Genomic DNA, 230686 nt, shown 5'->3' with positions numbered 1-230686 from the left:
TGGGTAGTAGTTCCGTCAGAATTATCGATCAGAGCTAGACGCCCAAGGAGGTCATAGCTTTCCAACACGCGACCGTCACTAGGCGCATAGAACCACCCTAGCAATACGCCATTGGTATCCCGATGCTCGACTAATGTGCCCACTACGTTAGTGGGTGCAGTCCAGACCGCGCCCGATTTTGTGAAATTGACGTGACCGCCGTCAGGACGATAGATGCGGACTCGCGCTTCGCCTGTATCTGGATTAGTCAGGTGCTCTAGGCGGAAACTGTATGAGTGTGTCCAGTGGCGTCCAAACCCATCGGACCGTGCGGCCTTGTGGCTGTTGTAGTAACGAGTCAGCTCTAGCGCGCTGTCGTTAGAAAAATCGGGTTCGCGCTGAAATTTGTTGCCTATCGAAATGGTGATGGGATTGCCGCAGGTTACATTCGCATTGCAATCCTGTTTACCTAGGTTGGTACCTGGATCGTACTGGTACACCGTACCGATGATGCCGAGGTCACGATAAGCCCCATTGGGGGCAAACGTTCGTGTAGAGGCGCCCCAGTACTTATAGATGATTTCGTAGTGGTCATTGAAGATCGGCCTTACACAACGCTGTTCCGCCTCCCACTGAGCTGCGGAGGCCAGCGGAATGGTGTCGGCGGTTCCGAAGTGATCCTCGTAGGGACACCGGCCTTCCAGCTGGACATGCCATTTCCATGGAACGTCGTAAAACTCTGCTTTTGCAGAGCCGCAGAGAATGAGTAGCAGCAATGCTACGATTTGGAATAAATGGTGCAGGCACAGGCCGCGGCTATCCAGGCTGCTCGCTGTTTTAGATGCAGCTGTGGGAGAGCGCGAATCTCCCCCGTCCTTGGTGAGGGTCGTCACTTCCATTCCTTTAGAGGTCCCCGCTCGTTGGGTAGCTTGCGAGTGATTCAAGGACTCGTCAAGGGACCTTGGGTAGGATATTGCCCCTCTTGGTTGCGTTCATCGCTCTTGGGGCCGCGGTGGCCGTCTTAAGGCTTACGAGCGCTTGGATCGGGCTGCCGGCGCTGGCGATACTTGCTGGGACCGTCGCGATGGCCCGCTATGAGCCCGCAGCTGTAAGGGTGGGCGCGATAGCCCTCTAAGCCTCAGCGTACTCCCCCTGGGTGTTGGCCATGCCCTCCACTTTGCTCTTCCTCCTGGCACGATGCCAACGCGCCTGATCGGCGCCGACTGAATCCTAAATGTGTCGGAAATGACGGCCGAAGGTTGGTGGTACCAAAACCCTAGCGGAAATCCCGGCTTCTGGCGTCCAGGGCGCCGAGCAACGTGCTCAGGTCATAAAGCCGCGTTGCGATCAAATTCCCGACGCCATCGACGGTTGTCCTGCAAGGCGCGCCGGCGGCGAATGTCCATATGCACGTCGCCGGCAGCGACCGCAGGTAGGCCGAGCTCCTTGGCGGCGGCGAGCAGCGCGTTTAGCCTCTTGGCATCGTCCTGATCGCGATGTAGCTCGACAGCAAGCCATGCCCGTTCAGCAGATAACAGGCCGACCACGAGGCGTGTAGCGGCATGCTGCTCGTGCTGAAGTTCAAACACGAATTGCTGCACTCCGCCGTCGCAGCCTGCGAGATAAGCCGCCAAGTCGGCCGTCATGCGTCGTATGGGAAATAACAAGGCTGGGTGCTGCTCAACTTCGTAATTGAGCTCAACTCGCATGTCGAAAACGTCCAGCGGCTGATAGCACGTATGCGATTCCGGCGCCTGGCCGAGCAATCGGTCGACGTGCAACAATAGCTCAGCTCCAAATCGGCGGCGCAGCGCATCGCGTGGCAGATCAAAGACTTGCCGCATGTGGCGAAGCCCCATCTTGTATAAGCGCTCGCCAGCGTCTTCCGGTAGGTGAGCGCGCACGACGGGCACGCGGCCCAAGGTCACCCGTAGATGTTCGCTCTGTTCAATCGCAAGCCCATCTTGCACCCCGGCCAAGACGCGGGCTGCGCCCGGCGTCGGCGCCAGCGCGATGCGATGACGAAATCCTAGTTCCTTGAGATCCTCACGCAGGCGTGCCTCGAATTGCGGCCATTGCCCCAAAATCGAAAAACTGCTTTGCGCTTCCAGGACGATGCAGTTAGGCCATTGCGACGCGGCGATTATGGCAGCGCCTTCGTCGGCTCCGTAATAAGAAAAGTCGCAAACGCTGCCGCTCGGGCAGCCGCAGAGCCGCCCCGAACGATGTCGCAAGCGGACGGCGGGAACCGCCGTGCAGGCCTCAGCGCTTGGCCGCGTGCCACTTCTTGAGCAGATCGGCCTCCTGCTCGCGCGTGATGCCCGCACGCAGCTTCGCCTGCCGCTCGGCCGGCAGGCTGCGGAACCAGGCCATCAGATCGGTCACGGTAGTGTCGAAGGGTCGATAGGTCAGCCCGGCCGCGATCGCCTTCTTGTTGCTGACCGCGCCGTAGCCCGCATACGGACCGCTCTTGGCCGACGTCCAGATCGGCAGCTCGCCGACTTTCTGTTCTTCCAGGAACTCGGGCGTGACGTGCGTATACGTCGGCTTGCCGCCTACGGCCTGCTGGCAACCGCGCAGCATGGCGTCCATGGTCAGCGGATCCTTCGGGCCCACCGCGTTGAACGTGCCGACGGTGCCCGCTTCGGCCAGCCGGATCATCCATTCGCCCAGATCGCGGCCGTCGATGATCTGCACCGGATCGGAACCGTCGCCCGGCACCAGCATTTCGCCGCCTTGCGCGACGCGATGCGGCCAGTAGGTGAAGCGGTCGGTCTCGTCGCGCGGCCCCACGATGTAGCCGGGGCGCACGATGGTGACGCGTTCGCCGAATTGCTTGTGCGCTTCGGCTTCGCTCAATGCCTTCAGCGGACCGTAAAGGTTCTCGATGTCGGCGCGCAGCGCTTCTTGTGTTTCGGCCATCGCATCCTTGCCCTTGTAGACCGCGAGCGCGTCGCCCTCGCTGATGCCGGGCTTGCTGCCGTCGGCATAGACCGAGATCGTGGAAATGAAAAGATAGTGACCGACGTTGCCTTTCAGCACTTTGCCGGCATCGCGCACCCAGAACGGCAGACTGGTGGGATTGTCGATGCACACGTCCCACTTGCGCCCTTCCAGCGACTTCAGGTCGCCGGTGTTGCGGTCGCCGTGCAGCTGTTCCACTTCCCCCGGCCATTCCGGCGATGGCCGCTTGCCGCGGTTGAACAGCGTGATCTTGTGCCCGCGCGCCAGCGCGTAGTTCACCTGGAACGGCCCGGTGAAGCCGGTGCCGCCCAGGATGAGGATGTTCAGCGGCTTGGCCGCCTTGCCCACAGGCTTGGCGCCCTGCGCGAAGGCGAACGACGGCAAGGCGGAAGCGGCAGCGGCGAGCGCGCTGAACTTGAGCAGGTCACGGCGGGTGGTCATGCGATGGCTCCCAACGGCTGGAGCCGCACTCTTACACCTTCGGACCGGTGGGCGCGTATGGCGAAAGTCGGGGGTGGGCGCAGGTGACGATGCTTTCAGCCGTCATTCCCGCGAAGGCGGGACAAGCGCGTAGCGCGCAGAACGTCCGAAGGACGGCCCCGAAGGGGTGAGCGAAGCGAATAATCCAGTGACTTATTCGCTTAGCCCTCTCCCGCTTGCGGGAGAGGGTTGGGTGAGGCGCGCGGCATGGCAGATAGCCTCGTCGCGATCTGGAGACCCTGAAGGTCACTGGATTCCCGCCTTCGCGGGAATGACGGCTGAAAATCAAAAGCCTTCGAATATGGGGAATGTGGCAGCGGCCGCTCGCGATGTGTCAGGCGCCATTCGGCACCGCCGACACTTCGAATTTCCGTGGCGAAAACTAGAGCGAGCCCTAGCGCGAAGACGCATCTCCCGCGCGCTTGCCCCGCAATCCCCGCTTCTCGAACCAATGGTGCGCGTAAGGGTTGTCGTTGTAGCGCGGTATTTCGCGATAGCCGTTGCGCGCATACAAGGCGCGGGCTTCCGTCAACGCGCGGTTGGTGTCCAGTTGAAGCGTGTCCATCCCCATCCGCGCGGCATGATGCTCCAGCGCCTCGAGCAAGCGCTGGGCGATGCCCAATCCGCGCGCGTCGGGCGCCACCCACATGCGCTTGATCTCGCCTACGCCGCGATTGCGCTGCTTCAGCGCGCCGCAACCGACGGCGCGGTCGTCCAAGCGCGCGATCAGGAACAGGCCTGTCGGCGGAACGAGCTCTTCCGGATCGGAGGATGCGCCGAGCGCAGGATCGAACCCGTTTTCGAAGCGTTCCTGCAGCTCGCCGAAATACGCCTCGAGACAGGCGCGGGCGTCGGCACTGGCAAGATCGGCGGCTTCGATCGTCACCGCGGAAGCGCGCATCAGCCGCTCCACTTCCGCCATCGCCGCGATCATGCGCTCGCGCTGCCTCGTGCTTAGCGAAGTCAGCAGCGAGCTGGCGAAATCCTCCGAATGGCGGTCGAGCGCACCGAATTCCCGGAGGCCTTTGCGCGTCAGCGCCGCGCGCCGCACCCGGGCATCGCCGGCTGCGCGTTGCGAAGTGACCAGGCCTTGCGCTTCCAGCGAACGCAACAGGCGGCTGAGATAACCCGAATCCAGCGACAGCCGCGCGCGCAAGTCGCGCAAGTCCGCACCTTCCCTGCCGATCTCGAACAGCAGCCGCGACTCGCTCAACGGCCGTCCGCGACCGAGGTAGTCGTCGGTCAGCACACCGATCCGCTGGGTGACGGTGCGGTTGAAGCGGCGGACCTGCTGGATCTGGCCTTCATCCATTATCTGACTTTAGTCAGATAATTTCTGGATGTCAAATCCCACGTCAAAGCGACCGCTCACGGCGCTTGCGGTGCCGTTCGACGGGCGCCTGCGAGAGCGGCGATACCGCGCACCACGCGCGCTAGCGCGATGGATGCGACGGCTGGTTCGCGCCCAGCGCCTGGCGCTGCGCGGCGGTCAGCACTTCGGGCGCACGAATGGGCTGCCCGGTCGATGCATCGAAATACGGCGCCGCACCCTCGCCCCGCAGGCGCCGGACGACCAGGTTCGCCAAGATGCGCAGCCCGCCGGTCACGAACCCTAGCGGCGTCTTGCGCACTGGTCCCTCGGCCGATCCTGCATTCAAGGTAATGCGGTCGCGCGGACCGACCGCCGCGTCGACCTCTTCCGGCGCGTCCGCAAAACAGGCCGTAAGCATGCCCACATATGGCAACTTGGCGCTGCGTCCGGTGTTGCCGAGCGGCGTCCTGCAGCATGCCGCGTACCAACGCAGGATGCCCTTCCCGCTCAGCGACATGCACGCCAGCCGGTCCAGGCCCGAGGTGAACCGCACGCCCGCCGGCGCCATCGCCACGGTGTCGCTTCCGCCTTGCGCGTCCATGAGGCCCGGCGTGCCCAACCAGTGCGCATACGCGCGGCAGTCCCTGCAGTAGCAGGTGGCGCGCGTGTAGGCGTTACGAAGATCCGCTTCGCCTCGAACCTGGCCGCAGCGGCAACGTATCGGAGTAGGCATCGGAGCCGTTCTTTCCGGAGGTGGCCATGCGAATGATCCGCGGGCGATGGCACGGCCGCGTGAAGCGTCCGTTTCCGTACGCAAGACGATGTTCAGCCGGACCCGACGGCTATCTTCGCTCGGCGATGGGCGCCAGCGCCGCCGGCCAACGCGGATCGCTCCGTAATGCCGCCCACGCCCGGTCCGACTTCATGTCCTCTAGATTGACGTAACCCAGGCGGCGAGCGGCCTGCAGCTCTTCGAAAGCCGCATCGGCCTCGCCCAACCGCGCAAGCACGCGGGCCAGGCGCCAGTGGACCGCGGGCAGACCCGGATCGATCGCCAGTGCGATCTGCAGCAAGGCGCGTGCGACTTCGGGTTCCGCAGCCTCGTAGCGCGCGGGAATATACGAGCCCGTAGCGGCCTTGATGTACGCCAGGCGCCGCTGCGCGGAGTCGGCCACCGCCGGATTCGCGTCGCGCGACAACTCCTGCAGCGAAGCGATCCGCAACTCCCGCAGCGCCGTCGGCACGTCCGGCGGCGCATTGCGGCGCCCGCCCATGTCGCGGCTGCCGATGCGCTGGATCCAATCCTCCAGGCGCGCCGAACTCCTGCGTTCGTCGGCGCGCAGACGCGACGCCTCCTCGAGCGCGCCGCGCACCGACGGCTGCGATGCCAGCGCATCGGCCGAAGCACGCAACGCATGCGTTTCGCGCAGGCCGTCGAAATCGCGCGCCAGCTGTTCCAGCTGCCGCCAGCGTTGCAGGCCTTGCGCCCGATCCGACGCCGCCTGCCGCGCCGCGAACTGTTCGTCGATCCAGGCCTCGTCGCGCGGCATGCGGCCCTGGCGCATCGCCATCAGGTCGAGCCAGGCGATCGCTTCGGTAAATACGGCGGCCTCCGGCCAGCTGTGCGGTCCATCGAAGACATCCAAACGCCGGGTCGCGCCGATGCGCGCCAGGTCCTGGTCCAGATCGTGCATTTCCTGATAGTTGAAATCCTGGGTGCCCGCGATGCCGAAGAAGGCCGGCGGCGCGCGGCGCAATGCGCCCAGCTCGGGAGGCCGCCCTCCGCCGCAACCGATCATGCCGGCGATCACGTTGCGCAACGGATCGACCTGCGTCCACAGCGTCTTCGCCGTCCCGGAAAAGCCGGCCAGGTAGATCCGCTTCGGATCGTAGGCATAGCGCTGCCCGGTCTCCCGCAGCAACGCCTGCAACGCGCGCAGCGTAATGTTCTCGTCGACATCGCTTTGGCTTTGGTAAGAACTGATGACGATCCACCCGCGCGCGCGCGCGCCATCCGTTGCCAACCTCAATATCTGTTCGCCGCGGCCGCGCGCATCCAGGATGATCAGCACCGGCCAGCGTTTGTCCGCGCCGTAGCCGCCGGGCAGGAACAAGCTGTATTGCTGATCCGGTTCGGCCAGCGTGGCACGCTTGGCGACGATTTCGCCCGCGGAAGCTTGCGCGTGCGCCGCGCCAGGCCACGCGAGCCAGAAGTACAGCAGCAGGGCCGACCAGCGCGCCATCGCTTCGGCCCTACTTTCTGCGATAGGTGAAGTCGAAGGTCGGCGTCCAATCCGCGCCGCCATCGGTGGAGGCTTCTCCGCGCTGCCGCACGTTACCGTCCGGTAGCGCTTCGACGATCATGCGCGTTTGCTTGCCGCGGGCCTGTCCATCCAGAACGAGCCGTTGCTCTTGCAGCGTGCCTTGGAGCAGCGCGACGCGCCCGGCAGTGTCGACGTAGAACTGCTTCCACTGCCCGCTGGCTGCATCGTAGGCGGTATGGCTGGTGCCGCCGTAGCGCATGGGCTTGCCGTTCGGACCGATCTGCTGTTCGTAGGTTTCGCGGATGGCGCAACCGTCCACCACCCACTCGATGCGGCTGCTGGCGACGGGCGCGGACGAAGCGGTATCCACGACGGTCCAGTCGCCCACCCAGTAGCCGACGGCGCGGCGGGTCTCATTCTTGCAATCGACCGGCGCTGGCGCGGCCTGAGCGGCCTGCAGTGCGAATCCCAGAAAGAAACCCACTCCGATCGCGGCCATCGTCCTTCACTCCCGCAGCGGCTTGGCGGAGCGTCGCTCCGGCTCGTGTTGCGGCCCAGTGCCGAAAGCCATGGCCGCTCCTGCTAAGGTCGTTTCAGCGCCGCGCCAACGCGAAATCGATCGCGGCACGCACCGCCGCCACCTGCGCCGCATCGCATTGCTCGGACGTGGCGCGCGGGCTGTCGGGATAGACCTCGGTCGTCGTCTTGTACTTGGCATCGGTGATGCCGGCGCAGAGGCCGAGCCGCTTCAGCGGGTAATTGATCACGCCGGGCGCCACCATCGGCGAGCCGATGATTTCGTTCCGCGCATCGGCGGGCGCGATATGGGTGACTTCGGCCACCGCGGCGATGATCGCCCGCTGGAATTCGGGTTGCGGATTCTCCTCGTCGCCGACCAGGTAGAAGCCGTCGGGAATCTCGCCAGGCTCGAACACCTTGCCGTCGCGCGCCGCCAAGGCCGGCCGGAATTCGGACTCGTCGGTATCGGTGGTCTCGTGCAGATCGATATGCACCAGGATGCGGCCGCTCAGCGGCGCGACCAGGCGCATCAGCGCGGCCGATTCCCGGGCGGGACTGTCGCTGCGGAAAGAACGGTTGGGATCGATGGCATCCGCGTTCCAGCGGTTGATCCGCTCGTAGGCCCACGGGCTGACGCAGGGCGCGACGATCAGGTTCGCCCTGCCCTCGTAGTCGGCCATGTGCTCGTCGACGAACCGCAACGCCCCGCGCACGCCGCTGGTTTCGTATCCGTGGACGCCGCCGGTGACCAGCGCGCCGGGAAGATCTTCGCGCCAAGCACGGCTTTTCAAGGCCAGTAGCGGATAGCGATCGGGCGGATAGTCCAGATGGCCGTATTCCACCGCGTCGAAACGCTCGCGCAGGCGCGCGACCTTGCCGAGCACATCCGTCTCATAACTGCGCTTGCGCGCCTGGCGCGAACGCCATTGGGCTTTTTCGGCATCGGCCCAAGGCTTCCCTGGCGTACCGATCGGGTAAGGGCTGATCGGGTGAGGGCTGGATGTCGCCATCGTGTCGCAGTGCCTATCGTGCCGAAGGCGGCACTGTAGCATCCGCTGCGCGTTACCCGGATGGACGCCGCGCGCGCGACGTGGCTGGGTTGGCTCTGCCAACCCAGCCACGCCCCTGCGATTACCCCAGGCTTTCCCTAGCCCGCTTCAGGGCACTTCGCAGGTCCAGATCGAAGATGCGGACCAATAATTATTCCGGCTCAAATGGTTGTATATCTCTTCGATCGGCGTCCCCGCTTGCGCTTCGCACTTGGCCACGGCATCGGCGCGCGCGATCTCCAGCGCGATGCCGGGGTCGTAGCTCGTGCCGCTGCCGCTGACGTACACCGTGGCGGCCAGGGCCGAGCCGATCGGCAACAGAAGCGCCATAACCATGGCGATGGAACGCTTTTTCACGGCTGCTCTCCATGAGTGATCCGAACGGATCCATTCGAGCATGGCGCCCGCAGGCGCGCCCGTGAAAATCGAGTAAGCAGACCGTAAAGCAATCGACAAAAGTCTCAATTCCGAAATTCGCAACGATAAGCGGAACCGCCGCGGGGGATTCCGCCGACGATCCATCGCATGCCTGCGCCGACGGCGGAATCGCTTCGCAGGCTCGCCCTTACGAATGCGGGCGCAACAGGCGGCGGAATGCGCTCGGCGTCATGCCGACCACATCGCCGAAGATGCGCGTGAAATGGGCTTGATCGGCGAAGCCCAGCGTTGCGGCCATCTGCACGAGCGGCATGTCGGCGCTGCGCAGCAGATTCGCGGCGCGACGGACGCGCAACGCGCGCAGATACTCGCCGATGGTCTGCCGATGCGTGCGCCGGAACACCGAAGCCAGATGAACCGGATGCACGCCTGCCTCACGCGCGAGCGCCGACGTGTAATGGCGCCGTTCGGGTTCGTCGTGCAGCGTTTGCACCACCCGATCGAGCCAACGCGGTGTGGACGGCGCCGGCGGTTCCGGGCGCCGCAACGCGCATCCCGCCATCTCCAGCGCCAGATTCTCCGCGACAAGCCCGGAGCACGGCTGCCAATGCCGAAGCTCGCGCAACAGCCGGCAGGCGAGCCAGACGACGGGCGTGCCCTGTTCGTGGAAATCGCGGCGCGACGGCCCGGCCTGCGCCAGCGCGTCCATGCCTTCCGTGGTCAGTTCGACATTGAAAAAGCGGCCGCCGCTGCGCCCCACCGCATCGTCGTGCACGACGCCGGGACGGTGCCACCAGACGGTCAGCGGATCGTACTCGTAACGTCGGCCATCGTAGCGCTCCGCATAACCGCCCTCGACCAGCAGGCTGAAGTAGGCCGCCTGGTGCGTATGCGTCGGCAGCGCGCGTCCGCGACCGTGGTGGATTTCGGAGAGCAGGAACTGCGGCGAGGCATGCCTGCGCACCACATCGCCGTAGAACTCGCCGGCGGCCAAGTCGCGCGAGCCGTGGCATTCGCAATCCACCTTGCATTCGTTCAAGACGAAGGCCTCCGGCGCGACCCAGACTGGCCGCCATGAAAACCATACTACTCGCCCTGATCCTGACCCTGGCCTCGACGCCGAGCCTCGCTGCCGAACCCGTCGCGGCCGATTCCACCCTGCATTCCTACCTGCAGGCGCGCGCCGTGCTCGGGCGGGCGATCGACGCCGCAGGCGGCCAAGCCAACCTGCGCCGCCTGCGCAACGTATCGCTGGCCTACGCCGGCCATCGCAACATGATCAACCAGAGCCGGCGCGCGCTGCCGCCTTGGGATCGCGAGCCGGCCACGGGCGCCGTCGTCGTCGACCGCGAAGGCAAACGCATGTACGCCGAGAATTACACCGCCTACCCCGGCATCGGCCGCTTCGGCGGCGCCTGGGCGCTGAAGGGCGACCTGGGCGCGCACTGGGAAATCGATCGGAACCATCACGGCAGCGAGCTCATCAGCGTCTACTCCGAGCGCAACGCCGATGGTCCGTGGGCGTTCGCCGCGCGCTGGATGCCGCCGTTGCTGCTGCTCGACGCCTGGGACAGCGGCACCTACCTCCGTTCGCTGGGCGACGCGACGCACAAGGGGAAAGCGATGCACGCGCTGGCCTGGACCCAGCGCGACGGCGCCACGATCACCTTGCTGTTCGATGCCGGCAGCGGCGCGTTCAGCGGCTTCGAATCGATCCACGACGATGGCGTGTACGGCGACGTCACCGACCGCATCGAATATTCGGACTGGCGCGCGATCGGCAACGTGCGTTTCCCGACCCGCCGCATCGACTGGTTCAACGACGAGATCGCGCGCGACCTGGCCCTGGATTATCGCGTCGACACCGCGCTCGCAGACGCCCGCTTCGAAGTACCGCCCGGCTATTCGCAACCCGCGTCGATGGCGGCGGGCGAACGCCTGCGCAAGGTCGGCGACGGCGTATATCTCGACACCGAAATGGGCGGCGTGATGATCGTCGAGTTCGAGGATTTCCTGACGGTGGTCGAATGCCCCGGCGACTACGCCATGGCCGACTCGACCCTCGCCGCGCTGCGCGACGCCTTCCCGGGCAAGCCGGTGCGCTACGTCGTGCCCAGCCATACCCACGGCGATCACGGCGGCGGCGCCCGCGCCTACTTCCACGCCGGCGCGACGCTGCTCACGACGCCCGGCCATGTGGAGTTCTATCGCCGGCTGGCGCAGGTGCGGCGATCCATCGCGCCCGATCCGTACGTCGCCGCCGGCCAAGGGCCTTCGATCGAAGCCTTCCGCGGCGAGCGCACGATTTCCGACGGCAGCCAGACCCTGGTGCTCTACGACATCGGCCCGAACGCGCACTCCGAGGAACTCACCATCGCGCATCTGCCCAGGCAAGGCATCGTGTGGCAGGCCGACGTCTATTTCTCGCCGGGCACCGGCGGCGGCGTGAATCCGGCGATGCCGATCGGCATCGATTTCGCGAAGAAGCTGAAATCGCTGGGCATCGACGGCTTCGAGGCGCTGCTCGAAGCGCACAACAGCCGGATCGTCACGGCAGCGGAATTCCGGCGCGCGTTGGCGCTGTCCGGATATCGGGAGTACTGATGGCGGAAGCGTTTTACGAGGCCTGCGAACCCTTTCGCGATGTTCCCTTCCATGCATCGAACAGGGCCCGCATTTGGCCGCGTTGCGGCGGCGCCCAATACTTGGTTCGGGCTATGAACCCGTTTTCATTGCCCCATTGGGGGTTGGACAGCACCGCGGCGTCGTACCATGCCAAAGCGGTGTCCTGCTGCCCTGCCGTCCAGTACAGCAGCGCAAAGCTGTAGGCGGCCCAGAACGGCTTGCCGCCGTGCAACGCCACGGTTCGCTGCCAATCCGCGAGGGCTGCCGCGTAATCGCCCAGATCGTATTCCGCCCATCCGCGCGACCAGAGGACGTTGCGCTCGAACCCGCTACCCGGTTCCGCGGCGGCCATAGCCGCATCGAAGTCGCGCTTGGCGCGCGCCAAGTCGCCGCTTTCCAGGAAAAAGTACGCACGATGCGCCAGTGCGGTGGCATTGCGCGGATTCTTCTGTATCGCGGCATTGATCGCCTGCCGCATCTGCGCCCGCCCGCCTGGCGGCGCCTTCATGTGGCTGGCTGCGGCATCTTCATCGATGTAGCGGCCTTGCGGGAGAAACTCCGGCAAGTTTCCCCATGCGAACGCCGGCGATACGGCGAGCAGGAGGGGTAGCATCCAACGGAACTTGGGCTTCATCGGTCACCGGATAACGTGGGTTGCGAACACCGGCATCTTACGCGTGCATCCGGCCAGCCGGCTTCCATTCGCAGAAATGCAACAGCACACCGGCGGGATCGTGCACGAACGTCACGATCGCGCCATAGGACTGCAGTTTCGGCGGTTGCACGCGCGCGCCCGGAAAGCGGCCTTGCTGCAGAATCGACGACACATGCCGGTACCACGCCTGCGCGTCCGTCACCGTCAGGTGGAGCATGCAGTTTTCCGCGACTTCCTTGATGTAGTAGTCCTGGATGTAGAAATGCTGCTGATCCGCCAGCCGCACTAGCGCCATGCCGTCTGCGACGTCACGGGTTTCCCAGCCCAGGCTGGAATAGAACGCCTTGCTGAGCGCGAAGTCCTGGGCGGGGACGAACGGGCGAAGATCGGTCGCTTTCAGATCGGACATCGGCGCCTCCAGGGGCTCATCAACGGATACGACGTGCGCGGCGTGCCGGCATCGGCCGCCGCGACGCTACGTTAGCAACCCGCGCGGCCCCTTTCCCGGACAATCGCGGGCCGATGTCCGCCGTCGGACGTGGGACACTACGGGCCATGCGACAGGCCCCGCGCGACCGCGATCCCCGATGGCTCAGGACGCGCGACGCGCTGCAGTCCGCCTTCGCCTTGCTGGCGCTGGAGCGCCGCTACCACGAGATCCGCATCGACGACATCCTGCAGGCGTCGGGCGTCGGCCGCTCCACGTTCTACGAACACTTCGCCGGCAAGGACGCCCTGCTCGCCGCGAGCATGGAAGGCCCTCTTTCGCTGCTGGCCGGCCTGCCCACCGGAACTTCCAGCGCGCAGCAAGCGGCTGTCCTGCTGGAGCATTTCTGGGACAACCGCGCACTGGCGCGGATACTGCTCCAGGGCGCGGCGCTGCGCGTGATCCGCAATGCGCTGGTGCTGCGGATCGAATCCGGCCTCAAACGCAGCAGCGAAAGCCGGTTGCGGCTCCCCCATCGGCTGGCCGCCCACGCTTTGGCCGACGGCATGTTCTCGCCGATCGTGGCTTGGTTGTCCGGCGAGGCCTCGTGCAGCCCGGCCGATCTCGCCGCTGCGCTGCAGGCGTCCTCGAAAGCGACGCTCGCCGGCATGAGGTGAACGCTTGTTACGATGAAACGTGTCGTCGACCAACCCCTTGACGGAGGACGTATGGCAGACAGCAACAACTATCGGGCCGCAGAGCTTCCTTTGACGCCCCACCCTGCGCTGAAGCGGCTCGCGCATCTGATCGGCACCTGGAAGAACGAGGGCGGCGCCCCCGGCACGTCGGCCTACCGGATGGGGCTCGGCGGGCACTATTTGATCCAGGAATTCGAGACCACCACGCCCAGTGGCCGAAAGCTGACGGGTATCGAGTACGTCGCATGGGACGACGACACCCAGACCTTGCGTTCGCATCTCATGGCCGACGACGGCAGCAACTTCACCTATACCCACCAAGTCGACGACGACGGCACGCACTGGACCTGGTTCGGCGATAAAGGAGCCAAGAATTTCTTCAAAGGAAGGTTGAGCGAAGACGGCAAGACGATCGCGGGCCGCTGGCAATGGCCTGGCGGCGGCTTCGATGCGATCTCGACGAAAGTAAGCGACTGATCGGCAAAATACTAGATTCGCTTCTCAGACTACGCGAACGGAGTCGCTGGACGCTCGCTCAACAAGAAATCGCTGCGTTACTGCCCGCGCACCTGGATTCGCTCCTTCGCGTTCGCGACGGCGTCTTCTGCCTGCCGCGGCGAGGCCGTCGGGCCGTTGGCGCGCTCCGCGTAGATGATCATGAGTTCCTTGCGCTGCGCCTGGTCCGGCAAGTGGACCAGGCGGACGAAGGCCATGTCCGCGGGCAGCGATAGTTTTTTCTCGGCGATCAACCGTTCGACCTGCTCCAGGTCCGAGTGCTCGGGCGCGGCATCTTGCCGATGGCGGATCCAGGTATCGAGGTGAAAATCCAGGCCGCCGAGCTCGAGCTTGCGCGAGGCGTCGTAGTCGCCCGCATGGGTCAGGTCCGGTCGGCTGTCGATGTAGCCTTCCGACTGGATCCAATAGAGCCGCGTGACGACGCCCGCGGCATCTTTGTCTACGAACAGGTGCAAGTCGCAGTCTGCGTAGCCGTACAGGACCCAGCGCTTGCCGCCCAGATACTGCGCATCCTGCGGAACGGAAACGACGGCAGGCGGTTCGAAAGAACGAACCTCGCGGCCGTTCGCGCTCAACCGTGGCTCGACAGCCCCCGCCTGAAGCGGGAGCCATGCCGCCAAGGCGACCGCAGCCAACCACTTCCATCTCGTAACCGGCATCTGCATGGACCCTTCGCATGACGAACGGCGGAATCATAGGCTCGGCGCGCCGAAGCTTTCATGCGGCGAAGGTCATTTAAACCCCGCGGGCATGCGAGGCATCGCTGCAGCGACCGCATCCGACTGCGGACTGCGCATGGCGGAATCCGCTTCGCAGACTCCTCCCTACGCTTGCTATTTCAACGCTTGCCAGGCTTCGCGCATCGGAGAGTCGTGTCCGCGAAACTCTGCGTTCGCCCATCCACGACGGCACCACTCTCGCCGGAGATGCCCATGGCCAGCCCCCGCGTCCTTGCCCCTCGCTCCATGGCCATAGGTCTCATCGCCGCAGTCTGCGCCGTTCCCAATGCGCACGCGACCTGGTCTATCGCAACCGTCAATCCGCGCACGGGCACCATCGCCGTGGCGGCAGCCTCGTGCTCGGACGGCGTTTATGGCATCCAGGCCGTAGTGCCGGGCAAGGGTGCGGTGATCGTCCAGGCCGCGAGCAACGGCGATGCCCGGCAGGCGGCCGTGAAGATGCTGCGCGACGGCCAACCGCTCGACGCCATCCTCGCCAAGATCTCCGACCCCGCTTCCGGTTACGCGCCGGAGCGCCAGCAATACGCGCTGCTCTCGAGCGGCGCCGATGCGCGCCCCCGCACCTATACCGGCGCCGAAGTACCTGGCGCCAAAGGCAGCGCCGGCGGCGATCGCATCAGCGTGCAGGCCAACACCATGGTCTCCGATGCGGTCGTCGCGAAGACGGCCGCTGCGTTGGGCCAAGCCGACTGGCCGGACGACTTGGCCATGGCCCGCGCCGTGATGCGCGCGATGGACGCCGGCGCCGCCGCCGGCGGCGATCGCCGCTGCGGAAAGGTCGACAGCGCCACCGCTTTCATCGGCTTGTACCGTAAAACGGACGCGGAGAACTCGCCGTGGGTGGAGTTGTCGGTTCAAGGCATCGAGCCGGGTACGAAAAGCGGCGTGGCGCGCCTGCAAGTGCAGTTTCGGGAATGGCTGCGCGACGGTACCCAGGCAAGAAGCACACGGACCTTCGTGGTGCCGTAGCTGCGAATACGGATGCGCTTTCCAGGAGCGGGGTCAGGGACGCTTCGAAGCACCGGCAGGCACCCCGACCCCGCCGCCCGTGCGTCACACGCCCGCCGCCTGGTCCCGCGCCCAGTCTTTCACCACCCGCCCGAAGCGGGCGATCATCACCATGTTGAAGAAGTGCATCAGGCCGAGGACGAGCAGGCTGATGCCCACGCGCGAACCGACTTCGGGGATCAGGCTGACGGTATCGACCTTCCAGTCGTGCAACCGGTAACTGATGAAGCCCAGGTTGACCAGGTAGAAACCGATCACCAGCAGGCGGTTGGTCGACGTGGCCAGTTCCTGGTCCTGGCCGAAACAGCGGATCAGGAAGATCTCGCCGTTGCTGGACAGCGCACGCGCCACCCAGATGGTCATACCGACGGAAATCGCGAGATACAGGCCGTAGGCGAAATGTGTCATGACGAAATCTCCCAGCTCGAGCATTGGTGTCACCTCAGGATTGAAGGCGATGCCAGCGTGGCTTGGGCGGGCGTTTCCGGCTTCCGGAAAGATCAATGCGGAGCAAGTCGTCCGCGGCCCGAGCGGGATCGACGCAAGATCAAGGACTTATCGGCTTCCAGAATGATCATCCGGAAGCACGCGCCGCCTTCAACCGGCGCTGGCGATACTCGCCCGGCACTTCGCCGACCTGTTCCTTGAAGGCGACATAGAAGCTGGACTGGGAATTGAACCCGGCCGCCATGCCCACCGACAGCACCGAGGCGCGGGGCTCGTCGATCAGCATCTGTTTGGCGGTCTCCACCCGGTACTGGCGCACGAAGCGCGAGAAGCCGACGCCGTACGCAGTGTTGACCAGTTCCGACAGCTGGTGGGTGCTGAGCCCGAGCATGTCGGCCACCGCGGCCAGGCTCAGCGACTCGGTGCGATGGATCTGTTCCTGCTCGAACAGCTGCCGCAGCCGCGCCGCCATCGCATCGCGGTCGACGCGGGTCAGGGTCGACTGGGCATAGGCCACGTCGACCGCCTCGCGCGTCTTCGGCACCAGGTCCGGGACGCTGAGCAGCAGCCAGCCGACGATCAGGAAACCCAGCGCGATCGCTGCCGAATACGTCCACACATAGCCGTACCAGCCCAGCACGCCCGGCGCGAGAAAGCCGCCGATCGCCACCGCGATCGCCATCGCCGCGAACAGCGCCAATACCTTCAGCTCCAGCGCGAACCACCGCCGCATCGCACGCAAGCGATACACCAGCATGCACAGGTGCAAGGCCACCATCGTGCCCATCACCAGCGCTACCGGAATCGCCCACGTCAGCGGCACCCACAACGCCAGCGCCAGCGCCGCGAACGGCAGCGCCCATTCGATCCGGCGCCAATCGCCCTCCGGCCGCAGCATGCCGAGCAGCAGCCAGTACAAGCCCACCGACTGCAGAAACACGATCGCCACATACGTTCTCGTCGGGAAGGCTTCCGCCGGATCGGCCGCGAACCGCAAATGCGCGATCTGGGTCAGCGCCAGCCCGGCCAGCATGACGAAGCCGCCCAGCCGCGACTGCCACGGCAACGCCAGTTGCCGATAGCCGGCGAACACCGCCGCGAGCAGCATCGCCATGCCGACCGAGAAGCCCACCATCAATTGCAGTGCCAGATCCATGCTCATCGGTTACCGGATGCGGGGAAATAGGCAGCGCACGCAGGGTGGAACCGCCGCCGCCATCACGACTGCGTAAGGCTTCACAGGTTCCGCCCTACGGCACTGGCACGAGGCGATGCGCTTCGTCCTGGCATACCACCAGTTCGCCCTCGGCACCGGCAGCGCCCACCACGCGCACCCGCATGCCCACGGCCAGCGCTTCCACATTGACGGGCGCGGCCTTGCACAGGTTCCAGCGTGCCGGCAGTTGCACCGCCACGCGGCCGCGGCCGGCGGCGTCGACCTGGATCACGGCATTGCCGTCGTAAGCCCAAGGCGCGGTGTCGATGGCTGCGATGGCGCCTTCGATGGAAGTCTGGCCCGCCGATTGCGGCGACATTACGGGTTTCGTGGCGCAACCGGCAGCAACCAGTGCGATGCAAAGCGCGACGGAAACGAAGACGGGACGTGAACTGCGGGACATGGAAGCTCCGATTCGATCCAAGCGAGGTGAGTACGAGTCCATTGTGCGGGTTGAATGCCCGCCATGGCATCCGGGTGCGATGCTAGCTTGCCCTACGCGGCCTGGAACACCGGCTCCAGCATGCGGAAGCTGCCGGCATCGGCATCCAGCTCCACCTTGCCGCCGACGGGAACGATGAACTGCTCGCTGATGTGCCCGATCATCGCGCCGCGATAGGCGGGAATGCCCAACGGCTTGATGTGATCGTCGAAGATCTGGTCCAGCGTCAGGGAACCATACCCTTCCCCGGGGCCGCAATCGCTGCACTCGCCGAACACGAAGCCGGCGATCCTGTCCAGCGCGCCCATCAGCTTCAACGTGGTCAGCATGCGATCGATGCGGTACGGCGCCTCGCTCACGTCCTCCAGGAACAGGATCTTGCCGGCGAAATCCGGCATGTACGGCGATCCGGCCAGGCCCACCAGCACCGATAGGTTGCCGCCGATCAGTTCGCCCTGCGCCTTGCCGCCGGCGATGGTGAGCGTGCGGTGCTTGCGCGGCACCAGTTCGTCGCCGGCCTCGATCGGATTCTTATACGTCATCAGTTCGCGTTCGAAAAACACGCGCTTGAACTGGTCGACGTTGAAGCGATTCCAACTGCCGGCGCCGATCGGGCCGTGGAAGGTGACCAGGCCGGTCTGCGCCTGGATGGCGCTGTGCAGCGCGGTGATGTCGGAGTAGCCGAGCAGCACCTTGGGATGGACGCGGATGGCCTTGTAATCGAGCAGCGGCAGCAACCGCGCGGCGCCGGAGCCGCCGCGCACGCAGACGATGGCCTTGACCTCGCGGTCGGCGAACATCGCATTGAGATCGGCGGCGCGCCCGGCGTCGGTGCCTGCCAGATGACCGTAGCGCGACGCGTAGTGTTCGCCGGTCTTCACCTTGAAGCCCAGGGCCTGCATCGCTTCCTGCGCGAGTTGCAGGCTGAGCCGCTCGTCCGTAGCGGAGGATGGGCTGACCAGCGCGACGGTGTCGCCTGGATTCAAAGCCGCCGGCAGTAGACGCCGGCGTTCCGCTGCTTCCGCACTGCCGCTGCCCGCGAGCGGCAATAGCGCCGCGAGCGCGGCGCTTCCGATGAAATCTCGTCTGTCCATGCCGTCGCCCGCAGACTGGAGGCTGGCCAGGGTACTGAATTACCAAGATCGGTGCAGGACGTAGCCCGGGTGGAGCGAAGCGATACCGCGCCGCCGGGTCATTTGCCTGCGATGTCGCCACAACGCGCCGCCGCGCGCTGCGAACGCTCGGCCATGACGGCAGAGCCCCGGCTATCGCTTCCTCCACCCGGCTGCTGATTTGACAATACGCGGCACGCCTCGGAGCATGCGGCTTCGCTTGTCATGGAGCATCGCCGTCATGCGTCGCACTCTCGCACTTTGCTTGCTGTCAGCCGCATCGCTGGTTCCGTTGCTATCGATCGCCAGTTCACCGGCCGACAAAGCCGATGCGGCAGCCGCTATGCCGCCGCCGCCCGCCTGGCTGAGCGAATTGGATGCGCTGTACGATGCCCGCATCCGCGTAGCCGGCCTGGAAGACCGGGCGTTCTCGCCGGAGCACTGGTGGGACGTCGCCGGACCGCTGGCGACAGAAGCGCGCGGATTCGACACAGAACAAGTCGGCCGCAGCGTGGAAGGCCGTCCGCTGCGCCACATATCGTGGGGCCAGGGCGGCAAGCGCGTGCTGCTGTGGTCGCAGATGCATGGCGACGAGAGCACGGCATCGATGGCGCTGGCCGATCTGTTCCGTTTCCTAGGCGAGCATCCCGATCATCCGATCGTACAGCGCCTGCGCCAGGGCACGACGCTGGATTTCCTGCCGGTGATGAACCCCGACGGCGCGGCGCGCTTCCAGCGCCGCAACGCGCAGGGCATCGACATCAACCGCGATGCGCGCGCGCTGGTCACGCCCGAGGCGCGCGCGCTGCATGGCCTGCGCGAGCGCCTGAAGCCCGCATTCGGCTTCAACCTGCACGACCAGAACGTGGGCACCCGCGCCGGCGATTCCGACCGTGGCACTGCGATCGCGCTGCTCGCGCCGGCCTACAACGAAGCGCGCGAGGTGAACGCCAGCCGTGCGCGTGCCATCGAAGTGGCTGTGGCGATCCGCGCCGTGCTCGAGCCTTACATCGCCGGCTACATCGCCAAATGGGACGACACCTTCAATCCGCGCGCGTTCGGCGACCTCACCGCCAAGGCCGGCGTGTCGACGATCCTCATAGAATCGGGCGGCATCGAAGGCGATCCGCAGAAGCAGCGCCTGCGCAAGCTGAACTTCCTCGCCCTGGTCGGCGCGCTGGACGCCATCGCCACCGGTTCGCACGCGGGCCTTCCGCGCGCGCTTTACGAGGGTTTGCCCGAGAACGGCAAGGTCTGGCCGGATCTGCTCATCAGGGGCGGCACGCTGGCGCTGCCCGGGCAGCCACAGGCGAAGGTGGACGTGCTGGTGGATTTCGAGCGGCCGCTGCTCGAGCGCGGCGGCACCATCGCCGACATCGGCGACCTGGGCGACCGGCGCGCGCGCCGGACGATCGACGCTTCCGGACTGTATATCGTGCCGTTCGATCCGCCGGGAACGCCTGCGGACCGGAAACGCAAGACATTCGCGCCCGATAGGCCGGCTTACTTCCGCCTCAGCCGCGACCCGCAGGGCCGCGATGTGGTCTGGACATTGGCCGGAGATGTGGATCCGGTGAAGCCGAATCCTGTCAAAGGCCGGTAACGCGCGATGTGCGGCTTTCGCTACGGCCTCTACACGTTTGCGATGGTAAAAAAGGAACACGTATTGCCCGGCATCCGCCGCCTGCCGTACCCATCCGCCCAATTCCGGAGACGAACATGATCCACAAGAACACGATATGCCTGTGGTACGACGGCACCGCGCTCGACGCCGCGACGTTCTACGCCAAAACCTTCCCGGACAGTTCTGTGGGCGCGATCCATCGTGCGCCTGGCGATTATCCCGACGGCAAGGAAGGCGACGTGCTCACCGTCGATTTCACCGTGATGGGCATCCCCTGCATCGGCCTGAACGGCGGACCGGCATTCAAGCACAGTGAGGCATTTTCGTTCCAGGTGGCCACCGAGGACCAGGCCGAGACCGACCGCCTGTGGAATGCGATCGTCGACAACGGTGGAAAGGAAAGCGATTGCGGCTGGTGCAAGGACAAGTGGGGCCTGAGCTGGCAGATCACGCCACGCGTCCTGATCGAAGCGTTCACCGGCACGGACCGCGCAGCGGCCAAGCGCGCCTTCGACGCCATGATGACGATGAAGAAGATCGATGTCGCCAAGATCGAGGCGGCGCGGCGGGGATGAGATTGGGTTTTCGGCGACGTAGACGTAGCCCGGGTAAGGCCGAAGGCCGCACCCGGGTCCACGGCGGCGGATAGGTCGCACCCGGGTGCGCTTCGCTTACCCGGGCTACGCGCGCAACCACGGCCTTCATTCGCGCGCGTAATACGCCACCGAATCCGCTTCCGGTATCGACACCGACATTCCTCGCACCTTGCCCCACGCGTCGCGCCGGAACTCGAACAGGATGGTGTACATGCCGGCCTGCACGAACTGCGCCGGCCCCAGCGGCAGCAGCGGCGTCGGCTTGTCCTGGCCCGGGAGGAGAATCTGGACTGCACCGCCGACCACGCTTACCCGAACGGACGCGTAGTCGAAATTGTCGGCCGATGCGCGGCGTAGATCCATCGGCACCGCCGTGTCGAGCTTGTAATGGCCGGCATAGTCCGGCGACGGCGGCACGCGCGGCGCCACGCTGCGCAGCAATGGGCGCGCGGCCAGGCCGATCGCGTCGGACAGCGCGTTGCGGATCTCGAACGAAAGCTCGGTCCCGTTGGTGCCGTTGGTGAGGATCGCATAACCGTCGCCGGTTTCCGGATACCCCTCCAGATACGCGCGGTAGCTTTCGTTGGCGCCCATGTGGAAGAAATGCCGGCCCATGCCGACGCCGCCCAGGCGCGGCCCGAGGCCGAACGGGCCCGGCGACACTGGCGTCATCATCGCCGCCGCCAAAGGCTGCGGCAGGAAATCGCTGCGCCCCTGGTAGCTCTCGATCAATCCGCCTACGAGCTGCCCCAGATCGTTCGCGCTGGTCCATAGGCCCGACGCGCCGGCCTCGGCGAAACTTTCCCATCCGCGCGGCAACGCGACCGCCGCGCCGTCGCCGTTGTGCGCCTTGGCGATATTGCCGCGCGCGGCCGACAGCGGGCTCTCGAAGGTGCTGCGTCGCATGCCCAGCGGCGCGAACACTTGCTCCTGGGCCATTTGCTGCAGCGATTTGCCGGTCGCATCCTCGATGACGGCCTGCTCCACGGTGACGCCGCCGCCGGAATAATCGTTGACCAGGCCCGGCGCGCGCTTGAACCGCACCGCCTCGCCTTTTGCCGGCTTTTGTCCTTCCAGCACCTGCACCAAGGTCGGCAACGGTTCGCCGGGCTGGTAATCCGCGAACCCGTGCACGCCCAGTCCGGCGGTGTGCGACATCAGCATGCGCAGGCTTACGCGCGGTTGCGGCACGTCGGCGGAGGCCGGCAGTTTCCAGCGCTCGAGGTAATCGTCGACGTTGCGGTCAAGATCGAGCCGCCCCTCCGCCACCAGCCGCAGCGTCGTCGTCGCCGTCGCGACTTTGCTGATCGACCCGACCGAGAACAGCGTGTCGCCATCCACCTTGTCCTGGGTACCGGCCTCGCGCACGCCATAACCGGCCACCTGCACCACTTCGCCGTTCTTCAGCACCGCGATCGCGACCCCGGGCACCTTGTAGTGGCGCATGCGTTCGGCCAGCGACCAGCGCGGCACCGCCTCGCCCGGCGCGATCACGCTGGGGCGCAAGCCGTGGTCGAGGACGGCGAGCGGATTGGGTGCGGCCGATGTCTGAGCCTGCACAGCGGCGGTAGCGGCGAATGCGGCCAGTGCCAGCCAACGCATGCGCGTTGCGGGGAGGCGATGCGCGGCGGAATCGTGCCCGCGCTGGGTGAAGGTGACGGGCACAGGGATTCCTTGCGATGAAGGAACGCTAGTTTGGCCGTCGTAGCCGGCTACGGACAATGCGGCCTACCGCAGATTCCGCACGGCTCGGCGCATCTGCCGGGCGTTGCATCTGCGGTTCGATTCACCAACACAAGGCCGGCGACCTCGTAACCAATCGGGCTAGCTCTTCTGGCGCGGTCTCGACAGCCGAAAGAGATAGGATCTCGCACCAATTTACGGCTGCCGCCGCATCACCGTGGTTTGCGAAGCATCGGAAAGATGGGTGGCGACCTTCCCACCTGGATTTCGCCAAGCAGCTCGAACCCATGCCGCTCATAGAGCGGGATGTTCTGGGGGTTGCTCGATTCGAGATAAGCCAGCGTGCGGTCGCGATCGCACGGGATCAGGGCGTGCTCCATCAGGGCTGCGCCGTAGCCTTTGCCCTGCTGAGGCGGATCGACCGCGATGAACGGCAGATACCAATGCGGTTCCTGCGGGTGATAGCCGCTCATCTGTTCGACCACCGCAAGCACGTCCTTCAGCACCGGCTCGGGCGCGGTGCGTTGCATCAGATCCATCACCGTATCTCCGCCAGGGTCGACTCCGGGCGCCAGCCAGAGCGCCGCGCCTGCGTAGCCGTCGACGCAGTAAGCGCTCTGGTGCGCATACGCCTTGCCCCCCAACGCCTTGACGAAGCTGGGGAAATGCCGGAGGTATTGCTCCGGGTCTGGCCACGTCCAACGCGCCGCAGGATCCGTGCTAAACGCCAGCAACACGACGGCAACGATTTTCTCTTCATCGGATGCCGTAGCGGTCTTGACGATCTGTTTTGCCATGGTCTGCCTCCGAAGGGAAACCTCCGATGGTTTCAGTAACCGAGAGCGGGCTGAATAATGCCGCTACGCCGCATCTTGCAGAAACATATCTTCACTGTCGGTGAAACAGATGTAATGTCGGGTTGAATCCGACCTACCGCGCTATGTCTTACGGCCTTTGCGATAACGATCGCCGATATGCCTCGAGGCCGGCTCGTCTGATGCCGTCGCGATAGGTGAAAGATGGCGATGTTGGGGTTTCACCCCAACCTACGCTGTGAGGTAACTCTCCAGTTGATCGGTCAGCTCTTTGGGATGGCTGAGCGCGACGCAATGGCAGCCGGGGATCTCGTCCGGGGCGATGCCCAGCCGCTCGGGCGCGAGCCGGCGGAAGAAGTCGGCGGGGAACAAGTGGTCGTCCTTGCACAGGATGAATTTCGTCGGCACGTCCGGATGGGCCTTCAGCGGCGTCGGGTTGTAGTAGGACGCGTTCGATTGGTCGCGCGCTCGACTTAGCGCTTCCTCCGCCAACGCTCTCGGGACGCCGTTGTAGTATTCGATGAGCGGGTCCTTGTTGCCGGTCAGCCCACCGTCTTTGGCCGCCTGCGTCTTGGCGGCCTCGGCATAGCCGGTGTTATCCCACCAATCCGAGGGCCGCTCGCCGGGGGCCGGAATCATCGCGGCCAAGTAGACCAGCAGCTTGACGGGCAGCCTCTCGGCGATCAGCGGTGCTGTGAAGCCGCCGAACGATTGGCCGACCACTACAAGGTCCTTGCGGTCGCCGATCTGTTCGATCACCCAGTCGGCCGTTTCTTGCAGGCCTTTGGTCTCGTCTTCGCAAGGCAAATCGGGCGCGAGCACGTCATGCCCGCGCGCGCGAAGTTCGGCCTCCACCAGATGCCAGTACCAGCCGACGTCGCCGCCGCCGTGGATCAGTACGAAGGTGGCCATTGCTGCGATCTCCTTTCGATGCTCACCTCGGCTTCCCCTCAGTTTCTAGCTGCACGCATGAATGTCACATGCGTCACGCCGCTCGGCGATAAAACGGTTTCGATTTTGTAATCCTTCTCAAGCCCCTCCAGCCCGTCCCAGAGCCGCACGCCGCGGCCGAGCAGGATCGGCACCACCACGACGTGCATGTGGTCGACCAATCCGGCCTTGAGGAACTCACGGATCATGGTGGCGCCTCCGCCGAGGCGCACGTCCTGGCCGGGCGCCGCCGCGCGTGCCGCCGCGAGCGCCTCTGCGGGCGAGGCATCGATGAAGTGGAAGGTCGTACCGCCTTCCATCTCGATCGACGGACGCGTGTGATGCGTGAGGACGAACACAGGAGTATGAAACGGCGGGTTGGGACCCCATGCACCCTTCCAATCCGGATCCTCGTGCCAACCCGGATGGCCGAACTTGCCGGCACCCATAATTTCAACGCCGATCCCCGGCTCGTGCCGCTGCACGAAGGCGTCGTCGACGCCGCTGCTACCGCCGGGCGACCACCATCGGGTGGCGAACATCCACTGGTGCAGCCTGTCGCCTGCGTGACCGAAATGTAAGTCGGCGCTCTGGCCTTCGCCGGTGCCGAAACCGTCGAGAGAAATGGCGAAGTTGTGGACGCGAACGAGCGACATGGCTAACCCTCCTCTTCAATCATGATTTCCCCGACTCTACACCGCGCCGCAGCAGCCGGCCTGCCCGCGCGATCCCCTCTCCGCCCTCGAAAGCCGGCCGTCCATTCACCACCACCAGGTCGAAGCCTTCGGCCTGGCGGGTGGGATGCACGTAATCGGCCTTCGCGCGCACTCGGGCCGGATCGAACAGCACCACGTCGGCCTTCGCGCCCGGGCGGATCGTGCCGCGGTCGCGCAGGCGCAGGATCGAGGCCGGCAGCGAGGTCGCCTTGCGCACCGCTTCCTCCAGCTTGACGCGCGGCTGCTTGACTACGAATTCCTCGATCCACTTGGCGTAGGTTCCGGCCGAACGCGGATGGCTACCGGATGGCGAGCCGTCGGTGCACAGCGCCACGTGCGGGTCGAGCAGCAGTCGGTCCTGCAGCGCGCGGTCCATTACGAAGTGGGCGGCCTGGCCGCCGCCGGGGCCGATATCGATCAGCGCGTCGGCGAACGGCTTGCCCTGCTCCGCCGCCACCTGTTCCAGCGTTTTGCCGGCGTGCGGCCCGGTGCCGAACAGCAGCGCGCCGGGGCCGTTGCGTTTTTCCATGCGCTGCTGCAGATACGCGCGCAACTCGTCGCGTCGCGACTGCAGCACGCCGGCGTAGTCGGTGGGCGGCAGCGCCCATTCCGGGAACACGATCGCGACACCGGTGTAGCTGGCCTCGTAGGGATACGCATCGGCGGTGAGCGGTTGGGTCGGCGTGCGCAGCGACTGCAGGAAGGCGAGCAGCGCCTCCGCGGCGGCCTCGCCCTTGCCGTAGACCATTTTCAGGTGCGAGACGTGCGCGCGCGCCGGGCCGGCGGCGGCGACCAGTTCGCGGATGGAATCGCGCACGTCGTCGGCATCCTCGGAGCGCATGTGGCTCATCTCCACGCCATCGAAGCGAGCGATCACCGGGCCGAGGCCGGCGAGCTCGCGCATCTCCGCGTACCGCCCGGGCACGTACTCCAGCCCGGTGGACAGGCCGAATGCGCCGGCGCGCAGGTCGTGTTCGAGGATCGCCTGCATCCGCGCCAGCTGGGCATCGGTGGGGCGGCGCGTGCCGTCGTCGATGCCGGCGCGGCGGCGCAGCGTGCCGTGACCGGACAAGGTGGCGACGTTGATGTCGGGTGTGGCACGGGCCACGGCATCCATCCACGACGGCAGGCTGTCGGCAGCACGGTCCGCCCCGGGCAGCGCGGGACTGCTGCCGTCCTCGCCCAGCACGATGGTGGTCACGCCCATCGCCAGGTATTGCGTGTATGCCGCCTTGAGCGGGTCGCCGTGCGTATGCAGGTCGATGAAGCCCGGCGCCAGCACCCGACCGCCGCCTTCGACGATGCGCAGTCCGCGCGCGTCCCGATCGGAGACGCGGCCGATGCGCTCGATGCGTTCGCCGCGCACGAGCACGTCGGTGCGCCGTCCCGGCTGGCCGGTGCCGTCGACGAGCAAAACGTCGCGCAGCACCAGGCCGCGCGCCGCTGGTTCCGGTGCCGCGCACGCGGCCAGCATCGTCGGCATCAGCGTGCAGGCCGTGCCGGCCGCCATCGCTGCCAGGATGTCGCGCCGAGACCAGGCGGAATCGCGCATCGTCGTGCCTCCGTAGCGGTGAGTGCCGGACACGTTAACCGATGGGGCCGCCCCTCAATAAATCCGACCCTGTTCTGGGCCACGCAAGGCTACATCAACCGATAGGTGAATCTGACCCATCTTTTCCCAGTCAAGCCTTTGGGATTGCAGCCTGTATCCGCGCTTTCATGGAACGCGACCTACATAAGGGGCATGCGATGCGTATCGCTTCGTTCAACCCATCCTAGGCGGGCTTGTGCCAGGGCTTACGATTGCGGCCCACGGGCTTGTATGGCCTCTGCAAGAACATGTTCAACTCGACTTAAAGTCGCAAGTTTCGAGCGAACAAGAAGAGTTCCGATGTAGATTCCACTCGCAAACGAGAGAATGAGCTTCTCAAAAAATGAAAAATCAACTGGTGCGCCCGCACTTCGCCAAGCCCACCATGCCGCGAGAAGCAACGGCACAAGACCAACAAACTCAACAGAACCTACCAAGAACCCTATGTTCTTGGGAATTAGTTGCAGCCTATGAACAACAAATCTGTGTGCAGAACCAAGATCTTCAACGGACACCGACTTTAGTGCCGCTACCGCCCAGAGATGTCGTTGATAGGAATTATCCAGTGAATCCAACGGCCGCTTCACCTCGCCAACGAAAGACTTCGTGTCTCTAAATATACCGACGAGCATCCACACTAAAGAAAAGGAAGCAGCGAGAACTAGACCTATAGCCCCCACTGTATTCCGATGCTCAAAATTGAAGAATAAGTAGCCCGAGAACAACAATAATCCCACAACCACGCCACCTAACGACGCTTTCTCCACCCAACCAGGAAACAGCTTAGAAAGCGCACTGCGATCATCATCCGAGAGCTTTTCTGCGATTGAGCTAAGGGTTATATGCTTAATCGTCATATTCATCCTCGGCAATACAGTTTTTTGGCGCACTCATCCAACCTTGCAAAAACAGAGGTCAGGGCAACTCCAATAGCACTTTGGCCCCCTGTTTCCCGCGTCAGAACATAATTCAAATAGTACTCTGACCCCTATTCTCCCGTTAACCGATGGGGCCGCCCGTCAATAAATCCGACCCTGTGCTGGGCCACGCAAGGCTATATCAACCGATAAGTGAACGTGACCCCGTTCTTCCCGAGCCTCAAGGACGAACGCGGATGACCGTCTTCCCTGTGCGCCGCTTGGTCGAGTTGAAGACGGCGACGGCGTCGTCGAGGGTCGAGACGTTGCCTATGTTCGTCCGCAGTCTTCCGTCCCGCACCCGCTGGACGATCCTACTCAGTTGGGCACGATCGGATTCGACGACGAAGTCGACCACCAGGCCATCGGCGGGTCGCGCCTCGGGCGGCCCGACGATGGACACCAGCGTTCCTCCGGCTCGAATCAGGCCTGCGGAACGCTTCCCGGTGTCGCCGCCGATGACATCGAACACCAGATCGACTTCGCCTATGTCTTCGAGGACATCGTTCCCAAGATCGACGAACTCCTGCGCGCCGAAGTCGAGCACCGCCTGTCGGTCGGCGTCGCGTCCGGTGCCGATGACATAGGCACCGGCCTCTCGTGCGAGCTGCGTCGCCATCGACCCGACGGCGCCTGCTGCACCGTGCACGAGTACGCTCTGCCCCTTCTGAAAGCGGCCATGCTCGAACAGTCCCTGCCACGCAGTCAGACCCGAGATCGGCAGGCTCGCGCCCACCGTGAAGTCGACATCGCCCGGCAACGGCGCGAGGTTGCGTGCCTCGACGGCCACGTATTCCGCCAGAGTGCCGTCGCGAGTCCATTCCGTGAGGCCGAACACGCGCTGCCCCACCGACAGCCCCCTCGTGCCATAGCCGAGGGCGGTGACCACGCCGGCCAGCTCGTGCCCGGGGATCGACGGCGTTCGATCACGGCCGAGGCGATCGGTCCAGGTCGAGGGCCACGTCAGCTCCGTCGGGACGAACCCCGACGCATGAACCCGAACGACGACATCGTTGATCGCCGCCTCCGGCTCGGGCCGTTCGACCAGCGTCATCCCGGCCGTTCCCGCCGCTTCGTCCGTCACTACGATCGCCTTCATGGGAATTGCCTCCTCGGTCATTTGTCTGTTTGGTGCAAATGTTGTCGGACATGGTTGCGCATGGCGGCCTGACATAACAACCGGAATCCGACTCGAATTCAGTCAAGCGTTCGAGTTGTTCGTCCGTGCCCTACTCTGTCAACCATCATTTCCCGTCCAACAAACCAATCAGACTCGCTTCCTTCCCTGCCGCATCGGCCACGCAGGCTCCATCATCTGATAAGTCGACCTGACCCCGTTTTCCGCTCATCCGATGGCGTCGCGGCAGGTGAAAGGCCGCGATGTTGGGGTTTCACCCCAACCTACCGCGCTGGCCGCGCAAGGCTACATCAACCGATAGGTGAATCTGACTCTGTTTTTTCAGTCAAACCTTTAGGACTGCAGCCAGTATCCGCGCTGCCATAGAACGCGAGCCGTGTGAAGGTGCGCGATGTGTATCGCTTCGCTTAACCCATCCTACGAGGGCTTTTTTGTGCGACATACCAACCTCGCTTCGCTTCGACATGCTGAGTTGCATTAGCTTAATCTGCCGAAGAAGTTGAGCCCCCATTCACGGCATTCTGCGCGCAATCGTTCAAACGTGGCTTCATCGAGTGCAGATGTTGCGGCAATTTCAACATCAAGGCGCTGCCTGTCGAGTTCGCTTTGTATAAGTGGATCTTCAATGATGCGATTTTCCGCCTCCTCACCGCCGATTTCGACATCCGCACGCTGGATAACAAGGTTATCCGCACTTTCATAAGCCACCCTTGCTGCCCAAGCCGCTTCTTGGGGATTGCGGTCTATCAAACTTCTAAGAGCGTATGCCAGCGCAGACGCGGCATTGTCCGCTTGCGCCGCAAAAGGGCGCTGCGCATCGCTTTCTTCTGGGATAAGCGCAATAGCTTCCTCCACATAACGACTTACATCTTGTGTAGACCCCTTAGCGTCCAGATTCGCCCACAGATAATCTAACCCCGCTTTGAATTTCCCGCTGCCAACGCCGGCATAAGATTCGTAGCCGACAGAGAGCCTTGTTGCAACCATCGCAGCGAACAGAGAACGCCGTACTTCGACCATTTCCGCCAACTGCTCTTTGAGCACTTGTTCATTAAAAGTAAGCACTTTCGATCACCACTCCGCTCTCTGGGGCGTAACAACTCTGCCACCGGTGCTTTCGATTAATTGCTGACACGCCGGGCAAATAGTGCGAGACACCTCCATCGAAGCCGGAGTCAATCCTCTTTGTGCGGCAGCGCCAAGAACAGTGGCTTCGGCATGTGCCCCAGGGGCTCTTGCCGCGATCTCGCCTGCGCCAAGAAGGCTACGTTGTGCAGGTGTTAAATCGCTAAGGGCACCGCTACCAAATATGCGGGCGCCTTGCGCGGTTTGTAATCCTGCTGTCGTTCGCATGTTTGCTGCGATTGGGTGGAGAGCACTATGAACCTGAGAAACGCGACTGGCTAGACTTGCCAGACCGGCTGTGCCCGTTACGCCGGCTGCACCAGCAGCAATGTCAGTCCCAACAGCTATGGTACTTGGACTGGTGTATACCGTCATACCAACTTCGGCCGCAACCGGTGCAGCGGCTATAGCGCCAATGCCAATCAGCGAGTAGCCAATGGCAGGACCGAGCCAATCCTTATCACTTGGTGGCGGCGTCTTTAGATAGGTTTCTGCGTCCTTAGAGATCGAGTCGAAATCTCTCCCGAACCGCCCATCCGGATCGACGTATCTGTATGGGTTGTTATTTGCATACGCATATCTATTAAAGTTTGCGCCGGTATTAGGATCAGGCTGAACCGGATCAACACCGGCATTTGCAAATCCCGACACCATCAATGACAACGCCACTAAAGCGCTGGTCAGTGTCTTAAAGACGCTCATTGCTTACCCTCTTTTGGCTGGCTGTTTTTTTGTTTTATAAAATGCGCTTCATATTTAGCCCAATCTTCCGAAGACCATTGCTTCCACCCAAGCGCTTCGGCTTTTTCGTACCACGCAAGGTTCTCACGGCTGTAGAAAAAGTATTGCTTGCGCTCTGCCGGCGGAATTTGCTCGGCTAACGGGTAATTGCGCTTGAAACGCTGCTCTATCAACTGGTAATAAGCATCGGCCTTGTACGTCATCGCCACCGCATCTTTGGGATTGGTTGCGAGGACCAGATCGACCACTTCGAGTAACCGCTCAGGCTGCCATTTGCTCTTGTAGAAAGGCGCAAGCGTGGAGGTAGCGAACAAGGCGACCGATTCTCTTTGAGAGAACGGCCTGAGAAAGGCGCCTTTCTCCGCCCAATCGGGAGATAAGCCCACCAAAGGGCTTTGTTCGAACTGGCCATCCCAATAGATTTTGCCGCTCGTAGCTTCGATATTCATCCATGTGCCATTTTCCTCATCGCCATACTTGCCCAGCAGGTGGTGAGGTGCCATCGACATAGTGATAGGCAAACCAAGCTTCTGTCCCAATAGAACAAAGGCAATCGGCATGATGACGCACTGGCCCTTACGTGTAGTCAGGTAAGTCGATAGGAAGGTATCGCTAAGTGCCTGTATGCGTGGCCCTCTGAAATCATAGCCAAAGGGACGGTAATCATTCCAAGGCCCCGGCTCGTAGAGCGTCGATATCAGAAGATTCAATTTTGCCTTGTTGGAAGCGCCCGGCGGAAAGCGGGCACGCACTTTATCGGCCCATTGATCGAGCAGTCGAAGCGTGCCCTGCACATCAACCTTGGGATCGACCATGTGGTCGATGGCCACTTTGGCCTTTGCTAGGTCGATGAAACCCTCGGGCTGACTAAGCAGCTTCCGTAGTTCCTCAACGTTCGGGTCTGGTTTCGTGCTTTTGGCCGGCGCGCCTTTTGACGAGGCGAGGCTCTCGTCCACCACACCAAACACGAGAAGAACCCCAAGCAGATAGGCGGAGATTGACCGCATTGTCACCCCTCAGATCAAACTCACTCCCCGCCGGCAGCCTAGTGGACTCACTAGGCGCTGTCTATCGGGAAACTCTGACCCTCCATGCCGTAGCCTGGGTAAGGCCGAAGGCTGCGCCCGGGTCCGTGGCAGGGGATAGTGGCGCCCAGGGTGGCTTCGCTCAGCCACTTCAACCCGGTCAAGCACGGGTATGCGCGGCTCGCCTCAGACTGGGCTTATAGCTCGATTCACCGATACATCAAAGCCCGCGATATGCCGGCTGATTGGGGCGGCTTATCAGATGCTGTTGCGGGAGGTGAAAGATGGTGATGATGGGATTTCACTCCAAACTTATCGCGCTACGTTAGTTTGCGGCAGCCGCCATAACGTTCCATGCGAGGTTGCCATAAGTACGGTCTTGATCACTCAATGCGTCTCCGGCGTTCCAGTTCTCGGCGTTGCGAAAACCATGCACAGCATCCCACGCTGATGGATAGGCTGTACGAATTACCAGCCGAACGAAACGACAAGGTTCCAACGGACGCTGGACTGGCAACCTGAAATTTTCCGCACCAATATGCAAATGCGTGCATGAGTGATTCTCCGCGACCTGCGCGGGACTGTAGTCAAACCTTAGCTGCCCGCGACACTGCAACATAGCTGCTGGCGCGGTTTCGACAAGCTCTTTAATTGACGCATACTCAAGCTCTTCCCGGGTGAACTCCACAGGACATGGAAACCACAGCAGTCGGCTTGATTCCACTGACCCATCGCGTCGCAAGTCGTAGGAAAATTGGAAAATAGCGCCGTCATTCGCTAGAAAATTGTAATGCCGTCCCTCAAGGAAACCCAGATATTCTTCAATGCTTGCGTTTTGATGAACTGAAAGCACTGGACGCGTCCCATCAGTGGCCCACGTGACCCGCCTGCGGCCGTGCGCGGCACGCTCAACAACCGCCTCATTCCAGTCATAGAGTAAATCTGCCTCAAGCAAATTCTCCTTAATTCTGGCCAATGACTGCCGAATTGCGACATCACTTGTAATCATGGGTCACTGAATTCCCTTCCGAAGCAACTCAGCAAGCCCTGGCGGAAGATCCGACATATCAATCTCGCCATTCATCAATCTTTGAAGCAATCTTTCCGTATGTCTTATCTCCCCTTTAACCGCACGCTTTTCCTTGGCTGTTTTCTCTCGATAACTGCTCTTGAGGCGCTGGATCTCAGGAAGAGTAGGATAAGTAAATCGGAGCTCATAATTTTCGGCAGATATTTGCTCCATCTCGTTCGCTAGCATTTGCATGTGAGGCCCAACCCCGCACACACGAACCCACGCCTTAGCACGGGTCAGAGCCGTAAAAAGCATATTTCGGCGCCGACTAAGCTCCACTGCGCCATAGCAGTACTCAGCCCCTACCACGTAAACCAAAGGAGCTTCGTTACCTTTAGCTCTATAAATACCGCTCATCGCTACAGAACCATCGACAAACACCACATCGCGACTCGCAGTGACGCCAATAATATGGCTGTTTACGGAGTAACGAGCCAAGGCTTGTGACAATGAGTCCCCGATAGCAGGTGAGTTAATCGAATCTGGAATTACTATCAGAATGTCATTCGCGTCAAGCTCCTCGTGCTTCATCACGCGGTTGATATCCGCCGCAATCCATTCGATCTGTTCTTCCGCATTCGCGAATACTCTCCAAGAGACAGAATCCGCGGGCGTCAATACATCCGAAAAAAATTGTGCGGAACGCTCTGGATCCCTTACGAGTCTGACTTCCCGCCCAAAACCGGGCTGTCCATTCGCATCGTCGTAACCAATTTCTTTCCAGAAATCAGGGTCGCCGAACATTTGTGCGTACTGTCGGTTCGGTCGCTTTATTCCGAGACCAAGCCCCAGCGCCATTGTGAGAAGCCACGAAGGATTTCGATAACAAATTGGCAGCAGAATATCTTGCTGCGGCTTACCTTCTTCGTTGTTTATTTCTACATTCGGATTTCCATTGGTATCCAGGCCGAAGAGTTGGCTGATAGTTGGCATGTTCGAGTCATTGAGATTCTGCAATTCATCGTATGCCCAAACCAAGCGCTTAGGGTCCTTTGTGACCAAGAAAGCTAGCTGAAAGAAAGAAGCGGGAAAATCCTGCGCCTCATCGATTAGCAGATAATCATAAACTGGCCGAAAATTAACTCGCCTCAGATGAGAAACCAATTCAGACGTTACACCGGTAAAGGCCTCTGAGTACCCATACTTATAGCGAGCAGCCCCGAAAGGAACAGGTGTCGTACCAGCAGCAGCGGCAACTGAAGAATACAGACCTGGTTCCGAATTGCTTCCCCAAGCATGCAGAACGCGTAGCTTTTCCCAATCTGGCTCATCGTTTGTTTGATCGAAATAGAACCGTCTAATCAGATTCTTGAATTGCTGATATAAAGACCTTGTATTAAATGTAACGACAATATCGGCATCTGGATCGTTTGCATGAAGATAGGCGGCCTTCAGGGCGAGGATAATTGTCTTACCGCTTCCGGCTAAACCTCGTATACGTTGCGGGCCATCCGGTGACTCAATAGCTGTCTTCTTTTGCCATTTATCGAGATTCGCAATCTGAGACTCCAGCGATTTTATCGACGCCCCCATTGAGTTTGGATTGCGAACATTCAACCTTTTCTTTCGCGGGCGTAGTGCTGCCGTCTTCTGCACCGCCGCATTCATTGGTCGGTAGTACTGCTCCGGCATCGGCGGCAATTGACGAATGGTGTCAACTAACCTTTGTGGAGTAATTACTGAGGCCGGAACATTCGGGCCGAGATCATCAGCTACAAGCGTGAGGCAATTGATTGTAAAAGCCAGAGTTACACCATCATCCTTGACTAGTTCTTCTTGTGCGACAAGTCTCGAGTTCAGCTTACGCCGAAGTTCTTTTTGGCGATAAAGAACTGCAGCAGTTAACTCCGCTGGCTGGAGATCAATAAATTCATGAGAAGATAAATCGAAAACTACAATCCCATGCTCTAAGGTGGTAAGCAGCGCATCGGTTACGGCCGAAGTATCCTCGCCTGCAAATACTGGATACCCGACGTATAGCGTTCCTGTCCAAGGCTGATCACGCACCGCGTCGACGAGCGCCTCAACAGCACGCGGATCACTTTTCTTGCCAAAAACAAGATCGAGCATATGCAGCTCCCACCATGAATATCGTCGTTACGGATAATTAGGCCATACTCAAGCGCAAGGTGAAGCTCCGCTATGCGACTAACCCTGATCGAAATGTAGGGCTTTTACATGTTGCGGCGGTATTCGCCGCCTACGTCATACAGCGCATGGCTGATCTGCCCCAAGCTGTGCGTTTTCACAGCCTCCATCAACGCCGCAAACACGTTCTGCCGGTTACGGGCGGTGTTTTGTAGGTAGGCCAGGCCGTGGCCGTCGTGGATGAAGTCGGTTTCTTCGTCGGCGTCGGCCAGGTGGGCGTGGGAGGTTTCGCCTTTCGGGGCTAGCGCGTTGCGCGAGGCTTGCCAGTGGGCGACGTTTTCGATCTGCTGGCCCTTCTCGCCTTCCGTGCTGCGGATCAGTTCGATCTCGGTGGCGATCTCGCCGCCGTGTTCCTTGGGCAGGAACGTGTTGACGCCGACCAGGGGCAGCGAGCCGTCGTGCTTCTTGTGCTCGTAGTACATCGACTCTTCCTGGATCTTGCCGCGCTGGTACATGGTGTCCATGGCGCCGAGCACGCCGCCGCGCTCGCTGATAGCTTCGAACTCCTTGTACACGGCTTCTTCCACGATGTCGGTGAGGTACTCGACCGCGAAACTGCCCTGCCACGGATTCTCGTTGAAATTCAGGCCCAGCTCTTTGTTGATGATCATCTGGATCGCCACCGCGCGGCGCACGCTTTCTTCGGTGGGCGTGGTGATGGCCTCGTCGTAGGCGTTGGTGTGCAGGCTGTTGCAGTTGTCGAACAACGCGTACAACGCCTGCAGCGTGGTGCGGATGTCGTTGAACTGGATTTCCTGCGCGTGCAGCGACCGGCCGCTGGTCTGGATGTGGTACTTCATCATCTGGCTGCGCGCGTCCGCGCCGTAGCGCTCGCGCATGGCGCGGGCCCAGATGCGGCGGGCGACGCGGCCGATGACGGTGTATTCCGGGTCCATGCCGTTGCTGAAGAAGAACGACAGGTTGGGCGCGAAGTCGTCGATCTTCATGCCGCGCGCGAGGTAGTACTCGACGATGGTGAAGCCGTTGCTGAGCGTGAACGCCAATTGCGAAATCGGGTTCGCGCCGGCTTCGGCGATGTGATAGCCGGAAATGCTGACCGAATAGAAGTTGCGCACTTTCTGGTCGACGAAGTACTGCTGGATGTCGCCCATCATGCGCAGCGCGAATTCGGTGCTGAAGATGCAGGTGTTCTGCGCCTGGTCTTCCTTCAGGATGTCGGCCTGCACCGTGCCGCGCACGCTGGCCAGGGTTTCGGCCTTGATGCGGGCGTAGGTGTCGGCATCGACGAGCTGGTCGCCGGACAAACCGAGCAGGCCTAGGCCCAAACCGTCGTTGGTCGGCGGCAATTCGCCGTGGTATTGCGGACGCTGGCGACCTTCGAAGAGTTTCGCGATCTTCTTCTCGGCATCGGCCCAGCGCTGCGGATCGGCCTTCAGGTATTTCTCCACCTGCTGGTCGACGGCGGTGTTCATGAACATCGCCAGGATGATCGGCGCCGGGCCGTTGATGGTCATCGACACGCTGGTGGTCGGCGCGCACAGGTCGAAGCCGGAGTACAGCTTCTTCATGTCGTCGAGCGTGGGGATATTGACGCCGGAGTTGCCGATCTTGCCGTAGATGTCCGGGCGCGGCGCCGGGTCTTCGCCGTACAGCGTGACGCTGTCGAAAGCGGTGGACAGGCGCGCGGCCGGCTGGCCGACGCTGAGGTAATGGAAGCGACGGTTGGTGCGCTCGGGCGTGCCTTCGCCAGCGAACATGCGGATGGGGTCTTCGCCGGTGCGGCGGTACGGGTAGACGCCGCCGGTGTACGGGTAGCTGCCGGGCAGGTTTTCTTTCTGCAGGAAGACCAGCAGCTCGCCCCAGCTCTTGTAGGTGGGCGCGGCGATCTTCGGTATTTTCTGGTGGCTGAGCGATTCGCGGTAGTTTTCGACGCGGATCTTCTTGCCGCGGACTTCGTATTCGGTCACTTCGTCGGTGATCGATTTCAGGCGTTGCGGCCATTCTCGCAACAGTTTGAGCGACTCCGACGAAAGCGATTGGATGGCGTCGTTGTAGCGCTGGCGCAGGGTCAGCAGCGAGCGATCGGGCGCTTGAACCCCTCTCCCCTCGGGAGAGGGGTTGGGGTGAGGGTTCGGAGCACCAGCGACTCCACTAGCCGCCGAACCCTCACCCTCGGTCCCTCTCCCGGAGGGAGAGGGATGCAAAGCATCGACGCTGTAAAGATCGAGCTGCTTGGGCAACTTATCGTCGCCGATGTCCTGCAGCGACTGCCAGTAGCTCTGCGCACGGTCGGCCGCTTCGGCCTGCTTGTCGATGCCGGCGTTGATCGCCCTGCCCTGTTCGGCGATTTCGGCCAGGTAGCGGACCCGGGCGCCGGGGATCAGGACGGTGGCGCGCGGTTCCTTGAGCGAAGTGTCGATGTGCGGCGTCCATTGCTCGGCCGGCAGGTGCAGCTTGGCGCTGAGCAAACGGCACAGGTTGGCGAACATCCAGCTGATGCCGGGGTCGTTGAACTGGCTGGCGATGGTGGGATAGACCGGGACGTCTTCGTCAGCGGTCTTGAAGGCGACGCGGTTGCGCTTCCATTGTTTGCGGATGTCGCGCAGCGCGTCTTCGGCGCCGCGTTTGTCGTACTTGTTCAGTACGATCAGTTCGGCGTAATCGATCATGTCGATCTTTTCCAGCTGACTGGCCGCGCCGTAGTCGCTGGTCATCACGTACATCGGGAAATCGACCAGGTCGACGATTTCCGAATCGGATTGGCCGATGCCCGCGGTCTCGACGATCACCAGGTCGTAGCCCAGGCCTTTCAGGAACGCGATGCAATCCTTCAGCACGGCGTTGGTGGCCACGTTCTGCCGGCGCGTGGCCATCGAACGCATGTAGACGCGGTGGCTGCGCAGCGAGTTCATGCGGATGCGGTCGCCGAGCAGCGCGCCGCCGGTGCGGCGGCGGGTCGGGTCGACCGAGATCACCGCGATGCGCATCTTCGGGAAATTGGCGAGGAAGCGGTTGAGCAATTCGTCGGTGACCGAGGATTTGCCGGCGCCGCCGGTGCCGGTGATGCCGACGACGGGCGTCCTGCCGGCGGCGAGTTGCCATTGCTTGCGCAGCTTGGCCAGGTCGGTTTCGGAGACGATGCCGTCCTCCAGCGCGCTGAGCACGCGGCCAATGGCGATTTCGTCGTCGATGCTGGGCGTGTCGTTCTTGGTAACGTCGCGTGCGGCGGCCTCGCGCGCGCCGGCGGCGCGCTTGACCACGTCCTCGATCATCTCCACCAATCCCATCTTCATGCCGTCGTTGGGGTGGTAGATGCGTTCGACGCCGTAAGCTTCGAGTTCGCGGATTTCTTCCGGCGTGATCGTGCCGCCGCCGCCGCCGAACACGCGGATATGCGGGGCGCCGCGTTCTTTGAGCATGTCGACCATGTACTTGAAGTATTCGACGTGGCCGCCCTGGTAGCTGGACAGCGCGATCGCGTCGGCGTCTTCCTGCAGCGCGGCGCGGACCACGTCTTCCACCGAACGGTTGTGGCCCAGGTGGACGACTTCGGCGCCCTGCGACTGGATCAGCCGGCGCATGATGTTGATCGCGGCGTCGTGGCCGTCGAACAGGCTGGCGGCGGTGACGAAGCGCAGCGGCGCGGTGTCGGGCTGGGTCTGCGGGATGCTCTGGGCAGGCGTGCTCATGGCGCGGCTCTATACGGAATCAGCGATGGACGTATTGTAGCGCGGGCGGTCGCTTGGCTCCGGGAGGGGCCAGCGGTGCGGCTCCAGCGAGGTTCGCGGCAATCTGGTGATGTCGCGCGCCCTCACCCAACCCTCTCCCGCAAGCGGGAGAGGGCTTAAGTGGACGCTGAATCGCGGACGGTGCCACGTCAACACGCCGGCCGGGCCCGCGTTGTGAGCGATGACGGTGGTGATCCGTCGCCCCACAACGGAGTCCTGTTATGAATTTGCGCCCCCTCCTCCTTGCCGCCGCGATCGCTGCGATTCCGTTAGCGGCGCTGCATAGCGCGCCGGCGCAGGCGCGCGGCTACGTCAGCATCAATGTCGGCATCGCGCCGCCGCCGCCGAGGTACGAGCGGGTGGTGGTGCGGCCCGGTTACGTCTGGGCGCCGGGTTATTGGCGCTGGAACGGGCGGCGCCATGTCTGGATCGGCGGCCATTACGTGCCGGCGCGGCGCGGTTATGCGTATGTGCCGGCGCGCTGGCGGCCGTATGGGCCGCACTGGCGCTTCCATGATGGGTATTGGGTGGTGCGTCGCCGCTGACGATGTCGTCCGCCTGTAGCGTGGAGCTCGCAGACGGCTTCCGCTTCCGTAAGCGCTTGCGTCAGAGGTCGAGGGCGTTGCAGAGCATGCGGCGGCGCTCTTCCAAGCCGGCCTCGGAGCGGTGGATGTCGAAGCTGACCGGCATGCCGCGCTTGCCCAGGATGCGGGCGATGGTGGCTTCCAGCGTGGCGCGGTCGTCGTCGAAGCCGCCGTGCGCGGTGGCGTTGGCGCTATCGGGCGACGGCGTGGGCGTGGGCGATTGCACCCAGCCCAGGCGGCCGTCGCGGATCAGTTTCTGCACGCGCTCGTAGCCGTAAGCCTGGTCGGCGGGCGTCTTGGCTTCGATGAAACGCGCCATGCCGGCCAACGGCGTACCCTGGCTCAACCGGCGGTCCACCCAGCTGCGCGCCTGCGCTTCGAACGCGTGCGCGACCAGGTACAGCAGCGACTTGTGATAGATGCCGGCGCAGTGATCGTCGTTCTCGGCTTTGTCGGTGAGGGTGAACAGGCAGGCGCGATCGACGGCTTTGGATTCGATCGCCGGCACGTAGCTCATCAGGAACATGTCCATCGTTACCGCCGGCGCCCACAGGTTGACGCTTTCCACCCTGCCGCCCAGACCGGACATGCCGTGCGCCGGCCCGCCGATGATCTGCCCTGGCCGCGTGAGCAGTTGCAGCAGCGGCGCCATCAGCACCGAACCGCCGCTGTGCGCTGCGATATGCAACTCCACGGACGGATCCTGCTGCTGCCATTCGTGCAATAGCCGCGCGACTTGCGCAGCGCCGCCGGCTTCCTGCACGCCGCCGGCGGTGCGGACCACGGCGGTCGTGGCGAGGATGGCGTTCTCCTTCATCTCGTCCCACAGCGCCTTGCCGCCGAGCGCGCGCGCCAGCGGTTCGAGCGTGTCGTCCAGGCGGTCCAGCAGCAGGTCCTTGGCCTTGTCGAGCAGGCCTTCGCTGCGCGGCTTTGCCACGTCGCGCAGCACGTTGCCCAGCGTGCTCCAGAAATCGGTCTTCCAGATGAAGCAAAGCGGATAGATCTCTTCCTTGAGCATCGCTTCGCGGTAGTCGGCGACGCGCTGGATCGCGGCCTGTTCCGGCACCAGCCCGCCGTGGGCGTACAGCAGCACGCGCTTCTTCTTCCAGTTGCGCATGGTTTCGCGCATGTCCTTGCGGACGATGTTGCGCACGTCGTCGACGGTGGTGCCGAAGCGGCCGCTGTCGCGCAACTGGCCGTTGTTGCCCAGGCTGATCACGTGCGGGCGCAGGTCTGCCTGCGCATAGCCGGTGGATTGCCGCGCCAGCGCGGAATTGCTGACCGCGGCGGCCTGCGCGCGGCGCAGGTGCACCGGCACCGCCAGCCGAGCGACCCAGACGTCGGTGCCGCGCTGCAGCCATTCGTCGTAGCTGACGTGGCCGAAACCGCCGCGGCCCCAATCGCGGCCCCAGGAGTTCTGGAACCAGAAACCGTCGCTGTCGTAGCCGACGATGGCGAACGCGTGGTAACCCACTTCCTCTTGCTCGCGCCAGGCCAGCATGCCGCTCTTGGGCGGTTCCAGCCAGCCCGCATGCGCGCCGCAGGACGCGTACAGCACGCCGACTTCGGCGAAGGCAGCGTGCATCGCCACCAGGTCCTTGTGGTTGACGCGCAGGTAGGCGCCGAGCGGATTGCGCAAGGCGTCGCGCGCGCGCGCTTCGGTGTACGGCTCCATCTGCAGGCCGGGCTTGTAGGGCCAGACGCGTTCGGAACACACGCCGTGGCGGTGCCAGCCTTTCATCGCGCCGCGGCAGCTCGAGCCGGAATAGCTCTCGCCGTGCCATTCGTCGTAGCGCCGCGCCATGTCGTAGAACATGCGGGTGCTGACCTGGATGCGGTTGGCGCCCGATGCGCGGGTGCGCAGCAGGGTATGCGCCACCGTGGCCAGGCCGAAGGCCGTACAGGCGCCCTCCTCGCCCTGGTCCAGGATCGGCACGTTCAGGCGCAGGTGGCGCGACAGGGGCACCGATTCGGGTACGTCGACCAGGGTGGGTTCGAACATGCGGTCGCGGAAATCGGCGGTGTCCGGGCGGGCGTCGAACAGGCGGGTGTCGGCGGCGGGGGCGCGGGGGGTTTTGCGGGTGGCCATCCTGGTTTCCTCTGTTGGGCGGATTTCTCAGCTCCGCTTTGTTTGGACCTTAACGCTTTAGTTTTTAAAGCCGTCATTCCCGCGAAGGCGGGAACCCAGTGACTTTGAATTGCTCCAGAAAGCTTCGAAGAAGCCTTGGGAGCCCGCGTGCCCTCACCCAACCCTCTCCCGCAAGCGGGAAAGGGCTAGAACGCAGCGACATCGGGCTTTCGCGTCGGAGCATCGTACGAAACCCCCGTCTCCCAAACCGCGACTGGCTTCGCGCTCCGCTTGTGGCCGCGCCCGGCGCGCCCGATACTCCACCGTATCGGCTGCATCACGGACTTGGGGAAGCCCGAATGACGCGCGTCAAACGCATCCTGGCCTGGGGCGCTTTCGCGCTGTCGCTGATGATCGTCAGCGGGATCTTCCTGGCCGACTACCTGACGCCGCCGGCCACCGGCACGCCCAGCACCGCGCTGCCGCTGCACCCGACGCAGACCGTGCTCGATCGCGAGCTGGTGCCGCTGCTGGCCCGCCACCCCGGCCAGACCGGCGCGCTGATGCTGCCGGACGGCCTGGACGCCTTCGCCGCGCGCGCCATGTCCGCCCGCCGCGCCGGCCGCAGCCTGGACCTGCAGTACTACATCTGGCACGACGACCTCACCGGCCGCCTGCTGGGCCGCGAAGCCTACCTGGCCGCGCAGCGCGGCGTGCGCGTGCGCATGCTGATCGACGACATGAACGCCGAGGGGCTGGACTCCAAGCTGCTCGCGCTGGACCAGCACGAGAACATCGAGATCCGCGTCTACAACCCGTTCCGCAACCGCAAGGGCTTGTGGCGGCTGCTGGAACTGGCGCAGCGCGTGTTCAGCGTCAACCACCGCATGCACAACAAGGCCTGGATCGCCGACGGCCGCGTCGCGGTGGTGGGCGGGCGCAATATCGGCGAGGAGTATTTCGACGCCGCGGTGGAGATGAATTTCCGCGACCTGGACCTGCTGCTGTTCGGCCCGGCGGTCGGCGAAGCCAGCGAGATCTTCGACCGGTACTGGAACAGCGCCGCCGCGGTGCCGCTGTCGGCGCTGACGCGCAAATATCCGCGCGAACTGAAATTCCTGATCGACGACGCGCGCCGCGAGGCCAAGGGCGAGCACGCGCAGCGCTACCTGCAGCGCGTCGACGCTTCCGAAAAAGTGCGCAACTACCTGTCGCAGACGCTGCAGCCTTTCTGGAGCGACCGCATCCACGTGGTCGCCGATCCGCCGTTGAAATGGAAGGACAGCGACCGCAAGGACTGGCTGGCCCAGCGCATCCACGACGAACTGGGCGATGCGCGGCGCAAAGCGCTGGTGATCTCGCCCTACTTCGTGCCCGGCCCCACGGTGACGGCAGATTTCCTGAGGCTTTCGCGCGACGGCGTGGAAGTGGGCGTGATCACCAACTCGCTGGCCGCCAACGACGTGTTCGCGGTGCACGGCGGCTACAGCAAGTATCGCGAAGACCTGTTGCGCGGCGGCGTGCGCCTGTACGAACTGCGCGCGCAGGCGCGCAGCGGGCAGGCCGGCAGCGGCGCGAGCATGTTCGGCAGCAGCGGCGCCAGCCTGCATACCAAGGCTTTCGTGGTCGACGACGAACGCGGCTTCGTCGGTTCGTTCAACCTCGATCCGCGTTCGATCGACCTCAACACCGAAATGGGCGTGATCTTCGAGGACGCCGGCCTGGCCGTCGCGCTGCGCAACGAATACCTGCGCCTGGCGTCGCCGGAACTCAGCTACTGGGTATTCCTCAACGGCGAAGGCGACCTGCGCTGGCTCGACCGCGCGCACAAGCCGCCTATGCTGCTGGATCGCGAGCCGGACACCAGCGCGGCCAAGCGCGCGTTGACGCGTGCGATCGGCTGGTTGCCGATCGAATCGCAGCTGTGAGCGCCGTAATGACCCCCGCCGCCACTACCGAACAGGAACTGGCCGGGTTGCGCAACGCCATCGATAGCGGCGATCCGGAAGCGATGTACCGGGTCGCCACTGCATTGGCCGCCAAAGGCGATGCCGAACAAGCCTTCGCGATGCACAAGCGCGCGGCGATCGAAGGCCATGCCCTGGCGCAGATCGCAGCGGCGCGGATGCTGCTGCAAGGCAACGGTTGCCTGGCCGATCCGCGCACGGCCGTGTACTGGCTGCGCCGCGCGGAAGCGGCGGGACAGGCCGAAGCCAGCTATTACCTGGCCTTCGTGTCGCTGGGCGGCGTGGCGATGCCGCGCGACGGCCGCATCAACGAACGCGTGCTGAGCGCCGTGCAGGGCGAGTACCCGCTGGCCTTGCGCGCGGCGGCGATCCACTTCGGCCGCAAGCGGCACGAGGTGGACCAGAGTTCGTGCGTGCGCCTGCTGGACCGCGCCGCCAGTTTCGGCGACGTGATCTCCGCGCAACTGCTGGCCGAACGATTGGCGCGCGGCGAAGGCTGCAGCCTGCAGCCCGAAGCGGCGCGGCGCATCGCGCGGCGGCTGGCGGAGCTGGGCGTGCCGACCCTGCCCGACATCGCAGTGACGCTTACCGACGCGCCGGCCGAGGGCCACGCCAAAGCGCCGCCGCCGGGTACCATCGCACTGGAAGACAATCTGCATGCCGTGCCGACGCAACTGTTGTCGTCGGAACCGCGCGTCATGCAAATCGACGGCTTGCTGTCCGCCGACGAATGCCGCCTGCTAATCGCCAGCGCGCCGCACCGCGCTAAGTCGCCGGTGTCGCTGGATATCGACATCGGCTACGAAGACCTGGCGCTGCGGCTGGTGGAATTGCGCATGGCGCGTTCGGCACGGATGGAACTGGCGCAGGCCGAGCCGTTGTTGCTGTCGCGCTTCGATGCCGGCCAGCCCTACCTGCCGCGCGAACCCAAACAGGACCGCAGCGGTGCAGCGACGCGAGCCGGCGAACGCATCCGCACCATCCATGTCTTCCTGAACGAGGTGCGCGGCGGCGGCGGGATCGTGTTCGACGCCAGCGGTCCGATCGCAGCCGCGGCGGGCCGCGCGGTGATCGTCGACGGCATCGAGCCCGAGCCCACGCCCGAACGCATCGTCCGCAGCGGACCCAAATGGCTGGCCACGCTGCGCTTCCGCCACCGCCGCTACCGGGACGCCTGAACCACCCGGACCCATCCGCCTGCGTATGCCTGTTTTCGCGGGCTTTTATGGCCGGAACTGCTTAGAATATCGCGCCTGCAGCGTCCTGGCTGCGCATTCCCACCGCCAGGAAATGCAGGCATTTCAATATCTTATTCCACTTACTTAACATCCCGCACGATGCGCAATCCGCCGTCGGCGCTTGGAGTTCATGATGATTTTCGAAACCCTCGATACTTTCGGCCACGAACAGGTCGTCTTCTGCCACAACAAGGACGCCGGCCTGAAGGCCATCATCGCGATCCACAACACGGTGCTGGGCCCCGCGCTGGGCGGCACGCGCATGTGGCCGTACAAGACCGAGGGCGATGCGCTCAACGACGTGCTGCGCCTGAGCCGCGGCATGACCTACAAGAACGCGGTCGCGGGCCTGAACATCGGCGGCGGCAAGGCGGTGATCATCGGCGATCCGGCCACCGACAAGTCCGAGGCGCTGTTCCGCGCGTTCGGCCAGTTCGTCGAATCGCTGGGCGGCCGCTACATCACCGCCGAAGACGTCGGCATCGACGTCAACGACATGGAATACGTGTACCGCGAAACCGAATACGTCACCGGCGTGCACCAGGTGCACGGCGGTTCGGGCGATCCGTCGCCCTTCACCGCCTACGGCACGCTGCAGGGCCTGATGGCCACGCTCAACAAGAAATACGGCGACGAGGAAGTCGGCAAGTACTCCTACGCCGTGCAGGGCCTGGGTCACGTAGGCATGGAATACGTGAAGCTGCTGAAGGAACGCGGCGCCAAGATCTTCGTCACCGACATCAACAAGGGCCTGGTCGACAAGGCCGTCAGCGAATACGGCGCCGAAGCCGTCGGCCTGGACGAGATCTACGACGTCAACGCCGACGTCTATTCCCCCTGCGCGCTGGGCGGCACGGTCAACGAGCAGACCCTGCCCCGCCTGAAGGCCAAGATCATCTGCGGCGCGGCCAACAACCAGCTGGCCAACAACGCGATCGGCGACGAAGTCGAAAAGCGCGGCATCCTGTACGCGCCGGACTACGCTGTGAACGCGGGCGGCGTGATGAACGTGGCGCTGGAGCTGGACGGCTACAACCGCGAGCGCGCCATGCGCATGATGCGCACCATCTACCACAACCTCGCGCGGATCTACGAGATCGCAGAGCGCGACGGCATCCGCACCTACCAGGCGGCCGACCGCTTGGCCGAAGAGCGGATCAGCACCATCGGCAAGCTGAAACTGCCGCTGGGCCGTTCCGCGCCGCGTTTCCAGGGACGCATCCGCGGGCATTAAGGTTTTGCTGTGCCTCCCCCTTTGGAAAAGGGGGATCGAGGGGGATTTGCTCTTGATGTTGTTTTTGCTTTAAAAGCTTTGAAGGCAAAAGCAAATCCCCCCTGCCCCCCTTTTTCAAAGGGGGAACTGCACAAGCTGGCGCTCCTACTTCTTCGATCTGGACTGACATGCGACCTTTCTCGTTAGGCGAAGAAATCGATGCCCTCCGCGATGCGGTCCGCCGCTTCGCCGATGCCGAGATCGCGCCGCGCGCGGCGCAGATCGACGAGGAGAATCTCTTCCCGCAGGACCTGTGGACCAAGCTGGGCGAGATGGGCCTGCTCGGCATGACCGTGCCGGGCGAATACGGCGGCAGCGACATGGGCTATCTGGCGCACTTGGTGGCGATGGAGGAGATCTCCCGCGCCTCGGGTTCGGTGGGGCTGTCCTACGTCGCGCATTCCAATCTGTGCGTGTCCAACCTCTACGCCAACGGCAACGAGGAACAGCGCAATAAGTACTTGCCCAAGCTGTGCAGCGGCGAATGGAAAGGCGCGCTGGCGATGAGCGAGCCCGGCGCAGGTTCGGACGTGGTCGGCTCGATGCAGTGCCGCGCGGAAAAACGCGGCGACGTTTGGGTCGCCAACGGCAGCAAGATGTGGATCACCAACGGCCCGGAAGCCGATATCGCGGTGGTCTACATGCGCACCGCCGGCAAGGACGCAGGCTCGCAGTGCATGACCGCGTTCATCGTCGAAAAAGGCATGAAAGGCTTCTCGACCGCGCAGAAGCTGGACAAGCTCGGCATGCGCGGCTCCAACACCTGCGAGCTGGTGTTCGAGAATTGCGAAATCCCCGCCGAGAACGTGCTGGGCGAAGTGAACCGCGGCGTCAAAGTGCTGATGAACGGCCTCAACACCGAGCGCCTGGTGATCAGCGGCGGCCCGCTGGGCCTGATGCAGGCGGCGATGGACGCCGCCCTGCCCTACGTGCGCGAGCGCAGGCAGTTCGACGCGCCGATCGGCACCTTCGGACTGATGCAGGGCAAGATCGCCGACATGTATACCGCACTGCAGTCGTCGCGCGCGTTCGCCTACCAGGTGGCGCGCGATTTCGACGCCGGCCGCAAATCCCGCATCGATGCCGCCAGCTGCCTGCTGCACGCCTCGGAAGCCTGCGTACAGGTCGCGCTGGAAGCGATCCAGGCGCTGGGCGGCAACGGCTACATCAACGAGTACCCCACCGGCCGTCTGCTGCGCGACGCCAAGCTGTATGCGATCGGTGCCGGCACCAACGAGATCCGGCGCATGCTGATCGGGCGCGAGTTGTTCGACGGGAAGTCCTGATTTCCCGCCTTTGTGGGAGGGGCTTCAGCCTCGACCGGCGCCGGTCGGGGCTGAAGTCCCTCCCACAAAATCAAGAGCTCGTCTCGGTCGTTAACGCGAAGCGTTGAACAACACGGCGCCGCGACGACGCGCTTCTTGTTCGTCGCAAATATCGCCCACCGCACTAGCCAAACGCGGACAACGCTTGACCAGTTCATCCAAGCCCAGGTTCTTAGCAATGCGCGTATGCCGGACGCATACGGCGCCGGCATGCGTCCAGCCGGCTTCGAATACGAACCCCGGCAGCCGGTCGGGTTGCCACACGCCGTGGCCGTCGAAGATTTCGACAGGCGTGCCGTCCGAAGTAGCAGTGGCGCCATCGCCGCAATAATCGGCGCGCACCATCCGTACGCAGGCTTCGTACAACGGCACCAGAGAGCGCCCGTCGCTGGAGGTTTTCCAGGGCTTGTAGCCGAAGCGCACGCACTTGGCTTGCGCGCCATCGGTGCAGGTTATGGCGATGAAATCGCTATTGACGTGGAAGCGTCCCGCATCGTCCCAGCGGCCGGGCAAGGGAAAACCCTCCTGCTTGCCGTTGCGGTCCACGGTGCAGGGGTTGTGCCAGCCGCTACGCGCGTCGCGCGTGCTGAAGCTATGAAGCAGGATGTCGGGGTCCGCGGGATCGGTCCGTACTGCATCGATGCGAAGCCAATGCCCTCCGCCCAACTCGATCTCCGCACTCATCAATTCCTGGCTCTTGAAGGTGCGGCCGTCCTGATGCAGGACGAAGCCGGTGCCTTCGACGGAAAGATCCGCCGCACTCGCCGGCATCGCGCCGGCGAGCGCCAACCATACGCACAAACAGGCCAGAACAGGCCGCATATCAGATTCCCGACGCCAGGCGCACAGTCATCCCCGACACCTGCAGCGCGGACCAGTTAGGCGCCGCAGCGGAGCTCTGGGATTGGATGAGCTGCACGATCGGACCCGGAGCCACCAGACCATTGATCTGGGTGCCGTTGAGACAACAGATGTCGGCAGCAGCCGGAACCGGCAGACCATTGATCTGGGTGTCGTTGAGGCGGAAGTCCGGGGCCGGAGCCGACAGGCCATTGATCTGGGTGCCGTTGAGCCAAGGATTCGCCGAGGCATGGCCGGCCGAAAGGACGGCGGGGATAGCCAACAATGCCGCAAGAAGCTGCTTGTTCATTTGAAAGTCCTCGAGGTAGGTGACGGAGGGAGGTGCGGGTCCACGCATCAAGGACTCTCCATATCCCAATCTTGCGAATCGTCCATCGATCCATGGCCACCCGCGCCCTACATGACGGAGGTCAGAAAAATAAGTGGCCATTAAATTGAGATTTTTCTCAAAAAAGATTCGAATAACAAAAAAATAACAACCGCACGCTTCCAGATTCCGGCCTGGTTTGCGACGACTGGCCTCTATGCCGGTTCGCGGCTTTTCGTAGGGCGGCTTTGCGGGAAAGAGCTCGCGGCTGAAGCCGCTCCTAAGAAGAGCCGAAGCAGCAGACTCCGCTCTACAAGGACAAGGCAAAGAAAAAGCGGGCCGTGGCCCGCTTTTTCGTGTTCGCTGCGATGGAGTCGTGGTTTACTCGGCGGTAACGCCCTCGCCTTCCTCGACAGCCTTCATCGACAGGCGGATGCGGCCCTGCTTGTCGACTTCCAGCACCTTGACCTTGACCACGTCGCCTTCCTTGAGCACGTCGCTGACTTTCTCGACGCGGTCGTTGGAGATCTGCGACACGTGCACCAGACCGTCCTTTCCGGGCGAGATGGTGACGAAGGCGCCGAAGTCCATCAGCTTGACGACCTTGCCCTCGTAGATGCGGCCCGGCTCGACGTCGGACGTGATCTGCTCGATGCGCGACTTGGCGGCCTGGCCGGCGGCGGCGTCGACCGACGCGATAGTGATGGTGCCGTCGTCCTGGATGTCGATCTGGGTGCCGGTTTCCTTGGTGATGGCCTGGATCACCGAACCGCCCTTGCCGATCACTTCGCGGATCTTGTCGGGGTGGATCTTGATGGTGATCAGACGCGGCGCGAAATCGCTCAGCTCAGGACGCGGCGCGGTCAGCGCGTGCGCCATTTCGCCGAGGATGTGCAGGCGGCCGGCCTTGGCCTGCGCCAGCGCGGTCTTCATGATCTCTTCGGTGATGCCCTGGATCTTGATGTCCATCTGCAGCGCCGAGATGCCCTTTTCGGTACCGGCGACCTTGAAGTCCATGTCGCCCAGGTGATCTTCGTCGCCGAGGATGTCGGACAGCACGACGAAGTCGTTGTCTTCCTTCACCAGGCCCATCGCGATGCCCGCGACCGGCGCCGAAATCGGCACGCCGGCATCCATCAGCGCCAGCGAGCTGCCGCAGACCGAAGCCATCGACGAGGAACCGTTCGACTCGGTGATTTCCGACACGACGCGGATGGTGTACGGGAAGGCTTCCATCGTCGGCATCACGGCGAGCACGCCGCGCTTGGCGAGGCGGCCGTGGCCGATCTCGCGGCGCTTCGGACCCATCATGCGGCCGGCTTCGCCGACCGAGTAAGGCGGGAAGTTGTAATGGAACAGGAAGTGTTCCTTGTACTCGCCCGAGACGGCGTCGATGATCTGGCCGTCGCGCGCGGTGCCCAGCGTCACGGCGACGATCGCCTGGGTCTCGCCGCGGGTGAACAGCGAAGAGCCGTGCACGCGCGGCAGGATGCCGACGCGGGAAGCGATCGGACGTACGGTGTCGAGCGCGCGGCCGTCGATGCGGACCTTCGTCTTGAGCACGGAGCCGCGCATGGTCTGGTATTCGAGCTCGCCGAATTCCTTCGACATCTCGCCCGCGTTCCAGCCATCGGCTTCGGCGCGGCCGGCCAGCGACTGCATCACGTCTTTCTTGATCGCGGCGATCGCGTCGCGGCGCTGCAGTTTGTCGCGCACCTGGAAGGCTTCGGCCAGCTGGTTGCCCACGGCTTCGGTCAGCGCGGAAATCATCGCGTCGTTCTTGGCCGGAGCGGCCCAGGCGAACGCCTTGACGCCGGCTTCGACGGTCAGTTCGTTGATCGCGTTGATCGCTTTCTGCATTTCGCGATGGCCGAACATCACTGCGCCCAGCATCACGTCTTCCGACAATTCCTTCGCTTCGGATTCGACCATCAGCACAGCGTTGGAGGTGCCGGCGACGACCAACTCGAGATCCGAATCCTTCAACTCGGTCACGGTCGGGTTCAGCAGGTACTCGCCGTTCTTGTAGCCGACCTTGGCGGCGCCGATCGGACCCTGGAACGGGGTGCCGGCCAGCGACAGCGCGGCCGAGGCGCCGATCAGGGCCAGGATGTCGCCGTCGACTTCCGGATTCATCGACATCACGGTGGCGATGATCTGCACTTCGTTGCGGAACTCTTCCGGGAACAACGGGCGGATCGGGCGATCGATCAGGCGCGAGATCAGCGTTTCCTTCTCGGTCTGGCGGCCTTCGCGCTTGAAGAAGCCGCCGGGGATGCGGCCGCCTGCGTAGAACTTTTCCTGGTAGTCGACGGTGAGCGGGAAGAAGTCCTGCCCTTCGCGCGCGCTCTTGGCGGCGACGGCGCTAACCAGCAGCACGGTGCCTTCGCACGACACCATCACGGCGCCGCCGGCCTGGCGTGCGATCTCGCCGGTTTCCAGGGTGACTTGCTGCTTGCCGTACTGGAAGGTCTTGGTAATTTTCGCCACTTTAGTTTCCTTGATGCTTATGAACCGGCGCGGGCCCTTGCCCTGGCCGGGTGGCCGCGCTGCGCGGCCCGTTCGTAAAGACAGAATTTCATTCGTAACAAAAAACCGCGGCGCATCGCTGCGCCGCGGTCGGATTCTTTTAGCGACGCAGGCCCAGCTTCTGGATCAGGGCTTTGTAACGCTCGGCGTCTTTCTTGTGCAGGTAGTCGAGCAGGCTGCGGCGGCGGTTGACCATTTTCAGCAGGCCACGACGGCTGTGGTGGTCCTGTTTGTGGGTCTTGAAGTGGCCGGTGAGCTGTTCGATGCGTGCGGTGAGCAGGGCGACCTGGACTTCCGGGGAGCCGGTATCGCCGGTGCCGCGCTTGTTGTCTTCAATGATCTTGCCGGTGTCGATGGACATGCTTTTGCCTCTGGGTAGATGCGAAAACCTGCAGGAACGCGCCACCGGGAAATGCCGGAGCGGCGCACCGCGTGGTTCGCCGTGAACTAGGGTGTGTGGGCCGAAAAACGGCCGCGAAATTGTAGCCGCCAGGCCCTTTCGAAACAAGGCGTTAGTGAGGGGTATCGCCTGCCGGACCGGGTTGGGCGGCCCAGGTGAACAGGCGTTGCGGGCGCAACCGGCCCTGCGGATCGATATGACCCAGGCCAAGGACGCGGCCTTCCTCGCCGTACAGCGCCACTTCGCCCGCAGGATGGAAATCGCCGGCGACGGTCTGGCCTTGCGCCAGGCGGCGGGCCTGGGCCGGATCCACTCGCACTTCGGGCCAGGAGGCCATCCCGGCCTCGACCGGCAACAGGCAGGCTTCCAAGCTGCGCTCGCTGCGAGCGGCCAGCGCCTGCAGGGCTTCGAGCGTCCACATCCGCGGTTCGCGGAAGGGGTCCACCCACAGCCGCCGCAGCTCGGCAACGTGGGCGCCGCAGCCGAGCGCCTCGCCCAGGTCGCGGACCAGGCTACGCACATAGGTGCCCGAGCCGCATTCCACATGCAGGCGCAGCAACGGCTCGCCGGCATCGAGCAGGTCGGCGGCCGATTGCAGTTCGAAGGCATGCACGTCGACTTCGCGCGTTTCGATCTCGACCGTCTCGCCGCGTCGTGCCTTGGCGTATAGCGGCTCGCCGCCGCGCTTGAGCGCCGAGTAGATCGGCGGACGTTGCTGGATGCGTCCGGTGAGGTCGCGCAACGCCGCATCGAGGGTAGCGATATCGAGCATCGGCACCGGGCGTTCGCGTAGCGGCTGGCCTTCGGCGTCGTCGGTATCGGTGACCACGCCCAGCCGCGCCACGGTGTCGTAGGCTTTGCGCGCACCGAGCAGGCCGCCGGCGATTTTGGTCGCCTCGCCGAAGCAGATCGGCAGCAGCCCGGTGGCGAGCGGATCCAGGCTGCCGGTATGCCCGCCCTTTTCCGCGCGGAACAGATGGCGCACGCGCTGCAACGCCTGGTTGGAACTCAGGCCGCGCGGCTTGTCGAGCAGCAGGATGCCGTCGAGCTTGCGGAATCGCGTGCGCGGCTTTTGGGTCATTGGGCGGGATTGTATAGGCCGGCTAGCCGCTTTTTTTGTGGGAGCGGCTTTAGCCGCGAGCTCTTGATCTTGTCCGCTACAGCGGGAAGAGCTCGCGGCTAAAGCCGCTCCCACAAAAGCGGGGCTCAGCCCTTATCGGATTCGTCGACGGCGGAAGGCGGCAGATCGCGCAACAGGTTGTCGATGCGCTCGCCGCGGTCCACCGAATCGTCGTACTGGAAATGCAGTTCGGGTACATGCCGCAGTTTCATGATGTTCGCCAGCTGGTAGCGGATCTCCTTGGCGCGCTCCTTCAACCCTTTCACCGCTTCCGCGGCGCGGTCGGCCTGCAGCGCCACGACGAACACCTTGGCATGCGCCATGTCGCGGGTGACTTCCACGTCGGACACGCTCGCCGACGGCAACCCGTGCTCGTCGATGGTCTTGCGCACCAATGCGCCCAGCTCGCGGCGGAGCTGGGCGGAGACGCGGTCGGTGCGGTGGAAGGACTTCTTCTGCGCCATGGCTTACAGCGTGCGCTGCACTTCAATGCGCTCGAAGCACTCGATCTGGTCGCCGGGCTGCACGTCGTTGTATTGCTTCACGCCGATGCCGCACTCGGTGCCGTTGCGCACTTCGTCGACGTTCTCCTTGAAGCGGCGCAGCGATTCCAGCTCGCCCTCGAAGATCACGGTGTTGTCGCGCAACACGCGGATCGGCTTGTGGCGCTTGACCACGCCCTCGATCACCATGCAGCCGGCCACCGCGCCGAACTTGGAGCTGCGGAACACGTCGCGGACTTCCGCGGTGCCGATGATCTCTTCGCGGATCTCGACGCCGAGGATGCCGGACGCGACCTGCTTCACCTGGTCGATCACGTCGTAGATGATCGAGAAGTAGCGCAGGTCGACGCCGTTGGATTCGATCACCCGGCGCGCCGAAGCGTCGGCGCGGACGTTGAAGCCGATGATCGTGGCCTTCGACGTCACCGCCGAATTGGCGTCGGATTCGGTGATGCCGCCCACGCCCGAACCGATCACGTTGATGCGGATCGCATCGGTCGACAGCGCGGTCAGCGCTTCGCGCAGGGCCTGCACCGAGCCCTGCACGTCGGCCTTGATGATCAACGGCAGGCTGAGCTGGCCTTGGGCCTCGCCCATCTGCGCCATGATGTCTTCCATGCGGTTGCCCGGCACGGCGACCAGGCGCGATTCGCGGCGCTTGGCGTCGCGTTGCTGCGCCACGTCCTTGGCCAGGCGCTCGTCCGCGACGACGACGAAATCGTCGCCGGCATCGGGCACGCCCGACAGGCCGAGCACCTGCACCGGGATCGACGGCCCTGCGCTCTGCACCTGCTTGCCGTTCTCGTCGAACAGCGCGCGCACGCGGCCGTACTGGATGCCGCAGACGAGGTAGTCGCCCTTCTCGAGCTTGCCCTGCTGCACCAGCACCGTCGCGACCGGGCCGCGGCCCTTGTCGAGCGAGGATTCGATCACCACGCCCGAAGCGCGGCCGTCCGGCGCAGCGCCGAGTTCCAGCACTTCGGCCTGCAGCGTGATCGCGTCGAGCAGCGCATCCACGCCCTGCCCGGTCTTGGCCGACAGCTCCACCATCTGGGTGTCGCCGCCGAAATCCTCGGCGACCACTTCCTCGGCGAGCAGTTCGTTCTTGACCCGCAGCGGATCGGCGTCGGATTTGTCGATCTTGTTGATCGCCACGATCAGCGGCACGCCGGCGGCCTTGGCATGCTGCACGGCTTCCTTGGTCTGCGGCATCACGCCGTCGTCGGCGGCGACCACCAGCACCACGATGTCGGTGAGCTTGGCGCCGCGCGCGCGCATCGAGGTGAACGCGGCGTGGCCGGGCGTGTCGAGGAAGCTGATCACGCCCTTGGGCGTTTCGACGTGATACGCGCCGATATGCTGGGTGATGCCGCCCGCTTCGCCCGAAGCGACTTTGGTGCGGCGGATGTAATCCAGCAGCGAGGTCTTGCCGTGGTCGACGTGGCCCATGATGGTGACCACCGGCGGACGCGGCTGGCGGTTGCCCTGGGTTTCTTCGACGTGAGCGAGCAATTCGGTCTCGGCATCGCCTTCGTCGGCGCGCACAGCGGTGTGGCCGAGTTCTTCGACGACCAGCACTGCGGTGTCGTGGTCGATGGTCTGGGTGATGGTGGCCATCACGCCCATCTTGAACAGCGTCTTGACCACGTCGCCGCCCTTCAGCGCGAGCTTCTGCGCCAGGTCGGCCACTGTGATCGCATCGCCGATGGCGACTTCGCGCACGATCGGAGCGGTCGGCCGCGAGAAGCCGTGCTGGGCGCTGCCGCCGCTGCGGGCCTGCTCGACCTGGCGCTTGGCCTTGGGCTTGCCGCGCGCGCTGGTGCGGCGCGCGCGCTCGCTGGCGCTCAGATGCAGCTGACCGGCGAACCGCGCGGCGTTGTCGTCGTCCTCGACGCCGGCGACCATGACGTGCGAGCCGCGCGTCTTGTGCTTGTGCGCGTTGCGGTCGTCGTTGCGCGGCGCCACGTCGTTGCGCGACGCGGACTTGCCGTGGTGGCTGGAAGGCTTGGCGGCGCGGCCGACTTCCTCTTCGGTGGCGCCCTCGGCGACCGCTGCAGCCGCGGCGGCGGCCGCAGCGGCTTCGGCGGCGGCGAGCTTGGCGGCCTCTTCTTCCTGGGCGCGCTTGGCGGCCAGTTCGTCGGCGCGGCGCTTGTCGTCCTCGGCCAGTTTCTGCTGTTCGCTCAGGTTGCGGCGGCGCGATTCCTCGAGTTTGCGCAGGGCTTCGTCGCGCTCGTCGTTCTGCGGCACTTCCACTTCGCCGGCCTTGACGTAGGTGCGCTTCTGCCGCACTTCGACGTTGACCGTGGTCTTGCTGCGGCCGGCGGCGACGGTGATTTCCTGCACCTTGCGGCGGTTCAGGGTGATCTTCTTCGGCGCGGCCGCCGCTTCGGCCGGCTTTTCGGCCTTGCCGTGGGCGCGCTTGAGGAAGCCGAGCAGCTTGACTTTCTCCATGCTGGTCACGACCTGATCGGGACCGCTGAAGCTCATGCCGGCCTCGGCCAGCTGCTCCAGCAGTTTCTCGACCGGCGTGTTCACCAGTTCGGCCAGCTTGCGTATCGTGGTTTGCTGCGACATTCGGTTTCCGTGTCCTAGGCGCGGGCCGGGGCCAGCGCGTGATGGAACGATTCTAAATCTTTATGGGCAAGGGCTTTTTTTAGACACGGATAAAGTCCGAAAAAAGCGGATTAAGCCACTGATTTTTCGCTTTTATCCGCTTTTATCCGAGCTGATCCGTGTCCGAGCCTTTCAACCTTGTAGGCCGGGGCTACGCCCCCGACGCACGAAACAACGATAGTTAGCGAGCGTCGGGCACGTAGGCCCGACCTACCTCATCCTTCCCGCTCCAGCCGGGCGATCATGTCGGCGCGGGCCGCCATGATCAGCGCTGCGGCGCGCTCGGCGTCCATGTCCTCGATATCGGTGATCTCGTCGACCGCCAGGTCGGCCAGGTCGTCGCGGGTGCGCACGCCGCGCGAGGCCAGGACGTAGGCGGTGGCCTCGTCCATGCCCTCGAGCGTCAGCAGGTCCTCGGCCGGCTGCTGCTCGTCGAGCTGTTCCTCGACCGCCAGCGCCTCGTTGAGCAGCGCATCGCGGGCGCGGGCGCGGAGTTCCTCGACGATGTCCTCGTCGAAGCCTTCCACCGCCAGCAACTCGCCGACCGGCACGTAGGCGATTTCTTCCACCGTGCTGAAGCCTTCGGCGACCAGGATGCCGGCGATCTCGTCGTCCACTTCCAGCTTGTCCACGAACAGCTGGCGCGCGGCGGCCTGCTCGGCCTCCGACTTCGCCGCGACCTGGTCCTGGGTCATCACGTTGAGCTGCCAACCGGTCAGGCGGCTGGCCAGGCGCACGTTCTGGCCGCCCTTGCCGATCGCCTGCGCCAAGCGGTCTTCGGCGACCGCCAGATCCATCGAATGCTTCTCTTCATCGACGATGATCGACTGCACTTCGGCCGGCGCCATCGCGTTGATCACGAACTGCGCGGCGTTGTCGCTCCACAGGATGATGTCCACGCGCTCGCCGTTGAGTTCGTTGGACACCGCCTGCACGCGCGAACCGCGCATGCCGATGCAGGCGCCGATGGGATCGGTGCGCGCGTCGTGGGCCAGCACCGCGATCTTGGCGCGATCGCCCGGGTCGCGGGCGCAGGCCTTGATTTCGACCAGGTCCTGGCCGACTTCGGGCACTTCCAGTTTGAACAGCTCCATCATGAATTCGGGCGCGGCGCGGCTGATGAACAGCTGCGGGCCGCGCGGCTCGCTGCGCACGTCGTATAGATAGCCGCGCACGCGGTCGCCGGCGCGCAGCACGTCGCGCGGGATGCCCTTGTCCTTGGGGATGAAGGCCTCGGCATTGCCGCCGAGATCGACATAGATGTTGCCGCGCTCGGCGCGCTTGACGGTGCCGGTGACCAGCTCGCCGACGCGGTCCTTCCACGCATCCACCACCTGCGCGCGCTCGGCTTCGCGCACGCGCTGCACGATGACCTGCTTGGCGGCCTGGGCGGCGATGCGGCCGAAATCCGGGTTCTCGATCTGCTCTTCGATGAAATCGCCCACTTCGGCGCCGTCGCTCTCTTCGATCGCGTCCATCAGGCGGATCTGGCGGTCCGGGGACTCCATGACCACGTCGTCGGCCACCACTTCCCAGCGGCGGAACGTTTCGTAGCTGCCGTCCTTCGGATCGATCGCCACGCGCACCGACACGTCCTGTTCGGGATAGCGCTTCTTGGCGGCCGAAGCCAAAGCGGCCTCGATCGCTTCGAGGATCACTTCCTGCGGCACGCCCTTTTCGTTGGCGACCGCGTCGACGACAAGCAACAGTTCCTTACTCATTTTTCGCTCCGCAATCGACGGCCGGGGCCGTCGGTTCGATGGTTGATCTCAGTTCTTGGCTCGCGGCGTTTTCCTGCCGCTGCCATTGGTTTTCCTGGCCTTGCCCGGCCGCGCATCCCTTCCGGACGCGTCCTTGGCGGGACCGAAGCCCAGCGCGACCCAATCGGGGACCAGTCGCGCTTTTTCTATGTTGTCGAACGCCACCGCGAATTCGCCGACGCCATCGATGGCGAAGACGATGCTGTCGCCCTCCACGCGCAGGATCGTGCCCTGCAGCTTGCGGCGGCCTTCCTGCGGCAGCTTCAGGCCGACTTTGGCCTTCTCGCCGGCGAAGCGCCCGAATTGCGCAGCGGTGAACAGCGGCCGGTCGACGCCGGGCGAAGACACTTCCAGCGTGTACTGGCCGCTGATCGGATCTTCGACGTCGAGCTGCGCCGACACTTCGCGGCTGACCGCTTCGCAATCCTCGATGGTCACCGCGCGCGGCGCGCCGTCGGCCGAGGTGTCGGATTCCGGCACGTCGATGTACAGGCGCAGCGTGGCGCTGCCCGGCGCCGGCAGGTATTCGGCGCCCAGCAGCTCCAGGCCCAGCGATGCGATCGTCGGGCTCAGCAGTTTCGCGATGTCGGTCGCTTTGTCGCTCATTCGTGTCGCGTGAATCCGTTTGCGGATCGTAAAAACAAACAAGGGGCCCATTGGGCCCCTTGTCCGATACCACTGGATTTCGGTGCCGGAACGCATCGCGTGCGTTTCGGCAAAGCCCGACTTTCCGGCCAACAAAAAAGCCTCTGAAGAGGCTTTCCGCCGGCTACGAAAAGCTGGTAGCGGGGGCAGGATTTGAACCTGCGACCTTCGGGTTATGAGCCCGACGAGCTGCCAGACTGCTCCACCCCGCAGCAGACCCGGAATTATGGTGATCGGATGGACTTATTGCAAGCCCGGGGCTGAATTCGGCCCCTGCCGAGGCTTTGCCCTTCCTTCTCCCTTCGGGAGAAGGTGGCGCGACAGCGCCGGATGAGGGTCCGGCGCGAGCGCGGCGCTACACCTCACACCGAACCCTCATCCGCCCTTCGGGCACCTTCTCCCGATGGGAGAAGGAAAACACCTCAGGCGAACGCCTGCTGGCACCAGGCCATGATCGGGTTCCAGAACAGCCCCAACGCCAGCAAGGCCAGCGCGTTGACGCCGAAGACCACGCCCAACGGACGGTCCGCGCGCGGGATCGGGCCCTCGCCCACCGGCTCGTCGAAATACATCGCCTTGATCACGCGCAGGTAGTAGAACGCGCCGATCACCGCGGTCACGATGCCGACGATCGCCAGCCACATCAGGTCGCCGTTCAAGGCCGCGCGCAGCACGGCGAGCTTGGCCCAGAAGCCAAGGAACGGCGGCACGCCGGCCAACGACGCCATTACGCACAGCACCAGGCCGGCCAGCCACGGGCTGCGTGCGTTCAGGCCCTTGAAGTCGTCGATCTTGTCCGCTTCGAAACCGGCGCGCGACAGCACCACGATCGCGCCGAAGGCCGCGGCCGACATGATCGCGTAGCTGATCGCATAGAACATCGCCGCCGCATAGCCCTGCGCGCCGCCGCCAGCCAGACCCAGGAACAGGAAGCCCACGTGCGACACGGTGGAGTACGCCAGCATGCGCTTGAGATTGGTCTGCGCCAGCGCAACCAGGTTGCCTACGATCAGCGACAGCGCCGCCAAACCTGCGATCAGCAATTGCCAGCGGCCGTCGAGCGGACCGAAGCCGGATTCGAGCAGCCGGTACGCCATGCCGAAGATAGCGAGCTTGGGCGCCGCGCCGATGAAGATCGTGATCGGCGTGGGCGCGCCGTGGTAGACGTCCGGCAGCCACATGTGGAACGGCGCGGCGCCGAACTTGAAGGCGATGCCGGCGACCACGAACACCAGGCCGGTGAGCATCAAGTCGGGGTTGGCCGATACGTCGGCGACCGCGCGTATCTGCGCCAGGTCCAGCGTGCCGGTAGCGCCGTAGATCAGCGACAGGCCGTACAGCAGGATGCCCGACGCGAGCGAACCGAGCACGAAGTACTTGATCGCCGCTTCGGACGCGACCGGGCTGTCGCGGTCGACCGCGACCAGCGCGTACGAGCTCAACGCCAGCATTTCCAGGCCCAGATAGACGGTCACCAGGCTGCCGGCGGATACCAGTAGCATCATGCCCGATACCGCGAACAGCATCAGCACCGGCACTTCGCCCTTGTACAAACCGCGCTCGCGCAAGTAGGACCATGCGTAGACCAGGGACATCGCGCTGATCGCGCAGATGGCGATCTTCATCACGTCCGCGGCGGCGTCGCGCACGAACATGCCGTTGAGCACGACGCCCTGTCCGCCCACGCCTGCCACGATCAGGCCGGCGGTGATCAGCAGGATGACGATCGCGGCGAGATGCGTGATCACGCGCTTGGACTCGTCCACGAACAGGTCGAGCATCAGCAGCGCGAACGTGGCGCCGACCAGCACCAGCTCCGGCGTCAGCGGCAACAGTTCGGTGGCGGGCGGAATCGGAAGCATCATCGTCACAGTCCGGTGAGTTTGGTGGCCGCCAGCTGCGCCGCCAGTTGCGCGATCGAAGGCTCCATCAGATCGGTCAGCGGCTTGGGCCACAAGCCGATCAGCAGCACGCCGACGGCGTAGGTGCCCAGCACCAGCGCTTCGCGCGGATTGAGGTCTTCCAGTTCGGCCACGTGCGCGTTGCCGATTTCGCCGTAGACCACGCGCTTGATCAGCCACAGCGTGTAGGCCGCGCCGGTGATCAGCGTGGTGGCCGCAGCGAACGCGATCAGCGGATGCTTCTGGAAGCTGGCTAGGATCACCATGAACTCGCCGACGAAGCCGCTGGTACCCGGCAGGCCCGAGTTGGCCATGCCGAACAGCACGAACAGCGCCGCGAACCAGGGCATCACGTTGGCCACGCCGCCGTAGTCCTTGATCATGCGGCTGTGCATGCGGTCGTAGAGCACGCCGACGCAGGAGAACATCGCTGCGGAAATGAAACCGTGCGAGATCATCTGCACCATCGCGCCCTGCAGGCCCAGGCGGGCGGCGTCGACGTTGGCGTAGTCGCGCACCAGGCCGAAGGCGATGAAAGTGCCCAGGGTGACGAAGCCCATGTGCGAGATCGACGAATACGCGATCAGCTTCTTCATGTCGTCCTGCACCAACGCGACCAGGCCGACGTAGATCACCGCGATCAGCGATAGCGCGATCACCAGCCAGGCCCACTCCTGCCCCGCGTCGGGCACGATCGGCAGGCTGAAACGCAGGAAGCCGTATCCGCCGATCTTCAGCATGATCGCGGCCAGGATCACCGAGCCGCCGGTCGGTGCCTCGACGTGCGCATCCGGCAACCAGGTGTGCACCGGGAACATCGGCACTTTCACCGCGAACGCGATCAGGAAGGCGAAGAACAGCCAGGTCTGCTCGGCGGCGGACAACTGCAGCTGATACAGGTCGGCCAGCTGCCAACTGCCGCCCTTCAGGTACATGTAAATCAACCCGACCAGCATGAACACCGAGCCGAGGAAGGTATAGAGGAAGAACTTCACCGACGCGTACACGCGCCGCGGGCCGCCCCAGACGCCGATGATGATGAACATCGGGATCAGCATGCCTTCGAAGAACACGTAGAACAGGATCGAATCCAGCGCGCTGAACACGCCGATCATCAGGCCTTCGAGGAACAGGAACGCGGCGTAGTACTGGCTGACGCGCTTGTCGATCGATCCCCAGGCGCCGATCAGCACCAGCGCAGTGACCAGCGTCGTCAGCCCGATCAGCGCGACGGAAATGCCGTCGGCACCGAGGTGGTACTGGATGTCGTAGGCCGGAATCCAGGCCTTCTGCTCCAGGAACTGCATGCCGGCATCGGCGTAATCGAAGCCGGTGAACAGCGGCACGCTCAGCGCCAGGCTCGCCAGCGCGACGGCCAGCGCCAGCCAGCGCGCTGCGCTCGGACGGCCGTTGCCGAGCGCGAGCACGGCGGCGCCGCCGAGGATCGGCAGCCAGATCAGAACACTCAGCAAGGGGAACATGCTTGGCAAGGGCTCGGGGCTCACGTCGCGGGTCCTTGGGTCATAACCAGAATTTGATGATCACGCCCAGGCACACGATCAGGCCGAGGATCATCGCGAAAGCGTAGTGGTAGAGGTAGCCGGACTGGGTGCGCCGCAGCAGGTTGGCGCTGAAATCGACCAGCCGCGCGCTGCCGTTGACGAAGGCGCCGTCGATCACCTTCTCGTCGTTCTTGCGCGACAACCTGCCGAGCTTGAGGCCGCCGCCGGCGAAACCGCCGATCCAGAGATCGTCGGCCCAGTATTTCTTTTCGAGCACGCGTTTCGCGAAGGCGATCGGCCAGATCCGGGTCAGCTTGCCGGGCAGTTCCGGCTTCCACCAATACAGCACGGTCGCCAGCGCGAAACCGGCCAGCACCAACAAGAACGGCGCCGCGCGGAACCCATGCCACGCCATGGCGGCCGGGCCATGCCAGTGCTCTTCCTTGACCTTCGCCACCGTGTCGTGGATCGCGGACACATCGATCGAGCCGAGGAAATACGGCAGCTGCGCGTGATGGCCGGTCCAATCGGTGGCGAACAGCATCGGCCCGACCGTGAAGTAGCCGATGATCACCGACGGGATCGCCAGCAGGATCAGCGGCAGCGTCACCACCCACGGCGATTCGTGCGGCTCGACCGGGCCGTGGTGGCCGTGATCGTCGTGCGCATTGTGGCCATGGCCGTGATCGGCATGCGCGTCGCGGAAGCGCTCCTTGCCGAAGAAGGTCATGTACAGCAGACGGAAGCTGTAGAACGACGTCACGAAGGCGCCCAGCAATACGGCCCAGTAGCCATAACTAGCGATCCAGCCCGGCGCTTCGTGCGCGTGCGCGGCGGCGGCTTCGATGATCGTGTCCTTCGAATAGAAGCCGGCGAAGAACGGCGTGCCGACCAGGGCCAGCGTGCCGATCACGCTGGTCCAGAAGGTGATCGGCATGTATTTGCGCAGGCCGCCCATCTTGCGCATGTCCTGCTCGTGATGCATGCCGATGATCACCGAGCCGGCGGCCAGGAACAGCAGCGCCTTGAAGAAGGCGTGCGTCATCAGGTGATACACGGCTGCGGAATACGCCGACACGCCCAGCGCCACGGTCATGTAGCCCAGCTGCGACAGCGTGGAGTAAGCCACCACGCGCTTGATGTCGTTCTGCACCATGCCGATCAGGCCGGTGAAGAAGGCCGTGGTCGCGCCGATGAACAGCACGAAGCTTAGCGCGGTTTCCGACATCTCGAACATCGGCGACATGCGCGCGACCATGAAGATGCCGGCGGTGACCATCGTCGCGGCGTGGATCAGCGCCGAGATCGGGGTCGGGCCTTCCATCGAATCGGGCAGCCAGACGTGCAGAGGCACCTGCGCCGACTTGCCCATCGCGCCGATGAACAGGCAGATGCAGATCACCGTGGCCACGGACCACGGGTGGCCTTCCATCAGCGTCATCTCGGCGCCGGCCATCAGCGGCGCGTTGGCGAATACGGTGGCGTAGTCCAGCGTGCCGAAGTAATACAGCACCGCTGCGACGCCCAGCAGGAATCCGAAATCGCCGACGCGGTTGACCAGGAACGCTTTCAGGTTGGCGAAGATCGCGGTCGGGCGCTTGAACCAGAAGCCGATCAGCAGATACGACACCAGGCCCACCGCTTCCCAGCCGAAGAACAGCTGCAGGAAGTTGTTGCTCATCACCAGCATCAGCATGCTGAAGGTGAACAGGCTGATGTAGCTGAAGAAGCGCTGGTAGCCGTCGTCGTCGGCCATGTAGCCGATGGTGTAGACGTGCACCAGCAGCGAGACGAAGGTGACCACCACCATCATCATCGCGGTCAGCTTGTCGATCATGAAACCGACGTGCGCGTCGAAGCTGCCGATCTGGAACCAGGTGTAGACGTTCTCGTTGAACGGCGCCGCGCCCTGCCCGACCAGTTGCCACAGCACCCAGCACGACAGCGCGCAGCTGATCGCCACGCCGAGGATGGTGACGCTGTGCGCCCCCGCCCTGCCGACGCGGCGGCCGAACAGGCCGGCCACGATCGCGCCGATCAACGGCGCCAGCACGATCGCCAGCAGGACGGTCTTGGAAATTGCGTAGTCGGCGCCCGGCATCGCGTCAGCCCTTCAACGTGTCGATTTCGGCGACATCGATCGTGCGCCGGTTGCGGAACAGCGTGACCAGGATCGCCAGGCCGATCGCGGCCTCGGCCGCGGCCACGGTCAGGATGAAGAACACGAACACCTGGCCGGCCGCGTCGCCCATCTCGCGCGAGAACGCGACGAAATTGATATTGACCGCCAGCAGCATCAGCTCGATGCACATCAGCAGCACGATCACGTTCTTGCGGTTGAGGAAGATGCCAGCCACGCTGATGCAGAACAGCACCGCGCCGAGCGCGAGGTAATGGCCCAGGCCGATGGTCAATGCGGTCATGGCTGCTTCTCCTCTGCGGCCGCATCGGGTTCGACGATCGGGCGCTCGGCCTGCATGCTGATCATGCGCAGGCGGTCGGAGGCCTTGACCCGCGACTGCGCCGACGGATTCTGGTGCTTCACGCCGACGCGGCGGCGCAGCGTCAGCATCACCGCGGCGATCACCGCCACCGTCAGGATCACGGCTGCGGTTTCGAACGGCAGCAGGAACTCGGTGAACAGCGCGCGCGCCAGCCAGGTGGTGTTGGGGATCTCGCCGGCCGCTTCCACGACGGGTTTGAACGGCACCGAACGCGCCTTGACGCCGATCAGCACGAACATTTCGACCAGCATCGTTACCGCCACCACCAGTCCGATCGGCAGATAGCGCACGAACCCTTCGCGCAGCGGCGCGGTGTCGACGTCCAGCATCATCACCACGAACAGGAACAGCACCATCACCGCGCCGACATAGACCAGGATCAAGGTCACGCCGAGGAACTCGGCGCCGGCCAGTATCCAGGTGCAGGCCACGGTGAAGAAGGTCAGCACCAGGAACAGCGCGGCATGCACCGGGTTCTTGACGCTGATCACGGCCACGGCCGACATCACGGTGGCGGCGGCGAAGACGTAGAAGGCGAGCGAGGCAAAGTCCATTCGTCGTCCTCAGCGGAAAGCGGCGTCGGCGGCGCGGCGCTCGGCGATCTCGGATTCGAGACGGTCGCCGATCGCCAGCAGCTGCGGTTTGGTCAGGATGTTCTGGCCGCGCTTGTCGAAATGGTATTCGTGGATGTGGGTTTCCACGATCGAGTCGACCGGGCAGCTCTCCTCGCAGAAGCCGCAGTAGATGCACTTGAACAAGTCGATGTCGTAGCGCGTGGTGCGGCGGGTGCCGTCGGCGCGCTGTTCCGAATCGATGGTAATGGCCAGCGCCGGGCACACGGCTTCGCACAGCTTGCAGGCGATGCAGCGTTCCTCGCCGTTCGGATAGCGGCGCAGCGCGTGCACGCCGCGGAAGCGCGGCGACATCGGCGTCTTTTCCATCGGGTACATCAGCGTGTACTTGGGACGGAACAGGTATTTCAGCGTCAGCCACAGGCCGCCGAACAGTTCCAGCAGCAGCAGGCTCTTGAAATAGGAGACGATTCTGCTCATGTCAGCGGCCCGCCTCGATGACGCCGAAATAGGCCAGCAAGGTGGTCACGGCGATCCATGCGATGGTGAGGGGAATGAAGACCTTCCAGCCCAGCCGCATGATCTGGTCGTAGCGGTAGCGCGGGAACGAAGCGCGGAACCAGATGAAGGCGCTGGCGAAGAAGAATACCTTCGCGAACAGCCACCACCAGCCGTCAGCCGACAGGAAAGGAATGCCCCAGCCGTGGAACGGGCTGAGCCAGCCGCCGAGGAAGAAGATCGAAGTCAAGAAACTGACCAGGATCATGTTGGCGTATTCGGCCAGGAAGAAGAGCGCGAACGCCGAACCGGAATACTCGACCATGTGGCCGGCGACGATTTCCGATTCGCCTTCCACCACGTCGAACGGCGCGCGGTTGGTTTCGGCCACGCCCGACACGAAGTAGACGATGAACATCGGCAGCAGCGGCAGCCAGAACCACTCGAAGAAGCCCATGTCGCCGGCCTGCGCCATCACGATCTGGCTCAGGTTGAGGCTGCCTGCGGCGATCAACACGCCGACCAGGGCGAAGCCCATCGCGATTTCGTAGGACACGACCTGCGCTGCCGAACGCATCGCACCGAGGAAGGCGTACTTGGAGTTGGACGCCCAGCCGGCCAGGATGATGCCGTACACGCCCAGCGAGGTCATCGCCAGCAGGTACAGCAATCCGGCATTGGCGTTGGACAGCACTACCTGCGCGTCGAACGGCACCACCGCCCACGCGGCGAACGCCGGCGCGAGCGTGATCAGCGGCGCCAGCACGTACAGCGCTTTCTGCGCGCTGGTGGGCTGGATGACTTCCTTGAACAGCAGCTTGAACACGTCGGCGAAGGCCTGCAGGATGCCTTTGCCCACGTACATCGGGCCGCGGCGCACATGCATCCAGCCGATCAGCTTGCGTTCCCAGACCACGTAGAACGCGACCGCGACGATCACCGGCACGGAGATCGCCAGGATCTTCAGCACGATCCACACCAGCGCGCCGATCGCGCCGTACGAAAGCAGCCAGTCGCGGAACGGGTCGATGAGCATCGTCGAAATCATGCGCGGCTCACCTTGACCTTGGCGGCGGCCAGCGGCGCGGTGGCGCCGTAACCGGTCTCGATCCATGCACTGCCGGCGGCGACCTGGTCGCTGACGAACACCTGCAAGGTCGCGACGCCGCGGCCGTTGTCGAGCTTGGCCATGGCGCCCTCTTCCAAACCATGCGCGCGCGCGTCGTCCGGATGCAGCGTGACCCGCGGGCCGAGCGTCAGCGGATGCGCCTGCAACGCGGCGGCGCGGCGGGTGATGCCGTCGACGCGATAAACGGCTTGCGAAGCGGCCACTTCCAGCCCTTCACCCGATGCGGGCGCCTTGGAGGCGGCGACCGCGGCGACGTCGCGCGGCGCGATGCTCGCGCGCAGGCCGGCCAGATCGGTGAATTCGAAGCCCGGTGCTTGCAGCGTAGCGCCCAAGGCGCGCAGCACGCGCCAACCCGGACGCGCTTCGTCGGGCAGCTTGCCGGCGGGCACGGCGACTTGGTTGCGGCCGTCGAGATTGGTCAGCGTGGCGTCGATTTCGGGCAGCGAACCGATCGGCAGGATCACATCGGCCACCGCGCGCGTCGATTTGCACGCGAAATGGCTGAAAGCCACGACCTGCGCATCGCCGAGCGCCTTCATCGCAACGGCCTGATCGGCGAAATCCAGGCCCGGCTCGATGCCGTAAATCACGTAAGCGCTGCGCGGCTGCTCGAACATGGCCTTGGCGTCGTGCGACGCCGGCAGCACGCCGTGGCGCGCCAGGCCGACCGCATTCGCGCCCTGTGGAATGCGGCACAAACGCGCGCCGGTCGCCTGCGCCAGCGCGCGGGCGGCGGCGCGGATCGCGGCGGCGTGCGGACCGTTCTCGGCGACGCCTCCGACGATGACGGCGGCGTTGCCGCCAGCGTCGGCCAGAAGTTTCGACCATGCGGCGTCGCCCAGCGATTCGGCGATGCGCGACGGCGGCACGATGCGCTTCGAGGCCAGCTCGAAAGCGACGTCGAAATCGACCGGATTGACCGCGTGGATCTTGGCGCCGTTGCGCCAGGCCTTGCGCAGGCGCGCATGCACCAGCGGCAGTTCATGGCGGATGTTGCTGCCGACGATGAGGACGACCGAAGCTTTCTCTAGCTCGGCGACCGGCATGCCGAAGACTTCGGCACGAGCGCCGTCGGAAAGGTCCTGCTGGCCGATGCGGTGATCGAGATTGCCCGTGCCGAGCGCCTCGGCCAGCCGCGCGAGCAGCGCGCCCTCCTCGTTCGAGGTGGCCGGATGCACCAGCATGCCCAGATCGTCGGCGGCGTTGTCTTGCAGGATTTTCGCGGCGCGGGCCAGCGCTTCGTCCCACGAAGCGTCGCGCCAGCTTTCATCAGGCGTGCCGCCGTTGTCCTTCACCATCGGCCGCTTGGCGCGGTCGTCGGCGTACAGGCCTTGGCTCGCGTAACGGTCGCGATCGGACAGCCAGCATTCGTTGACGGCTTCGTTGTCGCGCGGCACCGCGCGCATCACGTCGCCGCGGCGCGCATGGATGAACAAATTGCTGCCCAGCGCATCCTGGAAGCCGAGCGATTCCTTGGCGATCAGCTCCCACGGCCGCGCGCGGAAGCGGAACACCTTGTTGGTCAGCGCGCCGACCGGGCACACGTCGATGACGTTGCCGGACAGTTCGGTGGTCAGCGGCTTGCCGTCCCAGGTGCCGATCTCGAGATTCTCGCCGCGCTGCATGCCGCCGAGTTCGTAGGTGCCGGCGATGTCCGCGGTGAAGCGCACGCAGCGCGTGCACTGGATGCAGCGGGTCATGTCGCTGGAGACCAGCGGACCGAAATCCTCGTCGGCCACGACGCGCTTGCGTTCCTGGAAGCGGCTCACCGAGCGGCCGTAACCCAGCGACAGGTCCTGCAGTTCGCACTCGCCGCCCTGATCGCAGATCGGGCAGTCGAGCGGATGGTTGATCAGCAGGAATTCCATCACGTTGCGCTGCGACTTCAAGGCCTTGTCGCTGCGGGTGGAGATCTTCATGCCATCCATCACCGGCGTGGCGCAGGCCGGCGCCGGCTTGGGCATCTTCTCCACTTCGACCAGGCACATGCGGCAGTTGGCCGCGATCGCCAGCTTGTCGTGGTAGCAGAAGCGCGGGATCGGAATGCCGGCCTTGTCGGCGGCCTGGATGATCATCGAGCCTTTCGGCGCGGCCAGTTCCTTGCCGTCGATGAAGACGGTGACGTGGTCCGGCGGCAGGTTCGGATTGACGGGCTGCGCACTCATGCCGCCACCTTGTCGCCGACGACCGTGCCGGCTTTCTGGTCGTCGACCAGGAAGCGCCCGTTGACGATCGCGTATTCGAATTCGTGCCAGAAATGGCGCAGGAAACCCTGCACCGGCCACGCGGCGGCCTCGCCGAAGGCGCAGATGGTGTGGCCTTCGATCTGGCCGGCAGCGGCCTTGAGCATGTTCAGGTCGTCGAGCGTGGCTTTCTTTTCGACGATGCGCGTCAGCATGCGGTACATCCAGCCGGTACCTTCGCGGCATGGCGTGCACTGGCCGCAGGATTCGGCGTAGTAGAAGCGCGCGATGCGCTGGCAAGCACGCACCATGCAGGTCGAATCGTCCATCACGATCACCGCCGCGGAACCCAGGCCGGAGCCGGCCTTCTGCAGCGCGTCGTAATCCATGGTCAGCCCCATGATCGTGTCGGCCGGCAGCACCGGCATCGACGCGCCGCCGGGAATCACGGCCTTCAGCTTGGCGCCGTTGCGCATGCCGCCGGCCGCTTCGAGCATCTCGGCGAACGGCGTACCCAGGCGCATCTCGTAATTGCCCGGCTTGGCGACATGGCCGGACACGGAAAAGATCTTCGGACCGCCGTTGTTCGGCTTGCCCAAATTGAGGAACCACTCGGCGCCGTTGCGGATGATCGCCGGCACGGAAGCATAAGTTTCGGTGTTGTTGATCGTGGTCGGCTTTCCGTACAGGCCGAAATTGGCCGGGAACGGCGGCTTGAAGCGCGGTTGGCCCTTCTTGCCTTCCAGCGACTCCATCAGCGCGGTCTCTTCGCCGCAGATGTAGGCGCCCGCACCCAACACGTTGTACATGTCGATGTCGACGCCCGAACCGAGCACGTTCTTGCCCAGCCAGCCGTTGGCATAAGCCTCGGCGGTGGCTTCTTCCAGATGTTCGAACGGTTCGTGATGGAACTCGCCGCGCAGGTAGTTGTAGGCGACGGTGCTGCCGGTGGCGTAGCAGGCGATCGCCATGCCCTCGATCACCGAATGCGGGTTGTAGCGCAGGATGTCGCGGTCCTTGGCGGTGCCCGGCTCGGATTCGTCGGAGTTGCAGAGGATGTACTTCTGCATGTCGCCCTTGGGCATGAAGCTCCACTTCAGGCCGGTCGGGAAGCCCGCGCCGCCGCGGCCGCGCAAGGCCGATTGCTTGACCATGTCGATGACATCCGCAGGCGCGATCTTCTCTTCAAGGATCTTGCGCAGCGCGCTGTAGCCGCCGGTCTTGAGATAATTCTCGTAAGACCATGGCTTGTCGAAATGCAGCGTCGTGTAGACGACCTGGTGCTCTTTCGGCGCCGGGCCGACGGGGCCGGTGTTCTGTTGGTGCGCCATGCCCTACTCCAACCCGTCCAGAAGCTCGTCCACCTTCGCGGGGGTGAGCTTCTCGTGGTAATGCCCGTTGATCACCATCACCGGCGCGCCGCAGCACGCGGCCAGGCATTCTTCTTCGTTCTTCAGGAAAACGCGGCCGTCGGCGGTGGATTCGCCCAGCTTGCAGCCGAGCCTCTTCTCGGCGTGCGCGACCAGGCCTTCGGCGCCGTTGAGCCAGCAGCTGATGTTGGTGCAGAAAGCGACGTTGTTGCGGCCGACCTTATGCGTCTCGAACATCGAATAGAAACTCGCCACCTCGTAGGCCCACACCGGCGGCAGGTCCAGGTATTTGGCGACGCCGGCGATCAGCTCGTCGGTCAGCCAGCCGCCGTTCTGCTCCTGCGCGGCGTGCAGGCCCTGCAGTACGGCCGAGCGCTTGCGGTCCGGCGGAAACTTGGTCAGCCAGTGGTCGATATGGGCGCGGGTCTTGTCGCTCAGCACGACCTGCGGGTCGACGTGGCGCGCGGTTTCGAAATTGCCTGTTGCTTTCATCGGTCGTTCGCTCTCACCGGTCCACTTCGCCGAACACGATGTCGTAAGTGCCGATCATCGCCACCACGTCGGCCAGCATGTGGCCCTTCACGATCGCGTCCATCGACGAAAGATGCGCGAAGCCGGGCGCGCGCAGTTTGCAGCGGAACGGCTTGTTGGCGCCGTCGGAAATCAGATAGCAGCCGAATTCGCCCTTGGGAGCCTCCACCGCGCTGTAGGTTTCGCCCGCCGGCACGCAATAGCCTTCGGTGAACAGCTTGAAGTGGTGGATCAGCGCTTCCATGTCGTCCTTCATCTCCTCGCGGGACGGCGGCGACACTTTGTAGTTGTGCAGCATGACCGGGCCGGGATTGGCCTTCAGCCATTTCACGCACTGGGCGATGATGCGGTTGGACTGGCGCATTTCGGCGATGCGCACCAGGTAGCGGTCGTAGCAGTCGCCGTTGGTGCCCACCGGGATGTCGAAATCGACCGTGTCGTACTTGGCGTACGGCTGCTTCTTGCGCACGTCCCAGGCGATGCCCGAGCCGCGCAGCATCGGGCCGGTCATGCCCCAGGCCAGCGCGTCTTCCGGCGACACCACACCGATGCCGACGGTGCGCTGCTTCCAGATGCGGTTGTCGGTGAGCAGGGTCTCGTACTCGTCGACGCGCTTGGGGAAATCGACGGTGAATTGTTCGATATAGTCCAGTAGAGAACCCTCGCGCGCGGCGTTGAAGCGCTTGAGGCTGGCGCCCTTGCGCCACGGCGATTCCTTGTATTTGGGCATCCGGTCCGGCAGGTCGCGGTAGACGCCGCCCGGACGGTAGTACGTGGCGTGCATGCGCGAGCCGGACACGGCCTCGTAGGTATCGATCAGCTCTTCGCGTTCGCGGAAGGCGTACAGGAACACCGCCATCGCGCCCAGGTCGATCGCGTTGGAACCGACCCACATCAGATGGTTCAGGATGCGGGTGATCTCGTCGAACATCGTGCGGATGTACTGCGCGCGCTCGGGCGCCTCGATGCCCATCAGGGCTTCGATGGCTTTCACGTACGCGTGCTCGTTGCACATCATCGACACGTAGTCGAGGCGGTCCATGTAGCCGATCGACTGGTTGAACGGCTTGGATTCGGCCAGTTTCTCGGTGCCGCGATGGAGCAAGCCCACATGCGGATCGGCGCGCTGCACGACTTCGCCGTCCATTTCCAGGATCAGGCGCAGCACGCCGTGCGCGGCCGGATGCTGCGGGCCGAAGTTGAGGGTGTAGTTGCGGATTTCCTGGCGCGCTTCGCCGCCGTTGCTGGCGAAAGCTTCGCTGGCCGGATGCACGGTGCTCATTTGGCGCCCTCCGCTGCGGCTTCGCCCGCGGCGGTCGCGTAGCGCGCGTCGTCGCGTATCACGCGCGGCACGAGCACGCGCGGTTCGACCGAGGTGACCGGTTCGTAGATCACGCGCTGCTTCTCGGCGTCGTAACGCACTTCGACATTGCCGATCAGCGGGAAATCCTTGCGGAACGGATGGCCGACGAAACCGTAGTCGGTGAGGATGCGGCGCAGGTCGGGATGGCCGCTGAATACGATGCCGAACAGATCGTAGGCTTCGCGCTCGAACCAGCCGGCGCCGATCCAAACGCCGGTCAGCGAATCGACCATCGGCAGATCGTCGTTGTCGCAGAACGCGCGCAGGCGCAGGCGTCGGTTGTGCTGCAGCGACAGCAGATGCGCTACGGCGGCGAAACGGCGGCCGGGCTTGGCGGTTTCGACGTGCTCGAACTGGTCCAGCGGCTGCTCGCCGTATTTGAAGCGGCCGGGACCGCGGCCTTCCACGCCGCGACTGAAGCCTTCGGACGACACGTCGGCGGTATCCCACTCGTCGCTGCCGTAGCCGAGGTAGTCGACGCCGCTGACGTCGATCAGTTGTTCGAAGCCGAACTCGTCGCGCAGCGCCTGCGCGGCGGCGAGCCAGCCCGCGGCAGGCACTTCCAGCGTCACTTCGCCGCGCGGCAAGGCGACGTCGACTTTGGCGTCGGCGAAACGCGCGCGCAGGCGCTCGGCGAAAGCGGTCGCGGTTTCGCTCATGCCAGCGGACCCTTTTCGGCGGCTTCGCGATCGGCGATGGAACGGGCAGAGAATGGATTGCCCTGGGTGCGGCGGATCTTCTTCTGCAACTGCAGGATGCCGTAGATGAGCGCTTCGGGCGCCGGCGGGCAACCGGGCACGTAGATGTCGACCGGCACGATGCGGTCGCAGCCGCGCACCACGGCATAGCTGTAGTGGTAGTAACCGCCGCCGTTGGCGCAGCTGCCCATCGAGATCACCCATTTCGGGTCGGGCATCTGGTCGTAAACCTTGCGCAGCGCCGGCGCCATCTTGTTGACCAGGGTGCCGGCCACGATCATCACGTCGGCCTGGCGCGGCGACGGGCGGAACACCACGCCGTAACGATCGAGATCGAGTCGCGAAGCCGCCGCATGCATCATTTCCACGCCGCAGCAGGCCAGGCCGAAGGTCAGCGGCCACATCGAGCCGGTCCGCGCCCAATTCCACAGCGCATCGAAGCTGGTGGTGACGAAACCTTGTTCGAGCAGCGGGTTGTCGCCTTCGGGGCGCAGGATGTCGTCCAGCCGCCCTTCCGGCAGCGGGTTGTGCATCAGATTCGAGACGGTTTGGATCACTCCCATTCCAGCGCGCCCTTCTTCCAGACGTAGACGAAACCCAGGAACAACATGCCGACGAACAGGCCCATCGTGACCAGTCCGCGCGCGCCGAGGTCGTGGAACACCTGAGTCCACGGCACGATGAAGATGATTTCCAGATCGAAGATGATGAACTGGATCGCGATCAGGTAGTAACGCACGTCGAACTGCATGCGCGCGTCTTCGAAGGCGGGGAAGCCGCATTCGTAAGCCGACAGCTTGTCGGCGGTCGGGCGCTTGGGCCCGAGCAGGTTGCCGACGATAAGAAGAGCGACGCCGATACCGGTCGCCACGATCAAAAACAGCAGGGTCGGCAAATATTCGGCCAGCACTCGCTATCTCTCTCGGCTACTAGCCGCGTCGCCGCGGCCGTTGCTCGATGCCGGGCTCGCGCCCGGCATCGCGTTGCCCTCCTGCGTGGGATCCGCACCTGGCGGTGCGTTTCGGCGCGCGGGGGAGCGCAGTTATGGTGCCCAAGGGGGGACTCGAACCCCCACGACCTAAGCCGCTACCACCTCAAGGTAGTGCGTCTACCAATTCCGCCACCTGGGCTGACGTTCGCGCCGATGCACCGGCGCTATGCCGCTAATTGTATTCGGTATCAGCCGCCTTGCGGAGTGGCGGGCGGCGTCTGCGATGCCGGCTGCGTTTGCGCGGGCGCAGGCTGCTGCTGCGGTTGGGTTTGCTGCGGCTGCGCGTCCTGCGTTGCCGGCGCCTGCGGAACGACGGCGGGCGCGGTCGCCGGTGCTGCCGGGATATTCGACGCCGGCGCGCTGGGCGCCTTGGCGTTGTCGCCTGCGGCAGGCACGGGCTGTTGCGCCATCACGCCCAGATCCTGCTGCACCGGTACGTTGCCCGTATTGCGCGTGTGGTACCAGGCCATGAACAGGCTGATGGCGAAGAACACGATCGCCAGCCACTTGGTGCTCTTGGACAGGAAGTTGGACGCGCCGCGGGCGCCGAACACGGTGGCCGAAGCGCCGCCGCCGAAGCCGGACCCGGCCTGCGCGCCCGCGCCGCGCTGCATCAGGATCAGCGCGATCATGGCGATCGCGAGCAACACGTAAACCACGTTGAGGACGAGCAGGAGCATCAGGAACCTTGGCTATCGTTTAGGCCATCGCAGCGGCGATGGCGAGGAAATCACGGGCAACCAGCGAGGCGCCGCCCACCAGCCCGCCATCGACGTCGGGCTGCGAAAACAGCGCGGAGGCGTTGTCGGGCTTGCAACTGCCCCCGTACAGGATCGGCAGCAAGCCCGCGATTTTAGCATCGCGGGCGGCGACTTCGCCACGAATCAGGGCATGCACGGCCTGCGCCTGCTCGGGCGAGGCGGTCTTGCCGGTGCCGATCGCCCAGACCGGCTCGTAGGCCACCACGGCACCGTCGAAGGCCTCGGCCCCGCCCTGGGCCAGCACGGGGGCCAATTGTTCGCGGATCCGGGCTTCAGTCTGCCCGGCCTCGCGCTCGGCCAGGGTTTCGCCGACGCACAGGATCGGGGTCAGCCCCGCCCGCCGGGCGGCGAAAAACTTGGCGGCGACCAGTTCGCTGGTCTCGGCGTGGTACTGGCGGCGCTCGGAATGGCCGACCAGGCCGTAGACGCAGCCGATTTCCTTGAGCATGGCCGCGGACACTTCGCCGGTATAGGCGCCTTTCTCGTTGGCGCTGACGTCCTGGGCGCCGAAGGCGATGTCGTGATCGGCGTAGCGCTCGATCAGTTCGGACAGATAAGGCAGCGGCGGCAGGATCACGCGCTCCGCGCCGCCGGGCGCGGCCGCGGCGACGATCTCGTCGATCAAAGCGCGCGCGAACGCGCGGTCGCCGTGCAGCTTCCAGTTCCCCGCCACGATCTTGCGTCGCATCGCGACTCCGTCCAGCCATGCAAAGGACGGATAGGATAGCGGCGCACCTCGGGCGCCGCACGCGGACCACGGTCGGGACGCACCCGGCAGCGGCCGATCAGCATTTCAGGCTTATCGCCAGAGGGCGGCCGCGACGGCCAGCACCAGCAGCAGCTGAAGCCCCCATTGCGTGACTTGCGTCAATGAAAATTTTTGTTTGTCAGACGATCCGGCCATGTTCCCCTCCCGCTCGCCGCTTCCGGCGTCCGCGGTGATCCATTCCCCTTGAAGGTGGATACGCAAGGCCCATGCCACGGGCTTGTCCCTCCGTATCCGCGGTTGCCGCCTTCCGCGCGTCATTGCGACGGGGCGCCATCTGCCCTTCCGGGTCATCTGCGGCAATTCCTGCCGCGTCAATGAAGACAACGGAAAGACGACAAGCGCCAGGCCGGATCGCGCACTGCGCATTCATCTACGGGCCGGCCGCACGTTAAGCTCGGCACCCATGACTACCGTCAAATACGAATCCGTCGTCGACCTCGACGACCGCCACAACTCGCACAGCCTGTTGCACCACCTGGTCGTCGAGAACGGCAAGGCCCGGATGGATCTGCTCGAAGTGGGCTGCTCGAGCGGCTATCTGGGCGCGACCCTGGTCGCCAAGGGCCATCGGGTGACCGGCGTGGAAACGGACCCGGAAGCGGCGCAAGCCGCGCAAGCCGTGTTGAGCGAGGTCCACAACGGCGATGCGGAGGGCTTCTTCGCCGCGCACCCCCAGCGCCGGTACGACGCGATGCTGCTGGGCGATGTGCTCGAACACATGGTCGATCCTGCGGCCACGCTGCGTCTCTGCGTCGCGCATCTGGCCGACGGCGGCGCGGTGGCGGTCTCCCTGCCCTGCGTCGCCCACGGCAGCGTGCGCGCGATGCTGCTGGAGGGCCGCTGGGATTACGCCGACTACGGCCTGCTGGACCGCACCCATCTGCGCTTCTTTTCGCGCAAGGGCATGGCTGAACTGCTCTCCGCCGCCGGCTTGGAGATCGTCCGGCTGCACGCGACGACGATGCCGATCGAACATGCCGCGCGCGAGTACGGCATGGGTCTGCGGCCCGAGTCGGTCGCCGCGGTCGAACTGATGGCGGGCGAAGACGATCTGCTCGACTTCCAGTATGTCGCCCTCGCCCGCCCGTCGCGATCCGATGCCGCCGCGCTGCTCGCGCACAACCTCGCGATGCCGGTCGAACGCGCCCCGTTGCCGCGGCGGCCGGGCGCCAAGTCGGCCGCGCAGCGGCTGCGTATACGGTTGTGGAAGTCTCTGCTGCAGAGCATTGCGCGGCGCCGCTTCCGGGGCGCGCAAGCGTGAGCGGCGCGGAGACTGCGTTTCCCGCTACTGCAGGCTATGCGCTGATCACCGGCGCTTCCAGCGGCATCGGCGCCGAGATCGCGCGCGAATATGCGCGGCGCGGCGTGCCGCTGATCCTCACCGCGCGCCGCGAAGACCGCCTGGCGCAATTGGCGGACGAATTGCGCGCGCGGGTGCCGATAGAAATCATTTCGGCCGATTTGGCCGATCCCACGGCGCCGGCACGGCTGTGCGACGAAATCGAACGCCGGCGCCTGCCGGTGCGCATCCTGGTCAACAACGCGGGCTACGGCGTGCCAGGACGCTATCGCAGCAAGGACTGGAAAACGCATGCCGATTTCCTGCAGGTGATGCTCGGCGCGACGAGCGAGCTGACCTGGCGCCTGCTGCCGTCGATCTGCGCCCACGGCCAAGGCCGCATCATCAATGTCGCCTCGTTCGCGGCGCTGGTGCCGGCCGCGGACGGACAGACGCTATACGCGCCGGCCAAGGCCTACCTCGTCAAATTCAGCGAGGCGCTGTCGCTGGAGAACGCCGATCGCGGCGTGCACGTCACCGCGTTGTGCCCCGGCTTCACTTGGTCCGAGTTCCACGACGTCACCGGCACCCGCGCGATGATGTCGAAACTGCCGAAATGGATGTGGCTGCACGCCGATGCGGTGGCGCGCGCCGGCATCGACGCGGCCGAGCGCGGGCAAGTCGTCGTAGTGCCCGGTGCTTTCTACAAGACGATGTATTGCCTCATCCGGCATCTGCCCGATAGTTGGGCCTTGAAGCTGATGGGCAGGAATTCCGGAAAGATCCGGAAAGTGGATTAGTGGAGGAATCGCCGCAGGCTTATAGTGGCCCTATGCGCCCGAATCAGCCTTCGCCGCCTCGTCTGCCGATATTGCCGTACCGCAAACCCACGCTGGGCCGCGACTATTGGCTGCTGGACGATGCCGTCGCCGGTGCCGATGCGATCCGCGCACGCTGCCTGGCCAAGACCGATTGGATAGAAGGCTATCCGTACAAGCCGGAGAGCTGGCCCGGGCTGCGCACGATTCCGGGATTGGAAGAGCAGGAGCTGGCGCCAATAGAAACCTGGGTGAAGCAAGTGACCGGCGCCAAGAAACTCTGGGTGGAAACCGCAGCCGACGGCACCCATCTGAATCACAACTGCATCCAGGTGGTCGGCATCGACGAATCCGAGCCGCGACCGCATACCGATTCGCGCACGCTGTGTCGTTACGCGGCGGTGCTCTACCTCAACCCGACCGCGCCGGAAGCCTGCGGCACAGGCTTCTATCGGCAACGCCTTCCCGGCGGACAATTGGGCGGAAACACCGTGATGCCGCCGCACGCCAACTTGGCCGCAGCCTTAGGGACGCGCTTCGTCGCGCCGGATTCGTTCGTCGTCGACGTGAAGGTGCCGTACCGCTACAACCGCCTGTTGCTGTACCGCGCGAACATGATCCACAGCGCGACCGGCTATTGGGGCACGACGCTCGAGGACAAGCGGATGGCTGCGGTGTTCTTCTGGATGGCGTAGTCCGGGCGGCTACTCGGCGCGCAGGGTTTGCTCGCCTTCTTTCGGAAAACGCAACGACATCTGCCCGCCCTTCTCGTCCGCGACGTTGCGGATGTCGATGTGCCAACGCCACTGCCCGCGACCGAAGCGTTGCTTGGACAACTGGAGCTCTCGAGCGCGAGTCATGCGGAAGTTGTAATCGACTTCGGGTTTTCCGGTTTCGTCCAGCGTTGCCTTGGCGCCGTTGAAAGGCACTGTGGTCCCGGACCAACCGCGGTGGTTCCACCATCGCGGGCTGTCGGGACCGGCGGGCGCGGCATTCGGCTCGTCCGCCGGCCATTCGCCCAGTTGCGCGGACACATGCAGATTGAGCGGTTTTTTCAGGGCCGGCGCGGCGACTGTCAGGTCGGCCATGCCGAAACTGTTTGCCGGCAGCGTGTAGCAGAGCCACACGTAGTCGCGATCCTGGAAAACGTAAAGAACGACATCGTCGGCGACCGGGTGCTTGGATTGCGCCAGCGCCGGATATTCGCCGCACTCGCCGTCGAGCAAGGGATAAGCCGGCCCGCCGCCTCTTTCGGCCGCACTGGCCGCGAATGCGGCCAGCAGCAGGGACAATACCGTCACCTTGCCCATCATGCCCTCTCCTCCTAGCGAAGCCGCTTTTGTAGAGTCGAGCTTGCTCGACTGCTTTTGCTTTCCGCGCCCAGCAGTCGACAGCAAGAGCAGTCGAGCAAGCTCGACTCTACGAAAAAAGCGGCTACTTGAGTTTGATCTCTTTCAGCCTCTCTTCGAGATAGCCCTGCGCGGTGATCGGTTCGGGATAACGGCTGGGACTGTCGGTCGTGACCGTCGACGGCAATACGTCGATCAGGAAATCCGGATTCGGGTGCAGGAAGAACGGCGTGGAATAGCGCGGCTTGCGCGCCTCTTCGCCCGGCGGATTGACCACGCGGTGGGTGGTCGACGGATACACGTGGTTGGTCAGGCGCTGCAGCATGTCGCCGATGTTCACCACGATGGTGTCGGCCTCGGCCGTGAACGGCACCCACTCGCCCTTGCGCGACTTCACCTCCAGCCCGGCCGCGCTGGCGCCCACCAGCAGCGTGATCAGGTTGATGTCCTCGTGCGCGCCGGCGCGCTCGTTGGGGATGTCGTCGGCGGTGATCGGCGGATAGTGGATTGGGCGCAGGATCGAGTTCCCGAAGTTCGTCTTGTCGACGAAGTAATCTTCGGGAAGGCCGATATGCAAAGCGAGCGCGGAAAGGACGCGCGAGCCGAGCTGGTCCAGCGTGCGGTACAGCCCGTAACCGACTTCCTTGAATTCCGGGATCTCTTCGGGCCACAGGTTCGGCGGCATCACGTCGGCGTACTTGGAATCGCGCGGGATCTCGCGGCCGATATGCCAGAACTCCTTGAGGTCGGAGTGCTTGGCGCCCTTGGCCGTCTCCACGCCGAACGGCGTGTAGCCGCGCGCGCCGCCGCCGCCGGGTACGTGGTATTTCTTCTTCACGTCTTCGGGCAGCGCGAAGAAACGCTTGAACACATCGTAGGACGCGTCGATTTGCGATTGCGGGATGCCGTGGCCGCTGATGCCGGCGAAACCCCATTCGCGGTAGGCGGCGCCGAGTTCGGCGACGAAGGCGTCGCGATCCGTGTCGTAGCGGCGGATGTCGAGGGTAGGAATTCTGGAGGTCATTGCGATGCTCTTCGCCGTTTCTTTTTAGCCGTCATTCCCGCGAAGGCAGGAATCCAGTGACTTACGCTTTCTTCCGTGTACCGGTATTGCCTATCCGATGTTGCCGTACTCTCGCGCGAACAGCCGGACCCTCGCCCTGGCCTTCGGCCTGTCCCTCTCCCATAAAGGGAGAGGGAAAAGCAGGGGCCTCAGTGCTTCGCTGCGGCCTCTACCGCACCCGCCAACTTGTCCAGAGTCTGCTGCATCAACGCATCGTCATCGGCTTCGACCGTCACCCGGACCACAGGTTCCGTGCCGGACGGACGCAGGAAGGCGCGGCCGTGCCCCTGCACCGCCGCCTGCGCCTCGGCCAGCGCGGCTTTGACGCTGTCGGCTTCCGCCGGTTTCGCGCCGTTGCCGTAGCGAACGTTGACTGTTTTCTGCGGCACTTTGCTCAAGCCCTTCAGCGCGTCCTGCAGCGAAACGCCGCGCCGGTGCAACACTTCCAGCACCTGCAGCGCGCTGACGATGCCGTCGCCGGTGCTGGCGCGGTCCAGGCACAGCAAATGCCCGGAAGCCTCGCCGCCGAGCACGCTGCCGTGCTCGACCATCGCCTGGTGCACGTAGCGGTCGCCGACCTTGGCGCGCAGGAAGCCGATGCCACGCTCGGCCAGCGCGCGCTCGAAGCCGTAATTGGTCATCAATGTGCCGACGACGGGGCCTTGCAGGCGTCCGCTGTCGCGCCAATCGTTGGCGAGCACGTACAACAAGTCGTCGCCGTCGCGCACCGCGCCGTCGCCGTCGACGAACAGCACGCGGTCGCCGTCGCCGTCGAAGGCGATGCCGAGGTCCGCGCCGGTCGCCAATACGCGGGCAGCCAGCGCTTCCGGATGGGTCGAGCCGACGCCGTCGTTGATGTTGAGCCCGTTCGGATCGACGCCGATGGCATCGACGCGCGCGCCGAGCTCGCGCAGCACCAGCGGACCGATCTGGTAGGTGGCGCCGTGGGCGCAGTCCACCACGATGCGCATGCCGCTCAGGTCGAAACCTTTCGGCACCGAGTTCTTGCAGTGCTCCAGATAACGGCCGATGGCGTCGCGGGTGCGCACCGCACGGCCCAGGCCCTCGGAGACGACGGTGCGGAACGGCTGCTCCAGCGCGGCCTCGATCGCCAGCTCGGTGGCGTCGTCCAGCTTCTCGCCATCCGCCGAGAAGAACTTGATGCCGTTGTCGTAATGCGGATTGTGCGAAGCGGAGATGACGATGCCGCCATCGGCACGCAAGGAACGGGTGAGGTGCGCCACCGCCGGCGTCGGCATCGGCCCCATCAGTTGCACGTCGACGCCGGCCGCGACCAGGCCGGCTTCCAGCGCCGCCTCGAACATGTAATTGGAGATCCGCGTGTCCTTGCCGATGATCACCTGCGGGTTGCGCCAGGCGTTCTTCTTCAGCGCATGGCCGTAGGCATTGCCCAGGCGCAGCACGAAATCGGCCGAGATCGCGCCTTCGCCGACGCGGCCGCGGATGCCGTCGGTGCCGAAATGCTTGCGGCTCATGGGTGGGTCCGGGATCGGGGATTAGGGATTAGGGATTCGAAAAATCCGGCATCGCCGAAACGCCCGCAGAAGCGGCGCAGCGCGCTTGCGAATCCCGAATCGCGAATCACGAATCCCGCCCTCCTCACGCCGCCTCCACGTCGTCTTGCGGCTGCGGCTGCTTCATCAGCAACGCCAGCAGATGGGCGATGCGCTCGCGCAGTTCGCGGCGGTCGCAGATCTGGTCGATCGCGCCGTGGTCGAGCAGGAATTCGGAGCGCTGGAAGCCTTCCGGCAAAGTCTCGCGCACGGTCTGCTCGATCACGCGCGGGCCGGCGAAGCCGATCAACGCTTCGGGCTCGGCCATGTTGATGTCGCCGAGCATCGCGAACGAGGCCGATACGCCGCCGGTGGTGGGATGGGTCATCACCGAGATGTAGGGCAACCCCGCCGCGCGCAGCCGGCCGAGCGCGGCCGAAGTCTTGGCCATCTGCATCAGCGAGAACAGGCTTTCCTGCATGCGCGCGCCGCCGCTGGCGGAGAAGCTCACGTACGGGCTGCCGATCTCCAGCGCGCGTTCGGCGGCCAGCGCGAAGCGCTCGCCGACCACCGAGCCCATCGACCCGCCCATGTAGGCGAAATCGAAGGCGCTGGCGACGATAGGGCGCAGCTTCAGCGTGCCCTGCATCGCGATCAGCGCGTCGCGCTCGCCGGTGGCTTTCTGCGCGGCCTTGATGCGGTCGGAATACTTCTTCTGGTCCTTGAACTTGAGGATGTCGGTCGGGCCGAGTTCGACGCCGATCTCCTCGCCCGTGCCCGCGTCCAGGAATGCGGCCAATCGCGCGCGCGCGCGGATCGGCATGTGGAAGCCGCACTTCGGGCAGACCTCCAGGTTTTCTTCGAGCTCGGGCCGGTACAGGACCGAGCCGCAGCGTTCGCATTTTTCCCACAGGCCCTCGGGGACGCTGCGTTTCCTGCCGGCGCCGCTATCGGTGCGTATCCGGGAAGGCATCAATTTCTTCAACCAGCTCATAAGTTCAGGGATGGAAAGATGCGCTCAGTGTAACCCCGGCCTGCCGTAGGTCGGGCCTACGTGCCCGACGCTCGCCTACGTGCCCGACGCACGCGGGTCTCCGAAGCGGTGTGCGTCGGGGGCGTTGCCCCGACCTACGCCCCCATGGACGGCTGTCAGATTTCGTCCAGCGCGGCCCGCAAAGGCGCCAGGAACCGGCCTGCGGCCTCAGGCGCGTCGGCCGCTTCGGCCAGCGCGGCGACCAATGCGCTGCCGACGATCACGCCATCGGCGGCCCGGCCCATGGCCGCAGCGCTGGCCGCGTCCTTGATGCCGAAGCCGGCCAGCACCGGCGCCGCGCTCATCGCACGGATCCGCTGCAGGCGCTCGCTGGCGAGGCCGACGTCGAGCCGGTCGGCGCCGGTGACGCCGGCGAAGCTGACGTAGTACAGGTAGCCCTGCGCGTCGGCGCACAAGGCGTGCAGGCGCTCGTCGATCGTCGTCGGCGACGCGAGCAGGATCAGGGCGATGCCGTGCGCCGCCAACGCGGCGCGGCATTCGCCGGCTTCCTCCGGCGGCAGGTCGACCAGCAGCAGGCCATCGACGCCGGCGGCAGCGGCTTCTTCGGCGAAACGCGCATGACCGCGGATCTCGATCGGATTCAGATAACCCATCAACACCAGCGGCGTGTCGGCGTCGCGTTCGCGGAACGCGCGCGCGCAGTCGAGCACATATGCGAGTCCGGCACCACGCGCCAGCGCACGCTCGGAGCTGCGCTGGATGGTGGGGCCTTCCGCCATCGGGTCCGAGAACGGCACGCCGAGCTCGATCGCATCGGCGCCGGCGGCGACCAGCGCGTGCAGCACCGGTACCGTCGCCTGCAGCGACGGATCGCCGGCGGTGACGAACGGCACCAGCGCCTTGCGTCCGGCCTTGCGCAGCGCGTCGAAACGCGCCGTCAGCCGGTTCATTCGCCGGAGATAAGCGGCGAAACGCCCGGCTGCGGCTTGCCGACGCCCATGGCCGCGTATTCGGCCGCCAGCTCGGATTCGCCGACGTTGACGCCGCGCTCGGCGCCCAGGCCGTCCAGATTCTCGTTGAGCATCCGGCGGTACATGCGGGTCATGTAGTCGAGGAATTCCTTGCGCTCGGCGGCCGGGTCGCTGACGTTGGCCAGGTAGACGTGGGCGTTGAAGCGCGAGGCCGCGTACATGCTGGCCATGCTGATGCGCTTGAGGCCCTGCTCCTTGGACTGCTTGTTGGTCAGCTCCAGGTACTCGTTGACGCAGGTGAAGAACGCCGGATCGAGCTGCGGCGGTTGCTGCTGGCCGGCTTCGGTCTGGGCCTGGGTCTGATTCTCTTCGCTCATCTTGGTGCTCCGTTGCAGTGAATGGTCGGTCTATTTTTTAGACACGGATAAAATCTGGTAAATGCGGATAAAGCGCTATGTGAATTGACCGGCTTTATCCGTGTTGATCAGATCTGATCCGTGTCTAAAACCGGTTGCGTTTGAAAGTCATAACAAAATTCCTTCGCGCGCGGCGATGGTGTGCACGTCCTTGTCGCCGCGGCCGGACAGGTTGCACAGCACCAGCGCGTCCTTGGGCAGTTCGCGCGCCAGCTTGAGCGCCTGGGCGATGGCGTGGCTGGATTCGAGCGCGGCGAGGATGCCTTCGGTCTTGGCCAGCAGGTGGAAGGCAGCCAGCGCTTCGTCGTCGGTGACGCCCACGTACTCGGCGCGTCCGCTGTCCTTGAGGAAGGCGTGCTCCGGACCGACGCCGGGATAGTCCAGGCCGGCCGACACCGAATGCGTCTCGATGATCTGGCCGTCGTCGTCGCACAGCACGTAGGTGCGGTTGCCGTGCAGCACGCCCGGCCGCCCGGCCGCGAGCGATGCGGCGTGATGTCCGGTCGCGATGCCCTCGCCCGCCGCCTCGGCGCCGACGATGCGCACGCCGGGGTCGTTGAGGAACGCGTGGAACAGGCCGATCGCGTTGCTGCCGCCGCCGACGCAGGCGGTGATCGCATCGGGCAGGCGGCCGTATTCGGCCAGCATCTGCGCGCGCGCCTCGCGGCCGACCACGGCGTTGAAGTCGCGCACCATGCGCGGATACGGATCCGGGCCGGCGACGGTGCCGATGATGTAGAACGTGTCGCGCACGTTGGTCACCCAGTCGCGCATCGCTTCGTTCAAAGCATCCTTCAGCGTCTGCGAACCGCTGGTCACCGGCACCACGGTCGCACCGAGCAGTTTCATGCGGTAGACGTTGATCTTCTGCCGCTCGATATCGGTCGCGCCCATGTAGACGACGCATTCCAGGCCCAGCCGCGCGGCGACGGTGGCCGAGGCCACGCCGTGCTGGCCGGCGCCGGTCTCGGCGATGATCCGGGTCTTGCCCATGCGGCTGGCGAGCAGCGCCTGGCCGATGGTGTTGTTGATCTTGTGCGCGCCGGTGTGGTTCAGGTCCTCGCGCTTGAGCAGGATGCGCGCGCCGCCGGCGTGGTCGCTGAGGCGTTGCGCGTGATAGATCGGGCTGGGGCGGCCGACGTAGTGGGCCAGGTCTTTTTCGAAGGCGGCGATGAAGGCCGGATCGACCCGCGCCGCATCGTAGGCCGCGGCCAATTCTTCGACCGGACCGATCAGCGTTTCGGCCACGAAACGCCCGCCATAGCGGCCGAAATGGCCGCTGGCATCGGGCATGGCGTGGTAATCGATGCTTGGGGCCTGTTCAGGCGGGCTGGCGGGAGGCCGGCTCGGATTCGGTGTGGCAGTCGGCACGTCTGACTTCTTCGACGAAACGTCGCATCTTATCGCCATCCTTGATCCCGGGCTCGCTTTCGATCCCGGAGGCCACGTCCACGCCCCAGGGCAAAGTGGCCAGGACCGCATCGAATACGTTTTCCGGCCGCAATCCGCCAGCCACCACGAAGGGCTTGTTCAGGCCTGCCGGGATGCGGGACCAGTCGAAAACGCGGCCGGTGCCGCCGCCCATGCCCGGGGCATGGCTGTCCAGCAGGAAGCCTGCCGCACCCGGATAGCGGGTGTGCAAGGCGCGCGCATCGACGGCTTCGTCCTGCATCGCCACCGCCTTCATATAGGGCACGCCGAAGCCGCGGCAGAAAGCGTCGTCCTCGCCGCCGTGGAACTGCAGCAAGGTCGGCCGCACTTGCTTGATCACTTCGCGGATCTCTTCGACGTCGTTGTCCTGGAACAGCGCCACCGCATCGACCAGCGGCGCCATGGCATTGCGCATGGCGCGCGCTTCGGTAGGGTGCACGCGGCGCGGACTGTCGGGCGAAAAGATGAAGCCGACCGCATCCACGCCGAGCTCGCTCGCCAGGCGCACGTCGCCGGCGCGGGTGAATCCGCAGAACTTGATGCGGGTGCGGAATAGGAGCTTGTTCACAAAGTCACCTCGGCGGGCAAGCGCCATTCTGCCCCATAGCGCGGGCCGAGGAAGACCAGGCCCTCGGCCGGCGCCGTGGGGCCGGCCAAGGTGCGATCGCGGCCCTGCAACACGTCGCCGATCCAGCGCTCCGGCCGCTCGCCCGCGCCGACTTCGAGCAGGCTGCCGACGATGTTGCGGACCATGTGGTGGAGGAAGGCATTCGCCTGCAGCTCGAAAACGACCTGTTCGCCTTCGCGCCGCACTTCTATGGCCTGCATGTCGCGCCGCGCGTGCGGGGCTTGGCAATGCACGGTGCGGAACGCGGAAAAATCCTGCTCGCCGAGCAGGACTTGCGCGGCGCGATGCATCGCGCCCGCATCCAGCGGCCGGCGCTCCCAGGCCAGGTACTGGCGTTCCAGCGCCGGACGGACCGGGCGGTTCAGCAAGCGGTAGCGGTAACGTCGCGCTCGCGCCGAAAAACGCGCGTGGAAGTCGCCTGCCACCGCTTGGCACCAGCGCACGCAAATTGCGGCCGGCAGACGGCTGGTGGCGCCGAGCATCCAGCCCCGCGGCTCGCGCGGTACGTCGCTGTCGAAATGGACCACCTGGCAGGCGGCGTGCACGCCGGCGTCGGTGCGTCCGGCGCAGACGGTTTGGATGGGCGACGCGGCCACGAAAGACAGCGCCTCTTCCAGCGCCGCCTGCAGGCTGCCGGGGTCTTGCTCTCCGGGTTTGCTGAGGCGCTGCCAGCCGAGGAAATCGCTGCCGTCGTATTCGACGCCCAGCGCGTAACGCGTCACCGCCGCCGGCCGCGACCCGTCATCGCGGCAGATCCTGCAGCATGCGCACCGCTTCGGCGCGTGCGTCGGGGTCGCCGACCTGCACGATCTCCTGCAGCAGGCCGCGCGCGGTGTCGTGATCGCCCAAGTCCATGTAGGCGCGGGCCAGCTCGATGCGCTCGTGGCCGATGCGCAGCTCACCGTTGCCGCTGGCGGAATTGCCGGTGGCGCCGCCGTGCCAGGTCGGCGCCGACGCGTTGCCTGCCCAGCGCGTCGGCGGCTGCGAGGCGCCGTTGCCGCGCGAGGCGGGCTCGGCCACCACGGGCGGGACGCTGGCAAAGGACACCGGCGGCGCCGGTTCGGCGACCTCCGCATTGGGCATGCTGGCCGCCAACGCGGCGCTGTCGGTCACCGGCCGTGCCGATTTCGGCGCAGGCGTGCGGCGGCCACGGCGCGCCAGCCACCAGCCGAGCAGTCCGACCACCACCAGCAGCAAACCGCCGCCGAGCCACAACGCGGTGCCGCTGTCGGCCTGCGCCTGATCGGCCGGCGTTTTGGGCGTGGCCTGCGTGGTCGAGGCCGGCTTGGCGGCCGCCTGGTTGGATTGGGCCAGGCGCTGTTGCGCGGCCGCCAGCTCGCTGTCCTTCAGCGCGATCAGCTGCTGCTGTTGCTGCTGCAGTTTCTCCAGGTCGGCCAGGCGGGATTTGAGCTCCTGCACCTCGGCGTCGCGCGCCGCCAGGGTTTCCTTGGTCGTTTGCAGTTCCTGTTGCTGTCGCAGCATGTCGCCCTCGCCTCCGGCGCTGGCGCCGGATCGTGTACCTGCCTGCACGGCGCCATCGGCGGCCGGCGGGATGATTTCAAGCCTTGCGCCGGCCACGGCCGGCGATTTCGGCGCCGCCGCGTTCGTCGTTTCGGCCGCCGCGCCGGTGGCCGCCATCGCGGCGATGCTGGCCGCACGCGCCTGCGCGCGCTCTTGCCGCGCCCGGCGCCACTGTTCGATCTGGTCGCGGACGATCACCGCAGCCTCGGCCGCGCCGAGGCTCGCGATCTCGTCCGCGCCGGGCGCGCGCAACACCGCGCCTTGCTTGAGCTTGTTGATGTCGTTGCCGATGAACGCATCCGGATTGGTGCGCAGCAAGGCCAGCATGGTCTGGTCGAGCGTATAGCCGGCGGGTTTCAGCGCTACCGCGATCTCGGACAGGGTCTGGCCGGCCTTCACCGGCGCCAACACGCCGTCTTGCGGCGGCGGGACCGCAGCGGCGGCCTCATCGGGCGAAGGCATGGGTGCGGGCGGCGGCGCGACCCCGATTGCGGAGGAAGGCGGCGGCTCGTTCGGTTCTGCGGCGACCGCTCGGGGCGGAGCTTCGGCTGCCGGCTCGGCAGGCTTGGCCTGCTGCTCGGGGCCCAATTCGGTCGGCGATGCATCGATGGCCGCCGGCGCTTCGGCCGGACGCGTCACCCTGTCGGCCAGCGCGGCTTGCGGCGCATCGATCATCGGCGCGCTGGGCGAAGGCGCATCGCGCGGCGGGTCGACCAGCGCGGAATACTCGCGCACCAGCTTGCCCTGGCCCCACTCCACCTCGACCAGGAAGGTCAGCATCGGCTGGGTGATCGGCTGCGTGCTGGTCACGCGCACGGCCAGACCGCCGCTGTTGTCGCGGACCACGGCGAACTGCAGGTCCGCGACGGCGCCCTGCGGCGGCTCCAGGCCGATGCGGGCGAAGGTTTCCGGCGAGGCCAGGCGCGCCTGCAATTGCTCCAGCTCGGCCGGGTCGTTGGAAACGATCGGGATTTCGGCCAACAGCGGCTGGCCGGCCTTGGACTTGACCTGGATCTGGCCCAGCCCCAGCGCCAGCGCCTGCCCGCAGGCCAGCGCCAGCAGCAAGGTCAAGGCGATCCGGATTGCCCGTTTAGCCATCATCGACACGCAACCCCCCTCGGCTGCCTGCGGTTCTTATACCGTGGCGACACTATAGGGCCCTCGTCGGTCAACGCCCAGCCGCCACCAGTTCGGCGATCTGAACCGCGTTCAGCGCAGCGCCCTTGCGGATGTTGTCGGAGACGATCCACAGGTTCAGGCCGCGCGGATGCGACAGGTCGTCGCGGATGCGGCCGACGTAGACGGCGTCGTTGCCCGAGGCATGAGTGACCGGGGTCGGGTAGCCGCCGGGCTTGCGCTCGTCGACCACTTCCACGCCGGGCGTGGCTTCCAGCAGCTTGCGCGCCTCTTCCGGAGTGATCTTGTCGCGGGTCTCGATGTTGACCGCCTCGGAATGGCCGTAGAACACCGGCACGCGGACCGCAGTGGGGTTCACCAGGATGCTGTCGTCGCCCAGGATCTTTTTGGTTTCCCAGATCAGCTTCATTTCTTCCTTGGTGAAGCCGTTGTCCATGAACTCGTCGATGTGCGGGATCACGTTGAAGGCGATCTGCACCGGGAATCGCTCCGGTTCGATGCCCTGGAAGTTCAGCAACGCGCCGGTCTGGCGGCCGAGCTCTTCCAGCGCCGAGCGGCCGGCGCCCGATACCGACTGGTAGGTCGCCACGTTGATGCGCTCGATGCCGACCGCGCGATGGATCGGCGCCAGCGCCACCAGCATCTGCATGGTCGAGCAATTGGGATTGGCGATGATGCCGCGCGGGCGCGTGGCGGCGGCCTCCGGATTCACCTCGCTGACCACCAACGGCACGTCGTCGTCGTAACGGAAGGCGGAACTGTTGTCGATGACCACGGCGCCGGCGGCGGCGAATTTGGGCGCGTATTCCTTGGAGATCGAGCCGCCGGCGGAGAACAGGGCGATGTCGACGCCGGTCGGGTCGAATTTGGCCAGATCCTGCACTTCCACTTCACGGTTGTTGAAGACGACGGTGTCGCCGGCGGAACGCGCACTGGCCAGCGCGACCAGCTCGCCGACCGGGAATTTGCGCTCGGCCAGGATCGACAGCATCACCTCGCCGACTGCGCCGGTGGCGCCGACCACCGCTACCTTGTACTGCTTGCTCATCTTCTCTCTCTAGGTTCGCTTTTGCTTTCTCCCCCTTTGAAAAAGGGGGGCACAGGGGGATTTGCTCTTGACCTTGCCGTTGCTCTTCGTAGGAGCGGCTTTAGCCGCGAGCTCATTCTCGCGCGTTCGCGCGACCCGGTAGAAAGAGCTCGCGGCTAAAGCCGCTCCTACGAAAAGCAAATGCTGTTAATTCCTCTTTTCAACGAGGAAGAACAGCGTGGGGAATCGCGTTGCGCGGCTTACCCGCATCCGGCCCGAAGCCCAGCGCCGCGATCAGATTATCCACCGCCAGCGACACCATCGCACGCCGCGTGGCCAAACTTCCGCTGGCGATGTGCGGCGTCAGCACCACGTTGTCCAGCGCCAACAGGCGCGGATCGACGTTCGGCTCGCCTTCGAACACATCCAGCCCGGCCGCGGCCAGCCGCCCGGCGGCGAGCGCATCGGCCAGGGCCGCTTCGTCGATCAGGCCGCCGCGGGCGATGTTGGTCAGCGTGGCGGTGGGTTTCATGCGGGCCAGCGTGGCGGCGTCGATCAGGTGGCGGTTCTGCGCGGAATACGGCAATACCAGCACGGCATGATCGGCCTGCGCAAATAACGTTTCGTAATCGACATAGGACGCGCGGCATTCGCGTTCGACCTCTTCCGGCAAGCGATGGCGGTTGTGATACAGCATGCGCATGCCGAAACCCGCCGCCCTTTTGGCGATGCCCTGCCCGATCCGGCCCATGCCCAGGATGCCCAGCGTCGAACCGTGGATGTCGGCGCCGAGCAGGCTCTTGAACGACCAGCCGCGCCATTGCCCGTCGCGCAGCCAGCGCTCGGCCTCGGTGATGCGGCGCGCGGCGGCCATCATCAGCGCGAAACCGAAATCGGCGGTGGTTTCGGTCAACACATCGGGCGTGTTGGTGACGACGATGCCCTGCGCCTGCAGCGCGGCGACCTCCAGGTTGTTGTAGCCGACGCCGACGTTGGCGATCGCGCGCAAGCGCGAAGCCGCCGCCACCTGCGCCGCGCCGACCGGATCGTTCAGCGTCACCAGCGCGCCGTCGGCCTCGCGCAACGCCTCGGCGATGCGCTCGGGCGCGTGATCGGCGACCTCGCGGGTCGCGTCGACGTCGAAATGGGTTTCCAGCCGCGCGACGATGTCGTCGAACAGCGGCTGCGAAACCCATACACGGGGTCGCGCAGCCGTCATTTGGACGCTTTCGTTCGGGCTTCGCCGGGAATCCGCGGCGTCACGTCGCCGACGTCCCCGCATTGCGCGCGATGGCGCAGCGCCTGGTCCATCAGCACCAGCGCCAGCATCGCCTCGCAGATCGGCGTGGCGCGGATGCCGACGCAGGGGTCGTGGCGGCCGGTGGTGACGATCTCGACTTCTTCGCCGCGCACATCCAGGCCCCGGGCCGGCAAGCGCAGGCTGGACGTCGGCTTGAACGCCACCGACACCACCACCGGCTGGCCGGAACTGATGCCGCCGAGGATGCCGCCGGCATGGTTGGACAGGAAGCCTTCGCGCGTGGCTTCGTCGCGGTGCTCGCTGCCCTTCTGCGTGACCGACGCGAAACCATCGCCGATCTCGACGCCCTTGACCGCGTTGATCGACATCATCGCCGCGGCCAGTTCGCCGTCGAGCTTGCCGTAGATCGGCTCGCCCCAGCCCGGCGGCACGTTGTCGGCGACCACCGTCACTCGCGCGCCGACCGAATCGCCGGATTTGCGCAGCGCGTCCATATAGTTTTCGAGTTCGGCGACCTGCGATGCGTCGGGCCAGAAGAACGGGTTGGCCTCCACCGCGTTCCAATCGAACGAAGCAGGCACCACATCGCCGATCTGCGCCAGGTGCCCGCGCACCTGCACGCCGTATTTTTCCGCCAGCCATTTCTTGGCGATGACAGCCGCGGCCACGCGCATCGTGGTCTCGCGCGCGGACGAGCGGCCGCCGCCGCGCGGATCGCGGGTGCCGTATTTCTGCCAATAGGCGTAATCGGCGTGGCCGGGCCGGAACTGCTCGGCGATCCTGGCGTAATCCTTGCTGCGCGCATCCGTGTTGCGGATCAGCAGTGCGATCGGCGTGCCGGTCGTCTTGCCCTGGTACACGCCGCTGAGGATTTCGAGCTCGTCGGCTTCGTGCCGCGCCGACGTGTGCCGGGTCCTGCCGGTGGCGCGGCGCGCGAGGTCGTGCGCGAACTCTTCCGCCCCGAGGGCGATGCCCGGCGGACAGCCGTCGATCACGCAGCCGATCGCCGGACCGTGCGATTCGCCGAACGTGGTGACGCGGAACAGGTGGCCGAAGGTATTCACGCAGCCTGCCCTCGCTGTTCCCCCCTTTGAAAAAGGGGGGCAGGGGGGATTTGCCCTTGATTCCGCTTTTGTAGGAGCGGCTTTAGCCGCGAGCTCTTGATCTTGGCCAACAGCAAGAGCTCGCGGCTAAAGCCGCTCCTACAAAAAGCTGAGAGCAAATGCCCCCTGCCCCCCTTTTTCAAAGGGGGGGACAGCAAGAGATTCGAGGCGGTGCCGGTCAAAACAGCGTTCCCGTCGCAGCGGCCTTCGCCTCTCGCGCATCCGCCAACTCGCGGATGCGCGCATTGTGCGTGACCAGATCGTGGCGCTCGACCACGAATACGCCCATCTGCCCTACTTTGAACTCCACCCAGGCCAGCGGCAGCTCCGGCAACAGCTTCGTCAACGCGCGCTCGGCCTCGCCCACTTCGCAGATCAGCAAGCCTTCGTCGGTCAGATGCAGCGGCGCATCGCGCAGGATCTTCAACGCCAGGTCCAGGCCGTCGTCGCCGGCGCGCAGGCCCATGTCGGGTTCGTGCGAATACTCTTTCGGCAGCGCATCGGTTTCGTCGTTGGTGACGTACGGCGGATTGGTGACGATCAGGTCGTAATGCTCGCCCTGCAGGGCGGAGAACAGGTCGGACTTGAGCAGGCGCAGGTTCTGCACCAGCAGCCGCTTTTCGTTCTCGCGCGCCAGCGACAGCGCATCGTCGCTCAGGTCGACGCCGTCGACGTGCCAGTCGGGATTGTAGTGCGCCATGGCGATGGCGATGCAGCCCGAGCCGGTGCACAGGTCCAGCGCGCGGCGCACTTCGCGGCCGCCCAGCCAGGGCTCGAAACCGGCTTCGATGAGTTCGGCGATCGGCGAACGCGGCACCAGCGCGCGCGGATCGGACTTGAACGACAGCCCCGCGAACCAGGCTTCGCCGGTCAGGTAGGCGGCCGGAATGCGCTCCTCGATGCGGCGCAGGAACAGCGCCAGCACTTCTTCCTTCTCGGCCTCGGTCACCCGCGCCTGGCCGTAAACGGGCGACAGGTCGTGCGGCATGTGCAGCGCGTGCAAAGTCAGCTGCGTAGCCTCATCCAGCGCGTTGTCGTAGCTGTGGCCGTAGGTCAGCCCCGACGCGTTGAAGCGGCTGGCGCCGTAGCGGATCAGGTCGATGATGGTCTGCAGTTCGATGGCCACGAGGTCCCGCAGGGCGCAGAGGGTCAGGAATTATAGCGGCCGCGGCCGGTATCATGGCCGGAACGCGACTGCCGACCCGCCCGCATGTTCAATCGCACCACGCTGATCGTCCTCATCGCCGCGCTCGCCGCCGGCCTCGGCCTGTGGGCCGCGCGCGGCTTTTTCGGTAGCGCCGCCCCTGGTCCTGCGCTGCAGACCGCACGCCTGTTCGACCATCCGCGCGAACTGCCCGCATTCGCGCTGCGCCAGTCCGACGGCACGCAACTGATCCCGGGCGAGCTGAAAGGCCACTGGACCCTGGTTTTCCTGGGCTTCACCCACTGCCCCGACGTCTGCCCCACCACGCTGGCCGAGCTCGCGAGCGCGCAGAAGCGCTGGGAGCCGCTGCCCGAAGCGCGCCGCCCGCGCGTGCTGTTCGTCTCGGTGGACCCCGAGCGCGATACGCCGATGAAGATCGGCGGCTATGCGCACGCCTTCCATCGCGACACGCTGGCGGCCACCGCGGACGTGCCGGCGCTGGAATCCTTCGCCAAGTCGCTGTCGCTGGTGTTCATGAAGGTGCCGGCGCCGGAAGGCACGCCTGCGGGCCAGTACAGCGTGGACCATTCGGCGGCGATCGCCCTGCTCGATCCGCAAGGCCGCATGGCCGGCGTGATCCAGCCGCCGCTGCAGCCGAAGGCGATAGCGGAAGATCTGCTGGCGTTGACCGCATCCTCCAAGAAATGAATCCTTTTTAGCCGTCATTCCCGCGAAGGCGGGAATCCAGTGACTTTCGCTGTTCCTCCACATCTCCATAAGCAAAGTCGCCGGATCCCCGCCTTCGCGGGGATGACGGCTGAGAGCAAAAAAAACGACATGGACTTGATCACCGCCCTCACTTACGTCCTGCCGCATCGCGCAGTGTCCTCGCTGGCGCGATCGCTCGCCTATTCGAAACACGGCGCGACCAGCCGCTGGCTGATCGATACCGTCACCCGCAAGTTCGGCGTGGATTTGTCCGAGGCTGCAAACTCCGATCCGCGTTCCTACGAAACGTTCAATGCGTTCTTCACCCGCGCGCTGAAATCCGGTGCGCGCGTTCCCGATCCGGATCCGAACGCATTGCTGATGCCCGCCGACGGCCGCATCAGCCAATGCGGCGCGATCGAAAGCGGCCGCATCTTCCAGGCCAAAGGGCAATCGTTCACCGCCGCCGAACTGTTGGGCGATGCGAAAGCGGCCGAGCCGTTCGCCGACGGCCTGTTCGCCACCGTCTACCTGTCGCCCAAGGACTACCACCGCGTGCACATGCCCTGGACCGGCACGCTGCGCGAAACGGTGCACGTCCCGGGGCGTCTTTTCAGCGTCGGTCCCGCTGCGGTGCGCTATGTGCCGCGGCTGTTCGCGCGCAACGAGCGGCTGGCCTGCCTGTTCGACACCGATTTCGGCCCGATGGCGGTGGTGATGGTCGGCGCATTGCTGGTTTCCGGCGTGGAAACCGTGTGGGGCGGCGTCGCGATTCCGCGCTATGGCGACAGGATCGCCAAGAAGGATTACCGCGGCCGCGGCATCGTGCTTGAACGTTTCGCCGAAATGGCGCGGTTCAACTACGGTTCGACCGTGATCGTGCTGTTGCCTCCAGGCGCAGCCGTTCTGGCGCCCGGGCTTTCCGCGGAATCGGCGGTACGCCTCGGCGAAAGGCTGGCATCGCGCGCATAGGCGCGAATCGCGGCGCTCGCCAAGGCACCGACGGCTAGCCGAAAAGCCGCGCCAGCCGCTGTTTCAGGCTCTTTTTCGTTTTCGGTGCGACCGGCGCCGGCGGATGGTATTGGGGCACCTGCGGGGTGCCGGTCATCAAGTGGTCGGGGGCCGCCATCGGACGTTTCTCGATTACCAGAATGCTGTCGTAGTAATGCAGCGAATGCGCATGCCGGGTGAATTCCGAAACCGATAGCCGGTCCTTCTCCATCGAATGCCAGGCGTTGATGTAGTCGATGAAATCCTTGCTGTACTCGACGAAAGTATCCGCTTTCCTGTAGCCGCCGCCGAACTCCGGCCAATACGAGGTATGCATGTCCTCGCACAAATAGACGCCGCGCTCGTCGATGCGGTGGAAGAGTTCTTCGAACGTGTTGATCTGCTGCGCCATCGTATGGCCGCCGTCGTCGATCAGGATGTCGATCTTCGGGAGCCGCGCGGCCAGCGACCTCAGGAATTCGCGGTTCTCCTGGTCGCCGATGAAGATCTCGACGCGCTCTTCCTCGAGCTGCTTGCAATGCGGGTTGATGTCGACGCCGTAGATCCGGCACTTGGGCCCGAAATAGTCCTTCCACATCTGCAGCGAACCGCCGTGGGACACGCCGAACTCGACGATGTTGACCTCGGTGCCCTTGAAGCGCGAGAAATGGCGGTCGTAGACCTCGAAGTAGTGCCGCCACTTGTGGATCAGTTTTCCCGTGTTCTGCGCGAAGTACTTCTCTAGGTCGTTCAAGCCGATGCCCTCGTCGTCTTGGCCTTGCATGTCATTCGCGGCAGCCTTGCAGCTTGAGCGTCTGCCCGGAGCGCAAAGCATAGCGCGGCGCCTTCAGGCCATTGGCCTTGGCCAGCGACTTGGTATCGCACTGGTACCTCTGCGCGATCGACACCAGCGTCTCGTTCTTGGCGACCTTGTGCTTTCCCGGATTCTTCGGCTTGGACGCGGCCGCGACGGACGGCGTGGCGCCCAGCGGCGCGGGTGCGATGCCGCCCGACGGCGGCAAGGTTTCCACCGGCCCGGTGCGCACGATCGCCGAATTCGGATCGCTCAGGACCAGCTGCTTGGCCAGCTCTGCGCGCGCGCCCTGCACACAATGCCGGTTGTACAGGCCCACGATCTGCGCGGTGGCATTGAGACTGGCGCCGGCAGGCAGGTAGCTGTCGGGCTGATAGCGCGGATTGAGATTGCGCAACGCGCGCATGAAACCGTCGCGGGTGCCGCCGCTGCCCAGGCAGATGGTGAGTTCGTAGATCGAGGTCGGTTTGGCCAGGCGCAACGGCGCGTACTTGGATTCGACGCGCGGAAAGGTGATGCCGTACTTCTTCGGATGCAGGAACAGCCATGCCGCGGCGATCACCATCGGCACGTAGTCGCGCGTTTCCGCCGGGAACTGGTTGTAGACGTCGGCATCCCAGAAGCCGCGGCCTTCGCTGGCGTTATAGATCCGCAGCGCACGGCCTTCGCCGCCGTTGTAGGCGGCCAGCGCCATTTCGATGCTGCGGTTGAGCTCGCCCATGCGTTCGTTGAGGTAAGCCGCGCTGGCGTCGGCCACCGCATGCGGGTCGTAGCGCGTATCGAAGCCTGTGCCGTCCTGGCCCAGGCCGAAGCGCAGGCCGGTGGCGTACATGAACTGCATCGGCCCGGCCGCTCCCGCGCGCGAGGTGACGTGCACCTTGCCGTTGGATTCCTTGGCCATGATGCCGAACAGCAGGGCTTCGGGCAGGCCGGCGCGCTCGAACGACGGCGACATCAGCTGGCGCATGTATTGGTAGTTTTCGTAGCTGTCCATCAATGAGGGGCGCATGTCGGTCAGCCAGCGGCGGATGCCGGCCTGCACCGCCGGGTTGTACTGCACCATCTTGTCGAAGCGATGGCGCTTGTCGTCGAGCAGGCTGGCGGCTTTCGCCGCTTCGGGCACGTCGTTGCTGAAGGCGATGTCGCCGGCGTGGTCCGGATCCAGGTCGGAAGGATCGTCCGCCTCGTCGGGAATCTGCCCCTGCGCATCCGCACTAGTCTTCAACAGGCGTTTGTAGACCGTGACCATGTTGGTGACTTCGCAGCCTTTCTGCTGGCTGCAAGCATCGACCGCGTCTTCCATGTCCTCCAGCGCGGCATTGCTCTCCGCGACGCCGACCGGGTCGTTGTTGCCGATCTTCACCAGCGCATCGCGATAGCGCTTTTCAGCCGCGGTCATGCGCGCGTTGAGCGCGGCGACGGCCTGCTCGCGTTTTGAGGCGGCAGCGGCATCCGGAGAAATCAGCACCAACGCCAAGGCGGCGGCAAGCGGAGCGAATCGGAAAGCAAGGGCAAAGGAAGGCATGGACTGCAAATGGGACAAGGGACAGGAAGGTTAGCCGCCTTATGAGAAGAGGGGCAACCTAAAAACCGTAGCCCGGGTGGAGCGCAGCGATACCGGGGGCTTTTTCTTGCGAGGCCTGCGGTGAAGTGCCCCGGGTATCGCCTGCGGTTCCACCCGGGCTACCGTTGCGGCGACGTCAACCAATTAGAATCGGGCCATCGAACGCCAGGAACCCCCATGGACTCCATCCTCGTAGGCAAGGCCGTCACCACCCCCACCAGCGGCCAAGTGTTCCTGCTGCCCAAATACGGCAACCGCCACGGCCTGGTGGCGGGCGCCACCGGCACCGGCAAGACCGTCACGCTGATGACCCTGGCCGAAGGTTTCTCGCGGCTGGGCGTACCGGTCTTCCTGGCCGACGTGAAAGGCGACGTCGCCGGCCTGGCCGTTCCAGGCGCGCTCAACGACAAGCTGCAATCGCGCCTGGGCGAAATCGGCCTGACGGGATATGCGCCGGAAGGCAGCCCGACCGTGTTCTGGGACCTGTTCGGCAAGCTCGGCCACCCGGTGCGCACCACGGTCAGCGAGATGGGCCCGACCCTGCTCGCGCGCATCCTGGAGCTGAACGACACCCAGAGCGGCGTGCTCGACATCGTCTTCAAGCTGGCCGACGACCGCGGCCTGCTGTTGCTGGACCTGACCGACCTGCGCGCCCTGCTCGGCCTGGTCGCGGACGAGCGCAAGGACATCTCGACTTCGTACGGCCTGGTCAGCACGCAGTCGGTCGGCGCGATCCAGCGCTCGCTGCTGCGGCTGGAGCAGGAAGGCGGCGACGTGTTCTTCGGCGAACCGGCGCTGGAACTGGCCGACCTGATGCGCACCACCACCGATGGCCGCGGCGTGGTCAACATCCTGGCCGCGGACCAGCTGATCCTGAAGCCGCGGCTGTATTCGAGCTTTCTGCTGTGGCTGATGTCGGAACTGTTCGAGAATCTGCCCGAAGTCGGCGACCTCGACAAGCCCAAGCTCGTCTTCGTGTTCGATGAAGCGCATCTGCTGTTCGACGATGCCCCGCCCGCGCTGCAGCAGCGCGTCGAACAAGTGGTGCGCCTGATCCGCTCGAAGGGCGTCGGCGTGTATTTCTGTTCGCAGTTCCCCGACGACGTGCCCGACAACATCCTCGGCCAGCTCGGCAACCGCGTGCAGCACGCGCTGCGCGCATTCACGCCGCGCGACCAGAAGGCGGTGCGCACGGCGGCCGAGACTTTCGTGCCCAATCCGAACCTGGACGTGGCCGAGGCGATCTCCAAGCTCGGCACCGGCGAAGCGCTGGTGTCCACGCTGCAGGACAAGGGCGTGCCGATGCCGGTGGAACGCACCCTGATCGCGCCGCCGCGCTGCCGCATGGGCGCGATCACCGAGGCCGAACGCGCGCAGGTGCGCGCGGGCAGTCCGGTCGGGCACAAGTACGACAACCGCGTCGATCGCGAATCGGCCTCCGAAATGCTGGCCAAAAAAGTCGACAACGCCGCGGAAAAGGCCCAGGCGCCGCCGGCGCGCACGCGCGAGCAGGACGAGGCCGAATCGGGCGGCTTCGGCCAGTCGGTGAAAGACGCCGTATTCGGCACCAAACGCCGTCAAGGCATGGTCGAAACGATGGCCAAGCAGACGGCGCGCACGGTCGGCAGCCAGATCGGCCGGCAGATCCTGCGCGGCGTGCTCGGCGGCATCTTCGGCGGCCGGCGCTGACTTTCGTTCACCCCCAAGGAGCCATCGCATGAAACAGACCTGGATCATTACGGGCATCGCCTTGACCGCCCTGGCTTTGCCCGGTTGCAAGAAAGAGGCTGCGCCGGAAGCCGCCGCACCGGCCGCGCCGGCAGCCGAAGCCGCAGCGCCGGCCGACCCCGCGCTCGCGGCCGCGGCCGCACCGACCGATTTCGACATGCGCAGCTTCGCCGGCAGCTTCAGCGGCACCCTGCCCTGCGCGGATTGCGCGGGCACCGATACGCGGATCGCGCTGGCCGGAGACGGCACCTACACGATCGACGAAACATACCAGGGCAAAGCCACCGCACCGGCCAGGAGCGACGGCCACTGGACCGCGGAAGACAACGGTCACCGCCTGCGCCTGGATCCGAACAGCAAGAGCGACGCGGACCGCCTGTTCGAGATCGTCGGCAAGGACGAGATCCGGCTGATGGACAAGGACGGCAACGCCATGCAAGGCGCGCAGAACTTCAGCCTGAAGCGCGTCGCCGCGCAATAACCATGGGCCGCTGGCGGCCGCCTGCCGAAAAAAGTACGGCGCTGATCACGCGCGAAGGCCACGCTCGGCTCAAGACCGAGCTGGACGAGCTGTGGCGCGTGAAACGTCCCGAAGTGGTCAAAGCCCTCGCCGCAGCCGCGGCCGAGGGCGACCGGTCCGAGAATGCGGAATACACCTATCGCAAGAAGCAACTCGGCGAGATCGACCGCCGCGTGCGCTACCTGTCCAAGCGGCTGGAAGTGCTGCGCGTGGTCGATGCCGCGCCTTCCGACCCGGAAGCGGTGTTTTTCGGCGCATGGGTGGAACTGGAGAACGTCGCCGACGGCGAAACGGTGCGCTACCGCATCGTCGGGCCCGACGAGACCGACGCCAAGCGGGGCTTCATCAGCATCGACTCGCCCTTGGCGCGGGCGATGCTGAAAAAGCGCGCCGACGACGAATTCGATGCCGTGTTGCCCGGCGGCGCGATCCGCTACGCCATCGTCGGCATCCGCTACGGCCCCGGCTTGGGTTGATCGACGCGCACCTCCGGCGTGCCGGCATCGTCGTCGTCTTCCGGGGCGCAGTTGCGCGCCTTCTCGGCCAAGGCTTCGTAGCGGCCGCGGAACTTTTCCAGTTCGTCTTCTTCCAACTCTTCCAGGTCCAGCAGGGCATTGTGAGCGCCCTGAGTGGAACGGATCAGTTCGTCCAGCTTGATCTGCAAGGCCTGGGTGTCGCGGTTCTGCGTGTTCTGGATCAGGAACACCATCAGGAAAGTGACGATGGTGGTGCCGGTGTTGATCACCAGTTGCCAGGTGTCGCTGAAGCCGAAAATAGGCCCGCTGATCACCCAGGCCAGCACCACGCCCAGAGCCAGCATGAAGCACAGCGGCCGCCCGGTGAAGCGCGAGGCGGCCTTGGCCATGCGGGTGAACCAGCCGGGTTTGTTGTCTGCCATTGCGATGCCCTCGGTGCGGTTGCGGGCATTGTGCGGATGGCATGCGAACGCGGCGTCACGGTGCTCTGGCTTTTTTAAGCCGTCATTCCCGCGAAGGCGGGAATCCAGTGACTTTAAGGCGTCCCCAGATCGCGGCGATGCTACCTGCCATCCTGCGTGCCCTCACCCAACCCTCTCCCGCAAGCGGAAGAGGGCTAGAGCCAAGTCACTGGATTCCCGCCTTCGCGGGAATGACGGCTTAAAAATCTAAATGCCGCCGTACCAGTCGTAGTCGCGATCCTCCCAGAAACCGCCCTTGCCGCCCTGCAGGTGCGCGTAGCTATCGACCACTTCGATCATGCGCAGGTATTTGGGCTGCTTGTAGCCGAGCTTGCGTTCGATCCGCATCCGCAGCGGCGCGCCGTTGGCGACCGGTACCGGCGCATCGTTCAGCGAATGCGCGACCAAGGTCTGCGGATGATAGGCGTCCAGCAAATCGATGCTTTCGTAGTAGCGGCTGCCGTCCTTGCCGTAATCGTCGAAGCAATGGAACACCACGTAGCGCGCGCCGGGCTTTACCCGAGCCATCTCCAACAAGGCGCCCAGCGGCACGCCGGCCCACTTGCCGATCACGCTCCAACCCTCGACGCAGTCGTGGCGCGTGATCTGGGTGCGCGACGGCATGGCCCGGATCGCCTCCAGCGAAAACTCCAGCGGCTTCTCCACCCTGCCGCGCAGCAGCAGCCGGTAGTCGCCGAATCCGCTCGCCTTCAGCGCCAGATATTCGGGCGTCTGCGGATCGGTGGAGCCGTTGGGGCGGAAGACCGGCGAGATCATCGACGCCGGAAATTCGCGCGCCAGCCTGTCGCCGGTGAGAAGGCGCTGCAGGCGCTGGTTCAACGGCTCCGCCAGCTCCAGCGCATCGATGAAGCCCGGCATGCGCGACAAGGCATCGCAACCGGAGAGCAGGCCGACGCCGGCGCCGGCGAGCGCGCCGCGCAGCAAGCGGCGCCGCGAAGGACGCATCGGCTCATTCATGGCCGTTCTCCTTGGTTTCCGACGGCGCCGGATAGCGCACCCTGAACCGGCCGGTGATCATCGAACGCATCTCGTTGATCGGCCCGGCATAGAACACCATCAGCACGTGCACCAACGCGAACAGCACGAACAGCGACATCGCGACGAAGTGGATCGTGCGCGCCGCCTGGCGGCCGCCGATCAAGTCGACCAAACCGCCGAGCAGCGTGTCCATCTGCGGCGACATCGACAGGCCGGTCAATATCGCCACCGGCGCGAGCACGAAAACCACGCCCAGATACGCCAATTTCTGCAGCGGGTTGTAGCGCGCGGCCTCGTCGCCGGCCGGATGACGGAAGCGCAGATGGTCGGCGATCGAGCGCGGGATCTCGCGCCAGTCGCGCCTTCGCATCGCCAGGTCGCGGCTCAGATGACGGCTGGCGAGCGACCAGGCCAGATAGCAGGCGCCATTGATCGCCCACAGCCAAGCGAAGAAGAAGTGCCAACGCCGCCCCAGCGCCAGATTGCGCGAACCGGGGATGGTGCTCCAGTCCGGAAAGCCTTTCGCCGAGAGTTTCCCTTGCTGGTTCTCCGACACGCCCAGCACACCGGTGGTTTCGATCCGGACTGCGCCTATTCGGGTGACGCCGTAGAGTTCTCCGCTGCCGCCGCGCTGCATGGCCTGGGTCGCGAACAAGGGCGTGGCGAAGTGCGAATCCTCGCCCCAGTACAACGCCGGATGGGCGTTGAAGATCTGCAATCCGCTGCCGACCAAAGCGAGCATGCAGAACAGGTTGATCCAGTGCATCCAGCGCAATGGCCAGCGATGGCGCAGGATAGTGCGCCAGGCGCCCGCGGCGGACGATTGCGGCATTGGTTCGGACGACATCGCGGCGATTCTCCGGGGGTTCCAGCTTACTCTTACGGGGGCTGGCACTCTTTGGAGGCATGCAACGGCGGAAAAGTTGCGTGGGGGCTGCGATGCGGCGGTCGGCCGATGCGGGAAGCGATTCCAGAGGCTTCGACAACCGGGGCGTTCGGCCCCGCGCCGTTGACCTGCCATCCCGAGCGAAGCGAGGGATCTGCTATGTCGCTATGCACGGGAGAGCAGATCCCTCGCGTCGCTCCGGATAACAGGCGTTGGGGGCCGGACGGCCGGCAGCCTAATCCCGATCCTCGCCTTCCGCCGCGATTTGTTCGTCGATCAGCGTGTCCGGATCTGGGCTATTTTCCATCCAGATCGGGGACGACGTATGCACGCCGTGTTCGGGCTTGGCGTAAATCAAAGCCTCATCGCCCCGGCCGCTGGTATTGGGTTCGCCGCGCTGGACGATCTGCTTGCCATTGAGCAAGTTCCAGCTGAGGTCGATCGTCCCGTGGCTGTTGGTGCGGCTGTATCGCTGCACATCGATGCCGATCAGACGCATCTTGCCTTGCTTGGCGTCGTAGCGGTAACGGCGGGTGGATTGCGTGGCCGTGGTGCCGCCGGTCAGGTCTTCGAAGATCAGCACGCCCTCGCGAATCGAGAGCGAACCCGGTCCTTGGGGGAAAGGGTCCAGCATCGCCTCGCCGACCGGATCGTGGCCCATGTCGACCTCGGTGCGGTACGCCATCAATACCTTCAGCCCGCGTTCTTCGTCGATGGCTTCTTCGCCTCGCCAAACGAAGGCGGTGTCGATCTCGCCGTCGCCGTTCAGATCGCCGTCCACGCGGCTTTCCAGCGTGCCGCTACCGGGTATCTGGCCTTGGATTTCTTCTGCGGTCGCCAGCGGCACCGGCGCTTGCTGCGCGACGGCCGGCGTTGCCGCCAAGACCATCGCGATCGGAAAAACGAACCGCCCCATGACAAACCCCTGTAGTCGGAAAGTCAGGCAACCTCGCCGTACAAGTCGTGCTCGTCGCTGCCCATGATCTGCACAGACGCAAAATCGCCCGCTCTCAGGCCAGCCTCGCGGCCGTTCTGGATCTGCACCAGGCCGTCGATCTCGGGCGCATCGGCCTTGGAGCGCGCGATCGCCAGATCGCCGTCGATGGCATCGACCAGGCATTGCTGCACCGTGCCGACCTTGGCTTCGAGCTTGGCGGTGGAAATCTCGGCCTGCCGCTCCATGAAACGGGCCAGGCGCTCCTGCTTGACCTCTTCGGGAAGAGGATCGGGCAGATCGTTGGCCTTGGCGCCTTCGACCGGCGAATAGGCGAATGCGCCGACGCGATCCAGTTGCGCTTCGTCCAGGAAATCGAGCAGTTCTTCGAACTCTTCTTCGGTCTCGCCCGGGAATCCGACGATGAAGGTGCTGCGGATGGTGATTTCGGGACAGATCGCGCGCCAGCGCTGGATCCGCTCCAAGGTCTTGTCGACCGCGCCCGGACGCTTCATCAGCTTCAGCACGCGCGGGCTGGCGTGCTGGAACGGTATGTCGAGATACGGCAGCAGCTTGCCGTCGGCCATCAACGGAATGATGTCGTCGACGTGCGGATACGGATACACGTAATGCAGCCGCGTCCACGCGCCGAGTTCGGACAGGCCTTCGCACAGCGCCTTCATCCGGGTCTGGTAAGCCTTGCCGCGCCATTCGCGCTCGGCGTATTTAACATCCACGCCGTAAGCCGACGTGTCCTGCGAAATCACCAGCAATTCCTGCACGCCGCCGCGCACGAGCTTTTCGGCCTCGCGCAATACGTCGTCGACGGGGCGCGAGACCAAATCGCCGCGCATCGACGGGATGATGCAGAAGCTGCAGCGGTGGTTGCAGCCTTCGGAAATCTTCAGGTAGGCGTAGTGCTTCGGCGTCAGCTTGATGCCAGTATCGGGCACCAGATGCAGGAACGGGTCGTGCTTGGGCGGCAACGCTTTGTGCACGGCTTCCATCACCGTGCCGTAATCCTGCGGGCCGCTGATCGACAGCACGTCCGGATGCGCCTTGCGGATCTGTTCCGGGCGCTTGCCCAGGCAGCCGGTGACGATGACCTTGCCGTTCTCGGCCAGCGCTTCGCCGATCGCATCGAGCGACTCGGTCACGGCCGAATCGATGAAGCCGCAGGTGTTGACGACCACCACGTCGGCATCGTCGTACGTCTGGACGATGTCGTAACCCTCGACCCGCAACTGGGTGAGGATGCGCTCGGAATCGACCAGCGCCTTGGGGCAGCCGAGGCTGACGAAACCGACCTTGGGATTGGCTAATGACATGGCTATCCAGGGAATGCTGGGGATCCGCAAAATCGCCAGCAGGCCGGCCGAACTCCGCGTAACGCCGCGATTATACCTTCGAGGCTAGAATCGGCCCTCCGCCTGACGAACCGACGCCATGGGCCAGGACATCGCCTTCGAGACCGCGCACGGCACCGTCCACGGCTGGCGCGCGGATCCGCAAGGCGAGCCGCGCGGCGCGCTGGTGGTGGTCCAGGAGATTTTCGGCGTCAACGCGCACATGCGCAGCGTCGCAGACCGTTTGGCGGCAGCCGGTTACGTCGCCTTGGCGCCCGCCTTCTTCGATCCGGTCGAGGCCAGCGTCGAACTGGGCTACGACCAGGATGGCTTCGCCAAAGGCCGCGAATTGGTCAATGCGCTGGGCCTGGACCGTGCAGTCGACATCGCGGCCGCGGCGGCGGATTTGCTCAAGCGCGAAGGCCTCGCCGTCGGCGCGGTGGGCTATTGCTGGGGCGGGACGGTCGCCTATCTCGCCAACACCCGGCTCGGCCTGCCCGCGGTCAGCTATTACGGCGCGCGCACCGCGGCCTTGCTCGACGAGACGCTGCGCGCGCCGATGATGTTCCACTTCGGCGAGAAAGACGGCTCCATCACGGCCGAAGACGTCGCCAAACACCGCGAAAAGCAACCGCAAGCGGAAGTGTACGTCTACCCGGCCGGCCACGCCTTCAACCGCGACGTCGATACGCACGCCCATCACCCCGAGAGCGCGGCGCTGGCGCTCGAACGCACCCTCGCCTTCTTCGCCCGGAACCTGTCGTGAAAGAACGCTGGCACCTGCATCCGCAACTGGCGGACGACACACATCCGCTGGCCCAGTTCGCGCTCTGCGAACTGCGGCTGATGGACGACGCCAACTATCCCTGGCTGGTGCTGGTACCGCGCGTGGCCGATGCGGTCGAACTGATCGACCTGGACGCGGCGCAGCGCCATGCCCTCACCGATGAAATCGACCGCGCCAGCCGCGCGCTGCGCGAGTTGTTCCGTCCGCACAAGCTCAACGTGGCCGCGTTGGGCAATCTGGTGCCGCAGCTGCACGTGCATGTGATCGCACGGTACGAGCACGATCACGCCTGGCCGAAGCCGGTCTGGGGTATGGCCGCAGCGCTGCCCTATAGCGAAGAAGCGCTGATCCAGCGGATCGCGCAGTTGCAAGCCGCTTTGAATGCGGCGACGGCCGCTTAGGAGACGTAGAAGAAAACTTCCGCCGGCGGCCCTGTGCCGGCAGCCGCGCCGTGCTTCAGCTCCGCGCGCGCTGGCAACGGTTATCCTCGGCGTTCCCGTTATCCGAGGAAGACCCATGCGCCACCTGTTGCTAGCCGTCCTGCTCGCTGTTTCGCTTCCCGCATCCGCGGGCCTGTTCGACAAGTCGCCGGACAAGGCCGCCGAAGAAGCCACGCGCAGCGGCTTGTTGGCGGCGACGATCTGGGTCGACGCCAGCTGGGGGTTCCGCAACCAGGGCGCGGCCAATTCCTTGAGCAAGGCGCATCAGGCCTTCGCTACGCGCGGCTACAAGGTGGTCAGCGTGGAGCCGTACATCGAAAACGGCGATTTGCAGGGTTTCTTCGTCACTTACCAGAAGCCGTGACGTTGGTTCCCCTTCTCCCATCGGGAGAAGGTGGCGCGCAGCGCCGGATGAGGGTTCGGCGCGAGTACGGCGCTGCAACCACACATCGCACCCTCATCCGCCCTTCGGGCACCTTCTCCCGGAGGGAGAAGGAATGGCATCAGGTACGCGGCAGCGTAACGCCGGTCTGTCCCTGGTACTTCCCGCCACGGTCCTTGTACGAAGTCTCGCAGACTTCATCCGACTGGAAAAACAGCATCTGCGCCACGCCCTCGTTGGCGTAGATCCGCGCCGGCAGCGGCGTGGTATTGCTGAATTCCAGGGTGACGTGGCCCTCCCATTCCGGCTCCAGCGGCGTCACGTTGACGATGATGCCGCAGCGCGCGTACGTGCTCTTGCCCAGGCACACCACCAGCGTGTCGCGCGGGATGCGGAAATACTCGACCGTGCGCGCCAGCGCGAACGAGTTCGGCGGGATGATGCAGACGTCCGATTCGATGTCGACGAAACTGCCCGAATCGAAATGCTTGGGGTCGACGATGGTCGAGTTGATGTTGGTGAACACCTTGAATTCGCGCGAGCAGCGCACGTCGTAGCCGTAGCTGGAGGTGCCGTAGCTGACGATGCGGTGACCGTCGGCGGCATGCTTGACCTGGCCGGGCTCGAACGGCTCGATCATCTGCTGCTGTTCCACCATCCGCCGTATCCAGCGGTCGCTCTTGATGCTCATGCGGCGTTCCCGAAGGCCGTCCGGCCGTTAGCTGCACATTGTAGAGCGGAGCTTGCTCCGCTGCCCTTGATCTTCCCCTTCCCCTTCAAGGGGAAGGCCGGGATGGGGATGGGTTTGATCCACGACGAAACCATCCCCACCCAACTCTCCCTTTGAAGGCGAAGGCTTTAAAGCAGCGACGCGGAGATGCCCATCGTCGCCCGCGGCCTGGCCGCAAGCGCCTCGGCCAGGCGGCGCGCGGTCTGGCGGTAGGCCTGGGCAGCGGTCGATTCGGGGGCCGACACCACGATCGGCACACCCGCATCGCCCTGCTCGCGTATCGCGATCTCCAACGGCAGCGAGCCCAACAGCGGCACGCCGTATTGCGCGGCCATCTTCTCGCCGCCGCCGGAGCCGAAGATGTGCTCGGCATGGCCGCAGTTCGAACACACATGCACGGCCATGTTCTCGATCAGCCCCAGCACCGGCACCTGGACTTTCTCGAACATCTTCAGCGCCTTCTTGGCGTCCAGAGTGGCGATGTCCTGCGGCGTGGTCACGATCACCGCGCCGGCCACCGGAATCTTCTGCGACAGGGTCAGCTGGATGTCGCCGGTGCCCGGCGGCAGATCGACGATCAGGTAGTCCAGGTCGCCCCACAGCGTCTCGCCGAACAGCTGGGACAGGGCCGACGTGGCCATCGGACCGCGCCAGATCATCGGCGTGTCCTGGTCGACCAGGACGCCGATCGACATGGCCTCGATGCCGTGCGCACGCATCGGTTCGATCGACTTGCCGTCGGGACTGTCGGGCCGGCCGGACAGGCCGAGCATGGCCGGCACGCTCGGACCGTAGATGTCGGCGTCGAGGATGCCGACCCGGGCGCCTTCCAACTGCAGGGCCAGGGCCAGGTTCACGGCGGTGGTCGATTTGCCGACGCCGCCCTTGCCCGAGGCCACCGCTATCACGTTGCGAATCCGCGGCGACGGCGACACGTTGGGCTGCACCGCATGCGCATGGATGCGGGGCTTCTGAGGATTTTGCTGCATGTGCACAGTTTACGCCCTTTGCCGTTCTTCCCCCTTTGAAAAGGGGGATCGAGGGGGATTTGCTCTCGCTCCAATCCGCAATGCCGCGTAAATCCCCCTTGCCCCTCCTTTTGCAAAGGGGGGAACAGCGGCTTCCATACGCTGCCGAATCGGGTATAAATCCGGCATCCGGGCGGCGCTCTGCCTACCGGGCTTTTCAGGCATCCCTCGGAGGGGAACCATGCGTATCAAACTGCTCGCTTTGGTATTGGCGATGTTGCCGGTCGCGGCTTTCGCACAGAACACGCCCGTCGGCCGCTGGAAGACGATCGACGACGAGACCGGCAAGGTGAAATCGATCGTCGAGATCAGCCAGGCCAGCAACGGCACCTTGTCCGGCAAGGTTGTGGAGGTGTTGTCGTCCGATCGCGGCCCCAATCCCATCTGCGACAAGTGCTCCGGCGCCAACAAGGACAAGCCGGTCAAGGGCATGACCATCCTCTGGGGCCTGAAGAAGGACGGCGAAGGCTGGAGCGGCGGTACCGTGCTCGATCCGGCCAAGGGCAAGACCTACAAGTCCAAGCTGAAGATGATCGACGGCGGCGCCAAGCTCGGCATGTCCGGTTGCGTGGCCTTCATTTGCCGCGAGCAGGTGTGGGTGCGCGAATAAGCATTCGCTTTTCCTTCTCCCTTCGGGAGAAGGTGCCCGGAGGGCGGATGAGGGTGCGGTGTGTGGCTGCGATTCCGCACTCGCGCCGAACCCTCACCCCAACCCCTCTCCCGATGGGAGAGGGGCTTTAAAACGCGTGCGATAATCGCAGGCCGTCCCCACCGCGCACGCCATGCCCCGCAATATCGCTGTTTCCTGCGCCCTGCCCTATGCCAACGGGCAACTGCACCTAGGCCACCTGGTCGGCTATATCCAGGGCGATATCTGGACGCGCGCCCGGCGCATGGCCGGCGATACCGTGCGCTTCGTCTGCGCCGACGACACCCACGGCACGCCGATCATGCTGGCGGCGGAGAAGGCCGGCACCACGCCGGAAGCCTTCATCGCCGGCATCCAGGCCGACCACGAGCGCGATTTCGCCGCGTTCGGCGTGGCGTTCGACTACTACGGCTCGACCCACTCGGCCCACAACCGCGCGCTGACCGAAGGCATCTACGCCAAGCTCGACAACAACGGCCATATCGCGCACCGCTCGGTGGCGCAGTTCTACGATCCGGTCAAGGGCATGTTCCTGCCCGACCGCTACATCAAGGGCATCTGCCCGAACTGCGGCACGCCGGACCAGTACGGCGACAACTGCGAGAACTGCGGCGCGACCTATGCGCCGACCGACCTGAAGGATCCGCGCTCGGTGCTCAGCGGCATGACGCCGGAGTTGCGCGAGTCCGAGCATTTCTTCTTCGAAGTCGGGCAATTCGACGCCTTCCTGCGGCAATGGCTGGCCGGCGACGTGGCCGTGCCCGGCGTCAAGGCCAAGCTGCAGGAATGGCTGGACGGCGAAGGCGGCCTGCGCGCTTGGGACATTTCCCGCGACGCGCCCTACTTCGGCTTCGAGATTCCCGGCCACCCCGGCAAGTATTTCTACGTGTGGCTGGATGCGCCGATCGGCTATCTCGCCTCGCTGCAGGCGCTGAGCGAGCGCGAAGGCTTCAACTTCTTCGATTACCTCGCCCACGACAGCGAGACCGAGCTGCACCACTTCATCGGCAAGGACATCGTCAATTTCCACGGCCTGTTCTGGCCGGCGGTGCTGCACGGCGCGGGGATGCGGGCGCCGACGCGGTTGCATGTCAACGGCTATTTGACGATCAACGGCACTAAAATGTCGAAGGGGCGCGGCACCTTCATCATGGCCAGCACCTATCTCAACGTCGGACTGGCGCCCGAAGCCTTGCGCTACTACCTAGCGGCAAAAAGCAATGGCCAGGTCGAAGATGTTGACTTGAGCCTTTCCGACTTCGTCGCGCGCGTCAACGCCGACCTGGTCGGCAAGTTCGTCAACCTCGCCAGCCGCTGCGCCGGCTTCATCGACAAGCGTTTCGACGGACGCCTGGCCGCCGCGCTGCCGGACGCCGGCATGTACGCGCGCTTCGTCGCCGCGCTGGCGCCGATCCGCGACGCGTACGAGCGCAACGACCCGGCCAGCGTGCTGCGCCAGGCGATGGCGCTGGCCGACGAGGCCAACCGCTACATCGACGAGCGCAAGCCCTGGGTGATCGCCAAGCAGGACGGCGCCGACGCCGAGCTGCAAGCGGTATGCACGCAGGGCCTGAATCTGTTCCGCGTGCTCGCCGCGGCGCTCAAGCCGGTGCTGCCCGATACGGTGGGACAGGTTGAAGTGTTCCTCGATGCGCCCATCGATGTCTGGAGCGATCTGGACGAACCCCTGTTGGACCGGAAGATCAAGACCTATACGCCGCTGTTCATCCGTATCGACCCCAAGCAGATCGACGCCATGATCGAAGCCAGCAAGGACACGCTCGCGCCTGCGCCCGCCGTTCCGGTAAAGGATGCCGGCGGCTCCAAGAAGAAGCTCGCGGCTGAAGCCGCTCCTACAACCGCCCCGGCTCCGGCGGACGTTGCTGCGACGGAGACGATCGGCATCGACGATTTCGCCAAGCTCGACCTGCGCATCGGCCAAGTGCTGGTTTGCGAATTCGTCGAAGGTTCGGACAAGCTGTTGCGCTTCGAACTGGACGCGGGCGAACTCGGCAAGCGCCAGATCTTTTCCGGCATCCGCGGCAGTTACGGCGAGCCCGAGAAGCTGGTCGGCCGCAAAGTGGTGTTCATCGCCAACCTGGCACCGCGCAAGATGCGCTTCGGCGTGAGCGAAGGCATGATCCTGTCGGCCGGTTTCGACGGGGGCGGGCTGTCGCTGCTGGATGCCGACGACGGCGCGTTGCCGGGTATGCCGGTGAAGTGACGCTGTTGTTCGGGCCGTCATTCCCGCGAAGGCGGGAATCCAGTGACTTGGCTTGAGCCCTCTCCCGCTTGCGGGAGAGGGTTGGGTGAGGGCGCGCGGCATGGCAGATGGCTTTCGATGCGATCTGGGGAGGCCTTTTAAGTCACTGGATTCCCGCCTTCGCGGGAATGACGGCTTTTTAAAGCGAAAAGCCGCATCATCCGCACATGCGCACCGACCTGATCGAACGCCTCGACCGCTTGCTGCCGCAAACCCAATGCGGCCAATGCGGCTACGACGGCTGCCGGCCTTACGCCGAGGCGATGTCGCGCGGCGAAGCGGACATCGACCGCTGCCCGCCCGGCGGCGATGCCGGCGCCAGAGCGTTGGCGAAACTGCTGGAAGTGCCGCCGAAGCCTTACGACCGCAGCCGCGGCGCGCATAAGGCCGCGCAAGTCGCACTGATCGTCGAAGCCGACTGCATCGGCTGCACCAAATGCATCCAGGCCTGCCCGGTCGACGCCATCGCCGGCGCGTCCAAGCGTATGCATGCGGTCATCGAGCCGCTGTGCACCGGCTGCGAACTTTGCGTGCCGGTTTGTCCAGTGGATTGCATCGTGATGGTGGCCGCCTAGCCGTTTCGCTCTTCGCCCGCTTTTCGTAGGACCGGCTTTAGCCGCGAGCTCTTTCTCGCACGCTCGTACGAACTTGGGGAAAGAGCTCGCGGCTAAAGCCGCTCCTACGAAAAAAGTGGATTATTTGCAGGCGGAGCAGATGCGCTCGACGGTGTAGCCCTTGGCGCGCAGCTTGTCGACCACGCCATCGCTGCCGAGCAGGTGCATCGCGCCGACCACGACCAGCGTATTGTCCTGGCCCGGCTCGGCCAGCCGCTGTTCGATCTTAGGCACCCAGGCATCGTTGCGCTGGACGTTGACCAGCCGATAAGACTCCGGCGATTTCTGCTTCATTTCCAGGCGCATCCTGCCGTCCAGGTTCTTGATGTCGCCGCGCTTCCACCAGTCGTGCATTTCGACCAGGTCGCTCAGCGTCTCCTGCGGCTTGGCCAGCAGTTCGTCCAGGCCCGAGACCTGCTCGTTCATCGGCATCGAATCGAGCGCGTTGATCTGGTCGTCGACGGTTTCCAGGCCGGCCACCGTCTTCTGCGCTTCTGCGGCGCGCTTCATCAGCGTCGCGTCCAAGCCCTGGTCCTGGCGGAAGCCCATCGCCTGAGTCATGCCCAAAACCAACGACAAAGTCACCGCCCACGGTTCGACGCCGTCCATCTGCTCGACCGAGCCGCCGCCAACCGCCAGCATTTTCTGCAGTCGGTCGCGCGCGGCCTTGGGCAGCACCTGGCTCAGCGTGCGGCCGTCGGCATAGCCGGCGGCCTGCTTGAATTTCTCCGCGGTGTCCGGCGCGGTCAGCGCCGACGGCTCCACTTCGAAGACGATCGTGTGCGCGTCGTCGAAGGCCGCATCGATGTCCTTCGACAAGGGATAGTCGTCCGCCTTGAGCAGGTGGAACGATCCGAGCAGATAGACGGCGTTGTCCGCATCGGAAACCTTCCACAGCAACGGGATCTGCTCTGTCGCGCCCTGCGTTTTCGCATCGCTGTCGGCATACGCCAGGCCTATGCATGCGGCAGCGGCGCAGGACAGCGCGATGGGTTTGAGAAAACGCATGCGAATCCTTCGGTTCAATGGGCGGCTTTGGGGTAAGCCTTCTCGCCGGCCAGGATCGCCAGATCCAGCCGGTTTTCCTGCGGCGGCAGCGGACAGGTGGCGAAAGGCGTGAACGCGCACGGCGGATTGTAGCTTCGGTTGAAATCGAGCACGACGCGGCCCTGCGCGTCCGGTCTGGGCGCATACAGGAAACGCCCCGCGCTGTAGCTGCCGTGCCCGTTGCTGCGGTCGCCGAAGACCAGGAACAGTTCTTCCTCGCCTTCGTCGAGCGCCTCGAGCCGATAGGTGCGGCCGTCGCGCTGGAACTCGATCGCGCCCGGATTGGGCACGTCGTTCAAGGTGCCGATGATGTCGGCGATCTGGATCGTCTTGCCGGCCGGATGCGGCACGAACTTGCCTTCGATCTTCCACGACGGGTCGGCCTGCCAGTACTCCAGGCCGGTGAAGCCGGTACGCGTCGGCGCGTCGGCATGCTTGACCCGCAGCGCATAGCGCCCGCCGCGCTTGATCACGGTGGCCAGGCCCTTGCCTTCGTCGAAGCCGATGCGGCTCGGCCCCGATTCGCTCTCGTCGGCATCGGTGACCAGGGTGACGGCGCCCTTCAATGGCTGCTCGTCCAGCGTCAGCTGCGCGTCGCGCTCGGGGACTAGGCGCACGCTGCCGTTCTTGCGCAGGTCGATCATGCCGAAGTGCGCCGGGCCCATCGCCAGGCGGATGCCGTTGTCGGCGGCGCTGCCGAAATAGTGCGGGCCCGGTTCGACCCAATGCAGTCCGATCAGGCTGGTCCAGCCGTCGGGCTTGAGCAGGTTTTCGCGGCGCTGGTCGCGCCAGGCCTGCTGCGCCTGGGTGAATGCCGCATCGGCCGCGACCGGCACCGTCGCCGCTGCGGAAGCCGGCGCCGCCGCGCTGCCGGCGCCCGCCCCCTCGCGCTGGCAGGCCTGCAGAGCCAGGACCGAGAACGACAGCGCGATGCAGCGGATAGCGGTTTTGTTCATCTCAACGTCCTCGCAGGAACCAGCGATCGATCTCGGCCAGCGAGAAACGCGCCCAGGTAGGCCGGCCGTGGTTGCATTGGCCTGACCGTTCGGTGGCTTCCATCTCGCGCAGCAGAGCGTTCATTTCCGGGATGCTCAGGCGCCGGTGCGCCCGCACCGCCCCATGACAGGCCATGGTAGACAACAATTCGTCGCGCGCGGCGGCAATCCGTCTACTTTCGCCATGTTCGCGCAGGTCGGCCAGCACGTCGCGCAGCAGCGCTTCGGTATCGCCGTGGGCCAGCAGGGCCGGCACGCTGCGCAAGGTCAGCGCCTGCGGGCCGCTGCGGGTGACCTCGAAACCCAGTTCGGCCAGGGTCGCGGTTTCGCGCTCGGCGACGTCCGCTTCGCGTTCGGACACCGCCACCGATTGCGGCACCAGCAGCGGCTGCGTGCGCAGGCCGGCGCCGTCGTGCGCGGCTTTCAGTTTTTCGTAGCCGATGCGCTCGTGCGCGGCGTGCATGTCGACCACGATCAGGCCGTCGGCCGCCTCGCTGAGGATGAAGATGCCGTGCAACTGCGCGATCGCGTAGCCCAGCGGCGGGGTTTCGCCGTCGTTGGCCTGCGGCAAGGAAGGAAATTCCGCTACCGGCGCCGCCGGTTGGCCGTACAACTGCGCATAGCCGGCGCGCGCCTCGCCGATGCGCAGCGACAGCGGCGATTGCTGTTGCGGACCCGGCCAGGGTTGCTGGGCATAGCCGGCGTTCGCCGCCGCCGAAGCCGCCAATTGCGAAGGCAATGCCACGGGCGCTTCGCCGGCGCGCGTCTGCGCCAGCGCGTCGTGCAGCGTGCGGTAGACGAAATCGTGGATCAGGCGCGCATCGCGGAAACGCACCTCGTGCTTGGCCGGATGCACGTTCACGTCGACGCGGCGCGGATCCAGCTCCAGGAACAGCACGTACGCCGGCTGCCGGCCATGGAACAGTACGTCCGCATACGCTTGCTTCACCGCATGGGCGATGCTGCGGTCGCGCACCGGGCGGCCGTTGACGTAGAGATATTGCTGATCGGCGCTGGCGCGCGAATAGGTCGGTTGCGCGATCCAGCCGTGCAGCGACAGGCCGGCGGCGGCATGGTCGATGCGCAGCGTGCTTTTCGAGAATTCCTCGCCCAGCGTTTCGACGATGCGCTCGGCCGTGGCCATGCCGCCGTCGCCGCGGTAACGCCGCGAAGCCTTGCCGTTGTGCGAAAGCCGCAATTCCACGTCCGGCCGCGCCAGCGCCAGCGTGCGCAGCCATTCTTCGATGTGGCTGAACTCGGTGCGCTCGGCGCGCAGGAATTTGCGCCGCGCCGGCACGTTGTAGAACAGATCTCGCACTTCGACGGTGGTGCCCTGCGGATGCGATTTGGGGGAGACGCTGCCGAGCTTTCCGCCGTCGACCGGCAGCGATGCCCCATGCTCTTCGCCGGCGCGGCGCGAAGTCAGCGCGAAGCGGCTGACCGAAGCGATGGACGGCAGCGCCTCGCCGCGGAAACCGAGCGTGGCCACCGCTTCCAGATCGTCGAGCGAAGCGATCTTGCTGGTAGCGTGCCTGGCCACCGCCAGCGGCAGCTCGTCGGGCGCGATGCCGCTGCCGTCGTCGCGAATGCGGATCAACCGCACGCCGCCTTCTTCCAGGTCGATGTCGATGCGCGTGGCGCCGGCATCGAGCGCGTTTTCCACCAGCTCTTTCACCACGGATGCAGGACGTTCTACCACCTCGCCGGCGGCGATTTGGTTGACGAGGGTGTCGGGCAGCGGGCGGATCGTCACGGTGGGAGGCGTGTCCGTCGCCATGGGCGGCGACGTCGGCAAGGATCAGCGCTGATGATAACTGCCCTGCTCTCGTGGGAGCAGCTCTTGTGGGAGCGGCTTTAGCCGCGAGCTTTTGAGGCGGCAGCGAAAATTAAGAGCTCGCGGCTAAAGCCGCTCCCACAAGAGCCGCTCCATAACACGAGCCGGTCAGGGACTGCCGCCGCCGACTGCGCCGCCGCCCGACGAAGCCGCACGCGCGGCGTACAGCGTGCCGGGCGGCGGTTGCCGGGTGAAATATTGGTTGATGCCGTCCAGCACCGCGGCCGCCACCTTGCGCTGGTGGGCCGGATCAGTGAGCAGGCGTTCTTCCTGCGGATTGGAGATGTAGGCGGTCTCGACCAGCATCGCCGGCATGTCCGAAGTGCGCAGCACGGCGAAGTTGGCGCGCTCGACGCGCCGCGCGCTGCCGACCCGGCCGAGGCTGTCCAGCACGTGTCCGGCCGCGTCTTCCGACGCCTTCATGTGGCCGCTCTGGGTCAGGTCGAGCAGCACGTTGGCCAGCACGTTGCCTTTCTGCAGGCTGACGCCGCCGATCAGGTCGGACGCGTTTTCCTTGTCCGCCAGCCAGCGCGCGCGCTGCGACGATGCGCCTTTCAGCGACAGCACATACACCGATGCGCCGGCGGCGCTGCGATTTTCGGCGGCATCGGCGTGGATCGAAACGAAGATGTCGGCCTTCGCGCCGCGCGCCAGCTGCGCGCGCCGGTTCAAGGGAATGAAAACGTCGCTGTCGCGGGTCATGTAGGCCTTGAGCCCGGGCGTGGCATTGATCTGGCGCGCCAGTTCGCGGCCGATCGCCAGGGTCACGTCCTTCTCGCGCTTGCCGTTCATGCCGATCGCGCCCGGATCCTGGCCGCCGTGGCCTGGATCGATGGCCACGACCAGCGGCCGCATGCCGCGTCCGCGCATCACCTGCTGCAGGGTCTTGCCCGGCACTGGCTGGGTAGGCGCCGGCGACTCGGCATCGGCTTGCGCTGCGTTCGGCATCGTGGCCGGCACGCCGGTGGCGATGCGGGTCGGCACGCCGGTGGCCACGGTAGTGCCGGCAGAAGCCGCCGGTGGCGGATTCTGCGGCGCCGACGCCTGCGGCTGCGCAGCGGACATGTTGGCGATCAAGCGTGCCGTCGCGGCGGCGGAGGCCGCGGACGGATCGACTTCCGGTTCATTCGCTGCAGGCGGCGTCGCTGGTGCCTGCAAGGCCTTATCCAATTCCGATGACGCCGCTACGGCAGACGGTTCGTCCGCATTGTCCCCAGGCCATTCCAGCACCAGCCGGGTGCCGCTGCCGGAAGGCTCCAGCCGCGGTTTCAACGCGACGACCGGCGCGGCCAGGTCGAACACGATGCGGGTGATGCCCGGTTCCGGATGCCCGGTACGAATGGCCTTGACGATGCCGACGGCTGCCGGCGCGCGGAAACCGCGGGCCAGCTCGGCATCGGACAGGTCCAGCACCAGCCGGTCGGGGCCGGAAAGCGAGATCACCTTGTAGTCGACCTGGCCCGCCAGCCCGATCTCGGCGCGCGTGCCCGTGGCACCGGTATCCAGCTGTAAGTCTTTGATTTCGCTAGCGTGAGCCAAGTTCCAGCACAGCGCGGCGAGTAACGCCGCGCCGAGAAGGACTTGTTGCAAGGTGATTCCCCTGACTCGCATGGCCGGATTCAAGCACCAAGCGCCGCGGAATGCAATAGGTTTTTCCTTATTAATCCGACACCTGGCTTAACTTCCTGTCAGCTTGCGGCAAGTATGGCCCGCAACTCCGGTATACGCCCCAAGTCTTCCAGCCAGGCTTCACCGACCCCGGTCTGGGCCACCAAACGGGCGCCCCGCCCGGTCGATTCCAGGGCCAGATCGACGTGCAGATCGGCTTTGGGCAGGCCTGCGCCGCCACGTTCGGGCCATTCCACCAGCCACAAGGCCGCTTCGGTACCAGCCAGGCCCAGGAATTCCAGTTCGCCGGCGTCGGCGATGCGATAGAGGTCCAGGTGCAGCGCTTCGCCGCCGTCGACCAGCGGATAACGCTCGACCAAGGTGTAAGTGGGGCTACGGATCGCACCGGTCACGCCCAGCGCGCGCAGCATCGCGCGCGCCAGCGTTGATTTGCCCGCGCCCAGATCGCCATGCAAATAAACGACGGCGCTGGCCGGCCGCGTCGCGGACATCGCGCGGCCCAACTGTTCGGTCGCTGGTGTGTCGGCCAGGTAGAGTTTCATCCGCTGCGGGCGCTTACGGGTTGGCCAGCTTACGCAAAGCGGGCAGCAGATCGGAAGCCAGCAAACCGCGTTCGCCTTCGCGCGCCGCGTCGTCGCCGGCGCTGGCATGCAGCAGCGCGCCGCAAACGGCGGCGTCGAATGCCGGCAAGCCTTGCGCGAGCAAGGCGGCGATCGCGCCGGTCAGCACGTCGCCCATGCCACCCGAGGCCATGCCAGGATTGCCTGCGCCGATCACGCGAGGCGTTGCGTGCGACGCGGCGACGATGCTTCCCGCGCCTTTGAGCACCACGGGACAACCGTATTTTTGCGCGAGTTCGCGCGCCGCGCCGTAACGGTCGCGTTGGACTGCGGAGGTGTCGCTCGCCAACAAGCGCGCCGCTTCGCCCGGATGCGGCGTGAGCACGGCCTGCGCCGATGCGCGCGGCGCCGCGGCCAGCAGGTTGAGCGCGTCGGCGTCGATCACGCAGGGTTTCCCGCTGTCGAGCGCGGCACCGAACAGGTCCCGGCCCCATGTTTGCTTGCCCAATCCCGGACCCAGCGCGATCACGTCGGCGCGTTCGATCAGCGTGCGCAAATCGTCTCTCGTCTGCACGCCGCGGGCCATGATTTCAGGCCTCCGCGCGAGCATCGCGCTTGCGTGCGACGCGCGCGACGCCACGCTGACCAACCCCGCACCGCAACGCAGGGCCGCTTCCGCGCACAACGCGATCGCACCGCCCATGCCTTCGTCGCCGCCGACGCACAGCACATGGCCGTTGCCGCCCTTGTGGCTGTTGCGTGGGCGCGGTTTCAGCCATCGCGATAGATCGCTACGCACCGCCAGCCGCGCCATCTCGCCGACGCCGGCGAATGCGGCGGCCTCCACGCCGAGCCCGTCGAGATCGGCGACGCCGGCGTGATCGAGCGCATCGCCGGTGTACAGGCCGGCATGCGCCGCCATGAATTGCAGCGTGCGCGCAGCGACGATCGCCGCGCCCGGCGTTGCGCCGCGGTCCGCATCGACGCCGCTGGGGACGTCGAGCGACAGTACCGATGCGCCCGTGCGGCCGATGGCGGCGATCAGCGCCGCGGTTTCCGCATCCGGCTCTCGCGAGAAGCCGATGCCGAAGATCGCGTCGACGACCGCATCCGCGGGACCGATCGCATGCTCGAAGATTTCGACGTTTCCGCCGGCCGCTGCGAATTCGGCGCTCGCGCGCCGGCACAGCTCGCTGCGCGGAGCGTGCCCGCGCGCGCGCACGACGCGCACTGCGCGCCCGGACGCCAGCGCGTGGCGCGCTAGCACGTAACCGTCGCCGCCGTTGTTGCCGGGTCCGCACGCCACCACGATCCGCTGCGCCTGCGGCCAATGCCGCAGCAGATAGCGCCAGGCCGCTTCGCCGGCGCGCGCCATCAGGGCGAAACCATCGTCGCCGAGCGCGGCGGTGGCCTGCGCCTCGATCTTGCGAACGCCATCGATGCCGTAAAGCGCCAGGCCCGTATTCATGGCCTGATTCTATACTTGGCACCGTGGAAACCCCGGCCGCCAAACCCGACTATCGCGAACTCGCGCAGCGCATCAAGCGCCTATCGCGCGAACTCGGCTTCCAGCGCTGCGGGATCAGCGGCATCGACCTGGGCGCGGACGAGGCCTACCTGCGCGAATGGCTGGCGCAGGGCCTGTACGGTTCGATGGACTGGATGGCGCGCCACGGCGACAAGCGTTCGCGGCCCGGCGAGCTGATTCCGGGCACGCTGCGCGTGGTATCGGTGGGCTTGGACTACGGCCGCGGCGACGACGATGCGGCCTGGGCGAACATCGCCGACGGCGAACGCGCCTACGTGGCGCGTTATGCGCTGGGTCGCGATTACCACAAGCTGATGCGGCAGCGGCTGCAGCAACTGGCCGACCGCATCGCCGACGAAGTCGGCCCGTTTGGCCACCGCGTGTTCGTCGATTCCGCGCCGGTGCTGGAACGCGCGCTGGCGCGCAACGCGGGTCTGGGCTGGATCGGCAAGCACACCTGCCTGATCGACAAGGACGGCGGCTCCTGGTTCTTCCTCGGCGAGATCTACGTCGACCTGCCGCTGCCGGCCGATCCGCCAGCCAGCGCGCATTGCGGCAGTTGCGTGCGCTGCATCGACATCTGCCCGACGCAGGCGATCGTGGCGCCGCACAAGCTCGATGCGCGGCGTTGCATCGCCTATCTCACCATCGAGCACGAAGGCGCCATTCCCGAGGAGCTGCGCCCGCTGATCGGCAACCGCATCTTCGGCTGCGACGACTGCCAGCTGGCATGCCCCTGGAACAAGTTCGCCAAGCGCACCGACGAGCCGGATTTCCGCGCGCGCAACGATTTGGACCGCGCCTCGCTGGCGCAGCTGTTCGCGTGGGAGGAGGACGAATTCCTGCGCCGCACCGAAGGCTCGGCGATCCGCCGCAGCGGGCATGAGCGCTGGCTGCGCAATATCGCTGTCGCCTTGGGCAATGCGCCGACGACGCCGGAAGTGTTGTTGGCACTGCAATCTCGCGCAAACGACGGCAGTGCCGTCGTGCGCGAGCATGTCGCCTGGGCGCTGCGACGCCATCATTCGTAATCGCGAACCCATCACGAGTTTGCGGGGCGCCGATCTATTTGTAGGTGCGAATTTATTCGCGCGCTTTTTTGGGCAACTTAAAGCAAAAGCGTGCCAATAAATTCGCACCTACGAAAATCGGATCAGCGCAGTCGGGCGAGCAATTCGCGAGTGACAGGATCGTCCGCCTCGGAATCGCCATTCAAGGCGGGCAACAAGCGGCTGGCGACCTGCTTGCCGAGCTCCACGCCGAACTGGTCGAAGGCATTGATGCCCCACAACACCGCCTGCAAGTACACGCTGTGCTCGTACATGGCGATCAGCATGCCCAGCGACTGCGGCGTCAGCGCATCGAGCAGGATCAGCGTGCTCGGGCGGTTGCCGGCGTAGGCGCGGTGCGGGTCGTCGCTGGTCGAGCCGTTCGCCAGGGCTTCGGTCTGCGCCAGCAGATTGGCCAGCAGGGCCTTGCGGTTCTCGGCGTAGGGATCGTCGCCATGCACGACGCCGATGAAATCGGCCGGCACCACCTGCGTGCCTTGGTGCAGCGCCTGGAAAAAGCTGTGCTGGGTGTCGGTGCCCGCCCCGCCCCACCAGACCGGCACGGTCTGCTCGCGCAAAGCCGCGCCATCCAGCCGCGCGCTCTTGCCCAGGCTCTCCATGACCAGTTGCTGCAGATAATTCGGCAACAGCTTCAAGCGCTCGTCGTAAGGCAGCACCGCCTGCGTCGCCGCGCCGAGCGCATTGCGGTTCCACACCGCGGTGAGCGCGTGCCTCGCGGGCAGGTTCTGCTGCAATGGGGCGGCCTGCGCGTGCCCGTCCATCTCCGCCGCGCCGGCGAGCAGGTTTTCGAACGCGTCCATGCCGATCGCCAACGCGATCGGGAAGCCCACCGCCGACCACAGCGAGTAACGGCCGCCGACCCAATCCCACATCGGCAGGATCCGCTCCGGCGCGATGCCGAAATCGCCGGCGCGCTGCACGTTGGCGCTGACCGCATAGACGCGCGCGTCGTCGCCCAGCCAGTCGCGCACGATGCGGCCGTTGAGCAGGGTTTCCTGGGTGCCGAAGGTCTTGGAGATCAGGATCGCGGCGGTGCGCTTGGGGTCCAGGCCGGCCAATGCGCGTTGCGCGGCGCTGCCGTCGACATTGGACAGGAAGTGGACGCGGAAACGCCTGCGCGCCGCGCCCGACAACGCATCGACCACCAGCCGCGGGCCGAGATCGGAACCGCCGATGCCGACGCTGACGATGTCGGTGATCTCGGACGCTTCCAGCGCCTCGATCATCCGCCGCATCCGGACGCGCACCTCCGATGCTTCGACATACGCGTCGCGCGCGGCGGCCTGTCGCGAGAGGTCGCTGCGCAAAGCGGTATGCAGCGCAGCGCGGCCTTCGGTGGCGTTGACCGGCGCACCGTCCAGCAGCTTGCGCATCGCTCCCGGCAGGTCGGCCGCTTCGGCGAGCGCGAACAGTTCGTCCAGCGCAGCGCGGTCGTAGCGCTGCCGCGCGAAATTGGCGTACAGCGGGCCCACCCGCAAGGCGAAATCGCAGGCGCGCGCCGGATCGGTTTCGATCAGTTTCCGCAGCGGCGTCCCGCTCAGCCGCGCCGCATGCGCACGCAGACCATCGAACGCGCCGCCGGCCACGCCTCAGGCCGCCTGGGCCGGGATGGAGGTGTTGGTGTGCGTCAACCGGTTGTCGCGGTCGACGTAGACCAGGGTCGGCTTGAACTTGGCCGCCTCGGCTTCGTCGCAGGCGCCATAGGCGCAGATGATCACCAGATCGCCGGGGCGCGCCTTGTGCGCGGCGGCGCCGTTGACCGAGATCATGCCGCTGCCTTCTTCGCCGCGGATCGCGTAGGTCGCGAAGCGTTCGCCGTTGTTGATGTTGTAGATCTCCACACGCTCGTATTCGCGGATGCCCGCGATGTCGAGCAGGCGGCCGTCGATGGCGCACGAGCCTTCGTAATGCAACTCGGCGTGGGTGACGGTGGCGCGGTGGATCTTGGCTTTCAGCAGGGTCAGTTGCATGGCGTGGCTCGGCCGGAGACAGAGGGGCAGGCAGCCCAATGGGCGGAGTATAGGGACGATTTTCCGCACTGCAACAAAGCGTTGGCGGCTGTTCAGTGGGAAACCGCGATCCAGCGGGCTTCAGCACGGCTTTCCCCTCTCCCTTTATGGGAGAGGAACAGGCCCGAAGGGCCAGGGAGAGGGCCCGGCCTTTCGCGCCATCTCTCGGTGAATGCAAAAGCACGCTCCACTACGCTCGCGCCCTCTCCTGCCCTGCGGGCATCCTCCCCCGCGAGGGGGAGGAAAAAACTATGCGCTTGCGTCGAATTCCATATTGTCGATGAGCCTGGTTCTGCCCAATCTTGCCGCGATCAAAGCCACCCGCGAACCAGGCGGCGACGCTTCTTCCGGCTCGGCCAGTTCCGGCGTCCGTACCACCGCATAATCCACATCGAACCCGGCATCGCGCAGATGCGAGGCGGCATTCCGCTCGACCGCCGCGCGCGATTCGCCGGCAACGATGCCGTCGCGCATCGCCAGCAGCGTTCGATGGATCAGCGCCGCGACCGGCCGCTCCTCCGCCGACAGATATTGGTTGCGCGAACTCATCGCCAGCCCGTCCGCTTCGCGCTTGGTCTCGGCGGCAACGATCTCGATCGGGAATGCGAGATCGCGCACCAGGTAGCGGATCACCGCGAGCTGCTGGTAGTCCTTGCGCCCGAACACCGCGACATCCGGCTGCACCTGGTTGAACAGCCGCGCCACCACCGTGGCTACGCCGTCGAAATGGCCGGGCCGATGCGCGCCTTCCAGCGTGTCGGTGACGCCCGGCACGCGCATGCGGACCGCGTGCTCGGCGCCGTACGGATACATCGTCTCGACCGAAGGCAGCCACAGCGCATCGCAGCCGCTGGCTTGCAATCCGACCGCATCGGTTTCGGGCGTGCGCGGATAGCGCGCGAAGTCCTCGTTCGGCCCGAACTGGGTCGGGTTGACGAACACACTGGCGACGACCCGGTCTGCGTGCTCGCGCGCCAGCTTCGCCAGCGAATGATGGCCTGCATGCAGGTTGCCCATGGTCGGCACGAAGCCGATGGTTAGGCCGGCGCGTTTCCATTCGACGACGCGCGCGCGTAACGCGTCCAAGCTGCTTACGGTCTCGATCATGGGTGCCTTGGAGCATTCGCCATCAAGCGTAAGAGTGTTCGGCATCGGGAAAACTTCCGTCCCGCACCGCGGCGACGTAAGCCTTCACCGCGCCGGCGACGGAACCGCCTTCGGTCAAGAAGTCCTTGACGAATCTCGGCCGGCGGTGGCCGCTGTCCAGGCCGAGGAAATCGTGCAACACGAGCACCTGGCCATCGCAATCCGGGCCGGCGCCGATGCCGATCGTCGGGATCGGCACGGCCTGGGTGATCGCGGCCGCCAGCGGCGACGGCACGCATTCCAGCACCAACAGTTGCGCGCCCGCTTCGGCGACCGCCAGCGCATCCTCGCGCAACTTCTTCGCCGCCGCTTCCTCGCGGCCCTGTACCTTGTAGCCGCCGAAGCGCAGCACCGATTGCGGCGTCAGACCCAGGTGCGCGCTGACCGGGATTTCGCGTTCGACCAGGAAACGGATCACCTCGAGCTTGTGGCCCGCGCCTTCCAGCTTGACCATCTGCGCGCCGGCCTGGAGCAGGCGCGTGGCGGCGTCGAGCGCGCGTTCGGGCGTCGCGTCGGCCTGGAACGGAAGATCGGCGACCAGCAGCGCGCGCGACAGGCCGCGCGCGACGTTGGCGGTGTGATACACGATGTCGTCCACCGTTACCGGCAAGGTGGAACCGTGGCCCTGCATCACCATGCCCAGCGAGTCGCCCACCAGCACCAGGTCGATGCCGTTGGCGTCGAGCGTGCGCGCGAAGCCGGCGTCGTAGGCGGTGAGCATGGCCAATTTGGCGCCGTTCCGCTTGGCCGCTGCCAGATCGGGGATGGTCCAGGGTTTGTCGTCGGCGATGGCCATGTCGTATCCCGAATCCGGTGAGTCGGCGGAAGGATAGCGCCTTTGAGCGGGGCGCTCACCGCGAAGGCTGGAATGATCGATTCCATCGTCCTGCTTTTTTGTAGAAGCGGCTTCAGCCGCGAGTTTTTTTGCTCCACAGCGGCGCAGAGCTTCCAAAGAGCTCGCGGCTGAAGCCGCTCCTACAAAAAGCCTGGCGTCAAGGATCCAAGGCCGAGATGCCTTCGTCCGACAGTTGGGCCAGCGCTGCATCCGCGCGGCCTATGCCAGGAATGGCGACGTCGGGCGCAATCTCGAGCAGCGGCTGCAACGCGAACGCGCGCAGATGCAACTGCGGATGCGGCACGTGCAAACCGGGCTGGGCGATCACCGCATCGCCGTACAGCAGCAGATCCAGATCCAATGTCCGCGGGCCCCAACGCAGATCGGCATAGCGCGAACGGCCGTGGATGCGCTCGATCGCCAACAGATGTTCCAGCAGCGCATGCGGCGCCAGCTGCGTCTCCAGCATGGCCACCGCGTTGACGAAATCCGGCTGATCCTGATTCCCCCAGGCCGGCGTGCGGTACAGCCGCGACATGCGCAGCAGCCGCGTGTCGGCCAGGGCGCTCAAATCGTCGCGCGCTGCGCGCAGGGTGCGGGCGACGTCGCCGACATTGCCGCCGAGGCCTACGAAGGCGATGGCCGGCGCTTTCACTCTAGCCGGCGGAAGGGCTGCGCCGCCGGCGCCGGCGGCGCTTGCGCGGGGCGCCATCGCTGTCGATCTCGAACTCATCCTCGGCGGCTGGCTCGCCCGCCTCGGCTTGGGCATCGCGCCAGAAGGCGACGTCGTCGGCATGCTCTTCCGAAGCGCTCAGGCGCAGCACCAGGAAATCGTAGGCGGCACGGAACTGCGGATGGCTCAGCAAGCGCGGCACGCGCTTGCGCTGCGAGAAGCGCGATTGCAGCAGCCAGATCTCCTGCATCGGCAGCGAGAAACGGCGCGGCAGCGCGATCGTGGACGCCTGGTGCAAGGTCACGCGGTCGGCGGCGCGGCGCTGCGCTTCGGCCGCATGCACGCCCTGCGACTGCAGCGCGATCAACGCCCGGCAATACGCCGGCCACAGCAGCACTGCAAAAAGGAAAGCAGGCGACACCGGCTCGTCGTTGGCCACGCGCGCATCGGTGGCGCGCAGGCCCTGCAGCAGCATGCGCCGCAGCGCGCCGCTGCGGTTGGCGGCGAGCGCGGCGGCGCTTTCCGGAAACAGCGCCGGCAGCAGGCCGTGGCGTTCCAAGCCTTCGAAGCTGGCCGCGGCATGGCCGGACAGGAACAATTTGAGGCATTCCTCGAACAAGCGCGCCGGCGCCGCCTGGGCCAGCAGCGGCGCCAACACGGGGATCGGCGCGGCGGTGGCGGGGTCGATGCTGAAGTCGAGCTTCGCCGCCAGGCGGATCGCACGCAGCATCCGCACCGGATCCTCGCGGTAGCGTTCTTCCGGGTCGCCGATGAGCTTGAGCACGCGCGCCTGCACGTCGTCGTAGCCGCCGACGTAATCGCGCACCGAGAAATCCTCGATCGCGTAGTACAACGCGTTGGCGGTGAAGTCGCGCCGCACCGCGTCGTCCTCGATCGTGCCGAACACGTTGTCGCGCAGCAGGCGCCCGCCTTCGTGCAGCTCGCGGTCGCCGCTGCCGTCGTCGCTGTTGGCGCGGAAGGTGGCCACCTCGATGATCTCGCGGCCGAACACCACGTGCGCCAGGCGGAAGCGGCGGCCGATCAGGCGGCAGTTGCGGAACTGCTGCTTGACCTGCTCGGGCGTGGCGTCGGTGGCCACGTCGAAATCCTTGGGATGGCCGCCGACCAGCAGGTCGCGCACCGCGCCGCCGACCAGGTAGGCCTGGAAGCCGGCGTCGCGCAGCCGATACAGCACGCGCAAGGCGTTGGGACTGATGTCCTTGCGCGAAATGGAGTGCTGATCGCGGGGAATGGTCCGCAGAGAGGTGGGAATGGCTTCGGCTGGTGTCGGCATCAGGCAGGTTCAGGACTCGATCCTGCGGACTGCCCTGGTCGGCATCCGCTCGCTTGCTATACTAGCAAGCTGCGCTGCCGAACCGGGGCGCGGCCGGCCGTCCAGCCGGCGGCTCGGCATAACCGGGCCACATCGCTCCCTTCGTCTAGAGGCCTAGGACGTGGCCCTCTCAAGGCTAAAACACGGGTTCGAATCCCGTAGGGAGCGCCATATCCGAAGCCCGTGCAGCGATGCGCGGGCTTTTTCTTCGTCCGCGCTAAACTAGTCGCCCGGCTAGCCGACCGATCCCCGCCATGCCCTTCGTCGTCACCGAAAACTGCATCAAGTGCAAGTACACCGACTGCGTCGAGGTGTGCCCGGTCGACTGTTTCCACGAAGGGCCGAACTTCCTGGTGATCGATCCGGACGAATGCATCGACTGCACGCTGTGCGAACCGGAATGCCCGATCAACGCGATCTATCCCGAGGACGACGTGCCGGCAGGACAGGAGCAATTCGTTGCCCTGAACGCCGAACTGTCCAAGGCCTGGCCGGTGATCACCACGCGCAAGGACGGCTTGCCCGACGCCAAGGATTGGGAAGGCAAGCCGGACAAGTTGCCGCTGCTCGAACGCTAGCGTTTTTTCGCGGGCTTTTTTTTCGACTTTTTGCCGGGCTTTTTCAGCTTCACCGGCGTCCGGTATTGCTCGATCTCCAGCGGTAGGCGCCGTTCGAGCTCAGCCAGCAATTCGTGCGCAGCGGGGGCCGTGTTCGGCTTGCCGTCCGGCAACAGCGCGAAGACGCGGGTACGTACGCCGTCGGAAGGCTGCTGCAACACCAGCGCCTGGGTGCGGACCAGCATGGTTTCGCCGCGATAACGCACGGTGTAGAGGCCCATGATCTGGGCCCGGCTTTCGTAGTCCACACCGGGCAGACGCACCAGGATCTGGCCGACCGTGTTCCAGGTGTCGTTGGCGTTGTCGGCGAAGACGAACTCGGCCGGCTCGGGCGGCGGCACGATGACCGGCGGTTCTTCCTTGCGCGGACCGTGGCATGCGGCCAGCAAAACCGCGGCAACGGCCGCCGATGCCAAGAACCGAATACGGCCGAATGCGCCCCGGCCCGTGCAGTCTTCGCGCTTGCCCGGGGCGCCGCTCATGCGAAGCGGCCGATGCGCGGCAACCCTGTCAGTTGCCCAGGCCGGCCTTCAGCGCCGACATCAGCTTGACCGGCGCCTCGCCGCTGGCCGGCAGGCCGCGCGGATCGACCGCCGAGACGTAGGTGCCACCGCTGATCTGGGTGATGCGGACCAGGAACTTGCTGCCTTCGTAGTCCACGTCGTAGGTGCCCAGGATCTGCGCCTTGTTGGCGACGGTGACGCCGCTGGTCGCGGTCAGGACTTCGCCGACGCGGTTGAACACGTCGTCGCGCGAACCCGAGACGCTGAAACCGACCGGCGATGCGGCCGCGTTGTTGCCGCGCTGCGCGGCGACCTGCGAAGCGGTGACGCTGGCCGGCAGGTTCATCGCCGCGTCGGTGCTGGGGCGGTCCAGGTCCGGCGGGATTTCCAGCGGACGGTCTTCGGCGCTGAGCTTGTAGGCCTCGTTGTCCTTGCGGAACCATTTGCAGCCGGAAGCGCCGACGACCGCCACCGCCAGCAGGGCGACAGCGATGTAACGGAACGGGGTGGACGTGTGACGCATCGGGTTTCTCCTGCAGGGGTCAGGCCACGAGCGAATCGCGGCAGGCGTTTTCTAGTTCGAGTATGGCAGCCATGTGGCGGTCCGCCGCTTCGGCATGCGCGGCGGACAGCGGCAGCAGGGGCAAGCGCAGGCCATGGCCCAAGCCTAATCGCTGCAGCAGCGCCTTCAGCGGGATCGGATTGGGTTCCACACTGAGGAAATCGTAGATCGCGTGCATCCGTGCGTTCCAGTCCTGCGCTGCGGCATCGCCGGCGCGGGACAGGTCGCAGAGCCGGCGGAAAGCGCGCGGCAGCACGTTCGCGGCCACCGAGATCACCCCGTCGGCGCCGGCCAGCATGGCGCGGCAGGCGGTCGGGTCGTCGCCGCTGAGCACCGCGAAGCCATCGCTGCGCAAGGCCAGCCAGTCGTTCATGCGTCCGGCCTCGTTGCGCGCTTCCTTGATGCCGACGATGCGTTCGTGGGCGACCAGGCCGGCCACGCTTTCGGGCAACAGGTCGCAGCCGGTACGGCCGGGCACGTTGTACATCACCACCGGCAGCGCGCCGTCGTCGGCGATAGCGCGGTAATGGGCCTCGAGGCCCGCCTGCGTGGGACGCACGTAAGGCGGGGTCACCACCAGGGCGGCATCGGCGCCGGACAGGGCTGCGCGTCGGGTCTGCTCGATGGTCTTGGCGGTGTTGGAGTGCCCGGTGCCGGCCAGCACCGGAATGCGCCCGGCGACCTGGTCCACCGCACTGCGCAGCAAGGCATCGTATTCGGCGTCGTACAGCGCCGCGGCCTCGCCGGTGGAGCCGGCGACCACGACGGCCTGGACGCCGCCGTCGAGCTGCGCTTGCAGCAGGCGGCGCCAGGCGTCCAGGTCGATTTCGCCGGACGCCGTGAACGGCGTCGCAAGCGCTGTGATGCTGCCCGAAAGTCGCAAGCGAGAGTGCTCTTCGTGGGTGGGCCGCGCAGGCCGCGCGGACGCTGTGATCCAGTTATTTCACATGTTACTTGCGGCTTCAAAGCAGGGGCAAGTATGCTGACGACGGCTTCCGGCCCGATACCGGGCTGCCGTTCATATCACTCGCTGCCGCGGACGCCGCCTTGACCGATTCCGACACCGCTCCACGGCCCTCGCCGAACGAGAACTATCTGCTGATCAACGCCTATACGACGCACCCGCAGTCCCCGCTGCTGGGAGTGACGCGGCGCATCGCCGACAGCGGCTGCAACCTCGTCGACACCCGTTTGAGCACCGTCGGCCGGGACGTGTCGGTGACGGCGCTGGCGGTGGGCTCCTGGGATGCGGTGGCCAAGCTCGAGGCCATGCTGACCCGGCTCGAGCGCGAAGAAGGCCTCAAGCTGGTCTGGTACCGCACCGGGCCCAAGCCGGTGCAGTCCAACCTGCTGCCTTATGTCGTGGAGGTCGTCGCCTCCGACAAACCCGGCATCCTGTTCCAACTGGCCGATTTCTTCGACCGCCAGGGCATCACCATCGAAAGCCTGCACTGCTCGCGCTATCGCGCCATGCAGACCGGCGCCGACATGTTCTCGGCGCAACTCACGATCGGCGTGCCCGCGGACATGCACATCGCCGCGCTGCGCGACGATTTCCTCGAGTTCTGCGACCATCTGAACCTGGACGCGATCATGGACCCGATGAAGTTCTGATGCTCGACACCGGCGACAAAGTCCCCAAGCTGCCGCTGGCGCTGTCCAGCGGCATCACCGCGAATACCGCCGACCACGCCGGCCACTGGCTGGTGCTGTACTTCTATCCCAAGGATTCCACGCCCGGCTGCACCACCGAGGGCCTGGAATTCAATGCGCTGCTGCCGAAATTCGCCAAGCTCGACGCGACGGTGCTGGGCGTGTCGCGCGATTCGGTCAAGTCGCACCAGAACTTCTGCGACAAGCAGGGCTTCCGGTTCGACCTGGTCAGCGATGCCGACGAAAAGCTCTGCAACGCGTTCGGCGTGATCAAGGAAAAGAAGCTCTACGGCCGCGAATACATCGGCATCGAGCGCAGCACCTTCCTGATCGACCCTAAGGGCCGCATCGCCCAGAGCTGGCGCGGCGTGCGCGTGGCCGGCCACGCCTATGAAGTGCTGCAAGCCCTGAAGGCGGCCCAAGCCAAGTGATGCAACGTTACCACCCTACCCTTCACTGCCCCGCCCCGCGGGCCGCGGTGGCCCGCCGCTGCCCGTTCGCCCACTCATCACCCGCCAGGATCGCCCGATGACCAAAGGAAAGCGGATCTACGTGCTCGACACCAATGTGCTGATGCACGATCCGACCGCGCTGTTCAAGTTCGAGGAGCACGACGTGTTCCTGCCGATGCAGGTCATCGAGGAACTGGACAACGGCAAGAAAGGCACCTCGGAAGCCAGCCGCAACGCGCGCCAGGTCAGCCGCTTCATCAACGAGCTGATCGAGACCCAGGGCACCGGCAAGATCTCTTCCGGCCTGACCCTCACCCGCCCCAACGGCCTGCAGTTGCGCGCGGCGGACAGCATCGGCCGCCTGCAATTCCAGACCGGCGCGCTGGAAACGCGCAAGAAGCGCAGCGACGACAAGCACGGCACCGATTACATCCCCGACAACGACATCCTCGGCGCGATCGTCGCGCTCAAGCAGGCCGATCCGGGCGTGCCGGTGGTGTTCGTGTCCAAGGACATCAACCTGCGGATCAAGGCCGCGATCGCCGGCATCGCCTCGGAAGATTACGAGAACGATCGCGCGCTGGACGATTTCAGCCTGCTCTACACCGGCGCCACCGCGCTGCCCGAGGATTTCTGGCAACGCCACGGCAACGACCTCAAGTCCTGGACCGAGAAAGGCCGCACCTATTACGAACTGAAGCCCGACAAGGACGACGACTGGTATCCCAACCAGTTCCTGTACCTGCCCGGCGACGAAGAAGCCGAGATGCGCGTGGTCAAGGCCGACGAGAACAAGGTCACGCTGCAGATCGTCGACGACTACCGCGGCAACCAGCATGCGGTATGGGGCATCACCGCGCGCAACCGCGAACAGAACTTCGCGCTCAACGCGCTGATGGATCCGGAGATCGACTTCGTCACCCTGCTCGGCACCGCCGGCACCGGCAAGACCTTGCTCGCGCTCGCCGCGGGCCTGGCGCAGACGATGGACCAGCAGCGCTACCGCGAGATCATCATGACCCGCGCCACGGTCAGCGTCGGCGAGGACATCGGCTTCCTGCCCGGCACCGAAGAGGAAAAGATGACGCCGTGGATGGGCGCGCTGACCGACAACCTGGAAGTGCTCACCCACAACCAGGAAGGCGGCAGCTGGGGCCGTGCGGCGACCAACGACCTGCTCGCCTCGCGGATCAAGATCCGCTCGCTCAACTTCATGCGCGGCCGCACCTTCCTCAATCGCTGGCTGATCCTGGACGAAGCGCAGAACCTCACGCCCAAGCAGATGAAGACGCTGATCACCCGCGCCGGTCCCGGCACCAAGATCGTCTGCCTGGGCAACGTCGAGCAGATCGATACGCCGTACCTGACCGAGACGACCTCGGGCCTGACCTACGCCGTCGACCGCTTCAAGGGCTGGGCGCACAGCGCGCACGTCACCCTGCGCCGCGGCGAGCGTTCGCGATTGGCGGATTACGCCTCCGAAGTGCTGTAGCGACGCCGTGGGCGTGCAATTGCCGCCTTGGGTCTGGGTCGGCGCCGCCGCGCTGTCGTGCGTGGCGGGCATGGTGAACGTGGTCGGCTATCTCGGCTTCGAGCATCAGGCGATCACGCACTTGACCGGAACCGCCACTCTGCTCGGTTCGGCGCTGGCGGACGGCGACGCGCGCGATGCGCGGCGATTGCTGGGCGTCATTTGCGCCTTTGTCGGCGGCGCGATGCTGAGCGCGATGATCATCCAGGACAGCACGCTCCGGCTCGGACGCCGCTATGGGGTGGTGCTGGCGCTGGAGTCGGCGCTGCTGTTCGCCGCGATCCCGCTGTTCCAACAGCAACGGCTGGCGGGCGCCCTGTTGGCCGCGACGGCCTGCGGCCTGCAGAACGCGATGGCCACCACCTATAGCGGCGCCTTGGTGCGAACCACGCACGTCAGCGGCATGTTCACGGACCTGGGCATCGGCATCGGCCATGCGTTGCGCGGCATGCCGCTCGCGAGGCGGCGCTTGATGCTGAGCGGCCTGATCGTCCTGAGCTTTTTCGCGGGGGCGCTGATCGGATCGGTCGCATTCCGGCATTGGGGCTATTCCGCTTTGCTCGTCCCCGCCCTGCTGACCGGATTGGCAGGCATCGGCTACGCCATCTACCGGCAAATCTCGATCGGCCGCGGAAAAATCGGCGCATGAACGACGATCGCATCGTTTCCGCCCTGACCATCGCCGGCTCCGACTCCGGCGGCGGCGCCGGCATCCAGGCCGACCTGAAAACCTTCGCTGCGCACGGCGTGCACGGCCTGAGCGCGATCGCGGCGCTGACCGCGCAGCACACCCGCGGCGTGGCGGCCGTGCACGTGCCTCCCGTCGGTTTCCTGCGCGCGCAGATCGACGCCTGCTTCGACGATTTCGCCGTCGGCGCGGTCAAGCTGGGCATGCTGGCCAACGCCGAAGTCATCGCCGCCGTCGCCGGCGCATTGCGCGCGCACGCTCCGGCTTTCGTTGTGCTGGATCCGGTGATGGTGGCCACGTCCGGCGCGCGCCTGCTCGAACCGGAGGCGCTGCAGGCGCTGCGCGAACGACTGCTCCCGCTGGCCAGCGTCGTCACGCCCAACCTGCCCGAAGCCGAGTTGCTGCTCGGGCATGCGATCGCCGATCTGGACGGCATGCGCGCCGCAGCTGCGGAACTGCGCGAGCTCGGTGCAAGAACGGTACTACTCAAGGGCGGCCACCTGATCGACGACGGCGACGTGGTCGATGTCTACGCCGACGCCGATGGCTTGCGCGAGATCGCCCACCCGCGCCTGCGCATCCAAGCGCACGGCACCGGCTGCACGCTGGCGTCCGCGATCGCCGCCGGCCTCTGCCTGGGCTTCCCGATCGCCGACGCCTGCGCCGCCGCCACCGATTACGTGCATCGTGCCCTGCGGCAAGGCTATCGGCCCGGCTCGGGCGATATAGTCGTGCTCGACCACTTCGGGGCTGCCAGGACGCGATGACGATACAAGCCCGGGACATTCCCGTCGTCGCGGAGGACGGCCACGCCTACGCCCTGCTCGCCCGCATCCCGGAACATGCCCGCGCATCGTTGCTGTGGCTGCCCGCGCTCGGCGTCGCCGCCAAGCATTACCTGCCGTTCGCCGAAGCGCTGGCGGCGCGCGGGATCGCGGTATTCCTGCACGAATGGCGCGGCAACGGTTCGAGTGCGCTGCGTGCGGATCGCGAACATGATTGGGGGTATCGCGAACTGCTATTGCAGGACTTGCCGGCCAGCGAGGCTGCCGTCGCGCAGTCGACGACCGATGCGACGCGCCTGATCGGAGGCCACAGCCTGGGCGGGCAACTGGCCTGCTGTCGGCTTGGCTTGTCGCCGGAGATCGCGCGCGGCTTGTGGCTGGTCGCCAGCGGCTCGCCGTATTGGCGCTCATTCCCGGCGCCGAACCGGCTATGGCTGCCGTTGGCGTACCGCTTCCTGCCCTGGCTGGCGCAGATGCGCGGCTCGCTGCCGGGACGGCTGATCGGCTTCGGCGGCAACGAAGCGCGCGGCGTAATCCGCGATTGGGCGCGCACCGGTTTGTCGGGGCGATACGCGGGCAAGGGCATCGATAGCGACCTGGAAGCGGCGATGTCGCGCCTGCGGCTTCCGGTTCGGGCACTGGCGCTGGCCGAAGATTGGCTGGGGCCCGAAAGCTCGCTGCACTTCCTGCTGTCGAAGCTGCCCTTGTCGACGGCCGATGTCGAGATCCTCGATGCAGCGCAGTTGCGGACCAAGGCCGACCATTTCGCGTGGATGAAGCGGCCTGAAGCTATCGCGGCTGCGCTCGCGACCCGCCTTTCGTAGGAGCGGCTTCAGCCGCGAGCTTTTTCTTTCTGCTCGCGCGAACGTGGGGAAAGAGCTCGCGGCTGAAGCCGCTCCTACGAAGAGCAAAAAGCGCGCAACCGTCGTTACGGTGCGCGTATCCCTGGTTGCGAATGGCCACGAGCCGCGACGGGAAGACAAGGCATGTTCGAACGGATCCGCGTGATCGCGATCGCCGCAACGCTGGCGATGGCGGCGCCCCAAGCGATGGCGGCCGACAAGGCCGACGGATTGCGCGAAGCCGCGCGCATCATCGGCGATGCGCAGAAAATCGTCGGCGAAGACGGCATCCAAACCACCGAGCAGATCGAACTGGGCGGCATCCGGCAGACCATCAACATCCGCGGCCGCCATCGCCACAATCCGATCCTGCTGGTGCTGCACGGCGGTCCCGGTCTGACGATGATGCCGGTGTCGCACATGTACCTGCGGCCGTTGGAAGAATTCTTCACGGTCGTGCAGTGGGACCAGCGCGGCGCGGGCAGGACCTACGCCGCGAACGATCCGGAGAAGGTGCGGCCGACGATGACCGTGGAGCGCATGCTGGGCGATGCCGAGGAACTGGCCGCCTACCTGCGCAAGCGCTACGCGCGGGACAAGATCGTGCTGATGGGCCATTCCTGGGGAACGGTTCTCGGCACGGAACTGGCGCAAAAGCACCCCGATTGGTTCTATGCCTACGTCGGCGTCAGCCAAGTCGTGGATATTCAGGAGAACGAAAGGCTGGGCTACGCAGCGGTCATGCAGTGGGCGCGGTCGCAAGGCAATGCCCAGGCCGTGCGCGAATTGGAGAGCGTCGCGCCGTATCCGCCGGATCCCGCCAAGACCCCGGTGGCCGAACAGCGGAAAATCCTCGACCTGCAGCGCAAGTGGCTCACCCAGGCAGGCGGTTACTTGTGGCGGCGCGCCGGCGACCATTACGGCGATGTCGCGAGCATCAGTCCCGAATATTCGCCCGGCGATTTGCAGGCTTGGGGCAAAGGGCTCGATTTCAGCCTGGAATCGCTATGGCCGCAGCTGATGGCGCTCGATTTCATGGACCACGCCCGCTTCGATTGCCCGGTCGTGCTGCTGCACGGCCGGCACGATCTGAACGCGTCGGCCGAACTGGCGGGACGCTGGTTCGAAAAGATCCAGGCGCCGTCCAAGAAGATGGTGTGGTTCGACTATTCCGGCCACATGATCTTCGAGGAAGAGCCCGGACGCTTCATGTTGAGCCTGGTGCGCGACGTCCTGCCGCTGACCACAGCCGACACGCAAGCCTCCCGATAAGCCCGGCGCCACGCTCTTCGTAGGAGCGGCTTTAGCCGCGAGCTTTTCTCTTCGTTCGAGAAGCATCTTCCAACGCTCATGGAAAGAGCTCGCGGCTAAAGCCGCTCCTACGAAGAGCGGAAGCCGGACAACAAAAAGAAGGCCAGCGATCGCTCGCTGGCCTTCTTTTTTGGATGGCGCGCCCGGAGAGATTCGAACTCCCGACCCCCAAGTTCGTAGCCTGGTGCTCTATCCAGCTGAGCTACGGGCGCAGAAGCGGAATTGTGCCGAATCGGACCGGTATCGGTCAATTCTTTTGGCACGGATTGCCAGCATTGCTGGCATGCATAACTGGCGGAGACGCCTTGGCGCAAGCCAAAGCCGGGAATCCATCAGTCGACACTTTGGAACTGGCGGAGACTGAGGGATTCGAACCCTCGATGGAGCTTTTGACCCCATACTCCCTTAGCAGGGGAGCCCCTTCGGCCTCTCGGGCAAGTCTCCGGGTTTCGTCGCGAGCCGGCGAAGGCTCGCGAAGGCCGCAAGGATACCGGTTCAGCCGGCCTGCGGTAAACCTTGCAGCGTCTGGGGCTCGGCGTCCTGCTCGGGCTTGACGTGGTCGTCGCCGCGCTGGATGCGCTGGTAGATCTCTTCGCGATGCACTGCGACGTCTTTGGGCGCAGTGATGCCGATGCGCACCTGATTGCCCTTCACGCCGAGGACGGTCACTGTGACCGAATCGCCGATCATGAGGGTTTCGCCAACACGGCGGGTCAAAATCAACATAAGAGGAAATCTCCGTAAGCCTGCAGCCAATCCGCAGGCGAGACGTTTTCGCTTGTTATTCGAACTAGTAGAAAACGCTTACAACTGATCAAAAACGTTAAGCATCATACAAACCGGCCTTTATGGCCGACAAGGACTAAAGTCATGCCCGATTCAGCGCAGGCGCTCGGCGACCCAGTCGCGGACGCCTGCCAGAGCGGTTGCCAGGGCCGGGACGTCGTCCCCGCCGCCTTGGGCCAGGTCGGGCCGGCCGCCGCCTTTGCCGCCGATCTGACCGGCGACGTGCGATAGGAGTTCCCCCGCCTTGACCTTGCCGGCGGCGCTGCCGCTGACGCCGGCCACCAGCGCCGCCTTGCCGTCGTTGGCGCCGGCCAGGACGATCACCGCATCGCCCAGCTGCTGCTTGAGGCGGTCGACCGCGTCGCGCAGCGCCTTGGCGTCGATGCCTTCCAGGCGCGAGGCCAGCACGCGCACGCCGCCGACATCCACGGCCGCGGCGGCCAGGTCCGAGGTCGCGCCCGAAGCGGCCTTGGCTTTCAAGGCTTCCAGTTCGCGCTCGAGCTTCTTCTGCCGCTCGGTGATCTGGCGGATCTTGTCGACCACGTCCTGAGCGCTGCCGCCCAACAGTTGCGCGGCTTCGTCCAGGCGGCGCTCCTCCTCGTCGATGTAGTCCAACGCGCCCTGTCCGGTCACGGCTTCGATGCGTCGCACGCCCGCCGAGACGCCGCCTTCGGAGACGATCTTGAACAGGCCGATGTCGCCGGTGCGGCCGACATGGGTGCCGCCGCACAACTCGGTCGAGGTGTCGCCCATGCGCAGCACGCGCACGCGCTCGCCGTATTTCTCGCCGAACAGCGCCATGGCGCCGAAGTCCAGCGCCTCCTGCATGGCCATGTGCCGCACCTCGGCCGCGTGGTTGCGGCGGATCTCGGCGTTTACCCGGCGTTCGATTTCGGCCAGTTCTTGGGCGGTGAGCGGCTGGAAATGGGAGAAATCGAAGCGCAGGCGGTCCGGCGCGACCAACGAGCCCTTCTGGGTCACGTGGGTGCCCAGCACGCCGCGCAGGGCCGCGTGCAGCAGATGGGTGGCCGAATGGTTGAGCACGGTGGCGGCGCGGCGTGCGGCGTCGACCGAGGCCACCACGTGGTCGCCGCGGCGCAGCGTGCCGGCCTGCAGCCGCCCGACGTGACCGTGGAACTGGCCGGCGAGCTTGAGCGTATCGCCCACGACGAAGCGCACGCCCTTTTCGTCCAGTTCGCCGGTGTCGCCGACCTGGCCGCCGCTTTCGGCGTAGAACGGGGTGCGGTCGAGGATGACGATGGCCTCGTCGCCGGCCTGGATGGCATCGACCGCGCGGCCGTCCTTCAGCAGCGCGACCACTTCCAGGCCGCCGGCGGTCAGCGAGTCGTAGCCGAGGAAGTCGGTGGGCTTGAGCTGCGCGACGAGTTCGGCCGGCAAGGTCACGCCGCCTGCGAACTTGCCCGAAGCGCGCGCGGTTTCGCGCTGCTGCGTCATGGCGGCGTCGAAGCCGGCCATGTCCACGGTCAGCCCGCGCTCGCGCGCGATGTCGGCGGTCAGGTCGACCGGGAAACCGTACGTGTCGTACAGACGGAACGCATCGGCACCGGGGATCACATCCTTGCTGCGTGCGGCGACGTCTTCGAAGATGCGCATGCCCGAGTCGAGCGTTTCGGCGAAGCGTTCTTCCTCGGCCTTGAGCGCGCGTTCGACCAGATCGCGCTTGGCGTTGAGTTCCGGATAAGCCCCGCCCATCGTCCGGTCGAGCGTGCCGACCAGCTTGTGGAAAAACGGCTCGCGCACGCCCAGCATCCAGCCATGGCGCAGCGCGCGGCGGATGATCCGGCGCAGCACGTAGCCGCGGCCTTCGTTGGACGGCAGCACGCCGTCGACGATCAGGAACGAGCAGGCGCGGATGTGGTCGGCGATCACACGCAGCGATTTGTTTTCCAGATCCGGCGTAGCGGTCAGCTCGGATGCCTTGCGGATCAGCGCCTGGAACAGGTCTATCTCGTAATTGCTGTGCACGTGCTGCAGCACGGCGGTCAGGCGCTCCAAGCCCATGCCGGTGTCGACGCACGGCGCCGGCAGCGGCTGCAGCGAGCCGTCGGGCTGGCGGTCGAACTGCATGAAGACCAGGTTCCAGATTTCGATGTAGCGGTCGCCGTCCTCGTCCGGCGAACCGGGCGGACCGCCGGCGATATGCTCGCCGTGGTCGTAGAAGATTTCGGTGCACGGGCCGCAGGGGCCGGTGTCGGCCATCTGCCAGAAATTGTCCGACGCGTAAGGTGCGCCCTTGTTGTCGCCGATACGCACGATGCGGTCGGCAGGCAGGCCGATCAGCTTGTGCCAGAGATCGTAGGCTTCGTCGTCGGTGTGATAGACGGTGACCAGCAACCTTTCCTTGGGCAGCTTCCAGACTTCGGTCAGCAGTTCCCAGGCCCAGGCGATGGCGTCCTTCTTGAAATAGTCGCCGAACGACCAATTGCCCAGCATTTCGAAGAAGGTGTGGTGGCGGGCGGTATAGCCGACCGAATCCAGGTCGTTGTGCTTGCCGCCCGCCCGCAGGCAACGTTGGACATCGGCCGCACGCACGTAACTGCGCTTCTCGGCGCCCAGGAACACGTCCTTGAACTGCACCATGCCCGAGTTGGTGAACAGCAGGGTCGGGTCGTTGCCCGGCACCAGCGGCGCGGACGGGACGATGGTGTGTCCTTTCTGGCGAAAGAAGTCGAGGAAATCGCTGCGGATTTCGGAAGTGGTCTTCATAAGGGCTGGCAATGGCTGGCGGGCGCCGTGCCGGCCCCGCTATGCCCTACAAGGTGCGGGCGCGGGGTCGAGCAGGCAACCCAATATGGCTAGGTTAACAGGCCAGGCGCCGGGCGTTCCCGCGAATGGGCGGATTTTGTCGCCTGCGCCCCCCGGTGCGCGGAGCGTCCGCTCTTCGTAGGAGCGGCTTTAGCCGCGAGCTTTCTGCCCGTCGGAGGGAAAGAGCTCGCGGCTAAAGCCGCTCCTACGAAGAGCAGATGGCGCGCGGCATTGGCTCAGAACGGATCGTCGGGATCGAAGCGGGTCGCGGCGCGGATGTGCTCGGCGGCGAAGCCGCGTCGGACCAGGAAATCGGCCGCCTTGCGCTGCACGTCCCGATCTTCGGTCACGCGTTCGCCGAAACGGCGGCGGACCAGATCGCGGGCCAGCGCGGCCCAGTCTTCGTCGAAACCGTCCATGGCCGAGGCGATCGCTTCGCGGTCCAGCCCATGCATGCCTAGTTCGGCCCGGATCCGGATCGGGCCGTAACCGCCGCCGGCGCGGCTGCGTACCAGGCTTTCGGCGAAGCGCGCATCGTCCTGCCAACCGTCTTTGGCCAACCGGTCGATCGCGGCTTGCGCCTGCGCCTGGTCGACGCCGCGCACGGCAAGCTTGCGGGTCAGTTCCTTGCGCGAATGCTCGCGACGGGTCAGCAAGCTCAGGGCGCGTTGGGTGGGCGTGGGCTCGGGCCGGAGCCTGCGCTTGCGTTCCGCCTTAGCGTTGTCGCCTGGATCGCTCAACCGCCCATTCCCGAAAAACCAAAAAAGAAGGACCCGCCTCCACCATCCTTGGAAGAGGCGAAGTCCACTGACGCTGTCAATCCTCGGCTTCTTCCTCGACCGCTTCGGCGGCCGCCGGAATCACCGCCGGCTTCAGTTTTTCGCGCAACGCGGCTTCCAGCTTGTTCGCCACCTGCGGGTTGTCCTTGAGGTACTGGCGGGCGTTCTCCTTGCCCTGGCCGATGCGCTCGTCGTCGTAGCTGAACCAGGCGCCGGCCTTGTCGACCAAGCGCGCATCCACGCCCATCTCGATCAATTCGCCTTCGCGGCTGATGCCCTCGCCGTACAGGATCTCGGTGATGACCTGCTTGAACGGCGGCGCCATCTTGTTCTTGACCACCTTGATGCGGGTCTGGTTGCCGATGACTTCTTCGCCCTTCTTGATCGCGCCGATGCGGCGGATATCGAGCCGGATCGAAGCGTAGAACTTGAGCGCGTTGCCGCCGGTGGTCACCTCGGGACTCTGGCCCGGCATCATCACGCCGATCTTCATGCGCAGCTGGTTGATGAAGATCACCATGCAGTTGCTGCGCTTGATGTTGCCGGTGAGCTTGCGCAGCGCCTGGCTCATCAGGCGCGCCTGCAGGCCCGGCAACTGGTCGCCCATCTCGCCTTCGATTTCGGCCTTGGGCGTCAGTGCGGCCACCGAGTCGACCACCACCATGTCCACGGCGTTGGAGCGCACCAGCATGTCGGCGATTTCCAGCGCCTGCTCGCCGGTGTCGGGCTGCGAGACCAGCATGTCGTCGATATTGACGCCCAGTTTCTGCGCGTAGATCGGGTCGAGCGCGTGTTCGGCGTCGATGAAGGCGGCGGTGCCCCCGGCCTTCTGGCATTGCGCGATGGTCTGCAGGGTCAGCGTGGTCTTGCCCGAGGATTCCGGACCATAGACTTCGACCACGCGGCCCTTTGGCAGGCCGCCGATGCCCAGCGCCAGGTCCAGCATCAGCGAACCGGTACCGATGGTTTCAGCCGCTTCCACGGGGCGGTCGCCCATGCGCATCACCGAGCCCTTGCCGAACTGCTTCTCGATCTGGGTCAGGGCGGCTGAGAGGGCGCGCTTTTTGTTCTCGTCCATCGTGGGTTTCCTCAAGGGTGGTCATCGGTTGAAAGGCAATCTAAAGGTCGGCGGTCGCAAAGGCTGAGACCTCGGCGCCGGCGATCAAAATTAGTTTGCGCAGAGGTCCGGCCGATACCGGCGGCGTCCCCGCCGACGGGTCGGACAATGCCTCGCTGCCCAGCCGGAATAAGCCTGCTCATCGATTAGGCCGCACCAGTCCGCAATACAGGCCTTCGATGGCGAAGTCCTGGTCCGGCTGCACGTCGATGGGGGAATAATCGGGATTGCGCGGCAGCAGGCGGATCCGGTCCTTGCCGAGTTTGAGCAGCTTGACAGTGATTTCGTCGTCGATGCGCGCCACCACGATCTGGCCCGAGCGCGCGTCGCGGGTGCGGTGCACGCCGATCAGATCGCCATGGAAGATGCCCTCGTCGCGCATCGAATCTCCCTTCACCTTGAGCAAGTAGTCCGGCGCCGGCGAGAAGAAATTGCGGTCGAGCAGCACGTAATCGTCGGAGCCGATATCGGCGCCGATCGGCACACCGGCCGCGACTTGGCCGAGCACCGGCAGGCGCACGGCATCGCTGGCGACATCGTCGAGAGCGAGTTCCCGCTGCGGCGCGACCGGCGGCTGCAATAGACGAATGCCTCGCGCGCGGCCGGGCACGCGCTCGATGGCGCCGGCCGCCTCCAACGCTTCCAGGTGGTACTGCGCGGCGCGAACGCCCTTGAAGCCCAGGGCACGGGCGATTTCGGTCTGCGACGGCGGCATCCCGTCGGCCTCGATGCGCTCGGCGATCAGGGCCAGGATGGCTTGCTGGTTTTCGCTCAGTTCCATGGTTAGTAGTATTACTACTAACGATTCGTGCGGTCAATAGCCCGGCTTACGTAACCCGGGTATCGCTTCGCTCCACCCGGGCTACATCAGGCCTCGCAGCGCCGCCGCTACCGTTTGCCGCCGCACCGCTTCGCGGTCGCCGTCGAAATGGAACAGCTCGGCCTTGGGATAGCCGCCGCGGCGCTTCCACGCGATCCAGACGGTGCCGACCGGCTTGTCCTCGGTGCCGCCGCCCGGTCCGGCGATGCCGGTGACCGCCACCGCCACGCTGGCGCCGGAATTGACCAGCGCGCCGGAGACCATTTCGATCACGGTCTCGCGGCTGACCGCGCCGTGCGTTTCCAGTGTCTGCGGGCGCACGCCCAGCAGCGCCTGCTTGGCTTCGTAGCTGTAGGCGGCCATGCCGCAGTCGAACCAATCGGAGCTGCCGGCGATGTCGGTGACGGTTTTCGCGATCCAGCCGCCAGTGCAGCTTTCTGCCGTGACCAAATGATCGTGGTCGGCGCGCAGGCGTTGGCCCAGCGCGTCGGCGAGCGCGCGAAGGTCGGCGTCGGAGTAAGCGGTCACGGCAGGCATCCGGGCGAAAGTTGGATTCTGCTACGGATGCGCGGGTTTGTGGGAGCGGCTCTGTGGGTGCGGCTCTTGTGGGAGCGGCTTCAGCCGCGAGCTTTTCGGCCAAGACAATCGATGAATCAAGAGCTCGCGGCTGAAGCCGCTCCCACAAAAAAGCCGCCGCCGCAAAAAAGAACGGCGGCCGCGGGGCCGCCGTTCGCTATGGGGCGGTGAGAATCAGTAGCTGAAGCGGAATGTCATGCCATACGTGCGCGGCGCGCCAAGGAAGGCGTTGTAGGAATTGAACGGGTTGCCCGGCGCGGGCGAAACGTTCTGCAGCGGCGCATCGAAGCCGACCTGCGCGTATTCCTCGTCGGTCAGGTTCAAAGCCCACAGCTCCACCATCCAGCGCTTGTTGCTGGCGCCGAAACCGACGCGCGCGTTGACGATGGTGTAGGCGTCCTGCATCTTTTCCGGATCCAAATCCGAGCCGGTGTTGTAGTCGGACATGTACTTGGCGCCGAGGTTGAAGCGCGCCATCAGCGAATTGGCGAACTCCCATTCGTAGGTGACGGCCGCCGTGGCCGACCAGTACGGCGCGAAGCTGACCTGGCTGCCGGGCAGCTTGTACAGGTTGCCGGCCGGGGCGACGAAGTCCGCAGTCGGCGCCTCGTCGCCGTAGCGCGTGTCGGCGTACATCAGGCCGCCTTGCAGCAGCAGGCCCTTGTTCGCCTGCCACAGCAGTTCGGTGTCGACGCCCTTGGAAATCACTTCCGGGATCGAACGCACCACGAAGCTGGTGCCGAGGAAGCTGTTGAGCTGGAAATCCTCGTACTTCTGGTAGAACAGCGAGCCGTTGAGCAGCAGGTTGCCGCCGAGCCAGGTGGTCTTGGTGCCGAGCTCGTAGCTGTCGACGAATTCGCCGGGGAACGAGGTGTCGTTGACCGGAATCAGGCCGTCGGTGCCGATGGACAGGCCGTTGTTGGATTGCACGCGGTCCAGGTTGAAACCGCCGGCCTTGTAGCCGCGCGCCACCGAGCCGTAGGCCATCACCTGATCGTTCCAGCGATACGCGGCCTTGAGCGTGCCGGACCACTCTTTCTCTTCGCGTTCCTGATGCGTGGCGCGGCCGTCGTGCGCGATGTTGGCCCACGGCAGGCAACTGAAGCCGACGATACGGCTGATCAAGGCCTGCTGCTGCGCCGGCGGCAGGTTCGCGAAGGGCACGCCGCGCGTGGTCAACGCCGTGGCCAGGCGGCCGATCGCCTCCGGGCTGATCTGCCCGTTCGGGCCGAAGTAGGAGCGGCAACCCGGGCTGCCGTTGGGATTGCTGTAGCGCGAATCCAATTCCTTGTCTTCGGTGGTGTAACGCAAGCCGAGGGTCAGGTCGAGGCCTTCGGTGGCATGCCAGGTGTTGTTGGTGAACAACGCGAAGCTCTTCGCGTTCTGCTTGTATTTGTCGTTGGCGCCGAAACCGGCGAACACCGTGCCGGGCGCCACGCCGGTGACGTCGGACAGGAACAGCGGCGCGGTCGGCGATCCGCCCAGCGCCGGGTTGATCAGCGACAGCAACGCGATCGACAGATAAGGTTCGTAGGCGCTGCCGATGCGGTAGGTCTCGTTGCGCTCCAGGTCCTCGTCGGAATAGAACGCGCCGAACATCCAGTCGACCTTCTCGGTCGCGCCGGTCAGGCGGAATTCCTGGGTGAAGGTTTCGAAGCCGGTGAACGACTCGTCCTTCTTGGCGTCGCGGTACAGCAGATCGGCGCTGGAGAAATCGAAATCCAGGCCGTTGATCGAGCCCCAGTCGCGCCAAGCGGTGATCGAAGTCAAGGTGGCGCCGTCGAACCACGGCGTGTTCCAGTTGACCTCCGCCGACAGGCCCTTGTCCTTGATGTCCTGCTCGGTGCTGCGGTTGCTCCACGCCTGGCGCGCGTACGGGTCGGCCACCGGCGCCACGCCTTCGTCCGGCGACAGTGCGTTGATGATGTCGCCGGTGCGGCCGCGGGTGGTGGTCACGCCGGTGCAGCAGTTCTCCTCGCGGCTGGTGAAGTCGGCGATGAAGTTGATGTCCAGGTCGTCGTTGGGCTCGATCAGCAGCTGGCCGCGCAGCGAATGGTAGTTCTGGTCGAAGTCGTCCTTCTCCCGGCGCGGGCCGGCGCCGGTGTGCACGTCGATGAAGCCGTCGCGCTCGCGTTGCGTGGCGTACACGCGGAACGCGGCCTTTTCGCCCAGCGGCGAATTGAACGCGCCGCTGACGCCGAGCGCGCCGTAGTTGCCGGCGGTCAGTTCGGCTTCGACGCTGGTTTCGTAATTGGGGCGGCGGGTGATCACGTTGATCACGCCGGCCGACGTGTTCTTGCCGAACACGGTGCCCTGCGGGCCCTTCAGCACTTCGATCCGCTCGATCTCGCCCAGGTCGCCGAAGCCGACGCCGTTGCGCGGCCGGTAGACGCCGTCGATCACCACGCCCACCGACGACTCCAGGCCGGCGTTGTCGCCGACGGTGCCGATGCCGCGGATGCGGGCGACGGTCTGCGCCTCGCTTTGGGTGCTGGTCACGGTCAGGCCGGGCACCAGCATGGACATATCCTTGACGTCGCGCACGCCGGTGTCCTGCAGTTGCTGCTGCGACAGCGTGGTGACGGTGATCGGCACGTCCTGCAACTGCTCTTCGCGCTTCTGCGCGGTGACCGTGATCGTGCCCAGCGTCTTGGGCTCGTCCTGGTCGGCGTTGTCCGTAGGCGCCGTTGGGGCGTCCTGCGCGAGTACCGATAACGGCAACGGGACGAGCACGGAAAGGACCGCGAGCGTCAGCAAATTGCGCCGCAGAGTCGATGCCTTCATGGATGGGTCCCCTCAAGTTGGTGAGTACGCGCGTAAGACGGCGAACGGGCCGGCATGTGGACAGCCGGGCGCTGCGCGGATCCCGCTTACCGGTGGTGGGGGAACCCCGGCAGCTTTCCCTGCGGATCTGCGAAGCGCGGAAACGGTACCACACCCGGAGCGGCCGGGCAGCCTGCAATCAGGCAAACTAGCCAGCCCGCGACAAGCCCCAGGAACGCATGTCCACCGCTGCGCAACACACGCCTTTGATGCGCCAGTTTTTCGCCGCGAAGGCCGAGCATCCGGACGTGCTGCTGTTCTTCCGCATGGGCGATTTCTACGAGCTGTTCTACGACGACGCGCGCAAGGCGGCGCGGCTGCTGGATATCACCCTGACCCAGCGCGGCAATTCCGCGGGCCAGCCGATCCCGATGGCCGGCGTGCCGCACCATGCGGCCGAAAGCTATCTGGCGCGCTTGGTGGCGTTGGGCGAATCGGTGGCGATCTGCGAGCAGATCGGCGACCCGGCTGCCAGCAAGGGCCTGGTCGAACGCAAGGTGGTGCGCATCGTCACGCCCGGCACCGTGACCGACGAAGCGTTGCTCAGCGAGCGCCGCGACACCCTGCTGATGGCGCTGTCGCGCAACAAACACGGCTATGGACTGGCCTGGGCCGACCTGGCCGGCGGCCGTTTCCTGGCTAACGAAGTCGTGGGCGAAGACGCGCTCGAAGCCGAACTGTCGCGCCTGGAGCCGGCCGAATTGCTGTTGCCCGACGAAGACGGCTGGCCCGCGTTCGTGACCGCGCGCAACGGCTTGCGGCGGCGCGCGCCCTGGCTGTTCGACGCCGACAACGGCCGCCGGCAGCTGCTGCAATTCTTCAACTTGCACGATCTGTCCGCCTTCGGCCTGGAAGACGGCGTATTCGGTAAGAGCGGGCTGGCGATCGCCGCCGCCAGCGCCCTGCTCGGCTACGTCGAGGAAACCCAGAAGCAGCGCCTGCCGCACTTGACCGCGATCGCCATCGAAGCCAGCGACGGCGCGATCGCGATGAACGCCGCCACGCGCCGGCACCTGGAACTGGATACGCGCGTCGACGGCGACACGCGCAACACCCTGCTCGGCGTGCTCGACACGACGATCGCGCCGATGGGCGGCCGCCTGTTGCGCCGATGGCTGCACCGGCCGTTGCGCGACCGCCGCGTGATCGGCGAACGCCACCATGCGGTCGCGACGCTGATCGAACACGGCGCGGAACGGCCGCTGCGCGAACATTTCCGCGGCCTGGGCGACCTGGAGCGGATCCTGTCGCGGATCGCGCTGCGCTCGGCGCGGCCGCGCGACCTGAGCACGCTGCGCGACGGCCTGGCGATGCTGCCCGCGCTGCGCGCCCTGCTCGACCCGCTCGATTCGCCGCGATTGCGCACGCTGTCCGCCGAACTCGGCGAACACGCCGCCGAAGCCGTCCTGCTCGGGCAGGCCCTGGTCGAACAGCCGCCGGTGCTGGCCCGCGACGGCGGCGTCTTCGCAAAGGGCTACGACGCCGAACTGGACGAATTGCGCGAGCTGTCCACGAACGCCGACCGGTTCCTGGTGGACCTGGAGCAGCGCGAACGCGAGAACAGCGGCATACCGACGCTGAAAGTCGGCTACAACCGCGTCCACGGCTATTACATCGAGATCAGCAAGGGCCAGTCCGCGCGCGCGCCGACGCACTACACGCGACGGCAAACGCTGACCGGCGCCGAACGCTACATCACCGAAGAGCTGAAAACCTTCGAAGACAAGGTGCTGTCGGCGCGCGAACGCTCGCTGTCGCGGGAAAAACTGCTGTACGACGGCCTGCTCGACGCGTTGAACGGGCGCTTGGAACCGTTGAAGCGCTGCGCCGCCGCGTTGAGCGAACTCGATGTGCTCGCCTGTTTCGCCGAACGCGCGCAGCAGCTCGACTGGTCGGCGCCGCAATTGCGCGACGAACCGGGGCTGGAGATCGAACGCGGCCGCCATCCCGTCGTCGAAGCCGTGCGCGAGGAACCGTTCACGCCCAACGACCTGGCGTTCGACGACGAGCGCCGCATGCTGGTGATCACCGGCCCCAACATGGGCGGCAAGTCGACCTATATGCGCCAGAACGCGCTGATCGTGCTGCTCGCGCACATCGGCAGCTTCGTGCCGGCGGCGAAGGCGATCCTCGGCCCCATCGACCGCATCCTGACCCGCATCGGCGCCGGCGACGACTTGGCGCGAGGGCAATCCACTTTCATGGTCGAAATGGCCGAGACCAGCTACATCTTGCATCACGCCACCGAGCGATCGCTGGTGCTGATGGACGAGATCGGCCGCGGCACCTCCACCTACGACGGTTTGGCGCTGGCCGATGCGGTCGCGCGGCACCTGGCCGGCGTCAACCGCTGCTACACCCTGTTCGCCACGCACTATTTCGAACTGACCGCTCTGGCGGAGCCCAATAGCGGCATCGCCAATGTGCATTTGGATGCCGTCGAGCACGACGATGCGCTGGTGTTCATGCACGCTGTGAAGGACGGCCCCGCCGATCGCAGCTTCGGCCTGCAGGTCGCCGCGCTCGCTGGCCTGCCCAAATCGGTGGTGCGGCAGGCGCGCGGCCGGCTGGCCGAGCTGGAACGACGCGGCGACTCGCCCAAACCGTCGATGGCGCCCGCCGCGTTGGACATGCCGCAGCAGATCGGCTTGTTCACGCCCGCCTCCGCCGCGCTCGATGCGCTCGCCTCGATCGACCCCGACGAGCTGACGCCGAAACAAGCCCTGGAAGCGCTGTACCGTTTGAAAGCGTTGCAGTGAGCTCACGCCGGCGCAACCGTAGCCCGGGTGGAGCGTAGCGATACCCGGGGCTCTTGCTGCGAGAGCCATGGAGCGTCCCGGGTATCGCCTGCGGCTCCACCCGGGCTACGTCGCCTTGTCGAGCATGGCGTAAATCCTCCCCGGCCCTCCTTTTTCAAAGGAGGGAGAACAGCAGATCGCAGCGCCCTCTTTTTCGAGGAGAGCAGCAGTTCTCGGCGCCCTCTTTATTTCGAAGAAGGGAGGCGGCAATACGCAACGATCGAACCCAAACCCGGAACTCCCCCTTTGAAAAAGGGGGACCAAAGGGGGATTTACGCCATGTTCGATCTGCCTCGAACCCCGCCGGCCCTGAACTTTCGCCGCTCCAGCCAATCGAAGCCGATCGCCAGCCGCGCAGCGGCCGGCGCATGACCCTTGCATCCACCGGAGAGCAACGATGCCACTGACCGCCAGACACTACCGCCTCGCCGGCGCCGCCCTGTGCGTCTTCATGGCCGCGCAAATCTTCCAAGCGTTGTGCTTCATCTTCTGGTTTCCGGAAACGCAGGCGGCAGCCGAGGATTTCGCAGTGCGCACCGGCCTGCTCGATCGCACTCGCGCGCTCGCGGTGTTGTTCTCCATCGCGGGACTGGCGGTGACGTATGCGGTGTTCGCGCTGGACCGTTTCGCCAAGGCGCCGCTGGCGTCGCTATTGGCTTTCACCTTCACCATGTTCTTCGTCGTATTCGAATTCCTCCACCGCGGCCTGGATTTCGTGATGGTCAGCCAACAGTGGGCGAACGCGTACGCCGCCGAACCGGCGCTGCGCGGCGTGCTCGCGCAACGGCACGAACTCTGGGGATCTTTCACCGGCGCGATCTATTTCCCGTTGATGCTGTCCGGGCTCGTCGCCTGGACCTGTTTCGCGATCGCCACCTGGAACGCGGGCCCCGGCTGGCTGCGGCTGGCATCCATCGCCTTCGCCCTCAACGCCTTGCGCACGCTGGGCCGGCTGCTGGGCAACTACACCGGCGTGGAATGGTTCGACTTTCTGGACAGTTTCGCGCTGTACCTGGTGCTGGTGTTCCTGATCAACGGCATGCTGGCGATATGGCTGTTCCGCCGCGCGGCGATGGCGGAAAAACCGCCGGCCTTGTCGATTTCGTAACAATGCCGAGCCTAACGTGCTGGCTCCACACACCGCGAGCGAGCCACGGCCATGAACGCACAACCTTCCCTCACCCAGGATCTCGCCTCGCAATTGCAAGGAGCCCCGCTGCAGCAGATCGCGCAGCAGTTGGGCATCGATTCGTCGCAAGCCAACGCTGCCGTCGGCGCCGCGCTGCCGCTGCTGATGGGCGCGCTGGGCCGCAACGCCAGCCAGCCGCAAGGCGCCGAGGCCCTGTTCGGCGCGCTGCAGCGCGATCACAACGGTTTGGACCTCGGGAGCGTGCTCGGTTCGGTGCTCGGCGGCGGCGGCCAGGGCCAGCAGATCCTCGGCCACGTATTGGGCGATCGCGAACCGCGTGCGCAACAGGCCTTGGGCCAGGCTACCGGCCTGGGCGGCGACAAGGTCAACATGCTGCTGCGATGGCTGGCGCCGATCGTCATGGCCTATCTGGCCAAGCGCATGTTCGAAAACCGTCAGGGCGCTGCGACCGCGGGCAACGGCGACGCTTCGCCGCAAGTGCTGGGCCAGATCCTCGGTCGGGAACGGCAACAGATCGGCCAACAAGCCGGCGGCGCGGGCGGCAGCGTGTTGGGTGCCGTACTCGACAAGGATGGCGATGGCGACGTCGACCTGTCGGACCTGATGAAGGTCGGCCAATCGGTCCTCGGCGGCCTCCCACGCGCGTAAGGGTTTGCTTTTCCCTCTCCCCTTTGCGGGAGAGGGACAGGCCGAAGGCCAGGGAGAGGGGCCGGCTTTTCGCCTCCGTAGCCCGGGTGGAGCCGAAGGCGATACCCGGGAACAGGACGCGACTCCATCCCGGGAATTGCCTTCGGCTCTACCCGGGTTGCCGATAGCTTTCCCCTATCGAAAACTTCGCATCATTCAATTTCATAAACGTCCCGCCCGGACGTACGCTCCTTCCATCCCACCCCGCAGAGCGCCAGCCATGAACAAGCCAGAGACTGCACAGCCCAAATGCCCGTTCGTCCACGGCCGGGGTACCGGTAACCGCGATTGGTGGCCCAACCAGCTCGACATCAGCGTGCTCCACCAGAACACGCCCGACTCCAATCCAATGGGCGTCGACTTCGACTACGCGAAAGAATTCGACAGCCTCGATCTCGACGCCGTGGTCAAAGACCTGCACGCGCTGATGACCGATTCGCAGGAATGGTGGCCCGCCGATTACGGCCACTACGGCCCGTTCTTCATCCGCATGACCTGGCACGCCGCGGGCACCTACCGCGTCGGCGACGGCCGCGGCGGCGGCGGTCGCGGCCAGCAGCGCTTCGCTCCGCTCAACAGCTGGCCGGACAATGGCAATCTCGACAAGGCGCGCCGCCTGTTGTGGCCGATCAAGCAGAAGTACGGCCGCAAGATTTCCTGGGCCGACCTGATGATCCTCACCGGCAACGTCGCGCTGGAATCGATGGGCTTCAAGACCTGGGGCTTCGGCGGCGGCCGCGCCGATTCCTGGGAACCGGAGAATCACATCGACTGGGGCCAGGAAAAAACCTGGCTGGGCGACGAACGCTACGCCAACGACAACCGCGAACTCGACGGCCACCTCGCCGCCGTGCAAATGGGCTTGATCTACGTCAACCCGGAAGGCCCGAATGGCAATCCCGATCCGGCCAAAGCCGCGATCGACATCCGCCACACCTTCGCGCGCATGGCGATGAACGACGAGGAGACCGTCGCCTTAATCGCCGGCGGCCACACCTTCGGCAAGGCGCACGGCGCCGGTCCGGTGCACCACGTCGGCAAGGAACCCGAGGGTTCCGACATTGAGCATCAAGGCCTGGGTTGGGCGAACAGCTTCGAAACCGGCATGGCCGGCCACACCATCACCAGCGGCCTGGAAGGCGCGTGGACGCCGACGCCGACCAAGTGGGACAACAGCTTCTTCGACACGCTCTTCGGCCACGAATGGGAGCTGACCAAGAGCCCGGCCGGCGCCCACCAGTGGAAGCCGAAGGACAGCGCCAGCGCCGACGCAGTGCCGGACGCGCACGATCCGAAGAAGAAGCATCCGCCGATGATGCTCACCACCGACCTTGCGCTGCGCGTGGATCCGGCGTACGAAAAGATCTCGCGCTTCTACCATCAGAACCCGGACAAGTTCGCCGAGGCGTTCGCCAAGGCCTGGTACAAGCTCCTGCACCGCGACATGGGCCCGCTCCCGCTCCATCGCGGCAAGCTGTCGCCGAAGGAGCCGCTGATCTGGCAGGACCCGATTCCCGCAGTCGATCATCCGCTGATCGATGGCGGCGACATCGCCGAATTGAAGAAGAAACTCCTCGCCTCGGGCCTGTCCGTATCGCAGCTCGCGTCCACGGCCTGGGCCTCCGCATCGACCTTCCGCGGTTCCGACAAGCGCGGCGGCGCGAACGGCGCGCGCATCCGCCTGGCGCCGCAGAAGGATTGGGAAGCGAATAATCCGGCCGAACTGGCGAAGGTGCTGGCCAAGCTCGAGCAGATCCAGAAGGATTTCAACGCATCCGCCGCGGGCGGCAAGAAAGTGTCGCTGGCGGACCTGATCGTGCTCGGCGGCGCGGCGGCGGTCGAAAAAGCCGCGAAGGATGCCGGCCACGACATCGCCGTGCCCTTCGCGCCCGGCCGCATGGACGCGTCGCAGGAGCAGACCGAAGTCGAATCGTTCGCCTACCTCGAGCCCAAGGCCGACGGCTTCCGCAACTATCTGCGCACGCCGAACAAGATCGCGCCGGAAGCGTTGCTGGTGGACCGCGCGCAACTGCTCACGCTCTCGGCGCCGGAAATGACCGTGCTGGTCGGCGGCCTGCGCGTACTGGGCGTGGGCGAGCCCGAGCACGGCGTGCTCACGGCGCGTCCGGGAACGCTGAGCAACGATTATTTCGTCAACCTGCTCGACATGGGCACGAAGTGGAAAGGCGTGGATGGCCGCGAAGGCGTATTCGAAGGCCGCGATCGCAAGACCGACAAGGTCAAATGGACCGCCACGCGCGCCGACCTGGTGTTCGGTTCGCATTCGCAGCTGCGCGCGTTGGCCGAGGTCTACGCCGCCGCCGACGCGAAAGAGAAGTTCGTCAAGGACTTCGTGGCGGCGTGGGACAAGGTGATGAATCTGGATCGCTTCGATCTGAAGTGATCGGCCCGACCGAGTCGAGAAATCAAGACGCCGGCCCGCGCCGGCGTCTTTTTTGGTAGAGCGGGATTTTCGTGGGAGCGGCTTCAGCCGCGAGCTTTTTTGGGAAAGACCACTATTAGATCGAAAGCTCGCGGCTGAAGCCGCTCCCACAAAAACTCGCGCTACGTCGCCGGCCGCTGCTCGACCTTCGGCTCCGCGATTTCCTGCCCGGGCTGCGCATGCCCCGCCATCTCGGCGCCGGCATTGCGCGGCAACCGCCACATCATCCAGGCCGAACTGGCCGACAGCAGCCCCACCACCGCGAACGCGACGTAGAAATTGTGCACGTCGGTCGACGGCCGGTGCGCGACCAGCCCGACGATCTCCAGCACATAGCCCGCGATCGCCACGCCCATGCTCAACGACAATTGCTGCATCATCCCGGCCAGGCTGCTCGCCTGCCCCATCTTCGGCGAATCCACTTCCGCATAGCTGATCGCGTTCAAGCTGGTGAATTGCAGCGAACGGAAGCAGCCGCTGATCAGCAGCGTGCAAATGATGAAGACATGCGGCGTGGTCGGTCGGAACAGACCGAAGCCGCAGAGCATGGCCGAGGCGATCAACGCGTTGAACACCAGCACGTTGCGGAATCCGTAACGCTTGAGCACATTGGCGGCGATCGTCTTCATGAACATCGCGCCGACCGCCGACACGAAGGTCAGCATGCCCGATTCCACCGGCGTCAATCCGAAACCCAGCTGCAGCATCAGCGGCAGCAGGAACGGCGTGGCGCCGACGCCGATCCGGAACAACGAACCGCCGAGCACACCGGCGCGATACGTCGCCAGGCGGAACAAGCCCAGATCGAGCAGCGGATGCGGATGGCGCCGCGCGTGCCACGCATAGGCGATCAAAGCCGCTGTGCCGATGGCGAGCGCGCCTATGGACAGCGGCGCGGAGACCAGATGCCGGCCCATCGTCGAGAATCCGAACATCGCCAGCGCGAGGCCTACGCCGGTAAGCAGGAATCCGATCCAATCGAGAGGCACGCTCGGTTCGCGTATGTCGGGAATGAAACGCTTGGCCAGCACGATGCCGAGCACGCCGATCGGCAGGTTGATCAGGAAAATCCAGCGCCAATCGAAATAAGTCGTGATGAAACCGCCCAACGGCGGCCCGACCACCGGCCCGATCAGCGCCGGAATCGTCAGCCAGCTCAAAGCCTGCACGAGTTCGCTTTTCGGCACCGTGCGCAGCAACACCAGTCGGCCGACCGGCACCATCAGCGCGCCGCCCATGCCTTGCAGGAAGCGCGCGGCGACCATCGTTTCCAGCGACACGCTCGCCGCGCACGCGACCGAACCGAGCAGGAACACGCCGATCGCGGTCATGAACGTGGGCCGCGCGCCGAAACGGTCGGCGACCCAGCCGCTGATCGGGATGAACACCGCCAGCGCCAGCATGTACGTGGTCAACGCGAGTTTCAGCGCGATCGGATCGGTCGCCAGATCCTCGGCGATCGCCGGCAGCGAGGTCGAGATCACGGTCGAGTCCATGTTCTCGATGAACAAGGCGCAGGCCACGATCAGGGGCAGCAGCCGGCCGGACTTCATGCGGCCGCTGCCCGTTTACAGTGCATCGATGTCGCCCAGCGCGCGGATCAGTTTGCGCGCGCGCTTGTCGGGTTTGGTTTCCGGCGGTTTGTAGCCGGCGCGCGCGGCCGCGGCTTCGGCGCGTTTGGCCAATCGCGCGGTCTTCGATTCTTCCGACTCCCGGTACAGGGTCTGCGCGACTTTGGCGGGCCCGCGGTTAACGCTGACCGCCAGCACCTCCACCCGGAACGTCTCGTCCCCGCGCACGACCACGAGCGCATCGCCCTCCCGCACGACCCGCGACGCCTTCGCCCGCTGGCCCGCGACCTCGATCTTGCCGGTCTCGATCGCCTGCTTGGCCAGGCTCCGCGTCTTGAAGAAGCGCGCGGCCCAGAGCCAGATGTCCAGCCTGACTTCTGTGGCGCCCGGGGTGCCTTCCATTACAACTTCGACCTCGCTCCGAATTCGGGCGACACCATACCCTACCGCACCCGTAAATGGCGTCTAATATCCGATATCGGGGTGGATTCGCCCTATAAACAATAGTTAGGCCCCACATGAAAGAACTCGCGCTTCTCATAGTCGCAATGACTATTTCTGCCTGTTCAACCTCTCAAGTGAGTGGTCTTCCGTCGCTTTGCGGATCCGGGACGACCGAGCAGTGGCAGGTAGCGGCTGCCCCACCGCCGGATGCCGATCGTCTTAGGGTGCTTGCGGATTCAAGTCCCAACTTTCCTGCTGGCCGGTTGGACTATGCTGTGGAGCAGTGGTTCGTTGCCCCTCCCGGCAAGCACATGCTTTGCCGCAAAGAGAAAAGTTCTTGCATGGGTGAGTGGTGGCAGTTTCAAGTCACTGATGGCAGGCCGGTCATAGCCAAGCAGGACGCATGGATATGCGTCACGGGTGTGTGGCCTAACAATTCATTCAAGCCGAACCCGCTTCGCGGGTCGGCTTAATTCAGGCGTTAGCGCCATGAAAGGTACTCAGCACTTCTCGCGCATGAACTACAACGTACGCCGCGGCCTTCGCGAGATTGTCGCTCCAGATCACCGCGTTTCTAAGCAAGAGTGGGCACTTGTGCTCACCGAGTTTGGTGGCACTTGCGCATACTGCGGCGCCACTGCATCAGCTGAGAATCGCGGCATAGTTCCTGACCATCTCGTGGCAGTTACTGATTTTGGAGAGCTAGTACCCGGAAACATCGTCCCCGCCTGCCAGACCTGCAATGACTCTCGCGGCAACAAGCCCTGGCGCGAGTTCCTTGCCGGCAGATTTCCGGCAGATGCAGCCGGCCGGATTAAACGCATCGAGCAGTACATCGCGGTGCATAACTATTCCCCGCGTAGCCCAGAATCATCCCTCACTCCCGATGAGCTAGTCCAGTACAACGGCCTGGTTGTGGAGTGGGAGTTCTTCTTGGCAAAGGCCCAAGAGCTTCAGTCCAAGGTCGCCCAACGGCGATCGCTGGCAGCTAACAATTCATTCAAGCCGAAGTCGCTTCGCGGCTCGGCTTAATTCAGGCGTTAGACCGCACAGGGAGCGTTTCATGGACTTGATCATTGCACTTGTCTGGCCTGCATTTATCGGCGCGGTTCTATGGTGGTTGCGCGCCGACATACCACGCCTGTTTAGCGCACTCGTAGATCGAGTAGAAAAAGGGGATCCGGCGGAGGCTTTCGGCGTCAAGCTCGGCGTGTCGCATCCTAAGCTTCCGACCGAGACACCAGTCGCGCCGCTTCCCGCACCGAAGTCACCTGCAAAGGCAGACCCTGGCCCACCTCACGAGATCTACCTGCTGCACAAGTACACACGGGACAAGTCGCTGGATAAGAACGGCCGCAGGTACTATCGGCTCAACATCTGGATTGAGGCAGATGGCATTGACCTAGGCACAATCAGTTCCGTGACCTATCACCTGCACGAAACCTTTGATAATCCTCTTCGCGTCGTATCGGATCACTCGACCGCCTTTGAGCTGACCACGGCGGCTTGGGGATCGTTCCTGCTGTTTGCAGACATCACCTTCAAGGATGGAACCATGTGGCGAATCGAACGCTATTTGAATTTCTAGGGTGCTATCTAACAATTCATTCAAGCCGAAGGCGCTTCGCGGGTCGGCTTAATTCAGGCGTTGGCCCCTAAACATGAAATCAGCAACCGCAACCATATTGATGCTCCTCCTCCTGCCCTTGGCTTCCCTCGAAGCGAAAACCGTTACCACAGACATTCAGAAGCCACTGGAGCCCTTCGAAGCAATTCAGCTTGCCGCAGCAGATCCGGTAAACGGAGTAACTGGCCAATTCGAGCTGACCATCCGGGGCTCCGGAAGCGATCGGGCTCATGTCTACTTCAATTCAGAACGAGACTACCGAGATCAACGCTGCTTGACCCTAAGAATGACGCGCGGAAATGCCGTCGCATTGATCGAAGCACTCGGACTTCAGAACCGCGACGAACTAATCGGCAGACGTATCCGCGTAGAAGGCACAGCCAAACGTGAGCGCGTTGATTTTACAAGTGGGAAGCGCCGGACTGGGCTCTATTACTATCAGACCCATGTGTACGTTGATGACCCGAGCAAAGTGCGCCTGGTTGAGACCGGGAGCTAATAATTCACTCAAGCCGAACCCGCTTCGCGGGTCGGCTTAATTCAGGCGTTAGAACTCACGGGAGATGCAGCATGTCTGTGCCTTGGCCAGCAATAATCTCAGCCCTGCCAACACTGGTCGACGCGGCTACTCGGTTGTTCAAGAGAACGCAAAAGCCGCCTGTTCCCGCTATCCCAGACTCTGGCCCTGAGGACAGACTTAAAGCGGTCATTGACCGGCTAGAGTACTTCGAGAAACTCGAAACCGAACAGGCTCAGGTGGTCCAGCAACTCGCGGAACAGCTACAGAACATGGGCGCCGTTACCGCCGCCGCTTCAAGTCGTGCAAATGCAGCCTTAGCCTTGGCCGTGGTTGCGTCTGTTGTTGCAGCTGTGTCATTCCTCATCTAGGTCGGCAGACGAGCCATCAGAATTCATTCGAACCGGACTCGCTTCACGAGTCGGCTTATTCAGGCGTCAGGCTCCTTATGAAAGTACTCATGTTGCTGCTAACGGTATTGGCCCAGCTCGTCTTAACGCACGCGGACGCTGGACCCCTTACACCTGAGACTCAACGCCTGACATTAGGTGGGATCGCAATAGGACAGAGCGAGAAGTCCGTTATAGCAATGCTAGGCAAACCCCAGCAACGCAAAGAAGATGGCGGCTTCTTCCTACCCATAACACTTGTCTATCAAGGCCTTGTGGTTTCCCTTGACGAGCAAGGTGTCGGCGGCGTGGTCAGCTCCAGCAAAAGGTTCTGCACTCCAGCAAAGATTTGTCCTGGCATGTCATATGCGCAAGTCGAAAAGGCATATGGCCCCTCCGGCGCGTACCAGCGAGATGGAGCTACCTTTAGAGATTACCTAGGGAACGACGGCTGCTGGCTTCGGTTGAAATTTCATGCCGACACGGTCTCAACTGTGGAGACCACATGCTCGCCATGATGATACTTGACAACTCATTCAAGCCGAACCCGCTTCGCGAGTCGGCCTAATCCAGGCGTTTAGTAGCTATGAATATTTTCGTGGCGCGGCCTAACGATTCCATTCAAGCCTACAACCCAACGGGATTCTCATGTCGACGAAATCCATAACGCGCGCCACAGGTTTCGCGCTTGTACTGACAGTGCTTGTCGTCTCCGCCCAAGCCGTGACGGTACCGGTGATGGTCGGCGAAATTCCCGATATCGATGCTTGCTCAAGCTGGGGCGAGGTATCGGGGCTCAAATACAGCTCGCTCGCCGTGCGATCCGGCCCTGGCACGCAATATGCGCAGACCGACGCGCTGCAAAACGGCCAGGGGCTGTACCTTTGCGATAGCGCGGCCGGCGGCGAATGGCAGGGCGTGGTGTACATGCCCGGAAAGGGGACTCCGCCAGACTGCGGCGTTTCCAACGCGTCAAGCTCGCCCAGGGCTTACACCGGTCCGTGCCGGTCCGGTTGGGTTAGATCGAAATGGGTCAAACTGCTGGCGGGTTGAACACCCGAAACCACGGTCTAGCCGAGGCTGCGATGGCGGAAATCAAATTCACCGAGGACGAGAAAGCGGCTATCGTCCGCAAGATCCAGCTCTACTTCACCGAAGAGCTGAAACAGGACATCGGCCGTTTCGATGCGGAATTCCTGCTCGATTTCTTTTCCGGCGAAATCGGGGCGTATTTCTACAACCGTGGCCTGTACGACGCGCAGGCGATACTGACCGGCAAGATGGACGACCTGACCGAAGCCATCTACCAGCTCGAGCGCCCGACCGAATTCCGGAGATAAGGCGCCCGAATCCATGCGCATCCTGACTTGTGTCCACGACCATGCCGAACTCAGCCGCATCGTCGGCCTGATGCACGAGAAGGGCATCCCCACCTTCACCCGGGACGCCAGCCCGCGTCGAGGGCCGCCGCACTGGATCGTCTTCGTCTGCCTGAATTCGCAAGCCGAAGACGCGGTCCGTATCCTGAAAGACCCCGACCTCATCGCCGCCCGCCCGGTGAACGTCGACACCTTCGAACGCGCCGCTTACACGCGGAATATGGACGTGGCTGGTCAAATGGGGTTCCGTCGCCCTGATCGCCGCCGTACTGTTCTTCGCGTTCGTATTCGTGTCGGCCATCAAAACCCTCCCCGGAAACTAATCACAAGAAATCCATGGAAATCCGCGTAGACGATCTGCAAAGCCCAGAAATCGCACGATTGCTGCAAGAACACTTGCAGGACATGGCCCTGCACTCGCCGCCCGAAAGCATCCATGCGCTCGATCTCGAGGCCCTGCGCAAGCCGGAAATCACCTTCTGGAGCGCCTGGGAAGGCGACGAACTGGTGGGTTGCGGTGCGCTCAAACAGCTCGATGCGCGGCACGGCGAGATCAAATCCATGCGCACTTCGCCGCGCCACCGCGGCAAGGGCGTCGCGGCCGGCATGCTCGAACACATCCTGCAGGAAGCCGCTCGCCGTGGTTACCGCAGGTTGAGCCTGGAAACCGGGTCCATGGCGGCATTCGCGCCGGCGCACAGGCTGTACGCGCGCTACGGTTTCATCGCCTGCGAGCCGTTCGGCGACTACATCGAAGACCCGCACAGCCTCTTCATGACCAAGCAAATCTGACGGGCTGTCCTCACGCATCCTTCTGCCGCGTTGTTCACAGAAGATCCCTGCAACCGCAAGGAGACGCAATGAGCGCACAGGATCGGATCGAGCGGCGGCGCCTGCTGGGTACCGCGGCGACCCTCGGCGGCTTGGCCGTGTTCGGCCATGCCGCGCCATTGCTGGCCCAGAAGATTAGGCGAACGCCGGCCCAGATCCTCGGCCCGTTCTATCCCTTGGTTAAACCCTTGGACCAGGACGCCGACCTGACGATGATCAAGGGCAGACCGGGTCGCGCAGCAGGACAGGCGATCCATGTGATGGGACGCGTCACCGACGCGCAAGGCAGAGCGCTGCCGGGCGTGCGCATCGAAATCTGGCAGGCGAACGCGCACGGCCGTTACACCCATCCCAGCGACAACAATCCCGCGCCGCTGGACCCCCATTTCGAAGGTTATGCGGTGTTGCGGACCGACGCGGAAGGCCGCTACCGGTTCAAGACCATCAAGCCCGGCGCCTATCCCGCCGATGCCGGCGTGATGCGGCCGCCGCATATCCACTTCGACATCGCCGGCCGGGTCAACCGCACCGTCACCCAACTGTACTTTGCGGGCGAGCCCTTGAACGACGATGACGCGCTCTTGCGGACCGTCGGCGCGAACCGGGAGCGGCTGATCGTTTCGCTCGAACCGCCGACGCAAGACCTCGAGCCGGATTCGCTGTTGGCGCGCTGGGATATCGTTCTCGACAAAGGCTAGACATGCCGCCGCTTGCGGCGCGGCATGGGTCACTCGACAATTCGTGCAGCCGACCCGCTTCGGTGCAGTCGATAAGGACCCATGCAGCTGATCATCGATTTCATTCTCGAGCTGGACAAGCTCAAAGGCGTGACCCGCAAGGTCAAGCCGCTCGGCCTGGACCGATACGAGAATTCCGCCGAGCACAGTTGGCAGCTGGCAATGATGGCCGCGTCGCTGGCGCATCATGCGCAAACGCCGGTCAATCTCGACCGGGTGATCCGCATGCTGCTGGTCCACGACATCGGCGAAATCGATACCGGCGATACGATGGCCTTCGTCGAAGGCGGCTGGGAAGAACGCAGGGCGGCCGAGCTGGCGGCGGCGACCAGGATCTTCGGCATGCTGCCGGCGGCGCAGGGCGCGCCGTTGCTGGCGTTGTGGCAGGAGTTCGAAAGCGGCGAAACGCCCGAGGCGCGCTTCGCCAACGCCATGGATCGGGCCATGCCGGTGCTGCTCAACCTGGCCAACGATGGACAGAGCTGGCGCGAGAACGGGATCGGCTACGAGCGCGTAGTGGCACGGGTGCGTGCGCCGATCGAAGCGGGATGCCCCGATCTGTGGAAGCACATCGACGCGGGTTTGCAGGAAGCGCGGCAGCGCGGATGGTTCGGCATATGAGTCTGGGGTTTTCGTAAGAGCGGCTTCTGTGGGAGCGGCTTCAGCCGCGAGCTCTTTCCGCACATTCTCGCGAACCGACAAAAGCTCGCGGCTGAAGCCGCTCCCACAGAAGCCGCTCCCACAGAAGCCGCTCCCACATGAGCTTTGAATCGGATGAGGGCTCAGCACTCGAAACCTTCGCGGCTGAAACCGCTCCCGCGAAGCGCCGCCGGCATTCGCCGGTGATATGTTGCGGCCATCCCGATTGCGCGGAGTCGCCATGGCCGTCACCTGTTTCCTGCGCTACGTCATCGATCCCTACAAGCTCGACGATTTCGAAGCCTATGGCCGGATGTGGATCCGCTTGGTCGGCAAGTTCGGCGGCGACCATCACGGCTACTTCATGCCCTCGGAAGGCACCAATAACGTGGCGCTGGCCATGTTCACCTTCCCGAGTTTCGCGGCCTACGAGCGCTATCGCGAACGAGCCAGAGATGATGCCGAATGCCAGGAAGCCCTGGCATTGGCCGAGCGCACGCGTTGCATCGTGAGCTGGGAGCGTTCGTTCTTCCGGCCCGTGTTTTCGGCGGAAGGCAGGTAACCACTGCTTTTCCTTCTCCCGCCGGGAGAAGGTGCCCGCAGGGCGGATGAGGGTTCGTTGTGTGATTGCCGCACCGCACTCGCGCCGAACCCTCATCCGGCGCTGCGCGCCACCTTCTCCCGGAGGGAGAAGGAAAAGCCGGAGTACGAAACGAAAACGGCCGCCCATGGGGCGGCCGTTCGCGTATCGAATGAGCGAAAGATTACTCGGCGGCAGCGGCCGGCGCGTTCTTGGCCTTGCCGTGGGCGGCCAGATCTTCCTTGATGCGGGCCTTCTTGCCTTCCAGGCCGCGCAGGTAGTACAGCTTGCCGGCGCGGACGGCGCCGCGGCGCTTGACCTGCACCGAGTCGATGGTGGCGCTATGGGTCTGGAAGACGCGCTCGACGCCGTAGCCGTGCGAGATCTTGCGAACGGTGAACGCGGAGTTGAGGCCGGCGTTCTTCTTGCCGATCACTACGCCTTCGTAGGCCTGCACGCGCTCGCGGTTGCCTTCCTTCACTTTGACGTTGACGACGACGGTGTCGCCCGGGCCGAACTCGGGCAGCTTGCGCTGCGCTTGGGCGGCTTCGAATTCCTGCAGCAAGGTGTTGATGGAGGGCTTGTTCATGGCGCGGCCTGCTTGATCTTGGGTTCTGTCGTTATTGTGGATGCCGGGTCGGGCCTGCGGGCAGGCGCCTGGCGGTAGAGCGAAGCCGTGCATTATAGCGGGCTTTTTCCTTGTGTGGCTAGGGTTTACCCGTTTCCCTGGCTTGCCCCGCTTGCTGCCGCGCCGGTGAAGCAGATCCCTCGCTGCGCTCGGGAAGACAGAAATACGGGGTCAGCCGGGGTTTTCCGCCTTAAAGGCGTCCAGTAGCTCGCGGTCGGCCTTGGACAACCCCGCCTCGTCCAGCAGGTCTGGCCGCCTCAGCCAGGTCCGGCCTAGGGCCTGCTGCCGGCGCCAGCGGGCGATCTGCGCATGGTTGCCCGACATCAGCACCTCCGGCACGTTGCCCAGTTCATGTTCGACCGGGCGTGTGTAGTGCGGGCAATCGAGCAGGCCATCGGCCTCGAAGCTGTCCTGGGCGGCGGATTCGGCATCGTTCAGCGCGCCATCCTGCAGCCGGGCGACGGCATCGACCACCACGGCCGCGGCCAGTTCGCCGCCCGACAGCACGTAATCGCCGATCGAGATTTCCTCGTCGACTTCGGCCGCGAGCAGGCGCTCGTCGACGCCTTCGTAGCGACCGCACAACAGAATGAACCGAGATTCGCCGGCCAGTTCACGGACCTTGGCCTGGGTCAGCGGCCTGCCCTGCGGGCTGAGATAAATGACGCGGGCCGGCGCCGGATCGGCCAGGCGCGCGGCGGCCAGGCAGTCGCGCAAGGGGTCGATCATCATCACCATGCCGGGGCCGCCGCCGAACGGGCGGTCGTCGACGCGGCGGTAGCTGCCCTCGGCATGGTCGCGCGGATTCCAGCCGTGCAGCGCCAGCAGGCCGCGTTCCTGCGCGCGGCCGACCACGCCGTGGCGGGCGATCTGGCTCACGAACTCGGGGAACAGGCTGACGATGTCGATGCGCATGTTCTTTCGCCTTCGCTTTTTGTTCTTTGTAGGAGCGGCTTTAGCCGCGAGCTCTTTAGTCGTACCGCAGCGATCTGCAGGAAAGAGCTCGCGGCTAAAGCCGCTCCTACAAAAGCAAAATCAGAAATCGGCGTCCCAATCGACGGTGATCAGCTGTGCGTCGAAATCGATCGACACGATGTAATCGGGCATCGCGAACGGAACCATGCGTTCGCGATCGCCCTGCACCACCAGCACATCGTTGGCGCCGGTCGAAAACAGATGCGAAACGCGGCCGAATTCGACGCCTTCGGCATTCACCACGCGCAGGCCTTCCAGGTCGATCCAGTAGTACTCGCCGGGCTTGGACGGCGGCAAGGCCGAACGCGGTACCCAGACTTCGGTGCCGCGCAGCGCTTCGGCCGTATCGCGATCGGAGACGTCGGGCAGCGTGGCGACCACGCCTTTGGGCGTATCGCGGCCGCGCGCGCCGTCGAAGCTGCGTTCGCGTCCCTGCGCATCGCGCAAGGTCCAGGGTTGATAGCGGAAGATCGCGGCCTTGGGCTCGGTGAACGAGTCGAGCTTGAGCTCGCCGCGCACGCCGAAAGCGCCGACGATCCTGCCCAACAGGACGCGGCGCTCGTGTTCGCTCATGACGCGTCGGCCGCGCGAGGCACGGCCGCGAGGATCAGGCCGAAGCCTGGACCTTGGCCGCTTCCTTGTACAGGTTGCGGACCTTGTCGGTCATCTGCGCGCCCTTGCCGATCCAATGTTCGACGCGAGCGGTGTCCAGCTCGACGCGCTTCTCATTGCCGGAGGCGATCGGGTTGAAATAACCCAGGCGCTCGATGTTGCGGCCATCGCGCGCAGCGCGCTGGTCGGTGACGATGATGTGGTAGAAGGGGCGCTTCTTCGCGCCGCCACGGGTGAGACGGATCTTGACCATGAACGGTGTTTCCTGTGTTGCCCAGTCGCCAGGGAGCGGCGAGGTAAGCCGGCGATTGTAAGCCATTGAAGCGGCCGAGGAAACTCCCGGTCCATTCGCCCTTTCAGGCGTCCGGAATCAGCGACTGGGCCGCCTCCCACCAGTCCGCGACGCATTCCGCCGCGGGTTTGGCCGGGGCCAGCCAGGCCGATTGACCGGCCCAGGCCTGGATCCGGGCCAGGTCGTCGTCCCGCCCGCCCTGTTGGCGCATGGCCGCAGTCAGGCCGCGCTGGACCGGATAAGCGACCGGCGACGGTGCGCCCGGCTCGACCACGGCCCTTACATATTCGGTAGCCAACGAGCGGCCCAGCCGGCCCGAGAACGCACGCGTCGGCCAGGTATTTTCTGGCTCAGCCACGGCCAACGCGCTCGCCCAGCTCGGTGCGATTCCCGCTTCCGGGCAGCGCAGGAACCCAGTGCCGATCTGCACCGCGCTCGCGCCCAGCGTCAACGCCGCGGCGATGCCGCGACCGTCGGCGATGCCGCCCGAAGCGATCACCGGGATCCGCAATCGGTCGGCCAACCGCGGCAGCAGCGCGAACAGGCCCACCGATTGCCGCTCCGCTTCTTGAGCGCGGAACGCACCGCGATGGCCGCCGGCTTCGAAGCTCTGCGCGATCACCGCATCCGCGCCGGCCGCTTCCGCAGCCAACGCTTCGCCCAATGTCGTCGCGGTGGCGAACCAGGCGATGCCGGCCTCGCGCAATCGCGCCGCGTAACCGGGCGCGAACACGCCCATGATCGACGAGGCCACTTGCGGCCGCGCGGCGATCAGCGCTTCGCATTGCGCATCGAAATCGTAGGGCTTCGCATCACCTGCGGTAGCTTCGACTGCGGGCCCCCACGCCGCGAGGAATTCGCGCATCGCGGCTTCGGCTTCCGCATCGCGACGCGGCGGCGGATCAGGAATCCAAAGATTGGCTTGTACCGGCGCATCGGTGGCCGCACGGTAATCGCGCAACCATTGTTCGATCTCGCCCGGCGTCGACATCAGCGCACCTAGCGCGCCCATGCCGCCGGCCTTGCCGACCGCGACCGACAAGCCCACCGGACTGACGCCGGCCATCGGCGCAAGCAGAATCGGCAAACGCAAACCGTAGCGCCCGCAGAAAGCGTCGATGCGATCGCGGACGTTGCTGCTCACCGCATCATTCCATCGGCGGGAATTCGGGATGGCGCGGCAGGCCATCGGCGAAATCCACCCAGGACAGGTGTTCGTTGTCCCAGTAGTGCAGCGTCGGGCGGATCGCTTCCGGGTCGTCGAGGCTGCCGAGCGAGATATCGATCAGGCCGGGCAGGAAGCTGGCGGTGAAGCTGATCTGGGTGCCGCAGTCGCGGCAGAAGCCGCGTCGCGCATCGGGCGAGGAGGCGTACGGATGCGGTTGTCCCTTGTCGAACGCCACCTGCGATTCGTCGAACATCGCCCATGCCACGGCCGGTGCGGCGTGGGCACGGCGGCACATCGTGCAGTGGCATATGGCGGCGAGCATCGGTTCGCCGGTGATCGAATAGCGTACTGCGCCGCATTGGCATCCGCCTTGCAACACTTCGTCCGTCATTCCTCGCTCCTCAACCGACCCAGCTGGAGGCTTTTGCTCTTCGTAGGAGCGGCTTTAGCCGCGAGCTCTTTCCCTCACGCGATCTGATCGAAAGAGCTCGCGGCTAAAGCCGCTCCTACGAAAAGCGGCACCCGCTTAGCGGAACGGCATCCCGCCGCCGCCCATCATCCCGCGCATGCCGCGCATCATGCCCTTCATGCCGCCGCGGCCCAGCTTGCCCATCATCTTTTCCATCTGCTGGTATTGCTTGAGCAGACGGTTGACGTCGGCCGGCGTGGTGCCCGAGCCCTTCGCGATGCGCGCGCGGCGCGAGCCGTTGAGCAATTGCGGATTGCGGCGCTCTTTCTTGGTCATCGAACCGATGATCGCGATCATGCGCGGCATTTCCTTGCCGGTGACCTGGTTCTTGACCGCGTCCGGGATCTGGCCCATGCCCGGCAACTTGTCCATCAAACCGGACAGGCCGCCCATGTTCTGCATCTGCTCCAGCTGGTCGCGCATGTCGTTCAAGTCGAACTTCTTGCCCTTGGCGACTTTCTCGGCGAGTTTCTGCGCCTTGTCCTTGTCGACCTGCTGCTCGACCTGCTCGACCAGCGACAGCACGTCGCCCATGTCCAGGATGCGGCTGGCGACGCGGTCGGGATGGAACACGTCCAGGCCATCGGGCTTTTCGCCGACGCCGACGAACTTGATCGGCTTGCCGGTGACGTAGCGCACGCTCAGCGCCGCGCCGCCGCGCGCGTCGCCGTCGGTCTTGGTCAGCACCACGCCGGTCAGCGGCAGGGCTTCGCCGAAATGCTTGGCGGTGGTCGCCGCGTCCTGGCCGGTCATCGAGTCGACCACGAACAGGGTCTCGACCGGATTCACCGCGGCATGCAGCGCCTTGATCTCGGCCATCATCGCTTCGTCGATGGCGAGGCGGCCGGCGGTGTCGACGATCAGCACGTCGGCGTAGGATTTCTTGGCGTCGTCGATGGCGGCACGGACGATGGCTTCGGGCTTCTGCGACGCGTCCGACGGGAAGAACAGCACGTCCACCTGCTGCGCCAACGTCTTCAGCTGTTCGATGGCGGCCGGACGGTAGACGTCGGCGCTGACCACCATCACCTTCTTCTTGCGCTTTTCCTTCAGGTGCTTGGCGAGCTTGGCCACGGTGGTGGTCTTGCCCGCGCCCTGCAGGCCGGCCATCAGGATCACCGCCGGCGCCGGCACGTTGAGGTTCAGGTCGCTGGCGGCCGAGCCCATCACGTTGGTCAGCTCGTCGCGCACGACCTTGATCAGCGCTTGGCCTGGGGTGAGGCTCTTGAGCACTTCCTGGCCGACCGCGCGCACCTTGATGCGTTCGATCAGCGCCTGCACGACCGGCAGCGCCACGTCCGCCTCGAGCAAGGCGATGCGCACTTCGCGGGTCGCTTCGCGGATGTTCTCCTCGGTCAGCCGGCCGCGCCCGCGCAGGCGTTCGATGGTGCCGGACAGGCGTTGGGTGAGGGATTCGAACATGGGTTCATGCGCACGCGGACAGGGACGCGAATTATAGCCCGTGGCCCTGCCGGGGCTTTTTTGTGGGAGCGGCTTCAGCCGCGAGCTCTTCGCATGGGGTCGTGTTCCACGGATGCCGAAAAGCTCGCGGCTGAAGCCGCTCCCACAAAAGCCGACGCCACAAAGCCCGCCTTGTGCGACACTGCGCCGATGACAATCGTTCTCATCGCCGCCCTGCTCTATCTCGCCGCCGCCGGCCTGCTGGTCGGGGCCGTGGTCCGCGACGAGGGCCGGATTTCCGCGGGCTGGCTATTGCCGGCGCTGCCGGCGGTCGTCCTGCACGCGATCGTCCACATCCTCGGCTGGCGCCAAAGCGGCGGCACGGACCTGCATTTCTTCGCGGCACTGTCCCTGGTCGGCCTGGGCATGGCGGCCTTAACCGCCGCGTTCGGCGCGACCGGGCGGATGGCGGCGCTGGGTGTGATCGTCTTCCCGGTCGCAGCCGCTTCATTGCTGGCCTATGCCGGGTATGGCCACGTGCATGGCGAAGCGCTCGACTGGCGCCTGCAACTGCACGCCTGGTGCGCCCTGCTCGCCTACGCCACGCTCGCGGTCGCGGCCTTGCTGGCGATCATGTTGTGGACGCAAGAGCGCGCGCTGCGCCGGCGCGAATTCCGAGGTTGGTTGCGTGCATTGCCGCCGCTGACCGAATTGGAATCGCTGCTGTTCCGCACCATCGCGGTCGGCTTCATCCTGCTCACCGCCACGCTGCTGACCGGGATGCTGTTCGTCGAGAACCTGTTCGCGCAGCACCTGGTGCACAAGACCGTGTTGAGCGTGCTGTCCTGGCTGGCCTTCGGCGCTTTGTTGCTGGGCCGCTGGCGCTACGGCTGGCGCGGCGCCGTCGCGGTGCGCTGGACGCTTGCCGCGATGGCCTTGCTGATCCTGGCGTTCTTCGGCAGCAAGTTCGTGCTGGAGCTGCTGCTCAAGCGCGTCTGATCCTCGCAAGACGCGACGGCTCTTCGTAAGAGCGGCTTCAGCCGCGAGCTTTTGATCTTTGCTGTCACCCCGAGCGAAGCGAGGGACATGCTCTTCGCCACGTATAGGCAAGCCCCTCGCTTCGCTCGGGACGACAGCCGTAAAACTCGAGGTCGAAGCCGCTCCTACGACGCAGTGTTCGGGCCCAAGAGCGTGCGTAATGAATTCGCACCTACAAAGCGGTTTCGTCAGCCAATGGACAGTGTGTCAATCTCGAGTCGGGCCGCGGCTAGGTAAGTTTAATTAACTGTTTGATTTTATTAGATATAGCGAGTTGAACTCGATGTTCTATTGCTGAAACAATAATTGCATTGACAAATATTGTTAGGGGTAGCAATATGCCGCCCCATGAAAACGACCCCGTCCAACGCAGCCTGCAGCGGATCCACGCTCGGCCTGCTGATCCGCCAGGTCCGCGACAACCTTTGGGCGCGGATGGAAGACGAGCTCGCCAAGGCCGGCCATGACCTGACCTTCAGCCAGTACGTCACGATCAAAAAGCTGGCCGACGGCATCGCCAGCGTGACCGACCTGGCTCGCGCCGCGGAGCTGAATCCCGGCGCGATGACCCGCTTGTTGGACAAGCTCGAAGCCAAAGGCCTGATCGTGCGCGTCGACGATCCCGCCGATCGCCGCGCCTTGCACATCCATCTGACCGATGCCGGCGCCGTCATCTGGCGCGACATCAACGAATGCGGGATGCGAGTGCGCGAACGTGCCATGTCCGGCATGAACGACGCCGAGCGCGAACAACTCACGCTCCTACTCGAACGAGTACGCGACAACCTTTCCCTATCGGGTGATTGATCCATGTCCCGCACCGCCCCCCAATCCCGCCGCGCCTTGCCGGCGATTGCGCTCCTCGTTTCCGCGCTGCTCCTTGCCGGCTGCGCGAGCACGCGCGGCCTGGCGCCGGAAGGCCGCCCCACCGATGCCGACACCCTGGCTGCATCGCGCAGCTTCGGCGAATACAAGCTCAGCGATGCCGCCTTCCCCAAACAGGATTGGTGGACCGCGCTCGGCGATCCGCAACTCGATGCGCTGATCCGCGAAGCTTTGCAAGGCACGCCGACCTTGGCGGCGGCCGATGCGCGCCTGCGCCAGGCGCAAGCGCAAGCCGGCCTGGCCGACGCCGCGCGCAAGCCCACGCTCGGCGCGAGCGCGCAGTACACCGGCGTACAGGCGCCCGAAACGCTGGTGCCGCCGCCGATCGGCGGCGACCTGCAAGCCAGCACGGTGCTGATGCTCGACTTCAAATGGTCGCCCGATCTTTGGGGCGGCCATCGCGCGCAGTACGAAGCCGCCGTGGGCCAGGCGCGCGCCGCCGAGGTGGATGCGCAGGCGGCAAGGCTGGCGCTTTCTTCGAACATCGCACGCGCTTATGTGTCGTTGTCGCAGGCTTACGCCGCGCTCGACGTCGCCAAGAACGAAGAGCGGCGCTCATCGCGCCTGTCCGGCCTCAGCCAACAGCGCGTCGATGCGGGACTCGACAACGACCTGCAACTGCGCCAGGCCGAAAGCGCGATCGCCAGCGCCCAACAGCAGGCGCAGGCCGCGCAGCAGCAGATCGACGCGCTGCGCAATGCGCTGGCCGCGATGCTGGGCAAGGGCCCGGACCGCGGCCTGGATATCGCGCCGCCGAAACTGCTGGCCGCGCCCGCGCCTGCCGTGCCGGACGTATTGCCCAGCGAACTGCTCGGCCATCGCGCCGACGTCGTTGCCGCACGCTGGCGGGTGGAAGCGGCGAGCCGCGGCATCGATGCGAGCAAGGCCGCGTTCAAGCCCAGCGTCAATCTCAATGCGCTGGTCGGCCTGGCGTCTTCCGGCTTGTCCGACCTGTTCGGCGGCGACGCGCTGCTCGGTTTCGGCGGCCCGGCGATCAGCCTGCCGATCTTCGACGGCGGCCGCCTGCGCAGCACGCTCGCCAAAAGCGACGCCGATTACGACCTGGCCGTGGCCGACTACAACCAAACGCTGGTGATGGCGCTGCGCGAAGTCACCGACGCGCTGCAGGCCGCGCGGTCGCTGGACGCGCAGATCGCCGCCGCCAACCGCGCGCGCGACGCCTCGAAATCCGCGTTGCAAGTCGCCGACGCGCGTTACCGCGCCGGCCTGGGCACGCAGCTCGACGTGCTGTCCGTGCAGCGTCCCTTGCTGCAGCTCGAACAACAATTGACCGCGCTGCAGGCGCAGCGCTACGCGGCGACGGTCGACCTCGATCGCGCGCTCGGCGGCGGTCTGGCGCTGAATGCGCCGCCATCCGCCCGCACCGCTTCCCAATAATCGATTCGTTTTTACCAAGGCCCCCACGCCATGACTACCGAAATCAACCCGAAAGCCGCGACTCCGGCGCCGGTCGCGCCCAAGAACGGCAAGCGCCGCAAGGCGCTGCTCATCCTGCTGTCCGTGGTGGTGCTGGCCGCGATCGTCTGGACGGTCTATTACTTCACGGTCGCGCGCTGGCACGAAGACACCGACGATGCTTATGTGCAAGGCAACGTGGTCAGCATCACGCCGCAGACGCTCGGCACCGTGGTCAGCATCGGCGCCGACGACGGCATGAAGGTCGCCGCCGGGCAGGTGCTGGTGCGACTGGATCCGAACGACGCCAAGGTCGCGTACGAACAGTCTGTCGCCAATCTCGCCAATACGGTGCGGCAGGTGCGCGGCCTGTACAGCGCGGTCGATGCCGGCCAGGCCGACCTGGCCGCACGCCAAGCCTCGGTGCAGCGCGCGCGCGCCGATCTGCAGCGCCGCGTGGGCCTGGTCGCCAATGGCGCGGTCTCGGCCGAAGAACTGGCGCACGCCCGCAACGAACTGGCCGTGCTCGAAGCCGGCCTGCGCGCCTCCAGCGGCAACCTCTCGCGCAACCGCGCCCTGGTCGATGCCACCACCGTGGCCAACCAGCCGCAAGTGCAAGCCGCCGCGGCGCAGTTGCGCCAGGCCTACTTGAACCTGCAGCGGTCGTCGATCGTCGCGCCGGTTTCGGGCTACGTCGCCAAGCGCAGCGTGCAGCTCGGCCAGCGCGTGCAGCCGGGCACCACGCTGATGACCATCGTGCCGCTGGAACAGGTCTGGGTCGACGCCAATTTCAAGGAAACGCAATTGCACAAGATGCGCATCGGCCAACCGGTCGAGCTGCATTCGGATTTGTACGGCAACGACGTCACCTACAACGGCAAGGTCGCCAGCCTGGGCTTGGGCACCGGCAGCGCCTTCGCCCTGCTGCCGGCGCAGAACGCCAGCGGCAATTGGATCAAGATCGTGCAGCGTGTGCCGGTGCGCATCGAACTGGACCAGAAACAGGTGATCGAGCACCCCTTGCGCCTGGGCTTGAGCATGAGCGTGGACGTGAGCCTGCGCGACCAGAACGGCGCCGTGCTGGCCAATGCCGCGTCCAGCAAGCCGTTGCTGAGCACGCAGGCCTACGCCAAACAACTGACCGATGCCGAAGCGCTGATCGACAAGATCATTCGCGACAACCTGCCGGCGCGCCACAGCTGATCCCCCGCCTGGGTGCGGGCCCCGCACCGCATCCGGGCATCTTTTCCGATAGCCGCGACTCCCGGCGCATATCCGATCAGGTAATCCCATGTCCGCAACCGCCACTGCCGCCGCGCCGGCGCCGCAAGCCGGCTTCCGTCCGCCAAATCTCGCGCTGACCACGCTCGGCTTGGCGCTCGCGTCGTTCATGCAGGTATTGGACCTGACGATCGCCAACGTCTCGCTGCCGACGATCTCCGGCAACCTGGGCGGCAGCGCCAACCAGGCGACTTGGGTGATCACATCGTTCGCCGTCAGCAATGCGATCGCGCTGCCGCTGACCGGTTGGCTGACGCGCCATTTCGGCGAGCGCAAACTGTTCGTCTGGGCGACGTTCCTGTTCGTGATCGCGTCCTTGTTGTGCGGCCTTGCGAACAGCATGGGCCTGCTGGTCGCCGCGCGCGCGCTGCAGGGGTTCGTCGCCGGGCCGATGTACCCGATCACGCAGGCATTGCTGATCTCGATCTATCCGCCGCAGAAGCGAGGCCAGGCGATCGCGCTGCTGGCGATGGTAACGGTGGTCGCGCCGATCGCGGGCCCGATCCTCGGCGGCTGGATCACCGACAACTACAGCTGGGAATGGATCTTCTTCATCAACGTGCCGATCGGCATCTTCGCCAGCTTGGTCGTCGGCAGCCAGTTGCGCGGCCGGCCCGAACGGCTCGAAAAGCCGAAGATGGACTACGTCGGCCTGATTACGCTGGTGCTGGGCGTGGGCGCGCTGCAGATCCTGCTCGACCTGGGCAACGACGAAGACTGGTTCCGCTCCAACCTGATCGTGATCCTGGCGATCGTGTCGGCGATCTCGCTGGCGGTGTTCGTGATTTGGGAATTGACCGACAAGGATCCGATCGTCAATCTGAAGCTGTTCCGGCACCGCAACTTCAGCGCCGGCACGGCCGCGATGGTGGTGGCTTACGCGGCGTTCTTCAGCGTCGGCATCCTGGTGCCGTTGTGGCTGCAGCGCAATCTGGGTTTCACCGCGATATGGGCCGGTTTCGCGACCGCGCCGATCGGCATCTTGCCGGTACTGCTGACGCCGTTCGTCGGCAAGTACGCGCACAAGTTCGATTTGCGCTGGCTGGCCTCGTTCGCCTTCATCGCGATGTCGCTGACCAGCTTCGCCCGCGCCGGGTTCAACCTGGACGTGGATTTCAACCACATCGCGCTGGTGCAGCTGTTCCAGGGCTTCGGCGTGGCGCTGTTCTTCATGCCGGTGCTGCAGATACTGCTGTCGGACCTGCAACCGCACGAGATCGCGGCCGGTTCGGGGCTGGCGACGTTCATGCGCACGCTGGGTGGCAGTTTCGCGGCCTCGCTGACTACGTATGCTTGGACCGAGCGCGGCGCCGTGCACCACGCGCATCTCACCGAGAAATTGTCGGCCTATGATTCGGCGACCATCGACACGCTCGCCCGCATGGGCGGCGGCGACTTGCAGCGCGGCGCGGCGATGATGGAACGGATGATCTCCAACCAGGCCGCGCAGATCGGCTTCAACGAGATCTTCCACCTGCTGGGCATCATCTTCCTGGTGGTGATCCTGTTCGTGTGGGTCGCCAAGCCGCCATTCGCGGCGAAGCTGGGACCTGCGGCGAGCGGCGGGCATTGACCGGCGTTGCTCTTGAGCCGTCATTCCCGCGAAGGCGGGAATCCAGTGACTTAGCTTTAGCCCTCTCCCGCTTGCGGGAGAGGGTTGGGTGAGGGCGCGCGGAACGGCAGATCGCGTCGTCGCTTTCTGGAGAAGCCAAAGTCACTGGATTTCAGCCTTCGCGGGAATGACGGCTAAAAGCGAAACGCGGCTACTCAGCGGCGCTCAGCGCATCCGATAAGCGTTCGACCGCTACGACTTCCATGCCTTTGTAGCTGCCTGCTTTGGGCGCATTAGCCTTCGGCACGATCGCGCGCTTGAAGCCGTGCGTGGCGGCTTCCTTCAAGCGCTCTTCGCCGTTCGGCACCGGACGGATCTCGCCCGACAGGCCGATCTCGCCGAACGCGATGGTCTTGTCCGGCAACGGCCGATCGCGCAGCGACGACAGCACCGCCAGCAGCACGGGAAGATCTGCCGCGGTTTCCTGCACGCGGATGCCGCCTACCACGTTGACGAACACGTCCTGATCGGAAACGACCACGCCGCCGTGGCGGTGCAGCACCGCCAGCAGCATCGCCAGCCGGTTCTGCTCCAGCCCGACTGCGACCCGGCGCGGGTTCGATAATGGCGACGAATCGACCAAGGCCTGCACTTCCACCAACAACGGCCGCGTGCCTTCGCGCGTGACCATCACGCAACTGCCCGGTTGCTGCACGCTGCCGCCGGACAGGAAAATCGCGGAAGGGTTGGGCACTTCGCGCAGGCCCTTGTCGCCCATCGCGAACACGCCCAGCTCGTTGACGGCGCCGAAGCGGTTCTTGAATGCGCGCAGCACGCGGAAGCGCGATCCGGAATCGCCCTCGAAATACAACACCGCATCGACCATGTGCTCGAGCACGCGCGGGCCGGCGATGCCGCCTTCCTTGGTGACGTGGCCGACCAGGAATACGGCGGCGCCGGTCTCCTTGGCGTAACGCACCAGGCGAGCGGCGCTCTCGCGCACCTGGCCGACCGAACCGGGCGCGGCGGTGAGCTGTTCGGTCCACAAGGTCTGCACCGAGTCGGCGACGATCAGCTTGGGCTGCAGCTCGCTGGCGTGTTCGAGGATGCGTTCGACGCCGGTTTCGGCCAGGGCATTCAAGCCGTCGAGCGGCAGCCCGAGCCGCGCCGCGCGTCCGGCCACCTGCCCCAACGATTCCTCGCCGGTGACGTACAACCCGGGCAAGGCCGGCGCCATCTGCGCGAGGGCCTGCAACAGTAGCGTCGACTTGCCGATGCCCGGATCGCCGCCGACCAGCACCACCGCGCCTTCGACCAGGCCGCCGCCGAGCACGCGGTCGAACTCGCCGATGCCGGTGGACACGCGCGCGTCTTCGCTATGGCGCACGTCCTTCAAGGCGGTGACCTTGGGCGCGTCGACCTTTCCGGCCCAACTGCTGCGCCGCGCCGCCGGCGACGCCGCTTTGCCGGCCGCCGATTCGAGCACGATCTCGCTCAGCGAATTCCATGCGCCGCATTCGCCACACTGGCCCTGCCATTTGTTGTGTTCGGCCCCGCACTCCGCGCAAACGTAGGCGGTGCGCGCCTTTCCCTGCAGCTTGGCCACGGATTCTTCCGATGATCGACTGCGGCTACTGTAGCGGCCCGGCGTCTCTTTTCGCGAGACTTCGGACGGCGCCCACCGCCGCCGCATGCGCCTTAAGATAAGATCGGGCGCACCCCTCCGGGACGAGAGGTCGGTGTGAACAGTTCCCCGGCTACGCCGCGCCGCCTGTGGCTCGACCGATCGGCCATGGCGCTGCTGATCGGCGCGACGGCTTGGCTGTCGCTCACCTTGGCGCGGGGGCCCGGCGAGCTGGCCGCGATCTGGATCGGCAACGGCATCTTCACCGGGTGGTTGCTGTCCCGGCCCACGCACTCATGGCCGGGTTACGTGGCGGCAGGCTTGACGGCCGACGTCGCTGGGCAGTTGGTATCCGGCTATTCGGTGCCGTATGCCGCTTCGATAGGCGTCAGCAATCTGATTGAGGTGTTGATCGTCGCCGGCGTCGTCAGGCGCTTGGTGCCGGATGTAGGCGACCCCAAGCGTTGGATCAGCCTGGGCGGCATCGCGACCGGCAGCACGCTGGCGGCCTGCGCCATATCCGGGTCGCTGGCGGCGTCGGTCACTTCCCTGCTCTACGCCAGTTCGTTCCTGATGAACTTCGTCGGCTGGTATGCGGCTCACGTCGTCGGCATGGTGATCGTGGCGACCTCGACCCTGGTCGTGCTTCGCGAAGGGCTGGATCTATTCGGCGCGCCCGGACGGCGTTGGAGTTTCATCGGCAGCATGCTGCTGGTGGCCGCGATCAGCATCGTCGTCTTCAATTTCGACTATCCCATCCTTTTCATGGCCTATCCGCCCTTGCTTTTAGGCGCGTTCCGGCACCGCTTCGCCGGCGTGGCCGTCGGCGTGATCCTGCTCGCCACCATCGGCAGCATCGCCACGTCGATGGGCAGAGGTCCGCTGTGGCTGGTGCAGGATATCGGCACGACCGGGCGCATCGCTCTCCTGCAGATCTATATCGCAGGCGGCTGCCTGATGACCATTCCGGTCGCCTTGGCCATGGCCGAACGCAAACGGCTCACTGCGCGCGTGCGCGAAAGCGAACACCGCTACCGGATGCTCGCGGACTATTCGCACGACGTGGTAGTGCGGATGCGCAGCAACGGCGAGAGGCTCTACGTCTCGCCTTCGGCCAAGGACATGCTCGGCTGGGAGCCGGCCGAAATGCTCACGTCGCGCTGGGGACTGGTCCACCCGGACGATCGCGACCGCCAAGCGCAGGCCATGGCCGAGGTGATCGCTTCGGGCGAGCCGCAGACCGCGATCTATCGCGTCCGCCACAAGGACGGCCACTACGTCTGGGTAGAAGCGGTGACCCGCCCGATCCCCAGCGAAGACAGGGCCGGCGAAATGGACATCATCTATGCCGGCCGCGACATCAGCCGGCGAGTGGCTGCCGAACAGGCGCTGCATGCGAGCCGGCTGGAGCTGGAGCGGCTGGCCCGAGTCGATACGCTCACGGGCTTGGCCAACCGCCGCCAGTTCGACGAGCGCTTGTCGGTCGCGCTGGGCAGGGCGCAACGGCATCGGTTGCCGATCGCCCTGATGTATCTCGACGTCGACCGCTTCAAGCTCATCAACGACAACCACGGACACGCCGTAGGGGATGGGATCCTGCGGGCCTTCGCGCGACGGCTGGCAAACAGCGTGCGCAGCACCGACCTGGTCGCCCGCCTGGGAGGCGATGAGTTCGTAGTGATCGTCGAAGACGCAGCCTTGCCGGATGCCGCGGAAACCATCGCGCGCAAGCTGATCGAGGCGATGCAAGCCCCCATACCTGTCGAAGAAAAAAGCCTGACGGTGACCACGAGCGTAGGAATCGCATTTTCCAGCACGCCGACGGATGCCATGGTGCTGATGTCGGCGGCGGATTCGGCCCTGTATGAAGCCAAAAAAGCAGGCCGCAATACATACCGCATGAAATCCGTGGGAATGTCCTAAGGCAGGAGCCGAAATCGAAGCACCTGCGGAGGCCCCGCATTCTTCTTGGCGTTAGCGGCATTCAACAAAAAGGCCCGCCTTCGCGAGCCTTTCCTGCTGATCTGGTGGGAAATAAGAACCTTATTAAACGCATAAAATATTGAAATAAAATAATATTTATTCATCTAAATCATCTTCGTACCCCCATATATACCCCCAAACAAAATCTCCCGTATCGCCTCTCTGGATCTAGGCTCGTTCACACCACTTCCGGGGAACAGTCATGCGCAAGATCTGCTTGGTCACTGTGCTGCTGGCGACGGGATGTGTGAGCCAAGGGGAATACATTCCTACCCAGCCTGAAATCATGAACTCGCTCGCGCCCTTCATGGGGATGCCGGTCGAAAAAGTCGTAGCTGCTTTCGGGATGCCTCAAGAACAGACCGAGTTGATGGGCAAGAAGGTATTCATCTGGCACTCTAGCCGGGAATGGGGAACCACCCTGCCTCAGACCGCTACTTCCACGACTTCGGGCGTCGTCGGCAGCCTTCCTTATGCTCAAATCCCATACACATCCTCGACCACGTACCAATACGAACAATCGGTCTCTCAGCAAATATGCTGCACGATGGAGATGTATTTAGATGAGGCCGGCACGGTGATTAATTTCGGAATTAGAGGCAAAGCGCTGCATGTAAAGCGTTTTATCTTTTTGGCGATTCTCGAGTGCAAGTTGGCGGATAAAACATCCGAACCCGGCATATTGAGATAGGCTGACTCGCAGGTCATCAACAAAGGCGTAGACCGCCGCCGCGACGTCCCCCGACGCAGACGGCGGCGGTCACGCCGAAGCATCACCAGCGGTAGCGCAGCCCCGCGCTCAGGTTGTGCGCCTTGAAGGCCTCGCCGGATTGGTAGTCGTAATCCACGAACAGGTCGATGTTGTCCTTGCGCGCCGACAGGCCCAGGCCTACTAGGCCGCGGTCTTTGGGGAACGTCGCGCCGCGCACCAGATAGTTCACGTCCGGCGCGCCGGCATAGGCCAGTTCGAACTGCACCGTGCGATCGCCCGTGGTGTGCAGCCAGCGCGCTTGCGCGGTCGGTGCGATGGTCCATTCGCCGCTTTTGAACTCGCCCGACCAGCGCAGGCCCAGGCCGGTGGTGATCCGATCGCCGCCTTGGGAGTGGCTGACGATGTCGATGTCCTGCGCGCCGTGTTCGCGGAAGGCCTGCACGTCGAACACGTCGCGCTGGAAGGTCGCGAACGGCTGCAGCGTCTGGTTCGAACCCAGTTCGTAGGTGCGGCCGGCTTCCAGATGGATCGCCATGCGGTTGCTGCCGTAATCGGACTGGGCGGTACGGTGGATCGAGGCGACATCGACCGCGCGGGTCACATCCGAGTCCCACCAGGCGAAGCTGACCACGCCGTCCACGTAACCGCGCTGGCCGTGATAGCCGGTGTAGATCGAGACGTTCTTCGCATCGGCTTCGGCCTTGTCGCCGGGGCGGAAGTCGGCGTCCACCCGCATCACGTTGGCGCTGGCGCCGATCAGCCACTCTTCGGTGCCCCAAGCATCGAAGCCGACCGCCAGGCCGTGCAGGCGATAGTCCGCGCCATACGCGTTGCCGTCGCCGCCCAGGTCCGCATCGGCGCCGTAGGTGCGCACCCACGCGCCGCCCTGCAGTTCGCGCGCGCCCTCCGACTCGCGGCGCTCGGCCATGCGGCGGGTGACGGTCTGGCCGAACAACGCATGGCCTTCCAACATGATCCCGGCCAGCGAGGCGTGCGCTTCGCCGGACATGCGATCGAAGGACGCCAATGCCGCATCGGCATCCAGCGTGGTCACCTCGCTGAGCACATGCTGCAGGTCGGGGGTGATCGCGTCCTTCTTCGAGATCCGGTCCAGCGCGCCGGCGACCTGGCATTGGTTAAAGGTGCCGCGCGGGCACAGGATGGAGAAGTCGTTGTCGTTGCGCAGGATGTCCAGGTAGACGTGGTTGGGGTCGTAGCTGAGGAACATGTCCAGGAAGGGCAGGTTCTGATCCAGCACGTCGTAGGTGCCGCTCACGCCGCCATCGGCCTCGACGATGGTGTAGCGGCTGCCGCCGGCGTACTGGCCGGTCGCCTTGGTCACGTAGACCTCGCCGCCCTCGATGGTCGCGGTGCCGGCGATGTCCAGCAGATCGCTGCTGCCGTTGGGTGAGATATCGACGTTGTAGGTCGCGCCGTCGCGGTGCACGAAGTCGCCGGTCATGTGCAGCGCGCCGATCGAGCCGCCCGGCGCGATCGTGCCCGCGTTGTCGACGCTGCCCAGCGTGCCGGTGCCGCTGAGCGTGGTGCCGGCCAGCACATCGAATTGGCCGCCGATCGTGCCCAGCATGTGCAGGCCGCCGTCGCGCAGCGTGCCGTGGCCGACGTACGCGGCGCTGTCGCCGGTCAGGGTCAGCGTGCCTGCGCCGTACTTGTCGAACAGGCCGGTGCCGCTGAAGCTGCCGTCGAACGTGAAACTGTCGCTGCGGTCGAACGCGAACGCGCCTGCCCCGGCGATCGCCACGTTGCCGACCAGGCTGCCGCGCGTGCCGCCGTCGCCGATGCGCAGCGCGCCGGCATCGACGAAGGTGCCGCCGGTGTAGCCGTGTTCGCCGGTGAACACCGTCGTGCCTTGGCCCGACTGATGCACGGCGCCGGTGCCGTCGATGCCGCCAGCGTAGGCGAAGGTGTTGGCGCGATCGACGACCAACGTGGCGTTGTTGCGCACGTCGCCGACGATGCCCCCGGTGTTGCCGCCGTCGCCCAGCCGCAGCGTGCCCGCGGCGATGGTGGTCGGGCCGGCGTAATCGTTGTCGGCGAGCAGCGTGGTCGTGCCGCCGCCGAGCTTGTTGACGGCTAGCGAGCCGGTCATGCGCACGCCGAAATCGATATCGTCCTTGTGGTTGAAGTTGACGCTGGCATCGCCCGCGCCGCCGGCGATTTCCGGCGCATCCAGCGTGCCCGACGCGCCGCCGGTGCCGATGTTCACGACGCCGACCGAACCGGCGCCTTGCGCCAGCAGCATCGATTGCGCAGACGTCGCCCGGCCGCCGTCGGTGACGGTGAGTTCGCCGCGACCATCGTTGCCCACTACCGTGTTCCCCAGCGAGGTCCAGCTCGAACCGTCGCCTTCGACGGTCACTTCGCCGCGGCTGCCCCGGCTATCGCCGATCACCGCAAGATTCGAGGAAACAGTCGCGCTATTGCGGACGATCGCCGAACCCTGGCCCAGTTGGCCCACGACGATCAGATCGCTGTTGTTCAAACGGCTTCCCGCGCCATCGACCAGCAGCTCGCCGACGCCGCCGGCATGCGAGCCCAACACGGTCGCGCCCGCCTCCACCGCGCCTTGGTTGCCGACCTCGAGCCGTCCGCGTCCTTCCGCGCCGATGGCGAGCGGGCCGCTCATGTTCCACTGGGAACCGGCGCCATCGATGCGCACCACGCCGGCATTGCCTTCGACATTGATGTCGCGGCCGATGATGCCGCCCACGCTGCTGACCGTGGCGCCATTGCGCACGTCGAGCAGACCGATGTCGTTCAAGCCCACCGCGATGGTGCCTGTGCTTTCCCAAGCCGAACCGGCGCCGTCCACCCATATCTCGGCACGGGTGCCGGGCACCCCGCCTAAGCGTTCGCCGTACAGGAGGCCCACCTCGGCATCGCCGGTGGCCAGCACGCCACCCTCGCGCACCGTCACCGCGCCATCGTTCTGGCCGACGCGGAAACTGCCCGCCACGTTCCAGCGCGAGCCCTCGCCCTCGATCAGTGCGGTGCCGCCGGTGTCGTAATAGACACCACTGCTGATGACCCAGTCGCCGACGCTGCCTTCGTGGCTGTTGACGACGGCGCCGTCGCGGATCTCCAGCGTCGAACCACCGATGCTGTGAACGGCCAGGTAAGACCCTGCATCTACCTGCGAGCCGGCACCGGCCACATCCATCCGGATCTCGCCCTGACTCACCTCCGAACCCATGGCGATGCCGTCGGCCGAAACCGCCCCGCCATCGGTGACAGACAGGCTGGCACCGCCACCGATGCCAAGTCCGAGATCCCAGTTGACGTTCCAGCGGGATCCCGGTCCACGCACGTCGACCGTGCCGACAGTGCCGGCGATGCCGCCGACGAAGGCGTTGGCGGCACTGTTAACCGTGCCGCCATCGGCGATCTCCAGCGTGCCGTCGCCCTGGTACCCGACCCCAAAGACACCAGCGTTGTTCCAGGTGGAGCCGGCGCCCTGCACCAGCACCGAGCCGCCGCCCCCGGTGACCCCCAACTCGTAGGCACCCAGGAAGCCGTGGTAGTTGTTCACGGTACCGCCGTCCAGGATTTCCAGCCGGCCCTCGCCGCCGCGGCCGCCGAGTGCGAGGTCGTTGGCCGTGGTGAGCGTCGAGCCCTGGCCGGTGACCACGACGGTGCCTTGGCTACCCTCGTAGGCGCCGATATGGATGCCGGCAACGCCGCCCGGGCTGCCGCTCGCGAACTCGAGCGGCCCTTCCACCGTGGCGCCGCCACTGACGGTCAGGCGGCCCTCGCCGTAGTACCCGACGAAGATCGCATAGTCCCGGCTTTCCAGATGCGTGCCGGCGCCGTCCACGGTTACGGTTCCCGAACTGCCGGCGTTCTGCCCGATCAAGAGTTGCGCAGCACTGACAGTGCCCTGGCCGTTGACGGACATCACGCCGGCGCCGGCGAGCCCGATCACCAAGCGTTCGGAGACGTCCAGCGACCCTCCTTCCTGGACGGTCACGGCGCCACTGCTGCCCTGCTGTTCGCCCACGATGACGTTGTCGGCGGTGACCTGTGCGCCGCGGTCGGCGTTCAGTTCACCGCTGCCCGCTTTGCCCACGGTGATCTGGTTCGCGGTGACGGTGGCGTCCGCCAGCACGACCGTCAGGGAACCCCTTTCACCGGCGTTCTTGCCGAGGGTGATGGTTTCGGCATCGAGCGTGCCCCCACCGATGAGGACGTGCCCTAAGGCTGTCGGGCTGGTGAAGGTCGTACCGATCGCAAGATGGCGGTTCCTCCAGGCGGAGCCGTCCATCAGCACTAAACCGGCGATATTGCTGTCGCGGTTGGTGAGGGAAGCATTGTTCTCGATGAACAACCCGCTTCCGGTCGCCATGAACAAGTCGCGGGCGAATGCGTTGCCGCCGTCGATGCGAGGATTGGATTCATTCCTGTACGTGAGGATGTAAGCGTCGGCACCTGCAGTAGGAACGCCCTGCGTCCAAAGACCGGCGTTGTACCAATCGAATCCGGGCCGGTCGGCCCATTCCGTGCTTTGCGCCTGCACCGCCGGAGCGGCCAGCGCGAGCGCGGCCAACAGCATCGCTGCGGAGGTCCGGCGACGCGTGCGCGGAGTGCGCAGCGCCTGGCCGATGGCTTGGGCGAGCGCATGGGAGTGGGGCGCACGACGACGCGCGGCGGCAGTATTGCGATGCTTAGACATGGCGAATCTCCGGAAAAATCGGACCCGAATGGGCTGTAGGGGGAAGGTCAGAACGCTTTCGAACCGCGAGTGCGCGCAGGCGCGATCGGCGCACCTGAGGTCGTACGGCTGTCGGGATCGAGGGAACGCATCAGGTTCTCGTCCAGCGCGCGGTTGATCGCGCGGAACGTCGACTCCAGCCACGTGCTCACCGTGACCGCATCCACCTGCAAACGCGCTGCTTCCTGCTCGGCCGTCGTGCGGCCCTTGAGGATGCGCAGCATCGCTTCGGTCTTCAGGATTGCGGCCGAATCGAAGTCGTCGGCTGCGGAGGAAAGAGGCATGGCCATGGTCGGTCCCTTCGTGAATGAGGCGGGCGGGGACGCGATGGCGCCGAAGGGAAAACCTGCTCGGGGGGAGACCGGTTCCCGGGGGTCGCAGATTCAGAAGGTCATCGCGCCCCGCCCATCAGTACAGAGCGCGAAAGGAAGAGAAATCTGATCATCGGATTCGCACGGCGATTCCGGCGGTGGTTAAGGCGCTAAGCCTCGTCCTTGAGGCCGCCCAGTGGGGGCCAGCAGTAGTAGCGCCCGTCCATGGCCAGCGTGGCCCGTTCGTGCATGGAGGCCGGAAAGAGCCCGCGTGCCGGCAATTGCCGCCAGAAATCGCCGCCGCCGGAGGCTTCCAACGGCACCAGCCAGGCTTGCGAACTGTCCCGGGTGAAGACGTACAGCAGATCGGACGACGCAGGGCCGTTGTCCTTGAAGCAGATCCGGGTCACCGCGTTCCAGGCGAAACTCGCCTGTTGTTGCATGGCGCCCGCAGCATCGCGGCGCCACAGGACGACGCCGGTGTCGTCGCAGATGATCTTTATGACGTGGTGGCCGCTGTTCATATCCACGCGGCGGCGCATCGCGCGAAAGATTTCCAGCAATCGGTCCATGCCTGTCCCCTTGCCAAGGCTGAGAGATACGCGCGGCGCCGCCGCAGGATGCGCCGCGCAATATGCGATCCCAATCCGCTCACCACCCGAATGCGGCGCCTGCGCCTAGTTGGGAGTCCTCGCCGTCGAATGCGCCGCCGAAGGTGATCGCTGCGCGTTCGGACAACGCGCGCTGGTATCCGAGGGCCAGGGCGTTGGCACCGCGATAGTTGCCGACGCCGACCGCGATCCGGTTCGGACTGCGCACGCCGGCGGCGGAAGCGGTCATGTTGGCCATCGCCGCGGACATCGCGCCTACTTTGTCGATGCGCCGATCCTGACGGTCCATGCGATCGCGCAATTCGCCGAACTCCAGGTTCAACGTTGCGAACCGCCCATCGGTGTAAGCGTTGGCAGTGCGTACCGCCGAGGCCTCGGCGGCGTCCACCTGACCTACGTTCGCGGCGTCGTTCGCCGCCGTACCTGAGGCGAGATTCGAGATGCGCGTGCCGCGGTTGCCTTCCAATACGATTCGGCCCCGCGTGGCGTCGCTGTAATGCACGGCATCCGGATCCGCGCCTCCCGCCGGTCCTTGCGGTCCTTGCGGTCCTTGCGGTCCTTGCGGTCCTTGCGGTCCCTGCGGTCCTTGCGGACCCTGTGGACCTTGCGGACCCGGCGGACCCGGCGTTCCCGTCGCATCGGCGAGCGTGGTCAATTGCGCATCGACCGCGCTAAACGCCGAGCCCACGTCGCTGTAGTCGACGCCTTGAATCGTGTAGGTCGGTGCGGTGAACGCGCCGCCCGAGAGGCTGGCGCCGCCTCCCAACGCAGAAGCGAACGGCAGCAACTGGCCCAGATTCACCGCATCGTTGTCTTGCGTGCCGGCCTCTAAGTTGACGATCTGGCGGTAGAGACCGGCACCCGCATTGCCGACCGACAGCGTGTCCGCGCGATCGGCGAGCGCACCGACGCCAAGCGCGATGCTGCCATCGGCCAGCGCTTCGCTGTCGTGGCCCAAGGCCACGCTGCGATCGCCCACCGCGCGATTGCCCGAGCCGATCGCCACGCCGAATGCCCCTTGCACCTGGTTGCCCGCACCGAGCGCCAGACCGCCCGGAGAGACGACCATCTGCCCATGCCCGACGGCGATGCCGTTCTCGCCGATCACCTCGTTACTGATGCCCAACGCGATGCCGGAAGCCCCGGCCACCAAGTTTTCGCTGCCGATAGCGGTGCCGTATTCGGCCATGATGCCGTTGAGGCTGCCGATGGCCTGGCTGTGCGCGACGGCGGTGTTGGCGACGCCGTACGTCAGAGCCCGCTCGCCGCTGGCGCTGTTGCCGCTGCCGAACGCATGGCTATCCTCGCCATCGACCGCATTCTGGACGCCGACGGCCGAACTGCGCGTTCCCAGGGCCTGGTTCTGGTAGCCGGAGGCCAGGCTGAAGTCGCCCGCCGCGTTATTGGCCACGCCGAAGGCCGAGCTCGCGTCGCCGCCGGCTACGTTGCCATCGCCAGCAGCGGTGCTCGATATCCCGGAGGCGACGTTGTAGCTGCCAATGGCGAGGCTACTTTCGGCCTGCGCCTCGTTGCCGCTGCCGAGGGCCGTGCTCTGCATACCGGCGGCAACGTTGTAGTTGCCGAAGGCCTGGCTAGTCTGGCCGGCCGCTTCGTTGCCGCTGCCGATCGCCGTGCTGTCGTCGCCGCTGGCGACATTGCCGTTGCCGAAGACCTGGCTGGAAACGCCGGTGGCCTGGTTGTCGCTGCCCACCGCCGTACTGGCGACGCCCGACGCGATGTTCCAGGCACCTAGGGTCTGGCTGTTGGCGCCGCTGGACACGTTGTAATTGCCGAAGGCGGACGAAGTCTCGCCGGAGGCTTCGTTTTCGGTACCCACGGCCTGCGCGTATTCGCCGGCTTCGTTGGAAAAGCCGATGGCGGTGGAGGACGTCCCCGATGCGACGTTGTAGCTGCCCATCGCCGCGCTGAAATTGCCCGAGGCGGTGTTCGACAACCCGATCGCGACGGCATCGTTGCCGGCCGCGTGGTTGGAAAGGCCGATCGAAACCGCGTTCGTACCGGTGCTGACGCTGGCGACGCCGATAGCGACGCCAGATTCGCCATCGGCCGCATTATCCCGGCCGCAGGCGAAAGCGCCGTTTCCCGCCGCCGTGCTGGTCGGGGACGTGGTACCGCTCCCGTCGTCGGTTACGCAGAGTTCGCCGGCGGCGGCCTCGGCGGGCAGCACAAAAAACGCCGCGAGCAAGCTCGCGACGGCATAAGCCAATCGGTGGATGCGCATAGGATGTCCTTATGGATGGCGCCGCAAGGGCGGCTCATCCTTCCAGTGCGCAAAGGCGAGAAGAATCAGATCATCAGCGCGGCACGGATGCCGAAAACCCGGAACACGGTCACGAAACCGGTGTCGTCAGTCGAACGCCGATGCGTACCGACGGCGGACCTCGCCTAACTTCCCCGCGATGCCTTGCCGCTCGTACAAGGCGGCGAGCAGTTGCGCCGCGCGCCGCGTGCGCGGATCGTCCGGCGGAAACTCTGCAGCGAACAGCTTCAGGGCCTCTTCGAGCAGCGGTTCCGCTTCGGCGTATCGACGTTGCGACAGCAACGCGTCGGCCACCTCCACCTGGGTCTCGGCATGGAACCAAGTGCCCGGATCGTAGAGCGCCATCGCCGAACGCGAGGCCATTTCCGCTGCTTTCGGATCGCCCAGTGCTTTCGCCGCAGCCGCCAGCCCGCGCCAGGCGCTGGCCCGAGTACGTTTGGTTTCGTCGGCTTGCGGAAGATCGGCGAGCGCCTGGCGCAACATCGCTTGCGCCTCGGCATTCCTGCCCTGCCCCTGCAGGGTCATGCCGAGATAGGTATGCACGGTCGCGCGCATCTGGGTCTGGCGGTCGGCCGGGAACACCGTCGGCACCATCGCCAGGGCTTCGCGGTACAAAGCCTCGGCTTCGTCGAAACGCTTGAGTTCGCGCAGGACGAATCCGACGTTCATCGTATCGTTGAACGTCGAGTTGCTCGCCGCGTCGTTCTTGCGCCCCATCGCCATCGTTTCGCGGAGCAGCGGCTCGGCATCGGCGAACTTGCGCTGGGACATCAGCGAGAACGCGAGATAGCCGCGCACGTAGGCGGTGGCAGGATTGTCGGCACCATAAAGGCGCACCTGCCGCTCATACGCGCGGCGGAGCACGCCTTCGGCGCCGATGGCATCTCCCGAGCGCTCCATCGCCAGACCGTACTCGGCCGACATCTGCACCGTGCGCGGATCGTCGTCGCCGTATTTGGCGCGGGCCAGGGCCAAGCCGGCCTCGAGTCGCGCCAGCGCTTCTTTCGGGCTGTCCCATTGCCTCAACGCGATACCGTAGTTCTGCAGCAGATTGATGTGCTCATCCCCGCCGGGTGCGACGCGGCGCAACGCCTCCAGCGCCTGCAGATAGAGGGGCTCGACTTCGACGCGCGGCTTGTTTTGCCGCGTCAGCGCGATCGCGATGTGCATCCGCGCCTTGGCCGCGGCCGCCGACAGCGAGGGATCGTCCTGCGCGATGGTCAGCGCTTCGCGGGCGTAGCGTTCCTCCTCGGCAGCGTTCTGGTTGACCGTGTTGATGTCGGCCAGGCGCAGCAACAGCCCGAGCAATGTGGCTTTGGACGTAGTAGGGTCCTTGCGCGCGAGCGCCAGCGCCTCTTCTGCCGCGGGACCGGCTTTGTCACGCACGCCCAGGCTGTGATACGCCGAAGCCATGGCTTGCAGCAGGGCGCCCTGCGTCGCGGCGTCCTCCCGGATCGATCCATGGATGCGCGCCATGCCGCGATCGAGCAGTTCGCGCGCGGTCACCTCCCGGCCCTGCGTGCGCTCGAGTTCGGTGCTCTTGAATAGTTCGATCAGAAAATCTCGCACCTGCGCGGTCTTGGCTTGCTCGGCTAGCGTGCGCTGCAGTTGCAGTTGGCGATCGATCGCGTAGGCACCGATGAGGGCCACGAACGCCGCCGCCGCCGCCAACGGCCAGCGGTTGCGGCGCGCGAATTTGCGCAGCCGGTATCCGCGATGCCCTTGGCGAGCGAGCACTGGGCGATCGTCGAGGAAACGCTGCAAGTCGTCGGCGAGTGCGCGCGGGGATGGATAGCGCTCAGCGCTGCGCTTGCTAAGCGCCTTCAATACGATCGAATCGAGATCGCGAGGCAGGCCGCCCAGGCGCTGGCGCCGTATCCAGCGAGAAGAGGACTGCGGTTCGTTTCGCGCGGCGTCCAGATGCCTGCGCAAGGCGATGCTGGGAGGCACCGGATCCGAACGACTGACCATCTTCACCACTTCGGCCGGGTTGTCGGTGTCGCCCCACGGATGCGTGCCCGAGAGCAGTTCGTACAGCACGACGCCCAGCGAATAGACATCGGTCGCGGTCGACAGCGGACGGCCTTCCACTTGCTCGGGACTGGCGTAAGCCAACGTCATGATCCGATGGCCGCCTGCCGTGCTGGTGAGTTCTTCGGTGGGCGAAGCGAGTTGGCGGGCGATGCCGAAATCCAGTAATTTCGGCTCGCCTTCGGCCGTCACCAGGATATTGCCGGGCTTGATGTCCCGATGGATGACCAGCTGTTCGTGCGCATACTGCAGCGCCACGCAGACCTTGATGAACAAATGCAGCCGCTGCTCCAGCGTCAACGCGCGGGTCCGGCAATAGTCGTCGATCCGCACGCCGTCGACGTACTCCATCGCCAGGAACGGCCGGCCGTCGCCTAGCGCTCCGGCGTCCACCAGATGCGCGATGTTGGGATGGTTGAGCCTCGCCAGCAGCTGGCGTTCGAACAGGAAGCGGGACAGCAGCGTATGGCTCGCCAGCGCGCCGGCGCTCAACAGCTTCAGCGCGACGGATTGACGAAACTCGCCATCGATCCGCTCGGCCAGATAGACGACGCCCATGCCGCCTTCGCCGAGCGGACGGACGATGGTGTAGTCGTGCGGTTTGGCGACGCGAAGTTCGCCAGATTCGGGCACCGCCACGCCTGCGGGACCGTGCTCGAGGAACTCGTCGTCGGGACTGCGCAGCACTTCCAGAAGCCAGGCGACTTCGTTGCGCAGCGCATCGTCGCCGGCGCAGGCTTCCTGGACGAAACGATCCCGGTCGTCTTCAGGCAACCGGTAGGCGCGGCTGACCAGGGCGCGCGCCCGTACATAAGCGTCCTTCCGCGTAGGCTCTTGCTCTTGCATGGACGACTCCCCCGAATGCCAGCGTCGTCCTTGCCGCGGCCCGGATAAGGTAGCCAATCCGTGATGGATTTCAAGGTTTCAGCGGCCGGGCGGGTTCGCCACGGCTTCGGGCCCGCTATTCAGTCTTCGAGTTCCCGTTTCAACCATGCCTTGGCCAAACGCCATTCGCGCGTGATGGTGGCCGTGGAGACTCCAAGGTTGTCGGCGATCTCCGGTATCGTCATGCCTGCGAAGAACTTCATCTCCACGATCTGCGCCTGGCGCTGATCCAGCGTTTCGAGCGCTTCGAGCACGTTGTCGAGTTTCTCGATATCGAGCGCTTCCCCGGCGACTTCTTGCGCATCGGTAATCCGCAATCGGTCGGCCTTCTGCGGACGCTTGTCGGCATCGCGTTTGCGCGCCATCGACACCAGCACCTGGCGCATGGTGTGCGCCGCGTAACCGAGCAATTGCCGGCGGCTCTCCCAATCCGGTTGCTGCGTGCCGAACAGACGCAAGAACACCTCGTGGATCAGCTCGGGTGCGCTCAGAGTGAGCATGCCGCGCTCGCGGCGCAGCAGCTGTTGGGCGATCTGCCGCAAGTTCTCGTAGAGCAGGCCGATAGCCTCGTCGCGGGACCGCAGATCGCCGGCGCGGCCTTCGATCAGCAATCGGGTAATGTCCGCGCCGCCGCCTGCCATTGCGATCTTCCCCCTGCATCGACTCGTGAAGCTGCGAGGATCCTACGCGAACGCGTCCGGACGCGCATCTCGCTCCCGGTGTGCGGCCTTTCGCCTCAGGTCTCCTGCGGCCCGCCGCGCGAGACACAGGATTGGTCTGTTCAGCCCCCTGCGCGTGCAATGTGAGTGAGTGCAGTTCGAGATTCCGCAATGCCATCAAGGACGCCCATCAATATGTTTTTTCGATTTCTAATGCGCGATCCCTTTGGCATTCTTTACGCTGTGAGCGAAGTTGAAAGAACGTAATCAGCGCGATAAATGCCGGCCGTAAGAAATGCGGCAAATCAGAGCCAGTCCGCGAGCGCCCTGGATCGTTGGATCGAGCGCGCCGAATTGGCAGATGAGATCGCAGTCAGGAGCACCGCGAGAAATGCCCATACGCCCCCTGTACGCACAGAACGTAGCGTGGAGAGTACCGGATATGAAAAAAGCCCCAGACACTGCCTGAGGCTTAATGCAGGTGACCTAGAATGACTTGCAAGCTAGCGCTCAAGTCATTGAATTTAAGCTATTTTTATGATTGGTGCCGGAAATAGGAATCGAACCTACGACCTACGCATTACGAATGCGCCGCTCTACCGACTGAGCTATTCCGGCTTGTTTTTCTCGGGATCCGGCCGAACCGGCCGTTCCGGGCCGGCAATTGTAGGTTTCTCAGGGCTTTAGGGTCAATCGACCAGGCACAGCCGGAGTTCCTTGGGCAGGGCGAAGACCATGTTTTCGGGCTCGCCGTCCAATTCGCGGACCGGACGGGCGCCCAGTTCGTGCAGGCTCGAGCACGCCGCGCACCAGCACGTCCGGAGCCGAGGCGCCGGCGGCGACGCCGATGTGCTGGCGGCGTGGAGCCAGTGAGAGTCGAAACGCCTGGCCGGACACCCACTGCATGGGCACACACACTGGCACAAGAGGCCGGGCCACGAGCAGCGTCATCCGCTGCGCCGCCGCGCACACCAAAGGCAACACGCCGACGCGCCTTTCACCGGCGGGCGGACCGTGCGCGTCTTCCACCGTTGCGTTTCGTAGTCGCGCGACTTTGTGCGAACTCCGGGAAGGTCTCCGCTATCGGATCCGCATCCGGCAAGATGTAGAACACCCCGCCCCGCTCGAACGTCGGACGGATGACCTGCTCGTAAAACTCGGGCGAGACGTTGATGCAGCCATGAGTGACGCGGTTGTCGTCCGGCGAAGGCGATGCAAGGCGTTCGGCGCGTCTCTCGGCCGGGACGCCAGTAGCGGTAGGGTGGATGGAGACCGCGGAATCGTAGTCCACCCACAGCACGCGCCCAGCGTCGATTGACGGACCGAACCCGCCGATAAAGCGACCCGCAGGCGTCGTGCGATCCCGGCCCGGGATCTCGCGAAGCGCGAGACCGGCGATGCCGGGGGCCGTATGATCGCCGATCGCCGAGCCAAAGAGCCCAGGTGCCGCGCCACGAGGCCGGCCGTCGCCGCCGAACACCAAGATCTGTGCGGCGGCCTTGTCTATGACCGCGAACGGATAGCCTTGGCTGTCCCTGGTTGCGACAATCCAGCCCGCGAGCTCAATCACCGTGCCGGAGACATCTTGGCCTCGCGGAAGCAGGTCGATGGCGGCGACCGGTTGCGCGGCGGCATCCTCGGCGTTGGCCACGCCGAAGCTCGCGAACGCCAGCGCCAGCGCACCAAAAACGGCCCGGATCGCAGGGTGTCTGCATGTACGGATGGGACGGTTCCTTAGAACGAAGACTGGATGAAGATAAGGAGACCGGTGGCCAGCAGAGGCCACCGGGTCCCGGTTCAGGCCGTTCGTCGCGAATTGCGCAAGAGCGACTAACCGCGCGGCGGGCGGCTCGGCTTCGTTTCGAGCTGCTGGACGCGGCTTTCGATTTGATCCAGCCGTTGGTTAGCCTGCTGCGCGGACTGATTGGCGGATTCGGCGCTCTGGGCCGCGCCCTGCACCTTGGTGTCGAGTTGATCGAGGCGTGAGTTGATCCCTGCAAACTCCTCTTTATAGGTGGCGCAGGCGCCAAGACTCAGGGCGACGATCGCCACGCCGAGCGTACGTGCCATCGCCAGATGTTGCTTGGTCATAAGCATTCCAATCCTCCTCGTCTGGTGTGTCGGAAATGAAATATAGCGGCCTTTTTGCCGGAGTCATGACCCGCCTTCAGCTGGCATTGGAATACGTAGACGGATTGTGAAGATGTGGTAACTAGTAAGAGTTGCGGCTTGATCGAACAGTAGACCTTAATAGGCGAGACGTTTTGCACTACTGCACGGCGCGCAATGTCCGCTTCGGTTCGAACCCAGCCGCCCGGCTGAAGCCACCGATAAGCCACCGTACTCTCAGCATCGCGAATAGGCGTTTAGAAGCGAACCGTCCGCATCGGATGGAACCCCTGAAAATACAAAGGCCCGCGCTTGCGGGCCTTGTCTTGTTCGATCATTTGCCGAGATTCGTAAGCCGTCAATCGACCAGGCGCAGCCGGAGTTCCTTGGGCAGGGCGAAGACCATGTTTTCGGGCTCGCCGTCCAATTCGCGGACCGAACGGGCGCCCAGTTCGTGCAGGCGCTCGAGCACGCCGTGCACCAGCACGTCCGGGGCCGAGGCGCCGGCGGTGACGCCGATGTGCTGGCGACCGTGGACCCAGTGCGGGTCGATTTCGATCGCGCCGTCGATCAGATGCGCCTCGACGCCTTCGCGCTCGGCCAGCTCGCGCAGCCGGTTGGAGTTGGAACTGTTCGGCGAACCGACCACGAGCACCAAGTCGCAATGCTTGGCCAGTTCGCGCACCGCGTCCTGGCGGTTCTGGGTGGCGTAGCAGATATCGTCGTTCTTCGGGCCTTGGATGGCCGGGAAGCGCGCTTTCAAGGCTTCGATGATGCCGCGGGTGTCGTCGACCGACAGTGTGGTCTGGGTGGTGTAGGACAAGTTGTCCCGCTGATCGACCTGCAGCGTCGCGACATCGTCGATGTCCTCGACCAAATAGATGCGTCCGTCGCCGGCCTGCTTGCTCCACTGCCCCATCGTGCCTTCGACTTCGGGATGGCCGGCGTGGCCGATCAGCACCATGTCGCGGCCGGCGCGGCATTGCCGGGCGACCTCCAAATGCACCTTGGTCACCAACGGGCAGGTCGCATCGAACACTTTCAGGCCGCGCCGGTCGGCTTCGCTGCGGACCGCCTGCGATACGCCGTGCGCGCTGAAGATCACGGTGGCGCCATCGGGCACTTCGTCGAGTTCTTCGACGAAGATCGCGCCGCGGTGCTTGAGGTCTTCCACGACAAAGCGATTGTGCACCACCTCGTGGCGCACGTAGATCGGCGCGCCCAGCGTTTCCAGTGCGCGCTTGACGATCTCGATCGCGCGGTCGACGCCGGCGCAGAAACCGCGGGGATTGGCGAGGACGACATCCATGGCCGCTATTATCGCGCTTTCCCCGCGCGCTTGCCGTCGAACAGCCCGAACAGGGCGATGCCGACGGCGCCGACCACGATCGCCGAATCGGCCAGGTTAAAGGCCGGCCAGTAATGGTCGCGCCAGTACCACTGCACGAAATCGACCACGTGGCCGTGCTGCAAGCGGTCGATGACGTTGCCGACCGCCCCGCCGATCACCAGCGCGAACGGCAGCGCCGTGCGCCAATCGCGGCGCGGCGTGCGGGTGAGCCAGAACGTCAGCAGGCCGCAGATCACCACCGCCAGCGTGGCGAAGAAATACTGCTGCCAACCGCCGGCATCGCTCAGGAAGCTGAACGCTGCGCCGGTGTTGTAGGTGCGGTACCAATTCCAGAAACCGTCGATCACGGGGATCGCGGTGTATTCGGGCAGGTTGGTCAGCACCCACAGCTTCGTGAGCTGATCCAGGACGATGATGGCGACGGAGGCCAGCAGCCAGATCAGGGCGTTCGGTTTGGGGTGGGATGTCGTCACGCGTTCTCCGCTTTGTGGCCGCAGGCGTCGGGGCGATTGGCTTTTCGTAGGAGCGGCTTTAGCCGCGAGCTTTTTCTGTCAGCGAGAGCAAAAGCTCGCGGCTAAAGCCGCTCCTACGAAAAGCGAGGGCATTATTCAGAACCATTTCCGGTCTTCGCCCGGACCTTCGATGTTGGACACGCAGCGAGAGCACAGCAGCGGATGCGCCGCCACCGAACCGACATCGGCGCGATGGTGCCAGCAGCGCACGCATTTGGCCTTCTCGGTGACCGCGGCTTCGACCACCAGGTCCTTCGCATTGTCGTCGGCGACCACCGAGACGTCGCCGCTGATCAGCAGGAAGCGCAATTCGTCGACGATCGGCGCCAGCGCGTTCTGGTCGGCCACGCCGCAGCGCAAGGCGATCTCGGCCTGCAGCGCCGCGCCGATGGCGCCGCTGGCGCGCATCGGTTCGAGCACCTTGGCCACCTGTTCGCGCAATTCCAGCAGGCGCTCGAAATCGTGCGCCGACAAGGCCGCGTCGCTTTCCAGCGGCGCCAGGCCTTCGTACCAAACGGCGAACAGCACGTTGTCTTCGCGTTTGCCGGGCAGGTGCTGCCACATCTCGTCGGCGGTGAAGGCCAGGATCGGCGCAATCCAGCGCACGAAGGCCTCGGCGATGCGATACATGGCGCTCTGCGCCGAACGGCGGCCGCGCGAATCCTCGCCCATCGTGTACAGGCGGTCCTTGGTCACGTCCAGATAGAGCGAGCCCAGGTCGACGCTGCAGAAATTCGATAGGGCCTGCACGATCTCGGCGAAATCGTAACGTGCGTAGGCATCGGCGATCTTCTGCTGCACTTCCCAGGCGCGATGCACGATCCAGCGATCCAGCGCGACCATGTCGTCGAGCGGGCGCAGATGCGCACCGGGATCGAAGCCGTGCAGGTTGCCGAGCAGGAAGCGCGCGGTGTTGCGGATGCGGCGGTAGGCGTCGCCGCTTCGCTTGAGGATTTCGTCGGAAACCGACATCTCGTTGCGGTAGTCGGTAGCGGCGATCCACAGCCGCAGTACGTCGGCGCCCATCGCGTCGATCACCTTCTGCGGCTCTACCACGTTGCCCAGCGACTTGGACATCTTGCGGCCGTCGGCATCGACCGCGAAACCATGCGTCAGCACCTGCCGGTAAGGCGCGGCGCCGTCGATGGCCACACCGGTCAGCAGCGACGACTGGAACCAGCCGCGATGCTGGTCCGAGCCTTCCAGATAGAGATCGGCCGGCTTGCGCAGCCCGTCCTGCGGGCGCTGCGCGAGTACGCACTCGTGGCTGACGCCCGAATCGAACCAGACGTCGAGGATGTCGGTCACCTTCTCGTAGCGCGCGGCATCCTCGCCGAGCAATTCCTGCGGCTGCAGCGCGTACCACGCATCGACGCCTTCCTGCTCGACGCGGTCGGCGATGCGCCGCATCAGCGCGGCCGAATCCGGATGCGGCTCGCCCGTCTCGCGATCGTAGAACAAGGCGATCGGCACACCCCAGAAACGCTGGCGCGAAATCGTCCAGTCCGGGCGGCCCTCGACCATGCCGTAGATGCGCGCCTCGCCCCAGTCCGGCACCCAGCCCACCTTGCCGATCGCGCTCAGCGCATCGCCGCGCAGGCCGGCCTGTTCCATCGACACGAACCATTGCGGCGTGGCGCGGAACACCACCGGCGTCTTGTGCCGCCAGCAGTGCGGATAGCTGTGCGAGATCGTCGTGTGCGCCAGCAGCGAGCCGTTGCCGCGCAGCGCTTCGACGATGAGGTCGTTGGCTTTCCACAGATGCACGCCTGCGAGCACGGCATCGCCGGCGGGCGGCGTCGACGGCAGGTAGACGCCGCGTCCGTCGATCGGGTTCAGCTGCGCGGCCGAATATTTTTCGACCAGTCCGTAACGCTGGCCTACGACGAAGTCTTCCTGGCCATGGCCGGGCGCGGTATGCACGGCGCCGGTGCCCTCTTCGGCCGAGACGTGATCGCCGAGCAACACGGGAATGTCGCGCTCGTCATAGAACGGATGGCGCATGACCTGGCCTTCCAGTTCCACGCCCTTGGCGCGGCCGTGCACGACCATGTCGGCCACGCCATAACGCGACAATGCTTTCTGCGCCAAAGCCTCGGCCAGCACCAGCCAATGCCGGCGGCCATCGCGCGGCGGGCCTTCGACCAGCACGTAATCGAGGTCGGGGCCGAGCGAAATCGCCAGGCTCGCCGGAATGGTCCACGGCGTGGTGGTCCAGATCGGCAAGGCGACGCCGATGCCCTCTTCCACCGCTACGCCGAACGCCGACGCCAGCGCCTGCGGCTGCTTGGCGGCGTAAGCGATGTCCACCGCCGGCGACTGCTTGTCTTGGTATTCGATCTCCGCTTCGGCCAGCGCCGACTGGCAGTCGAAGCACCAATGCACCGGCTTGAAGCCGCGCGTCACGTGGCCGCGTTCGACGATCTTCGCCAACGCGCGCAGCATGTCGGCTTCGTAGCGGAAATCCATCGTGCGGTAAGGCCGGTCCCAATCGCCGACCACGCCCAGGCGCTTGAAATCTCGGCGCTGGCCGTCGATCTGCTCGGCGGCGTATTCGCGGCATTTGGCGCGGAATGCGGCGGCGTCGAGCTTGTCGCCGACCTTGCCGAATTTCTTTTCGACCGCGTGTTCGATCGGCAGGCCGTGGCAGTCCCAGCCCGGCACGTACGGCGCATCGAAACCGGCCATCAGTTTCGACTTGACCACGATGTCCTTCAGCACCTTGTTGACCGCGTGGCCGATGTGGATCGAGCCGTTCGCGTACGGCGGGCCGTCGTGCAGGATGAAGCTGCGAGCGCGGCCGGACGTGTGTTCGCGGATGCGCTGGTACAGGCCCTCCGACTGCCAGCGCGCGAGCGTCTGCGGCTCGCGCTTGGGCAGGTCGCCGCGCATCGGGAAATCCGTTGCCGGCAGGTGGATGGTGGCCTTGTAGCGGTTGCTGTCAGCGTTGTCTTTGTTGTCGTCGGCGGTCACGCGTAGGCCTGCTGTTTTTCTTGCCGTTGGAGGATGGCGCGCGCCTGCGCGGCATCGCGGTGGATCTGGGCGACCATCGCCGCCAGATCGGGGAATTTTTCTTCGTCGCGCAGCTTGGCGACGAATTCCACTTCGATGCGGCGGCCGTACAGGTCGCCGTCGAAATCGAACAGGTGCGCCTCCAGCAACGGCTCGACGCCGTCCACGGTCGGCCGCGTGCCGAAACTGGATACGCCGGCCAGCGGCGCCGCGCCGACGCCATGCACCCAGACCGCGTGGATGCCGGCGAAAGGCGGCGTCTTGCCGCCGAAACGCAGGTTGGCGGTCGGGAAGCCGAGCGTGCGGCCGAGTCGCTTGCCGCGCACGACATGGCCGCCGATCGAATACGGGCGCCCCAGCAGCCTCGCGGCCAGCGCGAAATCGCCTTCGCGCAATGCGTTGCGGATGCGCGTGCTGGAGACGCGCTCGCCGTCGAGCGCCACCGGCGCGATTTCGCCCGCCTCGAAACCCAGGTGCGAGCCCAATCGATGCAGCGTCGCGATATCGCCGCCGCGCTTGTGGCCGAAGCGGAATTCCGGGCCGACCCAAACTTCGCGCGCGCCCAAGCGGCCGGCCAGCACGTCGCGCACGAAGTTCTCGGCGCTCATCGTCGCCATGCGCGCGTCGAAGCGCAGCAGGCCGATACCGTCCGCGCCGAGATCGCGCAGGCCTTCGATCCTCGCCCGCGGCAGCATCAGCCGCGGCGGCGCAACGCCGGCAGCGAAGAATTCGCGCGGCAACGGTTCGAAACTCAATGCGACCGCAGACAGGCCGAGCGAACGGGCACGCGCGACCGCATGGCGCACCAGCGCGCGGTGGCCGAGGTGCAGGCCGTCGAAGGCGCCGATGCAGACCACGCTTCCCTGCGGATACAAGGATCCGCCATCGACGTCGCGAAACAGCCTGCTCATCAGTTCTCTATTGTGGGGACCACGCCGCCGGCTTTGCCTGCATTTGTAGGAGCGGCTTCAGCCGCGAGCTTTTTCCTGTTCGCGGCGATCCGGAGCAAGAGCTCGCGGCTGAAGCCGCTCCTACAAAAGCCGGTAACCGCGGCTCGATCCTGCAGTATAGCTGCGGTGCAGCAAAACCAAGGGGCTCAATGCCTCAGATCGCGGGGCCGGACGCCTTGCAGCCACAGCAACGCGGCATAAACGGCCGCACCGCTGCCGACCACTACCGCCAACTTCCAGGCCCGCTCCCACCACGGCCAAGCGGTCCATCCCTGCCAGAACGCCAGCAGCCCGACCACCATCGCGGCCATGCCGACCGCGGCCACCGCCAACTGCCGCAGGAAACGTCCCCAGCCCGGCTGCCTTTCGTAGACGCCGACCCGGCGCAGGTACCACCACAACTGCACGGCATTGAGCCAACCGGCCAGCGCGATCGCCAGCGCCAGGCAGGCATGCGCGCCGCCGACATGGCCGAGCGCATCGAAGAGATCGCCGCCGGCCGCCGCAAGCGCGTTCCGGCCCACGTCGGTCAGGTACAGCAGGCCGAGCAGCAGCGACACCGTGAACACCGCATTGGCGATCACCGACACCACCGCCGATTTCACCGGCGTCTTGGTGTCTTGGCGCGAATAGAACGCCGGCGCCAACACCTTGACCAGCAGGAAAGCCGGCACGGCGATCGATTGCGCCATCAGGCTCAACCGGCTCATCTGCGTGTCGTGCGCGGTGAAGTTGCCGTGCTGGAACAGCGTGGCGATCAGCGCTTCTGCGCACAGGACCAGGCCCAGGCAGGCCGGCACGCCGATCAGCAGGCAAAGCCGGAAAGCCCAATCCAGCGCCTTCGAAAAACCATGCGGATCGGTCGCGGAATGGCGGCTGGACAGGTGCGGCAGGATCACCGTGCCGATCGCCACGCCGAACATGCCCAGCGGGAATTCGAGCAACCGGTCCGTGTAGTACAGCCAGGTCACGCTGCCGCCGATCAGGAACGAGGCCACGATCGTATTCAGCAGCAGGTTGACCTGCGCCACCGACGAGCCGAACAGCGTCGGCACCATCAGCTTCATGATCTTGCGCACGCCGGCATGCGCCAGGCCCAGGCGGGGACGCGGCAACAGGCCCAGCCTGGCCAGTGACGGCAACTGAAATGCCAACTGCAGCACGCCGGCGGCGAACACGCCCCAGGCCAGCGCCAACACCGGCTCGTCCATCAGCGGCGCCAGGCCGATCGCGGCGGCGATCATCGACAGGTTCAGCAATACCGGCGACAACGCGGGCACCGCGAAGCGCTGATAACTGTTGAGGATGCCGCCCGCCAGCGAAGCCAGCGAAATGAACAGCGCATACGGGAAGGTGATGCGCAGCATCTCGGCCGCCAGCCGGCCCTGCTCGGTATCGGCGCCGAAGCCCGGCGCGAACACCGGCATGATCCACGGCGCCGCCAGCACGGCCGCCGCGGTCAGCACCAGCAGCGCCGCGGTCAGGGTGCCGGCGACCCGGTCGATCAGGTCCTTCACCTCGGCCGGGCCGTACTTTTCCTTGTATTCGGCCAGCACCGGCACGAAGGCCATCGAAAACGAGCCCTCGGCCGACAGCCGCCGCATGAAATTGGGGATGCGGAACGCCACCACGAAGGCGTCCATGGCCGGGCTGGCGCCGAACACCGCCGCGTAGACCTGGTCGCGGACCAGACCCGAAACCCGGGACAGGAAGGTCATGGCGCTGAAGACGGCCGTGGAGCGCAGCAGACCTGGCTTGCGCGGCGACGGGGCCGGCGGGACGGCCGCGGCCGGATCCGGGGCGTTCATGGGTGCCCCCCGGCGAAAGCGGCTTTTGTGGGAGCGGCTTTTGTGGGAGCGGCTTCAGCCGCGAGCTTTTGCCGCAGACGGCGCTGACTCGAAGAGCTCGCGGCTGAAGCCGCTCCCACAAAAGCCGCTCCCGCTGAAGCCCCCCCAAAAACTGGGGCCTGCAGGTTGACGCAAGTCCCTGAATCCCCCATAATTTCCGGCTCGTTTGTTCCCGTCACCGCCTCTACCCCAGTTTCCAGGATCCCATCGTGGCCAATATCAAGTCCGCCAAGAAGCGCGCCAAGCAGGCCGTCGTGCGCAATCTGCGCAACACGAGCCAGCGTTCGATGCTGCGCACCGCCGTCAAGAAAGTGCTCAAAGCGCTCGAAGCCAACGACGCCGCCGGCGCCCAGGCCGCCTTCGCCACCGCGCAGCCGATCCTGGATCGCTTCGCCGCCCGGGGCCTGATCCACAAGAACAAGGCCGCCCGCCACAAGAGCCGCCTGACCGCCCGCATCAAGGCGATCAAGGCCGCTGCCTGATACAGGCGCGCAGCCAGTCCCGAAAAACCCGGCTCCGGCCGGGTTTTTTGTTGCCCTGGCTTTCGTAGGTGCGAATTCATTCGCACGCTCTTGGCACGTTGCAAAAAAGCGTGCGAATGAATTCGCACCTACAGAAGCGGATGCGACGCAACGCACCTCAGGCGTCATCGCCGGCTTCCCGCGCTTCGGCCTCGGCCTGATTCAACTCGTCGAGGAAGGCCTGCACCTTCAGCATCACCTCGCGCGTGCCCTCGTGCGCCAGGCCGGAAATCACGAACCACGGCGCCTTCCAATCGAGCTTGGCGACGATGCCTTCGGCGAGCGCCTTCGCATCTTCCGCCGGCAGCAGGTCGGCTTTGTTCAGCAGCAGCCAGCGCGGCTTGTGCATCAGTTCTGGATCGAAGCGGGCCAGCTCGCGCTCGATGGCGCGCACCTGCTCGGCCGCATCGCTGCCGTCCAACGGCTCGACTTCCACCAGATGCAGCAACAACCGCGTGCGCTGGATGTGGCGCAGGAACAGCGCCCCCAGGCCAGCGCCTTCCGCCGCGCCTTCGATCAACCCCGGAATGTCGGCGATCACGAAGCTGCGTCCCGGCTCCACGCTCACCACGCCCAGGTTCGGATACAGCGTGGTGAACGGATAATCGGCCACCTTGGGCGTGGCCGCCGACACGGCGCGGATCAATGTGCTCTTGCCAGCGTTGGGGAACCCAAGCAGGCCGACATCGGCCAGCAGCTTCAACTCCAGCATGAGTTCGCGTTGCTCGCCCTCCTCGCCTGGCGTCGCACGACGCGGCGAACGATTGGTCGAGCTCTTGAAGTGCATGTTGCCCAGGCCGCCCTTGCCGCCCTTGGCCACGAGCAGACGGTCGCCGTGCGAGGTCAGGTCGCCGATCAATTCCTGGGTGCCGACATTGGTGATCGCGGTGCCCACCGGCACCCGGATCTCGATGTCGTCGCCGGCCTTGCCGTAGCGCTGCTGGCCCATGCCGTTCTCGCCGCGCTGGGCGCGGAAGACCTTCTGATGGCGGAAATCGACCAGGGTATTGAGGTTTTCGTCGGCGACGATCCAGACGCTGCCGCCATCGCCGCCGTCGCCGCCGTCAGGGCCGCCGAGCGGGATGAACTTCTCGCGGCGGAAACCGATGCAGCCGTTGCCGCCGTTGCCGGCGATGACTTGGATTTCGGCTTCGTCGACGAGTTTCATGGAGGAAGGATTCTGACAGCGTTGGGTGAAGTGAGGGAGAAGCGCATCTACGGCGAAAACCTTCCAGCCGTCATTCCGGCGAAAGCCGGAATCCAGTTCGGAGCGAGGCACCGCCACGATCTGGACGTGGCGTCGGATGCCCTGGATTCCGGCTTCCGCCGGAATGACGAGCGTGGAAACGAAAAGCCCCGCACGCGGCGGGGCTTAATCGCATCGCAGGCGAATCTTACTCGCCGGCGACCACGCTGACCGTGCGGCGCTTCTTCGGACCCTTGGTCGAGAATTCGACCTTGCCGTCGGCCAACGCGAACAGCGTGTGGTCGCGGCCCAGGCCGACGTTGGTGCCCGGATGGAACTGGGTACCGCGCTGGCGCACGATGATGTTGCCGGCTTCGATGGCCTGGCCGCCGTAGATCTTCACGCCCAGGTACTTCGGGTTGGAGTCGCGGCCGTTGCGGGTGGAACCTACGCCCTTTTTATGTGCCATGGCGGCTTCTCCTTACTTGCTGCCACCGGCGATGCCGGTGATCTCGATTTCGGTGTAGTGCTGCCGGTGGCCCATCTGCTTGCGATGGTGCTTGCGGCGGCGGAACTTGACGATGCGCACCTTGTCGGCGCGACCGTGGCTCTTGACGGTGGCCGAAACGGTCGCGCCCTTGAGCGCGTCGCCGAGCTTCACGCCCTCGCCGTCGCCCAGCATGAGCACGTTGTCGAACGTGATCTCCTTGCCGGCTTCGGCGTCGAGCTTCTCGACGCGAATCGTTTCGCCCTTCATCACGCGGTATTGCTTACCGCCGGTGACTAGAACTGCGTACATGACTGATCTTCCTTTCTGTAGTTCTTCTGTAGTTTTCATAGCCTGGCCGCCATCGAGGGCGGACAGAAGCGGAATTGTAGGGTATTCAGCGAGTTAGGGTCAACTGGCGCCCTCCTTCCCCTTCTCCCTCCGGGAGAAGGTGCCCGAAGGGCGGATGAGGGTACGGCGGAGCGGTCTAAAGGTCAGGATCGCTGCGTTAGCCGTCGACCTTCGGACGGGCGTCGCTCCGCCGAACCCTCACCCCAACCCCTCTCCCGGCGGGAGAGGGGCTCAAAGCCGCTCCGTCGCAAGCCCTGAGACCGCCCCATGCCAAGCTGGCATTCCGGCGATTTGCCCCCAAATCATCGGCTCGCTACGCTCCCCTGTTGGCCGCGCATCCGCGCAAGCCCCTGCCCGGGGCTCTAACCCGTTGCTGGACCCCTTTCCGATGGCGATGGACACCATCCGCATCCGCGGAGCCCGTACCCACAACCTGAAGAACCTGGACCTGGATCTGCCCAGGGACAAGTTGATCGTGATCACCGGCCTGTCCGGCTCGGGCAAGTCGTCGCTCGCGTTCGACACCATCTACGCCGAGGGCCAACGCCGCTACGTGGAGTCGCTGTCGGCCTACGCGCGCCAGTTCCTGAGCGTGATGGAAAAACCCGACGTCGACCACATCGAGGGCCTGAGCCCGGCGATCTCGATCGAACAGAAGTCCACCTCGCACAACCCGCGCTCGACCGTCGGCACCATCACCGAGATCTACGACTACCTGCGCCTGCTCTACGCCCGCGTCGGCCTGCCGCGCTGCCCCGACCACGGCTATCCGCTGGAGGCGCAGACGGTCAGCCAGATGGTCGACCAGGTGCTGGCGCTGGCCAAGGACCCGAAGACCGCCGAACAGCGCTGGATGCTGCTCGCGCCCGTGGTGCGCGAGCGCAAAGGCGAACACGCGCAGATCTTCGAGCAACTGCGCGCGCAGGGCTACGTGCGCGTGCGCGTGGACGGCACGCTGTACGAAATGGATGCGCTGCCGACGCTGGCGCTGCGCCAGAAGCACACCATCGAAGCGGTGATCGACCGTTTCAAGGTGCGCGATGACCTCAAGCAGCGCCTGGCAGAATCGTTCGAGACCGCGCTGAAGCTCGGCGACGGCATGGCGCAAGTGATGTCGCTAGACGACGAGCACGCCCCGCAACTCTTGTTCTCTTCCAAATACAGCTGCCCGGTTTGCGATTACTCGCTGCCCGAACTCGAGCCGCGCCTGTTCTCGTTCAACTCGCCGGTCGGCGCCTGCCCGAGCTGCGACGGCCTGGGCGTGAGCCAGTTCTTCGACCCGGCGCGCGTGGTCGTGCATCCGGAACTGTCGCTGGCCGCCGGTGCTGTGCGCGGCTGGGATCGGCGCAATGCCTACTACTTCCAGTTGATCCAGTCGCTGGCCAAGCACTTCCGCTTCAGCGTCGATACCCCGTGGCAGGACCTGGAAGAGGAATCACGCCAGGCCGTGTTGTACGGCAGCGGCAAGGAAGTGATCACCTTCAGCTACATCACCGATTCCGGCGGCCGCACCCAGCGCAAGCACAAGTTCGAAGGCATCGTGCCGAACCTCGAACGCCGCTATCGCGAAACCGAATCGTCCGCGGTGCGCGAAGAGCTGGCCAAATACATCAGCGACCGTCCCTGCGTGGAATGCGGCGGCGCGCGCCTGAACAAGTCCGCCCGCAACGTGTTCGTCGCAGACAAGCCGTTGCCCGACATCGTGGTGCTGCCGATCGACGAGGCGCTGGACTTCTTCGGCAGGCTCGCCCTGCCCGGCTGGCGCGGCGAGATCGCGGTCAAGATCGTCAAGGAAATCCGCGAACGGCTGAGCTTCCTGGTCGACGTCGGCCTGGACTACCTGACCCTGGAACGCAAGGCCGACACGCTGTCCGGCGGCGAAGCGCAGCGCATCCGGCTGGCTTCGCAGATCGGCGCCGGCCTGGTCGGCGTGATGTACGTGCTCGACGAGCCGTCGATCGGCCTGCACCAGCGCGACAACGAGCGCCTGCTCGGCACGCTGACGCGGCTGCGCGACCTGGGCAACACCGTGATCGTGGTCGAACACGATGAAGACGCGATCCGCCTGGCCGACCACATCGTCGACATCGGCCCGGGTGCCGGCGTGCACGGCGGCGAAATCGTCGCGCAGGGCTCGTACGCGGACGTGCTGAAGGCGCCGCGTTCGCTCACCGGGCAGTATCTCAGCGGCAAGAAGCGCATAGAGATTCCCAAGCAGCGCAACAAAGCCAACAAGAAGATGATGCTGAAGCTGCAAGGCGCCAGCGGAAACAATCTCAAGAATGTCGACGTCGAAATTCCCGCCGGCCTGTTCACCGCGATCACCGGCGTGTCGGGCTCGGGCAAGTCGACGCTGATCAACGACACGCTGTACGCGCTGGCCGCCAACGAGATCAACGCCGCCTCGCACAAGCCCGCGCCGCATCGCGACGTGAAGGGCCTGGACCTGTTCGACAAGGTCGTCGACATCGACCAGTCGCCGATCGGCCGCACGCCGCGTTCCAACCCGGCCACCTACACCGGCCTGTTCACGCCGCTGCGCGAACTGTTCGCGCAGGTGCCCGAGGCGCGCGCCCGCGGCTATTCGCCGGGCCGTTTCAGCTTCAACGTGCGCGGCGGCCGCTGCGAAGCCTGCCAGGGCGACGGCTTGATCAAAGTGGAGATGCACTTCCTGCCGGACGTGTACGTGCCCTGCGACGTCTGCCACGGCAAGCGCTACAACCGCGAGACGCTGGAAATCCTCTACAAGGGCTTCAGCATCCACGATGTGCTGGAAATGACGGTCGAGGACGCGCTGAAACTGTTCGAACCGGTGCCGGGCATCTCGCGCAAGCTCGAAACGCTGCTCGACGTGGGCCTGAGCTACATCAAGCTCGGCCAGCCGGCGACCACGCTGTCCGGCGGCGAAGCGCAGCGCGTCAAGCTGTCGAAGGAATTGTCGCGCCGCGACACCGGCCGCACGCTTTATATTCTCGACGAGCCGACCACCGGCCTGCACTTCCACGACATCGAGCATCTGCTGGCCGTGCTGCACAAGCTGCGCGACGACGGCAACACGATCGTGGTGATCGAGCACAACCTGGACGTGATCAAGACCGCGGACTGGGTGATCGACCTGGGCCCGGAAGGCGGCCATCGCGGCGGCGAAATCATCGCTACCGGCACGCCGGAAGAGCTGGCGGCGACGCCCAAGTCCTACACCGGGCAGTTCCTGGCCAAGACCTTGGGGCTGGAGAAACCGGTTCGGCGGAAGAGCGCGGCTTGAAGTAGAAACGTCTGACTAGCCGCAGGTGGCTGAAATACCGCAATTCTGGTCGGCACGGCTTTATAGGCCGTCATTCCCGCGAAGGCGGGAATCCAGTGACTTTCGTTCTTGATTTGGAAGCAAAATCCAATGGGTCCCAGCTTTCGCTGGGATGACGATCAAAGCAAAGTCACTGGATTCCCGCCTTCGCGGGAATGACGGCTGAAAGAATCGCCTCCATTCATCGCTCTATTATCATCGGCATCGCCATGAGCCTCGACAACGAAAAAATCCTGTTCCAGATGCCGATCGCCCTGCGCTGGCGCGACCTGGACGCGTTCAACCACGTCAACAATTCCAACTTCCTCACCTATCTCGAGGAGGCGCGGATCCGTTGGTTCGATTCGCTGGACGAGGAATGGGTCACCGATCGAGTCGCCCCGCTGCTGGCGGCGGTGCAGATGAACTATCGGCAGCCGATTCCGTACCCCTCGAGCGTGGTGGTCGAACTGTTCGCCGAGCGCGTCGGCAGCACCAGCGTAACGCTGGGCCACCGCATCATGAGCGAAGACGGCGCGATCCTGTACGGCGACGGCCACGTGGTGATGGTGTGGATCGACCGCGCCAGCGGGCGGCCGACGCCGTTGCCGGATTCCGTGCGCCGCGCCTCCAGCGCCTGAGCTTGGTAGAGCGAGACTTGCCCCGCTGCTCCTGCGCTTTTCGTAAGAGCGGCTTCAGCCGCGAGCTTTTCGATGACCGCAGTGCTGCCGGCAAGAGCTCGCGGCTGAAGCCGCTCTTACGAAAAGCAGAAGCAAAGGACAGAAGCGAAAAGCAACAGCAGCGGGGCAAGCCCCGCTCTACAAAACGGGTGGCTGCAGGGACACCGAGATACCGGCGCTCTCGTCGCCCTTCGCGGTGAACACGCCCTCATCGGTCGTCACCTGCACGACGATCTCGCGCGAAGGACGAGCGCGCTTGCCCTCGGCGCCTTCTATGTCCACGCGCACCAAGCCATCGCGCGACTCGGCCCGATAGGTGGTGAGCAGGTAATCGCCTTGCCGGTAGCCATAACCATCGCCGGCATCCTCGTATAACCTTCCGCGCGCCTCGCCCTTCTCGTCCAGGCTGATCAGCAGCGTCAGCGGGCCCAGCGACTCCTCGCCGGTGTTCTGCACCACTTTGCCCAACGGCAGGATCGCGCCGCCGCGCAATTTCAACTCGGCCTGATACGCATCCTTGCCATCGCCTTCCACCAGCGAAATCTTGCGCCAAACCCCTTTCGGCAATTTCGGCGCACGCGCCCATTTGGGTACGACCAACAGATCTTCGCCCAACAGGAAGGCCTGTTCCTCGCGGCGCAGATCCGCATCGCGCGGATCGGCGAAGAACATCGGCCGCATCACCGGCAGGCCGTCGATCGAAGAGTCGCGGAACAGCGTGTACAGATACGGCAGCAACCGGTAACGGCGTTCGATCGCGATGCGCGCGGCCTTCTCCACTTCCGGTCCGAAAGCCCAGGGTTCCTTGCGCCCGGTATCCTTCATCGCATGCGCGCGCGAGAACGGATAGAAGGCGCCGAGCGCGATCCAATGCCCCCACAAATCCGGCGTGGCTTCGCCGCCGAAGCCGCCGATGTCCGGTCCGCTGAAGGGCTGTCCGGAAAGGCCGAGGTTGATCGACATCGGGATCGACAGCTTCAAATGCTCCCAGGTCGATACGTTGTCGCCGGTCCAAGTGGCCGCATAACGGTGGCCGCCGAGGAAATTCGCGCGCGTGAGCACGAACGGGCGACGTTCGGGATTGGCTGCCTCGATCCCTTCGCGCGTGGCCTGCACCATCAGCATGCCGTATACGTTGTGGTATTGCAGGTGCGGCCCGGCAGCCATATCCCCGCCGCCGCGATGTTGGTTGTCCGCCGGCATCGTGTGGCCCGGAACATTGAACACGGCCGGCTCGTTCATGTCGTTCCATACGCCGTCCACGCCCTGCGCCATGAAATCGCGATACAGGTCCGCCCACCAGCGGCGCGTATCGGGACGGGTGAAATCCGGATACTTGGTCATGCCAGGCCAGACTTCGCCTTCGTAGTCCTTGCCCTTCGCATCCTTCACCCACACGTCCCGCGCCTGGCCGCTGTCGTATACGCCGTAACCCGGTTCGGATTTCACGCCCGGGTCGATCATCCACACGCTATGGAAACCGCGTGCGCGCAGATCGGCGTTGAACCTTTTCGGGTCCGGAAAATGCTCGGGGCTGAAGGTGAAGACGCGGAAGCCGTCCATGTAGTCGATGTCCATCCACAGCACATCGGCAGGTATCTTCCGCTTGCGGAACTCGTCGGCGATCCGCAGCGCTTCGCTGTCGGGATAGTAGGACCAGCGCGATTGCTGGTAGCCCAGCGCCCAGCGCGGCGGCAGCGGCATCGTGCCGGTCAGTTCGGCCAGGCCGCGCATCACCGCCTGCGGCGAATCGCGATCGACGACGATCACCGGCATCGGCGGGCCGTCGCTGCTGAGCTTGATCTTGCGGCCGGTGCGCAATTCCGCGCGCCAAGTCGAATCGAACAGCAGGCCGAACGCGCTGCCGTCCTTGCGCACGCCCAGCACCCAGGGATGCGATTGGTACAGCCGGCGGCCGGCGGCTTGCTTGTCGGCGTAGCCGAAGTTGTCGGTGTTCCAAAGTTCGATCGAGCGATCGTTGCGACGCAACGGCCCGGTGACTTCGCCGGTGCCGTACAGGTCGCTGCCTTCGGGTACGGTCACCGAGACGAACGTCTTGCCCGCTTTGCGCGAGAATTTCGGCGCGATCGGCCAGTCCGCCGGCAACGGACCGACCGAAACCGGCGTCTTCGCCAACGCGAGCGATGCCGGATAATCGGCAATTCCCGGCGGCAGGAACATGGCGATACCGTCGCCGGCGAGCGCGGAACGATCGGCGGCTGGCGATACCGCCATCGCGGCCTTCTTCTCGCTTGCGGAAACGTTTGCGGAAACGACGCTCAGCAGCAAGAGGGAGAACAGGCTCGCCACATGTTTCCTCATGAATCCGTCCGAAATCGCCAGGCCGATCGTGAGTATGCCTTCGCCGTGTTCTCCGCGCGAATCGGGAGCGTGGCAGTCATGCTTTTCGTAGGAGCGGCTTTAGCCGCGAGCTCTTTCGTCGCAATCGCGTCGTTGCTGACGTAAAAGCTCGCGGCTAAAGCCGCTCCTGCGAAAAGCGAATGCATGCGGCGACGGCCTCCGCAAGAATGGACAGGCCGCCTTACAGAGCCGCGGGATTGCGCACTTCGAACTCCCCCAGCAGCTTGCGGCCGTCGGACAGCTCGAATTGCACCGCCACCTTGCTGCCCGCCGCCAGCGGCGCATGCGGCTGCATCAGCATCAGATGCAGGCCGCCAGGCTTCAGCGTCGCCGCGCCGTCCGGGGCGATGCGCAGTTCCGGCACCGCGCGCATGCGGCTGACGCCGTCGACGATCCGGGTTTCGTGCAGTTCGACGCTGCCGTAAGCGGGACTACTGGCCGCGACGATCGTGGCCGGCGTCGGGCAACGGTTCTCGATGCGGCCGAAACCGGCCTGCATCGGCATGCCGCCCGGCGTCAGGCGGATCCATGCGTCGCGCACCTGCGGCGAGCAATCGCGGGCGAAGGCCGGGCCGCAAAGCGCGGCCAGCAGCAGGTAAAGCGGAACTGCGGATAGTCGGTTCATGCGCCTATGATAACGGCCAACCTCCACGCCGCCTGAATCCATGACTCCCACCATCGCCACTACCGACCACGGCGTCATCCGTGAAATCCGCCTGGCGCGCGCGCCGGTCAATGCCCTCAACCCGGAACTGTGCGACGCGCTGCGCGGCGCCATCGACGAGGCCGTGGCGCAAGGCATGCACGGCCTGGTGTTGAGCGGCGGCCCCAAGGTGTTCTCGGCCGGCCTCGACGTGCCCCATCTGCTGACGCTGCAGAGCCGCGGCCAATTGCTGGCCGCATGGGAAACCTTCTTCGGCGCCGCGCGCACGCTGGCCGAATGCCCGGTGCCGGTGGTCGCGGCCATCGCCGGCCACGCGCCTGCCGGCGGCTGCGTGCTGGCGTTGTGCTGCGATTACCGGATCATGGCTTCCGGCCCGTTCCGCATCGGCCTCAACGAAACCCAAGTGGGCCTGGTCGCGCCGGAGGGCATCCAGCGCCTGATGCGCCGCGTGGTCGGCCCTTACCGCGCCGAGCGCTTGCTGGTGGCGGGCGAGCTGGTCGAAGCCGAACGCGCGCTGGCACTGGGCCTGGTCGACGAATTGGCCGACGTCGACCATGTCGCCACGCGCGCACGCGTCTGGCTGGAAGAACTGCTGCAGTTGCCGCGCAAGCCGATGCTGACCACCCGTGCGCTGGCGCGTGCGGACCTGATCGCCGCGCTGCACCCGGACATGATCCGGCTCGGCCACTTCATCGACGCCTGGAGCGAGCCCGACACCCAGGCCGGCCTGCGCGCGCTGGTCGCCAAATTGGGCAAGTGACGGTGACGCGGATGCGGCCGGCGCGGGTCGGCGATGCGCTGCTGCGCAATTCCGCTTCGACCGAGCGTATCGTCGAGCAGGGCGACTGTCGTAGCGCTTCGCATCTGCTGTTCCTTCTCCCATCGGGAGAAGGTGCCCGAAGGGCGGATGAGGGTTCGGTGTGCGATTGAAGCTCCGTACTCGCCCCGAACCCTCATCCGGCGCTGCGCGCCACCTTCTCCCGATGGGAGAAGGAACAGCGCGCGTCGCTGTTGCAGAAATTACGCTGTACCTGTGGCGACCGGCCGCGACGGATCGCTGATCCACCCGCTCCATGAACCGGCGAACAGCTTCGCGCCCGGCAATCCGGCATGTGCCATCGCCAGCAGGTGATGACAGGCGGTGACGCCCGAACCGCACATCGCCACCATTTCGCGCGGATCGCGGCCTTGCAGCAATCGCTGGAATTCTTCCGCCAGATCTTCCCTGGATTTGAAACGGCCGTCGGACAGATTCAACGGATAAGGCCGGTTCTGCGCGCCCGGCACGTGGCCTGCGACACGATCCAACGGTTCGACCTCGCCACGGAAACGCTCAGCGCCGCGCGCATCGACCAGCAGGCCGCCGGCGTCCAGATGCGCCTGCACCTGGGTCGCGTCCAGCAGCATGCTCTCGTCGAACGACGCCTCGTAGTCCACGGGCTGCGGCGAACGGATCTGCGTTTCCACCGGCAGGCCTAGCGCGAGCCAACGCGTCCAACCGCCATCGAGCACGGCCACGCGCTCATGGCCCAGCGCGCGCAGTAGGAACCACAGCCGCGCCGCATACGCGCCTTCGCCGTCGTCGTAGGCCACGACTTGCGTCTGCGCAGTAATGCCCCACTTGCCGAGCACGGCGGTGAAATCTCCGGCGTCCGGCCACGGGTGGCGGCCCTGCCCCTGCTTGCGGTGATCGGAGAGATCGCGATCCAGATGCGCGTACAGCGCGCCGGGCACATGCGACTGCGCATGAGCGCGCTCGCCGGCGTCCGTATCGGCCAGCGAGAAACGGCAGTCGACGATCGCCAGATCGTGCCGCTCCAGCGCATCGGCCAATGTTTCCGCCTGCACCAGCGTGGTCCATCCGGTCATGGCGCGTCCTCCAGGCGTTGCCGCAGATTGAAAAGGATCGATGCCGTCGCGCCCCAGATGCGCTGCTCCGGCGCCAGCTCGTAGTTGCGATACTCGAGCACGTGGCGAGGACGGCCGCGGTATTCGATGTCGATGCGCGCGAGGTTATCCGGCGTCATCAGGTAATCCAGCGGCACCTCGAAGACTTCGGCGACTTCGTTGGGATCGGGCACCGCGACGAACGCGGAATCGATGCCCGCCACCACCGGCAGCACCCGGTAGCCGGTGATCGTCGACAATGGATCCAGATAGCCCCAAGGCGTCGCCTGCGCTCGCGGCAGGCCGATTTCCTCGCGCGCCTCGCGCAGCGCGGCGGCGACCGGGTCGGCGTCGTCGGGCTCGATGCGCCCGCCGGGAAAACTCACCTGTCCCGCATGCTGACGCAGGGCGTCGGTGCGGCGCGTCAGCACCACGTTCAAGCGGCCATCGCGCGGCAGCAGACCTACCAGCACCGCGGCTTCGACTGATGCGGCGTCGAGCGGCAGCAGGCCGTGCAGCTCTTCCGCATTCCAGCCGGGCGCCGTCGGCGCGTCGGCCAGCGGGTGCAGCGCCTGTTGCAGGCGGGCTTGATCGATAGGGAATTTCATTCCGGTTTGCGGCCGCCGGATTGATGGCCGCGCCGCTCGCGCTCGGGCAGCACGGTTTCCATAAGCCTCAAGCGCTCGTCGTCGCCCATCACGCTCCAGCGGGCGATCTCGTCCAGGGTGCGGTGGCAACCGCCGCACAGGCCGTACGTGTCCATCGTGCATACGCCGGTGCAGGGGCTCAGTACGGCGCGGTAGACGGGGGGCGGGTTCGCGAACGTCATCGCTGCGGATTATCGCCGATCATCGCTCCCGCCGCGGTGGAAGCCGGCTTTTCGTAGGAGCGGCTTTAGCCGCGAGCTTTTGCCAGATCGCCGCGGACATGGGAAAGAGCTCGCGGCTAAAGCCGCTCCTGCGAAAAGCGGTGCCACAAAAAAAATTACGCCGGCATAGGCCGGCGTAATGGTGACTCCTGGATTCCGGCTTTCGCCGGGACGACGTTTTGGCAAGCCATTCGCGCTATGCGCGCATGGGTCAAAACGTCACTTCACGCTCAGCAGCTTGACCTCGAAGGCCACCGCCACATTGGGCGGGAAACCGCTGCGCGGATCGGCGCCGAACGCCTTCTCGGGCGGCAACACCACTTCCCACTTCGAGCCGGCCGGCATCTGCTGCAGCACTTCGCGCATGGCCTGCATGTCCACTTCGCTCAGCTTGACGCTGGGCACGGTCTGCGCCTTGCCCTGGTTCGGGTCGGTGGGACGCTGGCCGAAGGGGAACGGGCCGGCTACTTCCAGGCCGACGGTGCTGGCCGTGGTGGGCTTGGCGCCGGTGCCGTTTTCGATGACGCGGTACTGCACGCCGCTCGGCAGGAGCTTCACGCCGGTCTTGGCCTTGTTCTGGGCCAGGAACTGGTCGCTCTTGGTCTTGTTGGCGGCAGCGTCCTTGTCGAACGCGGCCTTGGCGGCCTGGGCCTTGGCCTGCTGGCGCTTCTGGAAGGCTTCGACGGCCGGACGCAGCTGATCGATGGCGATCGACGGCTGCTTCTTGGCCAGGCCGTCCTGGACCGCCTTGGTCAAGGTGGCGGCATCGATCTGCTCTCCGGATTCGGCCAGGCTACGGCCGAAGTCGTAACCGAAGTAATAGCTCAATTTGCCTTTTTCGGACGTCGTGTCCTGGGCGCTGGCGGTACCGGCCGTCAGGATCAGGGCCGTGAATGCGGCAGCTAACAAACGCAACTTCATGCAGCGATACCTCCAGAATTGGGCCGTAAATGGCGCGGGGCGGAAAAACCGCCCCGATTGGAACGCGGTAGGATACCCGGCAAGCGGCTTAACTGCCACTGACGGCAGCCCTGTGACCGCCGCGGACCGGCGAAGTTCCACGCAGCGGCCGATTCCCGCCCCATCCAGCCCCTCAGAAACGAGCTCAAGCATGTCCGAAGCCCCGTTGATCCTGACCGACCGCGGCGCCATCCGCGTGGTCGCCGTAAACCGCCCCGACAAATTGAACGCGCTCGACGCCGCCACGCTGGCCGCGCTTCACGCCGCGTTCGACGATGCCGCCGAAGATCCGGCCGTGCGCGTGGTGGTGTTGACCGGCGCCGGACCCAAGGCCTTCGTCGCCGGCGCCGACATCGCCGAGATGTCCTCGCTGAGCCCGGTGCAAGGCCGCGATTTCTCGCTGCGCGGCCAGCGGATGATGCGGCGCGTCGAGAAAATGCCCAAACCGGTAATCGCGATGGTCAACGGTTTCGCCCTCGGCGGCGGATTGGAGCTGGCCATGTGCTGCCACCTGCGCATCGCCGCCGATCACGCGAAACTCGGGCAACCGGAGATCAATCTGGGCCTGATCCCGGGCTTCGGCGGCAGCCAGCGGCTGTTGCGGCTGGCCGGGCGCGCGGCGACCTTGGAGCTCTGCCTGACCGGCGCGCCGATCGACGCGGCGCGCGCCTTGCAGTTGGGCATCGTCAACCGCGTAGTGCCCGCCGCGGAGCTGGAAGCAGAAACGATGAAGCTCGCCGAACAGTTGGCCCATGCGGCGCCGCTGGCATTGCGGGGCATGATCGACTGCGTCAACGTCGGCGCGGAATGCGGCATCGAGGAAGGCCTGGAATACGAATCGGCGCAATTCGGCCTGGTGTTCTCCAGCGACGACATGCGCGAAGGCACGCGTGCGTTTCTCGACAAGCGCAAGCCGGTTTTCAAGGGCGTGTGAGCGCCGCCGGCCAAGCGCCATCCCGAACCCGTCCGATGTCGTCCGACACTGACGTTGTCGTTCCGAACCTTTCCATGCCATCCCGAACGCGGTGAGTGATCTGCTTACGAGCCGCGGCGCAGTAGCCGCAAGCAGATCCCTCACTGCGTCCGGGATGACAAAAACCCCTGACGCGATGGATACGAACCGCCCTTGCCCGATTTGCCGCTGCGTCTATCCGCAAGGCGCGACCGCCCATGCCATCGCCGCCGCCTTGGCCGCCGAAGATCTCGACCGCGCCATCGACCTCGGCTTGCTCGAGCACCCCGCCTGCGCGCATTGCGCGCCCGCCTGCATCGCGCTGCAGCAGCAGGCGCGCGGCGCCCGCCTGCGCGCGCTGGCCGCACGCGAACGCTATCGCGCCCGGCAAGCGCGGTTGCAACGCCGCGACGAAGCGCTGCAAGCGAAGCGCGCGGCCGCAGCGCCGGCAGCGGCCGTCAAAGCCCCCGGATTGCCCACGGCCGCCGCCGCCGCGTTGGCGCGCGCCAAGGCGCGCGCCGCAGGCGGGAAGGAACCGAAGTGATGCGCAAGCCTGCTGCAACGAAAAAAACGCCGACGAAGAAAGCTGCGAAAACCGCACCCGCCGCCGCCAAGGCCGAACGGCGCGGCAAGCGCATGACGCCGGCCGAAATCCACGAGATGTTCGTGCGGTTTTCCGAGCTCAACCCGGCGCCCAAGACCGAACTCGAATACCGCACGCCCTACGAATTGCTGGTCGCGGTGATCCTGTCGGCGCAGGCCACCGACGTCGGCGTCAACAAGGCCACCCGGCGCCTGTTCCCGGTCGCGAACACGCCGGCGGCGATGCTTGCGCTGGGCGAGGAAAGGCTGAAGCGCTACATCGCGACGATCGGCCTGTTCAACGCCAAGGCCGCCAATGTGATCGCGATGAGCCGCCTGTTGCTGGAACGCCACGGCGGCGAAGTGCCGCGCGACCGCGAATCGCTCGAAGCCCTGCCCGGCGTAGGCCGCAAGACCGCCAACGTGGTGCTCAACACCGCCTTCGGCGAATCGACCATCGCCGTGGACACGCACATCTCCCGCGTCGCCAACCGCACCGGCCTGGCGCCGGGCAAGAACGTGCGCGAAGTGGAAGACCGGCTGCTGGAGGCCGTGCCGGCCGCGTTCCGGCAGGACGCGCACCACTGGCTGATCCTGCACGGCCGCTACGTCTGCAAGGCGCGCAAGCCCGACTGCCCCGGTTGCATCGTCCGCGATTTGTGTCGGTTCCCTGACAAGACCGTCTGACGCCGAAACGTCATTTTCCGGTCATTGCCCCGCAAAACTGCGACGCGATGCTCTGGCGCCAGCCTCGCGACGCACGGCGGCCAGAAAAAAGACAGGCTGTCATCGCAACGAAATATTCACGCCCTACGCTGCGCGGCGTCTCTCCTCACGCCCGAAGGGCCTAAACGATGAAACTTACCCCGAGCACCCTGAGTCTCGCGCTGCTTGCGGCGCTGGCCGCACCCGCCGCCCACGCCGAGATCGCCATCGACGTGATCGGCAATTCCGAAGTCAGCTTCGAAGGCCTGGTCCAGGCTGATTTCTACAGCTTCGACACCGACCTGAACGACTACGGCGCCGATACCGCGGGGTCCGACGTCGACGGCGACGATTACTTGAACGAATTGCGCCGCGCCGAACTGGTGCTCAAGGGCAAGGGCCCGGGCAATATCGAATGGGTGCTGGGCTACGACGCCAAGGACGACAAGTTCCTGGACGCCAACGTCAAGTACAAGTTCGGCAACAACGCCAACCACTTCATCCAGGTCGGCCAGTTCAAGCAGCCCGGCGCCACGATGGAGGAACTGTCCTCCACCAAGAACAACGACTTCATCTCCAAGGCCTCGATCACCAACAGTCTGGGCACTCCGCGCCGCCTGGGCGTGCAGTACAACTTCGGCGATGCCAACTGGGCGATCACCGCCAGCTACTTCGGCCGCGAACTGACCCGCAACCGCGAGCATGGCAGCGGCTACAGCGTGCGCGGCTACTGGGCCCCGATCAACGAGGCCGGCAGCATCTTCCACCTCGGCGCTTCGTACACCGACAAGGACACCGACGCCGACTTCATCCGCCTGCGCGCCCGTCCGATGGCGGACATGGTGTCGTTGCGCTACGTCGACACCGGCAGCAGCGGCCTGCGCGCCTCCGATCGCAACAGCGTGATCGGCGCCGAAGCGCTGTGGGTCACCGGCCCATTCAAGATGCAGGCCGAGTACATGACCACCGACGTCAAGCGCTACGGCAACTTCGACGACTTCTCCGGCGACGGCTTCTACGTCTCGGGCCTGTGGAACATCACCGGCGAGACCTGGGGCTACAAGGGCGGCACGCCGGTCACCAACCTGCCGGAAGAACCCGGCGTCGGCCTGTGGCAACTCGGCCTGCGCTACGACGCCTTCGACCTGAACGACGGCAACGTGATCCCGCCGACCACTCCGGGCGGCTCGCCGACCGTCGACGGCATCCTGGGCGGCAAGATGGATTCCTGGACCGTGGGCGTGAACTGGTACTGGCGCTCCAACTTCAAGTTCATGCTGAACTACGTGACGGTGAACCAGGAGAAGTACAACAACGCCTCGGGCTTCCGCCGCGTGGTGGAAGACAATCCGAACATCATCGAAGCGCGCGCGCAGTTCTACTGGTAAGAAGCTTCCACAACCCCCGTCGTGGATAGGCAAGGGAAGGCGCGGCGCAAGCCGCGCCTTTTCTCTTGGGAGGCCGGAAGGCCTGTCATGCGACTGTCATCCGGGAAACATCGCGCTGTCACGGAACCGTTATGAAATGCGCGTGGGGCGGGCCTGGCCCGCATCTTTCCTCAGGAGCCACACCCGTGTTCAACCCGATCAAGTACCGCGTCGCCGCCATCGCGCTGGCGACCGCCTTCGCAGGCAACGCCTTCGCCGCCGACGTCACCGGCGCCGGCGCCTCGTTCGTTTATCCGGTCATGTCCAAATGGTCGGCCGACTACGCCAAGTCCAGCGGCAAGAAAGTCAACTACCAGTCGATCGGCTCGGGCGGCGGCATCGCCCAGATCAAGGCGGCGACCGTCGATTTCGGTTCGTCCGACGCGCCATTGAAGCCGGACGAACTGGCCAAGTTCGGCCTGGCCCAGTTCCCGTCGGTGATCGGCGGCGTGGTGCCGGTGATCAACGTGCCGGGCGTGCCTTCGGGCGCGATGAAGCTCGACGGCGAGACCCTGGGCAACATCTTCCTGGGCAAGATCACCAAGTGGAACGACCCGGCCATCGTCGCCTTGAACGGCGGCGTGAACCTGCCGGACAAGAAGATCACGGTCGTACATCGCTCCGACGGTTCGGGCACCACCTTCAACTTCGTCAACTACTTGTCCAAGGTCAATGCCGAGTGGAAGTCGAAGGTAGGCGAAGGCACCGCGGTCAAGTGGCCCACCGGCATCGGCGGCAAGGGCAACGAAGGCGTGGCCGCCTACGTCAAGCAGATTTCGGGCGGCATCGGCTACGTCGAACTGTCTTATGCGCTGCAGAACAAGATGGCCTATTCGCGCCTGAAGAACGCCGCCGGCAACTTCGTGCTGCCCAGCGACGAAACCTTCACCGCCGCGGCCGCCAGCGCCGAATGGGGCACCGCCAAGGACTTCTACCTGGTGATGACCAACGCGCCGGGCGAGAACTCCTGGCCGATCACCGCCACCAACTTCATCCTCATGTACAAGCAGCCTAAGAACGCGGCCGGCGCCAAGAACGCCAAGGAATTCTTCAAGTGGGTCTACGCCAACGGCGACGCCCAGGCCAAGGCTCTCGACTACGTGCCGCTGCCGGACGCGCTGGTGCAGCAGATCGACGCTTACTGGGCTCAGAACATGGCGTACTGAGTTCGACGCTCCATCAGGTATTCCCCCCTTTCGCGCGGGCTTCGGCCCGCGCTTTTTTTGCGCCGGACGCCTGCCCGAACCCCGTCTAGAGCGGTTCCTGGGCCATGTCATCGCGGTGTAACAAAAACATCATTTCATAGCGCGATCACACCGGCAGTCTATGCCGGCCGCCACGACGGAGTCCGCGAATATGAACATCACCCCGACCCGCCTTGCCGCGCTCGCACTTTCGACCTCGCTGCTCGTCGCGGCATGCAAAGGCGCCAGCGACGCACCCGTCACGCCTGCCGCCAACGACCAGGCCTCGGCGCCTGCCGCAGCGCCTGCGGGCGACCAGAAGTCGGCGACCATCACCGGCGCTGGCGCGACCTTCATCTATCCGCTGCTGTCGAAGTGGTCGGACGATTACAACAAGGCCACCGGCCACGAGATCAACTATCAGTCGATCGGTTCCGGCGGCGGCATCGCGCAGATCAAGGCCGGCACGGTCGACTTCGGTTCTTCCGACAAGCCGCTGCCTTCGGAAGAACTCGCTGCCGCGGGCCTGGGCCAATTCCCGTCGGCGATCGGCGGCGTGGTGCCGGTGGTCAGCGTGGAAGGCATCGAACCCGGCAAGTTGCGCTTGAGCGGTCCGCTGCTGGCCGACATCTTCCTGGGTAAGATCAAGACCTGGAACGACCCGGCCATCGCCAAAGTCAATCCCGGCGTCGCGCTGCCCGACACCAAGATCAACGTCGTGCACCGTTCCGACGGTTCGGGCACCACCTACAACTTCGTCAACTACCTGTCCAAGGTCAGCCCGGAGTGGAAGAGCAAGGTCGGCGAAGGCACCTCGGTCAGCTGGCCCGGCGGCATCGGCGGCAAGGGCAACGAGGGCGTCGCCGCTTACGTGAAGCAGATCAAGGGCTCGATCGGCTACGTCGAGCTGGCCTATGCGCTGCAAAACAAGATGTCCTACACCGGCATGCAGAACGCGGCCGGCAACTGGGTGCAGCCGAACGCCGAATCCTTCCAGGCCGCCGCGGCCAGCGCGGATTGGGCGAACGCCAAGGACTTCAACCTGGTGATCACCAACGCCTCGGGCGCGGACGCGTGGCCGATCACGGCCACCAATTTCATCCTGATGTACAAGCAGCCCAAGAACGCCCAGCGTTCGAAGGACACCCTGGATTTCTTCAGGTGGGCGCTGGAGAAGGGCCAACCGCAAGCGCAGGCGCTGGACTACGTGCCGCTGCCGCCGGCGCTGGTGCAACAGGTCGAAGCCTATTGGGCAGCCGAATTCAAGTTCTGAGCAAGGCCGATCTCCCTGGCGCCTGCCGCATAGCCGGCGCGTTGGACATGCGTTCCCACTTCCCGAGTCGCCGCATCCCGTATGAACGCAACCGCCCTACCCTCTACTGGCTTCGATAGTCGCGACAGCCGCGACGCGCGCGCCGATCGCAGCTTCCGCTGGCTGGTCACCGCGGCCGGCATCTTCGTGCTGGTGTCGCTGGCCGCCGCAGCCTTGTCGATGCTCTGGGGCGGACGCGAAGCCTTCCAGACTTTCGGCTGGGGCTTCTTCACTTCGACCGAATGGGATCCGGTGCAGCGCCAGTTCGGCGCGTTGGTGCCGATCGTCGGCACCTTGGTATCCGCGGCGATCGCCATGCTGATCGCCGTGCCGGTGAGCTTCGGCATCGCGCTCTACCTCACTGAGGTCGCGCCCGCTTGGTTGCGCACGCCGGTCGGCGCCGCGATCGAACTGTTGGCCGGCATTCCCTCGATCATCTACGGCATGTGGGGCCTGTTCGTGCTGGCGCCGTTCCTGGCCGAACACGTCTATCCGTGGGTCGACGCGAACATGGGCCAATGGCCCCTCGTCGGCGCGCTGTTCTCCGGTCCGCCTTTGGGTCTGGGCATGCTTACCGCGGGCCTGGTGCTGGGCATCATGGTGATCCCGTTCATCTCGTCGGTGATGCGCGAAGTGTTCCTGACGGTACCGACGCCGCTGAAGGAATCCGCCTACGCGCTAGGTTCCACCACCTTCGAAGTGGCTTGGGACGTGGTGCTGCCCTATACCCGCTCCGCGGTCATCGGCGGCATCTTCCTCGGCCTGGGGCGCGCGCTCGGCGAAACGATGGCGGTGACTTTCGTGCTGGGCAACGCGCACCAGCTGAGCATGTCGCTGCTGATGCCGGGCAACTCCATCGCCGCCAGCATCGCCAACGAATTCAGCGAGGCCGACTCGGCGATCTACCTCTCCGCGCTGATCGCACTGGGCTTTGTGCTGTTCATCGTCACTTTCGTCGTGTTGGCGATCGCCAAGCTGATGCTGATGCAGCTGCAGCGCAAGGAGGGCAAGTGATGTCCGCCGTCGCCGACCGCCTTTACGCCCGCCGCCGCTTCAAGAACTGGCTGGCGCTGCTGTTGTCCGGCGCAGCCACGATCTTCGGCCTGTTCTGGCTGGTCTGGATCCTGTGGACCACGGTCAGCTACGGCGTCAACAACCTCAATTTGGCGCTGTTCACGCAGATGACGCCGCCGCCCGGCGACACCGGCGGCATGTTGAACGCGTTCTTCGGTAGCGCACTGATGAGCCTACTGGCGATCGCGCTGGGCACCCCGGTCGGCATCGCCGCCGGCACCTATCTGGCCGAGTACGCCAACTACCGCAAGGTCGGCACGGTGATCCGTTTCGTCAACGACATCCTGTTGTCGGCGCCGTCGATCGTGCTGGGCCTGTTCGTCTACACCATCGTCGTGGCGCAGATGGGGCATTTCTCCGCGCTGGCGGGCGCGATCGCGTTGGCCTTCATCGTGCTGCCGGTCGTGGTGCGCACCACCGACGAAATGCTGCGGCTGGTGCCGCCGCAGATGCGCGAAGCCGCCCTATCGCTGGGGGTGCCGCAATGGAAGGTGACCACGCAAGTGCTCTACCGGGCTTCGATGTCGGGCATCCTGACCGGCGTGCTGCTCGCGCTGGCGCGGATCTCCGGCGAAACCGCGCCCCTGCTCTTCACCGCGCTCAACAACCAGTACTGGACCACCGACCTGCTGTCGCCGATGGCGAACGTGCCCGTCGTGATCTTCCAGTACGCGCTGAGTCCCTACGAGGCCTGGCAATCGCTGGGCTGGGCCGGCGCCTTCATCATGACGCTGTTCGTGCTGCTGCTCAGCGTAGTGGCCCGTTTCGTGCTGCTCCGCAACAAGACCGGAAACAACTAGGTGTCCCATGAATGATTCCAGTTTCATCACCGTCGCACCGACGGCCCAGCAGCAGGGAACGCCGAGCGTCGGCAGCTTGCCGAGCAAGATGGCGGCGCGCGGGTTGAGCTTCCACTACGGCGACTTCACGGCGCTCAAGAACATCAACCTCGAAATACCCGAGAAGCAGGTGACCGCGCTGATCGGGCCTTCCGGCTGCGGCAAGTCCACGCTGCTGCGCATCTTCAACCGCATCTATTCGATCTACCCGAAGCAGGAAGCCCGCGGCGAAGTGCTGCTGGACGGGCAGAACGTGCTCGATCCCAAGTACCCGCTCAACCGCCTGCGCAGCAAGGTCGGCATGGTCTTCCAGAAGCCGGTGCCGTTCCCGATGTCGATCTACGACAACGTCGCCTACGGCATCCAGCACCACGAGAAGCTGTCGCGCAAGGAGCTGGACGACCGCGTCGAGCAGGCGTTGACGCAGGCCGCGCTTTGGGGCGAGGTCAAGGACAAGCTGAAGCAGAACGGCCTGGGCTTGTCCGGCGGCCAGCAGCAGCGCTTGTGCATCGCGCGCGCGGTCGCGTTGCGGCCGGACGTCATTTTGCTCGACGAACCTACTTCGGCGCTGGACCCGATCGCCACCAGCAAGATCGAGCAGCTGATCGCGGAGCTGAAGCACGATTTCACCATCGCCATCGTCACCCACAACATGCAGCAGGCCGCGCGGGTTTCCGACTACACCGCCTTCATGTATCTGGGCGAGCTGATCGAGCACGATACGACCGAGACTATCTTCTCGAATCCGTCCAAACCGCAGACCGAAGACTACATCACCGGCCGGTTCGGCTGATTCCCACTTTTCCGGATAAAACGACATGAGCACCAGCCAGCCGCACGACCACATCGTCAAGAGCTACGACGACGAGCAGCAGCGCCTGCACAACGAGATCCTGCGCATGGGCGACATGTCGGTGGCGCAGCTGGAGGCCGCGCTGGACGTGGTCGAGCGCCGCGACGACAAGGCCGCCGAGCGCATCGTCGCCAACGACGAAGCGATCGACGTGCTTGAGCAGGAAGTCAGCCACGACGTGATGCGCCTGGCGCTGCGCGGGCCGATGGCGGGCGATTTGCGCATCATCCTGGCCGCGCTGCGGATCGCTTCGGACATCGAGCGCGTGGGCGACTACGCGGCCAACGTCGCCAAGCGCTCGATGGCGCTGAACCTGGCGCCGCCGGTGCCGCACACCCTGGGCCTGCGCGCGCTCGGCGCGCTGGCCGTGCAGCAGATGCGCGATGTGCTGGCCGCCTACCGCAACCTGGACGTGGAAGCCGCCCAGCGCGTGCGCGACCGCGACGCCGAGCTCGACGCCCAATACACCAGCCTGTTCCGCGAACTGCTGACCTACATGATGGAAGATGCGCGCGCCATCACGCCTTGCACCCACCTGCTGTTCATGGCCAAGAACCTGGAGCGCATCGGCGACCACGCCACCAACATCGCCGAGAACATCTGGTTCCGCGTGCATGGCGAAAGCCTGACCCTGCCGCCGCGCGAAAAGCGGGACGACACGAACACCGCCGCATGAGCCTAAACGGCAGCTGAAGCAACCCCGAAATGGGGCCAATCGGCCCGCACCCTCGGGTGCCATCCATGACTCTGGTAAGGGGCCGGTCGCCGACGATCCGGCTATCTTCCCTGCCAGAGGGCATGCATGCCGGCCAACCCGAGTCCCGAAGAATTCCAGGCAGCGCAGCGCGGCGACCGCGCGGCGCTGGAGCGCCTGCTCGCCCGCTCGCGCCAGGACTTGCGCCGCTATGCCGAGTACCACTGCGCGGTCAACGACGTCGAGGACGCCGTGCAAGAGAGCCTGTTCCTGGTGGCGCGCAAGATCGGCCATCTGCGCGCGATCGAGGCCTATGCCTCGTGGCTGTTCCGCATCGTCAAGCGTGAATGCAACCGCCTCAAGCGCGCGCTGCGGCATCTGGTGCTGCAGCCCACGCTGGAGGAGATCGACGGCCCGCACTATCCGCCGCCCGACGGATTGCTGCGCGACCTGGCCGGCGCATTGCAGTCGATGCCGGAGCATTACCGCGAGATCGTGCTGCTGCGCGACTACGAAGGCCTTACCATCGCCGAAATCAGCGCTCGCCTGGGCCTGCACGCCGAAGCCGCCAAGGCGCGGCTGCATCGCGCCCGCGGATTGGCCCGGCAATTGCTCTCGCCGCCTGGAATACCGCTCATGCCCGCTTAACCTGCCAATGGCTAGCTTGCGGCCACGCACACTCAACCAAATGCGGCCTTTCGCCGCGATCAAGGGAGGCAACACCAATGTCCAAGCAGAAGAAACCCGTCGCCATCGCTCTCGGCACTGCGCTCGCCGGCGGCCTGGTCCTTTCCGGATCGGCATTCGCCGTGCAACCGCTGGCGCAGGGCTACCTGCTCAGCGCGCAGGAAGCGGCCAAGGCGGAGATGAAAGAAGACAAGATGAAGGAAGGCAAGTGCGGCATGGACGTGATGGATACCGACAAGGACGGCAAGGTCTCGCGCGCCGAGTTCGACGCCAAGCACGCCGATGCGGCCGACAAGGCCAAGTTCGACAAAGCCGACGCCAACAAGGACGGCTTCATCGACGCGACCGAAAGCAAGGCGCACAAGGAAGGCAGCTGCGGCGGCGACAAGAAAGCCGGCGAAGGCAAGTGCGGCGAGGGCAAGTGCGGCGGCAGCGCCTGAGCCCCGAGCCGGAAACATGATGTTGGCCGACGCCAGCGCAGGCCTCGGATTGCGGCGCGCCCTGATGGGCGCGTTGCAGTCTGCGGACGACGGCGCCGTCGATTTCCTCGAATGCGCGCCGGAAAACTGGATCGGCGTCGGCGGCAAGCTGGGCGAGTCCTTCGCCCGGCTGGCCTCGCGCCATGCGCTGACCTGCCACGGCCTGTCGCTGTCTCTGGGCGGCGCCGAGCCGCTGGACGACACCCTGCTGCAAAAACTGCGCCGCTTCCTGGACCGGTACCGCGTCGGCCTGTACAGCGAGCATCTGAGCTATTGCGCCGACGACGGCCAGCTCTACGACCTGTTGCCCATCCCGTTCACCGACGAGGCCGTCGCCCACGTGGCCGCACGCATCCGCCGCGTGCAGGAAGCGCTGGGGCGCCGCATCGCCGTCGAGAACGTCTCCTACTACGCCGCGCCTTACCAGGCGATGGCCGAAGCGGATTTCGTCGCCGCCGTATTGGACGAAGCCGACTGCGACCTGCTGCTGGACGTCAACAACATCTACGTCAACAGCATCAACCACGGCTACGACGCGGCCGCGTTCCTGGCGCGCATGCCGTCGCGGCGGATCGCCAGCTATCACATCGCCGGCCATTACGACGAAGCCGAAGACCTGAAAGTCGATACCCACGGCGCAGACGTGAAGAACGATGTCTGGCTTCTGCTCGCTGAAGCCTACCGGCTGCACGGCGTCCGCCCCACGCTGCTGGAGCGCGATTTCAATTTCCCGCCGCTGGCGGATTTGCTGGCCGAAGTCGAACGCATCCGCGCATTGCAGCGCGCTGCCGGCGCGCAGCCGGCGCAGGCGGCGGGACATGGCTGAAGCCTCGGCCACCCTGCGCCAGCAACAGTTCGCGCTGGCGCGCCATGTGCGCGATCCGCAAGCGAATCCGCCGCCGCCGGATATCGAAGACCGCCGCCTTGCGATCTACCGCGACCTGCTCTACAACAACATCGAAAGCCTGCTGTCGGGCAATTTTCCCGTGATCCGCAAGACGCTGGCCGACGCCGAATGGCATGCGCTGGTGCGCGCCTTCCTGATCGGCCACCGTTGCCGCACGCCGCTGTTCACCGAGATCGGCCGCGAATTCATCCGCTTTCTCGAGACGCGCCAGCAGGCCGAAGCCGGAGATCCGCCGTGGCTGGCGGAACTGGCGCACTACGAATGGGTCGAACTCGCCCTGCAGATTTCCGACGAACCGCTGCCGCCGCACGATCCGCAGGGCGACCCGATGCAGGGGTTGCCGCAGGTGTCGCCGTTCGCCTGGGCCCTGGCCTATCGCTGGCCTGTGCAGCGCATCGGCCCCGCATACCGCCCCTCGCAGGCGCCCGGGGCGCCGACGCTGTTGCTGGTCAGGCGCGATGGCCACGGCGATGTGCGCTTCGCCGAAATCTCGCCCTTGGTCTACCGGTTGCTGGAACTGCTCGGCGATTCGGAGAGCCGCACCGGGCGGCAGGTGTTGACGCAGCTTGCCGTCGAGGCCGCAGCCGCGGATGTCGAAGCTTTCGAGCGGGAGGGCGCCTCTATGCTGCGGCATCTTCGCGAAGAAGGCACGTTGCTGGGCACACAGCCCGGTTAGTTCATCGGCGCCGCCCGCATTCGGGCGATAGAACCGCGGCGACGTCTGCTAGGCTTGCACGATGATGCATGCCGACCCGACGGACCCCGCCCTCGCCTCCCGCAAGATGTCCGAACGCTTCCGCGGCTACCTGCCGGTGGTCGTGGATGTGGAAACCGGCGGCTTCGACTGGAATCGCCACGCCCTGCTGGAAATCGCCGTGGTCCCGATCGATCTGGACGGCGACGGCCGTTACGTTTGCGGCGCGACCACCGGCGTGCACGTGATGCCGGCGCCCGGCACCGAGATCGACCCCAAGTCGCTGGAAGTGACCGGCATCGACATCGACCATCCTTTCCGCGACGCCAAACAAGAGCGCGAAGCGCTGGACGCCGTATTCGCGCCGGTGCGCGAGGCGGTGCGCAGGCACGGCTGCCAGCGCGCGATCCTGGTCGGGCATAACGCGCATTTCGACCTGAATTTCCTCAACGCCGCGGTCGCGCGCAGCGGCCACAAGCGCAATCCCTTCCATCCGTTCAGCGTATTCGACACGGTCACGCTGGCCGGCCTCGCCTACGGTCAGACCGTGCTCGCACGTGCCGTGCAAGCGGCGGGCTATTACTGGAACAGCGAGGATGCGCATTCGGCGGTCTACGACGCGGAGCAGACTGCGCGCTTGTTCTGCAAGATCGCCAACAGCTGGCCGCAGATGCGCCCTGCATCGCAATTCTGATCCGCTCTTTTTCTTCAGCCGCGGGCTTGTGGGAGCGGCTTCAGCCGCGAGCTCTTGATTTCGCTCTGTAGAGCGGAGCTTGCTCCGCTGCTTTTCAAGCGAATCGAAGCCGCAGAGCAAACTCCGCTCTACAAGCCAAGGCCAACGAGTCAGGACGAGGCGAGTTTGAGGCCGACGATGCCGGCCACGATCAGCCCGAGGCTGATCAAACGCCCCGGATTGGACGGCTCGCCCAGCAGCACGATGCCCAGGATCGCAGTACCCACCGCGCCGATTCCGACCCACACCGCATAAGCTGTACCGACCGGCAGCGATTTCATCGCCACGCCCAGCAGCACGATGCTGGTCACCATCGCGGCGACCGTGCCCAGCGTCGGCCAGAGCCGGGTGAAGCCATCGGTGTATTTCAAGCCGATCGCCCAGCCGATTTCGAGCAGGCCGGCGAGCACGAGAATGATCCAGGACATGAAGTGTCTCCTATCTGCATGGGGCCGTCCCCGGACGAGATGGGAGCATCGGGGTCGTCCCCGGGTCCTTGGTCGCGCCTACTTTCTCACGCCGGGCATCGGGCTGGCTTACCGGCATGTAACCCGGCTGGAGCCTTCATGCGGGCGGCGCGCCTGCATCACTACGGTTGCGGACGGAATGCACCATGCCGTAGATGCTGATCGCCACCCATACCGTCTGCACCACGAACACCGATACGTTGAACTTGCCGTAAAGCGACGTCAGCAGGCCCAGCGCACCGAACAGGTTCATCAGCTGGTACACCAGGCCGGTGCCCGAAATCCGCCGTGCCTGCAGCAGGTAGAACGCGGCGAGCACCAGCAACGCGCCGAGGATTCCAACCCAGTCGTACCATTCCATATTCAGCGACATCGTCGTTCCCCTCTCCGGTCAGGCTTGCCGTTGGCGCACGGCCTCGAACAGCGTAACGCCGGTCGCGACCGAGACATTGAGGCTTTCCACGCCTTGCGCGGCATCCGCGCCCGGCATCGGGATGGTCACCAGCTGGTCGCAATGCTCGCGGGTCAGCCTGCGCAAGCCGTCGGCCTCGCCGCCGAGCGCCAGGGCGACGTTGCCGCGCAAGTCGATCGAATACAGCGACGCGGTCGCCTCGCCTGCCAGGCCGTAGATCCACACGCCCAACTGCTGCAGTTCGCGCAAGCAGCGCGCCAGGTTGGTGGCGCGGATCACCGGCACGCTGTCCGCGGCGCCGGCCGAGGTTTTGCGCACCGTGGCGTTGACTTGCACGGCCTTGTCCTTGGGAATGATCACCGCCGTCGCGCCGGCGGCCGCGGCGCTGCGCAGGCACGCGCCGAGGTTGTGCGGATCCTGCACGCCGTCCAGCACCAGGATCAGCGCCTTGCCCTGCGCGGCTTCGATCAGCGCGGGCAGTTCGTCTTCGCCCCATGTCTTGGCGGCTGCATAGCGCGCCACCACGCCCTGGTGGCGCAGGCCGCCGGCGACGCCGTCCAGAGCCTGCTGCGCGACGCGACGCACGTCGATGCCCTTGCGGCGCGCGTTCTCTTCGATCTCGGTCAGGCGCGAATTCTTGCCGCCCGCCTCCACCAGCACTTCGCGCACGTTGTCGGCATCGTGTTCGACCGCCGCGGCGACCGCATTGATGCCGGCGATCCATTGGTTCTGTTTGCTCATGACGCTCTTTCGGATGTGGATGCATAAAGCCCCTCTCCCATCGGGAGAGGGGTTGGGGTGAGGGTACGGCGAAGTCGCGAGTGTTCGAACGTCCGCGACTTCGCCGAACCCTCATCCGCCCTTCGGGCACCTTCTCCCGGAGGGAGAAGGAAATCAGTATTTCTTCTTGGGCCGCTTCGCCGGCTGCCCGCGCGGCGGCAACGATTTTACGCCGGCTTCCTCCGCCAGCCTGAAATCGATCTTGCGCTCTTCCAGGCTCGCCTTCAGCACCACGATCCGCACCCGGTCCCCGAGCCGGAACACGCGCCCGGCGCGTTCGCCGCTCAGCGTTTTGCGGATCGGATCGAAGTGGTAATAGTCGTTCGGCAGCTGGGTGACGTGGATCAGGCCGTTGACCTTGGATTCGTCCAATTCGACGAACAGGCCGAAGCTGGTCACGCCGCTGATGATGCCGTCGAACTCGCTGCCGACGTGCTGTTCCATCCACGCAGCGCGATAGCGGTCGTCGACTTCGCGCTGCGCCTCGTCGGCGCGGCGCGAACGTTCCGAGCACTGCAGCGACAACGCCGCCATCGCGCTGGCCGAATACTGGTACGTGGCCGCCTTGCCTCCGGCGAGCGCGTGCTTGATCGCGCGGTGCACCAGCAGGTCCGGATAGCGCCGGATCGGCGAGGTGAAATGCGCGTAGGCCTCCAGCGCCAGGCCGAAGTGGCCGATGTTGTCCGGCGCATACACCGCCAGCGACTGGCTGCGCAGGATCACCGATTCCAGCAATGCCGCGTCCGGACGCTCGCGGATCTTCTCGAGCAGCGCGCGGAAATCCTTCGGCTGCACCTTGGACCACGGCGGCAGGCGCAGCTTGAATTCCTTCAGGAACTCTTCCAGATCGGCGTACTTGGCTTCCGGCGGCCGGTCGTGGTCGCGGTACGGCGCGGGTATGTGCTTGGCCAGCAGGTATTTCGCGGCCTCGACATTGGCCGCGATCATGCATTCCTCGATCAGCTTGTGCGCGTCGTTGCGCTGGAGCATGCCGGCCTGGGTCACCTCGCCTTGCGGCCCCAGCACGAAGCGCACTTCGGAGCTTTCGAATTCGATCGCGCCGCGTTTCTGCCGCGCCTTGTCCAGTATCTTGTACAGCTGGTGCAAGCGCTGCACCTGCGGCAATTGCGCGCCGACGAAGGCCAGCGCCTGCTGCTTGTCTTCTTCCGGAATGCCGTCGCCGACCGCGTTCCACACCTGGGTGTAGGTGAGCCGCGCGTGCGAATTCATCACCGCTTCGTAGAACTTCGAGCGCGTGATCTCGCCGTGCCGGTCGATCTGCATGTCGCAGACGAAGCACAGCCGGTCGACCTTGGGATTGAGCGAACAGATGCCGTTGGACAGCGTCTCGGGGAGCATCGGCACCACGAAACCGGGGAAATACACCGAAGTGGCGCGCTTCTGCGCCTCGTCGTCGAGCGGCGTGCCCGGGCGGACGTAATGCGAGACGTCGGCGATCGCCACGATCAACCGGAAGCCGTCGCGATTGGGCTCGCAATACACCGCGTCGTCGAAGTCCTTGGCGTCTTCGCCGTCGATGGTGACCAGCGGCGTATTGCGCAGATCCACGCGCGTCGATGCGGTGGCGACGTCGACCTGCAGCGGCACGGCCAGCGCCTGCGCCAGCGCTTCGGGCGGGAATTCGTGCGGAATTTCGTGACCGTGGATCGCAGCCTCCACGGCCAGCGACGCGGTCAGCTTGTCGCCCAGCACGGCCAGCACGCGGCCGATCGGCGGGCGGTGCGAATCGGCCGGCTGCACGATCTCGCAGACCACCAGTTGCCCGTGCTTGGCATCCAGCCGCGCATCGGAGGGGATTTGCACGTTGCGCTGGATGCGGCGGTCGTCGGGTACCACATAGCTGATGCCCGACTCCAGGGTGAACCGGCCGATCAGGCGATTGAGCCGGCGTTCCAGCACCTCGACGATGGCGCCCTCGCGGCGGCCGCGCCGGTCGACGCCGGTGACGCTGGCGAGCACGCGGTCGCCGTGCATGGCCTTGCGCATTTCCAGCGGCGGCAGGAACAGGTCGTCGCCTGCGCCGCTGTCCGGGCGCAGGAAGCCGAAGCCGTCGGGATTGGCGATCACCGTGCCGGCGATCAGGTCCATGCGCGCGGCCGGGGCATAGGCGCCCTTGCGGTTCTGCAGCAGTTGGCCGTCGCGCACCATCGCCGACAGGCGCTTGCCCAGCGCATCGAAGCGGTCCGGCGCGGTCAGTGCCAGTTGTTCGGCCAGCGCCTCGGCCGAGAGCGGGCCATCGGCCGCGGCGAGCAGTTGCAGGATCGCCTCGCGGCTGGCGATGGGGTTCTCGTAGCGTCCGGCTTCACGCGCCGCGTGCGGATCGTTGTAGCCGCCCGATGCGGGGCGCCGCTTGCCCGGCTGCGCGGATTTCGGAACCGGCTTGCCCGCCATCGATTCCGGCATCCAAGGCGGACGGGCCGGCTTGTTCCTGGCCTGGCCGCCGCCCGGCGACGGAGAGGTCTTGCCGCCGGCCTTGGGGCCGGCCTTGCCGGCGCTAGCCTTGCCGCCGCTGGTCTTGCCGCGGCCGGAGCCGCGCTTGCTGGGAGATTTCGCCATCGCGACGATGTTACACGGCCCGGCTCAAAGCCATGTCTTCGCCGACTGCGTTGACAAGTTTCGTCCCGCAACGCAACATACGCGCCCTGCACCCTGCCCGGGTGGCGGAATTGGTAGACGCACTAGCTTCAGGTGCTAGCGGGGGCAACTTCGTGGAGGTTCGAGTCCTCTCCCGGGCACCAGGTCAACAAGAACCCTCGCATCGCGGGGGTTTTTCGTTTTTGGCGCCGAGTAGAATCGCAGTGTTTTCTTTCCTGCGAATGCCTCTTCGATGACCGATCCCGTACGACCCGTCTTCCACGGCTTCGAGCAGATCCCCCTGCGCGAATACGCCGAACGCGCCTATCTCGACTACTCGATGTACGTGGTGCTGGACCGCGCCCTGCCCTTCCTCGGCGACGGGCTCAAGCCGGTGCAGCGCCGCATCATCTATGCGATGAGCGAACTGGGCCTCAATGCCGGGGCCAAGCCCAAGAAATCCGCGCGCACCGTCGGCGACGTGATCGGCAAATACCATCCGCACGGCGACAGCGCTTGCTACGAGGCGCTGGTGCTGATGGCGCAACCCTTTTCGTACCGCTATCCGCTGATCGAGGGCCAGGGCAACTTCGGCTCGCCCGACGATCCCAAGTCGTTCGCGGCGATGCGCTACACCGAATCCAAGCTGACCCCGATCGCCGAAGTGCTGCTCGGCGAACTGGGCCAGGGCACGGTGGACTGGACGCCCAATTTCGACGGCACGCTGGAAGAACCCACCTGGATGCCGGCGCGGCTGCCGCACCTGCTGCTCAACGGCACCACCGGCATCGCCGTCGGCATGGCCACCGACGTGCCGCCGCACAACTTGAACGAGATCGTCAGCGCCTGCGTGCGCCTGCTCGACGACCCGGACGCCAGCGTGCGCGACCTGTGCGAGCACGTGCGCGGGCCGGACTATCCGACCACGGCCGAGATCATCACTCCCGCCGCCGATCTGCTGTCGATGTACATGACCGGCAACGGCAGCGTTCGCGCGCGCGCCACGTTCGCCAAGGAAGGCGCGAACATCGTCGTGACCGCGCTGCCCTACCAGGTATCGCCTTCCAAAGTGATCGAACAGATCGCCGCGCAGATGCGGGCCAAGAAACTGCCCTGGCTGGAAGACATCCGCGACGAGTCCGATCACGCCAACCCGGTGCGCGTGGTGCTGGTGCCGCGTTCGAACCGCGTCGATGCCGAGCAGCTGATGGGCCATCTGTTCGCGACGACCGACCTGGAGAAGAGTTACCGCGTCAATCTCAACGTGATCGGTCTGGACGGCCGCCCGCAGGTCAAGAACCTGAAGACCATCCTGGCCGAATGGCTGGTGTTCCGCGGCGAAACGGTCACCAAACGCCTGAACCACCGTTTGGAGAAGGTCGAGCGCCGCCTGCATCTGTTGGAAGGCCTGCTGGTCGCCTTCCTGAATCTGGACGAAGTGATCCGCATCATCCGCACCGAGGACGAGCCGAAAGCGGCCTTGATCGCGCGCTTCGGACTCAGCGACGACCAGGCCGACTACATCCTCGACACCAAGCTGAAACAACTCGCGCGCCTGGAGGAAATGAAGATCCGCGGCGAGCAGGACGAGTTGGACAGCGAGCGCGACCGCCTGATGGCCACGCTCGGCAGCAAGGCCAAGCTGAAGAAACTGATCAAGGACGAACTGCTGGCCGACGCCAAGAAATTCGGCGACGCGCGCCGCTCGCCGCTGGTCGCGCGCGAAGCCGCACAGGCCCTGGCCGAGACCGAACTGGTCGCCAGCGAGCCGATGACCGTGGTGTTGAGCGAGAAAGGCTGGATCCGTGCGGCCAAGGGACACGACGTCGACGCTTCCTCGCTTTCGTACCGCGAGGGCGATTCGCTGCTGGCGGCGGTGAAGGGCCGCAGCACGCAGCAGGTCGCCTTCATCGACTCGGCCGGCCGCAGCTATTCGGCGCTGGCGCATTCGCTGCCGTCGGCGCGCGGCAACGGCGAGCCTTTGACGGGGCGTTTTTCCCCGGCGGCCGGCGCATCGTTCCAAGCCCTGGCTACGGGCGACAACGACACGCGCTTCGTGCTGGCTTCGTCGCACGGCTACGGCTTCGTCACCCGCTTCGAAAACCTCACCGGCCGGCAGAAGGCCGGCAAGGCGATGTTGTCGCTGACGCCGGGCGCGAAAGTCGTGCAGCCGGCCGCGGTGGCGGATGTGCAGAAGGACCGCATCGTCGCGGTCACCAGCGCCGGCCATCTGTTGGTGTTCCCGGTGTCGGAACTGCCGGAACTGGACAAGGGCAAAGGCAACAAGATCATCGAGATTCCCAAGGCCAAGCGCGGCACCGAGCGCGTGGTCTCGATCGCCGTGGTGTCGCCGGGCGGAACGCTGTCGGTGAAGTCGGGCGCGCGCACGATGTCGTTGTCGTTCAAGGATCTGGACGAGTACGTCGGCGCGCGGGCGAGCCGTGGCGGTTTGTTGCCGCGGGGTTGGCAGAAGGTGGATGGGCTAGCCGTCGAATGATTCGTAGCCCGGGTAAGCGCAGCGCACCCGGGACTGCGCGCCCCGGGTGCGCTGCGCTTACCCGGGCTACAACGTGGAGATGTCGTGGAAGCCGATTTCTGGCAACAACGCTGGCGCGACGGACAGATCGGCTTCCACCAGGATCGCGTCACGCCCTTGCTGGAGCAGTATTGGGACGCGCTGGCCCTGCCCTCCGGCAGCCGCGTGTTCGTGCCGCTGGCCGGGAAGTCGCTGGACATGCTGTGGCTGGCGGCGCGCGGCCATCGCGTGCTGGGCGTGGAGCTGTCGCGGATCGCGGTCGAGCAGTTTTTCGGCGAGCACAGGCTGCAGCCGCAAATCCATGAAACCCGCTTCGGCAAGCATTACGTCGCCGGTGAAATCGAACTGATCCTGGGGGATGCCTTTGCGCTGGACACCGACGCATTAGCCGCCTGCGCGGGCGTCTACGACCGCGCCGCGCTGATCGCGCTGCCGGCCGATATGCGGAAACGGTACGTCGCCGACCTCTATGCCCGGCTGCCCGCCGGCTGCCACGGGCTCCTGATCACGCTGGAATACCCGCAGCACGAGAAGCAAGGCCCGCCGTTCTCCGTGACCG

The 230686-nt window shown here is 65.3% G+C and carries 210 protein-coding genes, 7 tRNA genes and 4 pseudogenes (2 of these 221 running past the window's edge); 78 read left to right on the top strand and 143 right to left on the bottom strand.

Annotated features, from left to right (window positions below; translation table 11 throughout):
- From M2650_RS01840 to M2650_RS01795, 10 genes are all read right to left on the bottom strand, one after another.
- Positions 1-872 carry the start of an RHS repeat-associated core domain-containing protein gene (locus M2650_RS01840; RefSeq protein ID WP_249470453.1) on the bottom strand. Its footprint begins 3685 nt before the window's first position, so only the first 872 of its 4557 coding nucleotides appear in the window; it begins with the start codon at positions 870-872; the stop codon falls past the left edge of the window.
- A 435-nt stretch (positions 873-1307) separates the two neighbouring features.
- Positions 1308-2213, bottom strand: a complete 906-nt coding sequence (locus M2650_RS01835) for a Y-family DNA polymerase (protein ID WP_249470449.1) — start codon at positions 2211-2213, stop codon at positions 1308-1310.
- A gap of 28 nt (positions 2214-2241) precedes the next feature.
- A complete protein-coding gene (locus M2650_RS01830) occupies positions 2242-3384 on the bottom strand; it encodes an NAD-dependent epimerase/dehydratase family protein (protein ID WP_249470447.1) in 1143 nt (380 codons plus the stop codon).
- A 433-nt stretch (positions 3385-3817) separates the two neighbouring features.
- Entirely contained in the window at positions 3818-4735 is a 918-nt protein-coding gene (locus tag M2650_RS01825) for a bifunctional helix-turn-helix transcriptional regulator/GNAT family N-acetyltransferase (protein WP_249470446.1), read from the bottom strand.
- Positions 4736-4856: 121 nt separating this feature from the next.
- Positions 4857-5468 carry a DUF6151 family protein gene (locus M2650_RS01820; protein WP_249470444.1) on the bottom strand — a complete coding sequence of 204 codons (612 nt, stop codon included), beginning with the start codon at positions 5466-5468 and terminating at the stop codon, positions 4857-4859.
- Positions 5469-5577: 109 nt separating this feature from the next.
- On the bottom strand, positions 5578-6978 hold the full coding sequence (locus M2650_RS01815) for a TPR end-of-group domain-containing protein (protein ID WP_249470442.1): 1401 nt from the start codon (positions 6976-6978) through the stop codon (positions 5578-5580).
- Between the two features lie 10 nt (positions 6979-6988).
- Positions 6989-7498, bottom strand: coding sequence for a hypothetical protein (locus M2650_RS01810; protein WP_249470441.1), 510 nt, complete (start codon positions 7496-7498; stop codon positions 6989-6991).
- A 94-nt stretch (positions 7499-7592) separates the two neighbouring features.
- Positions 7593-8528 (bottom strand): M14 family metallopeptidase, encoded by a 936-nt coding sequence (locus tag M2650_RS01805; protein WP_249470440.1) that lies wholly within the window; start codon positions 8526-8528, stop codon positions 7593-7595.
- Positions 8529-8675: 147 nt separating this feature from the next.
- Complete coding sequence (locus tag M2650_RS01800) at positions 8676-8924, bottom strand: hypothetical protein (protein WP_249470438.1); 249 nt, start codon at positions 8922-8924, stop codon at positions 8676-8678.
- A gap of 208 nt (positions 8925-9132) precedes the next feature.
- Entirely contained in the window at positions 9133-9984 is an 852-nt protein-coding gene (locus tag M2650_RS01795; RefSeq protein ID WP_249470436.1) for a helix-turn-helix transcriptional regulator, read from the bottom strand.
- 35 nt (positions 9985-10019) lie between these two features.
- Between M2650_RS01795 and M2650_RS01790 the strand changes: the two genes are divergently transcribed.
- Positions 10020-11549, top strand: coding sequence for an MBL fold metallo-hydrolase (locus tag M2650_RS01790; RefSeq protein WP_249470434.1), 1530 nt, complete (start codon positions 10020-10022; stop codon positions 11547-11549).
- Between the two features lie 13 nt (positions 11550-11562).
- Here the strand turns inward: M2650_RS01790 and M2650_RS01785 are convergent, their stop codons facing one another.
- Together M2650_RS01785 and M2650_RS01780 are read right to left on the bottom strand one after the other, a co-directional pair.
- Complete coding sequence (locus M2650_RS01785; RefSeq protein ID WP_249470431.1) at positions 11563-12183, bottom strand: tetratricopeptide repeat protein; 621 nt, start codon at positions 12181-12183, stop codon at positions 11563-11565.
- A 58-nt stretch (positions 12184-12241) separates the two neighbouring features.
- A complete protein-coding gene (locus M2650_RS01780) occupies positions 12242-12634 on the bottom strand; it encodes a VOC family protein (protein ID WP_249470429.1) in 393 nt (130 codons plus the stop codon).
- A gap of 146 nt (positions 12635-12780) precedes the next feature.
- Here M2650_RS01780 and M2650_RS01775 point away from each other — a divergent pair, with 146 nt between their 5' ends.
- Together M2650_RS01775 and M2650_RS01770 are read left to right on the top strand one after the other, a co-directional pair.
- On the top strand, positions 12781-13329 hold the full coding sequence (locus tag M2650_RS01775) for a TetR/AcrR family transcriptional regulator (RefSeq protein ID WP_249470427.1): 549 nt from the start codon (positions 12781-12783) through the stop codon (positions 13327-13329).
- 12 nt (positions 13330-13341) lie between these two features.
- Positions 13342-13827, top strand: coding sequence for a DUF1579 domain-containing protein (locus M2650_RS01770; protein ID WP_249470425.1), 486 nt, complete (start codon positions 13342-13344; stop codon positions 13825-13827).
- Between the two features lie 77 nt (positions 13828-13904).
- Here the strand turns inward: M2650_RS01770 and M2650_RS01765 are convergent, their stop codons facing one another.
- Positions 13905-14501 (bottom strand): hypothetical protein, encoded by a 597-nt coding sequence (locus M2650_RS01765; protein ID WP_249470423.1) that lies wholly within the window; start codon positions 14499-14501, stop codon positions 13905-13907.
- A gap of 330 nt (positions 14502-14831) precedes the next feature.
- Here M2650_RS01765 and M2650_RS01760 point away from each other — a divergent pair, with 330 nt between their 5' ends.
- Positions 14832-15575, top strand: a complete 744-nt coding sequence (locus tag M2650_RS01760) for a DUF1028 domain-containing protein (protein WP_249470420.1) — start codon at positions 14832-14834, stop codon at positions 15573-15575.
- An 84-nt stretch (positions 15576-15659) separates the two neighbouring features.
- Here the strand turns inward: M2650_RS01760 and M2650_RS01755 are convergent, their stop codons facing one another.
- The 4 genes from M2650_RS01755 to M2650_RS01740 form a co-directional block, all read right to left on the bottom strand.
- Positions 15660-16022, bottom strand: coding sequence for a hypothetical protein (locus M2650_RS01755; RefSeq protein ID WP_249470418.1), 363 nt, complete (start codon positions 16020-16022; stop codon positions 15660-15662).
- A 166-nt stretch (positions 16023-16188) separates the two neighbouring features.
- On the bottom strand, positions 16189-17223 hold the full coding sequence (locus M2650_RS01750; protein WP_249470416.1) for an AraC family transcriptional regulator: 1035 nt from the start codon (positions 17221-17223) through the stop codon (positions 16189-16191).
- An 88-nt stretch (positions 17224-17311) separates the two neighbouring features.
- Positions 17312-17596 (bottom strand): hypothetical protein, encoded by a 285-nt coding sequence (locus tag M2650_RS01745; protein ID WP_249470412.1) that lies wholly within the window; start codon positions 17594-17596, stop codon positions 17312-17314.
- A gap of 176 nt (positions 17597-17772) precedes the next feature.
- On the bottom strand, positions 17773-18813 hold the full coding sequence (locus M2650_RS01740; RefSeq protein ID WP_249470410.1) for a S66 peptidase family protein: 1041 nt from the start codon (positions 18811-18813) through the stop codon (positions 17773-17775).
- A 226-nt stretch (positions 18814-19039) separates the two neighbouring features.
- Here M2650_RS01740 and M2650_RS16580 point away from each other — a divergent pair.
- Both M2650_RS16580 and M2650_RS01730 read left to right on the top strand, forming a co-directional pair.
- Positions 19040-19591, top strand: a pseudogene (locus M2650_RS16580) (M14 family zinc carboxypeptidase); the annotation flags it as partial.
- 959 nt (positions 19592-20550) lie between these two features.
- Positions 20551-21030, top strand: coding sequence for a VOC family protein (locus M2650_RS01730; RefSeq protein ID WP_249470406.1), 480 nt, complete (start codon positions 20551-20553; stop codon positions 21028-21030).
- 126 nt (positions 21031-21156) lie between these two features.
- On the opposite strand, the gene M2650_RS01725 is transcribed toward M2650_RS01730, so the two are convergent.
- The 13 genes from M2650_RS01725 to M2650_RS01665 all read right to left on the bottom strand — a co-directional run bounded on the left by M2650_RS01725 (position 21157) and on the right by M2650_RS01665 (position 38602).
- Positions 21157-22716, bottom strand: a complete 1560-nt coding sequence (locus M2650_RS01725) for a serine hydrolase domain-containing protein (RefSeq protein WP_249470404.1) — start codon at positions 22714-22716, stop codon at positions 21157-21159.
- Between the two features lie 230 nt (positions 22717-22946).
- Complete coding sequence (locus M2650_RS01720; protein WP_249470402.1) at positions 22947-23531, bottom strand: GNAT family N-acetyltransferase; 585 nt, start codon at positions 23529-23531, stop codon at positions 22947-22949.
- A 249-nt stretch (positions 23532-23780) separates the two neighbouring features.
- Positions 23781-24461, bottom strand: a complete 681-nt coding sequence (locus M2650_RS01715; RefSeq protein WP_249470400.1) for an alpha/beta fold hydrolase — start codon at positions 24459-24461, stop codon at positions 23781-23783.
- A 38-nt stretch (positions 24462-24499) separates the two neighbouring features.
- Positions 24500-25135, bottom strand: coding sequence for a dihydrofolate reductase family protein (locus M2650_RS01710; protein ID WP_249470398.1), 636 nt, complete (start codon positions 25133-25135; stop codon positions 24500-24502).
- A gap of 19 nt (positions 25136-25154) precedes the next feature.
- Entirely contained in the window at positions 25155-26747 is a 1593-nt protein-coding gene (locus M2650_RS01705) for an N-acyl-D-amino-acid deacylase family protein (RefSeq protein WP_249470395.1), read from the bottom strand.
- 245 nt (positions 26748-26992) lie between these two features.
- Entirely contained in the window at positions 26993-27643 is a 651-nt protein-coding gene (locus M2650_RS01700) for a hypothetical protein (RefSeq protein WP_249470393.1), read from the bottom strand.
- A gap of 241 nt (positions 27644-27884) precedes the next feature.
- Complete coding sequence (locus M2650_RS01695; RefSeq protein ID WP_249470391.1) at positions 27885-28802, bottom strand: NADP-dependent oxidoreductase; 918 nt, start codon at positions 28800-28802, stop codon at positions 27885-27887.
- A 516-nt stretch (positions 28803-29318) separates the two neighbouring features.
- Positions 29319-29906: a DUF416 family protein gene (locus tag M2650_RS01690; protein ID WP_249470389.1), complete on the bottom strand. Its 588-nt coding sequence runs from the start codon at positions 29904-29906 to the stop codon at positions 29319-29321.
- 6 nt (positions 29907-29912) lie between these two features.
- On the bottom strand, positions 29913-30668 hold the full coding sequence (locus M2650_RS01685) for a hypothetical protein (RefSeq protein ID WP_249470387.1): 756 nt from the start codon (positions 30666-30668) through the stop codon (positions 29913-29915).
- A complete protein-coding gene (locus M2650_RS01680) occupies positions 30665-31714 on the bottom strand; it encodes a transglutaminase family protein (protein ID WP_249470385.1) in 1050 nt (349 codons plus the stop codon). Before M2650_RS01680 ends, M2650_RS01685 begins: the two co-directional genes overlap by 4 nt.
- A 343-nt stretch (positions 31715-32057) precedes the next feature.
- On the bottom strand, positions 32058-32741 hold the full coding sequence (locus tag M2650_RS01675; RefSeq protein WP_249470383.1) for a DUF2290 domain-containing protein: 684 nt from the start codon (positions 32739-32741) through the stop codon (positions 32058-32060).
- A 3-nt stretch (positions 32742-32744) separates the two neighbouring features.
- Positions 32745-34874, bottom strand: coding sequence for a DEAD/DEAH box helicase (locus M2650_RS01670; protein ID WP_249470381.1), 2130 nt, complete (start codon positions 34872-34874; stop codon positions 32745-32747).
- Positions 34875-34978: 104 nt separating this feature from the next.
- Positions 34979-38602, bottom strand: coding sequence for a methylmalonyl-CoA mutase family protein (locus M2650_RS01665; protein WP_249470379.1), 3624 nt, complete (start codon positions 38600-38602; stop codon positions 34979-34981).
- A 260-nt stretch (positions 38603-38862) separates the two neighbouring features.
- Between M2650_RS01665 and M2650_RS01660 the strand changes: the two genes are divergently transcribed.
- On the top strand, positions 38863-39186 hold the full coding sequence (locus M2650_RS01660; protein WP_249470377.1) for a hypothetical protein: 324 nt from the start codon (positions 38863-38865) through the stop codon (positions 39184-39186).
- A gap of 61 nt (positions 39187-39247) precedes the next feature.
- On the opposite strand, the gene M2650_RS01655 is transcribed toward M2650_RS01660, so the two are convergent.
- Positions 39248-41314 carry a C1 family peptidase gene (locus M2650_RS01655; RefSeq protein ID WP_249470376.1) on the bottom strand — a complete coding sequence of 689 codons (2067 nt, stop codon included), beginning with the start codon at positions 41312-41314 and terminating at the stop codon, positions 39248-39250.
- A 338-nt stretch (positions 41315-41652) separates the two neighbouring features.
- Here M2650_RS01655 and M2650_RS01650 point away from each other — a divergent pair, with 338 nt between their 5' ends.
- The 4 genes from M2650_RS01650 (at position 41653) to M2650_RS01635 (ending at position 47057) form a co-directional block, all read left to right on the top strand.
- The gene (locus tag M2650_RS01650) at positions 41653-43221 is read left to right on the top strand and encodes a phospholipase D family protein (RefSeq protein ID WP_249470374.1); all 1569 of its coding nucleotides are present in this window, start codon (positions 41653-41655) and stop codon (positions 43219-43221) included.
- Positions 43222-43229: 8 nt separating this feature from the next.
- Positions 43230-44438 carry a hypothetical protein gene (locus M2650_RS01645; RefSeq protein ID WP_249470372.1) on the top strand — a complete coding sequence of 403 codons (1209 nt, stop codon included), beginning with the start codon at positions 43230-43232 and terminating at the stop codon, positions 44436-44438.
- A 193-nt stretch (positions 44439-44631) separates the two neighbouring features.
- Positions 44632-45732: a Glu/Leu/Phe/Val dehydrogenase dimerization domain-containing protein gene (locus M2650_RS01640; protein ID WP_249470370.1), complete on the top strand. Its 1101-nt coding sequence runs from the start codon at positions 44632-44634 to the stop codon at positions 45730-45732.
- A 167-nt stretch (positions 45733-45899) separates the two neighbouring features.
- Positions 45900-47057, top strand: coding sequence for an isovaleryl-CoA dehydrogenase (locus M2650_RS01635; RefSeq protein WP_249470368.1), 1158 nt, complete (start codon positions 45900-45902; stop codon positions 47055-47057).
- A gap of 90 nt (positions 47058-47147) precedes the next feature.
- On the opposite strand, the gene M2650_RS01630 is transcribed toward M2650_RS01635, so the two are convergent.
- The 28 genes from M2650_RS01630 to M2650_RS01495 form a co-directional block, all read right to left on the bottom strand.
- A complete protein-coding gene (locus M2650_RS01630; protein ID WP_249470366.1) occupies positions 47148-47918 on the bottom strand; it encodes an ADYC domain-containing protein in 771 nt (256 codons plus the stop codon).
- Position 47919: 1 nt separating this feature from the next.
- The gene (locus tag M2650_RS01625; RefSeq protein ID WP_249470364.1) at positions 47920-48246 is read right to left on the bottom strand and encodes a hypothetical protein; all 327 of its coding nucleotides are present in this window, start codon (positions 48244-48246) and stop codon (positions 47920-47922) included.
- A 399-nt stretch (positions 48247-48645) separates the two neighbouring features.
- Complete coding sequence (gene pnp, locus M2650_RS01620) at positions 48646-50754, bottom strand: polyribonucleotide nucleotidyltransferase (protein ID WP_249470359.1); 2109 nt, start codon at positions 50752-50754, stop codon at positions 48646-48648.
- Between the two features lie 139 nt (positions 50755-50893).
- Positions 50894-51154, bottom strand: a complete 261-nt coding sequence (rpsO, locus tag M2650_RS01615; protein ID WP_249470357.1) for a 30S ribosomal protein S15 — start codon at positions 51152-51154, stop codon at positions 50894-50896.
- 151 nt (positions 51155-51305) lie between these two features.
- On the bottom strand, positions 51306-52274 hold the full coding sequence (gene truB, locus M2650_RS01610; protein WP_249470351.1) for a tRNA pseudouridine(55) synthase TruB: 969 nt from the start codon (positions 52272-52274) through the stop codon (positions 51306-51308).
- Between the two features lie 125 nt (positions 52275-52399).
- Positions 52400-52777, bottom strand: coding sequence for a 30S ribosome-binding factor RbfA (gene rbfA, locus M2650_RS01605; protein ID WP_249470349.1), 378 nt, complete (start codon positions 52775-52777; stop codon positions 52400-52402).
- 3 nt (positions 52778-52780) lie between these two features.
- The gene (gene infB / locus M2650_RS01600) at positions 52781-55390 is read right to left on the bottom strand and encodes a translation initiation factor IF-2 (protein WP_249470341.1); all 2610 of its coding nucleotides are present in this window, start codon (positions 55388-55390) and stop codon (positions 52781-52783) included.
- A gap of 254 nt (positions 55391-55644) precedes the next feature.
- Positions 55645-57150 carry a transcription termination factor NusA gene (nusA, locus tag M2650_RS01595; RefSeq protein ID WP_249470338.1) on the bottom strand — a complete coding sequence of 502 codons (1506 nt, stop codon included), beginning with the start codon at positions 57148-57150 and terminating at the stop codon, positions 55645-55647.
- Between the two features lie 48 nt (positions 57151-57198).
- A complete protein-coding gene (gene rimP, locus M2650_RS01590; protein WP_249470336.1) occupies positions 57199-57795 on the bottom strand; it encodes a ribosome maturation factor RimP in 597 nt (198 codons plus the stop codon).
- 174 nt (positions 57796-57969) lie between these two features.
- Positions 57970-58046 (bottom strand) — tRNA-Met (locus M2650_RS01585).
- A gap of 210 nt (positions 58047-58256) precedes the next feature.
- A complete protein-coding gene (nuoN, locus tag M2650_RS01580; RefSeq protein ID WP_249470332.1) occupies positions 58257-59699 on the bottom strand; it encodes an NADH-quinone oxidoreductase subunit NuoN in 1443 nt (480 codons plus the stop codon).
- 2 nt (positions 59700-59701) lie between these two features.
- Positions 59702-61216, bottom strand: coding sequence for an NADH-quinone oxidoreductase subunit M (locus tag M2650_RS01575; protein WP_249470330.1), 1515 nt, complete (start codon positions 61214-61216; stop codon positions 59702-59704).
- A gap of 40 nt (positions 61217-61256) precedes the next feature.
- Positions 61257-63338: an NADH-quinone oxidoreductase subunit L gene (nuoL, locus tag M2650_RS01570; protein WP_249470327.1), complete on the bottom strand. Its 2082-nt coding sequence runs from the start codon at positions 63336-63338 to the stop codon at positions 61257-61259.
- A gap of 4 nt (positions 63339-63342) precedes the next feature.
- Complete coding sequence (gene nuoK / locus M2650_RS01565; RefSeq protein WP_249470325.1) at positions 63343-63660, bottom strand: NADH-quinone oxidoreductase subunit NuoK; 318 nt, start codon at positions 63658-63660, stop codon at positions 63343-63345.
- Positions 63657-64295 (bottom strand): NADH-quinone oxidoreductase subunit J, encoded by a 639-nt coding sequence (locus M2650_RS01560; protein WP_249470323.1) that lies wholly within the window; start codon positions 64293-64295, stop codon positions 63657-63659. The genes nuoK and M2650_RS01560 overlap by 4 nt, the downstream gene beginning before the upstream one ends.
- A 9-nt stretch (positions 64296-64304) precedes the next feature.
- The gene (gene nuoI, locus M2650_RS01555; protein WP_249470321.1) at positions 64305-64793 is read right to left on the bottom strand and encodes an NADH-quinone oxidoreductase subunit NuoI; all 489 of its coding nucleotides are present in this window, start codon (positions 64791-64793) and stop codon (positions 64305-64307) included.
- Position 64794: 1 nt separating this feature from the next.
- Positions 64795-65859, bottom strand: a complete 1065-nt coding sequence (nuoH, locus tag M2650_RS01550) for an NADH-quinone oxidoreductase subunit NuoH (protein WP_425602493.1) — start codon at positions 65857-65859, stop codon at positions 64795-64797.
- Complete coding sequence (gene nuoG, locus M2650_RS01545) at positions 65856-68105, bottom strand: NADH-quinone oxidoreductase subunit NuoG (protein ID WP_249470319.1); 2250 nt, start codon at positions 68103-68105, stop codon at positions 65856-65858. Before nuoG ends, nuoH begins: the two co-directional genes overlap by 4 nt.
- On the bottom strand, positions 68102-69454 hold the full coding sequence (gene nuoF, locus M2650_RS01540) for an NADH-quinone oxidoreductase subunit NuoF (RefSeq protein WP_249470316.1): 1353 nt from the start codon (positions 69452-69454) through the stop codon (positions 68102-68104). Before nuoF ends, nuoG begins: the two co-directional genes overlap by 4 nt.
- 3 nt (positions 69455-69457) lie before the next feature.
- Complete coding sequence (gene nuoE / locus M2650_RS01535; protein WP_249470314.1) at positions 69458-69985, bottom strand: NADH-quinone oxidoreductase subunit NuoE; 528 nt, start codon at positions 69983-69985, stop codon at positions 69458-69460.
- A gap of 13 nt (positions 69986-69998) precedes the next feature.
- A complete protein-coding gene (locus M2650_RS01530; protein ID WP_249470312.1) occupies positions 69999-71306 on the bottom strand; it encodes an NADH-quinone oxidoreductase subunit D in 1308 nt (435 codons plus the stop codon).
- Positions 71303-72046, bottom strand: coding sequence for an NADH-quinone oxidoreductase subunit C (locus tag M2650_RS01525; RefSeq protein ID WP_249470310.1), 744 nt, complete (start codon positions 72044-72046; stop codon positions 71303-71305). The genes M2650_RS01530 and M2650_RS01525 overlap by 4 nt, the downstream gene beginning before the upstream one ends.
- Entirely contained in the window at positions 72043-72648 is a 606-nt protein-coding gene (locus M2650_RS01520) for a NuoB/complex I 20 kDa subunit family protein (RefSeq protein ID WP_249470308.1), read from the bottom strand. The genes M2650_RS01525 and M2650_RS01520 overlap by 4 nt, the downstream gene beginning before the upstream one ends.
- The gene (locus M2650_RS01515) at positions 72639-72995 is read right to left on the bottom strand and encodes an NADH-quinone oxidoreductase subunit A (protein WP_249470306.1); all 357 of its coding nucleotides are present in this window, start codon (positions 72993-72995) and stop codon (positions 72639-72641) included. Before M2650_RS01515 ends, M2650_RS01520 begins: the two co-directional genes overlap by 10 nt.
- A 135-nt stretch (positions 72996-73130) precedes the next feature.
- Positions 73131-73215, bottom strand: a tRNA-Leu gene (locus M2650_RS01510).
- 49 nt (positions 73216-73264) lie between these two features.
- On the bottom strand, positions 73265-73756 hold the full coding sequence (secG, locus tag M2650_RS01505; RefSeq protein ID WP_249470305.1) for a preprotein translocase subunit SecG: 492 nt from the start codon (positions 73754-73756) through the stop codon (positions 73265-73267).
- A 19-nt stretch (positions 73757-73775) separates the two neighbouring features.
- The gene (tpiA, locus tag M2650_RS01500) at positions 73776-74525 is read right to left on the bottom strand and encodes a triose-phosphate isomerase (protein ID WP_249470303.1); all 750 of its coding nucleotides are present in this window, start codon (positions 74523-74525) and stop codon (positions 73776-73778) included.
- A 111-nt stretch (positions 74526-74636) separates the two neighbouring features.
- Positions 74637-74819 carry a hypothetical protein gene (locus tag M2650_RS01495; protein WP_249470301.1) on the bottom strand — a complete coding sequence of 61 codons (183 nt, stop codon included), beginning with the start codon at positions 74817-74819 and terminating at the stop codon, positions 74637-74639.
- A gap of 190 nt (positions 74820-75009) precedes the next feature.
- Here M2650_RS01495 and M2650_RS01490 point away from each other — a divergent pair, with 190 nt between their 5' ends.
- Genes M2650_RS01490 through M2650_RS01480 form a run of 3 tightly spaced genes read left to right on the top strand, consistent with a single transcriptional unit; the run spans position 75010 to position 77398 of the window.
- Positions 75010-75867, top strand: a complete 858-nt coding sequence (locus M2650_RS01490) for a class I SAM-dependent methyltransferase (protein ID WP_249470299.1) — start codon at positions 75010-75012, stop codon at positions 75865-75867.
- Positions 75868-75908: 41 nt separating this feature from the next.
- Positions 75909-76685: an SDR family NAD(P)-dependent oxidoreductase gene (locus tag M2650_RS01485; RefSeq protein WP_249474133.1), complete on the top strand. Its 777-nt coding sequence runs from the start codon at positions 75909-75911 to the stop codon at positions 76683-76685.
- A 32-nt stretch (positions 76686-76717) separates the two neighbouring features.
- The gene (locus tag M2650_RS01480; RefSeq protein ID WP_249470298.1) at positions 76718-77398 is read left to right on the top strand and encodes a DUF6445 family protein; all 681 of its coding nucleotides are present in this window, start codon (positions 76718-76720) and stop codon (positions 77396-77398) included.
- Positions 77399-77407: 9 nt separating this feature from the next.
- Here the strand turns inward: M2650_RS01480 and M2650_RS01475 are convergent, their stop codons facing one another.
- The 14 genes from M2650_RS01475 to prmB all read right to left on the bottom strand — a co-directional run bounded on the left by M2650_RS01475 (position 77408) and on the right by prmB (position 92244).
- The gene (locus M2650_RS01475) at positions 77408-78016 is read right to left on the bottom strand and encodes a hypothetical protein (RefSeq protein ID WP_249470295.1); all 609 of its coding nucleotides are present in this window, start codon (positions 78014-78016) and stop codon (positions 77408-77410) included.
- Positions 78017-78137: 121 nt separating this feature from the next.
- A complete protein-coding gene (locus tag M2650_RS01470; protein ID WP_249470293.1) occupies positions 78138-79076 on the bottom strand; it encodes an isopenicillin N synthase family dioxygenase in 939 nt (312 codons plus the stop codon).
- A 188-nt stretch (positions 79077-79264) separates the two neighbouring features.
- A complete protein-coding gene (gene glmM, locus M2650_RS01465) occupies positions 79265-80611 on the bottom strand; it encodes a phosphoglucosamine mutase (protein WP_249470291.1) in 1347 nt (448 codons plus the stop codon).
- A gap of 124 nt (positions 80612-80735) precedes the next feature.
- Positions 80736-81623, bottom strand: coding sequence for an acetyl-CoA carboxylase, carboxyltransferase subunit beta (gene accD / locus M2650_RS01460; protein ID WP_249470289.1), 888 nt, complete (start codon positions 81621-81623; stop codon positions 80736-80738).
- A gap of 155 nt (positions 81624-81778) precedes the next feature.
- Positions 81779-82573, bottom strand: a complete 795-nt coding sequence (gene trpA, locus M2650_RS01455; RefSeq protein ID WP_249470287.1) for a tryptophan synthase subunit alpha — start codon at positions 82571-82573, stop codon at positions 81779-81781.
- Positions 82570-82971, bottom strand: a complete 402-nt coding sequence (locus M2650_RS01450; protein WP_249470285.1) for a DUF3144 domain-containing protein — start codon at positions 82969-82971, stop codon at positions 82570-82572. The genes trpA and M2650_RS01450 overlap by 4 nt, the downstream gene beginning before the upstream one ends.
- A gap of 147 nt (positions 82972-83118) precedes the next feature.
- On the bottom strand, positions 83119-84303 hold the full coding sequence (gene trpB, locus M2650_RS01445) for a tryptophan synthase subunit beta (protein ID WP_249470283.1): 1185 nt from the start codon (positions 84301-84303) through the stop codon (positions 83119-83121).
- Between the two features lie 28 nt (positions 84304-84331).
- A complete protein-coding gene (locus M2650_RS01440; protein ID WP_249470281.1) occupies positions 84332-85009 on the bottom strand; it encodes a phosphoribosylanthranilate isomerase in 678 nt (225 codons plus the stop codon).
- Positions 85006-85791, bottom strand: coding sequence for a tRNA pseudouridine(38-40) synthase TruA (gene truA / locus M2650_RS01435; RefSeq protein WP_249470279.1), 786 nt, complete (start codon positions 85789-85791; stop codon positions 85006-85008). The genes M2650_RS01440 and truA overlap by 4 nt, the downstream gene beginning before the upstream one ends.
- Before the next feature lie 19 nt (positions 85792-85810).
- Entirely contained in the window at positions 85811-87661 is a 1851-nt protein-coding gene (locus M2650_RS01430; RefSeq protein ID WP_249470277.1) for a FimV/HubP family polar landmark protein, read from the bottom strand.
- Between the two features lie 97 nt (positions 87662-87758).
- A complete protein-coding gene (locus M2650_RS01425; protein ID WP_249470275.1) occupies positions 87759-88775 on the bottom strand; it encodes an aspartate-semialdehyde dehydrogenase in 1017 nt (338 codons plus the stop codon).
- Between the two features lie 199 nt (positions 88776-88974).
- The gene (locus M2650_RS01420; RefSeq protein WP_249470273.1) at positions 88975-89973 is read right to left on the bottom strand and encodes a 2-hydroxyacid dehydrogenase; all 999 of its coding nucleotides are present in this window, start codon (positions 89971-89973) and stop codon (positions 88975-88977) included.
- Positions 89970-91079, bottom strand: coding sequence for a chorismate synthase (aroC, locus tag M2650_RS01415; RefSeq protein WP_249470271.1), 1110 nt, complete (start codon positions 91077-91079; stop codon positions 89970-89972). Before aroC ends, M2650_RS01420 begins: the two co-directional genes overlap by 4 nt.
- A gap of 217 nt (positions 91080-91296) precedes the next feature.
- Entirely contained in the window at positions 91297-92244 is a 948-nt protein-coding gene (gene prmB / locus M2650_RS01410; protein ID WP_249470268.1) for a 50S ribosomal protein L3 N(5)-glutamine methyltransferase, read from the bottom strand.
- 84 nt (positions 92245-92328) lie between these two features.
- Between prmB and M2650_RS01405 the strand changes: the two genes are divergently transcribed.
- A complete protein-coding gene (locus M2650_RS01405) occupies positions 92329-92970 on the top strand; it encodes an SCO family protein (RefSeq protein WP_249470266.1) in 642 nt (213 codons plus the stop codon).
- A gap of 129 nt (positions 92971-93099) precedes the next feature.
- A complete protein-coding gene (gene asd, locus M2650_RS01400) occupies positions 93100-93942 on the top strand; it encodes an archaetidylserine decarboxylase (RefSeq protein WP_249470264.1) in 843 nt (280 codons plus the stop codon).
- A 34-nt stretch (positions 93943-93976) separates the two neighbouring features.
- Here asd and M2650_RS01395 read toward each other — a convergent pair whose 3' ends face one another.
- Both M2650_RS01395 and M2650_RS01390 read right to left on the bottom strand, forming a co-directional pair.
- Positions 93977-94744, bottom strand: coding sequence for a class I SAM-dependent methyltransferase (locus M2650_RS01395; RefSeq protein ID WP_249470262.1), 768 nt, complete (start codon positions 94742-94744; stop codon positions 93977-93979).
- Position 94745: 1 nt separating this feature from the next.
- On the bottom strand, positions 94746-96299 hold the full coding sequence (locus M2650_RS01390) for a transglycosylase SLT domain-containing protein (RefSeq protein WP_249470260.1): 1554 nt from the start codon (positions 96297-96299) through the stop codon (positions 94746-94748).
- Positions 96300-96515: 216 nt separating this feature from the next.
- Here M2650_RS01390 and M2650_RS01385 point away from each other — a divergent pair, with 216 nt between their 5' ends.
- The 3 genes from M2650_RS01385 to greB are packed head-to-tail and all read left to right on the top strand — an operon-like array spanning position 96516 to position 99062.
- Entirely contained in the window at positions 96516-98027 is a 1512-nt protein-coding gene (locus tag M2650_RS01385; protein WP_249470258.1) for a helicase HerA-like domain-containing protein, read from the top strand.
- Between the two features lie 28 nt (positions 98028-98055).
- Positions 98056-98547, top strand: a complete 492-nt coding sequence (locus M2650_RS01380) for a copper resistance protein NlpE (protein WP_249470257.1) — start codon at positions 98056-98058, stop codon at positions 98545-98547.
- Positions 98548-98549: 2 nt separating this feature from the next.
- Complete coding sequence (gene greB / locus M2650_RS01375) at positions 98550-99062, top strand: transcription elongation factor GreB (RefSeq protein WP_249470255.1); 513 nt, start codon at positions 98550-98552, stop codon at positions 99060-99062.
- Here greB and M2650_RS01370 read toward each other — a convergent pair.
- From M2650_RS01370 to rimO, 5 genes are all read right to left on the bottom strand, one after another.
- The gene (locus M2650_RS01370; protein ID WP_249470253.1) at positions 99041-99484 is read right to left on the bottom strand and encodes a low affinity iron permease family protein; all 444 of its coding nucleotides are present in this window, start codon (positions 99482-99484) and stop codon (positions 99041-99043) included. The genes greB and M2650_RS01370 overlap by 22 nt on opposite strands.
- A 246-nt stretch (positions 99485-99730) precedes the next feature.
- Positions 99731-100501, bottom strand: a complete 771-nt coding sequence (locus tag M2650_RS01365) for a molybdopterin-dependent oxidoreductase (protein ID WP_249470250.1) — start codon at positions 100499-100501, stop codon at positions 99731-99733.
- On the bottom strand, positions 100494-101369 hold the full coding sequence (locus M2650_RS01360; RefSeq protein WP_249470248.1) for a cytochrome b/b6 domain-containing protein: 876 nt from the start codon (positions 101367-101369) through the stop codon (positions 100494-100496). Before M2650_RS01360 ends, M2650_RS01365 begins: the two co-directional genes overlap by 8 nt.
- Positions 101370-101643: 274 nt before the next feature.
- Positions 101644-102324, bottom strand: a complete 681-nt coding sequence (locus tag M2650_RS01355) for a hypothetical protein (protein WP_249470246.1) — start codon at positions 102322-102324, stop codon at positions 101644-101646.
- Positions 102325-102347: 23 nt separating this feature from the next.
- A complete protein-coding gene (gene rimO, locus M2650_RS01350) occupies positions 102348-103670 on the bottom strand; it encodes a 30S ribosomal protein S12 methylthiotransferase RimO (protein ID WP_249470244.1) in 1323 nt (440 codons plus the stop codon).
- Between the two features lie 118 nt (positions 103671-103788).
- Here rimO and M2650_RS01345 point away from each other — a divergent pair, with 118 nt between their 5' ends.
- The 3 genes from M2650_RS01345 to M2650_RS01335 all read left to right on the top strand — a co-directional run bounded on the left by M2650_RS01345 (position 103789) and on the right by M2650_RS01335 (position 105279).
- Entirely contained in the window at positions 103789-104454 is a 666-nt protein-coding gene (locus tag M2650_RS01345; protein WP_249470242.1) for a dienelactone hydrolase family protein, read from the top strand.
- On the top strand, positions 104451-104876 hold the full coding sequence (locus tag M2650_RS01340; protein WP_249470240.1) for an HIT domain-containing protein: 426 nt from the start codon (positions 104451-104453) through the stop codon (positions 104874-104876). Before M2650_RS01345 ends, M2650_RS01340 begins: the two co-directional genes overlap by 4 nt.
- 115 nt (positions 104877-104991) lie before the next feature.
- Positions 104992-105279, top strand: coding sequence for a hypothetical protein (locus M2650_RS01335; RefSeq protein ID WP_249470238.1), 288 nt, complete (start codon positions 104992-104994; stop codon positions 105277-105279).
- A gap of 139 nt (positions 105280-105418) precedes the next feature.
- Here the strand turns inward: M2650_RS01335 and dcd are convergent, their stop codons facing one another.
- The gene (gene dcd / locus M2650_RS01330) at positions 105419-105988 is read right to left on the bottom strand and encodes a dCTP deaminase (RefSeq protein WP_249470235.1); all 570 of its coding nucleotides are present in this window, start codon (positions 105986-105988) and stop codon (positions 105419-105421) included.
- Between the two features lie 167 nt (positions 105989-106155).
- Positions 106156-107016, bottom strand: coding sequence for an iron-sulfur cluster carrier protein ApbC (apbC, locus tag M2650_RS01325; protein WP_249470233.1), 861 nt, complete (start codon positions 107014-107016; stop codon positions 106156-106158).
- A 220-nt stretch (positions 107017-107236) separates the two neighbouring features.
- On the opposite strand from apbC, the gene M2650_RS01320 reads away from it, so the two are divergent.
- From M2650_RS01320 to rnfB, 3 genes are all read left to right on the top strand, one after another.
- Positions 107237-107665 carry a DUF2147 domain-containing protein gene (locus tag M2650_RS01320; protein WP_249470230.1) on the top strand — a complete coding sequence of 143 codons (429 nt, stop codon included), beginning with the start codon at positions 107237-107239 and terminating at the stop codon, positions 107663-107665.
- Between the two features lie 172 nt (positions 107666-107837).
- Positions 107838-109928: a methionine--tRNA ligase gene (gene metG / locus M2650_RS01315; RefSeq protein ID WP_249470228.1), complete on the top strand. Its 2091-nt coding sequence runs from the start codon at positions 107838-107840 to the stop codon at positions 109926-109928.
- A 206-nt stretch (positions 109929-110134) separates the two neighbouring features.
- Positions 110135-110542 carry an Rnf electron transport complex subunit RnfB gene (rnfB, locus tag M2650_RS01310; protein WP_249470226.1) on the top strand — a complete coding sequence of 136 codons (408 nt, stop codon included), beginning with the start codon at positions 110135-110137 and terminating at the stop codon, positions 110540-110542.
- 120 nt (positions 110543-110662) lie between these two features.
- On the opposite strand, the gene M2650_RS01305 is transcribed toward rnfB, so the two are convergent.
- The 6 genes from M2650_RS01305 to M2650_RS01280 all read right to left on the bottom strand — a co-directional run bounded on the left by M2650_RS01305 (position 110663) and on the right by M2650_RS01280 (position 118114).
- Positions 110663-111589: a TraB/GumN family protein gene (locus tag M2650_RS01305; RefSeq protein WP_249470223.1), complete on the bottom strand. Its 927-nt coding sequence runs from the start codon at positions 111587-111589 to the stop codon at positions 110663-110665.
- Between the two features lie 14 nt (positions 111590-111603).
- Entirely contained in the window at positions 111604-112584 is a 981-nt protein-coding gene (locus M2650_RS01300) for a DUF1684 domain-containing protein (RefSeq protein ID WP_249470220.1), read from the bottom strand.
- A gap of 1 nt (position 112585) precedes the next feature.
- Positions 112586-114376, bottom strand: coding sequence for a DNA mismatch repair endonuclease MutL (mutL, locus tag M2650_RS01295; RefSeq protein ID WP_249474130.1), 1791 nt, complete (start codon positions 114374-114376; stop codon positions 112586-112588).
- A gap of 189 nt (positions 114377-114565) precedes the next feature.
- Complete coding sequence (locus M2650_RS01290; RefSeq protein WP_425602492.1) at positions 114566-116080, bottom strand: N-acetylmuramoyl-L-alanine amidase; 1515 nt, start codon at positions 116078-116080, stop codon at positions 114566-114568.
- 65 nt (positions 116081-116145) lie between these two features.
- Positions 116146-116628 carry a tRNA (adenosine(37)-N6)-threonylcarbamoyltransferase complex ATPase subunit type 1 TsaE gene (gene tsaE, locus M2650_RS01285; protein WP_249470215.1) on the bottom strand — a complete coding sequence of 161 codons (483 nt, stop codon included), beginning with the start codon at positions 116626-116628 and terminating at the stop codon, positions 116146-116148.
- 13 nt (positions 116629-116641) lie between these two features.
- Positions 116642-118114 carry an NAD(P)H-hydrate dehydratase gene (locus M2650_RS01280; protein ID WP_249470212.1) on the bottom strand — a complete coding sequence of 491 codons (1473 nt, stop codon included), beginning with the start codon at positions 118112-118114 and terminating at the stop codon, positions 116642-116644.
- A 23-nt stretch (positions 118115-118137) separates the two neighbouring features.
- Here M2650_RS01280 and queG point away from each other — a divergent pair, with 23 nt between their 5' ends.
- The gene (gene queG, locus M2650_RS01275) at positions 118138-119205 is read left to right on the top strand and encodes a tRNA epoxyqueuosine(34) reductase QueG (protein WP_249470210.1); all 1068 of its coding nucleotides are present in this window, start codon (positions 118138-118140) and stop codon (positions 119203-119205) included.
- 122 nt (positions 119206-119327) lie between these two features.
- Here queG and pgi read toward each other — a convergent pair whose 3' ends face one another.
- The 6 genes from pgi to pcnB form a co-directional block, all read right to left on the bottom strand.
- Entirely contained in the window at positions 119328-120830 is a 1503-nt protein-coding gene (gene pgi / locus M2650_RS01270) for a glucose-6-phosphate isomerase (RefSeq protein ID WP_249470206.1), read from the bottom strand.
- A 3-nt stretch (positions 120831-120833) separates the two neighbouring features.
- Positions 120834-121214, bottom strand: coding sequence for an aspartate 1-decarboxylase (gene panD / locus M2650_RS01265; RefSeq protein ID WP_137265826.1), 381 nt, complete (start codon positions 121212-121214; stop codon positions 120834-120836).
- Positions 121215-121502: 288 nt separating this feature from the next.
- Positions 121503-122360 (bottom strand): pantoate--beta-alanine ligase, encoded by an 858-nt coding sequence (gene panC / locus M2650_RS01260; protein ID WP_249470202.1) that lies wholly within the window; start codon positions 122358-122360, stop codon positions 121503-121505.
- A gap of 22 nt (positions 122361-122382) precedes the next feature.
- Positions 122383-123195 carry a 3-methyl-2-oxobutanoate hydroxymethyltransferase gene (gene panB, locus M2650_RS01255; RefSeq protein ID WP_249470199.1) on the bottom strand — a complete coding sequence of 271 codons (813 nt, stop codon included), beginning with the start codon at positions 123193-123195 and terminating at the stop codon, positions 122383-122385.
- Positions 123196-123391: 196 nt separating this feature from the next.
- The gene (gene folK / locus M2650_RS01250) at positions 123392-123889 is read right to left on the bottom strand and encodes a 2-amino-4-hydroxy-6-hydroxymethyldihydropteridine diphosphokinase (protein ID WP_249470196.1); all 498 of its coding nucleotides are present in this window, start codon (positions 123887-123889) and stop codon (positions 123392-123394) included.
- Position 123890: 1 nt separating this feature from the next.
- A complete protein-coding gene (gene pcnB / locus M2650_RS01245; protein ID WP_345779830.1) occupies positions 123891-125201 on the bottom strand; it encodes a polynucleotide adenylyltransferase PcnB in 1311 nt (436 codons plus the stop codon).
- Positions 125202-125335: 134 nt separating this feature from the next.
- Here pcnB and M2650_RS01240 point away from each other — a divergent pair.
- Positions 125336-125411, top strand: a tRNA-Glu gene (locus tag M2650_RS01240).
- Between the two features lie 83 nt (positions 125412-125494).
- Entirely contained in the window at positions 125495-125818 is a 324-nt protein-coding gene (gene fdxA, locus M2650_RS01235) for a ferredoxin FdxA (RefSeq protein WP_137265831.1), read from the top strand.
- Here fdxA and M2650_RS01230 read toward each other — a convergent pair.
- The 3 genes from M2650_RS01230 to dapA are packed head-to-tail and all read right to left on the bottom strand — an operon-like array spanning position 125815 to position 127805.
- On the bottom strand, positions 125815-126339 hold the full coding sequence (locus tag M2650_RS01230) for a hypothetical protein (RefSeq protein ID WP_249470194.1): 525 nt from the start codon (positions 126337-126339) through the stop codon (positions 125815-125817). The genes fdxA and M2650_RS01230 overlap by 4 nt on opposite strands.
- A 28-nt stretch (positions 126340-126367) precedes the next feature.
- On the bottom strand, positions 126368-126883 hold the full coding sequence (locus M2650_RS01225; RefSeq protein ID WP_249470192.1) for an L-asparaginase family protein: 516 nt from the start codon (positions 126881-126883) through the stop codon (positions 126368-126370).
- A 19-nt stretch (positions 126884-126902) separates the two neighbouring features.
- A complete protein-coding gene (gene dapA, locus M2650_RS01220) occupies positions 126903-127805 on the bottom strand; it encodes a 4-hydroxy-tetrahydrodipicolinate synthase (protein WP_249470189.1) in 903 nt (300 codons plus the stop codon).
- Between the two features lie 128 nt (positions 127806-127933).
- Between dapA and M2650_RS01215 the strand changes: the two genes are divergently transcribed.
- From M2650_RS01215 to M2650_RS01185, 7 genes are all read left to right on the top strand, one after another.
- Positions 127934-128536 carry a glycine cleavage system transcriptional repressor gene (locus M2650_RS01215; protein WP_249474126.1) on the top strand — a complete coding sequence of 201 codons (603 nt, stop codon included), beginning with the start codon at positions 127934-127936 and terminating at the stop codon, positions 128534-128536.
- Complete coding sequence (locus tag M2650_RS01210) at positions 128536-129006, top strand: peroxiredoxin (protein ID WP_249470187.1); 471 nt, start codon at positions 128536-128538, stop codon at positions 129004-129006. Before M2650_RS01215 ends, M2650_RS01210 begins: the two co-directional genes overlap by 1 nt.
- 97 nt (positions 129007-129103) lie before the next feature.
- The gene (locus tag M2650_RS01205) at positions 129104-130519 is read left to right on the top strand and encodes a PhoH family protein (RefSeq protein ID WP_249470184.1); all 1416 of its coding nucleotides are present in this window, start codon (positions 129104-129106) and stop codon (positions 130517-130519) included.
- Positions 130520-130526: 7 nt separating this feature from the next.
- Positions 130527-131207 carry a YoaK family protein gene (locus M2650_RS01200; RefSeq protein ID WP_249470181.1) on the top strand — a complete coding sequence of 227 codons (681 nt, stop codon included), beginning with the start codon at positions 130527-130529 and terminating at the stop codon, positions 131205-131207.
- Positions 131204-132013, top strand: coding sequence for a bifunctional hydroxymethylpyrimidine kinase/phosphomethylpyrimidine kinase (gene thiD, locus M2650_RS01195; RefSeq protein ID WP_249470178.1), 810 nt, complete (start codon positions 131204-131206; stop codon positions 132011-132013). The genes M2650_RS01200 and thiD overlap by 4 nt, the downstream gene beginning before the upstream one ends.
- The gene (locus M2650_RS01190) at positions 132010-132855 is read left to right on the top strand and encodes an alpha/beta hydrolase family protein (protein ID WP_249470176.1); all 846 of its coding nucleotides are present in this window, start codon (positions 132010-132012) and stop codon (positions 132853-132855) included. Before thiD ends, M2650_RS01190 begins: the two co-directional genes overlap by 4 nt.
- 162 nt (positions 132856-133017) lie before the next feature.
- Positions 133018-134145: an alpha/beta fold hydrolase gene (locus M2650_RS01185; protein WP_249470174.1), complete on the top strand. Its 1128-nt coding sequence runs from the start codon at positions 133018-133020 to the stop codon at positions 134143-134145.
- A 174-nt stretch (positions 134146-134319) separates the two neighbouring features.
- Here M2650_RS01185 and M2650_RS01180 read toward each other — a convergent pair.
- The 9 genes from M2650_RS01180 to M2650_RS01140 form a co-directional block, all read right to left on the bottom strand.
- Positions 134320-134396: transfer RNA gene (locus tag M2650_RS01180), tRNA-Arg, on the bottom strand.
- A 139-nt stretch (positions 134397-134535) separates the two neighbouring features.
- A tRNA-Ser gene (locus M2650_RS01175) sits at positions 134536-134628 on the bottom strand.
- A gap of 51 nt (positions 134629-134679) precedes the next feature.
- Positions 134680-134910 (bottom strand): carbon storage regulator CsrA, encoded by a 231-nt coding sequence (gene csrA, locus M2650_RS01170; RefSeq protein WP_249470171.1) that lies wholly within the window; start codon positions 134908-134910, stop codon positions 134680-134682.
- 153 nt (positions 134911-135063) lie between these two features.
- Positions 135064-137697, bottom strand: a complete 2634-nt coding sequence (gene alaS / locus M2650_RS01165; protein WP_249470169.1) for an alanine--tRNA ligase — start codon at positions 137695-137697, stop codon at positions 135064-135066.
- A gap of 275 nt (positions 137698-137972) precedes the next feature.
- Positions 137973-138476, bottom strand: a complete 504-nt coding sequence (gene recX, locus M2650_RS01160) for a recombination regulator RecX (protein WP_249470166.1) — start codon at positions 138474-138476, stop codon at positions 137973-137975.
- A gap of 76 nt (positions 138477-138552) precedes the next feature.
- Entirely contained in the window at positions 138553-139593 is a 1041-nt protein-coding gene (recA, locus tag M2650_RS01155; protein ID WP_249470163.1) for a recombinase RecA, read from the bottom strand.
- A 178-nt stretch (positions 139594-139771) separates the two neighbouring features.
- Positions 139772-140413 carry a transcriptional repressor LexA gene (lexA, locus tag M2650_RS01150; RefSeq protein ID WP_249470160.1) on the bottom strand — a complete coding sequence of 214 codons (642 nt, stop codon included), beginning with the start codon at positions 140411-140413 and terminating at the stop codon, positions 139772-139774.
- Between the two features lie 81 nt (positions 140414-140494).
- Complete coding sequence (locus tag M2650_RS01145) at positions 140495-140980, bottom strand: CinA family protein (protein ID WP_249470157.1); 486 nt, start codon at positions 140978-140980, stop codon at positions 140495-140497.
- Positions 140981-141202: 222 nt separating this feature from the next.
- Positions 141203-143812: a TonB-dependent receptor gene (locus M2650_RS01140; RefSeq protein WP_249470154.1), complete on the bottom strand. Its 2610-nt coding sequence runs from the start codon at positions 143810-143812 to the stop codon at positions 141203-141205.
- A 218-nt stretch (positions 143813-144030) separates the two neighbouring features.
- Between M2650_RS01140 and mutS the strand changes: the two genes are divergently transcribed.
- The 4 genes from mutS (at position 144031) to katG (ending at position 150890) form a co-directional block, all read left to right on the top strand.
- Positions 144031-146610 carry a DNA mismatch repair protein MutS gene (mutS, locus tag M2650_RS01135; protein WP_249470150.1) on the top strand — a complete coding sequence of 860 codons (2580 nt, stop codon included), beginning with the start codon at positions 144031-144033 and terminating at the stop codon, positions 146608-146610.
- A 436-nt stretch (positions 146611-147046) separates the two neighbouring features.
- A complete protein-coding gene (locus tag M2650_RS01130; RefSeq protein WP_249470147.1) occupies positions 147047-147757 on the top strand; it encodes a hypothetical protein in 711 nt (236 codons plus the stop codon).
- Between the two features lie 51 nt (positions 147758-147808).
- Entirely contained in the window at positions 147809-148447 is a 639-nt protein-coding gene (locus M2650_RS01125; RefSeq protein WP_249470144.1) for a DUF937 domain-containing protein, read from the top strand.
- Between the two features lie 259 nt (positions 148448-148706).
- Positions 148707-150890 (top strand): catalase/peroxidase HPI, encoded by a 2184-nt coding sequence (katG, locus tag M2650_RS01120; RefSeq protein WP_249470141.1) that lies wholly within the window; start codon positions 148707-148709, stop codon positions 150888-150890.
- A gap of 161 nt (positions 150891-151051) precedes the next feature.
- Here the strand turns inward: katG and M2650_RS01115 are convergent, their stop codons facing one another.
- Positions 151052-152482 carry a DHA2 family efflux MFS transporter permease subunit gene (locus M2650_RS01115; protein WP_249470138.1) on the bottom strand — a complete coding sequence of 477 codons (1431 nt, stop codon included), beginning with the start codon at positions 152480-152482 and terminating at the stop codon, positions 151052-151054.
- Positions 152483-152497: 15 nt separating this feature from the next.
- A complete protein-coding gene (locus M2650_RS01110; protein ID WP_249470135.1) occupies positions 152498-152902 on the bottom strand; it encodes an RNA-binding S4 domain-containing protein in 405 nt (134 codons plus the stop codon).
- Positions 152903-153433: 531 nt separating this feature from the next.
- On the opposite strand from M2650_RS01110, the gene M2650_RS01105 reads away from it, so the two are divergent.
- The 10 genes from M2650_RS01105 to M2650_RS01060 all read left to right on the top strand — a co-directional run bounded on the left by M2650_RS01105 (position 153434) and on the right by M2650_RS01060 (position 159625).
- Positions 153434-153976 carry an HNH endonuclease gene (locus M2650_RS01105; RefSeq protein ID WP_249470132.1) on the top strand — a complete coding sequence of 181 codons (543 nt, stop codon included), beginning with the start codon at positions 153434-153436 and terminating at the stop codon, positions 153974-153976.
- Positions 153977-154007: 31 nt separating this feature from the next.
- Positions 154008-154532, top strand: coding sequence for a pYEATS domain-containing protein (locus M2650_RS01100; protein ID WP_249470129.1), 525 nt, complete (start codon positions 154008-154010; stop codon positions 154530-154532).
- A gap of 73 nt (positions 154533-154605) precedes the next feature.
- Entirely contained in the window at positions 154606-155070 is a 465-nt protein-coding gene (locus M2650_RS01095; RefSeq protein WP_249470126.1) for a hypothetical protein, read from the top strand.
- A gap of 1055 nt (positions 155071-156125) precedes the next feature.
- On the top strand, positions 156126-156530 hold the full coding sequence (locus tag M2650_RS01090; protein WP_249470123.1) for a hypothetical protein: 405 nt from the start codon (positions 156126-156128) through the stop codon (positions 156528-156530).
- Positions 156531-156562: 32 nt separating this feature from the next.
- The gene (locus tag M2650_RS01085; protein ID WP_249470121.1) at positions 156563-156817 is read left to right on the top strand and encodes a DUF2164 domain-containing protein; all 255 of its coding nucleotides are present in this window, start codon (positions 156563-156565) and stop codon (positions 156815-156817) included.
- Between the two features lie 13 nt (positions 156818-156830).
- Positions 156831-157208, top strand: a complete 378-nt coding sequence (locus tag M2650_RS01080) for a hypothetical protein (RefSeq protein WP_249470119.1) — start codon at positions 156831-156833, stop codon at positions 157206-157208.
- The gene (locus M2650_RS01075) at positions 157193-157648 is read left to right on the top strand and encodes a GNAT family N-acetyltransferase (RefSeq protein WP_249470116.1); all 456 of its coding nucleotides are present in this window, start codon (positions 157193-157195) and stop codon (positions 157646-157648) included. Before M2650_RS01080 ends, M2650_RS01075 begins: the two co-directional genes overlap by 16 nt.
- A gap of 68 nt (positions 157649-157716) precedes the next feature.
- Positions 157717-158385 (top strand): dioxygenase family protein, encoded by a 669-nt coding sequence (locus M2650_RS01070; protein ID WP_249470113.1) that lies wholly within the window; start codon positions 157717-157719, stop codon positions 158383-158385.
- Between the two features lie 81 nt (positions 158386-158466).
- Positions 158467-159045 carry an HD domain-containing protein gene (locus M2650_RS01065; RefSeq protein WP_249470108.1) on the top strand — a complete coding sequence of 193 codons (579 nt, stop codon included), beginning with the start codon at positions 158467-158469 and terminating at the stop codon, positions 159043-159045.
- Positions 159046-159304: 259 nt separating this feature from the next.
- A complete protein-coding gene (locus tag M2650_RS01060) occupies positions 159305-159625 on the top strand; it encodes an NIPSNAP family protein (RefSeq protein ID WP_249470105.1) in 321 nt (106 codons plus the stop codon).
- 202 nt (positions 159626-159827) lie between these two features.
- Here M2650_RS01060 and rplS read toward each other — a convergent pair whose 3' ends face one another.
- From rplS to ffh, 7 genes are all read right to left on the bottom strand, one after another.
- Positions 159828-160232 (bottom strand): 50S ribosomal protein L19, encoded by a 405-nt coding sequence (rplS, locus tag M2650_RS01055; RefSeq protein WP_249470103.1) that lies wholly within the window; start codon positions 160230-160232, stop codon positions 159828-159830.
- A gap of 210 nt (positions 160233-160442) precedes the next feature.
- Positions 160443-161186 carry a tRNA (guanosine(37)-N1)-methyltransferase TrmD gene (gene trmD, locus M2650_RS01050; RefSeq protein ID WP_249470100.1) on the bottom strand — a complete coding sequence of 248 codons (744 nt, stop codon included), beginning with the start codon at positions 161184-161186 and terminating at the stop codon, positions 160443-160445.
- 120 nt (positions 161187-161306) lie between these two features.
- Positions 161307-161819, bottom strand: coding sequence for a ribosome maturation factor RimM (rimM, locus tag M2650_RS01045; RefSeq protein ID WP_249470099.1), 513 nt, complete (start codon positions 161817-161819; stop codon positions 161307-161309).
- Positions 161820-161853: 34 nt separating this feature from the next.
- On the bottom strand, positions 161854-162111 hold the full coding sequence (gene rpsP / locus M2650_RS01040) for a 30S ribosomal protein S16 (RefSeq protein ID WP_137265874.1): 258 nt from the start codon (positions 162109-162111) through the stop codon (positions 161854-161856).
- A gap of 103 nt (positions 162112-162214) precedes the next feature.
- Positions 162215-163294, bottom strand: coding sequence for an NAD(P)H-dependent flavin oxidoreductase (locus M2650_RS01035; protein WP_249470097.1), 1080 nt, complete (start codon positions 163292-163294; stop codon positions 162215-162217).
- 4 nt (positions 163295-163298) lie between these two features.
- Positions 163299-163709, bottom strand: coding sequence for a GFA family protein (locus M2650_RS01030; RefSeq protein WP_249470095.1), 411 nt, complete (start codon positions 163707-163709; stop codon positions 163299-163301).
- Positions 163710-163844: 135 nt separating this feature from the next.
- Entirely contained in the window at positions 163845-165209 is a 1365-nt protein-coding gene (gene ffh / locus M2650_RS01025; protein ID WP_249470093.1) for a signal recognition particle protein, read from the bottom strand.
- A 189-nt stretch (positions 165210-165398) separates the two neighbouring features.
- On the opposite strand from ffh, the gene M2650_RS01020 reads away from it, so the two are divergent.
- The 5 genes from M2650_RS01020 to M2650_RS01000 all read left to right on the top strand — a co-directional run bounded on the left by M2650_RS01020 (position 165399) and on the right by M2650_RS01000 (position 171381).
- A complete protein-coding gene (locus M2650_RS01020; RefSeq protein ID WP_249470090.1) occupies positions 165399-166187 on the top strand; it encodes a cytochrome C assembly family protein in 789 nt (262 codons plus the stop codon).
- 387 nt (positions 166188-166574) lie between these two features.
- The gene (locus M2650_RS01015) at positions 166575-167033 is read left to right on the top strand and encodes a MarR family winged helix-turn-helix transcriptional regulator (protein ID WP_249470087.1); all 459 of its coding nucleotides are present in this window, start codon (positions 166575-166577) and stop codon (positions 167031-167033) included.
- Positions 167034-167036: 3 nt separating this feature from the next.
- Positions 167037-168509 carry an efflux transporter outer membrane subunit gene (locus tag M2650_RS01010; protein ID WP_249470085.1) on the top strand — a complete coding sequence of 491 codons (1473 nt, stop codon included), beginning with the start codon at positions 167037-167039 and terminating at the stop codon, positions 168507-168509.
- Positions 168510-168539: 30 nt separating this feature from the next.
- Positions 168540-169730, top strand: a complete 1191-nt coding sequence (locus tag M2650_RS01005; protein WP_249470083.1) for an HlyD/EmrA/EmrK family protein — start codon at positions 168540-168542, stop codon at positions 169728-169730.
- A gap of 88 nt (positions 169731-169818) precedes the next feature.
- Entirely contained in the window at positions 169819-171381 is a 1563-nt protein-coding gene (locus M2650_RS01000) for a DHA2 family efflux MFS transporter permease subunit (RefSeq protein ID WP_249470080.1), read from the top strand.
- 190 nt (positions 171382-171571) lie between these two features.
- Here M2650_RS01000 and radA read toward each other — a convergent pair whose 3' ends face one another.
- Positions 171572-172957, bottom strand: coding sequence for a DNA repair protein RadA (gene radA, locus M2650_RS00995; protein ID WP_249474123.1), 1386 nt, complete (start codon positions 172955-172957; stop codon positions 171572-171574).
- 144 nt (positions 172958-173101) lie between these two features.
- Here radA and M2650_RS00990 point away from each other — a divergent pair, with 144 nt between their 5' ends.
- Together M2650_RS00990 and M2650_RS00985 are read left to right on the top strand one after the other, a co-directional pair.
- A complete protein-coding gene (locus M2650_RS00990) occupies positions 173102-174907 on the top strand; it encodes a diguanylate cyclase domain-containing protein (RefSeq protein WP_249470078.1) in 1806 nt (601 codons plus the stop codon).
- Between the two features lie 262 nt (positions 174908-175169).
- Positions 175170-175658, top strand: a complete 489-nt coding sequence (locus M2650_RS00985; RefSeq protein ID WP_249470075.1) for a hypothetical protein — start codon at positions 175170-175172, stop codon at positions 175656-175658.
- 82 nt (positions 175659-175740) lie between these two features.
- Here M2650_RS00985 and M2650_RS00980 read toward each other — a convergent pair whose 3' ends face one another.
- From M2650_RS00980 to murJ, 15 genes and pseudogenes are all read right to left on the bottom strand, one after another.
- A complete protein-coding gene (locus tag M2650_RS00980) occupies positions 175741-180369 on the bottom strand; it encodes an autotransporter domain-containing protein (RefSeq protein WP_249470073.1) in 4629 nt (1542 codons plus the stop codon).
- A gap of 47 nt (positions 180370-180416) precedes the next feature.
- Entirely contained in the window at positions 180417-180698 is a 282-nt protein-coding gene (locus M2650_RS00975) for a hypothetical protein (RefSeq protein WP_249470071.1), read from the bottom strand.
- A 191-nt stretch (positions 180699-180889) separates the two neighbouring features.
- Positions 180890-181291: a hypothetical protein gene (locus M2650_RS00970; protein WP_249470067.1), complete on the bottom strand. Its 402-nt coding sequence runs from the start codon at positions 181289-181291 to the stop codon at positions 180890-180892.
- 79 nt (positions 181292-181370) lie between these two features.
- Entirely contained in the window at positions 181371-183572 is a 2202-nt protein-coding gene (locus M2650_RS00965; protein WP_249470064.1) for a YadA-like family protein, read from the bottom strand.
- Between the two features lie 126 nt (positions 183573-183698).
- Entirely contained in the window at positions 183699-186488 is a 2790-nt protein-coding gene (locus M2650_RS00960) for a serine/threonine-protein kinase (protein ID WP_249470060.1), read from the bottom strand.
- 119 nt (positions 186489-186607) lie between these two features.
- Positions 186608-187168 carry an ECF-type sigma factor gene (locus tag M2650_RS00955; protein WP_249470058.1) on the bottom strand — a complete coding sequence of 187 codons (561 nt, stop codon included), beginning with the start codon at positions 187166-187168 and terminating at the stop codon, positions 186608-186610.
- A gap of 560 nt (positions 187169-187728) precedes the next feature.
- Positions 187729-187804 (bottom strand) — tRNA-Thr (locus M2650_RS00950).
- Positions 187805-187875: 71 nt separating this feature from the next.
- Positions 187876-188044: pseudogene (gene ispH / locus M2650_RS00945) on the bottom strand (4-hydroxy-3-methylbut-2-enyl diphosphate reductase); the annotation flags it as partial.
- A 139-nt stretch (positions 188045-188183) separates the two neighbouring features.
- The gene (locus M2650_RS00940; protein ID WP_249474120.1) at positions 188184-188864 is read right to left on the bottom strand and encodes a L,D-transpeptidase; all 681 of its coding nucleotides are present in this window, start codon (positions 188862-188864) and stop codon (positions 188184-188186) included.
- 152 nt (positions 188865-189016) lie between these two features.
- Complete coding sequence (locus tag M2650_RS00935) at positions 189017-189283, bottom strand: hypothetical protein (protein WP_249470056.1); 267 nt, start codon at positions 189281-189283, stop codon at positions 189017-189019.
- A 370-nt stretch (positions 189284-189653) separates the two neighbouring features.
- Complete coding sequence (gene ispH / locus M2650_RS00930; protein ID WP_249470054.1) at positions 189654-190604, bottom strand: 4-hydroxy-3-methylbut-2-enyl diphosphate reductase; 951 nt, start codon at positions 190602-190604, stop codon at positions 189654-189656.
- An 8-nt stretch (positions 190605-190612) separates the two neighbouring features.
- Positions 190613-191119, bottom strand: coding sequence for a signal peptidase II (lspA, locus tag M2650_RS00925; RefSeq protein WP_249470052.1), 507 nt, complete (start codon positions 191117-191119; stop codon positions 190613-190615).
- A 135-nt stretch (positions 191120-191254) separates the two neighbouring features.
- Positions 191255-194050 carry an isoleucine--tRNA ligase gene (gene ileS / locus M2650_RS00920; protein ID WP_249474118.1) on the bottom strand — a complete coding sequence of 932 codons (2796 nt, stop codon included), beginning with the start codon at positions 194048-194050 and terminating at the stop codon, positions 191255-191257.
- Positions 194051-194127: 77 nt separating this feature from the next.
- The gene (locus M2650_RS00915) at positions 194128-195081 is read right to left on the bottom strand and encodes a bifunctional riboflavin kinase/FAD synthetase (RefSeq protein WP_249470050.1); all 954 of its coding nucleotides are present in this window, start codon (positions 195079-195081) and stop codon (positions 194128-194130) included.
- Between the two features lie 185 nt (positions 195082-195266).
- Positions 195267-196928, bottom strand: a complete 1662-nt coding sequence (murJ, locus tag M2650_RS00910) for a murein biosynthesis integral membrane protein MurJ (protein WP_283254600.1) — start codon at positions 196926-196928, stop codon at positions 195267-195269.
- A 248-nt stretch (positions 196929-197176) separates the two neighbouring features.
- Between murJ and rpsT the strand changes: the two genes are divergently transcribed.
- Complete coding sequence (gene rpsT / locus M2650_RS00905; RefSeq protein WP_249470047.1) at positions 197177-197449, top strand: 30S ribosomal protein S20; 273 nt, start codon at positions 197177-197179, stop codon at positions 197447-197449.
- 157 nt (positions 197450-197606) lie between these two features.
- Here the strand turns inward: rpsT and cgtA are convergent, their stop codons facing one another.
- The 3 genes from cgtA to rplU all read right to left on the bottom strand — a co-directional run bounded on the left by cgtA (position 197607) and on the right by rplU (position 199473).
- Positions 197607-198656: an Obg family GTPase CgtA gene (gene cgtA, locus M2650_RS00900; RefSeq protein ID WP_249470045.1), complete on the bottom strand. Its 1050-nt coding sequence runs from the start codon at positions 198654-198656 to the stop codon at positions 197607-197609.
- 226 nt (positions 198657-198882) lie between these two features.
- Entirely contained in the window at positions 198883-199143 is a 261-nt protein-coding gene (gene rpmA / locus M2650_RS00895) for a 50S ribosomal protein L27 (RefSeq protein WP_249470042.1), read from the bottom strand.
- A gap of 12 nt (positions 199144-199155) precedes the next feature.
- Positions 199156-199473: a 50S ribosomal protein L21 gene (rplU, locus tag M2650_RS00890; RefSeq protein WP_249470040.1), complete on the bottom strand. Its 318-nt coding sequence runs from the start codon at positions 199471-199473 to the stop codon at positions 199156-199158.
- Between the two features lie 427 nt (positions 199474-199900).
- Between rplU and uvrA the strand changes: the two are divergent.
- Together uvrA and M2650_RS00880 are read left to right on the top strand one after the other, a co-directional pair.
- Positions 199901-202738: pseudogene (gene uvrA / locus M2650_RS00885) on the top strand (excinuclease ABC subunit UvrA); the annotation flags it as partial.
- Between the two features lie 287 nt (positions 202739-203025).
- Positions 203026-203436, top strand: coding sequence for an acyl-CoA thioesterase (locus tag M2650_RS00880; RefSeq protein WP_249470034.1), 411 nt, complete (start codon positions 203026-203028; stop codon positions 203434-203436).
- Positions 203437-203613: 177 nt separating this feature from the next.
- Here M2650_RS00880 and M2650_RS00875 read toward each other — a convergent pair whose 3' ends face one another.
- Positions 203614-205710 (bottom strand): TIM-barrel domain-containing protein, encoded by a 2097-nt coding sequence (locus M2650_RS00875; RefSeq protein WP_249470031.1) that lies wholly within the window; start codon positions 205708-205710, stop codon positions 203614-203616.
- Positions 205711-206017: 307 nt separating this feature from the next.
- Positions 206018-206431, bottom strand: a complete 414-nt coding sequence (locus M2650_RS00870; RefSeq protein ID WP_425602524.1) for a copper chaperone PCu(A)C — start codon at positions 206429-206431, stop codon at positions 206018-206020.
- A 70-nt stretch (positions 206432-206501) separates the two neighbouring features.
- Between M2650_RS00870 and M2650_RS00865 the strand changes: the two genes are divergently transcribed.
- Positions 206502-207260: an enoyl-CoA hydratase/isomerase family protein gene (locus tag M2650_RS00865; RefSeq protein WP_249470026.1), complete on the top strand. Its 759-nt coding sequence runs from the start codon at positions 206502-206504 to the stop codon at positions 207258-207260.
- Positions 207261-207520: 260 nt separating this feature from the next.
- Here M2650_RS00865 and M2650_RS00860 read toward each other — a convergent pair whose 3' ends face one another.
- The 3 genes and pseudogenes from M2650_RS00860 to M2650_RS00850 all read right to left on the bottom strand — a co-directional run bounded on the left by M2650_RS00860 (position 207521) and on the right by M2650_RS00850 (position 210176).
- Entirely contained in the window at positions 207521-208369 is an 849-nt protein-coding gene (locus M2650_RS00860) for a sulfurtransferase (RefSeq protein ID WP_249470022.1), read from the bottom strand.
- Positions 208366-209216: pseudogene (locus tag M2650_RS00855) on the bottom strand (NUDIX hydrolase). The gene M2650_RS00860 and the pseudogene M2650_RS00855 overlap by 4 nt, the downstream one beginning before the upstream one ends.
- Positions 209217-209474: 258 nt before the next feature.
- Positions 209475-210176, bottom strand: a complete 702-nt coding sequence (locus M2650_RS00850; RefSeq protein WP_249470017.1) for an FKBP-type peptidyl-prolyl cis-trans isomerase N-terminal domain-containing protein — start codon at positions 210174-210176, stop codon at positions 209475-209477.
- A 190-nt stretch (positions 210177-210366) separates the two neighbouring features.
- Here M2650_RS00850 and M2650_RS00845 point away from each other — a divergent pair, with 190 nt between their 5' ends.
- From M2650_RS00845 to rnt, 15 genes are all read left to right on the top strand, one after another.
- A complete protein-coding gene (locus M2650_RS00845; RefSeq protein ID WP_249470015.1) occupies positions 210367-211149 on the top strand; it encodes an enoyl-CoA hydratase/isomerase family protein in 783 nt (260 codons plus the stop codon).
- Between the two features lie 175 nt (positions 211150-211324).
- A complete protein-coding gene (locus M2650_RS00840; RefSeq protein WP_249470013.1) occupies positions 211325-211711 on the top strand; it encodes a hypothetical protein in 387 nt (128 codons plus the stop codon).
- A gap of 92 nt (positions 211712-211803) precedes the next feature.
- Positions 211804-212436: an endonuclease III gene (gene nth / locus M2650_RS00835; RefSeq protein WP_249474112.1), complete on the top strand. Its 633-nt coding sequence runs from the start codon at positions 211804-211806 to the stop codon at positions 212434-212436.
- A 167-nt stretch (positions 212437-212603) separates the two neighbouring features.
- A complete protein-coding gene (locus M2650_RS00830; RefSeq protein WP_249470011.1) occupies positions 212604-213842 on the top strand; it encodes an OprO/OprP family phosphate-selective porin in 1239 nt (412 codons plus the stop codon).
- A gap of 185 nt (positions 213843-214027) precedes the next feature.
- Positions 214028-215047: a phosphate ABC transporter substrate-binding protein PstS gene (gene pstS, locus M2650_RS00825; protein ID WP_249470009.1), complete on the top strand. Its 1020-nt coding sequence runs from the start codon at positions 214028-214030 to the stop codon at positions 215045-215047.
- A gap of 190 nt (positions 215048-215237) precedes the next feature.
- The gene (gene pstS / locus M2650_RS00820) at positions 215238-216338 is read left to right on the top strand and encodes a phosphate ABC transporter substrate-binding protein PstS (protein ID WP_249470006.1); all 1101 of its coding nucleotides are present in this window, start codon (positions 215238-215240) and stop codon (positions 216336-216338) included.
- A gap of 81 nt (positions 216339-216419) precedes the next feature.
- Entirely contained in the window at positions 216420-217391 is a 972-nt protein-coding gene (gene pstC / locus M2650_RS00815; protein WP_249470004.1) for a phosphate ABC transporter permease subunit PstC, read from the top strand.
- Positions 217391-218251: a phosphate ABC transporter permease PstA gene (gene pstA / locus M2650_RS00810; protein WP_249470002.1), complete on the top strand. Its 861-nt coding sequence runs from the start codon at positions 217391-217393 to the stop codon at positions 218249-218251. The genes pstC and pstA overlap by 1 nt, the downstream gene beginning before the upstream one ends.
- A gap of 7 nt (positions 218252-218258) precedes the next feature.
- Positions 218259-219083, top strand: coding sequence for a phosphate ABC transporter ATP-binding protein PstB (pstB, locus tag M2650_RS00805; RefSeq protein ID WP_425602491.1), 825 nt, complete (start codon positions 218259-218261; stop codon positions 219081-219083).
- A gap of 25 nt (positions 219084-219108) precedes the next feature.
- Positions 219109-219819, top strand: coding sequence for a phosphate signaling complex protein PhoU (phoU, locus tag M2650_RS00800; protein ID WP_249470000.1), 711 nt, complete (start codon positions 219109-219111; stop codon positions 219817-219819).
- A gap of 126 nt (positions 219820-219945) precedes the next feature.
- Positions 219946-220485 carry an RNA polymerase sigma factor gene (locus M2650_RS00795; RefSeq protein ID WP_249469998.1) on the top strand — a complete coding sequence of 180 codons (540 nt, stop codon included), beginning with the start codon at positions 219946-219948 and terminating at the stop codon, positions 220483-220485.
- 77 nt (positions 220486-220562) lie between these two features.
- Positions 220563-220964 carry an HvfA family oxazolone/thioamide-modified RiPP metallophore gene (locus M2650_RS00790; RefSeq protein ID WP_249469996.1) on the top strand — a complete coding sequence of 134 codons (402 nt, stop codon included), beginning with the start codon at positions 220563-220565 and terminating at the stop codon, positions 220962-220964.
- 16 nt (positions 220965-220980) lie between these two features.
- The gene (locus M2650_RS00785) at positions 220981-221829 is read left to right on the top strand and encodes an HvfB family MNIO-type RiPP peptide maturase (RefSeq protein WP_249469995.1); all 849 of its coding nucleotides are present in this window, start codon (positions 220981-220983) and stop codon (positions 221827-221829) included.
- Positions 221822-222586, top strand: coding sequence for an HvfC family RiPP maturation protein (locus tag M2650_RS00780; protein ID WP_249469993.1), 765 nt, complete (start codon positions 221822-221824; stop codon positions 222584-222586). Before M2650_RS00785 ends, M2650_RS00780 begins: the two co-directional genes overlap by 8 nt.
- A 61-nt stretch (positions 222587-222647) precedes the next feature.
- Positions 222648-223298, top strand: a complete 651-nt coding sequence (gene rnt / locus M2650_RS00775; protein ID WP_249469991.1) for a ribonuclease T — start codon at positions 222648-222650, stop codon at positions 223296-223298.
- Between the two features lie 149 nt (positions 223299-223447).
- Here the strand turns inward: rnt and sugE are convergent, their stop codons facing one another.
- From sugE to rnr, 4 genes are all read right to left on the bottom strand, one after another.
- Complete coding sequence (sugE, locus tag M2650_RS00770; protein WP_249469989.1) at positions 223448-223765, bottom strand: quaternary ammonium compound efflux SMR transporter SugE; 318 nt, start codon at positions 223763-223765, stop codon at positions 223448-223450.
- Positions 223766-223901: 136 nt separating this feature from the next.
- A complete protein-coding gene (locus M2650_RS00765; protein ID WP_249469987.1) occupies positions 223902-224177 on the bottom strand; it encodes a CBU_0592 family membrane protein in 276 nt (91 codons plus the stop codon).
- An 18-nt stretch (positions 224178-224195) separates the two neighbouring features.
- Positions 224196-224957: a 23S rRNA (guanosine(2251)-2'-O)-methyltransferase RlmB gene (gene rlmB, locus M2650_RS00760; RefSeq protein ID WP_249469985.1), complete on the bottom strand. Its 762-nt coding sequence runs from the start codon at positions 224955-224957 to the stop codon at positions 224196-224198.
- 153 nt (positions 224958-225110) lie between these two features.
- Complete coding sequence (gene rnr / locus M2650_RS00755) at positions 225111-227573, bottom strand: ribonuclease R (protein WP_249469983.1); 2463 nt, start codon at positions 227571-227573, stop codon at positions 225111-225113.
- Positions 227574-227668: 95 nt separating this feature from the next.
- On the opposite strand from rnr, the gene M2650_RS00750 reads away from it, so the two are divergent.
- From M2650_RS00750 to M2650_RS00740, 3 genes are all read left to right on the top strand, one after another.
- Positions 227669-227755 (top strand) — tRNA-Leu (locus M2650_RS00750).
- A gap of 89 nt (positions 227756-227844) precedes the next feature.
- Positions 227845-230088 (top strand): DNA topoisomerase IV subunit A, encoded by a 2244-nt coding sequence (gene parC, locus M2650_RS00745; RefSeq protein WP_249469981.1) that lies wholly within the window; start codon positions 227845-227847, stop codon positions 230086-230088.
- 84 nt (positions 230089-230172) lie between these two features.
- Positions 230173-230686, top strand: partial view of a thiopurine S-methyltransferase gene (locus tag M2650_RS00740; RefSeq protein ID WP_249469979.1) — the 5' portion only. 146 nt of this gene lie beyond the right edge of the window; only the first 514 of its 660 coding nucleotides appear in the window; it begins with the start codon at positions 230173-230175; its stop codon lies off the right edge, out of view.

Source organism: Luteimonas galliterrae (assembly GCF_023374055.1).
Classification (GTDB): Bacteria; Pseudomonadota; Gammaproteobacteria; order Xanthomonadales; family Xanthomonadaceae; genus Luteimonas_C; species Luteimonas_C galliterrae.
This window is presented reverse-complemented; position numbering and strand designations above follow the sequence as displayed.

Excerpts from the sequence above, each read along its gene's own strand:
- M2650_RS01830 (WP_249470447.1), bottom strand. The coding sequence starts at position 3,384 with ATGACCACCCGCCGTGACCTGCTCAAGTTCAGCGCGCTCGCCGCTGCC.
- M2650_RS01825 (WP_249470446.1), bottom strand. The coding sequence starts at position 4,735 with ATGGATGAAGGCCAGATCCAGCAGGTCCGCCGCTTCAACCGCACCGTC.
- M2650_RS01820 (WP_249470444.1), bottom strand. The coding sequence starts at position 5,468 with ATGCCTACTCCGATACGTTGCCGCTGCGGCCAGGTTCGAGGCGAAGCG.
- M2650_RS01815 (WP_249470442.1), bottom strand. The coding sequence starts at position 6,978 with ATGGCGCGCTGGTCGGCCCTGCTGCTGTACTTCTGGCTCGCGTGGCCT.
- M2650_RS01810 (WP_249470441.1), bottom strand. The coding sequence starts at position 7,498 with ATGGCCGCGATCGGAGTGGGTTTCTTTCTGGGATTCGCACTGCAGGCC.
- M2650_RS01805 (WP_249470440.1), bottom strand. The coding sequence starts at position 8,528 with ATGGCGACATCCAGCCCTCACCCGATCAGCCCTTACCCGATCGGTACG.
- M2650_RS01790 (WP_249470434.1), top strand. The coding sequence starts at position 10,020 with ATGAAAACCATACTACTCGCCCTGATCCTGACCCTGGCCTCGACGCCG.
- M2650_RS01785 (WP_249470431.1), bottom strand. The coding sequence starts at position 12,183 with ATGCTACCCCTCCTGCTCGCCGTATCGCCGGCGTTCGCATGGGGAAAC.
- M2650_RS01780 (WP_249470429.1), bottom strand. The coding sequence starts at position 12,634 with ATGTCCGATCTGAAAGCGACCGATCTTCGCCCGTTCGTCCCCGCCCAG.
- M2650_RS01775 (WP_249470427.1), top strand. The coding sequence starts at position 12,781 with ATGCGACAGGCCCCGCGCGACCGCGATCCCCGATGGCTCAGGACGCGC.
- M2650_RS01770 (WP_249470425.1), top strand. The coding sequence starts at position 13,342 with ATGAAACGTGTCGTCGACCAACCCCTTGACGGAGGACGTATGGCAGAC.
- M2650_RS01760 (WP_249470420.1), top strand. The coding sequence starts at position 14,832 with ATGGCCATAGGTCTCATCGCCGCAGTCTGCGCCGTTCCCAATGCGCAC.
- M2650_RS01755 (WP_249470418.1), bottom strand. The coding sequence starts at position 16,022 with ATGACACATTTCGCCTACGGCCTGTATCTCGCGATTTCCGTCGGTATG.
- M2650_RS01750 (WP_249470416.1), bottom strand. The coding sequence starts at position 17,223 with ATGAGCATGGATCTGGCACTGCAATTGATGGTGGGCTTCTCGGTCGGC.
- M2650_RS01745 (WP_249470412.1), bottom strand. The coding sequence starts at position 17,596 with ATGTCGCCGCAATCGGCGGGCCAGACTTCCATCGAAGGCGCCATCGCA.
- M2650_RS01740 (WP_249470410.1), bottom strand. The coding sequence starts at position 18,813 with ATGGACAGACGAGATTTCATCGGAAGCGCCGCGCTCGCGGCGCTATTG.
- M2650_RS01730 (WP_249470406.1), top strand. The coding sequence starts at position 20,551 with ATGATCCACAAGAACACGATATGCCTGTGGTACGACGGCACCGCGCTC.
- M2650_RS01720 (WP_249470402.1), bottom strand. The coding sequence starts at position 23,531 with ATGGCAAAACAGATCGTCAAGACCGCTACGGCATCCGATGAAGAGAAA.
- M2650_RS01715 (WP_249470400.1), bottom strand. The coding sequence starts at position 24,461 with ATGGCCACCTTCGTACTGATCCACGGCGGCGGCGACGTCGGCTGGTAC.
- M2650_RS01710 (WP_249470398.1), bottom strand. The coding sequence starts at position 25,135 with ATGTCGCTCGTTCGCGTCCACAACTTCGCCATTTCTCTCGACGGTTTC.
- M2650_RS01705 (WP_249470395.1), bottom strand. The coding sequence starts at position 26,747 with ATGCGCGATTCCGCCTGGTCTCGGCGCGACATCCTGGCAGCGATGGCG.
- M2650_RS01700 (WP_249470393.1), bottom strand. The coding sequence starts at position 27,643 with ATGACGATTAAGCATATAACCCTTAGCTCAATCGCAGAAAAGCTCTCG.
- M2650_RS01695 (WP_249470391.1), bottom strand. The coding sequence starts at position 28,802 with ATGAAGGCGATCGTAGTGACGGACGAAGCGGCGGGAACGGCCGGGATG.
- M2650_RS01685 (WP_249470387.1), bottom strand. The coding sequence starts at position 30,668 with ATGAGCGTCTTTAAGACACTGACCAGCGCTTTAGTGGCGTTGTCATTG.
- M2650_RS01680 (WP_249470385.1), bottom strand. The coding sequence starts at position 31,714 with ATGCGGTCAATCTCCGCCTATCTGCTTGGGGTTCTTCTCGTGTTTGGT.
- M2650_RS01675 (WP_249470383.1), bottom strand. The coding sequence starts at position 32,741 with ATGATTACAAGTGATGTCGCAATTCGGCAGTCATTGGCCAGAATTAAG.
- M2650_RS01670 (WP_249470381.1), bottom strand. The coding sequence starts at position 34,874 with ATGCTCGATCTTGTTTTTGGCAAGAAAAGTGATCCGCGTGCTGTTGAG.
- M2650_RS01665 (WP_249470379.1), bottom strand. The coding sequence starts at position 38,602 with ATGAGCACGCCTGCCCAGAGCATCCCGCAGACCCAGCCCGACACCGCG.
- M2650_RS01660 (WP_249470377.1), top strand. The coding sequence starts at position 38,863 with ATGAATTTGCGCCCCCTCCTCCTTGCCGCCGCGATCGCTGCGATTCCG.
- M2650_RS01655 (WP_249470376.1), bottom strand. The coding sequence starts at position 41,314 with ATGGCCACCCGCAAAACCCCCCGCGCCCCCGCCGCCGACACCCGCCTG.
- M2650_RS01650 (WP_249470374.1), top strand. The coding sequence starts at position 41,653 with ATGACGCGCGTCAAACGCATCCTGGCCTGGGGCGCTTTCGCGCTGTCG.
- M2650_RS01645 (WP_249470372.1), top strand. The coding sequence starts at position 43,230 with ATGACCCCCGCCGCCACTACCGAACAGGAACTGGCCGGGTTGCGCAAC.
- M2650_RS01640 (WP_249470370.1), top strand. The coding sequence starts at position 44,632 with ATGATTTTCGAAACCCTCGATACTTTCGGCCACGAACAGGTCGTCTTC.
- M2650_RS01635 (WP_249470368.1), top strand. The coding sequence starts at position 45,900 with ATGCGACCTTTCTCGTTAGGCGAAGAAATCGATGCCCTCCGCGATGCG.
- M2650_RS01630 (WP_249470366.1), bottom strand. The coding sequence starts at position 47,918 with ATGCGGCCTGTTCTGGCCTGTTTGTGCGTATGGTTGGCGCTCGCCGGC.
- M2650_RS01625 (WP_249470364.1), bottom strand. The coding sequence starts at position 48,246 with ATGAACAAGCAGCTTCTTGCGGCATTGTTGGCTATCCCCGCCGTCCTT.
- rpsO (WP_249470357.1), bottom strand. The coding sequence starts at position 51,154 with ATGTCCATCGACACCGGCAAGATCATTGAAGACAACAAGCGCGGCACC.
- truB (WP_249470351.1), bottom strand. The coding sequence starts at position 52,274 with ATGACCCAAAAGCCGCGCACGCGATTCCGCAAGCTCGACGGCATCCTG.
- rbfA (WP_249470349.1), bottom strand. The coding sequence starts at position 52,777 with ATGGCGCAGAAGAAGTCCTTCCACCGCACCGACCGCGTCTCCGCCCAG.
- infB (WP_249470341.1), bottom strand. The coding sequence starts at position 55,390 with ATGTCGCAGCAAACCACGATACGCAAGCTGGCCGAACTGGTGAACACG.
- nusA (WP_249470338.1), bottom strand. The coding sequence starts at position 57,150 with ATGAGTAAGGAACTGTTGCTTGTCGTCGACGCGGTCGCCAACGAAAAG.
- rimP (WP_249470336.1), bottom strand. The coding sequence starts at position 57,795 with ATGAGCGACAAAGCGACCGACATCGCGAAACTGCTGAGCCCGACGATC.
- nuoN (WP_249470332.1), bottom strand. The coding sequence starts at position 59,699 with ATGATGCTTCCGATTCCGCCCGCCACCGAACTGTTGCCGCTGACGCCG.
- M2650_RS01575 (WP_249470330.1), bottom strand. The coding sequence starts at position 61,216 with ATGTTCCCCTTGCTGAGTGTTCTGATCTGGCTGCCGATCCTCGGCGGC.
- nuoL (WP_249470327.1), bottom strand. The coding sequence starts at position 63,338 with ATGCCGGGCGCCGACTACGCAATTTCCAAGACCGTCCTGCTGGCGATC.
- nuoK (WP_249470325.1), bottom strand. The coding sequence starts at position 63,660 with ATGACCGCATTGACCATCGGCCTGGGCCATTACCTCGCGCTCGGCGCG.
- M2650_RS01560 (WP_249470323.1), bottom strand. The coding sequence starts at position 64,295 with ATGGACTTTGCCTCGCTCGCCTTCTACGTCTTCGCCGCCGCCACCGTG.
- nuoI (WP_249470321.1), bottom strand. The coding sequence starts at position 64,793 with ATGAGCAGAATCGTCTCCTATTTCAAGAGCCTGCTGCTGCTGGAACTG.
- nuoH (WP_425602493.1), bottom strand. The coding sequence starts at position 65,859 with ATGATTTCGACGATGCTCATCGACCCGTTCCGCGACTGGCTGCTTTCG.
- nuoG (WP_249470319.1), bottom strand. The coding sequence starts at position 68,105 with ATGAGTGCGCAGCCCGTCAATCCGAACCTGCCGCCGGACCACGTCACC.
- nuoF (WP_249470316.1), bottom strand. The coding sequence starts at position 69,454 with ATGGCGCACCAACAGAACACCGGCCCCGTCGGCCCGGCGCCGAAAGAG.
- nuoE (WP_249470314.1), bottom strand. The coding sequence starts at position 69,985 with ATGAAAGCAACAGGCAATTTCGAAACCGCGCGCCACGTCGACCCGCAG.
- M2650_RS01530 (WP_249470312.1), bottom strand. The coding sequence starts at position 71,306 with ATGAGCACCGTGCATCCGGCCAGCGAAGCTTTCGCCAGCAACGGCGGC.
- M2650_RS01525 (WP_249470310.1), bottom strand. The coding sequence starts at position 72,046 with ATGAGCGAAACCGCGACCGCTTTCGCCGAGCGCCTGCGCGCGCGTTTC.
- M2650_RS01520 (WP_249470308.1), bottom strand. The coding sequence starts at position 72,648 with ATGGGAGTGATCCAAACCGTCTCGAATCTGATGCACAACCCGCTGCCG.
- secG (WP_249470305.1), bottom strand. The coding sequence starts at position 73,756 with ATGCTCCTGCTCGTCCTCAACGTGGTTTACGTGTTGCTCGCGATCGCC.
- tpiA (WP_249470303.1), bottom strand. The coding sequence starts at position 74,525 with ATGCGACGCAAGATCGTGGCGGGGAACTGGAAGCTGCACGGCGACCGC.
- M2650_RS01490 (WP_249470299.1), top strand. The coding sequence starts at position 75,010 with ATGACTACCGTCAAATACGAATCCGTCGTCGACCTCGACGACCGCCAC.
- M2650_RS01480 (WP_249470298.1), top strand. The coding sequence starts at position 76,718 with ATGCGCCCGAATCAGCCTTCGCCGCCTCGTCTGCCGATATTGCCGTAC.
- M2650_RS01475 (WP_249470295.1), bottom strand. The coding sequence starts at position 78,016 with ATGATGGGCAAGGTGACGGTATTGTCCCTGCTGCTGGCCGCATTCGCG.
- M2650_RS01470 (WP_249470293.1), bottom strand. The coding sequence starts at position 79,076 with ATGACCTCCAGAATTCCTACCCTCGACATCCGCCGCTACGACACGGAT.
- glmM (WP_249470291.1), bottom strand. The coding sequence starts at position 80,611 with ATGAGCCGCAAGCATTTCGGCACCGACGGCATCCGCGGCCGCGTCGGC.
- accD (WP_249470289.1), bottom strand. The coding sequence starts at position 81,623 with ATGAGCTGGTTGAAGAAATTGATGCCTTCCCGGATACGCACCGATAGC.
- trpA (WP_249470287.1), bottom strand. The coding sequence starts at position 82,573 with ATGAACCGGCTGACGGCGCGTTTCGACGCGCTGCGCAAGGCCGGACGC.
- M2650_RS01450 (WP_249470285.1), bottom strand. The coding sequence starts at position 82,971 with ATGAGCGAAGAGAATCAGACCCAGGCCCAGACCGAAGCCGGCCAGCAG.
- trpB (WP_249470283.1), bottom strand. The coding sequence starts at position 84,303 with ATGCCCGATGCCAGCGGCCATTTCGGCCGCTATGGCGGGCGTTTCGTG.
- M2650_RS01425 (WP_249470275.1), bottom strand. The coding sequence starts at position 88,775 with ATGAGCAAGCAGTACAAGGTAGCGGTGGTCGGCGCCACCGGCGCAGTC.
- M2650_RS01420 (WP_249470273.1), bottom strand. The coding sequence starts at position 89,973 with ATGACGGCTGCGCGACCCCGTGTATGGGTTTCGCAGCCGCTGTTCGAC.
- M2650_RS01405 (WP_249470266.1), top strand. The coding sequence starts at position 92,329 with ATGTTCAATCGCACCACGCTGATCGTCCTCATCGCCGCGCTCGCCGCC.
- asd (WP_249470264.1), top strand. The coding sequence starts at position 93,100 with ATGGACTTGATCACCGCCCTCACTTACGTCCTGCCGCATCGCGCAGTG.
- M2650_RS01395 (WP_249470262.1), bottom strand. The coding sequence starts at position 94,744 with ATGCAAGGCCAAGACGACGAGGGCATCGGCTTGAACGACCTAGAGAAG.
- M2650_RS01390 (WP_249470260.1), bottom strand. The coding sequence starts at position 96,299 with ATGCCTTCCTTTGCCCTTGCTTTCCGATTCGCTCCGCTTGCCGCCGCC.
- M2650_RS01385 (WP_249470258.1), top strand. The coding sequence starts at position 96,516 with ATGGACTCCATCCTCGTAGGCAAGGCCGTCACCACCCCCACCAGCGGC.
- M2650_RS01380 (WP_249470257.1), top strand. The coding sequence starts at position 98,056 with ATGAAACAGACCTGGATCATTACGGGCATCGCCTTGACCGCCCTGGCT.
- greB (WP_249470255.1), top strand. The coding sequence starts at position 98,550 with ATGGGCCGCTGGCGGCCGCCTGCCGAAAAAAGTACGGCGCTGATCACG.
- M2650_RS01370 (WP_249470253.1), bottom strand. The coding sequence starts at position 99,484 with ATGGCAGACAACAAACCCGGCTGGTTCACCCGCATGGCCAAGGCCGCC.
- M2650_RS01365 (WP_249470250.1), bottom strand. The coding sequence starts at position 100,501 with ATGAATGAGCCGATGCGTCCTTCGCGGCGCCGCTTGCTGCGCGGCGCG.
- M2650_RS01360 (WP_249470248.1), bottom strand. The coding sequence starts at position 101,369 with ATGTCGTCCGAACCAATGCCGCAATCGTCCGCCGCGGGCGCCTGGCGC.
- M2650_RS01355 (WP_249470246.1), bottom strand. The coding sequence starts at position 102,324 with ATGGGGCGGTTCGTTTTTCCGATCGCGATGGTCTTGGCGGCAACGCCG.
- rimO (WP_249470244.1), bottom strand. The coding sequence starts at position 103,670 with ATGTCATTAGCCAATCCCAAGGTCGGTTTCGTCAGCCTCGGCTGCCCC.
- M2650_RS01345 (WP_249470242.1), top strand. The coding sequence starts at position 103,789 with ATGGGCCAGGACATCGCCTTCGAGACCGCGCACGGCACCGTCCACGGC.
- M2650_RS01335 (WP_249470238.1), top strand. The coding sequence starts at position 104,992 with ATGCGCCACCTGTTGCTAGCCGTCCTGCTCGCTGTTTCGCTTCCCGCA.
- dcd (WP_249470235.1), bottom strand. The coding sequence starts at position 105,988 with ATGAGCATCAAGAGCGACCGCTGGATACGGCGGATGGTGGAACAGCAG.
- apbC (WP_249470233.1), bottom strand. The coding sequence starts at position 107,016 with ATGCAGCAAAATCCTCAGAAGCCCCGCATCCATGCGCATGCGGTGCAG.
- M2650_RS01320 (WP_249470230.1), top strand. The coding sequence starts at position 107,237 with ATGCGTATCAAACTGCTCGCTTTGGTATTGGCGATGTTGCCGGTCGCG.
- metG (WP_249470228.1), top strand. The coding sequence starts at position 107,838 with ATGCCCCGCAATATCGCTGTTTCCTGCGCCCTGCCCTATGCCAACGGG.
- rnfB (WP_249470226.1), top strand. The coding sequence starts at position 110,135 with ATGCGCACCGACCTGATCGAACGCCTCGACCGCTTGCTGCCGCAAACC.
- M2650_RS01305 (WP_249470223.1), bottom strand. The coding sequence starts at position 111,589 with ATGCGTTTTCTCAAACCCATCGCGCTGTCCTGCGCCGCTGCCGCATGC.
- M2650_RS01300 (WP_249470220.1), bottom strand. The coding sequence starts at position 112,584 with ATGAACAAAACCGCTATCCGCTGCATCGCGCTGTCGTTCTCGGTCCTG.
- tsaE (WP_249470215.1), bottom strand. The coding sequence starts at position 116,628 with ATGAAACTCTACCTGGCCGACACACCAGCGACCGAACAGTTGGGCCGC.
- M2650_RS01280 (WP_249470212.1), bottom strand. The coding sequence starts at position 118,114 with ATGAATACGGGCCTGGCGCTTTACGGCATCGATGGCGTTCGCAAGATC.
- panD (WP_137265826.1), bottom strand. The coding sequence starts at position 121,214 with ATGCAACTGACCCTGCTGAAAGCCAAGATCCACCGCGCCACCGTCACC.
- panC (WP_249470202.1), bottom strand. The coding sequence starts at position 122,360 with ATGATCGAGACCGTAAGCAGCTTGGACGCGTTACGCGCGCGCGTCGTC.
- panB (WP_249470199.1), bottom strand. The coding sequence starts at position 123,195 with ATGGCCATCGCCGACGACAAACCCTGGACCATCCCCGATCTGGCAGCG.
- pcnB (WP_345779830.1), bottom strand. The coding sequence starts at position 125,201 with ATGCCGACACCAGCCGAAGCCATTCCCACCTCTCTGCGGACCATTCCC.
- fdxA (WP_137265831.1), top strand. The coding sequence starts at position 125,495 with ATGCCCTTCGTCGTCACCGAAAACTGCATCAAGTGCAAGTACACCGAC.
- M2650_RS01230 (WP_249470194.1), bottom strand. The coding sequence starts at position 126,339 with ATGAGCGGCGCCCCGGGCAAGCGCGAAGACTGCACGGGCCGGGGCGCA.
- M2650_RS01225 (WP_249470192.1), bottom strand. The coding sequence starts at position 126,883 with ATGCGTCACACGTCCACCCCGTTCCGTTACATCGCTGTCGCCCTGCTG.
- M2650_RS01210 (WP_249470187.1), top strand. The coding sequence starts at position 128,536 with ATGCTCGACACCGGCGACAAAGTCCCCAAGCTGCCGCTGGCGCTGTCC.
- M2650_RS01205 (WP_249470184.1), top strand. The coding sequence starts at position 129,104 with ATGACCAAAGGAAAGCGGATCTACGTGCTCGACACCAATGTGCTGATG.
- thiD (WP_249470178.1), top strand. The coding sequence starts at position 131,204 with ATGAACGACGATCGCATCGTTTCCGCCCTGACCATCGCCGGCTCCGAC.
- M2650_RS01190 (WP_249470176.1), top strand. The coding sequence starts at position 132,010 with ATGACGATACAAGCCCGGGACATTCCCGTCGTCGCGGAGGACGGCCAC.
- M2650_RS01185 (WP_249470174.1), top strand. The coding sequence starts at position 133,018 with ATGTTCGAACGGATCCGCGTGATCGCGATCGCCGCAACGCTGGCGATG.
- csrA (WP_249470171.1), bottom strand. The coding sequence starts at position 134,910 with ATGTTGATTTTGACCCGCCGTGTTGGCGAAACCCTCATGATCGGCGAT.
- alaS (WP_249470169.1), bottom strand. The coding sequence starts at position 137,697 with ATGAAGACCACTTCCGAAATCCGCAGCGATTTCCTCGACTTCTTTCGC.
- recA (WP_249470163.1), bottom strand. The coding sequence starts at position 139,593 with ATGGACGAGAACAAAAAGCGCGCCCTCTCAGCCGCCCTGACCCAGATC.
- lexA (WP_249470160.1), bottom strand. The coding sequence starts at position 140,413 with ATGGAACTGAGCGAAAACCAGCAAGCCATCCTGGCCCTGATCGCCGAG.
- M2650_RS01140 (WP_249470154.1), bottom strand. The coding sequence starts at position 143,812 with ATGAAGGCATCGACTCTGCGGCGCAATTTGCTGACGCTCGCGGTCCTT.
- mutS (WP_249470150.1), top strand. The coding sequence starts at position 144,031 with ATGTCCACCGCTGCGCAACACACGCCTTTGATGCGCCAGTTTTTCGCC.
- M2650_RS01130 (WP_249470147.1), top strand. The coding sequence starts at position 147,047 with ATGCCACTGACCGCCAGACACTACCGCCTCGCCGGCGCCGCCCTGTGC.
- M2650_RS01125 (WP_249470144.1), top strand. The coding sequence starts at position 147,809 with ATGAACGCACAACCTTCCCTCACCCAGGATCTCGCCTCGCAATTGCAA.
- katG (WP_249470141.1), top strand. The coding sequence starts at position 148,707 with ATGAACAAGCCAGAGACTGCACAGCCCAAATGCCCGTTCGTCCACGGC.
- M2650_RS01115 (WP_249470138.1), bottom strand. The coding sequence starts at position 152,482 with ATGAAGTCCGGCCGGCTGCTGCCCCTGATCGTGGCCTGCGCCTTGTTC.
- M2650_RS01110 (WP_249470135.1), bottom strand. The coding sequence starts at position 152,902 with ATGGAAGGCACCCCGGGCGCCACAGAAGTCAGGCTGGACATCTGGCTC.
- M2650_RS01105 (WP_249470132.1), top strand. The coding sequence starts at position 153,434 with ATGAAAGGTACTCAGCACTTCTCGCGCATGAACTACAACGTACGCCGC.
- M2650_RS01100 (WP_249470129.1), top strand. The coding sequence starts at position 154,008 with ATGGACTTGATCATTGCACTTGTCTGGCCTGCATTTATCGGCGCGGTT.
- M2650_RS01095 (WP_249470126.1), top strand. The coding sequence starts at position 154,606 with ATGAAATCAGCAACCGCAACCATATTGATGCTCCTCCTCCTGCCCTTG.
- M2650_RS01090 (WP_249470123.1), top strand. The coding sequence starts at position 156,126 with ATGTCGACGAAATCCATAACGCGCGCCACAGGTTTCGCGCTTGTACTG.
- M2650_RS01085 (WP_249470121.1), top strand. The coding sequence starts at position 156,563 with ATGGCGGAAATCAAATTCACCGAGGACGAGAAAGCGGCTATCGTCCGC.
- M2650_RS01080 (WP_249470119.1), top strand. The coding sequence starts at position 156,831 with ATGCGCATCCTGACTTGTGTCCACGACCATGCCGAACTCAGCCGCATC.
- M2650_RS01075 (WP_249470116.1), top strand. The coding sequence starts at position 157,193 with ATGGAAATCCGCGTAGACGATCTGCAAAGCCCAGAAATCGCACGATTG.
- M2650_RS01070 (WP_249470113.1), top strand. The coding sequence starts at position 157,717 with ATGAGCGCACAGGATCGGATCGAGCGGCGGCGCCTGCTGGGTACCGCG.
- M2650_RS01065 (WP_249470108.1), top strand. The coding sequence starts at position 158,467 with ATGCAGCTGATCATCGATTTCATTCTCGAGCTGGACAAGCTCAAAGGC.
- M2650_RS01060 (WP_249470105.1), top strand. The coding sequence starts at position 159,305 with ATGGCCGTCACCTGTTTCCTGCGCTACGTCATCGATCCCTACAAGCTC.
- rplS (WP_249470103.1), bottom strand. The coding sequence starts at position 160,232 with ATGAACAAGCCCTCCATCAACACCTTGCTGCAGGAATTCGAAGCCGCC.
- trmD (WP_249470100.1), bottom strand. The coding sequence starts at position 161,186 with ATGCGCATCGACATCGTCAGCCTGTTCCCCGAGTTCGTGAGCCAGATC.
- rimM (WP_249470099.1), bottom strand. The coding sequence starts at position 161,819 with ATGAGCGAACACGAGCGCCGCGTCCTGTTGGGCAGGATCGTCGGCGCT.
- rpsP (WP_137265874.1), bottom strand. The coding sequence starts at position 162,111 with ATGGTCAAGATCCGTCTCACCCGTGGCGGCGCGAAGAAGCGCCCCTTC.
- M2650_RS01030 (WP_249470095.1), bottom strand. The coding sequence starts at position 163,709 with ATGACGGACGAAGTGTTGCAAGGCGGATGCCAATGCGGCGCAGTACGC.
- ffh (WP_249470093.1), bottom strand. The coding sequence starts at position 165,209 with ATGTTCGAATCCCTCACCCAACGCCTGTCCGGCACCATCGAACGCCTG.
- M2650_RS01020 (WP_249470090.1), top strand. The coding sequence starts at position 165,399 with ATGACAATCGTTCTCATCGCCGCCCTGCTCTATCTCGCCGCCGCCGGC.
- M2650_RS01015 (WP_249470087.1), top strand. The coding sequence starts at position 166,575 with ATGAAAACGACCCCGTCCAACGCAGCCTGCAGCGGATCCACGCTCGGC.
- M2650_RS01010 (WP_249470085.1), top strand. The coding sequence starts at position 167,037 with ATGTCCCGCACCGCCCCCCAATCCCGCCGCGCCTTGCCGGCGATTGCG.
- M2650_RS01005 (WP_249470083.1), top strand. The coding sequence starts at position 168,540 with ATGACTACCGAAATCAACCCGAAAGCCGCGACTCCGGCGCCGGTCGCG.
- M2650_RS01000 (WP_249470080.1), top strand. The coding sequence starts at position 169,819 with ATGTCCGCAACCGCCACTGCCGCCGCGCCGGCGCCGCAAGCCGGCTTC.
- M2650_RS00985 (WP_249470075.1), top strand. The coding sequence starts at position 175,170 with ATGCGCAAGATCTGCTTGGTCACTGTGCTGCTGGCGACGGGATGTGTG.
- M2650_RS00980 (WP_249470073.1), bottom strand. The coding sequence starts at position 180,369 with ATGTCTAAGCATCGCAATACTGCCGCCGCGCGTCGTCGTGCGCCCCAC.
- M2650_RS00975 (WP_249470071.1), bottom strand. The coding sequence starts at position 180,698 with ATGGCCATGCCTCTTTCCTCCGCAGCCGACGACTTCGATTCGGCCGCA.
- M2650_RS00970 (WP_249470067.1), bottom strand. The coding sequence starts at position 181,291 with ATGGACCGATTGCTGGAAATCTTTCGCGCGATGCGCCGCCGCGTGGAT.
- M2650_RS00965 (WP_249470064.1), bottom strand. The coding sequence starts at position 183,572 with ATGCGCATCCACCGATTGGCTTATGCCGTCGCGAGCTTGCTCGCGGCG.
- M2650_RS00960 (WP_249470060.1), bottom strand. The coding sequence starts at position 186,488 with ATGCAAGAGCAAGAGCCTACGCGGAAGGACGCTTATGTACGGGCGCGC.
- M2650_RS00955 (WP_249470058.1), bottom strand. The coding sequence starts at position 187,168 with ATGGCAGGCGGCGGCGCGGACATTACCCGATTGCTGATCGAAGGCCGC.
- M2650_RS00935 (WP_249470056.1), bottom strand. The coding sequence starts at position 189,283 with ATGCTTATGACCAAGCAACATCTGGCGATGGCACGTACGCTCGGCGTG.
- ispH (WP_249470054.1), bottom strand. The coding sequence starts at position 190,604 with ATGGATGTCGTCCTCGCCAATCCCCGCGGTTTCTGCGCCGGCGTCGAC.
- ileS (WP_249474118.1), bottom strand. The coding sequence starts at position 194,050 with ATGCGCGGCGACCTGCCCAAGCGCGAGCCGCAGACGCTCGCGCGCTGG.
- M2650_RS00915 (WP_249470050.1), bottom strand. The coding sequence starts at position 195,081 with ATGAGCAGGCTGTTTCGCGACGTCGATGGCGGATCCTTGTATCCGCAG.
- murJ (WP_283254600.1), bottom strand. The coding sequence starts at position 196,928 with ATGAACGCCCCGGATCCGGCCGCGGCCGTCCCGCCGGCCCCGTCGCCG.
- cgtA (WP_249470045.1), bottom strand. The coding sequence starts at position 198,656 with ATGAAACTCGTCGACGAAGCCGAAATCCAAGTCATCGCCGGCAACGGC.
- rpmA (WP_249470042.1), bottom strand. The coding sequence starts at position 199,143 with ATGGCACATAAAAAGGGCGTAGGTTCCACCCGCAACGGCCGCGACTCC.
- rplU (WP_249470040.1), bottom strand. The coding sequence starts at position 199,473 with ATGTACGCAGTTCTAGTCACCGGCGGTAAGCAATACCGCGTGATGAAG.
- M2650_RS00880 (WP_249470034.1), top strand. The coding sequence starts at position 203,026 with ATGAGCCTCGACAACGAAAAAATCCTGTTCCAGATGCCGATCGCCCTG.
- M2650_RS00875 (WP_249470031.1), bottom strand. The coding sequence starts at position 205,710 with ATGGCGGTATCGCCAGCCGCCGATCGTTCCGCGCTCGCCGGCGACGGT.
- M2650_RS00865 (WP_249470026.1), top strand. The coding sequence starts at position 206,502 with ATGACTCCCACCATCGCCACTACCGACCACGGCGTCATCCGTGAAATC.
- M2650_RS00860 (WP_249470022.1), bottom strand. The coding sequence starts at position 208,369 with ATGACCGGATGGACCACGCTGGTGCAGGCGGAAACATTGGCCGATGCG.
- M2650_RS00850 (WP_249470017.1), bottom strand. The coding sequence starts at position 210,176 with ATGAAGTTGCGTTTGTTAGCTGCCGCATTCACGGCCCTGATCCTGACG.
- M2650_RS00845 (WP_249470015.1), top strand. The coding sequence starts at position 210,367 with ATGTCCGAAGCCCCGTTGATCCTGACCGACCGCGGCGCCATCCGCGTG.
- M2650_RS00840 (WP_249470013.1), top strand. The coding sequence starts at position 211,325 with ATGGATACGAACCGCCCTTGCCCGATTTGCCGCTGCGTCTATCCGCAA.
- nth (WP_249474112.1), top strand. The coding sequence starts at position 211,804 with ATGACGCCGGCCGAAATCCACGAGATGTTCGTGCGGTTTTCCGAGCTC.
- M2650_RS00830 (WP_249470011.1), top strand. The coding sequence starts at position 212,604 with ATGAAACTTACCCCGAGCACCCTGAGTCTCGCGCTGCTTGCGGCGCTG.
- pstS (WP_249470006.1), top strand. The coding sequence starts at position 215,238 with ATGAACATCACCCCGACCCGCCTTGCCGCGCTCGCACTTTCGACCTCG.
- pstC (WP_249470004.1), top strand. The coding sequence starts at position 216,420 with ATGAACGCAACCGCCCTACCCTCTACTGGCTTCGATAGTCGCGACAGC.
- pstA (WP_249470002.1), top strand. The coding sequence starts at position 217,391 with ATGTCCGCCGTCGCCGACCGCCTTTACGCCCGCCGCCGCTTCAAGAAC.
- pstB (WP_425602491.1), top strand. The coding sequence starts at position 218,259 with ATGAATGATTCCAGTTTCATCACCGTCGCACCGACGGCCCAGCAGCAG.
- phoU (WP_249470000.1), top strand. The coding sequence starts at position 219,109 with ATGAGCACCAGCCAGCCGCACGACCACATCGTCAAGAGCTACGACGAC.
- M2650_RS00795 (WP_249469998.1), top strand. The coding sequence starts at position 219,946 with ATGCCGGCCAACCCGAGTCCCGAAGAATTCCAGGCAGCGCAGCGCGGC.
- M2650_RS00790 (WP_249469996.1), top strand. The coding sequence starts at position 220,563 with ATGTCCAAGCAGAAGAAACCCGTCGCCATCGCTCTCGGCACTGCGCTC.
- M2650_RS00785 (WP_249469995.1), top strand. The coding sequence starts at position 220,981 with ATGATGTTGGCCGACGCCAGCGCAGGCCTCGGATTGCGGCGCGCCCTG.
- M2650_RS00780 (WP_249469993.1), top strand. The coding sequence starts at position 221,822 with ATGGCTGAAGCCTCGGCCACCCTGCGCCAGCAACAGTTCGCGCTGGCG.
- rnt (WP_249469991.1), top strand. The coding sequence starts at position 222,648 with ATGATGCATGCCGACCCGACGGACCCCGCCCTCGCCTCCCGCAAGATG.
- sugE (WP_249469989.1), bottom strand. The coding sequence starts at position 223,765 with ATGTCCTGGATCATTCTCGTGCTCGCCGGCCTGCTCGAAATCGGCTGG.
- M2650_RS00765 (WP_249469987.1), bottom strand. The coding sequence starts at position 224,177 with ATGTCGCTGAATATGGAATGGTACGACTGGGTTGGAATCCTCGGCGCG.
- rlmB (WP_249469985.1), bottom strand. The coding sequence starts at position 224,957 with ATGAGCAAACAGAACCAATGGATCGCCGGCATCAATGCGGTCGCCGCG.
- rnr (WP_249469983.1), bottom strand. The coding sequence starts at position 227,573 with ATGGCGAAATCTCCCAGCAAGCGCGGCTCCGGCCGCGGCAAGACCAGC.
- parC (WP_249469981.1), top strand. The coding sequence starts at position 227,845 with ATGACCGATCCCGTACGACCCGTCTTCCACGGCTTCGAGCAGATCCCC.